The organism is Janibacter cremeus (assembly GCF_029395675.1).
GTDB classification, from domain to species: domain Bacteria; phylum Actinomycetota; class Actinomycetes; order Actinomycetales; family Dermatophilaceae; genus Janibacter; species Janibacter cremeus_A.
Genome location: NZ_CP115184.1, coordinates 3,164,972 through 3,389,790 on the forward strand (window position 1 = coordinate 3,164,972; position 224,819 = coordinate 3,389,790).

General features: G+C 70.6%; 223 protein-coding genes, 4 tRNA genes, 2 pseudogenes and 1 riboswitch (2 of these 230 running past the window's edge). Of the genes and pseudogenes, 164 read left to right on the forward strand and 65 right to left on the reverse strand.

The features are described from left to right. Positions 1–239 carry the 5' portion of a molybdopterin cofactor-binding domain-containing protein gene (locus tag O9K63_RS15125; protein ID WP_277239172.1) on the reverse strand. It extends 2,020 nt beyond the left edge of the window, so 239 of the gene's 2,259 nt are visible here — the first part of the coding sequence; it begins with the start codon at positions 237–239; its stop codon lies beyond the left edge, outside the window. A gap of 214 nt (positions 240–453) precedes the next feature. Further along, positions 454–1,677 carry a PucR family transcriptional regulator gene (locus tag O9K63_RS15130; RefSeq protein WP_277239174.1) on the reverse strand — a complete coding sequence of 408 codons (1,224 nt, stop codon included), beginning with the start codon at positions 1,675–1,677 and terminating at the stop codon, positions 454–456. Between the two features lie 101 nt (positions 1,678–1,778). Between O9K63_RS15130 and pepN the strand changes: the two genes are divergently transcribed. Further along, positions 1,779–4,250: an aminopeptidase N gene (pepN, locus tag O9K63_RS15135; RefSeq protein ID WP_277239176.1), complete on the forward strand. Its 2,472-nt coding sequence runs from the start codon at positions 1,779–1,781 to the stop codon at positions 4,248–4,250. 157 nt (positions 4,251–4,407) lie between these two features. Here pepN and O9K63_RS15140 read toward each other — a convergent pair whose 3' ends face one another. Next, on the reverse strand, positions 4,408–5,403 hold the full coding sequence (locus O9K63_RS15140; protein WP_277239178.1) for an NADPH:quinone oxidoreductase family protein: 996 nt from the start codon (positions 5,401–5,403) through the stop codon (positions 4,408–4,410). A 79-nt stretch (positions 5,404–5,482) separates the two neighbouring features. Here O9K63_RS15140 and O9K63_RS15145 point away from each other — a divergent pair, with 79 nt between their 5' ends. The 10 genes from O9K63_RS15145 (at position 5,483) to O9K63_RS15190 (ending at position 15,564) form a co-directional block, all read left to right on the forward strand. After that, positions 5,483–6,001 (forward strand): methylated-DNA--[protein]-cysteine S-methyltransferase, encoded by a 519-nt coding sequence (locus O9K63_RS15145; RefSeq protein ID WP_277239180.1) that lies wholly within the window; start codon positions 5,483–5,485, stop codon positions 5,999–6,001. Continuing rightward, the gene (locus O9K63_RS15150; RefSeq protein ID WP_277239181.1) at positions 5,988–6,500 is read left to right on the forward strand and encodes an RNA polymerase sigma factor; all 513 of its coding nucleotides are present in this window, start codon (positions 5,988–5,990) and stop codon (positions 6,498–6,500) included. Before O9K63_RS15145 ends, O9K63_RS15150 begins: the two co-directional genes overlap by 14 nt. Beyond that, the gene (locus O9K63_RS15155) at positions 6,497–7,078 is read left to right on the forward strand and encodes a methylated-DNA--[protein]-cysteine S-methyltransferase (RefSeq protein WP_277239183.1); all 582 of its coding nucleotides are present in this window, start codon (positions 6,497–6,499) and stop codon (positions 7,076–7,078) included. Before O9K63_RS15150 ends, O9K63_RS15155 begins: the two co-directional genes overlap by 4 nt. A gap of 199 nt (positions 7,079–7,277) precedes the next feature. Continuing rightward, positions 7,278–8,456 carry an XdhC family protein gene (locus O9K63_RS15160; RefSeq protein ID WP_277239185.1) on the forward strand — a complete coding sequence of 393 codons (1,179 nt, stop codon included), beginning with the start codon at positions 7,278–7,280 and terminating at the stop codon, positions 8,454–8,456. A gap of 25 nt (positions 8,457–8,481) precedes the next feature. After that, positions 8,482–8,949, forward strand: coding sequence for a (2Fe-2S)-binding protein (locus O9K63_RS15165; RefSeq protein ID WP_277239187.1), 468 nt, complete (start codon positions 8,482–8,484; stop codon positions 8,947–8,949). Continuing rightward, positions 8,946–11,351: a xanthine dehydrogenase family protein molybdopterin-binding subunit gene (locus O9K63_RS15170; RefSeq protein ID WP_277239189.1), complete on the forward strand. Its 2,406-nt coding sequence runs from the start codon at positions 8,946–8,948 to the stop codon at positions 11,349–11,351. Before O9K63_RS15165 ends, O9K63_RS15170 begins: the two co-directional genes overlap by 4 nt. Next, the gene (locus O9K63_RS15175; RefSeq protein WP_277239191.1) at positions 11,348–12,202 is read left to right on the forward strand and encodes an FAD binding domain-containing protein; all 855 of its coding nucleotides are present in this window, start codon (positions 11,348–11,350) and stop codon (positions 12,200–12,202) included. Before O9K63_RS15170 ends, O9K63_RS15175 begins: the two co-directional genes overlap by 4 nt. A 3-nt stretch (positions 12,203–12,205) precedes the next feature. Further along, positions 12,206–13,096 (forward strand): SRPBCC family protein, encoded by an 891-nt coding sequence (locus O9K63_RS15180; RefSeq protein WP_277239193.1) that lies wholly within the window; start codon positions 12,206–12,208, stop codon positions 13,094–13,096. Between the two features lie 85 nt (positions 13,097–13,181). Further along, positions 13,182–14,528: an MFS transporter gene (locus tag O9K63_RS15185; protein ID WP_277239195.1), complete on the forward strand. Its 1,347-nt coding sequence runs from the start codon at positions 13,182–13,184 to the stop codon at positions 14,526–14,528. A gap of 73 nt (positions 14,529–14,601) precedes the next feature. Then, positions 14,602–15,564 (forward strand): phosphotriesterase family protein, encoded by a 963-nt coding sequence (locus tag O9K63_RS15190; RefSeq protein ID WP_277239197.1) that lies wholly within the window; start codon positions 14,602–14,604, stop codon positions 15,562–15,564. A gap of 6 nt (positions 15,565–15,570) precedes the next feature. On the opposite strand, the gene O9K63_RS15195 is transcribed toward O9K63_RS15190, so the two are convergent. The 3 genes from O9K63_RS15195 to O9K63_RS15205 are packed head-to-tail and all read right to left on the reverse strand — an operon-like array spanning position 15,571 to position 18,388. Then, positions 15,571–16,170, reverse strand: a complete 600-nt coding sequence (locus O9K63_RS15195) for a dienelactone hydrolase family protein (RefSeq protein ID WP_277239199.1) — start codon at positions 16,168–16,170, stop codon at positions 15,571–15,573. A gap of 32 nt (positions 16,171–16,202) precedes the next feature. Further along, the gene (locus O9K63_RS15200; protein ID WP_277239201.1) at positions 16,203–17,012 is read right to left on the reverse strand and encodes an enoyl-CoA hydratase-related protein; all 810 of its coding nucleotides are present in this window, start codon (positions 17,010–17,012) and stop codon (positions 16,203–16,205) included. A 44-nt stretch (positions 17,013–17,056) separates the two neighbouring features. Further along, the gene (locus O9K63_RS15205) at positions 17,057–18,388 is read right to left on the reverse strand and encodes an MFS transporter (RefSeq protein ID WP_277239203.1); all 1,332 of its coding nucleotides are present in this window, start codon (positions 18,386–18,388) and stop codon (positions 17,057–17,059) included. An 82-nt stretch (positions 18,389–18,470) separates the two neighbouring features. Between O9K63_RS15205 and O9K63_RS15210 the strand changes: the two genes are divergently transcribed. Genes O9K63_RS15210 through O9K63_RS15225 form a run of 4 tightly spaced genes read left to right on the forward strand, consistent with a single transcriptional unit; the run spans position 18,471 to position 22,183 of the window. After that, positions 18,471–19,154 carry an HAD family hydrolase gene (locus O9K63_RS15210; protein ID WP_277239205.1) on the forward strand — a complete coding sequence of 228 codons (684 nt, stop codon included), beginning with the start codon at positions 18,471–18,473 and terminating at the stop codon, positions 19,152–19,154. Positions 19,155–19,198: 44 nt separating this feature from the next. Further along, a complete protein-coding gene (locus O9K63_RS15215; protein ID WP_277239206.1) occupies positions 19,199–20,422 on the forward strand; it encodes an acyl-CoA dehydrogenase family protein in 1,224 nt (407 codons plus the stop codon). A gap of 23 nt (positions 20,423–20,445) precedes the next feature. Next, positions 20,446–21,489 carry a phosphotransferase family protein gene (locus O9K63_RS15220; protein WP_277239208.1) on the forward strand — a complete coding sequence of 348 codons (1,044 nt, stop codon included), beginning with the start codon at positions 20,446–20,448 and terminating at the stop codon, positions 21,487–21,489. Positions 21,490–21,499: 10 nt separating this feature from the next. Next, positions 21,500–22,183, forward strand: coding sequence for a TetR/AcrR family transcriptional regulator (locus tag O9K63_RS15225; RefSeq protein ID WP_277239210.1), 684 nt, complete (start codon positions 21,500–21,502; stop codon positions 22,181–22,183). A gap of 112 nt (positions 22,184–22,295) precedes the next feature. On the opposite strand, the gene O9K63_RS15230 is transcribed toward O9K63_RS15225, so the two are convergent. Then, positions 22,296–23,081, reverse strand: a complete 786-nt coding sequence (locus O9K63_RS15230; protein ID WP_277239212.1) for an SDR family oxidoreductase — start codon at positions 23,079–23,081, stop codon at positions 22,296–22,298. 140 nt (positions 23,082–23,221) lie between these two features. Here O9K63_RS15230 and O9K63_RS15235 point away from each other — a divergent pair, with 140 nt between their 5' ends. The 3 genes from O9K63_RS15235 (at position 23,222) to O9K63_RS15245 (ending at position 25,771) form a co-directional block, all read left to right on the forward strand. After that, positions 23,222–24,223, forward strand: a complete 1,002-nt coding sequence (locus tag O9K63_RS15235) for an NADP-dependent oxidoreductase (protein ID WP_277239214.1) — start codon at positions 23,222–23,224, stop codon at positions 24,221–24,223. Between the two features lie 91 nt (positions 24,224–24,314). Then, positions 24,315–25,268, forward strand: coding sequence for an NADPH:quinone oxidoreductase family protein (locus tag O9K63_RS15240; protein ID WP_277239216.1), 954 nt, complete (start codon positions 24,315–24,317; stop codon positions 25,266–25,268). Continuing rightward, positions 25,265–25,771: a thioesterase family protein gene (locus tag O9K63_RS15245; protein WP_277239218.1), complete on the forward strand. Its 507-nt coding sequence runs from the start codon at positions 25,265–25,267 to the stop codon at positions 25,769–25,771. The genes O9K63_RS15240 and O9K63_RS15245 overlap by 4 nt, the downstream gene beginning before the upstream one ends. Before the next feature lie 101 nt (positions 25,772–25,872). Here the strand turns inward: O9K63_RS15245 and O9K63_RS15250 are convergent, their stop codons facing one another. Continuing rightward, a complete protein-coding gene (locus O9K63_RS15250; protein ID WP_277239220.1) occupies positions 25,873–26,343 on the reverse strand; it encodes a MaoC family dehydratase in 471 nt (156 codons plus the stop codon). A gap of 107 nt (positions 26,344–26,450) precedes the next feature. Between O9K63_RS15250 and O9K63_RS15255 the strand changes: the two genes are divergently transcribed. From O9K63_RS15255 to O9K63_RS15300, 10 genes are all read left to right on the forward strand, one after another. Continuing rightward, entirely contained in the window at positions 26,451–27,212 is a 762-nt protein-coding gene (locus O9K63_RS15255; protein WP_277239222.1) for an SDR family oxidoreductase, read from the forward strand. Continuing rightward, positions 27,212–28,027, forward strand: coding sequence for an SDR family oxidoreductase (locus O9K63_RS15260; RefSeq protein ID WP_277239224.1), 816 nt, complete (start codon positions 27,212–27,214; stop codon positions 28,025–28,027). The genes O9K63_RS15255 and O9K63_RS15260 overlap by 1 nt, the downstream gene beginning before the upstream one ends. Further along, a complete protein-coding gene (locus tag O9K63_RS15265) occupies positions 28,027–29,550 on the forward strand; it encodes an AMP-binding protein (protein ID WP_277239226.1) in 1,524 nt (507 codons plus the stop codon). Before O9K63_RS15260 ends, O9K63_RS15265 begins: the two co-directional genes overlap by 1 nt. A gap of 16 nt (positions 29,551–29,566) precedes the next feature. Further along, complete coding sequence (locus O9K63_RS15270) at positions 29,567–30,784, forward strand: acyl-CoA dehydrogenase family protein (RefSeq protein ID WP_277239228.1); 1,218 nt, start codon at positions 29,567–29,569, stop codon at positions 30,782–30,784. Then, the gene (locus O9K63_RS15275) at positions 30,777–31,964 is read left to right on the forward strand and encodes an acyl-CoA dehydrogenase family protein (RefSeq protein ID WP_277239230.1); all 1,188 of its coding nucleotides are present in this window, start codon (positions 30,777–30,779) and stop codon (positions 31,962–31,964) included. The genes O9K63_RS15270 and O9K63_RS15275 overlap by 8 nt, the downstream gene beginning before the upstream one ends. Further along, positions 31,961–33,031 (forward strand): acyl-CoA dehydrogenase family protein, encoded by a 1,071-nt coding sequence (locus tag O9K63_RS15280; RefSeq protein WP_277239232.1) that lies wholly within the window; start codon positions 31,961–31,963, stop codon positions 33,029–33,031. Before O9K63_RS15275 ends, O9K63_RS15280 begins: the two co-directional genes overlap by 4 nt. A 31-nt stretch (positions 33,032–33,062) precedes the next feature. Continuing rightward, positions 33,063–34,259: an acetyl-CoA C-acyltransferase gene (locus tag O9K63_RS15285; RefSeq protein WP_277239234.1), complete on the forward strand. Its 1,197-nt coding sequence runs from the start codon at positions 33,063–33,065 to the stop codon at positions 34,257–34,259. A gap of 54 nt (positions 34,260–34,313) precedes the next feature. Next, complete coding sequence (locus O9K63_RS15290; RefSeq protein ID WP_277239236.1) at positions 34,314–37,502, forward strand: carboxyl transferase domain-containing protein; 3,189 nt, start codon at positions 34,314–34,316, stop codon at positions 37,500–37,502. A gap of 14 nt (positions 37,503–37,516) precedes the next feature. Then, entirely contained in the window at positions 37,517–39,187 is a 1,671-nt protein-coding gene (locus tag O9K63_RS15295; RefSeq protein ID WP_277239237.1) for an AMP-binding protein, read from the forward strand. A 147-nt stretch (positions 39,188–39,334) separates the two neighbouring features. After that, positions 39,335–40,684, forward strand: coding sequence for an MFS transporter (locus O9K63_RS15300; protein WP_277239239.1), 1,350 nt, complete (start codon positions 39,335–39,337; stop codon positions 40,682–40,684). Positions 40,685–40,742: 58 nt separating this feature from the next. Here the strand turns inward: O9K63_RS15300 and O9K63_RS15305 are convergent, their stop codons facing one another. Continuing rightward, the gene (locus tag O9K63_RS15305; RefSeq protein WP_277239240.1) at positions 40,743–41,237 is read right to left on the reverse strand and encodes a YajQ family cyclic di-GMP-binding protein; all 495 of its coding nucleotides are present in this window, start codon (positions 41,235–41,237) and stop codon (positions 40,743–40,745) included. Between the two features lie 69 nt (positions 41,238–41,306). Here O9K63_RS15305 and O9K63_RS15310 point away from each other — a divergent pair. Further along, a tRNA-Tyr gene (locus tag O9K63_RS15310) sits at positions 41,307–41,389 on the forward strand. Positions 41,390–41,467: 78 nt separating this feature from the next. Here the strand turns inward: O9K63_RS15310 and O9K63_RS15315 are convergent. Continuing rightward, positions 41,468–42,127, reverse strand: coding sequence for a hypothetical protein (locus O9K63_RS15315; protein ID WP_277239242.1), 660 nt, complete (start codon positions 42,125–42,127; stop codon positions 41,468–41,470). Positions 42,128–42,260: 133 nt separating this feature from the next. Between O9K63_RS15315 and O9K63_RS15320 the strand changes: the two are divergent. From O9K63_RS15320 to O9K63_RS15355, 8 genes and pseudogenes are all read left to right on the forward strand, one after another. After that, a pseudogene (locus O9K63_RS15320) lies at positions 42,261–42,842 on the forward strand (DNA-3-methyladenine glycosylase I); the annotation flags it as partial. 33 nt (positions 42,843–42,875) lie between these two features. Then, positions 42,876–43,370 carry an acyl-CoA thioesterase gene (locus O9K63_RS15325; protein WP_431190396.1) on the forward strand — a complete coding sequence of 165 codons (495 nt, stop codon included), beginning with the start codon at positions 42,876–42,878 and terminating at the stop codon, positions 43,368–43,370. Between the two features lie 66 nt (positions 43,371–43,436). Next, positions 43,437–43,509, forward strand: a tRNA-Thr gene (locus O9K63_RS15330). A gap of 38 nt (positions 43,510–43,547) precedes the next feature. After that, positions 43,548–43,621: transfer RNA gene (locus tag O9K63_RS15335), tRNA-Met, on the forward strand. Between the two features lie 175 nt (positions 43,622–43,796). Beyond that, the gene (gene rpmG, locus O9K63_RS15340; protein ID WP_185990562.1) at positions 43,797–43,967 is read left to right on the forward strand and encodes a 50S ribosomal protein L33; all 171 of its coding nucleotides are present in this window, start codon (positions 43,797–43,799) and stop codon (positions 43,965–43,967) included. A gap of 112 nt (positions 43,968–44,079) precedes the next feature. Beyond that, positions 44,080–44,526, forward strand: coding sequence for an FAS1-like dehydratase domain-containing protein (locus tag O9K63_RS15345; protein WP_277239243.1), 447 nt, complete (start codon positions 44,080–44,082; stop codon positions 44,524–44,526). A 2-nt stretch (positions 44,527–44,528) separates the two neighbouring features. Continuing rightward, positions 44,529–44,963 carry a MaoC/PaaZ C-terminal domain-containing protein gene (locus tag O9K63_RS15350; protein WP_277239245.1) on the forward strand — a complete coding sequence of 145 codons (435 nt, stop codon included), beginning with the start codon at positions 44,529–44,531 and terminating at the stop codon, positions 44,961–44,963. Next, a complete protein-coding gene (locus tag O9K63_RS15355; protein ID WP_277239247.1) occupies positions 44,963–46,036 on the forward strand; it encodes a UDP-N-acetylmuramate dehydrogenase in 1,074 nt (357 codons plus the stop codon). The genes O9K63_RS15350 and O9K63_RS15355 overlap by 1 nt, the downstream gene beginning before the upstream one ends. Positions 46,037–46,117: 81 nt before the next feature. Here the strand turns inward: O9K63_RS15355 and O9K63_RS15360 are convergent, their stop codons facing one another. The 4 genes from O9K63_RS15360 to O9K63_RS15375 all read right to left on the reverse strand — a co-directional run bounded on the left by O9K63_RS15360 (position 46,118) and on the right by O9K63_RS15375 (position 49,953). Continuing rightward, positions 46,118–46,963, reverse strand: a complete 846-nt coding sequence (locus O9K63_RS15360) for an IS5 family transposase (RefSeq protein ID WP_277242318.1) — start codon at positions 46,961–46,963, stop codon at positions 46,118–46,120. A 112-nt stretch (positions 46,964–47,075) separates the two neighbouring features. Further along, the gene (gene add / locus O9K63_RS15365; RefSeq protein WP_277239249.1) at positions 47,076–48,062 is read right to left on the reverse strand and encodes an adenosine deaminase; all 987 of its coding nucleotides are present in this window, start codon (positions 48,060–48,062) and stop codon (positions 47,076–47,078) included. Between the two features lie 65 nt (positions 48,063–48,127). Continuing rightward, positions 48,128–48,646: a DUF5709 domain-containing protein gene (locus O9K63_RS15370; RefSeq protein ID WP_277239251.1), complete on the reverse strand. Its 519-nt coding sequence runs from the start codon at positions 48,644–48,646 to the stop codon at positions 48,128–48,130. Between the two features lie 11 nt (positions 48,647–48,657). After that, positions 48,658–49,953, reverse strand: coding sequence for an aminotransferase (locus O9K63_RS15375; RefSeq protein ID WP_277239253.1), 1,296 nt, complete (start codon positions 49,951–49,953; stop codon positions 48,658–48,660). 157 nt (positions 49,954–50,110) lie between these two features. Between O9K63_RS15375 and O9K63_RS15380 the strand changes: the two genes are divergently transcribed. The 8 genes from O9K63_RS15380 to rplL all read left to right on the forward strand — a co-directional run bounded on the left by O9K63_RS15380 (position 50,111) and on the right by rplL (position 55,160). Beyond that, positions 50,111–50,183: transfer RNA gene (locus O9K63_RS15380), tRNA-Trp, on the forward strand. Between the two features lie 105 nt (positions 50,184–50,288). Further along, positions 50,289–50,546 (forward strand): preprotein translocase subunit SecE, encoded by a 258-nt coding sequence (secE, locus tag O9K63_RS15385; RefSeq protein WP_277239255.1) that lies wholly within the window; start codon positions 50,289–50,291, stop codon positions 50,544–50,546. Positions 50,547–50,619: 73 nt separating this feature from the next. Then, on the forward strand, positions 50,620–51,531 hold the full coding sequence (gene nusG, locus O9K63_RS15390) for a transcription termination/antitermination protein NusG (protein ID WP_277239257.1): 912 nt from the start codon (positions 50,620–50,622) through the stop codon (positions 51,529–51,531). A gap of 94 nt (positions 51,532–51,625) precedes the next feature. Continuing rightward, complete coding sequence (rplK, locus tag O9K63_RS15395) at positions 51,626–52,057, forward strand: 50S ribosomal protein L11 (RefSeq protein WP_277239258.1); 432 nt, start codon at positions 51,626–51,628, stop codon at positions 52,055–52,057. A 71-nt stretch (positions 52,058–52,128) separates the two neighbouring features. Beyond that, entirely contained in the window at positions 52,129–52,869 is a 741-nt protein-coding gene (gene rplA, locus O9K63_RS15400; protein WP_277239260.1) for a 50S ribosomal protein L1, read from the forward strand. Between the two features lie 184 nt (positions 52,870–53,053). Then, a complete protein-coding gene (locus O9K63_RS15405; RefSeq protein WP_277239262.1) occupies positions 53,054–53,857 on the forward strand; it encodes a hypothetical protein in 804 nt (267 codons plus the stop codon). A 250-nt stretch (positions 53,858–54,107) separates the two neighbouring features. Then, a complete protein-coding gene (gene rplJ / locus O9K63_RS15410; RefSeq protein ID WP_277239264.1) occupies positions 54,108–54,698 on the forward strand; it encodes a 50S ribosomal protein L10 in 591 nt (196 codons plus the stop codon). Positions 54,699–54,767: 69 nt separating this feature from the next. Further along, positions 54,768–55,160, forward strand: a complete 393-nt coding sequence (rplL, locus tag O9K63_RS15415; RefSeq protein WP_277239266.1) for a 50S ribosomal protein L7/L12 — start codon at positions 54,768–54,770, stop codon at positions 55,158–55,160. Positions 55,161–55,243: 83 nt separating this feature from the next. Here rplL and O9K63_RS15420 read toward each other — a convergent pair whose 3' ends face one another. Continuing rightward, positions 55,244–56,446 carry a phospholipase D-like domain-containing protein gene (locus O9K63_RS15420; RefSeq protein WP_277239267.1) on the reverse strand — a complete coding sequence of 401 codons (1,203 nt, stop codon included), beginning with the start codon at positions 56,444–56,446 and terminating at the stop codon, positions 55,244–55,246. Positions 56,447–56,859: 413 nt separating this feature from the next. Here O9K63_RS15420 and rpoB point away from each other — a divergent pair, with 413 nt between their 5' ends. The 34 genes from rpoB to map all read left to right on the forward strand — a co-directional run bounded on the left by rpoB (position 56,860) and on the right by map (position 84,863). Then, positions 56,860–60,342 (forward strand): DNA-directed RNA polymerase subunit beta, encoded by a 3,483-nt coding sequence (gene rpoB, locus O9K63_RS15425; protein ID WP_277239269.1) that lies wholly within the window; start codon positions 56,860–56,862, stop codon positions 60,340–60,342. A 139-nt stretch (positions 60,343–60,481) separates the two neighbouring features. Further along, a complete protein-coding gene (locus tag O9K63_RS15430) occupies positions 60,482–64,363 on the forward strand; it encodes a DNA-directed RNA polymerase subunit beta' (protein WP_277239271.1) in 3,882 nt (1,293 codons plus the stop codon). Positions 64,364–64,583: 220 nt separating this feature from the next. After that, positions 64,584–64,859 (forward strand): HU family DNA-binding protein, encoded by a 276-nt coding sequence (locus O9K63_RS15435; protein WP_277239273.1) that lies wholly within the window; start codon positions 64,584–64,586, stop codon positions 64,857–64,859. A 139-nt stretch (positions 64,860–64,998) separates the two neighbouring features. Beyond that, positions 64,999–65,277 (forward strand): hypothetical protein, encoded by a 279-nt coding sequence (locus O9K63_RS15440; protein ID WP_277239275.1) that lies wholly within the window; start codon positions 64,999–65,001, stop codon positions 65,275–65,277. Then, entirely contained in the window at positions 65,277–65,804 is a 528-nt protein-coding gene (locus O9K63_RS15445; RefSeq protein ID WP_277239276.1) for a GNAT family N-acetyltransferase, read from the forward strand. The genes O9K63_RS15440 and O9K63_RS15445 overlap by 1 nt, the downstream gene beginning before the upstream one ends. Positions 65,805–66,168: 364 nt before the next feature. Further along, positions 66,169–66,543 carry a 30S ribosomal protein S12 gene (gene rpsL / locus O9K63_RS15450; protein ID WP_185990544.1) on the forward strand — a complete coding sequence of 125 codons (375 nt, stop codon included), beginning with the start codon at positions 66,169–66,171 and terminating at the stop codon, positions 66,541–66,543. After that, positions 66,543–67,013: a 30S ribosomal protein S7 gene (gene rpsG, locus O9K63_RS15455; RefSeq protein ID WP_277239277.1), complete on the forward strand. Its 471-nt coding sequence runs from the start codon at positions 66,543–66,545 to the stop codon at positions 67,011–67,013. Before rpsL ends, rpsG begins: the two co-directional genes overlap by 1 nt. Before the next feature lie 113 nt (positions 67,014–67,126). Next, entirely contained in the window at positions 67,127–69,244 is a 2,118-nt protein-coding gene (fusA, locus tag O9K63_RS15460) for an elongation factor G (RefSeq protein WP_277239278.1), read from the forward strand. Positions 69,245–69,351: 107 nt separating this feature from the next. Then, a complete protein-coding gene (gene tuf, locus O9K63_RS15465; RefSeq protein WP_277239279.1) occupies positions 69,352–70,545 on the forward strand; it encodes an elongation factor Tu in 1,194 nt (397 codons plus the stop codon). A 152-nt stretch (positions 70,546–70,697) separates the two neighbouring features. After that, the gene (locus O9K63_RS15470; protein WP_277239280.1) at positions 70,698–71,807 is read left to right on the forward strand and encodes a YihY/virulence factor BrkB family protein; all 1,110 of its coding nucleotides are present in this window, start codon (positions 70,698–70,700) and stop codon (positions 71,805–71,807) included. Between the two features lie 324 nt (positions 71,808–72,131). Beyond that, a complete protein-coding gene (gene rpsJ, locus O9K63_RS15475) occupies positions 72,132–72,440 on the forward strand; it encodes a 30S ribosomal protein S10 (RefSeq protein ID WP_185990536.1) in 309 nt (102 codons plus the stop codon). A 17-nt stretch (positions 72,441–72,457) separates the two neighbouring features. After that, a complete protein-coding gene (gene rplC, locus O9K63_RS15480) occupies positions 72,458–73,114 on the forward strand; it encodes a 50S ribosomal protein L3 (RefSeq protein ID WP_277239281.1) in 657 nt (218 codons plus the stop codon). Between the two features lies 1 nt (position 73,115). After that, entirely contained in the window at positions 73,116–73,757 is a 642-nt protein-coding gene (rplD, locus tag O9K63_RS15485; protein WP_277239283.1) for a 50S ribosomal protein L4, read from the forward strand. After that, complete coding sequence (gene rplW, locus O9K63_RS15490) at positions 73,754–74,068, forward strand: 50S ribosomal protein L23 (RefSeq protein ID WP_431190333.1); 315 nt, start codon at positions 73,754–73,756, stop codon at positions 74,066–74,068. The genes rplD and rplW overlap by 4 nt, the downstream gene beginning before the upstream one ends. A gap of 22 nt (positions 74,069–74,090) precedes the next feature. Then, entirely contained in the window at positions 74,091–74,927 is an 837-nt protein-coding gene (gene rplB, locus O9K63_RS15495) for a 50S ribosomal protein L2 (RefSeq protein ID WP_277239285.1), read from the forward strand. A 15-nt stretch (positions 74,928–74,942) separates the two neighbouring features. Beyond that, on the forward strand, positions 74,943–75,224 hold the full coding sequence (rpsS, locus tag O9K63_RS15500; RefSeq protein ID WP_277239287.1) for a 30S ribosomal protein S19: 282 nt from the start codon (positions 74,943–74,945) through the stop codon (positions 75,222–75,224). A gap of 32 nt (positions 75,225–75,256) precedes the next feature. After that, positions 75,257–75,634 (forward strand): 50S ribosomal protein L22, encoded by a 378-nt coding sequence (rplV, locus tag O9K63_RS15505; RefSeq protein WP_277242340.1) that lies wholly within the window; start codon positions 75,257–75,259, stop codon positions 75,632–75,634. Continuing rightward, the gene (gene rpsC, locus O9K63_RS15510) at positions 75,634–76,458 is read left to right on the forward strand and encodes a 30S ribosomal protein S3 (protein ID WP_277239289.1); all 825 of its coding nucleotides are present in this window, start codon (positions 75,634–75,636) and stop codon (positions 76,456–76,458) included. Before rplV ends, rpsC begins: the two co-directional genes overlap by 1 nt. Position 76,459: 1 nt before the next feature. Further along, positions 76,460–76,879 (forward strand): 50S ribosomal protein L16, encoded by a 420-nt coding sequence (gene rplP / locus O9K63_RS15515; protein WP_277239291.1) that lies wholly within the window; start codon positions 76,460–76,462, stop codon positions 76,877–76,879. Then, on the forward strand, positions 76,879–77,124 hold the full coding sequence (rpmC, locus tag O9K63_RS15520) for a 50S ribosomal protein L29 (protein ID WP_277239293.1): 246 nt from the start codon (positions 76,879–76,881) through the stop codon (positions 77,122–77,124). Before rplP ends, rpmC begins: the two co-directional genes overlap by 1 nt. Beyond that, positions 77,121–77,414: a 30S ribosomal protein S17 gene (gene rpsQ / locus O9K63_RS15525; RefSeq protein ID WP_277239295.1), complete on the forward strand. Its 294-nt coding sequence runs from the start codon at positions 77,121–77,123 to the stop codon at positions 77,412–77,414. The genes rpmC and rpsQ overlap by 4 nt, the downstream gene beginning before the upstream one ends. A 180-nt stretch (positions 77,415–77,594) precedes the next feature. Further along, complete coding sequence (rplN, locus tag O9K63_RS15530; protein WP_277239297.1) at positions 77,595–77,963, forward strand: 50S ribosomal protein L14; 369 nt, start codon at positions 77,595–77,597, stop codon at positions 77,961–77,963. 3 nt (positions 77,964–77,966) lie between these two features. Next, positions 77,967–78,305, forward strand: a complete 339-nt coding sequence (gene rplX, locus O9K63_RS15535) for a 50S ribosomal protein L24 (protein ID WP_277239299.1) — start codon at positions 77,967–77,969, stop codon at positions 78,303–78,305. Between the two features lies 1 nt (position 78,306). Next, a complete protein-coding gene (gene rplE, locus O9K63_RS15540) occupies positions 78,307–78,876 on the forward strand; it encodes a 50S ribosomal protein L5 (RefSeq protein ID WP_277239300.1) in 570 nt (189 codons plus the stop codon). Position 78,877: 1 nt separating this feature from the next. Next, positions 78,878–79,063, forward strand: coding sequence for a type Z 30S ribosomal protein S14 (locus O9K63_RS15545; protein ID WP_007924699.1), 186 nt, complete (start codon positions 78,878–78,880; stop codon positions 79,061–79,063). A gap of 142 nt (positions 79,064–79,205) precedes the next feature. Further along, on the forward strand, positions 79,206–79,604 hold the full coding sequence (gene rpsH, locus O9K63_RS15550; protein WP_277239304.1) for a 30S ribosomal protein S8: 399 nt from the start codon (positions 79,206–79,208) through the stop codon (positions 79,602–79,604). 12 nt (positions 79,605–79,616) lie between these two features. Beyond that, on the forward strand, positions 79,617–80,153 hold the full coding sequence (gene rplF, locus O9K63_RS15555) for a 50S ribosomal protein L6 (protein ID WP_277239305.1): 537 nt from the start codon (positions 79,617–79,619) through the stop codon (positions 80,151–80,153). Positions 80,154–80,156: 3 nt separating this feature from the next. Beyond that, positions 80,157–80,531: a 50S ribosomal protein L18 gene (rplR, locus tag O9K63_RS15560; RefSeq protein WP_277239306.1), complete on the forward strand. Its 375-nt coding sequence runs from the start codon at positions 80,157–80,159 to the stop codon at positions 80,529–80,531. 34 nt (positions 80,532–80,565) lie between these two features. After that, positions 80,566–81,225: a 30S ribosomal protein S5 gene (gene rpsE / locus O9K63_RS15565; RefSeq protein WP_277239308.1), complete on the forward strand. Its 660-nt coding sequence runs from the start codon at positions 80,566–80,568 to the stop codon at positions 81,223–81,225. Beyond that, the gene (gene rpmD / locus O9K63_RS15570; protein WP_277239310.1) at positions 81,225–81,407 is read left to right on the forward strand and encodes a 50S ribosomal protein L30; all 183 of its coding nucleotides are present in this window, start codon (positions 81,225–81,227) and stop codon (positions 81,405–81,407) included. The genes rpsE and rpmD overlap by 1 nt, the downstream gene beginning before the upstream one ends. Positions 81,408–81,409: 2 nt before the next feature. Continuing rightward, positions 81,410–81,898, forward strand: a complete 489-nt coding sequence (gene rplO, locus O9K63_RS15575; RefSeq protein WP_277239312.1) for a 50S ribosomal protein L15 — start codon at positions 81,410–81,412, stop codon at positions 81,896–81,898. 210 nt (positions 81,899–82,108) lie between these two features. Further along, complete coding sequence (secY, locus tag O9K63_RS15580; RefSeq protein WP_277239314.1) at positions 82,109–83,434, forward strand: preprotein translocase subunit SecY; 1,326 nt, start codon at positions 82,109–82,111, stop codon at positions 83,432–83,434. After that, positions 83,434–83,997, forward strand: coding sequence for an adenylate kinase (locus O9K63_RS15585; protein ID WP_277239316.1), 564 nt, complete (start codon positions 83,434–83,436; stop codon positions 83,995–83,997). The genes secY and O9K63_RS15585 overlap by 1 nt, the downstream gene beginning before the upstream one ends. A gap of 17 nt (positions 83,998–84,014) precedes the next feature. Next, entirely contained in the window at positions 84,015–84,863 is an 849-nt protein-coding gene (map, locus tag O9K63_RS15590) for a type I methionyl aminopeptidase (RefSeq protein WP_277239319.1), read from the forward strand. 10 nt (positions 84,864–84,873) lie between these two features. On the opposite strand, the gene O9K63_RS15595 is transcribed toward map, so the two are convergent. Continuing rightward, complete coding sequence (locus O9K63_RS15595; RefSeq protein ID WP_277239321.1) at positions 84,874–85,431, reverse strand: dihydrofolate reductase family protein; 558 nt, start codon at positions 85,429–85,431, stop codon at positions 84,874–84,876. A gap of 231 nt (positions 85,432–85,662) precedes the next feature. On the opposite strand from O9K63_RS15595, the gene O9K63_RS15600 reads away from it, so the two are divergent. The 3 genes from O9K63_RS15600 to meaB are packed head-to-tail and all read left to right on the forward strand — an operon-like array spanning position 85,663 to position 90,732. After that, positions 85,663–87,540, forward strand: coding sequence for a methylmalonyl-CoA mutase subunit beta (locus tag O9K63_RS15600; protein WP_277239323.1), 1,878 nt, complete (start codon positions 85,663–85,665; stop codon positions 87,538–87,540). Continuing rightward, entirely contained in the window at positions 87,537–89,744 is a 2,208-nt protein-coding gene (gene scpA, locus O9K63_RS15605; RefSeq protein ID WP_277239325.1) for a methylmalonyl-CoA mutase, read from the forward strand. The genes O9K63_RS15600 and scpA overlap by 4 nt, the downstream gene beginning before the upstream one ends. Then, positions 89,737–90,732, forward strand: coding sequence for a methylmalonyl Co-A mutase-associated GTPase MeaB (gene meaB / locus O9K63_RS15610; protein WP_277239327.1), 996 nt, complete (start codon positions 89,737–89,739; stop codon positions 90,730–90,732). Before scpA ends, meaB begins: the two co-directional genes overlap by 8 nt. Before the next feature lie 4 nt (positions 90,733–90,736). On the opposite strand, the gene O9K63_RS15615 is transcribed toward meaB, so the two are convergent. After that, entirely contained in the window at positions 90,737–92,266 is a 1,530-nt protein-coding gene (locus tag O9K63_RS15615) for a CPBP family intramembrane glutamic endopeptidase (protein ID WP_277239329.1), read from the reverse strand. Positions 92,267–92,341: 75 nt separating this feature from the next. Next, positions 92,342–94,027 (reverse strand): BCCT family transporter, encoded by a 1,686-nt coding sequence (locus tag O9K63_RS15620; protein ID WP_277239331.1) that lies wholly within the window; start codon positions 94,025–94,027, stop codon positions 92,342–92,344. A 255-nt stretch (positions 94,028–94,282) separates the two neighbouring features. On the opposite strand from O9K63_RS15620, the gene infA reads away from it, so the two are divergent. From infA to truA, 8 genes are all read left to right on the forward strand, one after another. After that, a complete protein-coding gene (gene infA / locus O9K63_RS15625; protein WP_277239334.1) occupies positions 94,283–94,504 on the forward strand; it encodes a translation initiation factor IF-1 in 222 nt (73 codons plus the stop codon). A 105-nt stretch (positions 94,505–94,609) separates the two neighbouring features. Beyond that, the gene (gene rpmJ / locus O9K63_RS15630) at positions 94,610–94,723 is read left to right on the forward strand and encodes a 50S ribosomal protein L36 (protein WP_007928044.1); all 114 of its coding nucleotides are present in this window, start codon (positions 94,610–94,612) and stop codon (positions 94,721–94,723) included. Between the two features lie 223 nt (positions 94,724–94,946). Continuing rightward, complete coding sequence (gene rpsM, locus O9K63_RS15635) at positions 94,947–95,318, forward strand: 30S ribosomal protein S13 (protein ID WP_277239338.1); 372 nt, start codon at positions 94,947–94,949, stop codon at positions 95,316–95,318. A 74-nt stretch (positions 95,319–95,392) separates the two neighbouring features. Beyond that, the gene (gene rpsK / locus O9K63_RS15640) at positions 95,393–95,788 is read left to right on the forward strand and encodes a 30S ribosomal protein S11 (protein ID WP_185990514.1); all 396 of its coding nucleotides are present in this window, start codon (positions 95,393–95,395) and stop codon (positions 95,786–95,788) included. Between the two features lie 29 nt (positions 95,789–95,817). Beyond that, positions 95,818–96,426, forward strand: coding sequence for a 30S ribosomal protein S4 (gene rpsD / locus O9K63_RS15645; RefSeq protein WP_277239340.1), 609 nt, complete (start codon positions 95,818–95,820; stop codon positions 96,424–96,426). A 199-nt stretch (positions 96,427–96,625) separates the two neighbouring features. Next, positions 96,626–97,657 carry a DNA-directed RNA polymerase subunit alpha gene (locus O9K63_RS15650; RefSeq protein WP_277239342.1) on the forward strand — a complete coding sequence of 344 codons (1,032 nt, stop codon included), beginning with the start codon at positions 96,626–96,628 and terminating at the stop codon, positions 97,655–97,657. A gap of 62 nt (positions 97,658–97,719) precedes the next feature. Beyond that, positions 97,720–98,274, forward strand: a complete 555-nt coding sequence (rplQ, locus tag O9K63_RS15655) for a 50S ribosomal protein L17 (RefSeq protein WP_277239344.1) — start codon at positions 97,720–97,722, stop codon at positions 98,272–98,274. 218 nt (positions 98,275–98,492) lie between these two features. Beyond that, entirely contained in the window at positions 98,493–99,323 is an 831-nt protein-coding gene (gene truA / locus O9K63_RS15660) for a tRNA pseudouridine(38-40) synthase TruA (RefSeq protein WP_277239345.1), read from the forward strand. A gap of 32 nt (positions 99,324–99,355) precedes the next feature. On the opposite strand, the gene O9K63_RS15665 is transcribed toward truA, so the two are convergent. After that, complete coding sequence (locus O9K63_RS15665) at positions 99,356–99,949, reverse strand: ArsR/SmtB family transcription factor (RefSeq protein WP_277239347.1); 594 nt, start codon at positions 99,947–99,949, stop codon at positions 99,356–99,358. A gap of 243 nt (positions 99,950–100,192) precedes the next feature. On the opposite strand from O9K63_RS15665, the gene rplM reads away from it, so the two are divergent. Both rplM and rpsI read left to right on the forward strand, forming a co-directional pair. After that, positions 100,193–100,636, forward strand: coding sequence for a 50S ribosomal protein L13 (gene rplM, locus O9K63_RS15670; protein WP_277239348.1), 444 nt, complete (start codon positions 100,193–100,195; stop codon positions 100,634–100,636). 32 nt (positions 100,637–100,668) lie between these two features. Continuing rightward, entirely contained in the window at positions 100,669–101,184 is a 516-nt protein-coding gene (rpsI, locus tag O9K63_RS15675) for a 30S ribosomal protein S9 (protein WP_277239350.1), read from the forward strand. A gap of 171 nt (positions 101,185–101,355) precedes the next feature. On the opposite strand, the gene O9K63_RS15680 is transcribed toward rpsI, so the two are convergent. Then, entirely contained in the window at positions 101,356–102,507 is a 1,152-nt protein-coding gene (locus O9K63_RS15680; RefSeq protein WP_277239352.1) for a glutamate--cysteine ligase, read from the reverse strand. 116 nt (positions 102,508–102,623) lie between these two features. Between O9K63_RS15680 and glmM the strand changes: the two genes are divergently transcribed. Beyond that, a complete protein-coding gene (glmM, locus tag O9K63_RS15685; RefSeq protein WP_277239354.1) occupies positions 102,624–103,973 on the forward strand; it encodes a phosphoglucosamine mutase in 1,350 nt (449 codons plus the stop codon). A gap of 78 nt (positions 103,974–104,051) precedes the next feature. On the opposite strand, the gene O9K63_RS15690 is transcribed toward glmM, so the two are convergent. From O9K63_RS15690 to O9K63_RS15700, 3 genes are read right to left on the reverse strand one after another with little or no spacing between them, the layout of a single operon-like run. Then, the gene (locus O9K63_RS15690; RefSeq protein WP_277239356.1) at positions 104,052–104,405 is read right to left on the reverse strand and encodes a nuclear transport factor 2 family protein; all 354 of its coding nucleotides are present in this window, start codon (positions 104,403–104,405) and stop codon (positions 104,052–104,054) included. Further along, a complete protein-coding gene (locus tag O9K63_RS15695; RefSeq protein WP_277239358.1) occupies positions 104,402–105,475 on the reverse strand; it encodes a Glu/Leu/Phe/Val dehydrogenase dimerization domain-containing protein in 1,074 nt (357 codons plus the stop codon). Before O9K63_RS15695 ends, O9K63_RS15690 begins: the two co-directional genes overlap by 4 nt. A 51-nt stretch (positions 105,476–105,526) precedes the next feature. After that, positions 105,527–106,042 (reverse strand): beta-class carbonic anhydrase, encoded by a 516-nt coding sequence (locus O9K63_RS15700; RefSeq protein ID WP_277239360.1) that lies wholly within the window; start codon positions 106,040–106,042, stop codon positions 105,527–105,529. Between the two features lie 240 nt (positions 106,043–106,282). Between O9K63_RS15700 and O9K63_RS15705 the strand changes: the two genes are divergently transcribed. The 4 genes from O9K63_RS15705 to O9K63_RS15720 are packed head-to-tail and all read left to right on the forward strand — an operon-like array spanning position 106,283 to position 110,669. Further along, positions 106,283–107,593 carry an extracellular solute-binding protein gene (locus tag O9K63_RS15705; protein WP_277239362.1) on the forward strand — a complete coding sequence of 437 codons (1,311 nt, stop codon included), beginning with the start codon at positions 106,283–106,285 and terminating at the stop codon, positions 107,591–107,593. Next, a complete protein-coding gene (locus O9K63_RS15710; protein ID WP_431190334.1) occupies positions 107,590–108,531 on the forward strand; it encodes a carbohydrate ABC transporter permease in 942 nt (313 codons plus the stop codon). Before O9K63_RS15705 ends, O9K63_RS15710 begins: the two co-directional genes overlap by 4 nt. Before the next feature lies 1 nt (position 108,532). Then, positions 108,533–109,387, forward strand: a complete 855-nt coding sequence (locus O9K63_RS15715) for a carbohydrate ABC transporter permease (protein WP_277239364.1) — start codon at positions 108,533–108,535, stop codon at positions 109,385–109,387. A 28-nt stretch (positions 109,388–109,415) separates the two neighbouring features. Then, positions 109,416–110,669 (forward strand): ABC transporter ATP-binding protein, encoded by a 1,254-nt coding sequence (locus tag O9K63_RS15720; RefSeq protein ID WP_277239366.1) that lies wholly within the window; start codon positions 109,416–109,418, stop codon positions 110,667–110,669. A 24-nt stretch (positions 110,670–110,693) separates the two neighbouring features. On the opposite strand, the gene O9K63_RS15725 is transcribed toward O9K63_RS15720, so the two are convergent. Next, positions 110,694–111,659 (reverse strand): PfkB family carbohydrate kinase, encoded by a 966-nt coding sequence (locus O9K63_RS15725; protein WP_277239368.1) that lies wholly within the window; start codon positions 111,657–111,659, stop codon positions 110,694–110,696. Between the two features lie 2 nt (positions 111,660–111,661). Beyond that, positions 111,662–112,681, reverse strand: a complete 1,020-nt coding sequence (gene glpX, locus O9K63_RS15730) for a class II fructose-bisphosphatase (RefSeq protein ID WP_277239370.1) — start codon at positions 112,679–112,681, stop codon at positions 111,662–111,664. Positions 112,682–112,756: 75 nt separating this feature from the next. On the opposite strand from glpX, the gene O9K63_RS15735 reads away from it, so the two are divergent. Beyond that, positions 112,757–113,425: a DUF4245 domain-containing protein gene (locus tag O9K63_RS15735; protein WP_277239372.1), complete on the forward strand. Its 669-nt coding sequence runs from the start codon at positions 112,757–112,759 to the stop codon at positions 113,423–113,425. A gap of 123 nt (positions 113,426–113,548) precedes the next feature. On the opposite strand, the gene O9K63_RS15740 is transcribed toward O9K63_RS15735, so the two are convergent. Both O9K63_RS15740 and xseA read right to left on the reverse strand, forming a co-directional pair. Beyond that, positions 113,549–113,824: an exodeoxyribonuclease VII small subunit gene (locus O9K63_RS15740; RefSeq protein WP_277239374.1), complete on the reverse strand. Its 276-nt coding sequence runs from the start codon at positions 113,822–113,824 to the stop codon at positions 113,549–113,551. 41 nt (positions 113,825–113,865) lie between these two features. Next, on the reverse strand, positions 113,866–115,098 hold the full coding sequence (gene xseA, locus O9K63_RS15745) for an exodeoxyribonuclease VII large subunit (protein WP_277239375.1): 1,233 nt from the start codon (positions 115,096–115,098) through the stop codon (positions 113,866–113,868). A gap of 119 nt (positions 115,099–115,217) precedes the next feature. On the opposite strand from xseA, the gene O9K63_RS15750 reads away from it, so the two are divergent. Continuing rightward, positions 115,218–116,270 carry a 4-hydroxy-3-methylbut-2-enyl diphosphate reductase gene (locus O9K63_RS15750; RefSeq protein WP_277239377.1) on the forward strand — a complete coding sequence of 351 codons (1,053 nt, stop codon included), beginning with the start codon at positions 115,218–115,220 and terminating at the stop codon, positions 116,268–116,270. 22 nt (positions 116,271–116,292) lie between these two features. On the opposite strand, the gene O9K63_RS15755 is transcribed toward O9K63_RS15750, so the two are convergent. After that, positions 116,293–117,033, reverse strand: coding sequence for an IclR family transcriptional regulator (locus tag O9K63_RS15755; protein WP_277239379.1), 741 nt, complete (start codon positions 117,031–117,033; stop codon positions 116,293–116,295). A 315-nt stretch (positions 117,034–117,348) separates the two neighbouring features. Here O9K63_RS15755 and hutH point away from each other — a divergent pair, with 315 nt between their 5' ends. The 4 genes from hutH (at position 117,349) to hutI (ending at position 122,795) form a co-directional block, all read left to right on the forward strand. Beyond that, the gene (gene hutH / locus O9K63_RS15760; protein ID WP_431190335.1) at positions 117,349–118,920 is read left to right on the forward strand and encodes a histidine ammonia-lyase; all 1,572 of its coding nucleotides are present in this window, start codon (positions 117,349–117,351) and stop codon (positions 118,918–118,920) included. A 94-nt stretch (positions 118,921–119,014) separates the two neighbouring features. Next, positions 119,015–120,706 (forward strand): urocanate hydratase, encoded by a 1,692-nt coding sequence (gene hutU / locus O9K63_RS15765; protein WP_277239381.1) that lies wholly within the window; start codon positions 119,015–119,017, stop codon positions 120,704–120,706. After that, positions 120,703–121,638, forward strand: coding sequence for a formimidoylglutamase (hutG, locus tag O9K63_RS15770; RefSeq protein WP_277239383.1), 936 nt, complete (start codon positions 120,703–120,705; stop codon positions 121,636–121,638). Before hutU ends, hutG begins: the two co-directional genes overlap by 4 nt. Next, entirely contained in the window at positions 121,635–122,795 is a 1,161-nt protein-coding gene (gene hutI, locus O9K63_RS15775) for an imidazolonepropionase (protein WP_277239385.1), read from the forward strand. Before hutG ends, hutI begins: the two co-directional genes overlap by 4 nt. 244 nt (positions 122,796–123,039) lie before the next feature. Here hutI and O9K63_RS15780 read toward each other — a convergent pair whose 3' ends face one another. Beyond that, positions 123,040–123,597, reverse strand: a complete 558-nt coding sequence (locus tag O9K63_RS15780; protein WP_277239388.1) for a DUF664 domain-containing protein — start codon at positions 123,595–123,597, stop codon at positions 123,040–123,042. Next, a complete protein-coding gene (locus O9K63_RS15785) occupies positions 123,594–124,805 on the reverse strand; it encodes a DNA recombination protein RmuC (protein WP_277239390.1) in 1,212 nt (403 codons plus the stop codon). Before O9K63_RS15785 ends, O9K63_RS15780 begins: the two co-directional genes overlap by 4 nt. A 217-nt stretch (positions 124,806–125,022) precedes the next feature. On the opposite strand from O9K63_RS15785, the gene O9K63_RS15790 reads away from it, so the two are divergent. Then, positions 125,023–127,017: a BCCT family transporter gene (locus O9K63_RS15790; RefSeq protein ID WP_277239392.1), complete on the forward strand. Its 1,995-nt coding sequence runs from the start codon at positions 125,023–125,025 to the stop codon at positions 127,015–127,017. Here the strand turns inward: O9K63_RS15790 and O9K63_RS15795 are convergent. Then, positions 127,014–127,949 (reverse strand): formylglycine-generating enzyme family protein, encoded by a 936-nt coding sequence (locus O9K63_RS15795; RefSeq protein ID WP_277239393.1) that lies wholly within the window; start codon positions 127,947–127,949, stop codon positions 127,014–127,016. The two genes, O9K63_RS15790 and O9K63_RS15795, sit on opposite strands and share 4 nt — an antisense overlap. A 44-nt stretch (positions 127,950–127,993) precedes the next feature. Between O9K63_RS15795 and betC the strand changes: the two genes are divergently transcribed. The 3 genes from betC to ychF all read left to right on the forward strand — a co-directional run bounded on the left by betC (position 127,994) and on the right by ychF (position 131,375). Next, on the forward strand, positions 127,994–129,517 hold the full coding sequence (gene betC, locus O9K63_RS15800) for a choline-sulfatase (RefSeq protein WP_277239395.1): 1,524 nt from the start codon (positions 127,994–127,996) through the stop codon (positions 129,515–129,517). A gap of 77 nt (positions 129,518–129,594) precedes the next feature. Beyond that, entirely contained in the window at positions 129,595–130,155 is a 561-nt protein-coding gene (locus tag O9K63_RS15805) for an NUDIX domain-containing protein (RefSeq protein WP_277239397.1), read from the forward strand. Between the two features lie 134 nt (positions 130,156–130,289). Beyond that, on the forward strand, positions 130,290–131,375 hold the full coding sequence (ychF, locus tag O9K63_RS15810; RefSeq protein ID WP_277239399.1) for a redox-regulated ATPase YchF: 1,086 nt from the start codon (positions 130,290–130,292) through the stop codon (positions 131,373–131,375). Between the two features lie 48 nt (positions 131,376–131,423). Here the strand turns inward: ychF and O9K63_RS15815 are convergent, their stop codons facing one another. Further along, the gene (locus tag O9K63_RS15815) at positions 131,424–132,395 is read right to left on the reverse strand and encodes an SPFH domain-containing protein (RefSeq protein ID WP_277239402.1); all 972 of its coding nucleotides are present in this window, start codon (positions 132,393–132,395) and stop codon (positions 131,424–131,426) included. A 185-nt stretch (positions 132,396–132,580) separates the two neighbouring features. Between O9K63_RS15815 and O9K63_RS15820 the strand changes: the two genes are divergently transcribed. Next, a complete protein-coding gene (locus O9K63_RS15820; RefSeq protein WP_277239404.1) occupies positions 132,581–133,558 on the forward strand; it encodes an LLM class flavin-dependent oxidoreductase in 978 nt (325 codons plus the stop codon). A 26-nt stretch (positions 133,559–133,584) separates the two neighbouring features. Here the strand turns inward: O9K63_RS15820 and O9K63_RS15825 are convergent, their stop codons facing one another. After that, positions 133,585–135,180, reverse strand: a complete 1,596-nt coding sequence (locus O9K63_RS15825; protein WP_277239406.1) for a hypothetical protein — start codon at positions 135,178–135,180, stop codon at positions 133,585–133,587. 134 nt (positions 135,181–135,314) lie between these two features. Between O9K63_RS15825 and O9K63_RS15830 the strand changes: the two genes are divergently transcribed. Further along, positions 135,315–136,886: a cation:proton antiporter family protein gene (locus tag O9K63_RS15830; protein WP_277239408.1), complete on the forward strand. Its 1,572-nt coding sequence runs from the start codon at positions 135,315–135,317 to the stop codon at positions 136,884–136,886. A gap of 39 nt (positions 136,887–136,925) precedes the next feature. On the opposite strand, the gene O9K63_RS15835 is transcribed toward O9K63_RS15830, so the two are convergent. After that, positions 136,926–137,540: a histone deacetylase gene (locus O9K63_RS15835; protein ID WP_277239410.1), complete on the reverse strand. Its 615-nt coding sequence runs from the start codon at positions 137,538–137,540 to the stop codon at positions 136,926–136,928. A 148-nt stretch (positions 137,541–137,688) separates the two neighbouring features. Between O9K63_RS15835 and O9K63_RS15840 the strand changes: the two genes are divergently transcribed. The 6 genes from O9K63_RS15840 (at position 137,689) to O9K63_RS15865 (ending at position 143,161) form a co-directional block, all read left to right on the forward strand. Continuing rightward, on the forward strand, positions 137,689–138,150 hold the full coding sequence (locus O9K63_RS15840; RefSeq protein WP_277239412.1) for an RpiB/LacA/LacB family sugar-phosphate isomerase: 462 nt from the start codon (positions 137,689–137,691) through the stop codon (positions 138,148–138,150). Then, positions 138,143–139,102, forward strand: coding sequence for a formate transporter FocA (gene focA / locus O9K63_RS15845; protein WP_277239414.1), 960 nt, complete (start codon positions 138,143–138,145; stop codon positions 139,100–139,102). The genes O9K63_RS15840 and focA overlap by 8 nt, the downstream gene beginning before the upstream one ends. 84 nt (positions 139,103–139,186) lie before the next feature. Continuing rightward, positions 139,187–140,710: a molybdopterin-dependent oxidoreductase gene (locus tag O9K63_RS15850; protein ID WP_277239416.1), complete on the forward strand. Its 1,524-nt coding sequence runs from the start codon at positions 139,187–139,189 to the stop codon at positions 140,708–140,710. 6 nt (positions 140,711–140,716) lie between these two features. Continuing rightward, positions 140,717–140,962 (forward strand): hypothetical protein, encoded by a 246-nt coding sequence (locus O9K63_RS15855; RefSeq protein ID WP_277239418.1) that lies wholly within the window; start codon positions 140,717–140,719, stop codon positions 140,960–140,962. 97 nt (positions 140,963–141,059) lie between these two features. Beyond that, entirely contained in the window at positions 141,060–141,719 is a 660-nt protein-coding gene (locus O9K63_RS15860; RefSeq protein ID WP_277239420.1) for a TetR family transcriptional regulator, read from the forward strand. Beyond that, on the forward strand, positions 141,716–143,161 hold the full coding sequence (locus O9K63_RS15865) for an MDR family MFS transporter (protein WP_277239421.1): 1,446 nt from the start codon (positions 141,716–141,718) through the stop codon (positions 143,159–143,161). Before O9K63_RS15860 ends, O9K63_RS15865 begins: the two co-directional genes overlap by 4 nt. A 31-nt stretch (positions 143,162–143,192) precedes the next feature. Here the strand turns inward: O9K63_RS15865 and O9K63_RS15870 are convergent, their stop codons facing one another. The 4 genes from O9K63_RS15870 to O9K63_RS15885 form a co-directional block, all read right to left on the reverse strand. Continuing rightward, a complete protein-coding gene (locus O9K63_RS15870; protein ID WP_277239423.1) occupies positions 143,193–143,402 on the reverse strand; it encodes a dodecin in 210 nt (69 codons plus the stop codon). Positions 143,403–143,505: 103 nt separating this feature from the next. Beyond that, positions 143,506–143,829 carry a DMT family transporter gene (locus O9K63_RS15875; protein WP_277239425.1) on the reverse strand — a complete coding sequence of 108 codons (324 nt, stop codon included), beginning with the start codon at positions 143,827–143,829 and terminating at the stop codon, positions 143,506–143,508. Further along, positions 143,826–144,173, reverse strand: coding sequence for a DMT family transporter (locus O9K63_RS15880; RefSeq protein WP_277239428.1), 348 nt, complete (start codon positions 144,171–144,173; stop codon positions 143,826–143,828). The genes O9K63_RS15875 and O9K63_RS15880 overlap by 4 nt, the downstream gene beginning before the upstream one ends. A gap of 48 nt (positions 144,174–144,221) precedes the next feature. Next, positions 144,222–145,112: a bile acid:sodium symporter family protein gene (locus O9K63_RS15885; RefSeq protein ID WP_277239430.1), complete on the reverse strand. Its 891-nt coding sequence runs from the start codon at positions 145,110–145,112 to the stop codon at positions 144,222–144,224. An 81-nt stretch (positions 145,113–145,193) separates the two neighbouring features. On the opposite strand from O9K63_RS15885, the gene O9K63_RS15890 reads away from it, so the two are divergent. Together O9K63_RS15890 and O9K63_RS15895 are read left to right on the forward strand one after the other, a co-directional pair. Further along, positions 145,194–145,766: a protein-L-isoaspartate O-methyltransferase family protein gene (locus tag O9K63_RS15890; RefSeq protein ID WP_277239432.1), complete on the forward strand. Its 573-nt coding sequence runs from the start codon at positions 145,194–145,196 to the stop codon at positions 145,764–145,766. A 37-nt stretch (positions 145,767–145,803) separates the two neighbouring features. Then, entirely contained in the window at positions 145,804–146,745 is a 942-nt protein-coding gene (locus O9K63_RS15895; RefSeq protein WP_277239434.1) for an NADP-dependent oxidoreductase, read from the forward strand. 71 nt (positions 146,746–146,816) lie between these two features. On the opposite strand, the gene O9K63_RS15900 is transcribed toward O9K63_RS15895, so the two are convergent. Then, positions 146,817–147,251 carry a hypothetical protein gene (locus O9K63_RS15900; RefSeq protein ID WP_277239437.1) on the reverse strand — a complete coding sequence of 145 codons (435 nt, stop codon included), beginning with the start codon at positions 147,249–147,251 and terminating at the stop codon, positions 146,817–146,819. Positions 147,252–147,341: 90 nt separating this feature from the next. After that, complete coding sequence (locus tag O9K63_RS15905; RefSeq protein ID WP_277239439.1) at positions 147,342–148,112, reverse strand: helix-turn-helix domain-containing protein; 771 nt, start codon at positions 148,110–148,112, stop codon at positions 147,342–147,344. Between the two features lie 101 nt (positions 148,113–148,213). Here O9K63_RS15905 and O9K63_RS15910 point away from each other — a divergent pair, with 101 nt between their 5' ends. From O9K63_RS15910 to O9K63_RS15920, 3 genes are read left to right on the forward strand one after another with little or no spacing between them, the layout of a single operon-like run. Then, complete coding sequence (locus tag O9K63_RS15910; protein WP_277239441.1) at positions 148,214–148,741, forward strand: DinB family protein; 528 nt, start codon at positions 148,214–148,216, stop codon at positions 148,739–148,741. Further along, positions 148,741–149,781: a tellurite resistance/C4-dicarboxylate transporter family protein gene (locus O9K63_RS15915; RefSeq protein ID WP_277239443.1), complete on the forward strand. Its 1,041-nt coding sequence runs from the start codon at positions 148,741–148,743 to the stop codon at positions 149,779–149,781. The genes O9K63_RS15910 and O9K63_RS15915 overlap by 1 nt, the downstream gene beginning before the upstream one ends. Further along, positions 149,778–150,134, forward strand: coding sequence for a DUF488 domain-containing protein (locus tag O9K63_RS15920; RefSeq protein WP_277239445.1), 357 nt, complete (start codon positions 149,778–149,780; stop codon positions 150,132–150,134). The genes O9K63_RS15915 and O9K63_RS15920 overlap by 4 nt, the downstream gene beginning before the upstream one ends. Here O9K63_RS15920 and thiD read toward each other — a convergent pair. Further along, complete coding sequence (gene thiD / locus O9K63_RS15925; protein ID WP_277239447.1) at positions 150,124–150,969, reverse strand: bifunctional hydroxymethylpyrimidine kinase/phosphomethylpyrimidine kinase; 846 nt, start codon at positions 150,967–150,969, stop codon at positions 150,124–150,126. The genes O9K63_RS15920 and thiD overlap by 11 nt on opposite strands. Before the next feature lie 29 nt (positions 150,970–150,998). After that, positions 150,999–151,106: riboswitch (TPP riboswitch) on the forward strand. On the opposite strand from thiD, the gene thiC reads away from it, so the two are divergent. From thiC to O9K63_RS15945, 4 genes are all read left to right on the forward strand, one after another. Further along, complete coding sequence (gene thiC, locus O9K63_RS15930; RefSeq protein ID WP_277239450.1) at positions 151,104–152,864, forward strand: phosphomethylpyrimidine synthase ThiC; 1,761 nt, start codon at positions 151,104–151,106, stop codon at positions 152,862–152,864. It overlaps the preceding riboswitch by 3 nt. Then, on the forward strand, positions 152,861–154,222 hold the full coding sequence (locus tag O9K63_RS15935) for an MFS transporter (protein WP_277239452.1): 1,362 nt from the start codon (positions 152,861–152,863) through the stop codon (positions 154,220–154,222). Before thiC ends, O9K63_RS15935 begins: the two co-directional genes overlap by 4 nt. Next, entirely contained in the window at positions 154,219–155,040 is an 822-nt protein-coding gene (locus O9K63_RS15940) for a hydroxyethylthiazole kinase (protein ID WP_277239454.1), read from the forward strand. Before O9K63_RS15935 ends, O9K63_RS15940 begins: the two co-directional genes overlap by 4 nt. Next, positions 155,031–155,681 carry a thiamine phosphate synthase gene (locus tag O9K63_RS15945; protein WP_277239456.1) on the forward strand — a complete coding sequence of 217 codons (651 nt, stop codon included), beginning with the start codon at positions 155,031–155,033 and terminating at the stop codon, positions 155,679–155,681. Before O9K63_RS15940 ends, O9K63_RS15945 begins: the two co-directional genes overlap by 10 nt. 1 nt (position 155,682) lies before the next feature. Here the strand turns inward: O9K63_RS15945 and O9K63_RS15950 are convergent, their stop codons facing one another. Next, positions 155,683–156,897: an MFS transporter gene (locus O9K63_RS15950; protein WP_277239459.1), complete on the reverse strand. Its 1,215-nt coding sequence runs from the start codon at positions 156,895–156,897 to the stop codon at positions 155,683–155,685. 72 nt (positions 156,898–156,969) lie between these two features. Between O9K63_RS15950 and O9K63_RS15955 the strand changes: the two genes are divergently transcribed. Both O9K63_RS15955 and O9K63_RS15960 read left to right on the forward strand, forming a co-directional pair. Then, positions 156,970–157,419 carry a deoxycytidylate deaminase gene (locus O9K63_RS15955; protein ID WP_277239461.1) on the forward strand — a complete coding sequence of 150 codons (450 nt, stop codon included), beginning with the start codon at positions 156,970–156,972 and terminating at the stop codon, positions 157,417–157,419. 27 nt (positions 157,420–157,446) lie between these two features. Beyond that, the gene (locus tag O9K63_RS15960; protein ID WP_277239463.1) at positions 157,447–158,358 is read left to right on the forward strand and encodes a universal stress protein; all 912 of its coding nucleotides are present in this window, start codon (positions 157,447–157,449) and stop codon (positions 158,356–158,358) included. A gap of 357 nt (positions 158,359–158,715) precedes the next feature. Here O9K63_RS15960 and O9K63_RS15965 read toward each other — a convergent pair whose 3' ends face one another. Both O9K63_RS15965 and O9K63_RS15970 read right to left on the reverse strand, forming a co-directional pair. Further along, on the reverse strand, positions 158,716–159,411 hold the full coding sequence (locus O9K63_RS15965) for an alpha/beta fold hydrolase (protein WP_277239465.1): 696 nt from the start codon (positions 159,409–159,411) through the stop codon (positions 158,716–158,718). A 1-nt stretch (position 159,412) separates the two neighbouring features. Next, the gene (locus O9K63_RS15970) at positions 159,413–160,342 is read right to left on the reverse strand and encodes a pirin family protein (protein WP_277239467.1); all 930 of its coding nucleotides are present in this window, start codon (positions 160,340–160,342) and stop codon (positions 159,413–159,415) included. 74 nt (positions 160,343–160,416) lie between these two features. On the opposite strand from O9K63_RS15970, the gene malQ reads away from it, so the two are divergent. From malQ to O9K63_RS16010, 8 genes are all read left to right on the forward strand, one after another. Further along, complete coding sequence (gene malQ / locus O9K63_RS15975) at positions 160,417–162,522, forward strand: 4-alpha-glucanotransferase (RefSeq protein ID WP_277239469.1); 2,106 nt, start codon at positions 160,417–160,419, stop codon at positions 162,520–162,522. Positions 162,523–162,754: 232 nt separating this feature from the next. Next, positions 162,755–164,383, forward strand: a complete 1,629-nt coding sequence (locus O9K63_RS15980; protein WP_277239471.1) for a peptide ABC transporter substrate-binding protein — start codon at positions 162,755–162,757, stop codon at positions 164,381–164,383. Between the two features lie 173 nt (positions 164,384–164,556). After that, on the forward strand, positions 164,557–165,483 hold the full coding sequence (locus O9K63_RS15985; RefSeq protein ID WP_277239473.1) for an ABC transporter permease: 927 nt from the start codon (positions 164,557–164,559) through the stop codon (positions 165,481–165,483). Continuing rightward, positions 165,476–166,489 (forward strand): ABC transporter permease, encoded by a 1,014-nt coding sequence (locus O9K63_RS15990; RefSeq protein ID WP_277239475.1) that lies wholly within the window; start codon positions 165,476–165,478, stop codon positions 166,487–166,489. Before O9K63_RS15985 ends, O9K63_RS15990 begins: the two co-directional genes overlap by 8 nt. Positions 166,490–166,508: 19 nt before the next feature. Beyond that, positions 166,509–167,510 (forward strand): ABC transporter ATP-binding protein, encoded by a 1,002-nt coding sequence (locus tag O9K63_RS15995; RefSeq protein WP_277239477.1) that lies wholly within the window; start codon positions 166,509–166,511, stop codon positions 167,508–167,510. Then, entirely contained in the window at positions 167,503–168,660 is a 1,158-nt protein-coding gene (locus O9K63_RS16000) for an ABC transporter ATP-binding protein (RefSeq protein ID WP_277239478.1), read from the forward strand. The genes O9K63_RS15995 and O9K63_RS16000 overlap by 8 nt, the downstream gene beginning before the upstream one ends. A 199-nt stretch (positions 168,661–168,859) precedes the next feature. Continuing rightward, positions 168,860–169,705 (forward strand): IS5 family transposase, encoded by an 846-nt coding sequence (locus O9K63_RS16005; protein WP_277242318.1) that lies wholly within the window; start codon positions 168,860–168,862, stop codon positions 169,703–169,705. A gap of 315 nt (positions 169,706–170,020) precedes the next feature. After that, positions 170,021–170,803, forward strand: a complete 783-nt coding sequence (locus O9K63_RS16010) for an endonuclease domain-containing protein (protein ID WP_277239480.1) — start codon at positions 170,021–170,023, stop codon at positions 170,801–170,803. 57 nt (positions 170,804–170,860) lie between these two features. Here O9K63_RS16010 and O9K63_RS16015 read toward each other — a convergent pair whose 3' ends face one another. From O9K63_RS16015 to O9K63_RS16035, 5 genes are all read right to left on the reverse strand, one after another. Next, positions 170,861–172,021: an ABC transporter ATP-binding protein gene (locus tag O9K63_RS16015; protein WP_277239481.1), complete on the reverse strand. Its 1,161-nt coding sequence runs from the start codon at positions 172,019–172,021 to the stop codon at positions 170,861–170,863. Then, positions 172,018–173,052: an ABC transporter ATP-binding protein gene (locus O9K63_RS16020; protein ID WP_277239484.1), complete on the reverse strand. Its 1,035-nt coding sequence runs from the start codon at positions 173,050–173,052 to the stop codon at positions 172,018–172,020. Before O9K63_RS16020 ends, O9K63_RS16015 begins: the two co-directional genes overlap by 4 nt. Before the next feature lie 5 nt (positions 173,053–173,057). Next, positions 173,058–174,062: an ABC transporter permease gene (locus O9K63_RS16025; RefSeq protein WP_277239485.1), complete on the reverse strand. Its 1,005-nt coding sequence runs from the start codon at positions 174,060–174,062 to the stop codon at positions 173,058–173,060. Next, a complete protein-coding gene (locus tag O9K63_RS16030; protein WP_277239487.1) occupies positions 174,062–175,066 on the reverse strand; it encodes an ABC transporter permease in 1,005 nt (334 codons plus the stop codon). The genes O9K63_RS16025 and O9K63_RS16030 overlap by 1 nt, the downstream gene beginning before the upstream one ends. Positions 175,067–175,174: 108 nt before the next feature. Then, positions 175,175–176,833, reverse strand: coding sequence for an ABC transporter substrate-binding protein (locus O9K63_RS16035; protein ID WP_277239489.1), 1,659 nt, complete (start codon positions 176,831–176,833; stop codon positions 175,175–175,177). Positions 176,834–177,097: 264 nt separating this feature from the next. On the opposite strand from O9K63_RS16035, the gene typA reads away from it, so the two are divergent. From typA to O9K63_RS16060, 5 genes are read left to right on the forward strand one after another with little or no spacing between them, the layout of a single operon-like run. Next, positions 177,098–178,993 carry a translational GTPase TypA gene (gene typA, locus O9K63_RS16040; protein ID WP_277239490.1) on the forward strand — a complete coding sequence of 632 codons (1,896 nt, stop codon included), beginning with the start codon at positions 177,098–177,100 and terminating at the stop codon, positions 178,991–178,993. Between the two features lie 14 nt (positions 178,994–179,007). Beyond that, on the forward strand, positions 179,008–180,771 hold the full coding sequence (locus O9K63_RS16045) for an ABC transporter substrate-binding protein (protein WP_277239492.1): 1,764 nt from the start codon (positions 179,008–179,010) through the stop codon (positions 180,769–180,771). Next, positions 180,768–181,640, forward strand: a complete 873-nt coding sequence (gene mshB, locus O9K63_RS16050) for an N-acetyl-1-D-myo-inositol-2-amino-2-deoxy-alpha-D-glucopyranoside deacetylase (protein ID WP_277239494.1) — start codon at positions 180,768–180,770, stop codon at positions 181,638–181,640. Before O9K63_RS16045 ends, mshB begins: the two co-directional genes overlap by 4 nt. Further along, the gene (locus O9K63_RS16055) at positions 181,637–182,125 is read left to right on the forward strand and encodes a flavin reductase family protein (protein ID WP_277239496.1); all 489 of its coding nucleotides are present in this window, start codon (positions 181,637–181,639) and stop codon (positions 182,123–182,125) included. Before mshB ends, O9K63_RS16055 begins: the two co-directional genes overlap by 4 nt. Before the next feature lie 4 nt (positions 182,126–182,129). Continuing rightward, entirely contained in the window at positions 182,130–183,857 is a 1,728-nt protein-coding gene (locus O9K63_RS16060) for a VanW family protein (RefSeq protein ID WP_277239499.1), read from the forward strand. A gap of 42 nt (positions 183,858–183,899) precedes the next feature. On the opposite strand, the gene O9K63_RS16065 is transcribed toward O9K63_RS16060, so the two are convergent. Genes O9K63_RS16065 through O9K63_RS16080 form a run of 4 tightly spaced genes read right to left on the reverse strand, consistent with a single transcriptional unit; the run spans position 183,900 to position 190,063 of the window. Next, the gene (locus O9K63_RS16065; protein ID WP_277239501.1) at positions 183,900–184,943 is read right to left on the reverse strand and encodes an ABC transporter ATP-binding protein; all 1,044 of its coding nucleotides are present in this window, start codon (positions 184,941–184,943) and stop codon (positions 183,900–183,902) included. Then, a complete protein-coding gene (locus O9K63_RS16070; protein WP_277239503.1) occupies positions 184,940–186,469 on the reverse strand; it encodes an ABC transporter permease in 1,530 nt (509 codons plus the stop codon). Before O9K63_RS16070 ends, O9K63_RS16065 begins: the two co-directional genes overlap by 4 nt. Next, positions 186,453–187,475, reverse strand: a complete 1,023-nt coding sequence (locus tag O9K63_RS16075) for an extracellular solute-binding protein (RefSeq protein ID WP_277239505.1) — start codon at positions 187,473–187,475, stop codon at positions 186,453–186,455. The genes O9K63_RS16070 and O9K63_RS16075 overlap by 17 nt, the downstream gene beginning before the upstream one ends. Continuing rightward, the gene (locus O9K63_RS16080) at positions 187,457–190,063 is read right to left on the reverse strand and encodes a non-ribosomal peptide synthetase (protein WP_277239507.1); all 2,607 of its coding nucleotides are present in this window, start codon (positions 190,061–190,063) and stop codon (positions 187,457–187,459) included. Before O9K63_RS16080 ends, O9K63_RS16075 begins: the two co-directional genes overlap by 19 nt. 63 nt (positions 190,064–190,126) lie before the next feature. Between O9K63_RS16080 and O9K63_RS16085 the strand changes: the two genes are divergently transcribed. Next, on the forward strand, positions 190,127–190,699 hold the full coding sequence (locus O9K63_RS16085; RefSeq protein ID WP_277239509.1) for a 4'-phosphopantetheinyl transferase family protein: 573 nt from the start codon (positions 190,127–190,129) through the stop codon (positions 190,697–190,699). A gap of 99 nt (positions 190,700–190,798) precedes the next feature. Here the strand turns inward: O9K63_RS16085 and O9K63_RS16090 are convergent, their stop codons facing one another. Continuing rightward, the gene (locus tag O9K63_RS16090) at positions 190,799–191,827 is read right to left on the reverse strand and encodes a GNAT family N-acetyltransferase (RefSeq protein ID WP_277239511.1); all 1,029 of its coding nucleotides are present in this window, start codon (positions 191,825–191,827) and stop codon (positions 190,799–190,801) included. Between the two features lie 22 nt (positions 191,828–191,849). Between O9K63_RS16090 and fdxA the strand changes: the two genes are divergently transcribed. The 3 genes and pseudogenes from fdxA (at position 191,850) to O9K63_RS16105 (ending at position 194,776) form a co-directional block, all read left to right on the forward strand. Continuing rightward, positions 191,850–192,176, forward strand: a complete 327-nt coding sequence (fdxA, locus tag O9K63_RS16095) for a ferredoxin (RefSeq protein ID WP_277239513.1) — start codon at positions 191,850–191,852, stop codon at positions 192,174–192,176. A 15-nt stretch (positions 192,177–192,191) separates the two neighbouring features. After that, complete coding sequence (gene dapC / locus O9K63_RS16100) at positions 192,192–193,352, forward strand: succinyldiaminopimelate transaminase (protein WP_277239515.1); 1,161 nt, start codon at positions 192,192–192,194, stop codon at positions 193,350–193,352. Positions 193,353–193,493: 141 nt separating this feature from the next. Then, a pseudogene (locus O9K63_RS16105) lies at positions 193,494–194,776 on the forward strand (citrate synthase). Between the two features lie 103 nt (positions 194,777–194,879). On the opposite strand, the gene O9K63_RS16110 reads toward O9K63_RS16105, so the two are convergent. From O9K63_RS16110 to O9K63_RS16120, 3 genes are read right to left on the reverse strand one after another with little or no spacing between them, the layout of a single operon-like run. After that, positions 194,880–195,752, reverse strand: a complete 873-nt coding sequence (locus O9K63_RS16110; RefSeq protein WP_277239517.1) for a hypothetical protein — start codon at positions 195,750–195,752, stop codon at positions 194,880–194,882. Positions 195,753–195,754: 2 nt separating this feature from the next. After that, positions 195,755–196,687: a 2,3,4,5-tetrahydropyridine-2,6-dicarboxylate N-succinyltransferase gene (gene dapD / locus O9K63_RS16115; RefSeq protein ID WP_277239519.1), complete on the reverse strand. Its 933-nt coding sequence runs from the start codon at positions 196,685–196,687 to the stop codon at positions 195,755–195,757. Positions 196,688–196,725: 38 nt separating this feature from the next. Then, complete coding sequence (locus tag O9K63_RS16120) at positions 196,726–197,091, reverse strand: helix-turn-helix domain-containing protein (protein WP_277239520.1); 366 nt, start codon at positions 197,089–197,091, stop codon at positions 196,726–196,728. Positions 197,092–197,693: 602 nt separating this feature from the next. Here O9K63_RS16120 and dapE point away from each other — a divergent pair. The 5 genes from dapE (at position 197,694) to O9K63_RS16145 (ending at position 200,622) form a co-directional block, all read left to right on the forward strand. Continuing rightward, positions 197,694–198,770, forward strand: coding sequence for a succinyl-diaminopimelate desuccinylase (dapE, locus tag O9K63_RS16125; protein ID WP_277239521.1), 1,077 nt, complete (start codon positions 197,694–197,696; stop codon positions 198,768–198,770). Positions 198,771–198,831: 61 nt separating this feature from the next. Further along, complete coding sequence (locus O9K63_RS16130) at positions 198,832–199,551, forward strand: TIGR00730 family Rossman fold protein (protein WP_277242342.1); 720 nt, start codon at positions 198,832–198,834, stop codon at positions 199,549–199,551. Continuing rightward, the gene (locus tag O9K63_RS16135; RefSeq protein ID WP_277239523.1) at positions 199,548–199,829 is read left to right on the forward strand and encodes a DivIVA domain-containing protein; all 282 of its coding nucleotides are present in this window, start codon (positions 199,548–199,550) and stop codon (positions 199,827–199,829) included. Before O9K63_RS16130 ends, O9K63_RS16135 begins: the two co-directional genes overlap by 4 nt. A gap of 107 nt (positions 199,830–199,936) precedes the next feature. Further along, a complete protein-coding gene (locus O9K63_RS16140; RefSeq protein WP_185990436.1) occupies positions 199,937–200,113 on the forward strand; it encodes a DUF3117 domain-containing protein in 177 nt (58 codons plus the stop codon). Positions 200,114–200,265: 152 nt separating this feature from the next. Further along, positions 200,266–200,622: a hypothetical protein gene (locus tag O9K63_RS16145; protein ID WP_277239527.1), complete on the forward strand. Its 357-nt coding sequence runs from the start codon at positions 200,266–200,268 to the stop codon at positions 200,620–200,622. 50 nt (positions 200,623–200,672) lie between these two features. Here O9K63_RS16145 and O9K63_RS16150 read toward each other — a convergent pair whose 3' ends face one another. Further along, positions 200,673–201,326, reverse strand: a complete 654-nt coding sequence (locus O9K63_RS16150) for an O-methyltransferase (RefSeq protein ID WP_277239529.1) — start codon at positions 201,324–201,326, stop codon at positions 200,673–200,675. Between the two features lie 90 nt (positions 201,327–201,416). Here O9K63_RS16150 and sigE point away from each other — a divergent pair, with 90 nt between their 5' ends. From sigE to O9K63_RS16165, 3 genes are read left to right on the forward strand one after another with little or no spacing between them, the layout of a single operon-like run. Then, positions 201,417–202,049 (forward strand): RNA polymerase sigma factor SigE, encoded by a 633-nt coding sequence (gene sigE / locus O9K63_RS16155; RefSeq protein WP_277239531.1) that lies wholly within the window; start codon positions 201,417–201,419, stop codon positions 202,047–202,049. A 22-nt stretch (positions 202,050–202,071) separates the two neighbouring features. Further along, positions 202,072–203,472 carry a S1C family serine protease gene (locus O9K63_RS16160; RefSeq protein ID WP_277239533.1) on the forward strand — a complete coding sequence of 467 codons (1,401 nt, stop codon included), beginning with the start codon at positions 202,072–202,074 and terminating at the stop codon, positions 203,470–203,472. A gap of 3 nt (positions 203,473–203,475) precedes the next feature. Further along, a complete protein-coding gene (locus O9K63_RS16165) occupies positions 203,476–203,865 on the forward strand; it encodes a hypothetical protein (protein WP_277239535.1) in 390 nt (129 codons plus the stop codon). Positions 203,866–204,042: 177 nt separating this feature from the next. Here the strand turns inward: O9K63_RS16165 and O9K63_RS16170 are convergent, their stop codons facing one another. The 4 genes from O9K63_RS16170 to O9K63_RS16185 all read right to left on the reverse strand — a co-directional run bounded on the left by O9K63_RS16170 (position 204,043) and on the right by O9K63_RS16185 (position 207,752). Then, positions 204,043–205,185: an Mrp/NBP35 family ATP-binding protein gene (locus O9K63_RS16170; RefSeq protein WP_277239536.1), complete on the reverse strand. Its 1,143-nt coding sequence runs from the start codon at positions 205,183–205,185 to the stop codon at positions 204,043–204,045. Positions 205,186–205,231: 46 nt separating this feature from the next. Next, complete coding sequence (locus O9K63_RS16175) at positions 205,232–205,807, reverse strand: DUF1003 domain-containing protein (protein ID WP_277239538.1); 576 nt, start codon at positions 205,805–205,807, stop codon at positions 205,232–205,234. Beyond that, the gene (locus O9K63_RS16180) at positions 205,800–207,074 is read right to left on the reverse strand and encodes a magnesium transporter MgtE N-terminal domain-containing protein (RefSeq protein WP_277239541.1); all 1,275 of its coding nucleotides are present in this window, start codon (positions 207,072–207,074) and stop codon (positions 205,800–205,802) included. The genes O9K63_RS16175 and O9K63_RS16180 overlap by 8 nt, the downstream gene beginning before the upstream one ends. A 150-nt stretch (positions 207,075–207,224) precedes the next feature. Then, a complete protein-coding gene (locus O9K63_RS16185; protein ID WP_277239543.1) occupies positions 207,225–207,752 on the reverse strand; it encodes a hypothetical protein in 528 nt (175 codons plus the stop codon). A gap of 111 nt (positions 207,753–207,863) precedes the next feature. Here O9K63_RS16185 and O9K63_RS16190 point away from each other — a divergent pair, with 111 nt between their 5' ends. The 7 genes from O9K63_RS16190 to O9K63_RS16220 all read left to right on the forward strand — a co-directional run bounded on the left by O9K63_RS16190 (position 207,864) and on the right by O9K63_RS16220 (position 215,020). Continuing rightward, positions 207,864–208,955, forward strand: a complete 1,092-nt coding sequence (locus O9K63_RS16190) for an HpcH/HpaI aldolase/citrate lyase family protein (RefSeq protein ID WP_277239544.1) — start codon at positions 207,864–207,866, stop codon at positions 208,953–208,955. A 2-nt stretch (positions 208,956–208,957) separates the two neighbouring features. After that, positions 208,958–209,824 carry an HpcH/HpaI aldolase/citrate lyase family protein gene (locus O9K63_RS16195; RefSeq protein WP_277239546.1) on the forward strand — a complete coding sequence of 289 codons (867 nt, stop codon included), beginning with the start codon at positions 208,958–208,960 and terminating at the stop codon, positions 209,822–209,824. A 211-nt stretch (positions 209,825–210,035) separates the two neighbouring features. Further along, positions 210,036–211,004 (forward strand): L,D-transpeptidase family protein, encoded by a 969-nt coding sequence (locus tag O9K63_RS16200; protein WP_277239548.1) that lies wholly within the window; start codon positions 210,036–210,038, stop codon positions 211,002–211,004. 158 nt (positions 211,005–211,162) lie between these two features. Then, positions 211,163–212,362 (forward strand): acyl-CoA dehydrogenase family protein, encoded by a 1,200-nt coding sequence (locus O9K63_RS16205; RefSeq protein ID WP_277239550.1) that lies wholly within the window; start codon positions 211,163–211,165, stop codon positions 212,360–212,362. Positions 212,363–212,533: 171 nt separating this feature from the next. Next, positions 212,534–213,118 (forward strand): general stress protein, encoded by a 585-nt coding sequence (locus O9K63_RS16210; RefSeq protein ID WP_277239561.1) that lies wholly within the window; start codon positions 212,534–212,536, stop codon positions 213,116–213,118. 86 nt (positions 213,119–213,204) lie between these two features. Further along, positions 213,205–213,945, forward strand: coding sequence for a PIG-L deacetylase family protein (locus tag O9K63_RS16215; RefSeq protein WP_277239562.1), 741 nt, complete (start codon positions 213,205–213,207; stop codon positions 213,943–213,945). A gap of 148 nt (positions 213,946–214,093) precedes the next feature. After that, positions 214,094–215,020, forward strand: coding sequence for a type IV toxin-antitoxin system AbiEi family antitoxin domain-containing protein (locus O9K63_RS16220; protein ID WP_277239563.1), 927 nt, complete (start codon positions 214,094–214,096; stop codon positions 215,018–215,020). On the opposite strand, the gene O9K63_RS16225 is transcribed toward O9K63_RS16220, so the two are convergent. Continuing rightward, positions 214,993–216,048 carry a MaoC family dehydratase gene (locus O9K63_RS16225; RefSeq protein WP_277239565.1) on the reverse strand — a complete coding sequence of 352 codons (1,056 nt, stop codon included), beginning with the start codon at positions 216,046–216,048 and terminating at the stop codon, positions 214,993–214,995. The genes O9K63_RS16220 and O9K63_RS16225 overlap by 28 nt on opposite strands. A 176-nt stretch (positions 216,049–216,224) precedes the next feature. Further along, positions 216,225–217,727 (reverse strand): aminopeptidase P family protein, encoded by a 1,503-nt coding sequence (locus O9K63_RS16230; protein WP_277239567.1) that lies wholly within the window; start codon positions 217,725–217,727, stop codon positions 216,225–216,227. 143 nt (positions 217,728–217,870) lie between these two features. Between O9K63_RS16230 and O9K63_RS16235 the strand changes: the two genes are divergently transcribed. The 5 genes from O9K63_RS16235 to O9K63_RS16255 all read left to right on the forward strand — a co-directional run bounded on the left by O9K63_RS16235 (position 217,871) and on the right by O9K63_RS16255 (position 223,146). Further along, on the forward strand, positions 217,871–218,590 hold the full coding sequence (locus O9K63_RS16235) for an SDR family oxidoreductase (RefSeq protein WP_277239570.1): 720 nt from the start codon (positions 217,871–217,873) through the stop codon (positions 218,588–218,590). Further along, positions 218,587–219,468, forward strand: coding sequence for a 3-hydroxyacyl-CoA dehydrogenase family protein (locus O9K63_RS16240; protein WP_277239572.1), 882 nt, complete (start codon positions 218,587–218,589; stop codon positions 219,466–219,468). The genes O9K63_RS16235 and O9K63_RS16240 overlap by 4 nt, the downstream gene beginning before the upstream one ends. Continuing rightward, entirely contained in the window at positions 219,465–221,012 is a 1,548-nt protein-coding gene (paaZ, locus tag O9K63_RS16245; protein ID WP_277239574.1) for a phenylacetic acid degradation bifunctional protein PaaZ, read from the forward strand. Before O9K63_RS16240 ends, paaZ begins: the two co-directional genes overlap by 4 nt. Before the next feature lie 98 nt (positions 221,013–221,110). Further along, the gene (gene boxB / locus O9K63_RS16250; protein ID WP_277239576.1) at positions 221,111–222,607 is read left to right on the forward strand and encodes a benzoyl-CoA 2,3-epoxidase subunit BoxB; all 1,497 of its coding nucleotides are present in this window, start codon (positions 221,111–221,113) and stop codon (positions 222,605–222,607) included. Further along, positions 222,604–223,146 carry a GNAT family N-acetyltransferase gene (locus O9K63_RS16255; protein WP_277239578.1) on the forward strand — a complete coding sequence of 181 codons (543 nt, stop codon included), beginning with the start codon at positions 222,604–222,606 and terminating at the stop codon, positions 223,144–223,146. The genes boxB and O9K63_RS16255 overlap by 4 nt, the downstream gene beginning before the upstream one ends. A gap of 64 nt (positions 223,147–223,210) precedes the next feature. Here O9K63_RS16255 and O9K63_RS16260 read toward each other — a convergent pair whose 3' ends face one another. Next, positions 223,211–224,074, reverse strand: coding sequence for a PaaX family transcriptional regulator (locus O9K63_RS16260; protein ID WP_277239580.1), 864 nt, complete (start codon positions 224,072–224,074; stop codon positions 223,211–223,213). A 260-nt stretch (positions 224,075–224,334) separates the two neighbouring features. On the opposite strand from O9K63_RS16260, the gene O9K63_RS16265 reads away from it, so the two are divergent. Further along, positions 224,335–224,819, forward strand: partial view of an ABC transporter substrate-binding protein gene (locus tag O9K63_RS16265; protein ID WP_277239582.1) — the start only. It continues 694 nt past the right edge of the window; 485 of the gene's 1,179 nt are visible here — the first part of the coding sequence; it begins with the start codon at positions 224,335–224,337; its stop codon lies off the right edge, out of view.

Consider the following 224,819-nt stretch of genomic DNA (forward strand, 5'->3'; position numbering starts at 1 on the left):
GAGGTGACGATGCCCTGGCCGACCTCGGCACGCGGCAGCGCGAAGGATGCCCGGCCGTCCTCGTCGATCCTGACGGTGATGAGATTCGCCGTGGGCTGGGCCGCCATGGTGAGCAGGTCGTTGAGGTCCATGATCTCGGGCGGCTGCGGCGGGGTGGGGACGACGGCCTCGGCCGACTCGCTGCCCAGGGCCATGTCAGCGGCCGTCGCGAGCGTCGCGCCGGCGATGACGTACCCCATGAAGGAACGACGGCTCGGCCCGGGAGCGGGTGGCTCACTTGGGCTCGTGGGGTGGACTTCGGTCATCTTCGGCTCCCGGGTCGACGGCGGTGGCGTGGGTGCCCTGCCAGTAGACCCCACGGGAGATGCTGCCGCGACGCGACGCCGCCCACGTTCAGCACGGCGACTCTGTGCATTTCGCACAACCGGCGGGGCCTGCTCCCGCGGGGAGGGCTCAGCCGAGACCGAGCGCGCGGGCTTGCAGCGCCAGAGCCAGACCCGTCGGCGGCGGATCATCCGCGAGGTGGTGGCCGGTGAGGGCGGAGACCCGCGCCAGTCGGTTGAGCACGGTGTTGCGGTGGCAGGGCAGTTGTGCGGCCGCGCGACTGGTGGATCCACCGGCGCTCGCCCAGGCGTCGAGGGTGTCGAGCAACTCGGCGCCTTCGGCCCCGGGTAGGGCGAGAAGGGGGCCGAGCCAGTGGTCCACGAGCTGCCGGGCGATGTGTGGGGAGTTCAGGAGCAGGGCGGGCACGAGGCGTTGGTCGTAGGAGAGGATGCCTGCTTCCGCGCCGCGCCCCTCGGTAGCCACCCGCGCCTGCTCGAAGGCCCGATCGACTTCGGCGAGGCCCCGGCACAGGCCGGAGACACCACCGTCCAGCCCGGTCAGCTCGCCCAGTGCGGCGATCAGTGACCGGTGGTCCGTCCCGTCGGGGGGAACGAGCAGGCCGATGACGTCCCCACCGGACCGGGCCTGCCAGGCCGTCCTCGGTTCGTGAGAGTGCATGACGGTACTCACGGCTTCGGCCGCGTCCTCCAGAGTGGTGTCGCGCAGGAGCAGCAGGAGGAGTGGGGCATCGGCGGGAAGGTCCATGCTCCGGGCGGCTTCCTGGGCGAAGGCCTGCTCCCGGGCCCGGCCACTGAGCAGGCCTTCCCATAGCGCCGCCATCCGTTGGGCGTCGGCGCGCAGGAGGCCGTGCTCGGTCTGGCGGTATGAGCGGGCGACCTCGGCGGAGGACTTGTCGACACTGGCCCAGAGCCACACGCCCAGGTCCCGGAAACTCTCCGGGTCGAGCGGTGGGTCGGCGCGCTCGACGAGGTCCTCCCAGATCAGCCGTCCGCCGATGCGAAAGGAGCGCAGCACGTCGTCGAGGGGCAGTCCCTGCTCGGCCCGTCGTTGACCGGTTGCCCGGGCGGCGTCGAAGAGGTGCTCCATGTCCTCGACGGAGGTGAGGCGGCCATCGGGAAGCACTGCCAGGACGAGCATGTCGAGCACGCGCTCGACGTTGTCGAAGCAGGAGCGCCACAGGTCGTCGTCGGGGACCACGCGGCTCGTGTCGTAGGCGGCGTTCTCCCGGGCGATAGAGGCGACGAGGCGTCGGGTGATCGGCTCCACCCGTTCGGCGCGGGCGCGCGCGAGCAGCAGTGGCAGCAGGCCGGGGGCCCGGGCCTCGGTGCTCATCGCGTCTCCGTCCACCACTGTCGTCCGCGTCGTCGCAGGGCGGTCAGTGTAGGCCGCTGGGTGACAGCACGCCCTCGGGCCGACGATGACAGGATGCTGGGGTGCCCTCCCTCACTCGCGACGAAGCCCTCCACCGTGCCGACCTGCTGTCCGTGACGCGGATGGAGGTCGAGCTCGACCTCGACCGGGGCGCCGAGACCTTCGGCTCCCTCACCCGCATCCACCTGGGGGCGAGTGGCGACGGGACGACCTTCGTCGACTGCAAACCCGTCACCCTGCACTCGGCCACCCTCGACGGCCGGCCGGTCGACGTCGCGGCCCTCGCCGAGGGGCGACTGCCGCTGACCGTGACCGCGGGTGAGCACGTCCTCGAGGTCGAGGCGACGATGGGCTTCAGCCACGACGGCGAGGGCCTGCACCGCGCGACCGACCCCGCGGACGGCGAGGACTACGTCTTCAGCCACCTCTTCCTCGACGCCGCGCCCGCCGTCTTCGCCTGCCTCGACCAGCCCGACATCAAGGCTCCCTACGCCGTATCCGTCAAGGCGCCGGCGCAGTGGAAGGTCATCGGCAACGGCGCCGGGACGATGGCCGACGGGGGAGTGTGGCACCTCGCCGAGACGAAGCCGCTGTCCACGTACTTCGTGGCGCTGTGCGCCGGGCCGTACGTCTGCGTCCTCGACGAGCACGACGGGATCAGCCTCGGACTGTGGGCGCGGGCGTCGATGGCCGAGCAGCTCGAGGAGCACGCGGAGGAGATGCTCGCGGTGACCCGGGCGAGCTTCGACTACTTCCACTCGATCTTCGGTATCCGCTACCCCTTCGACGACTACGACCAGGTCTTCGTCCCCGAGTTCAACGCCGGCGCGATGGAGAACCCGGGGTGCGTCGTGCTCCGCGACTCCTACCTCTTCCGCGGGGCGGTGGGGCGCGACGAGCTGCTCACCCGCGCCAACACGATCAGCCACGAGATGGCGCACATGTGGTTCGGCGACCTCGTCAGCCCGCAGTGGTGGGACGACCTGTGGCTCAACGAGTCCTTCGCCGAGTACATGGCCCACCGCTGCCTCGTGGAGGCCACCGACTACACCGAGGCGTGGATCGACTCGACGATGTCGCGCAAGTCGTGGGGCTACTCGGCCGAGCGCAAGCCCTCGACCCACCCGGTGGCGGGCTCACCCGCACCGGACGCGAAGTCCGCCCTGGCGAACTTCGACGGCATCTCCTACGCCAAGGGCGCCGCCGTCATCCGCCAGCTGATCGAGTTCATCGGTGACGACGCCTTCCTCACCGGCATCCGGGAGTACCTGACGGCGCACTCCTTCGGCAACGGCACCCTCGCGGACTTCCTGCGTGCGATGGAGCGGGCCAGTGGGCGCGAGCTCGACACGTGGAGCCGTGGCTGGCTCGAGACCGCCGGTGTGGACGAGATCGAGGTGGCCAGGATGGCCGGCACCGTCTCGCGCACCGCCCCGGTCGCGTACCCCGCTGACCGTCCGCACGTGCTGGACATCGCCACCTACGACGGCGGGGTCGAGACCTCGCGCGTGGACCTCACCCTCGAGGGCCCCGAGGCGCCCGTGCCCGAGGTCGACATGGAGGCGCCACTCGTGCTGCCCAACGCCGGGGACCGCACGTGGGCCACGCCGGTCCTCGACGACCGGTCGATCGACTCGCTGCGCGGGCAGCTGCCGCTGCTCTCGGACGCGCAGGCCCGGGCGGTGATCTGGGTCGGGCTGCGGGACTGTGTCGCCATGGCACGGGTCGACCCACGCCTGCTCGTCGACCTCGGTGAGGACGCACTGGTCACCGAGGACAACGACTCGATCTTCTCCCGCTCCGGGATGCACCTGACCGCGCGCGTCATCCGGATCCTACTGCCGGAGGAGGAGCAGGCGGCGGCCCGGGCGCGCTTGGCCCGCGTCGGGGAGAAGGTCCTCGCCGCTGCCGAGCCGGGGTGCTCACGGGCACTGCACGCCGCCCGCCTCGTGGCCCGCACCACCGACGACGTCGAGGGGCGGTTGGTGCCGTGGGCGGACGGTCGCGGCCTGCCCGACGGGCTCGAGGGCGATGCCGACTTCCGGTGGATCCTGCTGGGGCAACTCAGCCGTCGTGGCGTCATCGGCACTGAGGAGATCGACCGCGCCCTCGAGGAGGACCGGACGATGACCGGGCAGCTCGGCGCGCTCAGCGCACGCGCCGCGATCCCCACCGCGGAGGCGAAGGGGGAGGCCTGGGCCGACCTGACGACCAACCGCGAGCGCAGCAACCACGAGCTCGTCGCCATCTCGGCCGGCTTCTGGGGTCCGGAGGACCTCTCGCTCGTCGCGCCCTACGTCGAGCGCTACTTCACCGAGGTCCCGCTGATGACCGAGTGGCTCGGCGAGGACGCCCTCTCCCGGGTGACCGCGATGAACTACCCCTCCCGATTCGTCACCGAGGAGACCCTGCAGCTCTCGCGCGCCTGCCTCGCCCGCGAGGACCTGCAGCAGGGGGTGCGCCGCCAGATGATCGACGCCCAGTCCGAGCTCGAGGAGGCCCTCGCCTCGCGTCGCGCCTTCCCCGGGAACTGAGCCGAGAAGAACGAGCGGAGTACGCCCGACTCCGGGAGTGCCCTTCGAGGCTCGCCCGCTGCGCGGACTCGCACCTCAGGAACCGGAACGAACGACCAAGGGCGTGCCCGTTCGTTCTCCTCGGCGGAGCAAGCCCGGTGCGGGTCGGACCTGCTACTCAGCGAGCGGACTCGACGACGATCCGGCCCGTGCTCGAGCCGCCGGCGATCCGGGTCAGCGCGGCCGGGGTGTCGGCGAAGTCGAAGCGCTCCGTCACGAGTGGCTCCACCAGGCCCGCGTCGGCCAGACGCACCAGCTCGGCGTGGCACTCCTGCACCAGCTGCGGCTCGTGCTGCTCGTAGAGGCTCCAGTGCAGCCCGAGGATCGTGTAGTTCTTCACCATCGCGTGGTTGAGTCGCGGCTCGGGGACCTGCCCGCTGGCGAAGCCGACGACGATGATTCGCCCCTCGAAGGCGATGCACTTCGTGCTCGCGGTGTAGGCGGAGCCACCGACCGGGTCGTAGACGACGTCGGCGCCGTGCCCGTCGGTGATCTCCTTGACCCGGGTGATGATGTCCTCCGCCTTGCGGTCGATGACGACGTCGCACCCCACTCGCGCTGCGATGTCGACCTTGTCCCGACCGCCGACGACCCCGATGACGCGCGCTCCCGCCGCCTTGCCCAGCTGGACGGCAGCCGACCCGACGCCACCGGAGGCGGCGTGGACCAGGAGGGTCTCCCCTTCGCGCAGTGCGGCCCGACGGTGCAGGCCGAACCACCCGGTCTGGTAGCTGATCATCAGCGCGGCGCTCGCCGCGTCGTCGAGCCCGGCCGGGGCGGGGTAGGTCCGGTCCGCGTCCATGAGGCACTCGGTGGCGAAGCCGCCGTGGGGGACCGCGGTCCCGCCGAGCACCCGGTCGCCGACGGCCACCCGGGTCACCCCCTCGCCGACCTCGAGCACGTCACCGCACACCTCGAGGCCGGGGACGAAGGGGGGCTGCGGCCGCACCTGGTACTCGCCGCGGCACATGAGGGTGTCGGCGAAGTTCACCGCGCTCGCCCGCACTCGTACCCGCACCTGCCCGGGGCCGGGCGTCGGGGTGGGCGCCTCGACGAGGGTGAGGACCTCGGCCGGGGCGCCGAGCTGCTGGGCCTGCCACGCGCGGATGCTCATGCCGTGGAGGGTACTGACCTCACGGATCGGGGTGGCCGTGCGTTCACATGGTGTGACGACATCCACCATGATCGGACCCATGACCACTCGGCACGCGCTGCTCCCGACGGGCATCGGTGACCTGACGGCCGTGCTCGACGAGGCGGCCGGGCGCGGGACGGTGCTCGTGGGTCTGTACTTCCCCGGGCACTGGACGCTGCCGGACCCCGAGACCTTCGGCCCCCGCGCGGACGCCGACGAGCCGGTCCTCGTCGCGCTCGCGGCCCAGCTCGGGGAGTACCTCGACGGGCGGCGGCGCGACTTCGACCTGCCCGTGGACCTGCGGGGCGGCGAGCACCACCGCCGCGTGTGGGAACGGCTGACCCGCATCCCCTACGGCGAGACGCTCACCTACGGGGAGCTCGCGGCCGAGAGCGGCGGCGCGGCCCAGGCGGTGGGTCGGGCCGTCGGGGCCAACCCGGTCTCGATCGTCGTCCCGTGCCACCGCGTCGTCGGTGCCGACGGATCGCTCACCGGGTACGCGGGTGGCATCGAGCGCAAGCGCCGTCTGCTCGCGCTCGAGGAGCCGGCCGCGAGCGAGCGCGATGCCCTCTTCTGAGCACGGTGCGCGGGGCCGGCCCCACGACGGGGCGGGGCTGCCCCCCTTCGAGCTGGTCGTGCGGGAGCACGGGCCGCGGGTGCTCGCGATCTGCCGGTCGCGGCTGGACGCGGCGGACGTCGACGACGCCTGGAGCGAGACCTTCCTGGCGGCGCTGTCGGCGTGGCCGGACCTGCCGCCGGACCTCGACGTGGCCGCCTGGCTGGCGACGGTCGCCCGCCGCAAGTGCACCGACGTGCACCGGGCCCGCACCCGCCGCCGGACCGATCCCGTGGCCGAGCTGCCGGAGGTGGTCACCGAGGACGAGCCGGACGAGGGCGAAGGGGTGTGGCGGCACGTCGCGGGGCTGCCCACGAAGCAACGCCAAGTGATCACCTACCGCTACCTCGGCGGGTTGTCGCACGCCCGGGTCGCGCAGCTCGTCGGCGGCACCGAGGCGGCGGCCCGTCGCGCTGCCAGCGACGGACTGAAGGCCCTGCGGGAGAAGGAGATCCGATGAACGACCGCGAGCTGTTGAACCGTCTGCACGACCGCTTCACGGCGGACGCCGCCGCAGCGGGCCTGCTCGACGTCGCCTACCGCGTCATCGACTCTCCGCTCGGTCGGCTGCTCGTCGCGGCGACGCAGGACGGCGTGGTCCGGGTGGCCTTCGCGCTGGAGGACCACGACGCCGTCCTCGCCGACCTGGCCGCGCGGGTCAGTCCGCGCGTGCTGGAGGCCCCGGCCCGGCTCGACGCCGTCACCCGCGCGCTCACCGACTACCTCGACGGTCGCAGTCGGCAGGTCGACGTGCCCGTCGACCTGCGCCTGCTCCGCGGTTACCGGCGCGAGGTCGTCGGTGCCCTGCCGACGATCGGCTACGGCCGCACCGCGACGTACGCCGAGATGGCCGCCGCCACCGGCCGCCCCGGGGCGGTGCGCGCCGTCGGCAGCGCCTGCGCCAACAACCCGGTCCCGCTGGTCCTGCCGTGCCACCGGGTGGTCCGCAGCGACGGGAGCGAAGGGGGTTACCGCGGCGGTCCCGAGGCGAAGCGGCAGCTGTTGGCGCTGGAGGCCACTCCCTTCGCAACTGCTTAGGCTCCTGCGAGGTCCGGGTGGCCACTCCCTGCGCAACTGCTTGGGCTCCTGCGGGGGCCGGGACCTCTTGCCGTGGCTGCGGCTATGGACGATGATCCGACCATGGACCCGACAGTGGCGTCGGTCGATGTCTCGACCGGCCGTCTCGCCGCACCCGGGCCCTGCTGTGACCTGATGCCGTCCCACGGGGTGGTCGGGCGTGCGTGACGTGCTCGGGGAGCTGATCCGGTGGTGGCGTGCCGGTGAGGACGTCGCGATGGGCACGGTCGTCGCGACCTGGCGCTCCTCGCCGCGGGGGCCGGGTGCCTCCATGCTCATCGGTCCCGACGGCGAGGCCGTCGGCTCCGTGTCCGGCGGGTGCGTGGAGGGCGCGGTCTACGAGGTCGGCGAGCAGGTGCTCGGGGACGGGCGACCGCAGCTGCACCGGTACGGGGTCAGCGACGACGACGCGATGGCCGTGGGTCTGACCTGCGGCGGCATCCTCGACGTCTACGTCGAGAAGGTCTCCCCGACGACCTTCCCCGAGCTCGAGGGCGTCGCCGCGGACATCGACGGCGGACGACCCGTCGCCGTCGCGACGGTGGTCGAGCACACCGACCCCGCGTGGGTGGGACGTCGCATGGTCGTCCACCACGAGGACCACGACGGTGCCATCGGCAGCGACCGCGCCGACGCAGCCGTCCTCGACGACGTCCGCGGGTTGCTCGCCGGGGGCCACAGCGAGACCCTCACCTACGGTCCCGACGGGGAGCGAAGGGGGGAGGGCATGCGGGTCTTCGCCGCCGTGTACGCGCCCGCGCCGCGGATGCTCGTCTTCGGTGCGATCGACTTCGCCGCCGCCTGTGCGCGGGTCGGGTCCTTCCTCGGATACGAGGTGACCGTCTGCGACGCGCGTCCCGTCTTCGCGACGCGGTCCCGATTCCCCGAGGCCGACGAGGTCGTCGTCGACTGGCCGCACCGGTACCTCACCGCCCAGCTGGAGGCGGGGCGCATCGACTCCCGCACCGTCATCTGCCTGCTCACCCACGACCCGAAGTTCGACGTGCCGCTGCTCGAGGTGGCCCTGCGCGCCCCGCAGGTCGCCTACGTCGGCGCGATGGGATCTCGTCGCACGCACGACGACCGGATGGCCCGCCTGCGGGAGTGCGGCCTGACCGAGGAGGAGCTGGGTCGGCTGTCCAGCCCGATCGGGCTGGACCTGGGTGCCCGCACCCCCGAGGAGACCGCGGTGAGCATCGCCGCCGAGATCATCGCCCACCGCTGGGGAGGGCAGGGCCGGCGCCTGACCGACACCCGCGGGCCGATCCACCACACGAACCGCGACGGGGCGTCGGAGGAGACGGCGCCCGAGCTGCTGGACCACCAGATCATGACCTGACGACACACCAACGAAGGAGTCAACGATGACCCGGATCAGTGTCCACGTCGACGGTGTCGAGTACACCGACGACGTCGAACCACGCACCCTGCTGGTGCACTACCTGCGCGAACGGCTCGGCAAGACCGGGACGGTGGTGGGGTGCGACACGAGCAGCTGCGGCGCCTGCACCGTCCACCTCGACGGGTCGAGCGTGAAGTCCTGCACGGTGCTCGCCGTCCAGGCCGACGGCACGTCGGTCGACACCGTGGAGGGTCTGGCGAAGGACGGTGAGCTGCACCCGATGCAGCAGGCCTTCACCGACTGCCACTCGCTGCAGTGCGGCTACTGCACGCCGGGGATGATCATGGCCTCCCTCGACCTGCTCAAGGACAACCCCGACCCCACCGAGGAGGAGATCCGCACCGGGCTCGAGGGCAACCTCTGCCGCTGCACCGGGTACCAGAACATCGTGCGCGCCGTGCAGCAGGTGGCGGGGGGTGACCGGTCATGACCGCCGTCGACGACCAGCCCACGAGCACCACCTCGGAGATCGGCGCCTCGCGCACGCGCAAGGAGGACCGCCACCTCGTCACGGGGCGGACCACCTGGGTGGACAACATGATCCTGCCGGGCATGGTCCACCTGGCCATCCTGCGCAGCCCGATGGCCCACGCGAAGATCACCTCGGTCGACGTCGGTGACGCCCGCACGGCCCCCGGGGTCCTCGGCGCGTGGTCGGGCAAGGACTTCGCCGACGTCCAGGGCGACCTGCCCTGCGCCTGGCCGGTCACGCCCGACATGGTCAACCCCGGCGCGCCGTCCCTGGCCGTCGACCAGGTCAACTTCGCCGGGGACGCGGTCGCCGTCGTCGCCGCCCGGACGCCCGGCGAGGCGGTCGACGCGCTCGAGGAGATCGACGTCGACTACGAGCCGCTGCCTCCGGTCCTCGACCTCGAGGCCGCACTCGCCGACGGGGCAGACCTCGTCCACGAGTCCGCGGGCACCAACAAGTCCTACACGTGGGAGCTCGACTCCGCGGCCGCCGGCTCCGGCGGCTCGGTCGAGGACGCGGCCCGGGACGCCGAGGTGACGGTCAAGCGACGCTTCGTCCAGCAGCGCCTCAGCCCCGGCTTCATGGAACCGCGCTCGGTCGTCGTCCAACCGGTCGACGACGCGATCACCGTCTGGTCGAGCACGCAGATCCCGCACATCCTGCGCACGATGCTCGGTCTGACCCTGGGCATCCCGGAGCACAAGGTCCGGGTCGTCGCGCCCGACGTCGGGGGTGGCTTCGGCGGCAAGATCACGATCACCCCGGAGGAGGTCATCACCACGCTGGTGGCCCGCGCGCTCGGTCGACCGGCGAAGTACACCGAGTCCCGGTCGGAGTCGATGGCGGCCGCCCACCATGGTCGCGGTCAGATCCAGGACCTCACCATCACCGCCACCCGCGACGGGAAGGTGACCGGGCTGGACGTCCACCTCATCGCCGACATGGGCGCCTACCTCCGGCTGCTCACCCCGGGCGTGCCGGTGCTCGGGGCCTTCATGTTCCCCGGCATCTACAAGTTCCCCGCCTACCGCTTCCGGTGCGACGGGGTCTTCACGACGAAGGTCCCCACCGACGCCTACCGCGGCGCGGGACGGCCGGAGGCCACCTTCGGGGTCGAGCGGATCATGGACGAGCTCGCGGCCGAGCTGGAGATGGACCCGCTCGAGCTGCGGCGCAAGAACTGGATCACCCACGAGGAGTTCCCCTTCACCACCGTCGCCGGCCTCACCTACGACTCCGGCAACTACGAGGCGGCGACCGAGAAGGCGCTCGAGCTCGCCGGCTGGGAGGAGCTGAAGGCCGAGCGGGCCCGGCGCCGCGAGAGCAACGACCCCGTCCAGCTCGGCCTGGGCATCTCGACCTTCACCGAGATGTGCGGCCTGGCGCCCTCCCGCGTCCTCGGCTCCCTCGACTACGGCGCCGGCGGCTGGGAGAGCGCATCCGTACGGGTGCTGCCGACCGGCAAGGTCGAGGTCGTCACCGGGATCAGCCCGCACGGGCAGGGACACGTCACCGGGTTCAGCCAGATCGTCGCCGACCGCCTGGGGGTGCCCTTCGATGACATCGAGATCATCCACGGCGACACCGAGAGCTCGCCGAAGGGACTGGACACCTACGGGTCCCGTTCGTTGACGGTCGGTGGTGTCGCCGTCGTCCAGGCGGTCGACAAGGTGATCGAGAAGGCCCGCAAGGTCGCGGCGCACATGATGGAGGCCAACGAGGACGACCTGGAGTACGCGGACGGGAAGTTCACCGTCGCGGGTGCCCCGGGCTCGTCGGTCCCCTTCGGCGACATCGCCTTCGCGGTGTTCACCGCGCACGACCTTCCCGAGGGCATGGAGCCCACGCTCAACTCGGAGGCCACCTACGACCCGGGGAACTTCTCCTTCCCCCACGGCACGCACCTGTGCGCGGTCGAGGTGGACACCGAGACGGGGCACGTCGCACTGCGCACCTACGCCTGTGTCGATGACATCGGGACCGCGATCAACCCGATGCTCATCGACGGCCAGGTGCACGGCGGACTCGCACAGGGGATCGCCCAGGCGCTGTTCGAGGAGGCGATCTACGACGACGACGGCAACCTCGTCACCGGCACCTTCGTCGACTACACGTTGCCCTCGGCGGCGGACCTGCCCTCCTTCCGGACCGGCCGGACGGTGACCCCGTCCACCGACAACCCCTTGGGGGTCAAGGGGGTGGGCGAGGCCGGCGCCATCGCCTCGACACCCGCGGTGGTCAACGCCGTCGTCGACGCGTTGCGGCCGTGGGGCATCACCGACATCACGATGCCGTGCACGCCCGAGCGGGTGTGGCGCGCGATCCAGGACCACGCCGGTTCGGAAGGAGCAGCCCGATGATCCCGTCCCAGTTCGACTACGTGGCACCGCAGACGGTCGAGGAGGCGCTCGCGGCGCTCGCCGAGCACGGTGACGAGGCCAAGGTCCTGGCCGGTGGCCAGAGCCTGCTGCCGATCCTGCGGCTGCGGATGAACACCCCCGAGACGGTCATCGACCTGGGGCGCATCCCCGGGTTGCGCGACATCGCCGACGACGGCGACAGCATCGTCCTCGGCGCGATGGCCACCCACGACGAGGTGCGCAAGAACCCGCTCGTCAGCGAGCACGCCAAGTTGCTGTCGGTGACGCTCGCCGAGGTGGCCGATCCGCAGATCCGGCACCGCGGCACGCTCGGCGGGGCCCTGGTGCACGCCGACCCCGCGGGGGACATCGGTACGGCCGCACTGGCCCTCGACGCCCAGATGGTCGTCGTCGGTCCGAACGGGTCGCGCACCGTCGCGGCGCAGGACTTCTTCGTCGGTCTCTTCACCAGTGCGGTGGGCGAGGACGAGCTGCTCACGCAGATCCGCATCCCGAAGCACACCGGGTGGGGAGCCCACTACGAGAAGTTCGTCCGGCTCGAGCACCAGTGGTCGATCGTCGGGGTCGCCGCGACGGTCAGGGTCGAGGGCGGCACCATCGCCGATGCCCGGGTGGCGCTGACCAACATGGGGGCCACCCCCCTTCGCGCGCGGTCGGTGGAGCAGGCCCTCATCGGGCAGGCCCCCACCGCTGACGTCGTCCGCGAGGCGGCGACGAGGGCCGCCGACGGCACCGAGCCCCCCTCCGACCTCAACGGAGCAGCCGACTACCGACGGCACCTGGCCGGCGTCCTGACGCGCCGCGCCGTGCTCGCCGCAGCAGGAGTGTGAGTCATGGATCTGGAACACCAGTTCAGCGTCACCGCGCCCATCGACACCGCATGGGCCACGATGATGGACATCGAGGGGGTCGCCGAGTGCTTCCCCGGGGCCGCGCTGACCGCCGCGGACGGTGACTCCTTCGAGGGCACGGTCAAGGTCAAGCTCGGGCCGATCGCCATGGTCTACAAGGGCAGCGGGGCCTTCGTCGAGCGTGACGACGGCGCCCACCGGGCCGTCATCGAGGCCAAGGGCCGGGACAAGCGCGGCAACGGCACGGCCGGGGCCACGGTGACGATGAGCATGGTCGAGTCCGGCTCGGAGACCTCGGTCACCGTCGTCACCGACCTCAACGTCACCGGCAAGCCCGCGCAGTTCGGACGGGGTGTCATGCAGGACGTCTCCGACAAGCTGCTGGGGCAGTTCGTCGACTGCCTGTCCACCAAGGTCGGCGCTCCGGCGTCCCCCGGCTCGGCGGACTCACTGGAGGAGTCCGCCCCGGCGGGTGGCGACGCCGCGGCGCCGGCCGCCCCGGCTGCCCCGGGCGGCGCCGAGCCGGCGGGGGAGGCGCCCGGAAGCGATGCCGGGCCGCCCCCCGCCGCTGCGGCGATGCCGGCCTCCGCGGTGGCGGGCGCCGCTGCCGCCTCGGGTCGGCCACCCGCGGCAGCCTCGCCACCTCCGGCGGCCGGCCCGCCTCCGGTGGGCGTGACCGATGCCCCGCCCAGCCGGAGCGGCTCTGAGAGCACCGACGCGGCCGGCGCGGGGCGCGGCGGTGCCACCGACGCCCTCGACCTCGGCGCGGCGGTGGGGCCGGTCCTCCTGCGCACCTACGCGCCGTACGCGCTCGCGGCGGTCGCGGGACTCGTCCTCGGCTGGCTGCTCGGCCGTCGATCGGGTCAGGGCTGACGCGGCAGCGCCGTCGGGACCCGTCGCATCGGGGCCGTCCTCCGGGTGGAGGATGGCCCCGATGCGTCGACACAGGAGGACGTCCATGACCAGCACCGGAAGCGCCCCGTCCCGAGGCGATCGACTCGGTGGCCTGCCGTACACGCGACGGCACACCCGTCTCCTCGTCGGCTCGGGGGTCGGGTGGGCCCTCGACGCGATGGACGTCGGGCTGATCTCCTTCGTCATCGTCGTGCTCGCCGAGCAGTGGGGCCTGACCACGGGGGAGAGGTCGTGGATCGTCACCATCGGCTTCATCGGGATGGCGATCGGCGCCACGCTCGGCGGGCGGCTGGCGGACCGGTTCGGCCGCCGGGCGGTCTTCGCGACGACCCTGGTCGTCTACGGCCTGGCCACCGGCGCCTCCGCACTCGTGGGCGGGATGGCGCTCTTCATGGTCCTGCGGTTCTTCGTCGGCCTGGGGCTCGGTGCGGAGCTGCCCGTGGCCTCGACGCTCGTGAGCGAGCTGTCCCCGACGCGCATCCGCGGCCGTCTCGTCGTCGCCCTCGAGTCCTTCTGGGCCGTGGGGTGGATCCTCGCCGCGGTCATCGGCTTCTACGTCATCCCCCACGGGGACGACGGCTGGCGGTGGGGGCTGGCCTTCGGCCTGGTCCCGGCCGTCTACGCCCTCGTCGTGCGCTACGGCCTGCCCGAGTCCGCCGCGTGGCTGGAGAGCCGCGGCCGCCACGAGGAGGCCGAGGAGGTCGTGCGCGGCTTCGAGAAGTCCGCGGGCATCGAGCCGGGGACGGTCGCGAGGGCGAAGGGGGAGCCGGCCCCGGTCGATGCCGTGACCGCAGCGCACGGGCTGTGGTCGGCCGCGCTGCGGCGGCGCACCGCGGGCATCTGGATCGTGTGGTTCGGGGTGAACTTCGCCTACTACGGCGCCTTCCTGTGGATCCCGTCGCTGCTCGTCGCCCGCGGCCACGACGTGACGACGTCCTTCATGTACACGCTGATCATCACGCTGGCCCAGCTGCCGGGCTACGCCCTCTCCGCGGTCCTCATCGAGGTGTGGGGGCGGCGGGCGACGCTCGCGGCCTTCCTCGTCGGCTCCGCCGTCTCCGCGTGGTTCTTCGGCCAGTCCGACTCGGTGACCTCGATCATCGTCGCCGGCTGCGCCCTCTCCTTCGCCAACCTCGGCGCCTGGGGCGCGCTCTACGCCATCACCCCGGAGATCTACCCGACCGCGGTGCGCGGGTCGGGCGCCGGCGCGGCGGCCGGCTTCGGGCGGCTGGCCTCCATCCTCGCGCCGCTGATGGTGCCCTTCCTCCTCGAGCGCGGGGGCGCGAGCGGCGACGTCCTCGTCTTCTCGATCTTCACCGCCGCCTTCGGCGTCGCGGCGGCAGCCACCTTCCTCCTGCCGGAGCTGCGGGGGCGGCAGCTGGCCGAGTGACCCGCTCCACCACTCTTGAAACCGGGTTCAGGTCTGTCTATGCTCCGAGGACACGACCTCGAGGGAGCGCGACATGGTGGCCGTACCGACAGTGACCGGGAGCATCGACTCCGCCGAGCTGGGCCGGGTGCTCGCGCACGAGCACATCTTCGTGCTGGGCGAGGAGTACCGGCAGAACTACCAGGACGACTGGGACGAGGACACCAAGGTGGCCGAGGCCGTCGAGGAGCTGGGGGCGCTGCCGTCCCTGGGCATCGACACCATCCTCGACCCGACGGTCCTCGGGCTCGGGCGCTACCTGCCCCGGGTCCAGCGCGTCGCCGAGCAGATCGACCTCAATGTCGTGGTGGCCACCGGGCTGTACACGTACAACGAGATCCCGTTCCAGTTCCACTACACCGGCCCGGGGCTGCTCTTCGACGTGCCGGAGCCCCTCACCGAGCTCTTCCTCAAGGACCTGCGGGAGGGGATCGCGGACACCGGCGTGCGTGCCGGCTTCCTCAAGTGCGCCATCGAGGAGCAGGGCCTCACCCCGGGGGTCGAGCGGGTCATGCGCGCCGTCGGCCAGGCCAGTGCGCAGAGCGGTGCCCCGATCACGGTGCACACCAACCCGCACACCGGGTCGGGACTCGTCGCCCAGCGGGTGCTCGCGGAGGAGGGGGCCGACCTGTCGAAGGTCGTCATCGGCCACTCCGGGGACACGACGGACATCGACTACCTCACGAAGCTCGCGGACGCCGGCTCCTACCTCGGCATGGACCGCTTCGGCCTCGACGTGCTGCTGCCCTTCGAGGACCGGGTGGCGACCGTCCTGGAGCTGCTGCGGCGTGGCTACGCGGAGAAGATGGTGCTCGCGCACGACGCGTCGTGCTTCATCGACTGGTTCGACCCCGAGGCCAAGCGCCAGACCGTCCCCCGGTGGAACTACCGCCACATCAGCGAGGACGTCATCCCCGCCCTCCTCGAGGGCGGCGCCAGCGAGCAGGACATCGAGACGATGCTCGTGACCAACCCGCGGGCGTACTTCGAGCGGTAGGCCGGATCAGCCCACGGAGTCCGCGAGCTCCACGACGCGACGAGTGAGGATCCGCGCCTCCTCGGGCTGGTACTCGCCGAGGGAGGGGTCGTTGAACATGTGGCCCTCACCCTGGTACTCGACGTAGGTGAACTCGCCGCCGGCCCGCTCCACGTCGTCCTGGAGCCGCTCGTCGATCGTGGCGTCGAGCTGGCGGTCCTCCTCGTGGAAGGGATCGCCGGCCGTGACGTGCACCTGGCCGGCCACCCCGGGCGGCCACGTCGCATCCAGGTGCTGCATCGGGATGCCACCGCCGACCATCACGACGACCCGGGCGGTGTCGGGGCACTGGGCGGCCACCCACTGGGCGATGGCCGCACCGACCGAGAAGCCGACGGCGACGAAGGGGGCACCGACCCCCTTCGCCGCCTCCAGGCCGCGGGCCCGCAGGGCCTCCTCGCCGATCTCCTTGGTGCGGGCCATGCCGCTGGGATAGTCCTCGAAGGTCTGCCCGTCGTACGGGTCGACGGTCGTGACGTCGTGGCCGGCGCCGGTCAGGGCGTCGGCGAGGTCGGTGACGCCCCGGCGCACACCGAGGACGGACGGGAAGAGCAGTACGTGAGCCATGTCACCACGCTAGAGCAGGCCGGTGACACCCGTCAGCGGCCGAAGACCGGCGGGCGCTTCTCCACGAAGGCGCTCACGGCCTCGACGTGGTCCTCGGTCAGGCCGCACTCCTTGTGGCGCGGCACCTCCGCGCGCATCGCCTCCGAGAGGGTCTGGAAGGGCACCTCGCGCAGGTTCTGCTTCAGGTGCGCCAGCGCCAGCGCCGGCCCGTCGGCCAGCCGTCGAGCCACCTCGTGGGTGCGCTCCGCCAGCTCGTCCTCGGGCACCAGCTGGTTGACCAGCCCGAGGTCGAGACAGGCCGGCCCGTCCAGGCGCGGGTTGAGCAGGAGCAGCTCCCGTGCCCGCGCCGGCCCGACGAGCTGGTGGAGGAACCACGCCACGCCGAAGTCCCCAGACAGGGCCACGGTGGCGAAGGCCGTGGCCATGACGGTCCGCGGGGTGCCGATGCGCAGGTCCGCGGCGAAGGCCAGGCCGAGGCCGGCGCCCGCGGCCGCGCCGGGGAGGGAGGCCACGACCGGCTTGGGGAAGGCGTGGATCCGACCGACGGTCATCTCCTGGTGGCGCACCTGCTCGGCCACGGCCGCGGGGTCCACCTCGCTGGCACCGCCCCCTTCGCCGCCGTCGGCATCGAACTGCTGCACGTCCCCGCCCGCGCAGAACGCGCGCCCGGCGCCGGTGAGGACCAGCGCCCGCACCCGCGGGTCGTCGGCGTCCTCCTGCAGCAGCTCGCCGAGTCCCTCGATCATCGGCCCGGACATGGCGTTGCGCCGCTCCGGCCGGTTGAGGGTGATGGTGGCGACCCCGTCGGTGAGGTCGTGCAGCACGTGGTCGGTGTCGGTCATGGGAGCTCCTCGGGTGTGGAAGGGGGTGGGTGGTCGCGAGCGGGTCAGCGGCGGGTGCGTAGGGACGGGGCGAAGGCGGCGGCGGCCGCGAGGGGGAGGACGACGAGCGTCAGCAGGGCGCCGGCCAGACCGATCTGCGCACCGAGGCCGCCGACGGTCGCTGCACCGAGGCTGCCCCCCATGAGGAAGACGAGGGTGAGCAGCCCGAGGGCACCACCGCGGGTGCGGACCGGGACGGAGTCGGCGACGAGCGTGGTCATGGCCGGCTGCCCCAGGCCGAAGGAGAGCATGAGGAGGAGCGTCGCGAGCACGAGCAGGGGGCCGGAGACCAGGGCCACGCCGCCGGTGGCCAGCACGAGCGCGAGGGCGGTGCCGAGCGTCGCGAGGAGCTGGCCGCGGGCGGGGCCGAAGCGCACGAGCGCCGGCCCGTTGACGCGGGGGGCCACGATGCCCAGGGCCGCGCACGGGACGAGCAGCAGGCCGATCTGCACACCGGTCCACCCGTGGGCGGTCAGCGCCGTCGGGATGGCCACGAGCATGCCGAACCACGCCGACGGCAGGCTCACGGCCGTGAGCAGGCTCCGGCGTGCGCCGGGGTCACCGATGAGGGCCGCCTGCACGATGCCGTCCGGGTGCCGGCGCGACCGCAGGACCGCCACCGGGGCCGCGGTGACCAGGGCGAGGAGGCCGATGAGGGCCGGGACGGGTCCGAGCGTGGCCCACTGCAGGGCCAGGACGGCCCCGGTCGCCGCGATCGCGACGAGCACGGCACCGGGCGCGTCGATGGTCGCGCCGGCCTGCCGTCGGGTCGGCAGGTCGCCCCACAGCAGCGGCATCACGAGGAGGGCGGCGAGGGGGATGGCCACCACCGGCCGCCACCCGAGCGGCTCGACGAGCATGGCCCCGATGACCGGGCCGAGGGCGTTGACGGTGGCCCCGACCCCGGCGTAGGTGGCCATCGCCCGGGCCCGTGCGTCCCCCTCGAAGAGGGCCTGCACGGCCGCCAGCGTCAGGGCCGGCACGGCGGCGGCGCCGAGCCCCTGCAGGGTGCGTGCGGCGATGAGTGCCGGCAGGTTGCCGGCGAGCGCACCGGCGCAGGCGGCGGCCACCATGACCGACAGTCCGAGCGCCAGGGGTGCCCGGATGCCGAAGATGTCGCCGAGCCGGCCGAAGACCGCGCTGCCGACGGCCAGGGCGAGGGAGTAGCAGCTGACGACGAGCGCGGCCCGACCCGCGGTGACGTCCAGGTCCGTCACGATGGTCGGCAGCGCCACGGCGACCGCGGCACTACCCAGGCCGGTCACGCCGAAGAGGACCGCCAGGCCGGTCGCCACGGCGCCACGCACCTCGGTCCGGCCGGACGCCAGCTCCGCCACATCGCCTCGATCCGCACTTGAATATGAATCAGAGTTCAAGTATACAGTCCCCACACGCTTTTGTCCGAGGAGGGGGAGTCGCATGAGCTCACCATCATCGCCCGAGGCGCCGGCGAGCGGGGCGGGCGGTCCGCTGTCGGGCATGCTCATCGACTTCGGCGGAGTGCTCACCACGCCGATCGCCGATGCGTTCGGTGCCCTGGGTGCCGAGGCCGGGCTGGCGCCCGGCGACGCGCTGTCGCTGCTCGCCCGCCACGAGGGGGCCCGCGTCGCGCTCCGCGAGCACGAGGAGGGCCGTCTGGACGACGAGGGCTTCGAGGACGCCTTCGCGCAGGCGCTCACCGAGGCGGGTGGCCGGCTGGAGGCCCGCGGGCTGCTGGCGCGCATCGCGGCGCGCCTGCAGCTGGACGAGGCCATGATCGAGCTGGTCCGGGAGGTGCGCCGCCGGGACGTCCCGGTGGCACTCGTGTCCAACTCCCTGGGGCGTGACTGCTACGCCCGGGTCGACCTCGACGAGCTCTTCGACGTCACCGTGATCTCGGGACGGGTGGGCGTGCGCAAGCCCTCGCGGCGCATCTACGCCATCGCCTGCGAGCAGCTCGGTCTGCCGCCGCAGGAGTGCGTGCTCGTCGACGACCTCGAGCACAACCTCGTCGGCGCGGCGCGCCTGGGCATCACCGGGGTCCACCACCGGCACGCGGGCGAGACGGCGCCGCGCGTGCGCGAGCTGCTCGGCCTCCCTTCGCCCGCGGCCGCCGCCCCATGACCCAGCACCACCCCCACCAGCCAAGCCAACCAAGGACGGTTCCGATGTTCGATCTCAGTGAGCGTGGTCAGGAGTACCGCGACAAGCTGCTCGCCTTCATGGACGAGCACGTCTACCCCGCCGAGTCGGTCTACCGCGAGCAGATGACTGCCGCCGGCGACCCCAACCACCACCCCCAGGTGCTCGAGGACCTCAAGGCCGAGGCGCGCAGCCGGGGCCTGTGGAACCTCTTCCACCCCCACCCGGAGTGGGGGCCGGGCCTGACCAACTTCGAGTACGCGCACTTGGCCGAGATCACCGGGCGCAGCCTGGAGCTCGCTCCCGAGGCGATCAACTGCAACGCCCCGGACACCGGCAACATGGAGGTGCTCACCCTCTTCGGGACCGAGGAGCACAAGGAGAAGTACCTCAAGCCGCTCCTCGCCGGCGAGATGGCCTCGGCCTTCGCGATGACCGAGCCGGCCGTCGCCAGCTCGGACGCGACGAACGTCGAGACGCGCATGGTCCGCGACGGCGACGAGTACGTCATCAACGGCCGCAAGTGGTGGACCTCCAACGCCCTGCACAAGAACTGCAAGGTCATGATCGTCATGGGCAAGACCGACCCGGACGCCCCGACCCACCGGCAGCAGTCGATGATGGTCGTGCCGATCGACACCCCGGGGGTGAGGATCGAGCGTGGCCTGCCGGTCTTCGGCTACATGGACCGCGAGGGCCATGCCGAGGTGACCTTCACCGACGTGCGCGTGCCCGTCGAGGCCCTCCTGGCCGGCGAGGGTGACGGCTTCATGATCAGCCAGGCCCGTCTCGGGCCCGGCCGCATCCACCACTGCATGCGGGCCATCGGCGTGGCCGAGCGCGCCCTGGACCTGATGATCGACCGGGCGCAGAGCCGCACGACCTTCGGCGAGCCGATCGCCAACCGTGCCAACATCATGGACTGGGTGGCCGAGTCGCGCATCGAGATCGAGATGGCCCGCCTGCTCACGCTCAAGGCCGCGCACATGATGGACACCGTCGGCAACAAGGTGGCCCGCACGGAGATCGCCGCGATCAAGGTCGCCGCCCCCAACGTCGCGCTCAAGGTGATCGACCGGGCCATCCAGGTGCACGGTGGAGGCGGCGTGAGCGACGACTTCCCGCTGGCGATGTGGTACGCACACATGCGTACGCTGCGTCTCGCGGACGGGCCCGACGAGGTGCACAAGATGACCATCGCGCGTCGCGAGTACCGGCGGCGCAGCCCCGAGTGGGGCAAGAAGAAGTAGAACGGCCGGACGAAGGAGACGCGATGCAGAATGCGAGCGACGGCACCGTGACCGAGGGACTGGACCCGCAGGCCATGTCGAGCTGGCTCGAGGGCCTGGGGATCGGCTTCGAGCCGCCCGTGACCTTCGAGCGGGTGGGCCTGGGCCAGTCCAACCTCACCTATCTCGCGACGGATGCGAAGGGGGAGCGGCTCGTCCTGCGGCGGCCACCCCTGGGTGAGCTGCTCGCCTCCGCGCACGACGTGGCGCGGGAGCACCGCATCCTCTCGGCGCTGCAGGGGAGCGATGTCCCCCTGCCGGTCGTGCACGGGCTGTGCGAGGACCCGGCCGTCACGGACGTGCCCGTGCTCGTCGTCTCCTTCGTCGAAGGCGCGGTCCTCGACGACCGCGCCGACGCCGAGGAGCTCACGCGACAGGCCCGCCACCGCGTCGGGTTCTCCCTCGTCGAGACCCTCGGGCACATCCACGCGGTCGACCTCGAGGAGGTCGGCCTGTCGGACCTGGCCAGCCACAAGCCCTACGGCGCCCGGCAGCTGCGCCGGTGGTCCCGTCAGTGGGACCTGTCGAAGACGCGTGAGCTGCCCGAGCTCGAGCGGCTCACGGAGCGGCTCACCGCACTCGATCCCGGGCCCGGCGAGATCACCCTCGTCCACGGGGACAGCCACCTGCGCAACGTGATCATCGACCCGCAGGAGGCCGGTGTGCGCGCCATCCTCGACTGGGAACTGTGCACACTCGGGGACCCGCTCGCCGACCTGGGCACCCTCCTGGCCTACTGGCCGCAGCCCGGGGACCCGCCGTCGATGCGCTTCGACGCCTCGATGGTCCCGGGCTTCGCCACGCGCTCCGAGCTCGTCGAGCACTACGCGCAGGTCACCGGTCGGGACGTCTCGGCAGTACCCTTCTGGAACGCGCTCGGCCTGTGGAAGCTGGCGATCATCCTCGAGGGGGTGCGCCGGCGGCAGCAGGACGATCCGCGCAACCTGACCGCAGCCGGGGCGATCCCGGCCTCGGCGGTCGACGAGATCGTCGTGTGCGGGCACAGCGTCCTGGACCGGGAAGACTGAGGTGACCGCCATGCCGAGCGAGAGCGAGAGCGCTCCCACCGAGGCCCCCGCCCTCGTCGACCCCCAGAAGCTGGGCACGCAGCCGCAGACGGCCCGTGGCGAGCGGACCCGCGCCGCACTGATCGCCGCGGCCCGCACGGTCTTCGAGCGGGACGGGTACGTCGACTCGCGGCTCGTCGACATCGCGGCCGAGGCGAAGTGCTCGATCGGCAGCTTCTACACGTGGTTCGACAGCAAGGACGAGGTCTTCGCCGCGGTGCTGCACGAGGCCCAGAGCGAGATGCTCCACCCCGGCACGGGGCGCATGGAGAGCGTGGACGACCCCGTGGAGATCATCGGGGCGAGCAACCGCGCCTACTTCGAGGCCTACCGGCGCAATGCCCGGCTCAACCAGCTGCTCCTGCAGGTGGCGGCGGTGGACCCCCGGTTCCGGCAGATGCGCAAGGCGCGCGCCGACGCCTTCGTCACCCGCAACGCCCGGGCCATCGCCGACCTGCAGAGGCGGGGCCTGGCCGACCGGAAGATCGATGCCAAGCTCGCCGCGATGGCGCTGTCCGGGATGATCTCGCGACTGGCCCAGGACGTCTTCATCGGTGACTACGCGCCCGAGCCCGTCGACGAGCTGGTCGAGGCGGCGACCCGGATGTGGACCAACGCCCTGGGCCTGACCACGCCGGAGCTGCGCGCCGACTGACCCCGCCGGCCCCCCCCGAATATCGGGTCACCCGAGAAACCCCCGCTTCGCAGGAGTTCGATACTCCTGCGAAGCGGGGGTTTGTCATGCAGAGCCGGGCGAAGGGGGGGGATCACCGGGCGATGGTGACCCCACCGTCGACGGTCAGGGTGCTGCCGACGACGTAGTCCCCGGCGGCGGAGGCGAGGTAGACGGCCGCGGCGGCCATGTCCTCCGGGCGGCCGATGCGGCCGGAGGGGATGTGCGCGCTGACCTCCTCGGAGTTGTCGCGGGCGTCCTTGTTCATGTTCGAGGCGAAGGCCCCCGGCGCGATGGCGCTGACGACGATCCCCTCCGGAGCCAGTCGCACACCCATCCGCTTGGTGAGGTGGATGATGCCCGCCTTGCTCGCGTGGTACGAGTACGTCTCCATCGGGTTGAGGGAGAGCCCGTCGATCGAGCCGATGTTGATCACCTTGGCGAGGTGCCCGCCGCGCTCGTGGCCGGCGAGGAGGAGGTCCTTGGCGGCCTGGGTGAGGAAGAAGGGCGTCTTGACGTTGAGGTCCATGACCTTGTCCCAGCCGTCCTCGGGGAACTCGTCGAAGGGCGCACCCCAGGCCGCGCCGGCGTTGTTGACGAGGATGTCGAGGTGGTCCTCGTGCGTGCGGAAGGCCTCGAGCAGCGCGGCGATCCCGTCGGTGGTCGAGACGTCGACCGGGAGCGCCACGCAGCGGCCCGGCCCGTACTGCTCCGACAGCTCGGCCGCGGTGGCCTCGCAGGCCTCGGCCTTGCGGGCGGTGATGTAGACCCGGGCGCCCTGGCAGAGCAGGCCCTCGGTGATCATCCGGCCGATGCCGCGGGAGCCGCCGGTGACGAGGGCGACGCGGCCGTCGAGGGAGAAGAGGGAGGGGATGTCCATGTGCAGGTCCTTGCGTCGGAGGGGGTGCGTTGGGCCGACAGTAGCGATACTTGAATTCCGATTCAAGATATAGTTGAGGTCGGATTCATGTTGTGGGAGGGTGACGGCGACCGTCCATCCCACCATCGGCAGGAGATCCCATGAGCTGGTCGTCGCAGGAAGTACGTCTGGCCCAGCGGCCGCAGGGTCGACCGGATGCGAGCACCTGGCAGCTCGCCACCACCGAGGTCCCCGAGCCCGGTCCGGGTGAGTTCGTCGTGCGCATCGACCTCGTCTCCCTCGACCCGGCGATGCGCGGCTGGCTCAACGACGTGCGCTCCTACGTGCCGCCCGTCGGCATCGGCGAGGTCATGCGTGCCTTCGCGGCCGGGGAGGTCATCGCCTCCGAGCACGAGGACTTCGCCGTCGGTGACGCGGTCAGCGGCACCTTCGGCGTGCGGGAGCACGTGCTCTCCGACGGGAAGGGGGTGTCGAAGCTCGACCTCGACGTCGCCCCGATGGCCACCTGGCTCGGTGCGCTCGGGATGCCCGGCATGACGGCCTACTTCGGTCTCGAGGACGTCGGTCGCGCGCAGCCGGGGGAGACCGTGCTCGTCTCGGCCGCCGCCGGTGCGGTCGGCAGCGTCGTCGCCCAGCTCGCCAAGGCGAAGGGGTGCCGCGTCATCGGTGTCGCCGGCGGCCCGGAGAAGGTCGCCTGGCTGCGTGAGCTCGGGCTGGACGAGGTCATCGACCGCAAGGAGGGCGACCTGCTGCGCCAGGTGCGTCGTGCGGCGCCCGACGGCGTGGACGTGTACTTCGACAACGTGGGTGGGGAGCTGCTCGACGCCGCCCTGGCCAACCTCGCCCGCGGCGCCCGCATCGCGATCTGCGGTGCCATCTCCACCTACAACGACGAGACGCTGGCCGAGGGGCCGCGGCGGTACATGGCCCTCCTCGTCTTCCGCGCGAGCATGCAGGGCTTCCTCGTCATGGACTACCTCGACCGCTACCCCGAGGGCATCGCGGCGATCTCGCAGCTGATCGAGCAGGACCGCCTCGTCGCCACCGAGACGGTGCTCGAGGGTGGCGTCGCCGGGTTCCCCGACGCGCTGCTCGGCCTCTTCGACGGGGTCAACACCGGCAAGCTGCTCCTCAAGGTCTGACCCACGAGGCGTCGAGGCGCCCATGCAGAGCATGGGACCCAGCCCGCGGGCGGCCTCGCACCTCAGCCAGCGTCCAACGAAAGGTTTCCCTGTGCGCGCCATCCACATCTCCTCCCTCGACGGGCCCGACGCGGTCGAGCTCGTCGACGTCCCGGAGCCGTCCGACGACTCCCAGGTGACGATCGCGGTCAAGGCGGCCGGCGTCGCCTTCCCCGAGCTGCTCCAGACCCGCGGCCTGTACCAGATGAAGCCCGACCTCCCCTTCGTCCCGGGGGCGGAGGTCGCCGGTGTCGTCGAGAGCGCCCCCGAGGGGAGCGGCTTCGCGCCGGGCGACCGGGTGGCGGCGCTCACGCTGCTCGGGGGCTTCGCGGAGAAGGCGCAGGCCAGCCCGGACCTCACCTTCCCCCTGCCGGACAACGTCGCCTTCGAGGAGGCGGCATCCTTCACCTTCAACTACGCGACCGTCTACTTCGCGCTCGTCGAGCGCGGCGGCCTCGCGGAGGGGGAGACCGTCCTCGTCCACGGCGCGGCCGGTGGCATCGGGACGGCCGCCATCCAGATGGCCAAGGCCTTCGGCGCCGGCCGCGTGATCGGCGTGGTCTCCACCGAGGCGAAGGGGGAGGTGGCGCGTGCCGCAGGGGCCGACGAGGTCGTCCTCGCCGACGACTTCCTCGCGACGATCGGGAAGTCCTCCGTCGACGTCGTCGTGGACCCGGTGGGCGGAGACCGGTTCACCGACTCCCTGCGCGCGCTCAAGGAGCACGGCCGGCTGCTCGTCATCGGCTTCACCGCCGGGGAGATCCCCACCGTCAAGGTCAACCGGCTGCTGCTGAACAACGTCGCGGTCGTCGGGGTCGGCTGGGGGGCGTTCGCCATGAGCCGTCCGGGCCACGTGCAGAAGGAGTGGGAGGCGATGCTCCCGCACCTGCGCAGCGGTGCCCTGCGGCCCGTCGTCGGGGCCACCCACGCGCTCGAGGCCGCGGCGACCGCGCTGACCTCCCTCGAGGGTCGTACGGTCACCGGCAAGGTCGTCCTGGTGCCATGACCCGCGCAGGACTGCCCTCCGCGGAGGAGGTCGCACAGCTCCCCGAGGTCTGCCGCACGATCGCCGGCCCGGAGTGGGAGGACGGCAACGGCCACGTCAACGTCCAGCACTTCTACGGCTTCCACATCCTGGCGGCGGAGGGGGCGCTGCGCCGGATCGGGGTCGACGAGGAGTACCGCACGCTGCGGCGCCGCGGGGTCTTCAGCATGGAGCAGCACCTGCGATTCCACGACGAGGTGCACGTCGGCGAGGAGATCTCGGGCCACGTGCGGTGGCTGGATCGTGGCGAGAAGGTCTTCCACGGGATCTCCGTCGTGGTCAACCACTCGACCGGTCGGATCGCCAACACCCTCGAGGTCGTCGAGGGACACGTCGACCTCCGCAGCCGCCGGCTGGCTCCCTTCCCCGAGGAGCTCGCGGAGGCGATCGACGCCGAGGTGGCCCGCCATCGGGCACTGACGTGGCAGCTGCCGCTCGCGGGCGCGATGGGCGTGCGCCGCTGACGCGCACCCCCTTCCCCCCGCTCGCAAGAGCCTAAGCAGTTGCGAACGGGGGGCGGCCGGGGTGTCGCAAGAGCCTAGGCAGTTGCGAACCGGGGGGCGGCTCAGACGCTGAAGCGACCGATCGAGTTGGCGATGAGGATCGGCTTGTCGATGCCGTCCGCCTCGACGGTCAGCTTGGTGACGACGTTGACCTGGCCGGGGGCGGTCTCCTCGACCGAGGTCACCTCCGCGCGCATCCGGATGCGCGAGTCCACCGGCAACGGGTGGAGGAAGCGGATCCGGTCGTAGCCGTAGTTGAGGCTGTGCGTGAAGCCGTCGAACGCCATCAGCTCCTCGAAGAAGGCCGGCGTGCGCGACAGGCTGTACAGGCCGTGCGCGATCGTCGAGCCGAAGGGGGAGTCCGCGGCCCGCGCTGGGTCCACGTGGATCCACTGGTGGTCCCCGGTGAGGTCGGCGAAGCCGTCGATCGCGGCCTGGTCGACGACGTGCCACTCGGTGGGGCCGAGCTCGACGCCGACGAGGTCCTTGAGGTCCTGCACGGAGGTCGGGCGGTACTGCGCGGTCTGGGTCACGGTGAGCTCCTTCGATCACGAATCGGTCGCTGTGAAACTAGTTGAACTTGAAGGCGGGTTCAAGTAGGTTCGGAGCAATCGGACATCGAGACCACAGGAGTTCTCACATGACCACTGACCAGCAGCGCGTCGCCGTCGTCACCGGCGCGGCACGGGGCATCGGAGCCGGCGTCGCCCGCCGTCTCGCCGCGGACGGGATGGCCGTCGCCGTCCTCGACCTCGACGAGTCGGCCTGCGTGCCCGTCGTCGACGACATCACCGCCGCCGGGGGCCGGGCCCTCGCCGTGGGCGCGGACGTCTCCGACCCGGAGCAGGTCGAGGCCGCGGTGCGCCGCGTCGCCGAGGAGCTCGGGGCCCCCACGGTCCTGGTCAACAACGCCGGCATCATCCGCGACAACCTGCTGTTCAGGATGAGCGTCGAGGACTGGGACTCCGTCATGGCGGTGCACCTGCGCGGCGCCTTCCTCATGAGCAGGGCCTGCCAGGCCCACATGACCCAGGCGAAGTACGGCCGGATCATCAACCTCTCGTCCACGTCCGCCCAGGGCAACCGTGGGCAGGTCAACTACTCCGCGGCCAAGGCCGGCATGCAGGGCTTCACCAAGACCCTGGCCATCGAGCTCGGGAAGTTCGGGGTCACCGCGAACGCGATCGCCCCCGGGTTCATCGAGACCGAGATGACCGCGGAGACCGCGGCCCGGATCGGCATCAGCTTCGACGACCTCAAGGCCAACGCCTCGGCGCAGGCCGCGGTCGCCCGCACCGGCACCCCGGAGGACATCGCCCACGCCGCCTCCTTCTTCGCCAGCGAGGGCGCCGGCTTCACCACCGGTCAGGTCCTCTACGTCGCCGGCGGGCCCTGCGACTGATGGCGCCCGCGATGCAGATCAAGGACACCGTCGCCGTCGTCACCGGAGCGGCCGGGGGCATCGGCGCGGCGCTGGCCGAGGCCCTCCTGGCGGGTGGCGCCCGGGTCGTCGTCTCGGACGTCGACGAGCAGCGGCTCGCCGGGACGGCCGAGCGGCTGGGGGCGGTCGCCGTCGCAGGTGATGCCTCCAGCGACGCGGACATCGCCGCGATGATCGCGGCTGCCGAGGAGCACTTCGGCCCGGTCGACCTCTTCTTCGCCAATGCCGGTGTCGGCGACGGCTCCGGCCTGGCGGCGGACGACGAGCAGTGGCAGCGGGCGCTCGACGTCAACCTCCTCGCCCACGTGCGCGCCGCCCGTCAGCTCGTGCCCGGCTGGGTCGAGCGGGGGAGGGGCTACTTCGTCTCCACCGCCTCGGCCGCCGGGCTGCTCACGCAGATCGGCTCGGCCACCTACTCGGCGTCCAAGCACGGCGCCGTCGGTTTCGCCGAGTGGCTCGCGGTGACCTACGGCGACGACGGCGTCGGGGTCAGCTGCCTGTGCCCGATGGGGGTCGACACCGACATGCTCCGGTCCGGGATGACCTCGGCGGGTGGCGAAGGGGGGAAGGTCGCCGCCGCGGCGGTGACCGGCGCCGGTGAGGTGCTCGCCCCCGGTGACGTGGCCGAGCAGGTCCTCCGGGCCGTCGAGGAGGGCACCTTCCTCATCACCCCGCACGCCGACGTCCGCGAGTTCCTCCGGCGCAAGGTCGACGACCACGACCGGTGGATCCGCGGGATGCAGCGTTACCAGCGACAGCTGAAGGAGAACTCGTGATGGACAACGCCGTCCGCCTGGTCTGGAGCTGGGCCGAGCAGACCCCCGATGCCCTCGCCCTGCGCGAGGGGGACCGGTCGTGGACCTACGCGCAGCTGCGTGAAGGGGTCCGCGGCGCCATGGCCGAGCTGGCCGCGCGCGGCGTGGGCAGCGGTGACCGGGTGCTCGTCGTCCTCCCGACGAGTGCCGAGTTCGTCCTGACCTACCACGCGGTGCTCGCCCTCGGCGCGACCGCAGTGACCGTCAACCCGCTGTGCACAGAGCGGGAGCTGGGCCACTTCGTCGACGATGCCGGGTGCTCCTTCGCCCTGGGCTGGCAGGAGGACGCCGCCGCGGTCACGGCCACCGCCGAGTCCGCCGGCATCCCGCTGTGGCTGCTCGGGCCGGGCGGCGTCACGCCCGGTGGGGACGTCGAGCCCGCCCGCGTCGCGAGCGACGACGCCGCGGTGCTGCTCTACACCTCGGGCACGACCGGCGCGCCCAAGGGGGCCGTGCTGACCCACGGCAACCTCCTGGCCTGCGGTGCGGCGCTGGCCGAGGCGCTCGACCAGACGTCCGATGACCGGATGGGTACCGCCCTTCCGCTCTTCCACGTCTTCGGCCAGGCGGCGGTGATGCTGACCTGCTTCACCATCGGCGCCTCGCTCTCCCTGCAGCGCCCCTTCGACCCCGCGGCGTTGCTGCGGATGGCGGCGGACCAGCGGCTGACCGGGCTCGCGGGCGTACCGACGATGTGGAACGCGATGCTCCACGCCGAGACGGACGTGACCGCGGAGGACCTCGCCGACCTGCGGCTGGCCTGCTCGGGCGGCGCCGCGCTGCCCCTCGAGGTCTCCAAGGCCTTCAAGGACCGGTTCGGGGCGCTCGTCCTCGACGGCTACGGCCTGAGCGAGACGGCGGGCGCCTCGACGTTCAACCGTGCGAAGCACCCGCGCAAGGAGATGAGCGTCGGTCGGGCCCTCCCGGGCAGCAAGCTCGCCATCTTCGACGAGGACCGGAACCCGCTGGCGCCGGGCGAGGTCGGCGAGGTCGCGATCAGCGGACCCTTCGTCATGCGCGAGTACTGGAACCGACCCGAGGCGACCGAGGCGGTACGGCACGGTGAGTGGTTCCTCACCGGCGACATCGGTCGGATGGACGAGGACGGCGACCTGTGGATCGTCGACCGCAAGAAGGACCTGGTCATCCGTGGCGGGTACAACGTCTACCCGCGCGAGATCGAGGAGGTCCTCTACGGGCACCCGGACATCCGCGAGGTGGCCGTCGTCGGGGTGCCCGACGCGCGGCTCGGTGAGGAGATCGCCGCGGTGGTCTCGCCGCAGCCGGGCGCCCACGTCGACCCCGCCGAGCTGCGTGCCTGGCTCGAGGAGCGGGTCGCGGCCTACAAGGTCCCGCGCATCTACCAGCTCGTCGAGGAGCTGCCGAAGGGCGCGACCGGCAAGATCCTCAAGCGCGGGTTGGACCGGGAGTCCATCGTCGCCTCCGGTGACCGCCCGTCCCGGGCCGACACCTCCACCCACTGACCGAAGGGAGCGAGCCGTGGACTTCGCACCGGACACCCGGACCCTCGAGCTGCGCGAGCAGCTCACCGCCTTCATGGACGAGCACGTCTACCCGATCGAGGCGACCTACCAGGAGCAGCTCGACGACGCACCCGACCGGTGGTCACCGCCACCGGTCATCGAGCCGGCCAAGGAGGCCGCCCGCAGCCAGGGACTGTGGAACCTCTTCCTCCCCGGGGAGGAGGGCGCCGGTCTGACCAATCTCCAGTACGCGCCCCTGTGCGAGGTCCTCGGGCGCAGCCTGCACATCGCCCCCGTCGCCACGAACTGCGCAGCACCGGACACCGGCAACATGGAGGTGCTGCACATGTTCGGCACCCCGGAGCAGAAGGAGCAGTGGCTGCGGCCCCTCCTCGACGGCGAGATCCGCTCGGCCTTCGCCATGACCGAGCCGCGGGTGGCCAGCTCCGACGCCACCAACATCGAGACCTCGATCGTGCGCGACGGCGACGAGTACGTCATCAACGGCCGCAAGTGGTACATCTCCGGCGCGATGAATCCCAACGCCAAGGTCCTCATCGTCATGGGCAAGACCGACCCGTCCGCGGACCGGCACCGCCAGCAGTCGATGATCCTCGTGCCGCGGGACACCCCCGGTGTCGACGTGCGTCGCGGCATGAAGGTCTTCGGCTACGACGACCGCGACCACGGCGGGCACGCGGAGATCGACTTCACCGACGTGCGCGTCCCCGTGGGCAACCTCATCGGCGAGGAGGGCAGCGGCTTCGCCATCGCCCAGGCCCGCCTCGGCCCGGGGCGCATCCACCACTGCATGCGCCTGATCGGCATCGCCGAGCGGTCCCTCGAGCTGATGGTCGCGCGTGCGTCCGAGCGCGTGGCCTTCGGCAAGGCACTGTCCGAGCAGGGTGTCGTCCGTGACTGGATCGCCGAGTCCCGGGTGCGCATCGAGCAGCTGCGGCTGCTCACCCTCAAGGCGGCCTGGCTCATGGACACCGTGGGCAACAAGGGCGCCCACACCGAGATCCAGGCGATCAAGATCGCCGCGCCGAGCACCGTGGAGTGGATCCTCGACAAGGCCGTCCAGGTGCACGGGGCCGGTGGCCTCAGCCAGGACTTCCCGGTCGCGGAGTGGTACGCCCAGGTGCGCACCCTGCGCTTCGCCGACGGACCCGACGAGGTCCACAAGAATGCCCTTGCCCGACACGAGATCCGGAGGTTGAGCACACATGCCTGATCAGCAGCAGAGTCCTGATCTGCGGCAGCGGGTCGACGAGCTCCTTGCGAGCCACGACCCCGCGACCACCGAGCCGAGCGAGTTCCTCGGCGCCCGATTCGACGCCGGCCTCGCCTGGGTCCACTTCCCGGAGGGGAAGGGGGGACTCGGCCTGTCCCGTGGACGCCAGGAGGAGGTCGACGCCCTCCTCGAGGAGGCGGGCGCCCCGGGGCCGGACCTCGGCCGCAACAGCATCGGTCTCGGCATGGCCGCACCGACGATGGTGGCCTTCGGCACCGAGGAGATGCAGCAGCGTTACCTGCGGCCGCTGTTCACCTGCACCGACATCTGGTGCCAGCTCTTCAGCGAGCCCGGCGCCGGCTCCGACCTGGCGGCCGTCGCGACCCGCGCCGTCCCCGACGGCGACGAGTGGGTCGTCGACGGGCAGAAGGTGTGGACCTCCGGGGCGCACAACGCCGACTTCGCCATCCTCGTGGCCCGTACCGACACCTCGGTCCCCAAGCACGCCGGCCTGACCTACTTCATCGTCGACATGACCGACCCCGGGATCGAGATCCGCCCCCTTCGCCAGATCACGGGCGAGGCCGAGTTCAACGAGGTCTTCCTCTCCGGGGTGCGCATCCACGACCGCAACCGGGTCGGGGCCGTCGGTGAGGGGTGGAAGGTCGCGACGACGACGCTGAACAACGAGCGCGTCGCCATCGGCGCCGGCAACGACCGCGAGGCCGGGCAGATCGGTCTGGTGGCCGAGCGCTGGCGCCGCGACCCCTCCGTGCGCACCGCCGGCAACCACACCGAGCTGATGCAGTGGTGGGTCGAGACGGAGGTGACCCGCCTGGCCGGGGAGCGCCTGCGCCAGGGCCTCGAGGCCGGCCAGCCCGGCCCGGAGAGCTCGGCGATGAAGCTTGCCTTCGCCCACCAGGCGCAGCAGGTGACCGGGTTCGCCCTCGAGCTCGCGCCCGAGGAGGGGCTGACCTACCACGACTGGACCATGGTGCGCCCCGAGGGCGGCTCCTTCCTCGGCCACGGCCCCGGCTTCCGCTACCTGCGGGCCAAGGGCAACTCCATCGAGGGCGGCACCAGCGAGATCATGCGCAACATCGTCGCCGAGCGCGTGCTCGGCCTCCCCCCGGAACACCGCCCCGACAAGGGCATCCCCTTCAAGGACGTGCCGCGATGACCGATCTGCTCTACACCGACGTCGAGGAGTCCCTGCGATCCAGCGTCCGGTCCACCCTCCAGCGCTCCCTCGACGAGGGGCTGGCCGCGCGCCTGTACGACGAGCCGGGCACCGACGTCAGCGCGGTCTGGCAGGCGCTCGCCGGCCAGATCGGCCTGGCCGGTCTGCTCGTGCCCGAGTCGCTCGGCGGCGTCGGCGCCGGCCCGCGCGAGGCGGCCGTCGTCCTCGAGGAGCTCGGTCGCACCGTCGCGCCGACGCCGTTCCTCACCAGCGCCGTCATCGCCACCACCGCGCTGCTGGCGGCCGGTGACGAGACGCACCTGCCCGCGCTGGCCGCCGGTGAGCGCACCGCCGCGCTCGTCCTGCCGTGGACGGCGCGTCGCGGCGCGTGGTCGCCCGTGCAGGGGAGCGCCGAGCCGGTCGCCGGTGCGTTGACCGCGGATCTTTTCGTCGTGCCGACCACGGGCGAAGGGGGAGTGACCTCCCTTCGCGCGTACGAGCCGGGTGACGTCGAGCTGGAGGCGATCACCTCGCTCGACATGACCCGCCCGCTCGCCCGCGTCACCGTGCGCGGCGAGGGGAGCGAGATCGCCTCCGGGCAGGCGGCCGAGGCCGCGGTCGACGCAGCCCTGGCCGCCGGTGCCGCGCTGCTGCCCTCCGAGCAGCTCGGCCTGGCCCAGTGGTGCCTCGAGACGACCGTGGAGTACGCGAAGACGCGCGTGCAGTTCGCGCGGCCGATCGGCTCCTTCCAGGCGATCAAGCACCGCCTGGCCGACCTCTACCTGCTCCTCGTCAACACCCAGGCCGCCGCCCGGTACGCCGCCGGGACCCTCGCCGACGACGACCCCGACCAGCACGTGGCCCAGGCGCTCGCCCAGGCCTTCTGCGGCGACGCCGCGGTGCGCGCCGCGGAGGAGGCCCTGCAGCTGCACGGGGGGATCGGCATGACGTGGGAGCACCCGGTGCACACTCGACTCAAGCGGGCCAAGTCCGACCAGCTCGCCCTCGGCACCCCGGAGCGGCACCGCGCCGACCTCGCCGGGCTCGTCGACCTCCCCGCCCACTGACCACATCTTCACCACACCAGGAGTGACCACCATGCGCGAAGCAGTCATCGTCTCCACCGCCCGCACCCCGATCGGGCGCGCCTACCGCGGCGCCTTCAACGACACCCAGGCCCAGGAGCTCATCGGGCACGCCGTCCGCCACGCCGTCGAGCGCTCCGGCGTCGAGTGCGGCCAGATCGAGGACGTCATCATCGGCGCCGCGCTCCAGCAGGGCTCGACGGCCATGAACATCGGCCGGCAGGCCGCGCTGCGGGCCGGGCTGCCCGTCACCGTCGCGGGCATGTCCGTGGACCGGCAGTGCGCGAGCGGCCTCATGGCCATCGCCACCGCCGCCAAGCAGGTCGTCCTCGACGGCCAGCAGGTCGCCGTCGGCGGCGGCGTCGACTCAATCTCGCTCGTGCAGAACGAGCACATGAACACCTACCGCGCCCAGGACCCGTGGCTCGTCGAGCACGTGCCCGCGACCTACATGTCGATGCTCGAGACCGCGGAGGTGGTCGCCAAGCGCTACGGCGTCTCCCGCGAGCAGCAGGACGAGTACGCGCTGCAGTCCCAGCAGCGGACCGCCGCGGCCCAGGAGTCCGGGGCCTTCGACGACGAGATCGTGCCGCTGCCGTCGACGAAGCTGACCAAGGACAAGACGACCGGCGAGGTCGGCTCGGAGCAGGTCACGCTCGCCAAGGACGAGGGCAACCGCCCCGGGACGGCGATCGAGGACCTCGCCAAGCTGAACCCGGTGCTGGCCAAGGACGGCACCGAGGGCTTCTCGATCACCGCCGGCAACGCCTCCCAGCTGTCCGACGGTGCGTCCGCGGCCGTGGTCATGGAGGCGGAGGAGGCCGCGCGCCGCGGCCTGACCCCGCTCGGCGCCTTCCGCGGGATGGCCGTCGCCGGGGTGGAGCCCGACGAGATGGGCATCGGTCCGGTCCGCGCCGTGCCGAAGCTGCTCAAGCAGCACGGCCTGACCGTCGACGACATCGACCTGTGGGAGCTCAACGAGGCCTTCGCCGTCCAGGCGCTCTACTGCCGTGACCACCTGGGCATCGACCCGGCGAAGTACAACGTCAACGGGGGCGCGATCTCCGTCGGCCACCCCTACGGGATGAGCGGCGCGCGGATGGCCGGCCACGTCCTCATCGAGGGCCGGCGCCGTGGCGCCCGCTACGGCGTGGTGACCATGTGCGTCGGCGGTGGCATGGGCGCCGCCGGTCTCTTCGAGATCTTCTGACCGACCCCGCCCGACCCCGGCCCGACCGCCGCACGACCACCGAGGAGCCACCGCGTGTCCGTCTACGTCGCCAACCGTGGGGAGATCGCCGTCCGGCTCGTGCGGGCCGCACTGGAGGCGGGGCACGAGGTCGTCGTGGCCGTGACCCGGGCGGAGACGGACTCGCTCGCCGCCCGCCTCGCGACGGAGGTGCACGTCCTGCCCGGTGAGGGCGCGGCCGCCTACCTCGATGCGGAGGTGCTCGTCGCGGGTGCCACCGAGCACGGGTGCACGATGCTGCACCCGGGCTACGGGTTCCTCAGCGAGAGCCCGGCGCTGGCCCGGGCGTGCGCTGCGGCCGGGGTGGTCTTCGTCGGGCCCGACGCCGCGCTCCTGGAGCTCTTCGGCGACAAGGGGCGGGCGAGGGAGGCCGCGGTCGGGGCCGGGGTGCCGGTCCTGCCGGCCACCCCGGTCGGGATCACCGAGACCGAGGCCGCGGAGTTCGCGGCCGCCCAGGGCCCGGCCGGCGTGATGATCAAGGCGGCTGCCGGCGGCGGTGGCCGCGGGATGCGGGCCGTCCCCGCCGGCGCGTCGCTCACCGAGGCGTGGCAGCGTGCCGGGTCGGAGGCCGAGCGGAGTTTCGGGTCCGCGGGCCTCTTCGCCGAGCTGTACGTCGAGCGCGCTCGCCACGTCGAGGTCCAGATCGCGGCCGACGGCGAAGGGGGAGTCGTCCACCTCGGTGAGCGGGACTGCACCCTCCAACGCCGCTTCCAGAAGGTGGTCGAGGTGGCCCCCGCGCCGGGCCTGCCGCAGGAGGTCCGCGCCGCCCTCCACGACGCGGCCGTGCGGCTGCTCGCCGGCCGGGGCTACCGCGGTCTGGCGACCGTCGAGTTCCTCGTCGACGCCGACGACCCGGGTCGCTGGTGGTTCATCGAGGTCAATCCCCGCCTGCAGGTCGAGCACCCGGTGACCGAGCTCGTCACGGGGGTCGACCTCGTCCTGACCCAGCTGCGCCTGGCCGCCGGCGAGTCCCTCGACGACCTCGGACTGGGCACCGCACCCCCCGTGAGCGGCGCGGCGGTCGAGCTGCGGGTGGCCGCCGAGCGCACCGGCGCGACCGGTGAGGCGCTGCCGGCCCACGGCGTCGTCGGCAGGCTCACCCTGCCCACCGGGCCGGGCGTGCGCGTCGACACCCACCTCGTCGAGGGGACCCGGGTCGACGGTGCCTTCGACTCCCTCGTGGCCAAGCTCGTCACGCACAGCCACGGCGGCCTCACCGGCGCCCTCCACAAGGCGCGCCGGGCCGCGGTCGAGTGCGAGATCGCGGGGGTGGAGACCAACCTGCCCCTGCTGCGGGAGCTGCTCGAGCACGACGACGTCGCGAGGTGGGCGGTGACGACGCAGTGGCTCGCGCGGTCGGGCCTCGCCCGTGCCGCGGCGGACGGCGGGGTCGTCGACGGTGCGGTCGTCGCCGAGATGGCCGGCACGGTCGTCGCGGTGCTCGTCGAGGAGGGCCAGGCGGTCGCCGCGGGTGACCCGCTCGTCGTCCTCGAGGCGATGAAGATGGAGCACCTCGTGCCCGCCCCCGCCTCCGGCGTGGTCACGGCCGTGCGTGCCCGTCCCGGTGCGAGCACCGTGCGCGACGACCTGCTCGTGCGGCTGCGCCCGTCGTCGGACCAGTCGGGTGCCGGAGACACCGACGAGGGTCCCGCCCTCGACGCCGAGCGCAGCGACCTCACCCGGCTGCAGCAGCGGCGCGACCGCCGACTGGACGAGGCGCGCCCCGACGCGGTCGCCAAGCGCCACGGGCGCGGGCAGCGGACCGCGCGGGAGAACGTCGCCGACCTCGTCGACGAGGGCAGCTTCGTCGAGTACGGCGGCCTCGCGGTGGCGGCGCAGCGGGCCCGACGGAGCGAGGACGACCTCATCGCGAGCACCCCGGCCGACGGGATCGTCACCGGGATCGGACGGGTGAGCGCGTCCTCGACCGAGGGCGAGGACCGCTGCGCGGTGCTGGCCTACGACTACACCGTCCTCGCCGGCACGCAGGGCTACCTCAACCACAAGAAGACCGACCGCCTCCTGGAGATCGCCGAGCAGCAGCGCCTGCCCGTCGTCCTCTTCGCCGAGGGGGGCGGTGGCCGCCCCGGGGACACCGACACCACCGTCGCGAGCGGGCTGGACGTGTCCACCTTCGCCACGATGGGTCGGCTGAGCGGGCTCGTCCCGACGGTCGGCATCGCCGCCGGGCGGTGCTTCGCCGGCAACGCGGCCCTCCTGGGCTGCTGTGACGTCATCATCGCCACCCGCGACTCGACGATCGGGATGGGCGGACCGGCGATGATCGAGGGTGGCGGTCTCGGGGTCTTCGCGCCCGAGGAGGTCGGGCCGATCGAGGTCCAGGGCAGCAACGGCGTCGTCGACGTGGTGGTGGACGACGAGGCCGAGGCGGTCGCCGTGGCGCGGCAGTACCTGGACTACTTCCGGGGCCGGCACGAGGAGTGGACCGTCGCCGACCAACGGGCACTGCGCCACGTCGTGCCGGAGAACAGGGTGCGTGCCTACGACGTCCACCGGGCGGTCGAGACCCTCGCCGACGAGGGGTCGGTCCTCGAGCTGCGCTCCGGCTTCGCCCCCGGTGTCATCACCGCGCTCGTGCGCATCGAGGGGCGGCCGATGGGACTCGTGGCCAACAACCCGCGCCACCTCGGCGGCGCGATCGACACCCCTGCCGCGGACAAGCTCGCCCGCTTCCTCCAGCTGTGCGACGCGCACGGACTGCCGGTCGTGTCCCTGTGCGACACACCGGGGTTCATGGTCGGACCCGACCACGAGCGGACCGCGACGGTGCGCCACTTCGCGCGTCTCTTCGTCATCGGGGCCCACCTGCGGGTGCCGATCGTCACCGTCGTCCTGCGCAAGGCCTACGGCCTCGGCGCCCAGGCGATGGCGGCGGGCAGCTTCCGGCGGCCGGCGGCCACCCTCGCCTGGCCCACGGGCGAGGTCGGCGGGATGGGGCTCGAGGGGGCGGTGCGCCTCGGCTTCCGGCGCGAGCTCGACGCGGTCACCGACCCGGCCGAGCGCCGTGCGCTCGAGCAACGGCTCCTCGACGACCTGTACGAGCGGGGACGGGCGGTCAACGCCGCCGCCGTCGTCGAGCTCGACGACGTCATCGACCCGGTGGACACCCGGCAGTGGATCCTCACGGCGATGTCGTCGTCACCGCCCGCGGACGTGCCGACGCGGTACGTCGACACCTGGTGAGCAAGGAGCGAGCAGTGGAGTACACCCAGCACCTCCAGGAGGTCCGGCGCCGGCAGGAGCGGGTCCGTCCCGCGGACACGCCCCGGGACGTCGTCCACCCCCTCGGTGACCTCACCGTGCCGGAGTACGTCGACGCCTGGGCGCAGCGGCAGCCGGACCGGGCGGCCGTGGTCCACGACGACGTCGTCATCGACTACCGGGAGCTCGCGGACCGGCAGGCCCGGTGGGCCGGCTGGCTGCGGGCGAAGGGGGTCGCCCCCGGCGAGCGCGTCGGCGTCCACCTGGGCAACGTCCCCCAGTTCGTCGTCGCCTTCCTCGGCTCGCTGCGCGCCGGGTGCGTCCACGTGCCGGTCAACCCGATGTTCCGGCACGCCGAGCTCGTCCACGAGCTCGCCGACTCCGGCGCGAGCGTCGTGGTGACGAGCGCGGCCCTGGCGCACCGGCTCTGCGACGCCGCGGCCGAGACAGAGGTGCGCACGGTCGTGGTCCTCGCCGGTGAGCGGGACCCCCTTCCCTCCGTCGACGGTGTCGAGGTGGTGCGGTGGAGCGAGACCCTGGCCGCGGACCCGCTGCGTGAGCCGGCCCGTGATCTCGACGCGCTCGCCGCCCTCAACTACACGGGCGGGACGACCGGTCTGCCCAAGGGCTGCGAGCACACCCAGCGGCACATGGTCTACACGGCGGTGAGTGCCTCGGGGGCCAACGGACTGGACGGCACCGACGTCGTCTCGCTGTGCTTCATCCCCGTCTTCTGGATCGCCGGGGAGGACCTGGGCATCCTCATCCCGCTCGTCATGGGAGGGACGACGGTGCTGCTCGAGCGATGGGACGCGGCCACGGTCGTCGATCTCGTCGAGCGCCACCGGGTGACCATGACCGCCGCGACCGTGGAGAGCTATCTCGAGATCCTCGAGGTGCCGGGGGTCGCGGAGCGTGATCTCAGCTGCTTCACCACGCCCATGGCGATGTCCTTCATCCGCAAGCTCACCCCCGAGATCCGCTGCAGGTGGTCGCAGGTGGTCGGCGCGGGCTCGGTGCTGCGCGAGGGGTCCTACGGGATGACCGAGAGCCACACCGTCGACGTCGTCCCCCACGGCTTCCACGAGGGCGACCACGACCTGCTCAGCGAGCCGGTCTTCTGCGGGCTGCCGGTGCCCGGCACCGACGTGCTCGTCGTCGACCCGGTGACGGGGGAGCCGGCGGCCTTCGGCGAGGCGGGGGAGATCCTCCTGCGGAGCCCGTCGATCATGACCGGCTACTGGCGCAACCCCGGGGCGACCGCCGAGCAGCTGCGTGACGGGTGGCTGCACACGGGGGACACCGGCTACCTCGACGAGGACGGCTGCCTGCACTACCTCGCCCGGACCAAGGAGATGATCAAGGTCAAGGGCATGAGCGTCTTCCCCGCCGAGGTGGAGACGATGCTCGCCCGCCACCCGGCGCTCGCCTCGGTCGCCGTGGTCCCTGCCGACGACGAGGTCACCGGGCAACGGCCCGTCGCCTTCGTCAGCCTGCGTGACGGGTCGTCGGTCACCGCTGCCGAGCTCGAGGAGTGGGCGCGCGGCCAGATGGCCGGCTACAAGGTCCCGCTCGTCGAGGTGCTCGCGCAGTTCCCGCTCACCGACACCGGGAAGATCCGCAAGGCGGAGCTGCTCGGGCGCGCCGAGGCGCTCACCCGCTCCTGACGCAGGACCCCCACCCTCCCGACGGGCGGGGCCCCCCTTCGCAGCGCCGCGGCGCCCCCGGCGTCTCACCGGCGACACGTGACCCTTGACACCCGCTCATGTCGGCCCCAACATGAACCCGAATCAGCATTCAACTAAGGAGACTCCATGACATCACCGACAACGACGTCGGACATGGTGCACGCACGGGCGACGCGGAAGGCCTTCCTGCGCCTGGTGCCCCTGCTGATGGCGGCCTACTTCATGGCCTTCGTCGACCGCACCAACGTCGGGCTGGCCAAGACCTCGCTCGAGGTCGACGCGGGGATCGACGCCGCGGCCTACGGCCTCGGGGCAGGGCTGTTCTTCATCACCTACGCGGCGCTCGAGGTCCCGAGCAACCTGCTGCTGCACAGGATCGGGGCGAAGGTCTGGATCAGCCGCATCGCCGTGACCTGGGGCCTGATCACCATGGCGATGATGTTCATCTCCAGCCCGACGGTCTTCTACGTGCTCCGGCTCCTGCTCGGCGCCGCCGAGGCCGGTCTGTACCCGGGGATCATGTACCTGATCACCACGTGGTTCGCGCAGAAGGACCGGGCCACGGTCGTCGGCCTGATCCTCACCGCCTCCTCGGTGGCCTTCATCGTCGCCAACCCGATCGGCGGCGCGCTGATGAAGATGGACGGCATCGGTGGCCTCCACGGCTGGCAGTGGCTCTTCGTCCTCGAGGGCATCCCGACAGTCCTGCTCGGTGTGCTGATCTTCGTCCTCCTGCCGAACTCGCCGCAGACGGCGCCGTGGCTCGACGCCGAGGAGGCGGCCGAGCTGACCCGGCGGGCCGTCGGCGAGGAGCCCCACGTCGAGGCCCACCCCGCCGCGATCGTGCGCAACGCCATGGCCAAGCCCTTCCTGCTGACCATCGCCGCGATCTACTTCATGAACCAGATCGCGACCTACGGCGTGATCTTCTTCGTCCCCTCGATCGTCGAGGCGATGGACGTGACCGACAGCTTCATGATCGGGCTGATCTCCGGCGTGGTCGGGATCGGTGCCGTCATCGGCGTCATCGTCGTGCCGCGGGTGCTCAAGAGGAGCCCGGGCAGCGAGGTGCGGCTCATCGGCATCACGACCGCAGCGGCCATCGCGAGCGCCCTGGCCTTCATCGTCGTGACCGACCCCGTGGCGCAGATGATCATCCTCAGCCTGACCATGCTCTTCATCGTCGGGGTCCAGCCGTTGTACTGGTCGGTCCTCATGGCCCGGCTCGGTGGGGTCGCCGCCGCTGCCGGCCTGGCCTTCGTCAACACGATCGGGCTCACGGGTGCATTCGTCGGGCCCTACGCATTCGGCCTGTCGGAGAAGGCGACCGGATCGCCCTCCTCGGGACTGTGGGTGCTCGTCGCGGCGACCGCGCTCGGCCTGCTGCTCGTGCCGGTGCTGCGGCGACGGCTGGCCAGCCACGACCGGGAGCACACCCTGCGCCCGGTCGAGGAGAGCGTGCCCAGCCCCACCTGAGCCACCCCATGACGAAGGGGGGTCCCCACCGCGGTGGGGACCCCCCTTCGCCCTGTGGTCAGCGGTAGTTGGTGAACTGCAGCGCGACCTCGAGGTCCTTGCCCTTGAGCAGGGAGATGACCTCCTGGAGGTCGTCGCGCGACTTGCCGGTCACGCGCAGCTCGTCTCCCTGGATCTGCGGCTTGATCCCCTTGGGGCCCTCGTCGCGGATGATCTTGGAGATCTTCTTCGCGTTGTCCTGGTCGATGCCCTCCTTGGTCGGGCCCGCGAGGACGTACTCCTTGCCGGAGGCCTGCGGCTCCTTGTCGCCGAAGTCGATGTTCTTCAGCGAGACGCCGCGCCGGACCAGCTTGGACTCGAAGACGTCGAGCACGGCGAGGACGCGGTCGGCGCTGTTGGCCTTGATGACGACGTTCTCCCCGCTCCACTCGATCGAGGCGCCGACGCCCTTGAAGTCGTAGCGCTGGGAGACCTCCTTGGCGGTCTGGTTGAGCGCGTTGTCGACCTCCTGCCGGTCGACCTTGCTGACGATGTCGAAGCTGCTGCTGGCCATGTCCTGGGATTCCTCTCGGGTCGGATTGTTCCGTGACCGGGTTGGCTTGCTATCGTTCCATGCGCACACGGCAGGTTGTCCGAGTGGCCAATGGAAACGGACTGTAAATCCGTCGGGTTATCCCTACGCAGGTTCGAATCCTGCACCTGCCACCCAGTGCACGAAGGCCCCCGGGAGGACTCCCGGGGGCCTTCGTCATGTCCGGGCCGCTGCGGCGCCGGGGCGGTGCGTCAGTTGGCGATGCCTCCGCACAGCACGGGCATGGTCGCCTCGAAGGGGATGCCGGAGCCGGGCGCGAGGGGGGCCTCGCCGGCGCCGTCGAGGTCATAGGTGCCGCTGCCGTTGACGTCGACGCCGTGGACGACGGCCTGGACCGTGTCGGCGTTGGCCAGCGCGGAGTCGTTGCGGAAGGTCCGGCTGTACTCCAGGTGGCCGTCGGCGTCCGCGACGGCGAAGCGATCCAGCGCCAGGGCGCTGGCGGCGGTGGTGTCGCCCGACGTCGTCAGCGACGCGAGGATCCCGCCGTAGAAGGGGGCGCCCTCCGGCACGGAGACGAAGCCGTCGCCGTCGGTGTCGGCATCCGGACCCGGGCAGGCCATGTCGGTGGCCGGGCCGTCGACGCCGTGCAGGTGCATGGCATGGGGGAGGCCGGGTGCCAGCCCGTCGGCGGTGACCTGGACCCGGACCTTGCCGTTGGGCAGGGACGTGATCCGCGTGGCCCCCTCCGCCGCGGCGCCCGGCACGTCGGAGGACTGGACGGCGGACAGGTCGTAGGCATAGGTGTTGACCTTGTCGGATGGGTTGGTGTCGTGCGCGGCGACGGCTGCGCCCGACGCCGCGAAGGTCGAGGCGGCGACGACCACGGCCACACTGCAGAGACGGAACTTCATGGCGGACTCCTTTGTCGCTGGCCCGGGGCTCGGACCGCTACCCCGGGTTCGTCGCGGAGGTCCCCTGCGGATTGACCCACGCGCGTCCCCGCCGGCCGACCGGAGGGCCCGGGTCGTCGGGCACGATGCGTGCATGGACGTCATCGTGGGAGAGGACGGGCTGGCGCGGCCCGCCTGGGCGAGCTCGGACCCGCTGCTGCAGGAGTACTACGACACCGAGTGGGGCATGCCCGTGCGCGACGAGCGCGGGCTCTTCGAGCGGCTGAGCCTCGAGGCCTTCCAGTCCGGGCTGTCGTGGGCGACGATCCTGCGCAAGCGGGAGAACTTCCGCGCCGCCTTCGCCGGCTTCGACCCGGACACCGTCGCCGTCTTCGACGAGGACGACCGGGCGCGGCTGCTGCAGGACGCGGGGATCATCCGCAACCGGGCCAAGATCGAGGCGACGATCCGCAATGCCGCGGCGACGATCTCCCTTCGCGGCGAAGGGGGTCTGCCGCACCTGATCTGGTCGTACCGGCCGCAGCGGACCCCGGTGCCGCGGACGATGGCGGAGGTCCCCACGACCTCGGACGAGTCACGGGCGATGGCCAAGGAGCTGAAGCGTCGCGGCTTCTCCTTCGTCGGGCCCACGACGGCATTCGCGCTCATGGAGGCCGTCGGCATCGTCGACACCCATCTCGTCGACAGCCACCGGCGGGGGGCCTCGGGTCTGTGGCGGCCGACGGGGGCGCAGTGCAGGATGGCTGACATGAGCGAGACCTTCCGACGTGAGTCCTACCCGCACTGGGTCGCGGTGCCCACGAGGTGGAGCGACAACGACCAGTTCGGCCACGTCAACAACGCCGTCCACTACTCCGTGATGGACACGACGATCAACAACTGGCTCAAGGCGCACGACTTCGACGTCGCGCAGGGCGGCGACACGATCAACCTCATCCCCGAGACCGGCTGCCGCTACCTGGCCGAGATGTCCTACCCGGACGTCTTCGAGGTCGGCCTGCGTGCGCTGTCGGTCGGGCGCTCGAGCGTGCGCTGGGAGTGTGCCCTGGTACGACAGAGCGACGGTGCGCTGGTGGCGCTGGCCACCTCTGCCCACGTCTTCGTCGACGCGACCACCCGGCGTCCGACGGCGATCCCGGCCGCGCTGCGGCGGCACCTCGAGGCGCTCGTCACCGGGACCCCAGAGGAGGAGATCCCGCACCGGGGCGGGCGGAGCGCGACGGCCGGCCCCCCGATTTCATGACTTGAGGGTGGGCCGTGTAATCTCTCCCGAGGTCATCCACCGCGGGCCCGAGCCGGCGGTGGACCCGCCCCCTTAGCTCAGTCGGCAGAGCGTTTCCATGGTAAGGAAAAGGTCGTCGGTTCGATTCCGACAGGGGGCTCTGGTCCGGTCCGTGCGACTGCACGGGTCGACCGCCATGGCGGGGTAGCTCAGCTGGTTAGAGCGCACGACTCATAATCGTGAGGTCGGGGGATCGAGTCCCCCTCCCGCTACGCGATCCCACGGTGCGCCTGGACCCCTTCGATTTCGGGTCCGGGCGCATCGTGGATTAGTCTTGTGCGTCGATGTGTTGTGTCCGCTGACGTGGACATGCACCACGTACCTCCCGCCCAGCGCAGACCGGCGTTGGCGAGTACCACCGATGAAGTGTGAGAGCAGGTTCCTACCGTGGCCACGAAGAGCGCCGACGTCCGCCCGAAGATCACCCTGGCGTGCACGGAGTGCAAGGAGCGGAACTACATCACCAAGAAGAACCGCCGCAACAACCCCGACCGGTTGGAGCTGGCGAAGTTCTGCTCGCGCTGCCGCACCCACACCCCGCACCGCGAGACCCGCTGAGGTCCGTGCACCCGCACCACCACGTCGCGGCCGTCGAGCACACGCTCGGCGGCCGCTTCCGTGTCCGTGTGTGCGCGCCGGCGTGCCCGAGGGGCCGCCTAGACTGGCCGGCATGGCCGTGAACGAGGACTTCCAGGGGCGCAGCTATCCGCCCACCCCACCCTTCGCCGTCGGGCGCGAGCACATCCGCGACTTCGCCGAGGCCGTGGGGGCGACCGACCCGATCCACCACGACCTCGAGGCGGCCCGTGCGGCCGGGTACGCGGATCTCGTGGCGCCGCCGACCTTCGCGGTCATCCCCGGGCAGCGCACCGACCGGCAGTTCGTCGCCGACCCCGAGGCGGGCGTCGACTACACCCGCGTCGTCCACGGTGAGCAGCGCTTCACCCACCACCGCCCGATCGTCGCCGGTGACGAGCTGCGGGGCATCCTGCACATCGACGCCATCCGCGCCGCCGGCGGCCACCAGATGGTGACGATGCGCAGCGAGATCGTCGACGCCGACGAGCAGCCGGTCTCGACGAGCCTGTCGACGATCGTCGTCAGGGGAGGGGAGTGAGCATGAGGGAGCAGAGCGTGCGCCAGTTCTCCGACGTCACCGAGGGCGAGAGCCTGCCCAGCCGCACCATCCCGGTGACCCGGGCCCACCTGATCCACTACGCCGGCGCCTCCGGCGACCGCAACGTCATCCACTGGGACGAGCGCACCGCGCAGGCCGTCGGCCTGCCCGACGTCATCGCCCACGGCATGTGGACGATGGGGGCGGCGATCCAGCTCGTCACCGACTGGGTCGGCGACGCGGGCCGGGTGCTCGACTACGGCACCCGCTTCACCAAGCCCGTCGTCGTGCCCCACGACGGCGGTGCGAGCCTCGAGGTCGCCGGCACCGTGAAGTCCCTCGACGCCGACGCCCAGCAGGCCGTCGTCGAGCTGACCGTGACGAGCTCCGGGGAGAAGGTCCTCGGCCGCTGCCGGGCGACCGTCCAGCTCGACTGATGGCCACGAGCGAGCACGGCGCCCCGCTGGCGCCGCTGACGACCATGCGCGTCGGTGGCCCGGCCACCCACCTGGTCACCGCGGAGACCGCCGAGGAGGTCGTCGCCGCGGTGCGGTCGACGGACGAGGCGGGGACCCCCCTTCTGCTCGTCTCGGGCGGGTCCAACCTCGTCATCGCGGACGGGGGCTTCGACGGCACCGTCGTGCGCATCGCGACGAAGGGGGTCCGCGCGGTCCCCGCCGAGGACGGCACCGTCGAGGTGACCGTCGCCGCCGGTGAGGTCTGGGACGAGCTCGTCGCCCGGGCCGTCGCCGAGGGCTGGTCCGGCATCGAGGCGCTCTCCGGGATCCCCGGCCTGACCGGCGCCACCCCGGTGCAGAACGTCGGGGCCTACGGCCAGGAGGTCGCCCAGACGATCTCGCGCGTCGTCACGTGGGACCGCGAGGAGATGCGCGAGCGCACCTTCACCGGCGCCGAGTGCGGCTTCACCTACCGCAGCTCGATCTTCAAGCAGACCGGCCGCTACGTCGTGCTCGAGGTGACCTTCCGGCTCGCCCTGGGTGACCTCTCCGCGCCGATCGCCTACGCCGACCTGGCCGCCCACCTCGGCGTGGAGCAGGGCGAGCGGGTGCCGCTGGCGGACGCCCGTGAGGCGGTGCTTGCCCAGCGCCGCAAGCGCGGCATGGTGCTGGACGCCGCGGACCACGACACGTGGAGCTGCGGCTCGTTCTTCACCAACCCGATCCTGCCGACCGAGGAGATGGACGCGCTCCTGGCGCGGGCCGCCGAGCGGCTCGGGCCCGACGGCCCGGTGCCGCCCACCTTCGCCGCGGACGAGGGGTGGAGCAAGACCAGTGCCGCCTGGCTGATCGACAAGGCCGGCTTCACCAAGGGCTACGCGATGCCGGGCCCGGCCGCGCTGTCGACGAAGCACACCCTCGCGGTCACCAACCGCGGTGACGCCACGGCCGCGGACATCGCTGCGCTGGCCCGCGAGGTGCGTGACGGCGTGCAGGCGGCCTTCGGGGTCATCCTCGTCAACGAGCCCGTCTTCGTCGGCCACTCGCTCTGAGCCTGCCACTCCGCAACTGCTTAGGCTCCTGCAAGTGGGGGCGCCGCCACTTCGCAACTGCTTAGAGGTCCCGCCAGTAGGTCATGGTCGCTTGTCCGGTCGTTTGTCCCAGCGGTGGGTGGTCCAGGCTTGGCGCAGGAGTCGGCGGACGATGATCGCGGCGTTGGCCAGGGCGATGAATGCGGTGATGACGTGGGTGCGGCGTTCGGTGCAGATGGCCAGCTTCTTGAAGCCGCGGTTGTGCCAGGAGTTGGTGCGCTCAACGACCCAGCGGGCGCCGGCCTGCAGGGGGAAGCCCTTGGCGCTGATCACGGGCGTGCAGCCCAGTTCCTCCAGCAGCTCTCGGGTGATGGCGCTGTCGTAGCCGGCGTCCAGGTGCACCGTGATCTGCTCGGGCAGCCCGACCCCGAAGCGGATCTCGAACCTGCCCAGCTGTTCCAGCGTGGGCCGCAGGAAGGGTGAGTCGTTGCGGTTGGCCGGGGCGACCATGCAGCCGATCGGGATCCCGGCCCCATCGGTCATCACCGACCGCTTGGTGCCTTGTTTGCCGCGGTCTACCGGGGATCTTCCTGCGGCGTGGCCACCGCAGGGAGCTTTGACGATGCACCCGTCGACGGTGATGTCTGCCAGGTCCAGGCCCACGATCCGGTCGTAGGCTTCCAAACAGATCTGCTCCAGCCGCTGAAAGAGCCCGGCGTGGATCCACGCATCGCGACGTCGGCGGATCGTCGTGGCCGAACAGGCCGAGTCCGCGATCCGTTCGTAGGCAGCACCCAGCACGAGGCTCTGCACGAGCTTGTCGAAGACGACCCGGTCATCGATACGGGGGTTGTGACATCCCAGCGGGTGGGTGTCGACGTGGTCGGGGATCAGCGCGGCGAACTGGTCCCACAGGGGTTCGATGACAGAAGATGGCAGGGCAGGCACAAGCACCTCGGAACGGAAGACGGCGTTAGACACCTCTTCCTGTACCGGTGCTTGTGCCTGCCCTACGTCACCGACACGCGCCCGCCGGCCAGCCACCTACTGGCGCAACCTCTTAGGCTCCTGCGAGTGGGGGCGCCGCCAGCCACGCGTCGATGTCGGCCATCGCCGTGGCCACCAGCTCGGCGGGGGCCGCGCTGGCGCGGAAGGAGCTGCGGGCCAGCTCGGCGATCCGGGCGTCGTCGAGGCCGTGGACCGCGCGGGCGGTCTCGTACTGGTCGAGCAGGCGGGAGTCGAAGAGCAGCGGGTCGTCGGCGCCGAGGGCGATCGTCGCGCCGGCGTCGATGAGCGTGCGCAGCGGCACCTCCGCCAGGTCGTCGTAGACGCCCAGCGAGACGTTGGAGCCGGGGCAGACCTCCAGGGCCACACCAGCCTCGACGACGGCCGCCAGGACCCGCGGGTCCTCCACGCTGCGCACACCGTGCCCGAGACGGTGGGGACGCAGCGCCTCGAGGGTCTCGGCGACCGCGTCCGCCCCGAGCAGCTCCCCGCCGTGGGGCACGAGCAGCAGCCCGGCGTCCTCCGCGATGCGGAAGGCCTTCGCGAAGTCGGTCGTGTCCCCCCTTCGCTCGTCGTTGGAGAGCCCGAAGCCGAGCACGCCCCCGGGGCCGGCCATCCTCCTGGCCAGGCGTGCGATGGTGCGCGCCTCGAGCTGGTGACGGGTACGGCTGGCGGCCATGAGCACCCCGACGCGGGCCGAGCCGGTCTCCGCGGCGGTCGCGTTCACCGACGCCGCCTCGTCGAGGACGATCTCCATCGCGGGGGTGATGCCGCCGACGAAGGGGGCGTAGGACGTGGGGTCGACCTGGATCTCCAGCCAGCGGGAACCCTCCGCGCCGTCGTCGAGGGCGGCCTCGCGCACGACCCTGCGCATGGCCTCCTCGCCGCGCACGACGTGCCTGGCCGAGTCGTAGAGGCGCTGGAAGCGGAACCAGCCGCGCTCGTCCGCCGCGGACAGCTGCGGCGGGTAGCCCTCGTAGAGCACGTGCGGCAGGCGCACCTCCTGCTGCGCGGCGAGGTCACGGACCGACTCGACGCGCATCGAGCCGGTGAAGTGCAGGTGCAGGTGGGCCTTGGGCAGGGCCCGCAGATCCCGACCCGTGGCGCTCAGATGCGGTCCCCGCGGTCCGTCGAGTCGCCGTCGATGACGTGGACCGCGGCCTCCTCGGCGGAGGCGGCCCCGCCGTCGACCCCGGCGTCGGTGGCCCACGACTGGTCCTCGTCGTCGGCGCCGCCCTGGTCGGGCCCCACGAGGCGTCCGGCGCGCTCGTCGCCGATCTGGGCGTCACCGAGCCAGTCGTCGTCGGCGTCGATCGAATCCTGGTCGTCCCCGCCCGAGCGCTCGCGGTCGAGCCCGGACTCGTTGTCCGGGGCGCCGTAGGCCGAGTGCGGGTCGGGGACCTCCTGCTTGATCCGCTCGTCGATCGTCTCCTCGTCCTCCTGCTCTCCGGCGGTCACGCCGTGGGCGTACGAGCCGCGGGCGGAGTCGGGCGGCGAGTATCCGGTGTCGAGCGCATCCTCGCCCGGCTCACCCGTGCCCGTGAGGGTGTCCTCCGGCTGGAGCTGGTCCTCGTCGTCGAGGCTGTAGCTCGTCAGGTCGGTGTCGAGGTTCTCGGGCTCGGACATGGGGACTCCTTCTAGTCGCGTGCGGTGAACTTCTCCGTCGCCGCGAGGAGCACGCAGGTGGCGACGGTCTCCATCGCTTCGGTCAGCTCCTCCATCGGCGGCATCGTCGGGGCCAGTCGGATGTTGGTGTCGTCAGGGTCCTCACCGTAGGGGAAGGAGGCACCCGCCGGCGTGAGCGAGAGCCCGGCCTCCTTGGCCAGCTCCACGACGCGCGAGGCGGTGCCGGGCAGGACGTCGAGGTTGACGAAGTAGCCGCCGGCAGGGGAGTTCCACGTGGCCACCCCGCGGCCGCCCAGGCGCTCGGAGAGCACCCGGTCGACCTCGGCGAACTTCGGCGCGAGGATCTCGCGGTGCTTGACCATGTGCGCCCGCACACCGTCGGCGTCGCCGAAGAACTCGACGTGCCGCAGCTGGTTGACCTTGTCCGGGCCGATGGATCCCTTGCCGAGGTGGGCGAGGTACCACTTCACCTGCTCGACCGAGGAGGCGAGGAAGGCCACGCCCGCGCCGGCCCAGGTGACCTTGGAGGTCGAGGCGAACAGCACCGCGCGGTGCGGGTTACCGGCGGAGGAGGCCAGCGACAGCACGTCGGCGCTCTTGGTCTCGTCCTCGGTGAGGTGGTGGATGGCGTAGGCGTTGTCCCACAGGATCTTGAAGTCCGGGGCGGCCGTCTCCATCGCGACCAGTCGACTGGCGACCTCCTGGGTGCACGTCGCCCCGGTGGGGTTGGCGTAGGTGGGCACGATCCACATGCCCTTGACCGAGGGGTCGGAGGCGGCGATCCGGGCGACCGCGTCGACGTCCGGGCCGTCCGGTGTCATCGGGACGGTGACCATCTCGATGCCGAGGTCCTCGAGCAGCGCGAAGTGGCGGTCGTAGCCGGGCACCGGGCAGATGAAGGTGATCTTCTCCTCCTGCGACCACGGGCGCGGGGAGTCGATCGCACCGAAGAGGAGCAGGTCGACCAGGACGTCGCGCATCATCGTCAGGGACGAGTTGCCGCCGGCGACGAGCTGGTCGACCTCGACATCGAGCAGCTCGGCGAAGATCTCGCGCAGCTCGACGAGGCCGCTCAGCCCCCCGTAGTTGCGCACGTCGGTGCCGGTGCGGTCCTTCGTCGACCGGGGGAGGGAGAGCATGTCGTCGGCGAGGTCGAGCTGGGCCGCGCTCGGCTTGCCACGGGTCACGTCGAGCGTCACCCCCTTCGCGGCCTGGGCGGCGTGGGCCTCACGCAGGCTCCCCGCGAGGGCGTCGAGCTCCTCGGCGGACAGGTCGGGCAGGGGGCGAGCATCATTCGCGGAAGTCACGCCGTCAGTCTTCCACTTCCGCCGAGTTCGCGGTGCGGGTGGTCGGTGACGTACAGTTGTTCCTCGGTTGACTTCGGCCAGACTATCCGTCGTGCCCGCACGCGGTGACGTCGACCCGAACGATCCGCGGACCGCCGCCCCAACCGTGGCGGTCCGAAGGGCAGTGGCTCAATTGGTAGAGCACCGGTCTCCAAAACCGGCGGTTGGGGGTTCGAGTCCCTCCTGCCCTGCGTTGCACGACTCGCAACACCCCCAGGTGTGCAGCACCACAGTGGGCGCCGCGCGACATGTCTGCGTGCGGAGCACGACGGAGACCCGGACGAGAAGAGATTGACGTGAGCCAGCTCGGAGCGCAGCCGACCAACGCGCGGCGCGGCCAGAAGGGCGGCAACCCGGTTTCACGGTTCTTCGGCTCGATCGGACTCTTCGTCGCCCAGGTCCTCGACGAGCTGCGCAAGGTCGTCCGGCCGACGCGCTCGGAGCTGGTCAACTACACGTTGGTGCTCATCGTCTTCGTGGTGGTGATGATGGCCTACATCTCGGGCCTGGATGCGGTGTTCACCCGGGCCGTGCTCTGGGTCTTCGGCGGCTGAGGCCGCCGGCACACGCCGTACTACCGGGCGCCCCGAGCGCCGTCGTTCGAAGTCGAAGTGAGGAAAACAGGTCATGTCCGACCCAGCTCAGACCCCCGATCCCCAGGAGACCGAGGGCTCGAGCGCGATCGCTGCCGAGCAGGCCGAGCGAGCCGCTCAGCCCCCGGCTGACCTGCCCACCGCGCAGGAGGCGGACGACGCCCGCGCCGCCGAGGAGTCCCTCGAGGAGGCCTCCGAGCCGGCCGGCGACGACGACGTCGCGGTCGAGACCGACGTGACCGAGTCCGACGACTCCGAGGCCGACGAGACCGAGACCGCCGCGCCGGTGGCCGAGGACGAGGACGGCGACCTGTTGCCGGAGGACACCGAGGACCCCGTCCAAGCCTTCAAGGACGACCTCGCCGAGCGGTGGGGTGACTGGTACGTCATCCACACCTACGCGGGCTACGAGAACCGCGTGAAGCACAACCTCGAGACGCGCATCGCGAACCTCGACATGGAGGACTACATCTTCGAGGTCGCCGTGACCATCGACGAGGTCACCGAGATCAAGAACGGCCAGAAGAAGACGCGCAAGCAGCCGCGCATGCCCGGCTACTGCCTCGTGCGCATGGACCTCACCGACGAGTCGTGGGGCGCCGTTCGGCACACGCCGGGTGTCACCGGCTTCGTCGGCAACGCACACAACCCGGTGCCGCTGGGCCTCGACGAGGTCTTCACCATGCTCAAGCCCGCCGACCTCGACAAGCCTGCCGCCGCGGCCGCCTCCGGCGCCCCGGCCAAGGGCGGTCAGTCGGCCTCGGCTCCCATCGACGTCGACTTCGAGGTCGGCGAGTCCGTCACCGTCATGGAGGGTCCCTTCGAGACCATGCCGGCGACGATCTCCGAGATCCTTCCCGAGGCCCAGAAGCTGAAGGTCCTCGTCTCCATCTTCGGCCGGGAGACCCCGGTCGAGCTCGGCTTCAACCAGGTGGCCAAGCTCTGATCCCGCCGGGGGCAACCCCCGGATGGTCAGGAATCCATTGCAACCGGGTCATCGCCCATGGCGTGGGCCCACCCGACGAAAGTAGGAACACCGCATGCCTCCCAAGAAGAAGGTCTCCGGCTACATCAAGCTCCAGATCCAGGCGGGCGCGGCCACGCCGGCCCCGCCGGTCGGTCCGGCGCTGGGTCAGCACGGCGTCAACATCATGGAGTTCGTCAAGGCGTACAACGACGCCACGGCGGACATGCGCGGCAATGTCGTCCCGGTCGAGATCACGGTCTACGAGGACCGGTCCTTCTCCTTCATCACGAAGACCCCGCCGGCCGCCGAGCTGATCAAGAAGGCCGCGGGCGTCAAGAAGGCCTCCGGCGAGCCGCACAAGACCAAGGTCGGCAAGCTCACCAAGGACCAGGTCCGCGAGATCGCCGAGACCAAGATGCCCGACCTCAACGCCCACGACATGGATGCCGCGATGAAGACCATCGCGGGGACTGCTCGTCAGATGGGTATCGAGACCGAGGTCTGAGCACCACCGACCACCCCGTGGGAGGGCCCGCGCTGGCCCCGACCACACCTCCATCACCACCAAGGAGCACCATGAAGCGCAGCAAGGCGTACCGCGCCGCAGCAGAGAAGATCAACGAGGATGCCGTCTACGCTCCCCTCGAGGCCGTCCGCCTCGCCAAGGAGACCGCCCGCACCTCGTACGACGAGACCGTCGAGGTCGTCTTCCGTCTCGGCATCGACCCCCGCAAGGCCGACCAGATGGTCCGCGGCACGGTCAACCTCCCCCACGGCACGGGCAAGACCGCCCGCGTCCTCGTCTTCGCCACCGGCGACAAGGCCGAGGCCGCCCGTGAGGCCGGCGCCGACCACGTCGGTTCCGACGACATGCTCGAGAAGATCCAGGGCGGATGGATGGACTTCGACGCCGTCGTCGCCACCCCGGACCTGATGGGCAAGGTCGGTCGTCTCGGCAAGGTCCTCGGTCCCCGGGGCCTGATGCCGAACCCGAAGACCGGCACCGTCACGATGGACACGGCCAAGGCCGTCTCCGACATCAAGGGCGGCAAGATCGAGTTCCGCAACGACAAGCACGCCAACCTGCACTTCATCATCGGCAAGGCGAGCTTCGACGAGAAGGCGCTGGTGGAGAACTACCAGACCGCCTTCGAGGAGATCCTGCGACTCAAGCCCTCCGCGGCCAAGGGCCGCTACATCTCCAAGGCGACGCTGAGCACGACGATGGGGCCGGGCATCCTGCTCGACGCCTCCCGCACCAAGGACCTCCTCGAGGAGTCCGCGCCGGTGGTCCTGGAGTCGGCTGCCGCCGAGTGAGCCAGCACCACCCCTGACGAAGGGGGCGCCGGTCCCGATTGCGGGAGCGGCGCCCCCTTCGCCGTCTCCACCCGGTGGCACACGCGGCGTGCACGGGGCGATCAGGTTCCGCCCAGCGGCGGTGTCCACACTGACGGCGTACGGCTGCCCAGCGGCCATCCGCGACGAAAAGGACGATCCGACGATGAAGACGACGACGACCGCGACCACTCTCGGTGCGGCCACGCTCATCGCACTGGCAGGGTGCGGTTCCGGCTCCGGCGCTGACGTCAGCGAGGGCGACAGCGTCACGCTGGACGCGCTCAGCAAGGACGTGAACGCCGCGATGGAGGGCGCCGGCACCGGTTCGATGAAGGCGACGTCCACCAATGTCGAGCTCGAGGGGGACTTCGAGCTCGGGAAGAACGAAGCGGCCAGCATCACCGGCACGACGGGGGAGCAGCCCGTCGACGTCCGGGTGGTCGACGGGGTGCACTACCTCAAGGCGCCCTCGCCCGAGGTCACGCAGAAGGGCAAGACCTGGATCAAGGCCGACCCGGGGAGCGGGAACCCGCAGGACCAGCAGCTCGCCGGCTCGATGGAGGCCATGGCCGACCTGAGCGATCCGCTCGCGGCGATCGGCGGCGCGGACGACGTGGATGCAGAGGTGACGAAGGTCGAGGACGGCAAGGTCACCTACGAGATCGCCCTGTCGAAGAAGCAGATGGGCGCGGTGCTCGAGCAGCAGGCCAAGGACGCGGGCGACGAGCAGGGAGCCGCGATGGCCGCCCAGCAGGCCCAGAAGACCACGACGACGCTCGTCGTCGACGAGGACGACCTCCCAGTCAAGGCCACGACGACGGCCGGCGACGCCACGCTGGACGTCGCCTACTCGGGCTGGGGCGACGACGTCTCCATCCAGGCCCCGCCGAAGGACGAGGTGGGCACACTGAAGATGCCGACCCCGGGCGGGGGTTCCCCCGGTTCCGGGTCCTCGTCCTCGGGCTGACACGTCGGGGCCGCCGCATCCGTTTTGACCAGCGGGGTGACGGCCCCTATCGTTGTCCACGACCACTGACCGCCGGTTGCCGTGCCTGCTTGCAGGCGAGGCTGAAGGTTCCGCGAGAGCGGGCGACCAGCGCAGGCCACGATTCGCGAGCACACGCCATGCGTGTGCGCCTCGAGCCCCGTGCCCTGTGCCGGGGCTCTTTTCTCGTCCGGGCCCGACCCGGTGGCACCACACGAGAAGGGAGGCCCGCATGGCGAACGCTCAGAAGGACGCCGCCATCGCCGAGCTGACGGAGAAGTTCCGCAGCTCCGGTGCGGCCGTTCTCACGGAGTACCGCGGTCTGACCGTGGACCAGCTTGCCAAGCTGCGCAAGAACCTCCGTGGCAACGCCACCTACTCCGTGGTGAAGAACACGCTGACCGCGCGCGCTGCCAAGGAGGCGGGCGTCGAGTCCGCCTTCGAGGGCCAGCTCGTCGGCCCGAACGCGATCGCCTTCGTCGAGGGCGACCCCGTCGAGGCCGCAAAGGGTCTGCGTGACTTCGCCAAGGAGCACCCCCTCCTGGTGATCAAGGGCGGGATCTTTGACGGGAACCCGCTCTCGCCGGAGCAGATCAACCAGCTCGCGCAGCTCGAGTCGCGCGAGGTGCTCCTGGGCAAGCTCGCTGGCGCCATGAAGGCCCAGCTCACCCAGGCAGCCCAGCTCTTCAACGCACCGCTCTCGCAGACCGCTCGGGTCGTCGACGCGCTGCGCCAGAAGGTCGAGGAGCAGGGGCCGCAGGCATCGGCCGACGAGGCCGCGCCTGCCACCGAATCCACCCCCGAGGGTGGCGACGAGGCCTGAGGCAGACGCCTCGAGCCCAACCACATCACGCCACTCACGGCGGAAAACTCAGCAGAAAGGACGCCCATCATGGCGAAGCTCAGCACCGACGAGCTCCTTGAGGCCTTCAAGGAGATGACCCTGATCGAGCTCTCCGAGTTCGTCAAGCAGTTCGAGGAGACCTTCGAGGTCACCGCTGCGGCACCGGTTGCCGTTGCGGGCGCCGCCCCGGCGGCCGGCGGCGGCGACGCCGGCGCCGAGGCCGAGGAGCAGAGCGAGTTCGACGTCATCCTCGCGTCGGCCGGCGACAAGAAGATCCAGGTCATCAAGGAGGTCCGCGCGCTCACCAGCCTCGGCCTCAAGGAGGCCAAGGACCTCGTCGACGGCGCTCCCAAGGCCGTTGTGGAGAATGTCGACAAGGAGGCCGCCGAGAAGGCCAAGGAGGCCCTCGAGGGCGCTGGCGCCACCGTCGAGCTCAAGTGATCTTCGCCCGTCTCTGACGGGCACACGAGATCTGCCGAAGGGCGGGTCGCACCCAGGTGCGGCCCGCCCTTCGCGCGTACGCCCTAGAGAAGGGGTCGCCAGGGGGAGAGGATGCCCTCGGTCACCCGGTTGATCAGGGGACGCGCCGTCCACTCCTGCAGGCTCAGCTCGGTGCAGTTGCCGGAGTCCAGCGCGAAGACCCGCTCCAGGTGCTCGGCGACCGAGGCGTCGAGGACCTCCATGTTGACCTCGAAGTTGCCGGCGAGCGAGAGGCGGTCGATGTTGGCGGTGCCGATCGTCGACCACACCCCGTCGATCGTGGCGGTCTTCGCGTGGACCATGGCGTTCTCGAAGCGCAGCAGGCGCACGCCCGCCTCGAGCAGCTTGTGGTAGCTCGCCCGGGAGAGCCAGTCGGCGACGATGTGGTTGCTGTAGTGCGGCACGATGATGCGCACGTCCACACCGCGGCGGGCCGCGTTGACGAGGCTGCGGGTGAAGGCGGTGTCGGGGATGAGGTAGGCCTGCGTCAGGTAGATGCGGTCCTGCGCACGGTCGATCGCCTCGAGGTACATGTTGCGGATCGGGTAGACGTAGTCGACCGGGACGTTGCGGTGCACGCGTGTCGTGCGACTCCACGTGCGCCGGCGGGGCTGGGGGAGGAGCGGCTTGCCGCCCTGCTCGTTCCAGTAGTCGACGAAGGCGTTCTCGAGCTCGACGACGATCTCGCCGGCGAAGCGGGCGTGGGTGTCGCGCCACTTCGTGGCGTAGAGACCACCGATGTTGTACCCGCCGACGTAGGCGGCCTCGTCGTCGACGACGAGCAGCTTGCGGTGGTTGCGCCCCCAGTTGTGCGGCATGAAGAAGGTCGGCCCCCCGGAGACCAGGGGGTGGCGCAGGACGTGGATGCCCTCGGGCAGGGATGCGAAGAACGAGCGCGGGACGACGAGGTTGGCGAACTCGTCGAAGACGACGTAGACCTCCACGCCGCGCTCGTGGGCGGCGACGAGGGCATCGCGGAAGCGCCCACCGACCTCGTCGCCCTTCCAGATGTAGGTCTCGAAGAAGACGCGTTCCTGCGCGGCGGCGATGTCGGCGAGCATCTCCTCGTAGAGGTCCTCGCCGTAGGTGTAGACCCGCACCTCGCCCCCCGGCACGGGCAGCGCCCGGGCGGGTGCGCGCGGGAACTCGCGGTCGGGCCGGTCGCGGCGGCGGATGCTGTCGAAGGCGAGCAGCCCTGCGGCGGTGAAGAGCTGGGTGCCGAAGGCGGCGCCGGCGGTCCGTCGCACCCAGCGACGGGCGCTAGCTCTGCGACGTCGTCGGAGAGCGGCACGGGGGGTCATGGGTGCCACCCTAGGTGGAGGGCGAAGGGGGTCGGGCCCCCGATCGCGGTCACGACCCGCCGCACGGGTCCCTTGACGTCGCCTTCGTCGTCGTCCATTCTCATGGCGTCGAATCATCCGGCGGAGCGCCTCCAGCGCTCGGCGCCGTGGACCACCCTCGAGCCGTCGGCTCGACCGGGTTGGACACCCGTGCACTTGTGCATCTAGACTGTCGCTTTGCGCTGCCCTTCTCCTGTCGTGGCCCCCGTCGGATCGCTCGAATCCCCTCAGCGCTGAGGTGTGTGGAGCGGTCGATCGAGGTCGTGATTGGTGGCTGTGCACCGTCGCCCGACTCTCTCGGCCCGTGGAAGGATCCATCCTTGGCTGCCTCGCGCACCGCTTCCCCGATGTCCACCGCACAGACTGCCAGTGGCCGTCTGTCCTTCGCGAAGATCCGCGAGCCCCTCGAAGTCCCCGATCTCCTTGCGCTGCAGACCGAGAGCTTTGACTGGCTCCTCGGCAACGAGAAGTGGCAGGAGCGTGTCGCCGAAGCCATCGAGGCCGGGCGCCGCGACGTGCCCGAGCGCTCGGGCCTGGAGGAGATCTTCGAGGAGATCTCGCCGATCGAGGACTTCTCGGGCTCGATGAGCCTCTCCTTCCGGGAGAGCCGCTTCGAGGAGCCCAAGTACTCCGTCGATGACTGCAAGGAGCGCGACCAGACCTACTCGGCGCCGCTCTTCGTCACGGCCGAGTTCATGAACGCCGAGACCGGCGAGATCAAGAGCCAGACGGTCTTCATGGGCGACTTCCCGCTCATGACCGACCGCGGCACCTTCATCATCAACGGCACCGAGCGCGTCGTCGTCTCGCAGCTCGTGCGCAGCCCGGGTGTCTACTTCGAGAGCTCCCCGGACAAGACCTCCGACAAGGACATCTACTCGGCCAAGGTCATCCCCAGCCGCGGTGCCTGGCTCGAGTTCGAGGTCGACAAGCGCGACATGGTCGGCGTGCGCGTCGACCGCAAGCGCAAGCAGTCGGTCACCGTCCTGCTCAAGGCCCTGGGCATGACCTCCTCCGAGATCCTCGAGGAGTTCGGTGACTTCGAGTCCATCCGGGCGACGCTGGAGAAGGACACCGTCGAGGACCAGGACGCCGCGCTGCTGGACATGTACCGCAAGCTGCGCCCGGGCGAGCCGCCCACCCGTGAGGCCGCGCAGAACCTGCTCGACAACCTCTACTTCAACCACAAGCGCTACGACCTGGCCAAGGTCGGTCGCTACAAGATGAACCGCAAGCTCGGGCGCGAGGTCGGGCTCAGCGAGTCGGTGCTCACGCTCGAGGACGTCGTCGCGACGCTGAAGTACCTCGTCGCCCTGCACGCCGACCAGCCCACCCTTCCGGGTGTGCGTGACGGCGAGAGCATCGAGGTGCCCGTCGAGGTCGACGACATCGACCACTTCGGCAACCGTCGCCTGCGCAGCGTCGGCGAGCTCATCCAGAACCAGATCCGCACGGGTCTGTCCCGGATGGAGCGCGTCGTCCGTGAGCGGATGACCACCCAGGACGTCGAGGCGATCACGCCGCAGACCCTGATCAACATCCGGCCGGTCGTCGCCTCCATCAAGGAGTTCTTCGGCACCAGCCAGCTGTCCCAGTTCATGGACCAGAACAACCCGCTGTCGGGCCTGACGCACAAGCGTCGCCTCTCGGCGCTGGGCCCGGGCGGCATCAGCCGCGACCGCGCCCAGATGGAGGTCCGTGACGTCCACACCTCGCACTATGGCCGCATGTGCCCGATCGAGACGCCGGAGGGGCCGAACATCGGTCTCATCGGTTCGCTCGCGAGCTACGGACGGATCAACGCCTTCGGCTTCATCGAGACCCCCTACCGCAAGGTCGTGGAGGGTCGCGTCACCGACGAGGTCGTCTACATCTCCGCGGACGAGGAGGACAAGGTCGTCGTCGCCCAGGCGAACGCCGTCCTGAAGGACGACGGCCACTTCCGCGAGGAGCGGGTGCTCGCCCGCACCCGTGGCGGTGAGGTCGACCAGGTCCCGGCCGAGGACATCGACTACATGGACGTCTCGCCGCAGCAGATGGTCTCTGCCGCGACGGCGATGATCCCCTTCCTCGAGCACGACGACGCCAACCGTGCCCTCATGGGCGCGAACATGCAGCGTCAGGCCGTGCCGCTCGTCCAGGCCGAGGCCCCCTTCGTCGGGACCGGCATGGAGCACCGCGCCGCGCTCGACTCCGGTGACGTGGTCCGCGCCGAGAAGGCCGGTGTCGTCACCGAGGTCTCCGCCGACCTCGTGACCGTCCTCCAGGACGACGGCGGCAGCAAGACCTACAAGATGATGAAGTTCTCCCGCTCCAACCAGGGGAACAGCTACAACCAGCGCGTCATGGTCGCCGAGGGCGACCACCTCGAGGCCGGCCAGCTGATCGCCGACGGTCCCGCGACCGACGGTGGCGAGATGGCCCTGGGTCGTAACCTGCTCGTGGCGTTCATGCCGTGGGAGGGCTACAACTACGAGGACGCCATCATCCTCAGCCAGCGCCTCGTCCAGGACGACGTCCTCTCCTCGATCCACATCGAGGAGCACGAGGTCGACGCCCGCGACACCAAGCTCGGTCCGGAGGAGATCACCCGGGACATCCCGAACGTCTCCGACGACGTGCTCGCCGACCTCGACGAGCGCGGCATCATCCGCATCGGCGCCGAGGTCCGCGACGGCGACCTCCTCGTCGGCAAGGTCACCCCGAAGGGGGAGACCGAGCTGACCCCGGAGGAGCGCCTGCTGCGCGCGATCTTCGGCGAGAAGGCGCGCGAGGTCCGCGACACCTCGATGAAGGTCCCGCACGGCGAGACCGGCACGGTCATCGGCGTCAAGGTCTTCGACAAGGACGAGGGCGACGAGCTGCCCCCGGGCGTCAACCAGCTCGTCCGCGTCTACGTGGCCAACAAGCGCAAGATCACCGACGGTGACAAGCTCGCCGGCCGCCACGGCAACAAGGGCGTCATCTCCAAGATCCTCCCGGTCGAGGACATGCCCTTCCTCGAGGACGGCACGCCGGTCGACGTCGTGCTCAACCCGCTCGGTGTCCCCGGCCGCATGAACATCGGCCAGATCCTCGAGCTGCACCTCGGCTGGGCAGCCAGCCGCGGCTGGGAGATCGCGGGCAACCCCGAGTGGGCCGAGATGATCCCGCAGGACGCGCGCCAGGCCCCGCCGAACACCCGCGTCGCCAGCCCGGTCTTCGACGGTGCCGAGGAGGAGGAGATCACCGGTCTCCTCGACTCGACGTTGCCGACCCGCGACGGTGACCGGCTCATCGGTGCCTCCGGCAAGGCCAACCTGTTCGACGGCCGTACCGGTGAGCCCTACGAGGACCCGGTGTCCGTCGGCTACATGTACATCCTCAAGCTGCACCACCTCGTGGACGACAAGATCCACGCGCGCAGCACGGGTCCGTACTCGATGATCACCCAGCAGCCCCTCGGCGGTAAGGCCCAGTTCGGTGGCCAGCGCTTCGGCGAGATGGAGGTGTGGGCCCTCGAGGCCTACGGCGCCTCCTACGCCCTGCAGGAGCTGCTGACGATCAAGTCCGACGACGTGACCGGTCGCGTCAAGGTCTACGAGGCCATCGTCAAGGGGGACAACATCCCCGAGCCCGGCATCCCCGAGTCCTTCAAGGTGCTCATCAAGGAGATGCAGTCCCTCTGCCTGAACGTGGAGGTGCTCAACTCCGAGGGCGGCACCATCGAGATGCGCGACAACGAGGACGACGTCTTCCGCGCCGCCGAAGAGCTCGGCATCGACCTGTCCCGGCGCGAGCCGAGCAGCGTCGAAGAGGTCTAAACCTCCGGGGGGCTCACGGCCCTGACGGGCCTGCGCCCCCCGGATCCCCTCGAAATACCCGTATGGCTGAGTCATCGGACAGCGGGAACAGAACTTATCGAGAGCCATCCTCGAGAGAACGAGAGTAAGGAAGCACATAGTGCTGGACGTCAACTTCTTCGACGAGTTGCGCATCGGCCTCGCCACTGCGGAGGACATCCGCGCCTGGAGCCACGGCGAGGTCAAGAAGCCCGAGACCATCAACTACCGCACCCTGAAGCCGGAGAAGGAAGGCCTCTTCTGCGAGCGCATCTTCGGCCCCACCCGGGACTGGGAGTGCTCCTGCGGCAAGTACAAGCGGGTGCGCTTCAAGGGCATCATCTGCGAGCGGTGCGGCGTCGAGGTCACTCGCGCCGGCGTGCGCCGTGAGCGCATGGGCCACATCGAGCTCGCCGCCCCGGTCACCCACATCTGGTACTTCAAGGGTGTCCCGTCGCGGCTGGGTTACCTGCTCGACCTCGCCCCGAAGGACCTGGAGAAGGTCATCTACTTCGCGGCCTACATGATCACGAGCGTCGACGAGGAGCAGCGCCACACGGACCTGCCCTCGCTCGAGGCCCAGATCGAGGCCGAGAAGAAGGAGCTGGAGAACCGCCGCGACGCCGACGTGGAGAAGCGCGCGCAGAAGCTCGAGAAGGACATCGCCGAGCTCGAGACCGAGGGCGCCAAGTCCGACGCCAAGCGCAAGGTCCGCGACTCCGCCGAGCGCGAGATGAACCAGATCCGCAAGCGGGCCGACCAGCAGGTCGAGCGCCTCAGCCAGGTCTGGGACCGGTTCAAGAACCTCAAGGTCCAGGACCTCGAGGGCGACGAGATGCTCTACCGCGAGATGCGTGACCGCTTCGGTCTGTACTTCGAGGGTGGCATGGGCGCCGCGGCTCTCCAGAAGCGTCTGGAGAGCTTCGACCTGGACGCCGAGTCGGAGAAGCTGCGCGAGATCATCGCGACCGGCAAGGGCCAGAAGAAGACCCGCGCCCTCAAGCGCCTCAAGGTCGTCACCGCCTTCCAGACCACGGACAACAAGCCGGCCGGCATGGTCCTGGACGCCGTCCCGGTCATCCCGCCGGACCTGCGTCCGATGGTCCAGCTCGACGGTGGCCGCTTCGCCACCTCGGACCTGAACGACCTGTACCGCCGCGTCATCAACCGCAACAACCGCCTCAAGCGACTTCTTGACCTCGGCGCGCCCGAGATCATCGTCAACAACGAGAAGCGGATGCTGCAGGAGTCCGTCGACAACCTCTTCGACAACGGTCGTCGCGGTCGTGCGGTCACCGGTCCGGGCAACCGGCCGCTGAAGTCCCTGTCGGACATGCTCAAGGGCAAGCAGGGGCGCTTCCGCCAGAACCTCCTGGGCAAGCGCGTCGACTACTCCGGCCGTTCGGTCATCGTCGTCGGCCCGCAGCTGAAGCTGCACCAGTGCGGTCTGCCCAAGGCGATGGCGCTGGAGCTGTTCAAGCCCTTCGTGATGAAGCGGCTGGTCGACCTCGACCACGCCCAGAACATCAAGTCGGCCAAGCGCATGGTCGAGCGTCAGCGCTCGGTCGTGTGGGACGTCCTCGAAGAGGTCATCACCGAGCACCCGGTCATGCTCAACCGTGCGCCCACGCTGCACCGTCTGGGCATCCAGGCCTTCGAGCCGCAGTTGGTCGAGGGCAAGGCCATCCAGATCCACCCGCTCGTGTGCACCGCCTTCAACGCGGACTTCGACGGTGACCAGATGGCCGTCCACCTCCCGCTGAGCGCGGAGGCCCAGGCCGAGGCCCGGATCCTGATGCTCTCGAGCAACAACATCCTCAAGCCGGCCGACGGCCGCCCCGTCACCATGCCGACCCAGGACATGGTCATCGGCCTGTTCCACCTCACCTCCGAGGTGGCGCGCGAGGGCGAGCACCTGCGGTCCTTCACCTCGACCGCCGAGGCCCAGATGGCCCTGGACGCCGGGGAGATCAAGGTCGGGAGCCCGATCCGGATCCGCCTGGAGGACATCGTGCCGACGCCCGGTGTCGAGCTGCCCGAGGGTGCCGAGCCGAACGAGGCCGGTCAGCTGGCCACGTGGACCACGGAGACGACCCTGGGACGCGCGCTCTTCAACGCGACGCTCCCGGTGGACTACCCCTACGTCAACGAGCCGGTCGACAAGAAGCAGCTGTCGACGATCGTCAACAACCTCGCCGAGCGCTACTCCAAGGTGCAGGTTGCCGCGTCGCTCGACGCCCTCAAGGAGGCCGGTTTCTACTGGGCCTCCCGCTCCGGCACGACCGTGGCCGTCTCCGACGTCGTCACGCCCGAGCGCAAGCCGGAGATCCTCGCGATCTACGAGGAGAAGGCGACCAAGGTCCAGAAGCAGTACGAGCGCGGTCTGATCACCGACGACGAGCGTCGTCAGGAGCAGATCGAGATCTGGACCCAGGCGACGAACGAGGTCGCCGCCGAGATGCAGGGCAACTTCCCGACGGACAACCCGATCTACCGGATGGTCTCCTCGGGTGCCCGAGGCAACTGGTTCCAGCTGCGTCAGATCGCCGGTATGCGTGGCCTCATGGCCAACCCGAAGGGCGAGATCATCCCCCGACCGATCCGCACGAACTTCCGTGAGGGCCTGTCGGTGGTCGAGTTCTTCATCTCCACGCACGGCGCCCGCAAGGGTCTGGCCGACACGGCCCTGCGCACGGCCGACTCGGGGTACCTGACCCGTCGTCTCGTCGACGTCTCCCAGGACGTCATCGTGCGTGAGGAGGACTGCGGCACCTCGCGTGGCCTGGCCATGCCGATCGCGCAGTTCGACGAGCTGACCGGCACGCGTCGTCTCCACGACGACGTCGAGTTCACCGCCTACGGCCGGTGTGTCGCCACGGACGTGGAGCACGAGGGCACCGTCATGGCCGAGGCCGGCTCGGACCTCGGTGACGTCGTCATCGACCGCCTCTACGCGGCAGGTGTCGACGAGGTCAAGATCCGCTCGGTCCTCACCTGCGACTCCAAGGTCGGCACCTGCGCCAAGTGCTACGGGCGTTCGCTGGCCACGGGTCAGCTCGTCGACATCGGCGAGGCCGTCGGCATCGTCGCGGCGCAGTCGATCGGTGAGCCCGGTACCCAGCTGACGATGCGCACCTTCCACACCGGTGGTGTGGCCGGTGACGACATCACGCAGGGTCTGCCGCGCGTCGTCGAGCTCTTCGAGGCCCGTACGCCCAAGGGCGTGGCGCCGATCGCGGAGGCCGACGGCCGGGTGACCATCGAGGAGACCGACAAGGGTCGTCGCATCCTGCTCGTCGCGGACCGCGACGGCGAGGAGCACGCCTACCCGGTGACCAAGCGTTCGCGCCTGCTCGTCGAGGACGGCCAGCGCGTGCCGGTCGGCACCCAGCTGGTCCAGGGCGCCATCGACCCGAAGCAGGTCCTGCGCATCCTCGGCCCGCGCCACGCGCAGAAGCACCTGGTCGACGAGGTCCAGAACGTCTACCGCCAGCAGGGTGTCTCGATCCACGACAAGCACATCGAGGTCATCGTCCGGCAGATGCTGCGCCGGATCACGATCCTCGAGTCGGGTGACACCGGCCTGCTCCCGGGCATGCTCGCCGAGCGGGCGCAGTTCGAGACGCAGAACCGCCGCGTGGTCTCCGAGGGCGGTCGCCCGGCCTCGGGTCGTCCGGAGCTGATGGGGATCACCAAGGCCTCGCTGGCCACGGACTCCTGGCTCTCCGCCGCCTCCTTCCAGGAGACGACCCGCGTCCTCACCGAGGCCGCGATGGAGGGTCGTTCGGACCCGCTGCTGGGCCTGAAGGAGAACGTCATCCTCGGTAAGCTCATCCCGGCCGGTACGGGGCTGCCCCGCTACCGCAATGTGGACGTCGAGCCCACTGAGGAGGCCAAGGCCGCGATGTACTCGCTGCCGAACTACGACGAGTACGCCTACCCGGTCTTCGGTCCGGGGTCCGGCGAGGCGATCCGCCTCGACGACCTCGACCTGGACGTCTGAGTCACGCGTCTCGAAGGAGGGGCCGGTCACCGTGCAGGTGACCGGCCCCCTTCGCGTGCCGTGGTACGGGTGTGACGAATGAGGTCACCATGGCGGGTCCTTTGCCCAGGATCGCCGGGAAATCAAGGGAAACACGCCGCCTGCGAAGTCGACGCCGGTACCGCGTTCGTGGTTGATTGGACTCTGTTCGAGACCACGAACTTCACAGATGGAGAACCACATGAACAAGTCTGAGCTCGCCAGCGCCGTCGCCGAGAAGGCCGGCGTGTCCGCGTCCTCGGCCTCCGAGGTCATCACCGCCCTCCAGGCGGTCCTGTCCGAGTCCGTCGCGAAGGGTGAGAAGGTGACGGTTCCCGGCTTCTTCAGCCTCGAGCGCGTCGAGCGCGCGGAGCGCAAGGGCCGCAACCCGCAGACCGGCGAGGAGATGACGATCCCGGGTGGCTACGCCGCCAAGCTGTCCGCCGGCAGCGCCCTCAAGTCCGCTGCCAAGGGCTGAGCACCACCACACCCGAAGGGCGCTGCCCTGAGGTGTGAGGGCCTCCGGGCCCGAGCCTCGAAGGGGGCCGGTCACCGCTGCGGTGACCGGCCCCCTTCGTGGTGCGGGCGGAGGCGGTGACGATGAGAGGATTGGGCCCATGCCCGACTCCGACGACCAGCCCATGACGGTGCGGGCGACCGCGGCGCGGTGGGCCCTGGGCAGCGTCCTCACCGTCGGCGCGGTGGCCCTGCTGCTGAAGCCGGGTGGTCTGAGCAAGCTGCTCGCCCTCGTCCTCGCCGGTGCCGCCGTGGCGACCTTCGCCCGCCGCTCGCGCACGGACGCGGGGATCATCTCGGTCGTGCTGCTCGCCGTCGCGGCGTTCTTCCTCGTCGCCTTCTTCAGCGGCAACAGCGAGTGGATCACGGAGCGGTACTGATGCGCGAGGACCTGGTCATCCGCCGGGAGCGCCCGGACGACGCGGCGCCCACCCTGCAGCTCCACGACATGGCCTTCGGCGTCCCGGAGGGGCGAAGGGAGTCGCTCGAGTGCGAGCTGGTGCGCGGGTTGCGTGCGGACGGCTCGGTCATCGACGAGCTGACCTTCGTCGCCGAGCTCGAGGGCGAGGTCGTCGGGCACGTCGTGTGCAGCCGCGCCACCGTCGGCGAGGCACCCTCGGTGGGGCTGGGGCCCATCGCGGTGCTGCCAGGGCACCAGCAGCAGGGGATCGGGGCCGCTCTGCTCATGTCGGTCGTGGCCAGCGCCGAGCGCCTCGCCGAGCCGGCGATCGTGCTGCTGGGGGATCCGGCGTACTACGGGTTCTTCGGCTTCGTCCCCGCCTCACGGCGCGGGATCGGCTCGCCGGGACCGTGGGACGACCAGCACTTCCAGGCGTTGACGTTGCGCGCCTGGCGACCGGAGCTGGCCGGACCCTTCCGGTACGCGCCGGCCTTCGCGCGGTTGTAGGGGCGCCCCGGGCATCCTCGATCGAGGGTGGGTTTCGGGGGATCCCGGGGGCGCATGCCCGCCAGGGCCGTGAGCCCCCGGGGGTTCGGATTTGTGAGGCTTTCCACGCCCCGGTATCGTTGATCCGCGTGCGTGGTACGACCGTGTCGTGACGCGCATGAGGACGGCCGAAGATGGTCGGTCTCGAACCTCTCGCCGGGCGTCCGGTCGCGGATCTTCACTGGTCCGTGGCGGGGAGTGCAGGGGGGAGCACCGTCCATGACACACCCGAGTGCGGGGGTGGGGGGCGGCATCCAAGGAGCGTCGACCGGGTCCTCGACCCGGCAGGCGCAGACAACATCACCGAACTTACGGAGACAACAGGTTGCCTACCATCAACCAGCTGGTGCGCAAGGGCCGGCATGACAAGACGACGAAGAATGCGACGCCTGCCCTCAAGGGCTCGCCGCAGCGTCGTGGTGTCTGCACCCGCGTCTACACCACCACCCCGAAGAAGCCGAACTCCGCCCTCCGCAAGGTCGCCCGCGTGCGGCTCACGAGCGGCATCGAGGTCACGGCCTACATCCCGGGCGTCGGCCACAACCTGCAGGAGCACTCGATCGTGCTCGTGCGTGGTGGTCGTGTGAAGGACCTCCCCGGTGTCCGTTACAAGATCGTGCGCGGTTCGCTCGACACCCAGGGTGTCAAGGGTCGTCAGCAGGCCCGCAGCCGTTACGGCGCCAAGAAGGAGAAGAAGTAATGCCTCGCAAGGGTCCCGCTCCCAAGCGCCCGCTCGTCATCGACCCGGTCTACCAGTCCCCGCTGGTGACCCAGCTGGTCAACAAGATCCTCGTCGACGGCAAGAAGTCCATCGCCGAGGCCATCGTCTACGACGCCCTCGAGGGCTGCCGTGAGAAGACCGGCACCGACCCGGTCCAGACGCTCAAGCGCGCCCTGGACAACGTCAAGCCCTCCCTGGAGGTCAAGTCCCGCCGCGTCGGTGGTGCGACCTACCAGGTCCCGATCGAGGTCAAGCCCGGTCGCGCCACGACCCTGTCGCTGCGCTGGCTCGTCGGCTACTCGCGTCAGCGTCGTGAGAAGACGATGACCGAGCGCCTCATGAACGAGATCCTCGACGCGAGCAACGGCCTCGGTGCCGCGGTGAAGCGTCGCGAGGACACGCACAAGATGGCCGAGTCCAACAAGGCCTTCGCGCACTACCGCTGGTGACAGCAGGTCGGGGCCGGCTCCACCGCCGGCCCCGACCCACCCGCCCGATCCGGGCAGGAACGACCCGCCCGACCCGGGCAGACACGACCGCAACGAGCGAGATGAGATAACGAGTGGCACAGGACGTCCTGACGGACCTGACCAAGGTCCGAAACATCGGCATCATGGCGCACATCGACGCCGGCAAGACGACGACGACTGAGCGCATCCTCTTCTACACCGGGGTCAACCACAAGCTCGGTGAGACCCACGACGGTGCCTCCACCACCGACTGGATGGAGCAGGAGAAGGAGCGCGGCATCACGATCACCTCCGCCGCGGTCACCTCCTTCTGGGACGACACCCAGATCAACATCATCGACACCCCCGGCCACGTCGACTTCACCGTCGAGGTGGAGCGCTCGCTGCGCGTCCTCGACGGCGCCGTCGCCGTCTTCGACGGCAAGGAGGGCGTCGAGCCCCAGTCCGAGACGGTGTGGCGCCAGGCGGACAAGTACGACGTCCCCCGCATCGCCTTCGTCAACAAGATGGACAAGCTCGGTGCCGACTTCTACTTCACCGTGCAGACCATCAAGGACCGCCTCGGTGCGGAGCCGCTGGTCATGCAGCTGCCGATCGGCGCCGAGAACGACTTCGTCGGTGTCGTCGACCTGATCACGATGAAGGCCCTCGTGTGGCCGGGTGACGCCAAGGGTGACGTGACCCTGGGCGCCTCCTACGAGACCCAGGACATCCCCGAGGACCTGCAGGCCAAGGCCGAGGAGTACCGCAACCACCTCGTCGAGCGCGTCGCCGAGTCCGACGACGAGCTGATGGAGAAGTACCTCGGTGGCGAGGACCTCACCATCGAGGAGCTCAAGGCCGGCATCCGCCACCTGACCGTCACCTCGCAGCTCTACCCGATCTTCTGCGGCTCCGCCTTCAAGAACCGCGGTGTCCAGCCGATCCTCGACGCGGTGCGCGACTACCTGCCGAGCCCGCTCGACGTGCCGGCGATGGAGGGTCACGCCCCGGGCAACGAGGACGAGGTCGTCCTGCGCAAGCCGAGCACCGAGGAGCCCTTCTCCGCGCTCGCGTTCAAGATCGCGGCGCACCCCTTCTTCGGGACGCTGACCTTCATCCGCGTCTACTCGGGCAAGATCGTCCCGGGCACGCAGATCGTCAACTCCACCAAGGGCAAGAAGGAGCGCATCGGGAAGCTCTTCCAGATGCACGCCAACAAGGAGAACCCGGTCGAGGAGGCGATGGCGGGCCACATCTACGCCGTCATCGGTCTGAAGGAGGTCACCACGGGTGACACCCTCAGCGACGCCACCAACCAGGTCATCCTCGAGTCGATGTCCTTCCCGGAGCCGGTCATCCAGGTGGCCATCGAGCCCAAGACCAAGGGTGACCAGGAGAAGCTGGGCAGCGCGATCCAGCGGCTCGTCGCCGAGGACCCGACCTTCCAGGTCTCCCTCGACGAGGAGACCGGTCAGACGATCATCGCCGGCATGGGCGAGCTCCACCTGGACGTCTTCGTCGACCGGATGAAGCGCGAGTTCAAGGTCGAGGCGAACATCGGCAAGCCGCAGGTCGCCTACCGCGAGACCATCCGCAAGGCGGTCGAGAAGTACGACTACACGCACAAGAAGCAGACCGGTGGTTCCGGCCAGTTCGCGAAGGTCCAGATCACCTTCGAGCCGCTGGACACCACGGAGGAGGGCGAGCTCTACGAGTTCAAGAACTCCGTGACCGGTGGTCGCATCCCGCGTGAGTACATCCCGAGCGTCGACGCCGGTATCCAGGACGCCATGCAGTACGGCATCCTCGCCGGCTACCCGGTCGTGGGCGTCAAGGCGACGCTGCTCGACGGTCAGTTCCACGACGTCGACTCCTCGGAGATGGCGTTCAAGATCGCGGGCTCCATGGCCTTCAAGGAGGCCGCTCGCAAGGCCGACCCGGTCCTGATGGAGCCGATGATGCGCGTCGAGGTGCGCACGCCCGAGGACTACATGGGTGACGTCATCGGCGACATCAACTCGCGTCGTGGTCACGTCCAGTCCATGGAGGACGTCAGCGGTGCGAAGGTCGTCACCGGCCTCGTCCCCCTGTCGGAGATGTTCGGCTACGTCGGCGACCTGCGGTCGAAGACGCAGGGCCGGGCGAACTACTCCATGGAGTTCGACTCGTACGCCGAGGTCCCCAAGAGCGTCTCCGAGGAGATCATCAAGAAGGTTCGTGGTGAGTGACCGGTAGGATTACCGGCAAGCCCACCCCGATAGCACGACCAATCGCAATCCACGCCACCCTGCCGGGCAAAGGCGTAACCAAGAAGACGTCCTGAGGAGGACACACAGTGGCGAAGGCAAAGTTCGAGCGGAGCAAGCCGCACGTCAACATCGGCACCATCGGTCACATCGACCATGGCAAGACGACGCTGACTGCTGCAATTTCCAAGGTGCTCGCCGACAAGTACCCGGACCTCAACGAGGCCGCGGCGTTCGACAAGATCGACAACGCGCCGGAGGAGAAGCAGCGCGGGATCACGATCAACGTCTCGCACCAGGAGTACCAGACCGAGTCGCGCCACTACGCGCACGTCGACGCCCCTGGGCACGCCGACTACGTCAAGAACATGATCACCGGTGCGGCCCAGATGGACGGCGCGATCCTCGTGGTCGCCGCCACCGACGGTCCGATGCCGCAGACGAAGGAGCACGTCCTCCTGGCCCGCCAGGTCGGCGTCCCCTACATCGTCGTTGCCCTCAACAAGTGCGACATGGTGGACGACGAGGAGATCATGGAGCTCGTGGAGATGGAGGTCCGCGAGCTGCTGACCGCCTACGAGTTCCCGGGCGACGACGTCCCGGTCGTGAAGGTCTCCGCTCTCAAGGCGCTCGAGGGCGACGAGAAGTGGGCCGAGGCCATCATGGAGCTGATGAACACGGTCGACGAGTACGTCCCCACGCCGGAGCGTGACCTCGACAAGCCGTTCATGATGCCGATCGAGGACGTCTTCACGATCACCGGTCGTGGCACCGTCGTCACCGGCCGCATCGAGCGCGGCGTCCTCAAGGTCAACGACGAGGTCGAGATCGTCGGCATCAAGGAGGAGAAGCAGAAGACCACCGTCACCGGGATCGAGATGTTCCGCAAGCTGCTCGACGAGGGCCAGGCCGGTGAGAACGTCGGTCTGCTGCTGCGCGGCACCAAGCGCGAGGACGTCGAGCGCGGCCAGGTCATTTGCAAGCCGGGTTCGATCACCCCGCACACCCAGTTCGAGGCTCAGGTCTACATCCTCTCGAAGGAGGAGGGCGGCCGTCACACGCCGTTCTACGACTCCTACCGTCCGCAGTTCTACTTCCGGACCACCGACGTCACCGGTGTCGTCACGCTGCCTGAGGGCACCGAGATGGTCATGCCGGGCGACAACACCGAGATGACGGTCGAGCTGATCCAGCCGATCGCCATGGAGGACGGCCTGAAGTTCAACATCCGCGAGGGTGGCCGCACCGTCGGCGCCGGTCGCGTCACCAAGATCCTCAAGTGATCCTGGGCTGACCTCGGTCAGCATCACGAAGGGCCCGCCTTCCCCGTCAGGGGAGGCGGGCCCTTCGCCGTGCGCGGAGAACGGTGGGGGAGTCCCCTTCGCCGTAGGGTGTATCCGAACGCCGCACCCGATCACGGAGGTCTCCGTCGACCATGGCACCTGAGGTCCCCACCCCCGGGACGGGGGGCGATGTCGCAGTCCGCTCCGAGCTGCCCGAGCGCGCTCCGCTGCGCACGCTGCCGGGGCGGCACTGGGCCTTCGCGGCCAAGCGGGCGCTGAAGGAGTTCTCCAGCGACGGGTGCACGGACCTCGCGGCCGCCCTGACCTACTTCTCGGTGCTCTCGATCTTCCCGGCGATGCTGGCTCTCGTCTCCATCCTCGGCCTCGTCGGTGAGCCGGAGGAGACGAAGGAGACCGTCCTGGACGTCATCACCCAGCTCAGCCAGGGCAACGGGGACAAGGCGATCGAGACGATCTCCGGACCGTTGGACCAGATGGTCAACTCCCCGGCGGCCGGTATCGGACTCGTCGTCGGTCTGGGTGGTGCCCTGTGGACGGCGTCCGGGTACGTCGGCGCCTTCGGTCGCGCGCTGAACAGGGTGCACGGCGTGGAGGAGGGCCGTGGCTTCATCAAGCTGCGCCCCGCCCAGCTGGGCATCACGGCCGTGCTGCTGCTGCTCGCCGCAGTCTCCGTGCTGGGCATCGCCGTCAGCGGCGGTCTGGCCCGCGCCATCGGTGAGACGATCGGTCTCGGGGAGGCCGCGGTGACGACGTGGAACCTCGCGAAGTGGCCGGTCATCCTGCTCATGGCGATCTTCATGATCGGCCTGCTCTACTTCGCGACGCCGAACGTGCAGCGTCCCTTCCGCTGGCTCAGCCCGGGGGCCGCCCTGGCGATCGTCGTGGCGATCATCGCCTCGATGGGCTTCTTCTTCTACGTCTCGAACTTCGGCTCGTACAACGCCACCTACGGCTCGCTGGCCGGCGTCATCGTCTTCCTGCTGTGGCTGTGGATCCTCAACAACGTGCTGCTCCTCGGTGCCGAGTTCGACGCCGAGCTCGAGCGCTCCCGCCAGTTGCGTGTCGGCGAGGCCGTCGAGGGTGGTCTCGTCCTCGAGGTCCGCGACACGACGAAGTCCGACGCCGCCGCCGAGAAGCGCGAGGCGGACCTCGAGCAGGCCCGCTCGCTGCGCATCCAGGGCCTGCACGACCACGGCAGGTCCGCCGCGGCGCTGGCCGACGAGGACATCCGCCGGGACTGACTCCCTCGATTTGGACTGCGGTCCCACGCTCTGGCACACTGTTCAGGTTGCTTGTTGAGCGGTGACGCCGTGATCGGATTTGCCCTGGTCATGGAGGTGCCGCCCTCCCGATGACAACGCATCGAACCGCGTCCTGCGCGGGGCGACACATCGGACGAGAGCATGATCCGGTTCCACCGGGTCGCTGACCAAGACCGCACGACGTGGCCCCCGGGCTCGTCGTCGGGCCGCGGAGCGGGTGCGACACACCCGACCGCGTGGGTCGGAGGCCAGGGCGGACCCACACAGACCAGGCAAGACGGCGAGAGAGAGACGGAAGCACAGATGGCGGGACAGAAGATCCGCATCCGGTTGAAGTCGTATGACCACGAGGTCATCGACAACTCGGCGCGAAAGATCGTCGACACCGTGACCCGTGCCGGCGCGACGGTTATCGGCCCCGTGCCGCTGCCGACGGAGAAGAACGTGTTCTGCGTCATCCGGTCGCCGCACAAGTACAAGGACAGCCGCGAGCACTTCGAGATGCGCACCCACAAGCGCCTCATCGACATCATCGACCCGACGCCCAAGGCCGTCGACTCGCTGATGCGTCTCGACCTCCCGGCTGACGTCAACATCGAGATCAAGCTCTGATCCGGGAGAGACGAGACATGACCACCACCATGACCAAGACCGTCAAGGGCGTCCTCGGCGAGAAGCTCGGCATGACGCAGGTCTGGGACGAGGAGAACCGCCTCGTCCCCGTGACCGTCGTCCAGGCCGGGCCGTGCGTCGTCACCCAGATCCGCACCACCGAGACCGACGGCTACGAGGCCGTCCAGCTCGCCTACGGCGCGATCGACCCCCGCAAGGTCAACCAGCCCACCAGCGGCCACTTTGCCAAGGCCGGCGCCACCCCGCGCCGTCACCTCGTCGAGCTGCGCACGAGCGACGCCTCCGAGTACAGCCTCGGCCAGGAGGTCACCGTCGAGCTGTTCGAGGTCGGCCAGGAGGTCGACGTCACCGGCACGACCAAGGGCAAGGGCTTCGCGGGCGTCATGAAGCGCCACGGGTTCGCCGGTGTCAGCGCCTCGCACGGTGCCCACCGCAACCACCGCAAGCCGGGCTCGATCGGTGGCTGCGCCACCCCGGGCCGCGTCTTCAAGGGGATGCGCATGGCCGGCCGCATGGGCGGCGAGCGCCAGACCACCCAGAACCTCACGATCCACGCGGTCGACGCCGACAAGGGCCTGCTGCTCGTCAAGGGCGCCGTCCCCGGCCCCCGCGGTGGCATCGTCCTCGTCCGCGCTGCAGCGAAGGGAGCCTGACGTGCCGACCATCGACATCATCAGCCCGCAGGGGTCGACCTCCGGCACCGTCGAGCTGCCCGCCGAGATCTTCGACGTGCAGGTCAACGTCCCGCTGATCCACCAGGTCGTCGTCGCCCAGCTCGCCGCCGCGCGCCGGGGCACGCACAAGACCAAGACCCGGGCCGAGGTCCGCGGCGGTGGCATCAAGCCCTACCGCCAGAAGGGGACCGGCCGCGCCCGCCAGGGCTCGATCCGTGCGCCGCAGTTCGCCGGCGGTGGCATCGTCCACGGCCCGCAGCCGCGTGACTACGGTCAGCGCACCCCCAAGAAGATGAAGGCCGCCGCCCTGCGCGGTGCCCTCTCCGACCGGGCGCGCCACGGCCGCATCCACGTCCTCAGCTCGCTCGTCGAGGGCGACACCCCATCGACGAAGGGCGTCACGTCCGTCCTCGGCGGACTCACCGAGCGCAAGAACCTGCTCGTCGTGATCGAGCGCGGCAACGAGACCGCGTGGAAGTCGGTGCGCAACCTCGCCGACGTCCACGTCCTCTTCGCCGACCAGCTCAACACCTACGACGTGCTCTGCGCCGACGACATCGTCTTCACCCAGGCGGCGCTCGAGGGCTTCCTCGCGCCCAAGACAGAGGGGACTGCCAAGTGAGCCAGATCAGTTCAGGTTCCCAGACCAAGGACCCGCGCGACATCCTCATCCGTCCCGTCGTGTCCGAGAAGTCCTACGGCCTGCTCGACGAGGGGAAGTACACCTTCATCGTCGACCCGCGGGCGAACAAGACGGAGATCAAGATCGCCGTCGAGCAGATCTTCGACGTCAAGGTCGACTCCGTGCACACCATGAACCGTGTCGGCAAGGCCCGGCGCACGAGGTTCGGTACCGGTAAGCGCAAGGACACGAAGCGCGCGATCGTCACCCTCCGCGAGGGCACGATCGACATCTTCGGCGGCCAGGGCTGACGGAGAGGACAAGGAAGAACCAATGGGTATCCGCAAGTACAAGCCGACCACTCCCGGTCGCCGCGCCAGCTCCGTCGCCGACTTCGTCGAGGTCACGCGTGACGCTCCGGAGAAGTCGCTGGTCCGTCCGCTGAGCAAGTCCGGTGGACGCAACGCCTCCGGTCGTATCACCAGCCGTCACATCGGTGGTGGCCACAAGCGTGCCTACCGCGTCATCGACTTCCGTCGCCACGACAAGGACGGCGTCCCCGCGAAGGTCGCGCACATCGAGTACGACCCGAACCGCACCGCCCGCATCGCGCTGCTGCACTACGCCGACGGGGAGAAGCGCTACATCCTGGCGCCGAACCGCCTCGGTCAGGGTGCGGCCGTCGAGAACGGCCCGGGCGCGGACATCAAGGTCGGCAACAACCTGCCGCTGCGCAACATCCCGGCCGGTACGACCGTCCACGCGGTCGAGCTGCGTCCGGGCGGCGGCGCCAAGCTGGCCCGCTCCGCCGGTGCCAGCATCCAGCTGCTCGCCAAGGAGGGTCAGTACGCCACGCTGCGCATGCCCTCCGGCGAGGTCCGTCGCGTCGACGCCCGCTGCCGCGCGACCATCGGTCAGGTCGGCAACGCCGAGCAGACCAACATCCGTTGGGGCAAGGCCGGCCGCATGCGGTGGAAGGGCAAGCGCCCCACCGTCCGCGGTGTCGTGATGAACCCGGTCGACCACCCGCACGGTGGTGGCGAGGGCCGCACGTCCGGCGGTCGCCACCCCGTCTCGCCCTGGGGCCAGCCCGAGGGTCGTACCCGGCGTCCCGGCAAGGCGAGCGACAAGCTCATCGTCCGTCGCCGCCGCACCGGCAAGAAGCGCTGATAGGAGCATTGGGAAATGCCTCGTAGTTTGAAGAAGGGCCCCTTCATCGACGACCACCTCCAGAAGAAGGTGGACGCCCAGAACGAAGCGGGCAGCAAGAACGTCATCAAGACCTGGTCGCGCCGTTCGGTGGTCTCGCCGGACATGCTCGGCCACACCCTCGCCGTGCACGACGGCCGCAAGCACGTCCCGGTGTTCGTCACCGAGGCGATGGTCGGCCACAAGCTCGGTGAGTTCGCCCCGACCCGCACCTTCCGCGGCCACGTGAAGGACGACAAGAAGGGACGTCGTCGCTGATGCCTGCCACCGACACCACCGAGCAGGAGGCCCTGGTCGCCCGTGCCTCCGCACGCCACGTGCGCGTCACGCCGATGAAGGCGCGCCGCGTCGTCGACCTGATCCGCGGCAAGGACACCCAGACCGCGATCGCGACGCTCCAGTTCGCCCCCCAGGGTGCGGCCGAGCCGATCCTGAAGGTCCTGAACAGCGCGATCGCCAACCTGCGCGTCAAGGCCGACGAGGCGGGGGAGCCGTTCGACGAGCGCAACCTCCTCGTCACCTCGGCCTACGTCGACGAGGGCCCGACGATGAAGCGTTTCCGTCCGCGGGCCCAGGGCCGCGCCGGCCGGATCAACAAGCGCACCAGCCACATCACCGTCCTCGTGACGAGCAAGCCTGAGAAGGCCGCGAAGGGAGGGACCCGCTGATGGGTCAGAAGATCAACCCGCACGGCTTCCGTCTGGGCATCACCAACGACCACAAGAGCCGCTGGTTCGCCGACTCCAACAAGGAGGGTCAGCGTTACCGCGACTACGTCAAGGAGGACGTGGCGATCCGCAAGCTCCTGTCCACGGGCATGGAGCGCGCCGGGATCGCCCGCGTCGAGATCGAGCGCACCCGGGACCGCGTGCGGGTGGACATCCACACCGCGCGTCCGGGGATCGTCATCGGTCGCCGTGGCGCCGAGGCCGACCGCATCCGCGGTGAGCTCGAGAAGCTCACCGGCAAGCAGGTCCAGCTGAACATCCTCGAGGTCAAGAACCCCGAGATCGAGGCCCAGCTCGTCGCCCAGGGCATCGCCGAGCAGCTCGCTGCTCGCGTCACCTTCCGTCGCGCCATGCGCAAGGGGATGCAGTCCTCCCTCCGCGCCGGTGCCAAGGGCATCCGGATCCAGTGCTCCGGTCGCCTCGGTGGTGCCGAGATGTCCCGCTCCGAGTTCTACCGCGAGGGTCGCGTCCCGCTGCACACCCTCCGCGCGAACATCGACTACGGCTTCTACGAGGCCCGCACGACCTTCGGCCGCATCGGCGTCAAGGTCTGGATCTACAAGGGCGACATGACCGAGAAGGAGTTCGCGGCCCAGCAGGCGTCCGCCGCTCCGCGTGGTCGTGGCCCGCGTCGCGAACGTGACGACCGTCCCGCCCGCGCCCGGCGTGGTGGCGACCGCAGCAAGGAGGCGCCGGCCCAGGCCGCCGCCTCGGCTGAGGCCCCCGCCGCCGAGGCTCCGGCCAAGACCGAGGGAGAGTCCTGAGATGTTGATCCCCCGACGGGTCAAGCACCGCAAGCAGCACCACCCGAAGCGCTCGGGCATGTCGAAGGGCGGCACCACCGTCTCCTTCGGTGACTACGGCCTCCAGGCTCTGGACCCGGCCTACGTCACGAACCGTCAGATCGAGGCGGCTCGTATCGCCATGACGCGTTACATGAAGCGTGGCGGCAAGGTCTGGATCAACATCTACCCGGACCGTCCGCTGACCAAGAAGCCGGCTGAGACCCGCATGGGTTCCGGCAAGGGCTCGCCCGAGTGGTGGGTGGCCAATGTCAAGCCGGGCCGGATCATGTTCGAGATCTCCGGTGTCGACGAGAACGTGGCGCGCGAGGCGATGCGCCTGGCGATGCACAAGTTGCCGATGAAGTGCCGCTTCGTCGCGCGTGAGGGTGGTGACAACTGATGGCAGTCGGATCCAAGGACCTGACCCCGGCGGACCTGCGTGAGCTGACCGATGACCGTCTGGTCGACGAGCTGCGCAAGGGCAAGGAGGAGTTGTTCAACCTCCGCTTCCAGTCGGCGACCGGCCAGCTGGACAACCACGGCCGTCTGCGCGCGGTCCGCAAGGACATCGCCCGGATCTACACCGAGATGCGTGAGCGCGAGCTTGGAATTGGAAGCAGCATCGGGTCCGGTGACGCGAAATGAGCGAGAATGTGAAAGAAGGCCCCGTGAGCTCCACCCCAGAGCGGAACGACCGCAAGACGCGTCGCGGCTACGTCGTCAGCGACAAGATGGACAAGACCGTTGTCGTCCAGGTCGAGGACCGCGTCAAGCACGCCCTGTACGGCAAGGTCATGCGCCGGACCGAGAAGGTCAAGGTGCACGACGAGGAGAACACCGCCGGCATCGGCGACCACGTCGTCATCATGGAGACGCGGCCGCTGTCGGCCAGCAAGCGCTGGCGCCTGGTCGAGATCCTCGAGAAGGCCAAGTAATAGGTCCTGGGGACGTCGTCCCCAGGATGCTCCCCTGACGACCCGCGTGGCATCGCCGCGTAGGGAGTCAGGGATCGAGAGGGAACGAGTTCCCTCTCCCACAGACCGAAAGTCCAGTTCGGCAAGGCTCCGTCCGGGTTCGCCCGGGCAGGAGAACCAGCACGACGACAGGAGTGAGAAGTGATCCAGCAGGAGTCGCGACTGCGCGTCGCCGACAACACCGGTGCCAAGCAGATCTTGTGCATCCGCGTGCTCGGTGGCTCCGGCCGCCGGTACGCCGGCGTCGGCGACACCATCGTCGCCACCGTCAAGGACGCCATCCCCGGCGGCAACGTCAAGAAGGGCGACATCGTCAAGGCGGTGATCGTCCGCACGACCAAGGAGAGCCGCCGCGTCGACGGTTCGTACATCAAGTTCGACGAGAACGCTGCCGTCATCCTCAAGGCTGATGGCGAGCCGCGCGGGACGCGCATCTTCGGGCCGGTCGGTCGCGAGCTTCGCGACAAGAAGTTCATGAAGATCGTCTCGCTCGCACCGGAGGTGATCTGACCCATGAGCAAGCTCAAGATCAAGAAGGGCGACCTCGTCCAGGTCCTGTCCGGCAAGGACAAGGGCCTGCAGGGCAAGGTCATCTCGGTCAGCACCGAGACCCAGCGCGTCGTGGTCGAGGGTGTCCAGCGGGTCACCCGCCACACCAAGGCCGGCTTCGGCGGCCAGGCCGGCGGTCTGGTCGTCACCGAGGCGCCGATCCACGTGAGCAACGTGGCCATCGTCGACCCGGAGGACAACAAGCCGACCCGCGTCAAGACCCGCGTCGAGTCCGTCGAGCGTGACGGACGCACCAAGGCGAGCCGCACCCGTGTCGCGGTGCGCTCGGGCAAGGACCTCTGAGATGACTGAGACCATGACCAGCCCCGCGACCCCGCGACTGAAGACGAAGTACGCCGAGACGGTCGTTCCCTCGCTGAACGACCAGTTCGGCTACACCAACCCGATGCAGGTTCCCCGCGTCGTGAAGGTCGTCGTGAACATGGGCGTCGGTGATGCCGCCAAGGACAGCAAGCTGATCGAGGGCGCCATCCGCGACCTGACCGCCATCACCGGTCAGAAGCCGCAGGTGACCAAGGCCCGCAAGTCCATCGCGCAGTTCAAGCTGCGTGAGGGCATGCCGATCGGTGCGCACACCACCCTGCGCGGTGCGCGCATGTGGGAGTTCCTCGACCGCCTCACCTCGGTCGCGCTGCCCCGCATCCGTGACTTCCGTGGCCTGAGCCCGAAGCAGTTCGACGGCAACGGCAACTACACCTTCGGTCTGACCGAGCAGTCGATGTTCCACGAGATCAACCAGGACAAGATCGATCGCGTCCGTGGCATGGACATCACCGTGGTCACGACCGCCACGAACGACGACGAGGGCCGCGCGCTGCTGAAGGCGCTGGGCTTCCCCTTCAAGGAGAACTGAGATGGCCAAGACCGCCCTGATCAACAAGGCGAACAAGAAGCCGAAGTTCAAGGTCCGCGGTTACACGCGGTGCCAGCGCTGCGGCCGGCCGCACTCGGTCTACCGCAAGTTCGGCCTGTGCCGCGTGTGCCTTCGTGAGATGGCCCACCGCGGTGAGCTTCCCGGCGTGACCAAGTCCAGCTGGTAGACGTCCGCTCGGGGGGCCTCGCTCCCCAGGCACCCCCACAACCCGCGTGGCTCCCTTCGTCCGAAGGGCCACATCCAAGAACTCCTACATCGAAGGTCGCCCCTCAGGGTGAAACCGCGATGAGAGAGGGCAGGCAGAGCCCATGACCATGACCGACCCGATTGCGGACATGCTGACCCGCGTGCGGAACGCCAACTCGGCGCACCACGACGAGGTCTCCATGCCGTACTCCAAGTTGAAGTCGCACATCGCGGAGATCCTCCAGGCGGAGGGTTTCATCGCGGGGTGGACCGTCGAGGAGGCCACCGTCGGCAAGACGCTGGAGATCTCCCTCAAGTACGGCCCGAACCGTGAGCGTTCCATCGCGGGCGTGCGCCGGGTGTCCAAGCCCGGTCTGCGCGTGTACGCGAAGTCCACCAACCTGCCGAAGGTTCTCGGCGGCCTGGGCGTGGCGATCATCTCCACGTCCTCCGGCCTCCTGACCGACAAGCAGGCCGCAACCAAGGGTGTGGGCGGGGAAGTCCTCGCCTACGTCTGGTAAGGGGAAGCAGACATGTCGCGTATCGGACGACTCCCTGTCGCCATCCCCAGCGGTGTCGACATCACCATCGATGGCCAGACCGTCACGGTCAAGGGCCCCAAGGGTGAGCTGCAGACGACCGTGACCGAGCCGATCACGGTCGCCCGGACCGAGGATGGCGTCGAGGTCTCCCGCCCCGACGACGAGCGCGAGTCGCGTTCGCTCCACGGGCTCTCCCGCAGCCTCATCAACAACATGGTCGTCGGTGTCACCGACGGCTACGAGAAGAAGCTCGAGATCCACGGCACCGGTTACCGCGTGCAGCACAAGGGCAACTCCCTGGAGTTCGCGCTCGGGTACAGCCACCCGGTCGTCGTCGAGGCGCCCGAGGGGATCAGCTTCACGGTCGAGAACCCGACCCGCTTCGCCGTGCAGGGCATCGACAAGCAGCTGGTCGGTGAGACCGCTGCCAACATCCGCAAGCTCCGCCGCCCCGACCCGTACAAGGGCAAGGGTGTTCGGTACGAGGGCGAGCAGATCCGTCGCAAGGTCGGAAAGGCTGGTAAGTAAGCCATGGCAATGATCGTCAAGCGAGCCAAGGGCAAGAGCGCCGCTCGTGGTCGTCGCCACCTGCGCGTGCGCAAGAAGGTCACCGGTACCGCGGCGCGTCCGCGCCTGGTGGTCAACCGCAGCAGCCGCCACGTCTTCGTCCAGGTCGTCGACGACACCGTCGGCAAGACCGTCGCCTCGGCGTCGACCATGGAGGCCGACGTGCGTGCACTGGACGGCGACAAGACCGCGCGGGCCAGGAGGGTCGGCGAGCTCGTGGCCGAGCGGGCCAAGTCCGCCGGCATCGAGGCCGTCGTCTTCGACCGGGGCGGCAACCGGTACCACGGTCGCGTCGCCGCGATCGCCGATGGTGCCCGCGAAGGGGGTCTGGCGCTGTGATGCAGACCCAGAACGTCGAGAAGAGGAACATCTGATGCCCGGACCCCAGCGTCGAGGCGCCGGTGCCGCTGGCACCAACGAGCGCTCCAACAACGATCGTCGTGACAACCGTGGCGGCGGAGGCCGCGGCGGTGGCCGCGACCGCAACGAAAGCCAGTACCTCGAGCGGGTTGTGACCATCAACCGCGTCGCCAAGGTCGTCAAGGGTGGTCGTCGCTTCAGCTTCACCGCCCTGGTCGTCGTCGGTGACGGCGACGGCACCGTCGGTGTCGGCTACGGCAAGGCCAAGGAGGTCCCCTCCGCGATCGCCAAGGGTGTCGAGGAGGCGAAGAAGAACTTCTTCACCGTCCCGCGCATCCAGGGCACCATCCCGCACCCGATCGTCGGCGAGGACGCGGCCGGTGTCGTCATGCTCCGCCCGGCATCGCCCGGTACCGGTGTCATCGCCGGTGGTTCCGTGCGCGCCGTGCTCGAGTGCGCCGGCATCCACGACGTGCTGAGCAAGTCGCTCGGCTCGGACAACGCGATCAACATCGTCCACGCGGTGGTCGCGGCCCTCAAGGGCCTCGAGCGCCCGGAGGCCGTCGCGGCCCGCCGCGGTCTGCCCCTGGACGAGGTGGCCCCGGCCGCCATGCTGCGCGCCCAGGCTGCTGGCCGCGCAGAGGCTGCCGACAAGGCGAAGGCGGGTGCCTGATGGCTCAGCTGAAGGTGACCCAGACCCGTTCGGAGATCGGTGGTACCAAGCGTCAGCGTGACACGCTGCGCAGCATCGGTCTGAAGCGCATCGGCGACATCGTCGTCAAGGAGGACCGCCCGGAGTTCCGCGGCATGGTCCAGACGGTTCGCCACCTGGTGACCGTCGAGGAGGTTGACTGATCATGGCTGACTCCAAGGCCAACCCCACGCCGGGGGAGCAGGCGGACGCACCCGCGCTGAAGGTGCACCACCTGCGCCCGGCCCCCGGGGCGAAGACCGCGAAGACCCGTGTGGGTCGCGGTGAGGCCTCGAAGGGCAAGACCGCCGGCCGCGGTACCAAGGGCACCAAGGCCCGGTACCAGGTGCCGGCCCGCTTCGAGGGCGGTCAGACGCCGCTGCACATGCGTCTGCCCAAGCTCCGCGGCTTCAACAACAAGTTCAAGACCGAGTACCAGGTCGTCAACCTCGACCGCATCTCGGCGCTCTTCCCGGAGGGTGGCGCCATCGGCGTCGACGAGCTCGTGGCCAAGGGAGCCGTCCGCGACGGCCATCTGGTCAAGGTGCTCGGCTCCGGCGAGATCTCGGTGAAGGTCGACCTCACGGTGGATGCCTTCTCCGCGAGCGCCAAGGAGAAGATCGAGGCGGCCGGCGGCAGCGTCACCGCACGCTGACCCCCTTCGGTCCCTGCTCGAGGCCGTCCCGCTCGCGGGGCGGCCTCGAGGCGTCTCCGCCCGGCGTGTCCCGCAGCACCCGGGTCCCCGCGCGACCCCCTGACCCACGGCAGGTATCGTCTGTCAGGTTGTGCCGCCGCACGGCGGCCGATACCCAACCGGTCCATCTGCATCCCACGGCACCGACGGCACCGTTCATGGAGGATCCACGTGCTCTCCGTCTTCACTCGGGCGTTCAAGACGCCCGATCTGCGGCGAAAGCTGCTCTTCACGCTGGGCATCGTCATGCTCTTCCGTCTGGGGACCTTCGTGCCGACGCCGAACGTGAACTACTCGGCCGTCCAGGAGTGCATCGACGGCGCCCGCCAGGGGGACGCCGGCAACCAGCTGCTCGGCATGGCCAACCTCTTCAGCGGTGGCGCGCTGATGCAGCTGTCGATCTTCGCGCTGGGGATCATGCCCTACATCACCGCGAGCATCATCGTGCAGCTGCTCACGGTCGTCATCCCCCGCTTCGAGGCGCTGAAGCAGGAGGGCCAGCAGGGTCAGGCCAAGATGACCCAGTACACGCGGTACCTGACGATCGGGCTGGCGGTGCTCCAGTCCGCGACCTTCGTGACCTTCGCGCAGAACCCCGCTGCCCTCTTCGGCAACGCCAACTGCACCCAGATCCTCTACCGCGACAACGTCCTGGACACCGTCTTCATGGTGCTGACGATGACCGCCGGCACGGGCCTGATCATGTGGCTCGGTGAGCTGATCACGGACAAGGGTGTCGGCAACGGCATGTCCCTGCTGATCTTCACCTCCATCACCGCCACCTTCCCCGGTTCGCTGTGGGCCATCCAGCAGCGCGACGACCGCTGGGACCTGTTCATCCTCGTCATCATCATCGGGCTGCTGATCATGGCCGCCGTCGTCTTCGTCGAGCAGTCGCAGCGGCGCGTGCCCGTGCAGTACGCGAAGAAGATGGTCGGTCGCCAGATGTACGGCGGGACCTCCACGTACATCCCGATCAAGGTCAACATGGCCAACGTGATCCCGATCATCTTCGCCAGCTCGATGCTCGCGCTGCCGCAGATGGTGGCCCAGTTCCAGTCGGATCCCCAGGGCAACAACCCCGCCTACGTCGACTGGATCAACACCTACCTGGTGCAGGGCGACCACCCGATCTACATGGCCGTCTACACGGTCATGATCCTGTTCTTCACCTTCTTCTACGTCTCGATCACGTTCAACCCGAACGAGGTCGCGGACAACATGAAGAAGTACGGGGGTTTCATCCCCGGTATCCGGGCCGGGCGACCCACGGCCGAGTACCTCAGGTACGTCATCACCCGCATCACCGTGCCGGGTGCCATCTACCTCGCCTTGGTCTCACTGATCCCGCTCATCGCCTTCGTGCTGATCGGGGCCAACCGTGACTTCCCGTTCGGCGGTGCGTCTATCCTCATCATGGTGGGCGTCGGTCTCGACACGGTGAAGCAGATCGAGTCCCAGCTCCAGCAACACCACTACGAAGGATTCCTGCGCTGATGCGTCTGATCATTCTGGGCCCCCCCGGGGCCGGCAAGGGCACCCAGGCCAGCCGGATCGCCGAGCACTACGAGATCCCCGCGATCTCGACCGGCGACATCTTCCGGGCCAACATCAAGAACGAGACCGAGCTCGGCAAGCAGGTCAAGGAGATCCTCGCCTCCGGCGGCTACGTCTCCGACGAGGTCACCAACGCGATCGTGGCCGACCGCCTGCAGCAGGAGGACGCCTCGCGCGGATTCCTGCTCGACGGCTACCCGCGCACCACCGCGCAGGTGGCCGCTCTCGACGAGATGCTCGCCGAGTCCGGCCAGCAGGTCGACAAGGTGCTCGAGCTCGTCGTCGACGACGAGGTCGTCGTCGGCCGACTGCTCAAGCGCGCCGAGGTCGAGGGACGCGTCGACGACACCGAGGAGGTCATCCGCGAGCGGATGGCGCTCTACCACCGCGAGACCGAGCCCCTCTCCGCGGCCTACGACCAGCGCGGGCTGCTGGTCCGGGTCGACGGGGTCGGTGAGGTCGACGAGGTCGCCCGGCGCATCCTCGACGCCCTCGGTTCCTGACCGGCGGGAGTCGTCCCGTGGGTCTCTTCGCACGTGAGCGGGTCCGTGCGCGCACCCCGCAGCAGCTGCGGGCCATGCGCGTCGCGGGCCTGCTCGTCGGACGCACCCTGGCGATGCTCCAGGAGGAGATTCGACCGGGCATGACCACGGGGCATCTCGACGCGCTGGCGGAGGACCACATCCGCAGCGGCGGCGGGATCCCCAACTTCCAGCTCGTGCCCGGCTACGAGCACACCCTGTGCACCTCGGTCAACGAGGAGATCGTCCACGGCATCCCCGGGGACCGTGTGCTGCGCGAGGGGGACCTGTTGAGCATCGACTGTGGTGCAGAGGTCGAGGGGTGGAACGGCGACGCGGCGATCACCGTCGTCGTCGGTGGTGCGCAGGCGGGCGACCCGGCCGCGGCCCGCCTGTCCGAGGTCACCCGCCGCTCCCTGTGGGCCGGTATCGCCGCCCTCCGCCGCGGAGGCGACCTCAACGACGTCGGCGGCGCGGTCGAGGACTCGGTGCACACGGACGCGCGTGCCGACGGCGTCGAGTACGGCATCGTCGAGGACTACACCGGTCACGGCATCGGTGAGCAGATGCACCTGCCGCCCATGGTGCCCAACTACCGCATCCGTGGGCGGGCCCCGGGCACGCCGGTGGGCAGCACCATCGCCATCGAACCGATGATCACGCTCGGCGCCGAGGCCAACCACGTGCTGGCCGACGACTGGACGGTCGTCACCGACTCCGCGCTGCCCGCAGCGCACTGGGAGCACTCGGTCGCGCTGACCGAGCGCGGCATCTGGGTGCTCACGGCCCTCGACGGTGGCGAGGCCGAGCTGACCGCTCGCGGCGCCCCCTTCGGCCCCCTGGACTGACCGGCGCTCCTCACCCGACGTCGTAGACCAGCTCGACGGTCCCTCCGGCGAACCGACGTTCGCTGCGCAGCCGCAACGGCGTTGTGTAGCCGTCCGGCAGGAATCGCAGCCCACCCCCGAGCACGTGTGGGATGACGTAGGCGCGGACCTCGTCGACCAGCCCGGCGCGCAGGGCACCGGCGGCGAGCGTCGGGCCGCTGATCGAGACGTCCCCGGCGGCGGATGCGACCAGCTCACGCAGCGCCCCGACATCCAGCCGTGACCACAGTCGGGTGCGGGGCGCGTCGACCGACGAGAGCGATCGGGAGACGACCACCTTGTCGGTGTCCTGCCAGGCCTGCGCGAAGCCGCGGTACTGGGGTGACTCGAGGTCGGCGGCCGGCGGATCCTGCCAGTAACGCATCGTCTCCCACATGTGGCGACCGTAGACCTCCAGCGCGCTGGCGGCCTGGATCCGGTTGAAGTGCTCGTGCAGCTGCGCGTCCGGCTCGGTCCAGTCGAGGGACCCGTCGGGGCCGCGGACGTAGCCGTCGAGCGAGACGAGCATCCCGTAGCTCAGACGTCCCATCGCTCTCTCCTTCGTGGATCGTGGTGAGGCAACCACCGTCCCCGCCCCTCTCACGGTGGCGCGCCCGGCGGCCGGGGGCAACACCTGCGCGGCCCGGGGCACGACGTGTTCCGGTGTGGCGCACGCGACGCGGACGGCACGTCCCCGCGGCCACGCCGATCGGTAGGGTGCGAAGTCAGTCATGCCGTCTGCCGAGCCGACGGCGTCGTGTCGATGAGGAGCACCTCGAGGATGACCATTCCCCCTGACAGTCCCTCCGGAGCCGATGACGTCCTGAGCCTGGCCGCGGGTTTTCCCCCGGCCGATCCGGACACCTGGGCCGACATGGCCGCAGCGGTGGTCAACAGGTCCCGGAGCGACGACGCCGCGGTCGACGGGCCCGGTGCAGTCGACGCGCTCTCGAGCGAGCTGCCCGGTGGTCTGCGGATCGACCCGATCTACTGGCCGCAGGAGCGCAGCCTGGGCCTGCCCGGCGCGATGCCCTTCACCCGTGGCCGGGGACCGCGCGACCCGGACCTGCCGTGGCACGTGTGCCAGCTGCACGACGACCCGGACGCCACGACCAGCCGCAGGGCGGTCCTCGAGGACCTCGAGCGGGGCGTCAGCGCCGTCTGGCTGCACGTCGGTGACGACGGCATCGCTGCCGACGACGTCGCGGAGGTCCTCGCCGACGTCATGGTCGATCTCGCCCCCGTGACGGTCTCCTCGTGGACCGACCAGCCCGCCGCCGCGGCCGCGCTCGTCTCCGCGTGGGAGGCGAAGGGGGTCGACCCCGCCGTCGTGCGCGGCAGCCTCGGCCACGACCCGATCGGCCTGGCCGCCGCCGTGGGCGGTGCCCCTGACCTCGCCCCGCTCGCGGACGCGGTCGCACTGTGCGCCGAGCGCTGGACCGGCGTGCGGGCGATCACCGTCGACACCCGCGTCCACCACGACGCCGGAGCCAGTGACCAGGACGAGATCGCCCTCGCCCTCGCGACCGCACTGGACTACGTGCGCCACCTGACCGCCGCCGGGGTCCCGGCCGCCGAGGTCTTCCGCCGGATCGAGTTCCGCGTCGCGGCGACCGCCGACCAGTTCGTCACGATCGCCAAGCTGCGCGCCCTGCGTCGTACGTGGGCGCGCATCGGTGAGGTCCTCGAGGTGCCGCAGGCCGATCGCGGCGCGTGGGTCCACGCCGTGACCTCCTGGCGCATGCAGACGCGCACCGACCCGTGGGTCAACATCCTGCGCGACACGATCGCCTGCCTCGCGGCCTCCGCCGGCGGCGCCGATGCCATCACCGTGCTGCCCTACGACCACGTGCTCGGGCTGCCGACCCCCTTCTCCCGCAGGGTGGCCCGCAACACCCAGTCGATCCTCGCGGCCGAGTCCAACGTCGCCCGGGTCGCCGACCCGGCCGGAGGCTCCAACTACGTCGAGACGCTCACCGACGACCTCGCCCGTGCGGCGTGGACCTGGTTCGGCGAGCTCGACGCCGCGGGTGGGGCCGCGGCCTCGCTGGCCTCCGGTGCCGTCGCCGAGCGCCTGGCGGCGACGCGCGCTGCACGGGACGCGGACCTGGCCACCCGTGAGCTGCCGCTGACCGGCACCTCGACCTTCCCGCTGGCGGGGGAGCAGCTCCTCGAGCGCACCCCGCGGGCACAGGTGGCCGCCGAGGGGCTGCCCCGTCGACGCGACGGGCAGGTCTTCGAGGACCTGCGTGCGCGCACCGCCACCGGCGATGTCTCCGTGCCGGTCCTCGCACTCGGCTCCCCGCGCGAGCACACCACCCGGGTCAGCTTCGTCGCCAACCTCCTCGGTGTCGCCGGCATCCGCCCCGCGACCGTCGAGGTGGCGACCGCCGACGACATCACCGACGCGGTCGAGTCGGCGAAGGGGGCGAAGGTCGCCGTGCTCGCGTCCTCGCTGAAGGGCTACGAGGGTCTGGCCGGTCCGACCACCCGGGCCCTGCGCGCCGCAGGCGTCGAGCGGGTCGTCCTCGCCGGACCCGCGGGCGAGGCGCCCGACGCGACCGTCGACGGCGAGATCGTCGCGGGCATGAACATCGTCGCCTTCCTGGGCGACCTCCTCGATCACGTCGGCGCCCAGCAGGTAGGAGCGAACGCATGAGGTACGCGCACCCCATCCCCACTTTCGACACGGTCGAGCTCGGCGACGGCGCACCCGCACCCGACGGGCAGCAGCGCTGGCAGGAGGCGCTGGAGGCGACCCCGGGGGCTGCCGACGGCTGGACGACCCCGGAGCACATCGAGGTCGCCCCGGTGTACACCGAGGAGGACACCGACGACCTGGACTTCCTGCGCACGGTCCCGGGCAAGGCACCCTTCCTCCGTGGCCCGTACCCGACCATGTACGTCAACCAGCCGTGGACGGTCCGGCAGTACGCCGGCTTCTCCACCGCCGAGGAGTCCAACGCGTTCTACCGCCGCAACCTCGCCGCCGGGCAGAAGGGCCTTTCGGTCGCCTTCGACCTCGCGACGCACCGCGGGTACGACAGCGACCACCCCCGCGTCTCCGGCGATGTCGGCATGGCCGGTGTGGCCATCGACTCGATCTACGACATGCGCACGCTCTTCAGCGGCATCCCGCTGGACCGGATGAGCGTGTCGATGACCATGAACGGCGCGGTGCTGCCGATCCTCGCCCTCTACGTCGTCGCGGCCGAGGAGCAGGGGGTGAGCCCGGAGCAGCTGAGCGGCACCATCCAGAACGACATCCTCAAGGAGTTCATGGTCCGCAACACCTACATCTACCCACCGCTGCCCTCGATGCGGATCATCTCCGACATCTTCGCCTACACCAGCACGAAGATGCCGCGCTTCAACTCGATCTCCATCTCCGGCTACCACATGCAGGAGGCCGGGGCCACGCAGGACCTCGAGCTGGCCTACACCCTCGCCGACGGCATCGAGTACATCCGGGCGGGGAAGGAGGCGGGGCTGGACGTCGACGCGTTCGCACCGCGGTTGTCCTTCTTCTGGGCCATCGGGATGAACTTCTACATGGAGGTCGCGAAGCTGCGTGCGGCCCGCCTGCTGTGGGCGCGCCTGGTCAAGGAGAACTTCGGCCCGGAGAACCCGAAGTCGCTCTCCCTGCGCACGCACTCGCAGACCTCCGGCTGGAGCCTGACGGCGCAGGACGTCTACAACAACGTCGTGCGCACCTGCGTCGAGGCGATGGCCGCGACCCAGGGGCACACCCAGAGCCTGCACACCAACGCCCTCGACGAGGCGATCGCCCTGCCGACCGACTTCTCGGCGCGCATCGCGCGCAACACCCAGCTGGTGCTCCAGCAGGAGTCGGGCACGACGAGGGTCGTCGACCCGTGGGGTGGCAGCGCCTACGTCGAGCGGCTGACCCACGACCTCGCCCAGCGCGCCCTCGCACACATCGAGGAGGTCGAGAAGGCCGGCGGTATGGCCAAGGCCATCGAGGCCGGCATCCCCAAGATGCGCATCGAGGAGGCGGCCGCCCGGACCCAGGCGCGGATCGACTCGGGGCAGCAGCCGCTGATCGGGATCAACACCTATCCCGTCGACGAGGACGAGCCCATCGAGATCCTGAAGGTGGACAACGCCGCCGTGCGCGCGTCGCAGATCGCCGGGATCGAGCGGCTGCGGGCCGAGCGCGACGAGGAGCAGACCCAGTCCGCCCTCGCCGCCCTGACCGAGGGTGCGAGGGCCGATGGCGGCACCATGGAGACCAACCTGCTCGCGCTGGCCATCGACGCCGCGCGCGCGAAGGCCACCGTCGGTGAGATCTCCTCCGCGCTGGAGAAGGTCTACGGGCGCTACACCGCGCAGATCCGTACCATCTCCGGTGTGTACCGGGACGAAGCAGGGGCGGGCGGAGCCGTCGAGGAGGTCCAGGCCAAGGTCGAGGAGTTCGAGCAGGCCGAGGGCCGTCGCCCGCGCATCCTCGTGGCCAAGATGGGCCAGGACGGGCACGACCGCGGCCAGAAGGTCATCGCGACCGCCTTCGCCGACCTCGGCTTCGACGTCGACGTGGGCCCCCTCTTCCAGACCCCGGCCGAGGTGGCGCGCCAGGCGGTCGAGGGCGACGTGCACGTGGTCGGGGTCTCCTCGCTGGCCGCGGGGCACCTGTCCCTCGTGCCGGCGCTGCGGGCCGAGCTGGACGAGCTCGGCCGCCAGGACCTGATGATCGTCGTCGGCGGGGTCATCCCGAAGCAGGACTTCGAGGAGCTGCGGGCCGCCGGTGCCGACGACATCTACCCCCCGGGCACCGTCATCGCCAGCGCCGCCGGCGGTCTGGTCGACCAGCTGCGGGAGCGGGCCGCCGCCGCCCATGGCTGAGTCGGTCGCCGACCTCGCGGCGGGGGTGCGCGCCCGCTCTCGGGCGCACATCGCCCGGGCGATCACGCTCGTCGAGTCCTCCCGTCCGGACCACCGGGCACGCTCGAAGGCGCTGCTCGCCGAGCTCGCCGTCGATACCGGCCACGGGTTGCGGGTGGGCATCTCCGGCATCCCCGGTGCCGGCAAGTCGACCTTCATCGATGCGCTCGGCATCCGGCTGATCGAGAAGGGGCACCGCGTCGCGGTCGTGGCCGTGGACCCGAGCAGCGCCCGCACCGGCGGGTCCGTGCTCGGTGACCGGACCCGGATGGCGCGGCTGACGGCGAGCGACGACGCCTTCGTGCGCCCGTCCCCGTCGGGGGCGCACCTCGGGGGAGTGGCCCGCGCGACCCGCGAGTCGATGCTCGTCCTCGAGGCAGCCGGCCACGACGTCGTGCTCGTCGAGACGGTCGGTGTCGGGCAGTCGGAGGTCGCCGTCGCGGAGATGGTCGACACCTTCCTCATGCTGGCGCTGGCCCGCGGCGGTGACCAGCTCCAGGGGATCAAGCGCGGCATCCTCGAGATGGCCGACGTCATCGCGGTCAACAAGGCGGACGGGGAGCATGCCGGCGACGCACGCGTCGCCGCCCGTGAGCTGTCCGGCGCGATGCGCCTGATGAACCCGGACCCGCAGGGACGCCGTCCGCCGGTGCTCACGTGCAGCGCCCAGACCGGTGACGGCCTCGACGAGGTCTGGGACGCCGTCCTGGAGCACCGCGCGTGGCTCGAGTCGCAGGGCTCGCTGCACAGTCGTCGCGCCGAGCAGCAGCGCGAGTGGATGTGGGCCATGGTCGACGCCGAGCTGCGTGACGCGGTCCGGCACTCGCCCCGGGTGCGCGAGCTGCTCACCGAGATCACGCCCGGCGTGCGCGCCGGTCAGGTGACTGCCGTGGAGGGCGCCGAGCGCATCATCGCCGCCTTCTCGGCCGACCTCTCCGACCGGGACTGATCCCTCAGCCCTCCGCCGGTGCGCCCATCGTGCGAGGGGCGATCCCGGCGCGCCGGGCCTGGTGGAGCAGGATCGCCATCATGATCAGGGTGGCGATCCCGCCGAGCCCGCCCGCGGCGGCGTCACTGGTCGTCGTGTCGGTGATGTAGGCGCCCTCGAGCCCACCGACGAGGGTGAGCAGGACGATGAGGACGACGTTGTTGACCGTGTGCAGCACGATCGCCGCCTCCAGTCCGCCGGTGCGCCAGGTCAGGTAGCACGTGGCGAAGCCCATGGCACCCAGCTGCAGCAGGACCCACGGGTCCAACGAGGCGTGGGCCAGGGCGAAGAGCACCACGGACAGCGCGGTGCCGACGGCCAGTGCGACGACCGGCTTCTTGATCCAGGCCCCGACCCCCTGCAGCAGCCCGCCGCGGAAGGCGATCTCCTCGGCCGCGGCCTGGAACGGCGTGGTGAGCAGGGTGATGAGGATCAGCCACGGCCAGTGATCGGGCCGCTCGGTGACCTCACCGCCCTCCACGAACCATCCCAGGACGATGTACGCCCCCCAGACGACGAGCGTGACCAGGCTGGCGCGTCCCAGCCACCGCCACCGGATCCGGCCGGTCACCGACAGCAGCTTGCCCATCGGTCGCCAGTGACCCAGCCGCGTCGCCACGAGGGTGGCCGGGATGAGCGCGATGAGCATGAGGTTGCCCATGAGCATCGTCACGGGCGCGGTGAGGTCGATCTGCGCCATGCTCAGGTCCGGGTCGCGCATCGCCGGGTCGACGACCAGCCAGATGATGGTCAGGGCGAGCAGCTCGAAGATGAAGACGCCGACGCCCAGCGCCAGCGCCAGCAGCGGTCGCCACCAGCGGTAGCCCTCCGTGCGCATCTGGTGCACATAGCTGCGTGGCTCGTCGTCGGGCAGTGCCCGCAGGGACCTCCGGCGCCGGGGTGGGGCCATCGGCGCGCCGGCGGGGCCGTACGGGAGCGAGGGGAGCCGACCGGCCGCCCGTCCGCGGACGGTCGACGCGAAGTCCAGCAGCAGCGGGTGGACCCCGGCGTCCGTGGCCAGCGGGTAGTCGGTCAGGGCGACGAAGGGGGCGCCCGCCGCGCGCACGGTCGCCGGCTGCGACCCCCGGTGGGCCTCGGGGAACCACACGGTGCCCGGGGCGTCGACGTAGTCGCGCGCCGCACGCCCGCCGGCGATCGCCTGCGGCAGGTCGAGCGGGCCGGCCCCGACGATCCCAGCCAGACGGGAGCCGGGCACCGCATGCACGAAGGGGGTGGCCCCCCCTTCGCCGGCCACGGGACCGACGAGGGGGACGTGGAGCTCCAGGGCGCGCGCCGTGGTGGTGTCGTGGACCTGCGGGGAGGCCGCGGGCGGGGGAGCGAGCAGCCAGAGGCCGTCCACGTCGGGGGAGGGATCGGCACCGGGGGGCAGCAGCTCGACCGAGGCCTCGGGCAGGACGGCGGCCAGGGCGCGGCGGGCGTGCTCGACGCCGGCCCACTCCGGGTCCCCGACGAGGGCAAGGCGCGGACCAGTCATGGGGTCGATCGTACGGACCGCGGCGGCCGACCCCACCGTGGGGCCGACCGCCGCTGTCCGGGTGACGCCGGCGGGTCACCTGGGGACGTCGCTCCTGTCATCGGCGGTGGCGTCCTGCTGCGTCACGGGCTGCTCGCCGGAGACCTCACCCCGGTCGAGAGCCTCCCTGCCGGCGAAGACCGCCTCCTCCGGGACGCCGCGGACCTTCGTGACGAACTGCAGGTTCTCCTTGCGCAGGGCGACGAGGAAGCTGATGCCCGCGAGGAACATCAGGGTGAACATCGGTAGCCCGACGACGGTGATCACCTGTTGCAGGGCGTTGAGCCCCTCGTCCCCGGCCAGCACGATGAGCAGCGCGGCGAGGACGCCCTCGCTGACGCCCCAGAAGACGCGCTGGCGGGTCGGGCCGGCGTCGCCGTCACCGGTGCAGAGCATGTCGACGACGAGGGACGCGGAGTCGGAGCTGGTCGCGAAGAAGATCGCGACGATGACCACGGCGAAGCCCTGGATGAACGTCGTCAATGGGTAGTTCTCGAAGAAGGCGAACATCGACAGCGGCACGGACTCCGCCACCGCAGCCGAGATCGGTCCCTCCGAGCCGTCCATGCCGTCGATACGCAGCGCCGACCAGCCGAAGATGACGAACCAGATGATGGTGAAGATGCTCGGCGCGAAGAGCACACCCAGGATGAACTCGCGCACCGTGCGCCCCTTGGAGATGCGGGCGAGGAAGATCCCCATGAAGGGGGCCCAGCTGACCGTCCAGGCCCAGTAGAAGACGGTCCAACCGCCCTGCCAGCCCCAGCCGTCGTCCTTGGTGATGTTGGCCATCGCGTCGTTCCAGAGCATGAGCTGGGGCAGCTCGGAGACGAAGTTGCCGGTGGTCTCGAAGAGTTGCCGGAGGAGGAAGAGGGTCATCCCGCCGGTGAGGAAGACGAAGATCATCAGGCCGATGGCCATGAGGATGTTGATGTTCGACAGGACCTTCACGCCCTTGTCCAGGCCGCGGACGATCGAGGTGACGGCCACCGTGGTGAGGACGATGACGATGAGGACCTGCAGCGTCGTGTCGTTGGCCCACCCGAAGAGCTCGCCCAGACCGGCGCCGATCTGCGAGGTGCCCAGCCCGATGGAGACCGCGACGCCGAAGAGGGTGCCGAGGATGGCGGTGATGTCGATGGCCCGCCCGATCGGGCCGTAGATGCCGTCCTTGAGGAAGGGGTAGAACACCGAGCTGACCCGCACCGGGAGCTCGTAGCGGTGGATGAAGTAGGCGAAGGCGAGACCCGGCAGGCAGAAGATCGCCCAGGTGTGCAGGCTCAGGTGGTACAGGGCGAAGTTCATCCCGTCCTGGGCCGCCTCGACGGTGTACGGCTCCACACCCGCTTTCGGCGGTGTGGAGAAGTGCGAGATCGGCTCGGCCACACCCCAGAACATCAGGATGGTGCCGATACCGCCGGCGAAGAGCATGGCGAACCACGAGGGGAAGCTGTACTCCGGCGGTTCGTCCTTGCGGCCGAGCTGGACCTGCCCGTAGGGGCTGAAGGCGACGGCGAGGAGGATGATGAACCACGCGGTGACGCCGAAGATGAAGTACCACCCGAGGTTGGTGACGATCCACTCGCGGCCGGCGCCGAAGCTCTTGTTGAGCTGATCGGGGAAGAGCAGCAGGAGTATGAGGAAGACGACCATGAGCCCCGCCGAGACGAAGAAGATCGTCGGTTGGGTCCGCAGTCCGAGCTTGCGTGCCAAGGCTTGCATCGTCCGGCCTTCCAGTCGTCCTGTGACGCCACCCCGGGAGGCCGGGGGTGCGTCCGGTGGTCGTCGACACTAGTCGGGATGGGGCGCGAGCGGCGTACTGAGAGCGTGACGATTTCACTGCGGACGACCCCGTGCCGTACTCTTGACTGTCGGTCACGTCTGTCTGCCTTCCTGCTGTGTGCCGGGAGGCGAGGCGGTGTGGCCGGACGAGGGTCGACCCCATCCGGGGGACGGCCACCGACGGATTGAGAGGGTATGGCCAAGAAGGACGGTGTCATCGAGGTCGAGGGCACGATCATCGAAGCGCTCCCGAACGCGAACTTTCGGGTGGAGCTGACCAATGGTCACAAGGTTCTCGCCCACATCTCGGGCAAGATGCGGCAGCACTACATCCGGATCCTCCCCGAGGACAAGGTCGTGGTGGAGCTCAGCCCGTACGACCTGACCCGCGGCCGTATCGTCTTCCGCTACCGCTGATCGAGGCGGTCACCGCATGCCGGTGACCGACGAGAGAGGCACCACGAGCACGACCCGTCGCCACGCACCGGCGGCGGGACAGATCGAGACAGATGCGAGACGGCAATGAAGGTTCAGCCGAGCGTCAAGAAGATCTGCGACAAGTGCAAGGTGATCCGCCGCAACGGCCGGGTCATGGTGATCTGCGACAACCTGCGCCACAAGCAGCGCCAGGGCTGATCGCGGTCCACCAGGACCGGTGAGGCGGGGAACCGGGTACTTGCCCAGGTCCTCGAGCAACGCCAACTGAAGAACAAGCACCACCCGGCCCCTGCTCCCCGACGAGCAGGACGTCACCCCCGGCTCGGAGGCCGGGGACCGAGCGGCCCGCGACCATACGCGGGACCACCCGCCGGACTGGTGGTGTACCAGACCTCCGAACAGAAGATAAGGAAGCCATCACATGGCACGTCTTGTTGGAGTTGACCTCCCGCGCGAGAAGCGCGTCGAGGTCGCCCTGACCTACATCTTCGGTGTGGGCCGCACGACTGCGCAGAAGGCAGTCGCGGCAACCGAGGTCGACCCGAGCACCCGCGTGAAGGACCTCGGGGACGACCAGCTCGTCGCCCTGCGCGACTGGCTCGAGGAGAACGTCCAGCTCGAGGGAGACCTCCGCCGCGAGGTCGCTGCCGACATCCGCCGCAAGGTCGAGATCGGCACCTACGAGGGTCTGCGCCACCGCCGTGGCCTCCCGGTGCGCGGTCAGCGCACCAAGACCAACGCGCGCACCCGCAAGGGCCCCAAGCGCACCGTCGCAGGCAAGAAGAAGGCCTGATCCCTCATCCGCGGGCGCGGCGGCCGAGCCGCGCGCGGTGAGCACCACACACCGAAGCACTTCGTAGGAGAAACATGCCCCCCAAGACCCGCGCCACCAAGGTGCGTCGCAAGGTCAAGAAGAATGTGTCCGTGGGCCAGGCTCACATCAAGAGCACGTTCAACAACACCATCATCTCGATCACCGACCCCACCGGTGCCGTGATCTCCTGGGCCTCCGCGGGCCAGGTCGGCTTCAAGGGGTCGCGCAAGTCGACCCCGTACGCCGCCCAGATGGCCGCCGAGGCCGCTGCCCGTCGCGCCATGGAGCACGGCATGAAGAAGGTCGACGTCTTCGTCAAGGGCCCCGGCTCCGGTCGTGAGACCGCGATCCGCTCCCTGACCGCCACCGGCCTCGAGGTCGGCGCGATCCAGGACGTCACGCCCAGCCCGCACAACGGTGTCCGCCCGCCCAAGCGCCGTCGCGTCTGAGCAGCAGAGATACGGGAGACAGATAGAACATGGCTCGTTACACCGGCCCCATCACCAAGAAGTCCCGTCGGCTCAAGCTCGACCTCGTCGGCGGCGACAAGAACTTCGAGCTCCGTCCCTTCCCGCCCGGCCAGCACGGTCGCCGGCGGATCCAGGAGAAGGAGTACCTCACCCAGCTGCAGGAGAAGCAGAAGGCCCGCTTCACCTACGGCGTCATGGAGAAGCAGTTCCTCCGGTACTACAAGGAGGCGGCCAACCGCCCCGGGCAGACCGGTCACAACCTGCTGACGATCCTCGAGACCCGTCTCGACAACGTCATCTACCGCGCCGGGCTCGCCCGCACGCGTCGCCAGGCCCGCCAGCTGGTCACGCACGGCCACTTCGAGGTCAACGGCAAGCGCACCAACGTGCCCAGCCAGCGCGTCGAGCAGTACGACATCATCACCGTGCGCAAGCAGTCGATCGAGGCCTTCCCGATCCAGGTCGCGCGCGAGACCTTCGGTGAGCGCCCGGTCCCGGCGTGGCTGCACGTCGTCCCGGGCAGCCTGAAGATCCTGGTGCACCAGAAGCCGACCCGCGAGCAGATCGACACGCCGCTCACGGAGCAGCTGATCGTCGAGCTGTACTCCAAGAACTAACGCTCAGGGGGACTCCGTCCCCCCGAGTGCCCCCCTGAAGCCCGCGTGGTTGCCCAGGTGCATTGCGCCCCCGGGTGGTCACGCGGGCGAAGGGGGGAGCGGGTCAGCCGCGCGGACAGAGGCGCGGCGACCGCCGGAATCCAGACCGGCACCTTCACGAGGCGTCATATAGCGGTCGCCCGTGGGAAGGAAGAACACCGTGCTCATCGCACAGCGCCCGAACCTCAGCGAAGAGGTCCTCGCCGACAACCGTTCGCGGTTCGTCATCGAGCCCCTCGAGCCCGGCTTCGGCTACACCATCGGCAACTCCCTGCGTCGCACCCTGCTCTCGAGCATCCCGGGTGCCTCGCTGACCTCGATCCGGATCGACGGCGTGCTCCACGAGTTCTCCACCGTCCCCGGGGTCAAGGAGGACACCACCGAGATCATCCTCAACATCAAGTCCCTCGTCGTCTCCAGCGAGAACGACGAGCCGGTCGTGATGTACCTGCGCAAGTCGGGTGCCGGCGCGGTCACCGCCGCCGACATCAACCCGCCGGCCGGTGTCGAGGTCCACAACCCGGACCTGCACATCGCCACGCTCAACGACAAGGGCTCCCTCGAGATGGAGCTGACCGTCGAGCGCGGTCGCGGGTACGTCTCCGCCCAGCAGAACAAGTCCGCTGACCAGGAGATCGGCCGCATCCCGGTCGACTCCATCTACTCGCCGGTGCTCGCCGTGACCTACAAGGTCGAGGCGACCCGTGTCGAGCAGCGCACCGACTTCGACAAGCTGGTCGTCGACGTCGAGACCAAGAACTCGATGGCCCCCCGGGACGCGCTGGCCTCCGCCGGCAAGACCCTCGTCGAGCTCTTCGGCCTGGCCCGTGAGCTCAACGTCGAGGCCGAGGGCATCGACATGGGCCCGTCCCCGACCGACGCCGCGATCGCCGCCGACATGGCGCTGCCGATCGAGGACCTGGACCTGACGGTCCGCTCCTACAACTGCCTCAAGCGCGAGGGCATCCACACCGTGGGTGAGCTCGTCGGTCGCAGCGAGGCGGACCTGCTCGACATCCGTAACTTCGGTGCGAAGTCGATCGACGAGGTCAAGGCGAAGCTGCACGAGATGGGGCTGACGCTCAAGGACAGCCCTCCCGGGTTCGACCCGACGGCCGTCCCCGGCTACAACGACGAGTACGACGAGCCCGGTGACGAGGACGCCTCGTTCGCCGAGGACGAGCAGCTCTGACCCACCGTTATTCGTGACCTGACCGCCGTACGCGGTGAGGTCAGACCTCCAAGGAGAACACCATGCCCACCCCGACCAAGGGTCCCCGTATCGGGGGCGGCCCGGCCCACGAGCGCCTCATCCTGGCGAATCTGGCCACGTCGCTCTTCGAGTTCGACCAGATCACGACGACCCAGGCCAAGGCCAAGCGGCTGCGTCCGCTCGCCGAGCGCCTGATCACCTTCGCCAAGCGTGGCGACCTCGCCGCGCGCCGCAAGGTGATGACCGTCGTCAAGGACAAGGGCGTCGTCCACCGCCTCTTCGTCGAGATCGCGCCCGACGTGGCCGACCGGCCCGGCGGCTACACCCGCATCACCAAGATCGCCCCGCGCAAGGGCGACAACGCCCCGATGTGCGTCATCGAGCTCGTCCGCGAGCCGGTCAACGCCAAGCCGAAGCGCGCCGTCGTCGCCGAGGCGGAGGGTGCCACCAAGCGCTCCGCCAAGGACGAGGAGGCCGCCGCGGCCGAGGCCCCCGCCGAGGAGGCCACGACCGAGGAGACCACCACGGAGGCCACCGAGGCCCCGGCCGAGGAGACCGCCGAGGCCCCCGAGGCGGAGTCCGAGGACAAGGCCTGACGGGACCTCACCCGCGCACGCCGCAGGCGATGTCCTGAGGCGCGACGCAGGAGCTCTCGAAGGGGCGCCGCTCACCCGCACGGGTGGGCGGCGCCCTTCGTCATGACCGGGAGACCCCGCGGTGACCAGCATGTCGTGGGATGACCGCGGCACGACCCGGTCAGCCCCTGATTTCCCGGTCATGTCGAGCGGCCCCGGCCTCGCCTACGCTGACCCGCATGCGGCTGCGACTCGACCTCGCCTACGACGGCACCGACTTCCACGGGTGGGCCGCGCAGCCGGGGTTGCGGACGGTCGAGGGCGAGCTGACGGCCGGCCTGACGAGGATCATGCGCCCGCCGGACCCGGTGCGGGTCACGGTGGCGGGGCGCACGGACGCGGGCGTGCACGCCCTGGGGCAGGTCGTCCACCTCGACGTCGACCCGAGCGACCTCGAGCGCGTCCGTGGGCACTCCGACCGGCCGCTGCTGGCGACCCTCGTCACGCGACTGCGTGGCGTCCTGCCTGGTGACGTCGTCGTGCGCTCCGCCTTCGAGGCGCCCGAGGGCTTCGACGCACGCTTCTCCGCCACGAGCCGGCGCTACCGCTACCTCCTCTGCGACGACCCGACGCGGCTGGACCCCCTCCGCCGCCGGGAGGTGGTCCCGCTGCGCACGCCGCTGGACGTGGACGCTATGAACGCCGCCGCCACGCGGCTGCTGGGGTTGCGCAACTTCGCGGCGTTCTGCAAGAAGCGCGAGGGCGCGAGCACCACCCGCACGCTGCTGCGCTACGACTGGCAGCGCCGCGAGGACGGCCTGCTCGAGGCGACGGTTCTCGCCGACGCCTTCTGCCACTCGATGGTGCGGGCGCTCATCGGGGCGCTCGTGCCGGTCGGGACGGGGGAGCAGGGCCCGCAGTGGCCCGAGCAGGTACTCACCGCCGGGGTGCGCGACCCGCGGGTGAAGGTCATGCCCGCGCACGGCCTCACGCTCGTCGAGGTGGCCTACCCACCCGCGGAGCAGCTCGCCGAGCGCGCGCACGAGGCCCGGGCCCGCCGGGAGGAGTGACCCGCGCTCAGCTGCGCAAGCCGTCCGGGAGGTCAGCTGCGACGGGGGAGCGGCGTCAGGCCGACCACCGCCGTGACCCGCCGGGCGCCGGGGGTGCCGGCGCCGCGGCGCCGGTAGCGGTCCAGGACGGCACCGAGCTCCGCGCGCAGTGCCGCCAGCTGGGTCTCGTCCACGAGGACCTCGCGCTCGTCCAGGCCGCACTCCTCCTGCCAGACCATGGGCCACGAGACCTGCGCGTCGATCCACCCGTGGAGACGGTGGGCGTGGTGGTCGACGTGGTCGTGGGCGAGCCAGAGGGCGTCGGCGAGCTCGTCCGCGTCGGAGATGGTGCTCACGGCGACCGAGGTGTCGACACCCTCCTCGTCCACGTCCTCCGCGACGGCCCACACGCGTGAGCGACCGTCGCCCAGGCCGGTGTCGACGAGCAGGCCGGCGTCCGCGAGCACCCGGGAGTGGTAGCTCGTCGCGCCGGTGTTGCTCCCCAGGGCGCGGGCGAGGTCGGCGGCGGTCGTCCCGCCGTGCAGACGCAGGTGCGCGAGGATGCGGGAGCGAAGGGGGTGGGCCAGCAGCCGCCACGTGGCCGGCGTCGAGGAGGCGGGGGGGCCCGGACCGTCACGATCAGCCATGCGCCGATGATTGCACAACTATTGTGCAATCCTCGGTGAAGGGCACGTCCGACCATGCCGTCGGCACGCGAGAAGCCCATGGAATCAGGGGTTTCCCGGCCGTTTGCGCGATTTCGGGCCGCGTGTGCCGGTCCGTAGAATGGTGTGCAGCGATGCCCCGCCCACCACGTGGCCGGGGGCGTCACCCCCTTCGCCTTGCGGAGAGGGGCCGGAAGCACCAGACGAGAGCAGAAGGCATCACTCATGCGCACGTACTCCCCCAAGGGTGGTGAGATCACCCGTCAGTGGCACATCATCGACGCCACCGACGTCGTGCTCGGCCGCCTCGCGAGCCAGACCGCCACGCTGCTGCGCGGCAAGCACAAGACGACCTTCGCCCCCCACATGGACATGGGCGACTTCGTCATCATCATCAACGCGGACAAGATCGCGCTGACCGGCGCGAAGGCCGAGCAGAAGCGCGCCTACCGCCACTCGGGCCACCCGGGCGGTCTGTCCTCGATGAACTACACCGAGATGCTCGAGAAGCACCCGACCCGGGCGGTCGAGAAGGCCGTCCGCGGCATGCTCCCCCGCAACAGCCTGGGCCGTGAGCAGCTGGGCAAGCTCAAGGTGTACGCCGGTGCCGAGCACCCGCACGCCGCCCAGCAGCCGACCCCCTACACGATCTCGCAGGTCGCGCAGTAAGCGCTGCCGAGAAGGAATCAGAGGCTTATACCGTGGCTGACACCACCGAAAACACAAACCCAGAGGTGCTCGAGGGCGACGAGCCCGAGCTGAGCTCCTACACCTCCGAGTCCGAGGGCCCGGTCGGCGCGGCCGAGCCCGTCGCTCGCCCCTCCGCCTCCGCGCCCGGCGCCGGCACCGGACGCCGCAAGCAGGCCATCGCCCGCGTGCGGATCGTCCCCGGCACGGGTGAGTGGAAGGTCAACGGGCGTCCGCTCGAGGAGTACTTCCCGAACAAGGTCCACCAGCAGATCGTCAACGAGCCGCTCGTCGCGCTCGAGCTCGACGGCGCCTACGACGTGCTCGTGCGCGTCCACGGCGGTGGCCCCTCCGGCCAGGCCGGTGCCGTCCGTCTCGGTGTCGCGCGTTCGCTCAACGGGGTCGACCCCGAGCTGAACCGCCCGACCCTGAAGAAGGCCGGTTACCTCACCCGGGACGCCCGCGTCCCGGAGCGCAAGAAGGCCGGTCTCAAGAAGGCCCGCAAGGCGCCCCAGTACAGCAAGCGCTGATCGGTTCCTGAGGGGCGAGGCCGTTCGCGGCCGAGCCTCGAGGGGCTGCAGCCCGGTGCGTTGGGCGGTTCCCACCTGGTGGGGACCGCCCTTCGTCGTCCTGGGGTGCGGCGGAGCGGGTCCCACGTCCCGCGTGGGCGCCGCGACGGGGCGTCCGCGCGGGCGGCCGCCTCAGCCCGCGTCCGCGGCGATCGGCAGCGGCCGCCCGGCGCGCATCTCGGCAACGAGCGAGCGGGTCACCTCCACGAGGTCCCCCCGGTGCTCGGCCGCGACGGCGAGCTGGCGCTGGTAGCTCGCGCCGACGCGCATGATGTGCTCCACCTCGGCGAGCTCGGCCTCGCAGCCCAGGCGGCGGGCGACCGGGGTGAGGCGCTCGAGGAGGTCGTGCAGCTCGTCGGTGACGAGCCGCTCCCGGTTGCGGGAGTCGAGGATGATGATCGCGTCCATGCCGTAGCGCGCGGTGCGCCACTTGTTCTCCTGCACGTGCCACGGCGGGAGGGAGGGGACCGTCCCGCCGTCGGTGAGCCGGTCGTCCAGGTGGACGAGCAGGCACTGCGTCAGGGCGGTCAGCGCGGCGATCTCGACGAGCGTGGGGACGCCGTCGCACACCCGGACCTCGAGCGTGCCCAGGTGCGGGGACGGTCGCAGGTCCCAGCGCACCTCCTTCAGCTCGTCGATGACGCCGGTGACAAGCAGATCGTCGATGTAGCCCTCGTACTCGTGCCAGTGCTCGAACTGGAAGGGCAGCCCGGCCGTCGGCAGCTGCTGGAAGAGCAGCGCCCGGTTGCTCGCGTAGTCGGTCGGCACGCCACCCCACCAGGGGGAGGAGGCCGACAGCGCCTGCAGGTGCGGGGCGTAGGTGAGCATGCCGGCGAGCAGGGGCAGCACCTTGTCCCGGTGGGTGACCCCGATGTGGGTGTGCACGCCGTAGATGAGCATCTGCCGACCCCACCAGCGGGTCCGGTCGATGAGGGTCGCGTAGCGGGCTCCCTCGCTGACCTGCTGGCTCTCCCAACGGGCGAAGGGGTGGGTGCCGGCCGACAGCAGCTCCAGGCCGAGCTCGTCGGTGACGCCGCGGAGACGATCCAGGCTCGCCGTGAGGTCGGCGACGACCTCGGGGACGCTCTGGCACACGTCGGTGACCAGCTCGACGGTGTTGGTGAGCAGCTCGCGGTGCACGCGTGGGGTCACCCCACCATCGGCGATGAGCGACTCCACGACGTCCTCGGCCAGCGGCACGAGGTCGAGCGTCTCCCGGTCGAGCAGCGCGATCTCCCACTCGACGCCGAGCGTGGGACCAGCGGATGGCGTGAACTCGATCATCTGGGCCTCTCGACGCCGCGACCTACCGGTGGTCAAGCCTACCGGCCGGGTATCGTGACGAAGCCTGTCCACTGAGTTCGATCCCGGACCGGTTCCCCACGGAAGGTTGCACGACCATGCCCCGACTCTTCGGCACCGACGGTGTGCGCGGGCTCGCCAACGGCGAGACCATCACAGCCGACTTCGCGCTCCGCCTCGCCCAGGCCGCTGCCCGCGTCCTGCGCGACCCGCAGGGCACGGAGGGCAGGCGCCCCGTCGCCGTCGTCGGGCGGGACCCGCGCGCCTCGGGAGAGTTCCTCTCCGCAGCCGTCGTGGCGGGCCTGGCCAGCAGCGGCATCGACGTCCTCGACGCCGGCGTCGTGCCGACGCCCGCACTGGCCTTCCTCACCTCCGAGGTGCACGCGGACTTCGGGGTCATGCTCTCGGCCTCCCACAACGCGATGCCCGACAACGGCATCAAGTTCTTCGCCGTCGGGGGCCACAAGCTCCCGGACGCGGTCGAGGACGCCATCCAGGCAGCCATGGACGACGAGCCGGACCGCCCGACGGGCATCGACGTGGGGCGGGTCACCTTCATGGACGACGCCGGCGCCCGCTACGTGCGCCACCTCCTGGACGCCGTCGAGCCGAACCTCAGGGGCCTGACGATCGTCCTCGACGCCGCGCACGGCGCCGCGAGCCAGGTCTCGCCCGAGGTCTTCCGGCTGGCCGGAGCCGAGGTGCACGCCATCGGGGCCCGCCCCGACGGGCTCAACATCAACGACGGCTGCGGCTCGACCCACCTCGAGAGCCTGCAGGCCGCCGTCGTCGAGCACGGCGCGCACCTGGGCATCGCCCATGACGGCGACGCCGACCGGTGCCTGGCCGTCGACGCGAGCGGGGAGCCGATCGACGGGGACCAGATCATGGCGATCCTCGCGCTCGCGCTGAAGGAGAAGGGCGAGCTCGCCGAGAACACCCTGGTCGCGACCGTCATGAGCAACCTCGGGCTGCTGCGGGCCATGGAGTCCGCCGGCATCGAGGTCAAGCAGACCGGGGTGGGGGACCGATACGTCCTCGAGGAGATGCGTCGGGGTGGCTACTCCCTCGGTGGAGAGCAGTCCGGCCACCTCATCATGCTCGAGCACGCGACCACGGGCGACGGCGTCCTCACCGGCCTGATGCTCGCGGCGCGGGTCGCCGAGACCGGTCAGTCGCTCGCGCAGCTGGCCGCTGCCATGACCCGCATGCCGCAGGTCCTGATCAACGTCAAGGACGTCGACAAGGACCGCGTGGACGGCGACGAGGGCGTGCGCTCGGCCGTCGCCGACGAGGAGTCCTCCTTGGGAATGGAGGGACGGGTCCTGCTGCGCAAGTCCGGCACCGAGCCGGTCGTGCGGGTCATGGTCGAGGCCGCGACGGAGGAACGCGCCCGGACCACGGCCGACCGCCTCTCCGGGGTGGTCAAGGAGCGTCTGTCCCTCTGACGGGGGCCGGGCGGGGGCTGCGCCCCAGCCGGACACCGGCGGGGGCCGCGCCCCAGCCGGACACCGCGGGCCCGCGGGTCAGACCGCCGGTACGTCGAAGTAGGAGTGCCGGGTGAGTGCGCGGCCGTGCCCGTCGAGGACGAAGAAGTCGCAGAATCCGACGCGCGCGGCGCTGCCGTCCTTGAGCGTGCCCTCGAAACGGCCCCGCACCGCGACCTGGTCGCCGTCGACGAGCAGTGCATCGAGCACGTGCCGCCCGTCGGCGATGACGCGCTCGCCTCCGTAGAAGGCGGCGAGTGACTCCCGGCCGACCATCGGGGCGTACCCGGGCCGGTGGTAGACCGCATCGTCGGTGAAGCAGTCGAGCACCCCCTCGACGTCTCCGGCGTCCACGCGCTCGTAGTACCGACGCACCGCGTCCGCCCCGCTCACGCGACGACCTCCCGGCCCAGGGCCGCGGACGCCCGCTGCAGTGCCGCGGCCAGGGGCGTGATCCCCTGCGCCTCCGCCGTCCTGAGCAGCTCGGTGACACGATCGCCGATCCGGTCGACCGCGGCCAGCGTCTGCGCGTCGCTCCAGCCGGAGACGCCACCGTGGACCTGCACGACCCCGCCGGCATTGGCGACGAAGTCGGGGACGAAGGTGATCCCCGCCTCACGCAGCGCCTCGGCGCAGCCCGGCTCGTCGAGGGTGTCGTTGGCCGCTCCGGCGATGATCCGGGCGGGGATGCGCTCGATGTTCTCGCGGGTGAGCACGCGCGCGACGGCGCACGGGGAGAACACGTCGGCGGGGTGGAAGGGGGCCTGCTCGGCGTCGACCGTGCGACCGCCCAACTCGGCGGCCAGCGCCTCGGCGCGGGAGGTGTCGACATCGGCCACGGTCACCCCGGCCCCGTCCGCGTGGGCGAGGCGGGCGACCTCGGCGCCGACGCTGCCGACGCCCTGGACGACGACCTCCGCACCGGCCAGGCCCCCTTCGCCGTGGTGGTGGACGGCCGCGGCCCGCATGGCGGCGTGGACGCCCCGGGCGGTGAAGGGGGAGGGGCTCACCTCGTCGCAGAAGGCACGTGCGCCGCCCTCGTCACGGATGGTCTGCATGTCCTCCAGGCGGGTGCCCATGTCGACGCCCGGGATGTACGTGCCGGCGGTGCGGGCGATCATCTCGCCGAAGCGGGCGAAGAGCGCGCGGCGCTCCGACGATCCGGGGGCGGGGGCCTCGCCGTCGAGCATGACGACGGACTTCGCCCCGCCGTAGGGCAGCTCGGCCAGGGCGTGCTTGAGGGTCATGGCGGCGGCGAGGCGCTGCGCCTCGCGCGCGGCGGCCGTGGTGGAGGGATAGGAGCGGTAGCGCACCCCGCCGAAGCCGGGGCCGAGCGTCGTGTCGTCGATCGCGATGATCGCCCGGAGGCCGGTGCGCTCGTCGTGGCAGGTGATCATCTGCTCGCTCGCCCAGGGCTCGGCGATGGAGTCGGACGCCGGGGTTGGTGTCGTGACTGTGGTCATGGACCCCATCGTGACAGGGGTCGTGTGACCCCTGTCACGTGGGCCGAGGGCTCAGAACTTCTGGTCGATCAGGCCGGTGTCCACGTCGTAGACGAAGCCGCCGACCTTGGCGCGCTCGCCGATGAGCGGGTGGGTCCGCACGGCGGCGACGTCCTGACGCAGCGCGTCGACCTGGTCGTGCACGACGTGGAAGCCCTGCCACGAGGCGTCCTGGCCGGCGGAGGCCCCGACCTTGGCGCGGAACTCGTCCTCGGTGGCGCTGCCCATGGCGCAGCGGGTGTGCGGGATGACGAGGATCCGCTCGACCTTGAGCAGGTGGACGCCGAGGACGAGGGCCTCGAGCGCGGCGGGCGTGACGCGCCCACCGGGGTTGCGGAAGATCTTGGCGTCCCCGGGCTTGAGGCCGAGCATGCCCAGCGGGTCGATCCGGCTGTCCATGCAGGTGACGATGGCGACGCCAGCATGCGCGATGCCGTCGAAACCGCTGAGCTCGAAGTGCTCGGAGAAGGTCCTGTTGGCCGACAGCAGGTCGGCGAAGTCCTCGGGGGCGGACGGGGTTGCGGGCATCGGATTCCTTTCGACGGGTGTCCCTGCACAGTAGCTCTGACCCGGCGACCGGCGACGCACCTGTTCGTGCGCCCCTCGTCACCGAGCGTGCGCGGTCGCGTCGTCCCCATCACGAATTCGTCGCGACACGAAAATCGTGAGGTCCTTGCTGTGTCATGGACCACACGGGCGGTGTAGACAGGCCTGTGGGAGGCGACGCTCAGGACCCGACACGTCGCGTCCGCGGACGAAGGGAGCGACGTGGAGACACGACGACGAGGCAGGGTCGCCCTCGCGGCGGCCGCCACCACCGCTGTGGCGCTCGGGCTCTCGGCCTGCGGCGGGGGCAGCAGTGCCAGCGGCGGGACGCAGCTGACGTGGTGGATCAACCCGGACGGTGGCGGATCGGACCCGGAGGGCGGCGGGCAGGCCCAGCTGGCCAAGGAGTGCACCGACAAGTCCGAGGGCGCGTACACCATCGATTTCCAGCTGCTGCCCAACAGCGCCAGCGACCAGCGCCAGCAGCTGCTGCGCCGGCTCGCCTCGAGCGACACGGGAGTCGACCTCATGTCGATCGACCCCGTCTTCGTCGCGGAGTTCGCCGAGGCAGGGTTCCTGGCCAAGGTGCCGGAGGACAGGACCTCCGATTTCACCGACGGCGTCGTCCCTCCGGCCGTGACGAACGCGCGTTGGGACGACCAGTTGTACGCGGCGCCCTTCTGGGCGAACACGCAGCTGCTCTGGTACCGCGAGTCCGTGGCCGAGGAGGCCGGGCTCGACATGGACAAGCCGGTCACCTGGGACCAGCTGATCGAGGCCGCCGAGAAGATGGACACCGAGATCGGTGTGCAGGCTTCCCGCTACGAGGGCTACATGGTCTGGATCAACGCACTGATCGAGGGGACTGGCGAGCAGATCGTGCAGAACCCGGGCGCCTCGGGCGAGGACCTGAAGTTCGGGCTCGACACCGATGGTGGCAGGAAGGCGGCTGCCGTGATCCAGAAGCTGGCGGATGCGAATGTGGGGGGTCCCGCGCTCGGCTCCACCAACGAGACGACCTCGCTGGAGATGTTCCAGAACGAGCGAGCCCACTTCATGCTCAACTGGCCCTACGTCTACGCCGCGCTCAAGGACGCCGAGGTCAAGTGGATCGACGACCTCGCCTGGACCCGCTACCCGCAGACGGTCGAGGGCAAGGAGTCCAGGCCCCCGCTCGGCGGCATCGAGATGGGTGTCAACGCCGCATCGGACAACAAGGAGGCCGCGTGGGACGCGGTCGAGTGCATCACCTCCGCCGAGAGCCAGAAGACGTACATGCTCGGCACGGGCAACCCCGCCGCCCGCACCGAGGTCTACGACGACCCGGAGATCCGGGAGGCGTTCCCGATGGCCGAGCAGATCCGTAGCTCGCTGGCCGACTCGGGTCCGCGTCCGCTCACCCAGTACTACGGTGACGTCTCCTCGGGCATCCAGCGGGTCTACAGCCCACCCGGGTCGGTCGACCCCGAAACGACGCCGGAGCGGGCCGAGTCGCTCCTGCACGCGGTGCTGAAGGGAGATGCGTTGCTGTGAGTGCCTCGACACCCACCCGGGAGCGGGCGAAGGGGGGGAAGACGCGCCTGTCCGACCGATCGCGCAGCGAGCAGCACCTGGGGTGGAAGCTGGCGATGCCGGCCTTCGTCGTCATGGTCCTGGTCACCGGGTACCCGATCCTCCAGGCCGTGTGGAACAGCTTCTTCGCCTACCGGCTGACCGACCCGGAGAACCGCCGCTTCGTCGGCCTGAACAACTACCTCGTCTCCTTCACCGACCAGGTGTTCTGGTCGGCGATGTGGATGACCATCCTCGTCACGGTGATCACGGTCATCGTCGAGCTCGTGCTGGGCTTCATCATCGCCCTGGTGATGCACCGGATCGTCATCCCGCGCAAGACCCTGCGCACCCTGGTGCTCATCCCGTACTCGATCATCACCGTGGTCTCGGGCTTCACCTGGCTGTTCGCCTTCCAGACCGGCACGGGCTTCGTCAACCAGTGGATCCAGTGGATGCCGGGCATCGACGCGAACTACAACTGGTTCGGTGGCTTCTGGTCCTCGCTCTTCGTCATCTCCCTGTCGGAGATCTGGAAGACGACGCCCTTCATGTCGCTGCTGCTCCTCGCCGGCCTGGCCCAAGTCGACAGCTCGATGGAGGAGGCGGCCAAGGTGGACGGCGCGTCGTGGTGGCAGGTGCTGATCAAGGTCATCCTGCCGAGCATGAAGGCGGCCGTCATGGTCGCGCTGCTCTTCCGGACCCTCGACGCGTTCCGCATCTTCGACAACATCTTCATCATGACCGGTGGGGCCAACGACACGAGCTCGCTGTCGATGCTCATCTACCGCCAGACCATCGACCGCACGGAGATCGGGCTGGGATCGGCCCTGTCGGTGATCCTCTTCCTCTGCGTGCTGATCATCGCAGCCGTCTTCGTCAAGGCGTTCAAGGTCGACCTCGCCGAAGGGAGGGGCTGACATGAAGCAGTCAACCAAGGGGACCGGCATCTGGAGCGTCCTGGCCATCCCGATCATGCTCTGGACCGCGGTCCCGCTGCTGTGGATGCTCTCGCTCTCGCTCAAGAGCGCCGACGACCTCGCGAACAAGGACGCGAGCATCCTGGGCAACTTCTGGCCCAAGGACCCGACGATCGAGAACTACCAGCTGATCTTCAGCGGTGGCGCGAGCGAGCTCTTCATGCCCGCGCTGCGCAACTCGCTCATCGTGTGTCTGCTGGCGACCCTGATCTCGGTGGTGCTCGCGATGTTCTGCGCCTACGCGATCTCCCGGCTGGAGTTCAAGGGCAAGAAGATGATCCTCGTGACCGCGCTCGCGGTCAGCTTCTTCCCCGTGGTCGCGATGGTCACCCCGCTGTTCGAGATCTGGAGCAAGACCGGGCTCTTCGACACGATCCCCGGTCTGGTCATCCCGTACCTCGCGCTGACCCTCCCGCTGTCCATCTGGACGATGTCGGCCTTCTTCCAGCAGATCCCGTGGGAGATGGAGCAGGCCGCGCAGGTCGACGGCGCGTCGAGCTGGCAGGCCTTCCACAAGGTCATCGTCCCGCTCGCCGCCCCGGGAGTCTTCACCACGGCGATCATCACCTTCTTCATCGCGTGGAACGACTTCGTCTTCGCGATCTCGCTCACCTCGGACCAGGCACGAACCGTCCCCGCCGCGCTCGCCTTCTTCACCGGGGCGAGCCAGTTCGAGCAACCGACGGGCGCGATCATGGCGGCCTCGGTCATCGTGACCATCCCCGTGGTCATCCTCGTCCTGCTCTTCCAGCGGCGCATCGTCGCCGGCCTGACCTCGGGCGCCGTCAAGGGCTGACCCCGCCTTTTCGAAACAGGAGAACCCCATGGCTGAGATCACCCTGAAGAACCTCGTGAAGAAGTACGGCGACGGCTTCCCCGCGATCAACGACGTGAGCCTTGACATCAAGGACGGCGAGTTCATGATCTTCGTCGGCCCGTCCGGCTCCGGCAAGTCGACGCTGCTGCGGATGGTCGTCGGGCTCGAGGACATCACCAGCGGCGAGCTGCACATCGGCGGCAAGCAGGTCAACGACCTCTCGCCGAAGGACCGCAACCTGTCGATGGTCTTCCAGAACTACGCGCTCTACCCCCACCTGACCGTGTTCGAGAACATCGCCTTCCCCCTGCGTCTGGCCAAGGGCAAGCACTCCGACAGCGAGATCAAGGACAAGGTCAACACGGCCAGCGCCCTGCTGGAGCTGGACGAGCACCTCCAGCGCAAGCCGAGCAACCTCTCCGGTGGCCAGCGCCAGCGTGTCGCGATGGGGCGGGCGATCGTCCGTGACGCGGACGCCTTCCTCTTCGACGAGCCGCTGTCCAACCTGGACGCGAAGCTGCGCGGCCAGATGCGCACGGAGATCGCGCGGATGCAGCGCCGCCTCGGCACGACGACGATCTACGTCACCCACGACCAGACGGAGGCGCTGACCCTGGGCGACCGGGTCGCCGTGCTCAGGAAGGGCCTGCTGCAGCAGGTGGCGAGCCCTCGGGAGCTCTACGACCAACCGGTCAACCTCTTCGTCGCCGGCTTCATCGGCACGCCCCCGATGAACTTCCTGCCGGCGGAGGTGGACGGTGACGAGCTCGTTCTGCCGTTCTGCTCCGCGCCGCTGCCGTCCGGGGTCAAGGAGCGGCTCACCGGTCAGAAGCTCCTGCTCGTCGGGATCCGGCCGGAGCACATCAAGGACGCCGACCTGGGCGACACGGTGGCGGGCGGGGTGCGCTTCGACGCTGTCGTCGACCAGACGGAGTGGTTGGGCAACGAGCAGTACGCCTACGTCCCCTTCGACGTCGACGGTGACGTCAAGGAGAAGCTCGATGAGCTGGACCAGGAGCTCGATGGTGAGGGGATGCGCACGCAGATGGTCGTCAATCTCGATCCCCGGTCGCGGGTCCGGGAGGGCGACGTCGCCCACTTCGTCTTCGACCCGGCGCTGATGCACGTCTTCGACCCGGAGTCCGAGGACTGCCTCACCCGCGACGACGAGGCGGCCGCCGAGCTCGCCCGACAGTCCGAGGAGGACCGCCAGCGGGCGCTCGAGCGCGCGCGGGAGCGCGAGGCCGAGGCCGTCACCTAGTCGCGCGAGGCCCCGTGGGGGTGGTCAGCGCCTGGGGGCCGGAGCCGGCAGGCCGAGGTCCGCGCGGGTCGGCGGCTGGGCACCGACCCGGGTGACGGTGACGGCCGCGGCGTCGAGCCCACGCTGGAGGGCGGGCACGACGACCCGACCGCGGGCCTTGCGCAGGCGTGAGCGGGCATCGGTCCCGCCGAGCAGGCCGGCGTCGAGCAGCCCGGACAGCAAACCGGACATGAACGAGTCCCCGGCGCCCACGGTGTCGGCGACGTCCACGGACGCCCCGGGCAGGGAGAGGTGCCGACCGGAGGGGAGCACGGCCAGCGCACCGCGCTCCCCGCGGGTGCACACGGCCAGCATCGGGCCGAGGTCCCGCCACGCGCGCAACCAGCCGAGGAGGTCGTCCTCGTCGAGGGGGCGACCGGCGAGCCACTCGAGGTCCGCGTCGCTCGCCTTGACGACGTCGCTGACGGCGATGCGCCGCTCGACCTCCGCAAGGGCCCGGTCGTGGTCGGGGACCAGGGCGGGACGGATGTTGGGGTCGTAGGAGACGGTGCCGGTGCGCCGCCCGCCGTCCATCGCGGCGAGCACGTCGAGGCCACCGGGGCGCATCAGGGCGCCATAGGACCCGGTGTGCAGGTGACCGGCACGCTGGGCCAGCTCCGGCACCCGCCAGGAGACCTCGAAGTCGTACTCGGCCTGACCCTGCTCGTCGATGGTCGCGGTGGCGACCGGGGTGTCCTCGGCGCGGTCGCTGTGGGGGACGAGGCCCACCCCCGCCTCGGAGAGGTGCTCCCCGATCATGGCGCCGTGGCGGTCCCGACCGATGTGCGTGGCCAGCGAGACCGGGTGGCCCAGGCGGGCGAGCCCGACGGCGACGTTGAGCGGGCTGCCGCCGACGTGCTCCCTGCTCGCCCCGTCAGGGGCGCGGACGACGTCGATGAGTGCCTCACCGATGACCAGCGACGCACCTGGGGTCCCGCGGCGGCCGGGCATCGTCAGGAGCTGAGCTGGGGGGAGAGCCGCTGGACCTTGGTGAGGTTGTGGTGCGCCTCGACGATGCGGGTGGTGCCGGACTTGCTGCGCATGACGAGGGACTCGGTGGTGGCACCGCCGGGGCGGTAGCGCACGCCGCGCAGCAGCTCGCCGTCGGTGATGCCGGTGGCGACGAAGTAGCAGTTGTCCGTCTGCACGAGGTCGTCGGTCGTGAGGACCTGCTCCAGGTCGTGGCCGGAGTCGATGGCGTGCTGACGCTCCTCGTCGTCGCTCGGCCACAGACGTCCCTGGATCACGCCACCGAGGCACTTGATGGCGCAGGCGGTGATGATCCCCTCGGGGGTCCCGCCGACGCCGAGCAGCAGGTCGATGCCGGTACCCGGGCGAGCGGCCATGATCGCGCCCGCGACGTCGCCGTCGGAGATGAAGCGGATGCGGGCGCCGGCGGCGCGCACCTCCTCGGCGAGCCCGGCGTGCCGGGGGCGGTCCAGCATGACGACGGTGACGTCGTCGGGATGCGTCGACTTGGCCTTGGCGATCCGCCGGATGTTCTCCGCGACGGGCAGTCGGATGTCGACGGCGTCGGCGGCATCAGGACCGGTGACGAGCTTGTCCATGTAGAAGACCGCGCTCGGGTCGTACATCGTGCCGCGGTCGGCGACGGCCATGACGGAGACGGCGTTGGTCATGCCCTTGGCGGTGAGCGTGGTCCCGTCGATCGGGTCGACGGCGACGTCGCAGGCGGGGCCGTGCCCGTCGCCGACCTGTTCGCCGTTGTAGAGCATCGGGGCCTCGTCCTTCTCGCCCTCACCGATGACGACGACACCGGACATGCGCACGCCCGCGATCATCGAGCGCATCGCGTCGACGGCGGCGCCGTCGGCGCGGTTCTTGTCACCGCGACCGACCCACCGCCCACCGGCGAGGGCAGCGGCCTCGGTGACCCGGACCAGCTCCATCGCCAGGTTCCGGTCGGGGTGCATGACCCCGGGGCTGGGGGCGGGCGTGCTGGGCTGGTCCATGGTTCTCCTCCGCGTGGTGCTCGTCGCGCCCGAGCCTATCTGTCGCGCCCGGGCCCGCGTGCGACCATGTCAGCCATGAGTTCCACGCCCGGCGAGCACGCCGAGTCAGCCCCCCAGCCGCAGCGCCCGGTCGATCCCACCCCGGCCGAGCTGGCGGCGCAGCAGGGTGTCCCGGCGCGCGGGGCGAGCCACTACGCCAAGGGCACCGCGGCCAACATGGTCCGGTCCATGGTCGTCATCGTCGTGATCACCTTCGCCCTCTACCTCATCTCCGGGCGCACCAACGGCACCGCCACCGACACCGTCGACGTCGTGGGCACGGCCCAGCACCACGCCCAGCAGTCGGGCCACCCCTTCGCCCACCCGAAGGACCTGCCGGCGGGGTGGGCCCCATCGAGCGTGCGCTACGCGAGCAGCGAGGGCGCCATGACCTGGCAGGCCGGGTACACCACTCCCGACGACGAGTACGTCTCGGTCAAGCAGGCCGCCGACCCCGCGGAGGAGTGGGTCGGGGTCCAGACGCACGGTGGCGCCGCGACCGGCGAGCTGACGACCGACGACGGCCGGGAGTGGACCAAGCGTGCCACCGACGGTGGTGGCCAGCGCAGCCTCGTGCTCCAGCCGCAGGAGTGGGACGGGCTGACGACCGTCGTGACCGGGTCGGGCAGCTGGAGCCAGCTGGAGGAGTTCGCCGAGCGGCTGGTCCCGGCCTCGACGGGGGCGAAGGGGGAGTCCCCCGCCTGATCGCGTGCCCGAGAGGGACTCCTGGCGCAGAACCCCCGAGAACCTCGGGGTGTCGGTGGCCGGGAGTCCCTCTTGTGCACGCTGAGCTGGCCGGGAGGGAGGTCTCGCCCTGCTCCTCGCGGTTCAGTCGGCGGGCGTCGGCCCGGACGAGTCCTCCGACGTGCCTGTGGTCGGGGCCTGCTGCGACAGGCTGGCCTCCGCCTTGTCCAACCAGGCCTCGCAGTGCGCGGCGAGCGCCTCGCCGCGCTGCCACAACCGCATGCTCTCCTCGAGGCCGGCCTGGCCCCCTTCGAGCCTGGCGACGAGCTCGACCAGCTCCTGCCGGGCCTCCTCGTAGCCGAGGTCGGCGATGTCGGCGTCCGGCTCGGTCGTGTCGGGGTGCGCGGGCTGCTCGGTCATGGCCACCACCCTAGGCGTCGGGACCGACTGCGTCGGTGCCCTCAGGAGTCGCTGACGCGGGCGGCGAAGTCGCCGTCGGCGACGGTCACCCGCAGCAGGTCGTCGATCTCCAGGACCTCGCGGCTGGCGACGACCTCCCCGTCGGGCCGCTGGACGATCGCGTACCCGCGCTCGAGGGTGGAGGCGGGGGAGAGGACCCGGGCCTGGGAGCGCAGGTGGGTGACCCGGTCGCGCTCGCGGTGCATGCGGGCCTCCACCCGGCCGTGGGCCCGCCGGTGGAGCGAGTGGATGACCTCGCGCTGGGCCCGCACGAAGGCGGTGCGGTCGGTGAGCACGGGCCGCGAGGTCAGCTCCACCAGGCGGTTGCGCTCGCGGTGGACGAAGCCCGCCAGGCTCGCTCGTGCGCGGGCCCGGGCATCCGCGATGCCGTCGCGCTCGGCGGCGGCGTCCGGGCAGACCAGCTTGGCGGCGTCCGTCGGGGTCGAGGCCCGCACGTCGGCGACCAGGTCGAGCAGCGGGGTGTCGACGTCGTGGCCGATGGCACTGACGACCGGGGTGCGGGCGCCCGCCACCGCGCGCACCATCGTCTCGTTGCTGAAGGGCAGCAGGTCCTCGACCGAGCCGCCGCCCCGCGTGACGATGATGACGTCGACGTCGTCGATCGCGTCGAGCTCGGTGATGGCGGCGCTCACCTCGGCCACCGACTGGGGGCCCTGCACCGGGACCTGCCGGATCGCGAAGGGCAGCCCCGGCCACCGGCGGTGGGCGTTCTCGATGACGTCACGCTCCGCGGCGCTGGCCCGCCCGCAGACGAGGCCGACCCGACGCGGCAGGAAGGGGAGGGGGCGCTTGCGGGAGGCGTCGAAGAGGCCCTCCGAGCGCAGGTTCTGCTTGAGGTACTCGATCCGGGCGAGCAGCTCGCCCACCCCGACGGGGCGCAGCTGGCGCACGTCCATGGTCAGCGAGCCGCGTTGCGTCCAGTAGTCCGGCTTCGCCTGGACCACGACCCGCGCACCCTCGCTCAGCGGGGTGGGCATGGCGTCCAGGGCGGTCACCCGCACCGAGCACGAGAGGGACATGTCGACGTCGGGGTCACGGAGGGTGAGGAAGGCGGTGCGGGCCCCGGGGCGCACCCGCAGCTGGACGACCTGTCCCTCGATCCAGGTCACCGACATCCGGTCGACGTACTCGGCGATCTTCATGCTGAGTACGCGCACCGGCCACGGCGCCTCGGCAGAGGTGTCGGCGGCCCTCTCCGGAAGGGGGCTGCTCACGGTCGACCTCCTCTCCTCGGCGTCTGTCCCGGGACAGTCAAGCAGGTCGCACCGACGACCGTACGGGGGAGGAGGCCGCCATCAGCGGCTGTTCAGGGCCCTCACCTACGATGGTGGGCATGACCACCAGTGCACCCACGTCCGCCGCCTCCGACGCCGGGCAGAGCACGAAGCGAGTGCTGCTTGCCGCGCCCCGCGGTTACTGCGCCGGGGTCGACCGCGCCGTCGTCTCGGTCGAGCGAGCCCTCGAGCTCTACGGCCCACCGGTCTACGTGCGCAAGGAGATCGTCCACAACAAGCACGTCGTCGCCACCCTGGAGAAGCGGGGCGCGATCTTCGTCGAGGAGACCGACGAGGTCCCCGAGGGCGCCACCGTCGTCTTCTCGGCGCACGGCGTCGCCCCCGTCGTCCACGACGAGGCCAAGGCCCTGAGCCTGAAGACCATCGACGCGACCTGTCCGCTGGTGACCAAGGTCCACCGCGAGGCCGTGCGCTTCGCCGGCGACGACTACGACATCCTGCTCATCGGCCACGAGGGCCACGAGGAGGTCGTCGGCACCTCCGGGGAGGCCCCCGAGAACATCACCCTGGTCGAGAGCCCGGAGGACGTCGACAACGTCGAGGTCCGGGACCCGGACAAGGTCGTCTGGCTCTCCCAGACGACGCTCTCGGTCGACGAGACGATGGAGACCGTGCGCCGCCTGCGGGAGAAGTTCCCGGCACTGCAGGATCCGCCGAGCGATGACATCTGCTATGCCACGCAGAACCGCCAGCTCGCGGTGAAGCAGATGGCCGAGCACTGCGACCTCATGCTCGTCGTCGGCTCGCGCAACTCCTCCAACTCCGTGCGCCTGGTCGAGGTCGCCATCGAGCACGGTGCCCGCGACGGGCACCTCGTCGACTATGCCGACGAGATCGACGAGTCCTGGCTGGACGGCGTCCGGACCGTCGGTGTCACCTCGGGTGCCTCCGTTCCCGAGATCCTCGTGCGCGGCGTCCTCGACTACCTCGCCGAGCGTGGCTACGGCGACCCGCAGCCGGTCACGGCGGTGGAGGAGAGCGTGGTCTTCTCGTTGCCGAAGGAGTTGCGCAAGGACCTCAAGGCCGCCGGTCTGGACGACAAGATGAAGCACGACGCCGGGTCCCTCGAGGACGCCGGGCAGCTGCACTGATCCACCGACCGCCCGCCGGCGGTCAGAGTCTCGATCCGATCGCCTCGGCCACCCTCTTGGTGGCCGAGGCGAGGTCGTCCTGGGCCGCCTCGCCGATCTCCTCGTTGCGGAAGGTGATCGCGACCGCCGCGACGGGGTGACCATCACGGTCGAGCACCGCGGAGGCCACCGAGGACAGCTCCGGCTGGATGCTGCCCACCTCGAGTGCGTGGCCGCGGGCACGGACCGCGACGAGCTCGCGGCGCAGCGCGGAGGGCGTCGCCGGCCCGCCGTCGACCATCACCGCAGCCGAGGGGTAGAGCGCCGTCACCTGCCGTCGGGGCAGCGCGGCGAGCACGGCCAGGCCACTGGCGGTGAGCGTCGCCGGCAGCCGCACGCCGACGTCCGTCACGAGTGAGGGCCGACCGGCGGCGCGCTCCTCGATGACGTAGAGGACGTCACGGCCGGTCAGCACGGCGAGGTGCGCGTTGTGCGTCGTGGTGTCGACGAGGCGCTCGACGTGTGGTCGCGCCAGCCGCTGCAGCGGGTCCTGCCGCTGGTATCCGGCGCCGAGCTCGTGCACCGCCGAGCCGAGCCCGTAGGTGCGCTCCTCCGGGTAGTGCACGACGTAGCCGTGCTCCACGAGCACCGTCAGCAGGTGGTAGGTGCTGCTGCGGGGCAGACCCAGTGCGCGTGCGAGGTGCGCCGCCGGGACCGGCTCGGCGCGGCTGGCCAGGTGGGTCAGCGCGCGCAAGGCGTGCCCCGCTGCGGTCGCGTTCGCCATGGGTCGCTCCTCCCGAGTCGGTGTCACCGGCAAGCGGGCGAAGGGAGGGGTTTGGCCCGACTCAGGCCGGCGTCCGCACTCGTGCACCCGGGGGAGGGATGCGCCCGGTCGTGCGGACGACGCGCCAAGGGCCATCCCCTTCCTTCACCCGCGTCCTTTCGAGGTTCGGCCGCGGACGGCGGTTTCGAGGCTCGCCCGCCAGGGCGGACTCGCACCTCAACCCACGGCTCGCACCTCAGGGAGCGGTGATGCTGTCTTGCATCCCAGACACTATCCCGTCCGACCGGGTCCCCGCGAGGGAGCGAAGGGGGTTGCATGGGGGACATGACCACGCAGCAGCAGACCCGCACCGTGACCATCGGCGAGCGTCCCCTGACCGTCGACGAGGTCGTCGCCGTCGCCCGCCACCACGCCCCCGCGGAGATCAGCGACGCCGCCTGGGAGCGCGTGCGCGCCGCCCGAAGCGTCGTCGAGGGCCTCGCCGAGGACACCGTCGCGCATTACGGCGTCTCCACCGGCTTCGGTGCGCTCGCGACCAAGCACATCCCCCACGACAAGCGCGCGCAGCTGCAGCGCTCGCTCGTGCGCAGCCACGCCGCCGGCAGCGGGCCGGAAGTCGAGGAGGAGGTCGTGCGCGCCCTGATGCTGCTGCGCATCCAGACCCTGGCCACCGGTCGCACCGGCATCCGCGAGGAGACCCTGCGTCTCTACCTCGCGCTGCTGACCGAGCGGATCACCCCCGTCGTCCACGAGTACGGATCCCTCGGATGCTCCGGAGACCTGTCGCCGCTGAGCCACTGCGCGCTCGCGCTCATGGGCGAGGGCAGCGTCCGCGTCGCCGGTGGTGATGTGGTCGATGCGGGCGAGGCGCTCGCGACCGCGGACCTCACCCCGGTCGAGCTGCTCGAGAAGGAGGGCCTGGCCCTCATCAACGGCACCGACGGCATGCTCGGGATGCTGTGTCTGGCCATCCACGACCTGCGCACGCTGCTCACGACCGCCGACATCTCCGCCGCGATGAGCATCGAGGGCCTGCTCGGCACCGACGACGTCTTCGCCGCGGACCTGCAGGCGCTGCGTCCGCACCCCGGCCAGGCCCTGGCCGCGGCGAACATGCGCGCGGTCCTCGCCGACAGCCCGATCCGTGACAGCCACCGCGACCCGCAGGCCTGCACCCGCGTCCAGGACGCCTACTCCCTCCGCTGCTCGCCCCAGGTGCACGGAGGCGCCCGCGACACCGTCGAGTACGCCGCGACCGTCGCCGCGCAGGAGCTCGCCGCGGCCGTCGACAACCCGGTCGTCACGCCCGACGGGCGCGTCGAGTCCAACGGCAACTTCCACGGCGCCCCGGTGGCCTACGTCCTCGACTTCCTGGCGATCGTCGCCGCCGACGTGGCGAGCATGAGCGAGCGGCGCACCGACCGTTTCCTCGACCCGGCCCGCAACCACGGCCTGCCGCCCTTCCTCGCGGACGACCCCGGTGTCGACTCCGGCCTGATGATCGCCCAGTACACCGCCGCCGGCATGGTCAGCGAGATGAAGCGCCTGGCCGCCCCGGCGAGCGTCGACTCCATCCCGAGCAGCGCGATGCAGGAGGACCACGTGTCGATGGGCTGGGGCGCGGGCCGCAAGCTGCGCCGCAGCGTCGACGCCCTCTCCCGCGTCGTGGCCATCGAGCTCTACACCGCAGCGCGGGGGATCGCGCTGCGCGCCCCCCTTCGCCCCGCACCGGCCACGGGTGCGGTGATCGCGGCCCTCGCCGAGCGCGGGGACGTTGCCCCCGGACCCGACCGCATCACCTCGCCGGAGCTGGCCGCCGCGCACGGCGCCGTCCTCGACCGAGCCGTCGTCGCCGCCGCCGAGTCGGCGACCGGCCCGCTGAACTGACCACACCACCGAATCCCACGACCCGGTCCCTTCGAGGCTCGTCGCAGAGCTCCTCGCACCTCAGGGAACGTGGCTACACGAAGGAGTGAGACCCATGGACGGAGCCCGTCCCGTCCGCGCCCCGCGCGGCACCGAGATCACCGCCAAGAGCTGGCAGACCGAGGCACCCCTGCGCATGCTGCAGAACAACCTCGACCCCGAGGTGGCCGAGCGCCCCGACGACCTCGTCGTCTATGGCGGCACCGGCCGTGCGGCCCGGTCCTGGGAGGCCTTCGACGCGATCGTGCGCGTGCTCGAGGACCTCGAGGCCGACGAGACCCTGCTGGTGCAGTCCGGCAAGCCGGTCGGCGTGCTGCGCACCCACGAGTGGGCACCGCGCGTGCTCATCGCCAACTCCAACCTCGTCGGTGACTGGGCGACCTGGCCGCACTTCCGCAAGCTCGAGGCCGAGGGCCTGATGATGTACGGCCAGATGACGGCCGGGTCGTGGATCTACATCGCCACGCAGGGCATCCTCCAGGGCACCTTCGAGACCTTCGCCGCCGTCGCCGCCAAGCGCTTCGGCGGCAGCCTCGCCGGGACCATCACCCTCACCGGGGGTTGCGGTGGCATGGGCGGCGCGCAGCCGCTCGCCGTCACCCTCAACGGCGGTGCCTGCCTCGTCGTCGACGTCGACGAGACCCGTCTGCAGCGGCGGCGGTCCAAGCGATACCTCGACGAGGTCACCACGGACCTGGACGACGCCCTGGCCCAGGTCACGGCGGCGAAGGGGGAGGAGCGTGCCCTGTCCGTCGGGCTCGTCGGCAACGCCGCCGAGGTCTTCCCCGAAATCCTGCGCCGGCACCGCGCCGGGGAGGTCGAGATCGACGTCGTCACCGACCAGACCAGCGCCCACGACCCGCTGAGCTACCTGCCGGCCGAGGTCGCGCTGGACGAGTGGCAGCGCGAGGCCGAGGCCGACCCGGAGGGCTTCACCAAGAAGGCCCGCGAGGCGATGGCCGCGCAGGTCCGGGCGATGGTGGAGTTCCAGGACGAGGGCGCCGAGGTCTTCGACTACGGCAACAGCATCCGCGACGAGGCACGCCACGCCGGCTACACCCGGGCCTTCGAGTTCCCCGGCTTCGTCCCGGCCTACATCCGCCCGCTCTTCTGCGAGGGCCTGGGCCCCTTCCGTTGGGTGGCCCTGTCCGGTGACCCCGAGGACATCAGGGTCACCGACGAGGCGCTCAAGGAGCTCTTCCCGGACAACACGCACCTGCACTCGTGGCTGGACGCCGCCGCCGAGCACGTCGAGTTCGAGGGTCTGCCGGCGCGCATCTGCTGGCTCGGCTACGGCGAACGGCACCGGGCCGGGATGCTCTTCAACGAGCTCGTCCGCGACGGGAAGGTCAAGGCACCGATCGTCATCGGCCGCGACCACCTCGACTCCGGATCCGTCGCCTCGCCCTACCGGGAGACCGAGGGCATGCTCGACGGCACCGACGCGGTCGCCGACTGGCCGCTGCTCAACGCCCTGACGGCGACCTCCTCGGGCGCGACGTGGGTCTCGATCCACCACGGTGGCGGCGTCGGCATGGGCCGCTCCATCCACGCCGGCCAGGTCGGTGTCGCCGATGGCACGGACCTCGCCGCGCAGAAGCTCGAGCGGCTCCTCACCAACGACCCCGGACTGGGCGTGCTGCGGCACGTCGACGCCGGCTACTCGCGGGCGGTCGAGGTGGCCGACGAGCGCGGTGTCCGGGTGCCGATGACCCCGACGGTGCGCGACGGGGGTGATCCGGCGTGAGCGGCTTCGAGTGGACCGGCCGTGACGACGGCCCCGGTCCCGAGCACCGTCGCTTCTTCCACACCGTGACCCGGCCCGGCGAGGGGTCGCCGTCGGGTGACGGGCCACCGGCCGACGCCGCACTCATCGGCTTCGCCAGCGACGAGGGGGTGCGGCGCAACGGCGGTCGCATCGGTGCGGCCGACGGGCCCACCGCACTGCGGACCGCGCTGGCCTCGCTCGCCGTGCACGAGGACCTCACCGTCGTCGACCACGGGGACGTGCGGGTCGACGACGGTGATCTCGAGGGCGGCCAGGAGCGCCTCGGCGAGGCCGTCGCGGCGGCGCGTCGCGGAGCGCCGTTGACCGTCGTCCTCGGCGGCGGCCACGAGACCGCGTACGGCAGCCACCTCGGCCTGGAGCAGGGCCCGCGCCTCGGTGTGCTCAACCTCGACGCGCACTTCGACCTGCGTGACGCCGAGCGGCCGACGTCGGGGACGCCGTTCCTGCAGATGGCGCTCGCTCGCCGGGGGCGGGGGCTCGACGTGAACTACGCGGTCCTGGGCATCAGCCGCACGAGCAACACGGGCCGGCTCTTCGCCCGGGCGGAGGAGCTCGGTGCGCCGTGGCTGCTCGACGACCACTGCCAGGAGCTGGGGGCGCCGCTCGAGTTCGTGCGGCGATTCCTCGACGGCGTCGACGAGGTGCACCTGTCGATCGACCTCGACGTGCTGCCCGCGGCTGCGGCGCCCGGGGTGAGCGCACCTGCGGCACTGGGGGTACCCCCCTTCGTCATCCAGTCGGTGTGCGACGCCGTCGTCGACAGCGGACGACTCCTCCACCTGGACGTCACCGAGCTCAACCCGCGGTACGACGTCGACCAGCGGACGGCGAAGCTCGCCGCCCGCCTGATCCACCGCGTCATCACCCGAGCCGCCAGGAGGGCATCGTGAGCACGCTCATCACCAACATCGGCGAGCTCGTCACCTGCGACGGGACGGGCGAAGGGGGCGTCGGCGCCCGGACGGAGCACGCGCTCGTCGTCGTCGGCGACCGGATCGCATGGGTCGGCCCGGCTGCGGCCGCGCCCGCCGCCGACGAGGTCGTCGACGTCGGGGGCCGGTGTGTCCTGCCGGGATTCGTCGACAGCCACTCGCATCTCGTCTTCGACGGGGACCGGTCCGCAGAGTTCGCCGCCCGGATGGCCGGGGAGCGTTACGACGGCGGCGGTATCGGGGTGACCGTCGAGGCGACCCGCGCGGCCGGTGACGAGCGTCTGCGGGCCGCACTGGCCGCCCGGGTTGCGGAGATGCGCGCGCAGGGGACGACCACCGTCGAGGTGAAGTCCGGGTACGGGCTCGCCGTCGAGCACGAGGTGCGCGCCCTGCGGCTCGCCGCCGAGGTCACCGACGAGGTGACCTACCTCGGGGCGCACTTCGTGCCTGCGGAGATGCGCGAGGACCGCGACGGCTACCTCGATCTCGTGACCGGCGAGATGCTGCGTGCGTGCGCGCCGCACGCACGCTGGATCGACGTCTTCTGCGAGCCGGCCTCGCCGCACGCCTTCACCGGTGAGGAGTCGCGCCGGGTCCTCACCGCCGGGCGCGAGGCCGGGCTGGGGCTGCGGGTCCACGGCAACCAGATCGACCACGGGCCGGGGGTCCAGCTCGCCTGCGAGCTCGGTGCCGCGAGCGTCGACCACTGCACGTACCTCTCGAGCGACGACGTCGATGCGCTGGTCGGCAGCGCCGCGACGACGACGGCGACGCTGTTGCCGGGCGTTGAGTTCTCCACGCGCTCGCCCTACCCGGACGCGCGGGCGCTACTCGACGCGGGGGTGTCGGTGGCGATCGCCAGCGACTGCAACCCGGGCACGTGCTTCAGCAGCTCGATGCCCTTCATGATCGCGCTCGCGGTTCGCGAGATGGGGATGACGCCGAGCGAGGCGGTCGTCGCCGCGACCCGGGGTGGGGCACGCGCGCTGCGGCGCGAGGACATCGGTCGGATCGAGGTCGGTGCCCGCGCGGACCTCGCCGTCCTCGAGGCGCCGAATCACCTGCACCTCAGCTACCGCGCTGGGGTGCCGATCGCGCGGGCGCTGGAGATCTGACGTCAGACCCCGATGAGGCCGACCCCGCGCATGAGGTCGAACGCGGGGACCTGCATGATTTCGGGACACTCGTGCCCTACCTCATGTCATGGGATGTCCCACCACATGGGGTAGGGCAGTAGCCGCCTGAACCACCCCATCGGGGCCAGCCGCGGACAGCTGGACCACGCCCGACGGTCGCGAACGGGTGAGCGGGGTGGCAGCTCGTACCCGGCTCGGGCTGTGGGGCGTGACAGTGCCGGTCTCAGTACCAGGCCGGCACCCAATCGTCGTCCGGGTCCTCACCGACCCGGCCGTCGACGGCCTCGCGGATGAGATCTGCGTGGCCGGTGTGGCGTCCGTACTCCTCGAGGAGGTCGAGCAGGAGCCGCCGGAGGTTCGCGTGACCGACGTCGGGCACGCCCATGCTCACCGGCTGGTCGAGGCCGCCGTCGACCAGCGCTTCGGCGTAGCGCCTCCGTGCTGTGGCGACCGACTCGTCGTAGAGGGCGTACAGCTCCTCGGGGGACTTCGTCGGGGCGAAGTCGGCGTCCTCGTCCGCCACGACCTCGTTCCACCGAGGATCGAGCTCGACGCCGGACAACCGCATCGACGAGTAGTGGTCCTCGACGAGGGCGAGGTGCATGAGGAGGCCACCGAGCGTGAGGGACGAGGCGCCGGACCGGGCATGCAGACCGTTGGCGTCGAGACCATCGGCCTTCCACCGGAAGGTGGCCCGCTGCCGGTCCAGGGCCGCCACCAGCTGCTCCGCGTCGGTGCCGGTCAGCGGCGGCTCCCAGGGTGGTGCGCCCAACTCCGTCATGACGCCTCCTCGCGATGGCTGGGCACTCCATCCTCGCGCTGCTGCGCCGGGTGCACCAGACCCTCGACGTCGAGATCGGGGCGGCTCTCCTCGGCGGCGACGGCGTCGATGAGCTCGGGCGCGGTGAGAGGACGGGGGGTCGTGGTCACCGCCTGCACCTCGTCGATCGCGTCGGTGCTCAGCCCGATCTCACCCATCCGCCGGGCGCTCACGAGCACCCGCGACTCCAGCGAGCCGACGAGCCGGTTGTAGTCCTCGACGGAGCGCTGCAGGGAGCGGCCCATCCGGGTCGCGTGGTCACCGAGCGTCCCCAGCCGGGCGTACAGCTCGCGGCCGACTGCCAACAGCTCGCGCGCGTCCTGGGTCACCGCGTCCTGCTGCCAAGTGAACGCGACCGTGCGCAGCAGCGCCAGCAACGTGCCGGGGGAGGCGAGCACGACCTTGCTCGCCATCGCCTCCTCGTGCAGGCCGGGAGCCTGCGAGAGGGCAGCCGCGAGCGTCGCGTCCGAGGGGACGAAACACACGACCATCTCGGGCGAGGGGTCGAAGGCACTCCAGTAGGACTTGCCCGCCAGGGTCGCGACGTGGCTGCGCAGCGCCGCGGCGTGCCCCGCAAGGAGGCGAGCACGCTCGTCCGGGTCCATGTCCTCGGCCTGCGCCTGCAACCAGTGGCTCATCGGGGCCTTCGCGTCGACGACGAGGTGCTTCTCGCCCGGCAGGTGGACCACCACGTCCGGGCGCACGTCGCGGCCCCCGGGGGTCACCCCCTTCGCCTGCTCCTCGAAGTCGCACCGCGAGATGAGGCCGGACACCTCGAGGACGCGCCGCAGCTGTACCTCGCCCCACGCTCCCCGCACCGACGAGACGCGCAGGGAGGAGGCCAGGGACGCGGCCTCGTGGCCCACACGCGTGGTGGTCTGCTCCACCCGGCCGAGGGCCTCCCGGACGACGGCGAACTGGTCGACCCGGTCGCGCTCGAGCTGCTCGACCTTGCGCGAGACGCGGCGCAGGGCCTCGCCCATGGGGGCCAGCGCGGCCGCCGTCTCGGCGTCCTCGCCGAGACTCGCCTCGAGATCGGTCACCCGCTCGCGCAGGCCGTCGCGCTCGACACCCAGCCCCACGACGCGGGCGCGCACCGTCAACCAGGCCAGGAGGGCGCCGATGAGCACCCCGAGGAGAAGTCCGGTCAGGAGGGTCGCGATGTCCATGGCTCCAGCCAACCAGTGACGGCCGACAGCGTCGGGGACGTGGTCACGACGCGCTGCGGTCGGTGGGTCGCGATGGGCACGCGAGTACGCTGGTCGGAATTTCCGCGTCCGTCGGTCGGGCGTCACGACCTCGCCACGGTCGGTTCCTCCAGTCGGTCCCGACAGGTCGTGACCGTCCAGTACGAGGGACAGCCGTCGATCACGGGAGATACGCGTCATGTCCGAGAAGCACCCGCCGGGCCGGGAGAAGAAGACCACCGCCGCAGAGCGACGGAAGGGCGACTCGCTGGCCACCCTCGACTACCAACGGCCCCGCTACCCGCACAACATCCATCCGGCCCTGGTGCCGGGCATCGGCATCGACGAGCAACGACGCCACTACAGCGTGGACAAGTTCGTCTTCGGCATCGCCGGCGCCCTGACGGTCGGCTTCGTCATCTGGGGCATGGTCTCCCCGGCGAGCGTGGGCGAGGTCTCCGGGGTGGCCTACGACTGGACGATGACCCACCTGGGGTGGCTCTTCAACGCCGTCGCGACCGTGGTGCTCGTCGCCCTGATCTGGCTGAGTCTCTCGCGCTACGGCCGCATCCCGCTCGGCAAGGACGGCGAGACCCCGGAGTTCAGCACCTTCGCATGGGTGGCGATGCTCTTCGCCGCGGGGCTCGGCATCGGGGTGATGTTCTGGGGCCCGTCCGAGCCGCTGACCTATTTCGTCAACCCCCCGCCGATGACCAACGAGGCAGAGTCCACGGAGGCCCTGCACCACGCCATGGCCCAGACGTACTACCACTGGGGCATCCACGCCTGGGCGATGTACGCGCTCATCGGCGGCGCGGTCGCCTACGCCGCGTACCGGCGGGGTCGCTCGCTGCTGATGTCCTCGATCTTCGAGCGGCTCTTCGGCAAGAAGCACACCGACGGCTGGGCCGGTCGACTCGTCGACATCTTCGCGATCATCGCGACCCTGTTCGGCACGGCCGCGGCCCTGGGGATCGCCGCGCTGCAGATCGGCGAGGGCGCGGTCATCGTCTCCGGTGCCTCGGACCTGACGAACACGATGCTGCTGGTCATCATCGCGGTGCTGTCGGTCGGCTTCGTCGTCTCTGCCGTGTCCGGGATCTCCCGAGGCATCCGCTACCTGTCGAACATCAACATCGTCCTCACGATCGGTTTCGCCGGGCTCGTCTTCCTGCTGGGACCGAGCCTCTTCCTGCTCAATCTCCTGCCCTCGGCGACCATCCAGTACGTCGGCTCGCTCTTCGACCTCATGGCGCGCTCCGCGTCCTGGGGGCCGGAGACGCTGGAGTTCCAGTCCGCGTGGACCGTCTACTACTGGGCCTGGTGGATCTCCTGGTCCCCCTTCGTCGGCACCTTCATCGCGCGGATCTCCCGTGGTCGGACCATCCGCCAGTTCCTGCTCGGGGTCATATTCATCCCGTCGTCGCTGCTCTTCGTCGCCTACGGGATCATGGGCGGCACGGCCATCTCGATGTACCGCGACGGCAAGCCCGGGTTCAGCTCGGAGATCAACCCGCCCGAGGTGCTCTTCTCCATCGTCGAGAACCTCCCCTTCGCCGGGTGGCTGCCGGTGCTGATCATGGTCATCCTGGCGATCTTCTTCATCACGGCCGCCGACTCCGCATCGGTGGTCATGGGCATCCTCACCACGCGGGGGAGCCAGGACCCGCCCAAGCCGATCGTGGTCTTCTGGGGCCTCGTCATGGCCGGGATCGCCGTGGTCATGCTCCTGCTCGGTGACGAGTCCGCGCTCACCGGACTGCAGTCCCTTGTGATCATCACGGCGGTGCCCTTCGCCTTCGTGATGCTCCTGATCATCGTCGCGTGGGTCCGGGAGCTGCGCACCGACCCGCACACCCTGCGGCAGCAGTACGCCGAGACGGCCGTGAGCAACGCCGTGGTCGACGGCATCGACAGGTTCGACGACGACTTCCGCATCCACGTCGTCAGGACCGACCCGGGCGAGGGTGCCGGCGCCGGGGTGGACTCGATGCACGAGGACTACACCGGCTGGTACCAGCGCACCGACGAGCACGGCGAGCCGGTCGGGTACGACTTCGAGACCGGGGAGTGGGCCGACGGCTGGGAGCCCGGGACGGACGAGACCGGGGAGAACGGCACGTCACACCGGTCGCAGACGGATGAGCCGACACCCGCGGGAGAGGACGACCCGAAGGGCGACGGAGGACGCTAGTGGCCGGCGACCGCCAGACGGAACCCGGTGTGTCCCAGGGACGTGTCCGCGGTGGCGGCGGTGCGGGCCGACGTGCGGTACCGCCGGCAGTAGGAGGCGTGGCACAGGTACGACCCACCGCGGAGCACGGGCGGGTCGTCCGCGGCGGCGCCCGGAGCGGCCGTCCACTCCCACACGTTCCCGGTCATGTTGTGCAGGCCGAAGGCATTGGGCGGGAACGCGTCCGCCGGGACCGTCCCCACGGGAGCCGTGGGCTCGTGGGGGAAGGTGCCGTGGAAGGTCTGCATCCGGGGCGCACCCTCGGGTTCCATCAGCTCCCCCCAGGGGAAGGGCTGCTGGTCGAGGCCACCCCGCGCGGCGTACTCCCACTCGGTCTCGGTCGGGAGCCGGCCGCCCACCCAGCCGGCGTAGGCCAGCGCGTCGCGGTGCGACACGTGGGTGACCGGATGGTCATCGCGGTCCTCGGCGGACGAGGTGGGCCCCTCGGGGCGGCACCACGTGGCGCCCTCGACCTGCCGCCACCAGGGCGTCTCCACGACGGCGGGGCAGCGAGCGCGCACGTTCGGGGGGAGCAGACCGGCGAAGACCAGCGAGCTGCCGTGCAGCTCGGCGTCGGTGCGGTAACCGGTCTCGAGCACGAACGCGGCGAACTCGGCCACGGTCACCGTCGTCGCACCGATGGCGAAGGGGGAGACCCCCACCGCCCTGACGGGCCCCTCGCCGTCCTCGGGGTAGGCCTCGGGATCGTCGCTGCCCATGCGGAACTCCCCGCCGGGAAGGCCGATGAACGGCAGCTGTCCGGGGGCGCGGGCGGCAAGCCGCTCCACCAGTGCCGTCGACGCAGCGCCCTGCCGGCCGGTGCGGTCCGGGCCACCGGTGCTCTCGCCGCCCCCGGCGTCGACGGCCCGCGACGGTCCGCAGCAGGAACCCATCGCACTCCTCCTCAGCCGACATCACGTGGAAGGAATCGTAGATCGTGAGACCCAACATCATCGTCGTCCAGGCCGACCAGATGGCCCCGCAGGCACTGGGAGCCTATGGGGACGAGGCGGCCAGGACCCCGCACATCGACGCCCTGGCGCAGGAGTCCGCCGTCTTCGACCGCGCCTACTGCAACACCCCGCTGTGCGCACCCTCGCGGGCGTCGATGATGACCGGCCAGATGCCCTCGGAGGTCGGCTGCTACGACAACGGCGACGACTTCCCGGCGTCCACCCCGACCTTCGCCCATCACCTGCGCGTCGCCGGCTACCACACGGCCCTCATCGGGCGGATGCATTTCATCGGTCCGGACCAGCACCACGGGTTCGAGGAGCGGTTGACGACCGACGTGTACCCGGCCGACATGGACATGGTGCCGGACTGGGAGCGGGCCCTGGACGACCGGTTGCAGTGGTACCACGACGCCGATGCGGTCTACACCGCCGGCGTCTCGAAGGCGACCGTCCAGCAGGACTTCGACGACGAGGTGGGCTTCCACGCGCTGCGCCACCTCAACGACCGGGTCCGGGCCAACCAGAGCGCGGAGGAGGCCGTCCCCTTCCTCATGGTCACCAGCTTCATCCACCCCCACGACCCGTATGAGCCCCCGCTCGAGCACTGGGACCGGTTCGCCGACGTCGAGATCCCGGACCCGAAACACCCGCGGGTGCCGAGCCCGAGCGAGGACCCGCACAGCCACCGCCTGCGCGCCATGAGCGGCTTCGACCGTCGGGAGCCGACCCTGGAGGAGACCCGCAGGGCGCGGCGGTCGTACTACGCCGCGGTGAGCTACATCGATGACCACGTGGGACGCATCCTCGACCGCCTGGAGAGCCTCGGCCTGCGGGAGAACACGGTCGTCATCGTCACCAGCGACCACGGCGACATGCTCGGGGAGAAGGGCCTGTGGTTCAAGATGTCGCCGTACGAGCAGTCCTCCCGGGTGCCGCTCATCGTCCACGGGCCCGAGCACCTCGTCCCCAGGGGTCGCTACGCCAACCCGGTCTCCCTGCTGGACCTCATGCCCACCCTGCTCGAGCTGGCCGGTGCACCACCACGGGCCGACGAGCCGCCCCGCGGACTGTCGCTGCTCGAGTCCGCCCGACGGGAAGCTGCCGGGGAGGCGGGTCCGAAGGACCGCGACGTCGTCATCGAGTACCTCGCGGAGGGCACGATGCGACCCCAGCTGACCCTCGTCCGCGGTCGGTACAAGTACGTCCTCTGCCCCGGGGACCCCGACCAGCTCTTCGACCTGGGCACCGATCCCGACGAGCAGCACAACATCGCCCCGGAGCGTGCCGACCTCGTGCAGTCGTTGCGACGAGCCCTGGACGCTCGCTACGACCTGGCGCTCCTCGAGGCGGAGGTGCTGGCCAGCCAGTCGCGGCGACGGTTCGTGGCGGGGGCGCTCGAGCGGGGGCGACGCCGGCCGTGGGACTTCACCCCGGACCCGCAGGAGCGCTACGTCCGCGGTGACTTCTGGGGAGCGCTGGCGCACGGCCAGATCAGGGACGTGTGAGGTCGACGGCGCCCCGCGGCCCCGGCCGTTCCCGCGCCGGACGGGCTCGCTCGCACGTGGCCGGTAGCCTCGTTGACATGGCGTCAGACGAGCTCAACGAGAACGAGGTCATGGAGACCACCCGGCGTCCCGATCTCGAGTCGGAGCAGGGTCGACGGGCGTTCATCCGGGTGCTCAACGCCCGGATGCCGAAGAAGCGCCTCATCGCCCAGGGCGTCCTGCGCACCGACGACGGGCGGATCGCCCTGTGCGAGCTGGTCTACAAGAAGGACTGGGACCTGCCCGGCGGCATCGTCGACCCGAACGAGTCACCGGCCGACTGCGTCGAACGGGAGGTGCGCGAGGAGCTCGGTCTCGACGTGAGCGTCCGGGGCCTGCTCGCGGTCAACTGGCTGCCTCCCTACCGCGGGTGGGACGACGCGCTGCTCTGCCTGTTCGACCTCGGCCGCGTCGCCGAGGACACGCTCGAGCGGGTGGTCCTCCAGCGCCGCGAGATCAAGGCGGTGCACTGGGCCGACGCGGAGATGATCGAGGAGCGCACCGCCGGGTACACGGCCGAGATGCTCGCCGGGGTCGCCCTCGACGGCCGCGAGGACACCGCCTTCCTCGAGAACTCCGTGCACCGGGACGGCATGTGAGCGGCGACCCCTCCGGCGTGCCTCGTGCTCATCCCCTGCATCGCGGCGGTCAGCGTCTCGCGCTGGGCCGGTGGGTGGCCGCGGGGACGGACCGGGGTGAGCGCCCCCCTTCGCACCGGTAGACTCTCGTCCCCGTGGCACTCTCCATCGGAATCGTCGGTCTCCCCAACGTCGGCAAGTCGACGATGTTCAACGCACTGACCAAGAACAGCGTCCTCGCCGCGAACTACCCGTTCGCGACCATCGAGCCGAACGTCGGCGTCGTCCCGTTGCCGGACTCCCGGCTCGGTCGACTCGCCGAGATCTTCGGCAGCGAGAAGATCCTCCCGGCGACGGTCTCCTTCGTCGACATCGCCGGCATCGTGCGCGGCGCGAGCGAAGGGGAGGGGCTGGGGAACAAGTTCCTCGCCAACATCCGCGAGTCGGACGCGATCTGCCAGGTGGTGCGCGCCTTCGTCGACGACGACGTCACCCACGTCGACGGCAAGATCGACCCCTCCTCCGACATGGAGACGATCAACACCGAGCTCGTCCTCGCCGACCTGCAGACCCTCGAGTCCGCCGTCCCGCGCCTCGAGAAGGAGGTCAAGGGGAAGAAGACCGACAAGGAGGTCCTCGACACCGCGCTCGCCGCGCGCGAGGTCCTCGAGGCCGGCGACACGCTCTTCGCGAAGGGGGAGGCGGCCGGCGTCGACCTCGGCATCGCCCGCCAGCTCGGCCTGCTGACGACCAAGCCCTTCCTCTACGTCTTCAACGTCGACGAGGACCAGTTGACCGACACGGACTTCCAGGACCGCATGCAGGCCCTCGTCGAGCCGGCCGAGGCGATCTTCCTCAACGCCAAGCTCGAGTCCGAGGTCGCCGAGCTCGACGACGAGGACGCCCGCGAGCTCCTCGAGGCCGTCGGCATCGACGAGCCGGGTCTGGACCAGCTCGCGCGCAAGGGCTTCAACACCCTCGGCCTGCAGACCTACCTCACCGCCGGCCCCAAGGAGGCCCGCGCGTGGACGATCCACCGCGGGGACAAGGCGCCGCAGGCCGCCGGTGTCATCCACACCGACTTCGAGCGCGGGTTCATCAAGGCCGAGGTCGTCTCCTACGAGGACCTCGACACGCTCGGCTCGATGGCCGAGGCGAAGGCGGCCGGCAAGGTGCGCATGGAGGGCAAGGAGTACGTCATGTCCGACGGCGACGTGGTGGAGTTCCGCTTCAACGTGTGAGCCCCCGGGCCCACCCTCGCGCTCGTGACGGGTGCCGAGGGTGAGCCGTCAGGGGCGGTACTCCTCGAAGCCGGAGCCGACGTCCGGGTCGGCGGCGTCAGAGGCCCTCCCCGCCTCCTGGGCCGACAGCAGCGAGTTGCGGATCTCCTGGAAGAGGTCGCCCACCGACCCCGGGTTCGACGGGAGGAAGAGCACGTTCGACTTACCGTTGCGGGCCACGTCCCCCAGCGTGTCGAAGTACTGGTTCATCAGCAGCAGCTGCTCGGCGGTGTCCTCGATGCCGGCTCGCTTGAGCATCTCGTACTGCTCGGCGATGCCGGTGGCGATCGCCTTCCGCTGAGCGGCGACGCCCTCACCCTGCAGCCGCCGGGCATCGGCGTCGGCCTCGGCCTGGGTCACCCGCTTGATCTTGTCCGCCTCGGCCAGCGACTGGGCGGCGTCGCGGTCCCGCTGGGCGGCGTTGATGGAGTTCATCGAGTCCCGCACCCTCTGGTCGGGCGAGATGTCGGTGACCAGGGTGTTGACGATCTGGAAGCCGTAACGGGCCATGGACTCCGACAGCCGGTTCTCCACGGCCGAGGCGATGTCGTCCTTGGACTCGAAGGAGGTGTCCAAGGTCATCGACGACAGCGACGAGCGGACGGTGTCGAAGACGTAGGAGCGGATCTGCTCCTCCGGGTTGTCCAGCTTGTAGTAGGCGTCGACGACGTTCTCCTCGCCGATGACGAACTGCACCGCCACGGGGATGGTGACGAAGACGTTGTCCTTGGTCTTGGTCTCGATGTTGACCTCGAGCTGGCGGACGCGCAGCGAGATCGGTCGCGTCGTGGTCTCGATGAAGGGCGTCTTGACGTTCAGGCCCGGCTTGGCGACCTTCTTGTACTTGCCGAAGCGCTCCACGATCACGTTCTCCTGCGTCTTGACCGTGAAGAAGATGCTGGTGCGCAGGCCACCGAAAACGAGGGTCGCCACCCCCGCCACGACGACGGCGACGACGGCAAGGGTGATCAGCAGATCCATGGCGGACTCCGTTGTCAGGGGACGTGGTCCTCCACCGTATCGGTCCACGCCGAGGCCGCCACGGCCCGACGCGACCGTGCAACGTGGAGGCCGGAATAGTCCCAGGCATCCAGGGGCTTCATCCGATGAGGACCGAGAGCCATCGAGCCCCCGGTCGTTCCGTCGACCAAGGAGTTCCACCCGCCGTGCGCGTTCCCCTGAGCATCCTCGATCTCGTCTCCATCTCGGAGGGCTCGTCGGCCCGAGAGGCCATCGCCGACGCCATGTCGGCGGCACGGCTCGCTGACCGGCTCGGTTATGCGCGGATCTGGTACGCCGAGCACCACAACACGGAGAGCATCGCCTCCAGCGCCACGTCACTGGTCATCGCCGAAGCGGCGCACGCCACCGAGCGGATTCGCCTCGGAGCCGGCGGGGTCATGCTGCCCAACCACGCCCCGCTCATGGTGGCCGAGCAGTACGGGACCCTCGCCAACGTCCACGGCGACCGCATCGACCTCGGCCTCGGCCGCGCCCCCGGCACCGACATGATGACGGCCCAGGCGCTGAGCCGCTCCTCGGCGGAGCCCCAGGCCTTCGCGCAGAACATCTACGACCTGCAGGGGTGGTTCGGCCCGGAGGGCACCGGCCACAGCACGCCGATCGCCTCGGTCGTGTCCGCCGGGACGGACGTGCCCATCTGGGTGCTCGGGTCGACCGTCAACGGAGCCTCGATCGCCGGACAGCTGGGCCTGCCCTTCTCCCTGGCCTCGCACTTCGCCCCGGACCAGATCGATGATGCGATCAGGGTCTACCGGGAGAGCTTCACCGCTGATGCGCCGACCGCGCAGATCGAGCAGCCATACGTCATGGCCGGGATCAACGTGATGGTGGCCGACAGCGATGCCGAGGCCGAGCGGCAGTTCACCACCGTCGGCCAGATGTTCGCCGGCATGGCGCGTGGGGAGCGCGGCAGGCTGCGGCCTCCGGTTGACGCCGGCACCCCGGGCCTCGACAGCCCGATGCTTGCCGTCAAGGCCGTCGGCTCACCCGCGCGTGCCGTGCGGCAGCTGGAGGAGTTCGTCGAGCGCACGGGCGCCGACGAACTCATCACCGTGACCTATGCCTTCGAGCCATCCGTCCGGGAGCGCTCGATCGAGCTGCTGGCGCAGGCCTGGGACTGACCCAGACCCCTCGGCCCCGCTCGGAGTCAGGACGCGGCCTGCACGATCAGCCGCCGCCACTCGTTCTCGTCCTTGCCCGTCGCGACGAGGGTGTCGGGGGAGTGGTCGTCCCGGACGAAGGCATGGCAGTCGCCTCCCTCCTGCGCGAGGACGAGGTCCGTGCTCGTGTGCCCACCGGACTCGTCCCACCGGTTGACCGTGACGAGAGCGGTGCGCGGGCTGCTGCCCAGGAGGGCGTCCGCATCGGCGTCCTCGGGTCCACGACCGCCGGAGGGAAGGCGCTTCCACAACCGCTCCAGCGCCTCCTCGTGGCCGCGCAGGGAGTATGTGTGGATACCCAGCGCATCGATGAGCACCTCGAGGGTGATGCCCTCCGGCTGCGGCATGAGCACGAACCGCCACGGCTGGTCCGGCTCCGCACCCGTGACGCGAGCGTCGATGGCGATCCGTGAGCGGTGCTGGACGGCGGTCGCGATGCCGAGGTCGCCCCGCACCTGCAGCGTGTCCGAGCCCCTGTCGGTCGAGATGAGGCCCCGGGCTGCGAGGGAGCGCACGGCCTCGGCGATGAGCTCGGGGGCGGGCTTCTCCTCGAAGAGGTGGTCGATCGCGCCGACGGCGTCGATCTCGGCCAGGGTGTAGGCGCCGAGGAGGACCGGGCCGGTCCCCACGAGGTCCACGAGGTTCTCGAGGGTCTCGGCCGGGATGTCGGCCGAGCTCGTCGTGCTGGTCATGGTTCCTCCTATGTCGGCGACCGGCGGCAGGGTCCATCGGGGCGGCGCGGCCCCACGAGCCCGGTCGAGCGCCCGTCGCGCGTCCTGGACCTGCCCGGTGTGCACGTGGATGTTGACGGCGCCGAACATGCCGCGCCCGTTGCGGGTCCCCGGATCGAAGACGAGCTCGGCCGTGGTGCTCGCCCGGTCCGGCGGCGGGAAGTGCCGCGCGAGGTCAGGTGAGGCGGACGTGGTGTCGTCCGCGTCCTCGATCCTTTCCAGGGCGGCGGTCAGCTCGCCGAGAGCCGCCGGGGACACCGGGAGCGACGAGGAGATGGCCGGGGAGAGGTACATCGGCCACCGCTCGGTCTGCTTCGACAGTCCCCACGGGCCGACGTTGCTCTTGGTGATGCGGTAGACGACGAAGTCGCACAGGTGCAGGAAGTCGGTCCACGTCGGCAGGCGGAAGCCGTGCCCCATCGCCGCCGGGGTCTTCTCGAACTGCAGCCACGTCCCCGTCCTCGTGCGACCGTGCAGCTTCTCCCGCACGAGCGGGCCCTTCATGCCCAGGTCCGGGTACTGCGACTTGTCCATCGTCTTGTGGTGGCTGGACAGGCGCTCCCGGGACGTGGGGAAGCGCCACCTCTCGTAGAGGTCGGGATCGTCGACGAGCACGTGCCCGCCCCAGAGGACCTCGCGCAGCTGTGGCACGTCGAGCCCGTGCCGCTCGAGGTCCTGGATGATCGTCGCCTCGTGGTCGGTGAGGCGGTCGGCGGCGAGCTCCAGGCCGTCGCGGTACTCGCCGACCCGGGAGGTGATGCCGACGAGCAACTTCACCCGGCGCCGGATCCGGTCTCCCTCGGCGCGGTCGACGCTGGTGCCCGTGGTCGTCGGCTGTGGTGACGTCCTCACCATGGCACCGTACTGCCCAGAGGGGTCCGCGGGGAGGGGGCGAGCCGGCGAGACGTGGGGTGGCGGCGTGCGGCGCTCCCCGTGCCCACCGCCTGCAGTGGATAGGGTCGTCCCGGGACCGTGGGAAGGCCGCCGTGAACGACATCGCGCTGACACTGATCGCTGCCGCAGCGTTCGGCACGGTCGCGCACGTCATGCGCGTGCCGGCGCTGGTCGGCTTCCTGGTGGCAGGTTTCGTGCTCGGTGGCGTGCACATCGAACCCTTCCCCGGGCTGGAGGAGCTGGCCGCGGTCGGTGTCACGCTCCTGCTGTTCACCATCGGGCTGAAGTTCGACGTGCGCTCCCTGCTGCGCCCCGAGGCGTACGGGACCGCGTCCCTGCATCTGGCGTTCAGCGTGCTCGTGGGTGCCGGTGTGGTCGGGGCGGCGGGCGCCATGGGGCTAGCCGCTGTCGACGGATGGCGCACCCTGGTGCTGATGGGCTTCGCCCTGTCCTTCTCGTCCACCGTGCTGTGCATGAAGGTCCTGGAGGAACGCTCGGACGACGGCTCCTTCTACGGGCAGACGGCGATCGCGATCCTGGTGTTCCAGGACCTGACGGCGGTGGCGTTCATCACCGCGACGGGTGGCGACCCACTGAGCCCGTGGGCCCTCGCCCTGGTGCTCATCCTGCCCCTGGCGTGGCTGCTGCGGCACGTCCTGGACCGCATCGGACACGACGAGCTCGTCGTGCTCTTCGGTGTCGCCATGGCGCTCGGCCCCGGGTACTTCGCGTTCGAGGCCGTGGGCATCAAGGGCGATCTCGGTGCGCTGGTGATGGGTGTGCTCTTCGCGAGCCACCCTCGCGCCCTCGAGATGTCGAAGGCCCTCTTCAGCGTCAAGGAGCTTTTCCTCGTCGGGTTCTTCCTCACGATCGGAATGGGCTCGTCACCGACCTGGGCCGACGCGACCCTGGCGGTGGTCCTCTGCCTCGTGCTGCTGCCGTTGACGTTCATCGGCTTCGTGGTCCTGGGTCGGGCCTTCGGTCTGCGCAACCGGACCACGATTCGGATGGGACTGGTGCTCAGCAACTTCTCCGAGTTCTCCATCATCGTCACCGCGGTCGGGGTCACCAGCGGCCTGATGCCCGAGCGCTGGCTGACCGTCGTGGCCTTCGCCGTCGCGGTGAGCATGGTCGTCTCCTCGTTGCTCAACGCCCACGGGCTGCGGCTCACCTCCGTGCTGAGCGAGGTGCTCCCGGCCCAGGACCCGGCGAGGCTGCGCCACTCCGACCGTCCGATCGACACGAGCGGCTCCGACGTCGTCGTGCTCGGGATGGGGCGAGTGGGCAGGGCCGCCTACGAGCGGCTGACGCACGAGGGGCAGATGTCGGTCCTGGGCATCGACAACGACCACGCGGTGATCACCCGGCTGGAGGAGGACGGGCTCAACGTGCTCGAGGGGGATGCGACCGATCTGGAGTTCTGGACCCGCCTGGTCTCCGGTGGCTTCGTCACCACCGTCGTGCTGGCGATGGCCTTCCACGACTCGAACGCGTTCGCGCTCGACCAGCTCCGCGACGCGGGCTTCGACGGTCGCATCGTCGCGGTGGCGCAGCACCCGGACCAGGTCGCCCACCTCTCCGAGGGGGGCGTGCACGCGGTGCTGAACATCTATGCGGGAGCGGGGCGCTCCCTTGCGGCCCTGGCGATGCAGCTCTCGGAGTGAGGGCAAAGGGGGCACCCCCCTTCGCCGTCGTCCGCACCGTCACACGGGCGTGCCGACCCGCAGGTCCTCGTGACCGACCACGGAGGCGAAGTAGTCGCTCACCTGCGCCTCGTCCCAGCCGTGCGCCTCGCGCAGGCCCTCCGCGAGCATGGCGAGGTACGCCGGCTCGGGCCGCGTGTGCGGCACCGCGTCCAGGCCGTGGGGGGCGGTGAAGGTCAGCATCGGTAGGTCCTCGTGACGACCCACCTCGATGAGCGTCTCGTAGTGCCCGGGGCCGGCACGGTGACGCGCGTCCGGCAGGCCCGCGAGGAGCACCTCCTCGAGCGGGTCGTCCGGGTCGGGGATGCGGTGCATCTCCTGGTTCGCCAGGTCGACGAACTGACCGACGGTGATCCGGTAGGCGCGCGCCGGCGTCCCGCTCGGTGCGTCGTGGTCGTAGAAGGCCACTCCGCCACCCCAGGTGGTCGACTCACCCGCGAAGTACAGGCTCCCGGGGAGGGTGACCGGCAGGTCGGCGACCGGCATGGTCGCGTCGCGGGCGCCGCCGTAGGTCACCGCGGAGCCGGGTGGGCGGCCCCCTTCGATGTAGCAACCGAGGCGACGGCGGGACATGTTGGAGCCGTAGCTGACGTACCAGATCTCTGACGCAGGCATCGCTCCCATTGTGCGACACAGCGTCACGCGCCGCGGTCACCCCCCGGCGCGAGAGCACGTGCTGCGCGGCGGCGGAGCGTCGGCCCACCCCGGTCCGATGGGTGCTCGAATTTCTACTATGCTTTGTAGTGGAAAATCAGTGTGGACGATGAAGGAGCTGCCAGTCATGCGGATCGTGGTCGGTGCACCCAGCAACGGTGTGGCCCTCAAGGACGAGATCAAGGACCTGCTCGAGAAGGACGACCGGGTCAGTGAGGTCGTCGACATCTCCAGCCCGGACATCACCTATCCGGCCGTCTCCGTCGCCGCCGCGCAGCAGGTCGTCGAAGGGAGCGCCGACCGCGCCGTCCTCGTGTGCGGGACCGGGGTCGGTACCGCGATCGCGGCGACCAAGGTCACCGGCGCGCGGGCCGCGACCGCGCACGACCTGGTGACGGTGCGCGGGGCCGTGGAGAACTACGACGCCCAGATCCTGTGCATGGGGCAGAACGTCATCGCCCCGGCCCACGCACGCGCGCTCGTTGACCTGTGGCTCGACCTGCGCCACGACCCGTCCGGCTTCTACGGGCCGAAGGTCCGCGAGATCGAGGAGTTCGAGTCCGGTGCCTGACCACGCCGACGTGTCCGCAGGGACGGCGCCGGCGGGGAGCAGCGGCGCGATCCTCACCCCCTCCCAGATGGCCCGGGCCGCGGAGGACGCCGCCTTCGGCAAGGCCACGAGCAACCAGCTGAAGTCCTTCCTCCTCGCGCTCACCGCAGGTGGCTACATCGCGCTCGGCTTCGTCTTCTTCACCACGAGCCAGGTGGGTGCGGAGCAGCTGCCGTTCGGGGTCGCCAAGGTCATGGGTGGCCTCGTCTTCGCCACCGGACTGGCGCTCGTCGTGCTCACCGGCGCGGAGCTGTTCACCTCCTCGACCCTGACCCTCACGGCCCGGGCGAGCGGACGCATCACCACGTGGCAGCTCCTGCGCAACTGGGTCGTCGTCTTCGTCGGCAACTTCATCGGGGCCCTGACCATCGTCGTGCTGATCCACCTCGGTCGGGTCTGGGAGCAGGCGGAGGGTCAGTGGGGCGCGGTGGTCCTGGACGTCGCGCTGAAGAAGGTCCACCACGACTTCCTCACCGCGTTCGTGCTCGGGGTCCTGTGCAACCTCATGGTCTGCCTGGCGATCTGGGCGGCCTACAGCGGGCGGACCACCGTGGACAAGGTGGTCGCGGTGACGATGCCGATCGCCCTCTTCGTCGCCACCGGGTTCGAGCACTCGGTCGCCAACATGTTCATGATCCCGCTCGGCATCCTCGTGCGCTCCACCGCAGGCCAGGAGTTCTGGGCCGCCTCGGGCCTGGACGCGAGCGCCTACGGCGACCTGACCTGGACCAACTTCCTCGTCGACAACCTGCTGCCGGTCACCCTCGGCAACATCGTCGGCGGCGGCGTGATGATCGGCGTCCTCTACTGGACGATCTTCCACTTCCTCGATCGCCCCGGCAGGGCGCTGGGCTCGCCGACGGTAGGTGCCCGCCCGGCAGCCACCGCGAAGGGGGAGGCCGCTGGCGACTGACCACCGGCGCGAGCAGACAAGCAGTCCCCGAACGTCCCCACACAGCGCGGACGTCATGGCACACCGAGAAAGTGGAGCAAGGCAATGGATGTGGATTTCCCCCTGTGGCTGCGGGCGCAGCACCTCCTCAATTTCATCCTGATGGGCATGCTCATCCGATCGGGCATCGAGATGCTGTCCTCGCTGCCCCGGTTGTGGTGGCGCAAGGACTGCGCGCCCGGCACGGAGTGGTTGAAGTTCACCAAGCGTGAGCTGCCCAAGGAGGAGGGGGTCTACACCTCCCTCATGGACGAGAAGTCCGTGCACCCGCTGCTCTCGCTGCCGGGCCGGGAGAACATCGGCCTGGGCCGTCACTGGCACGGGCTGTCGGTGATGTTCTGGGTGCTCAACGGAGTCGTCTACATCGCCCTGCTCTTCGCCACGGGGCTGTGGCGGCGCATCGTGCCGACCTCGTGGGAGGTCTTCCCCGAGGCCTGGGACTCGCTGCTGATGTACCTGAACTTCACGGCTCCGGACATCAGCCACTTCACGCCCTACGACTCGCTGCAGATGCTGGGCTACACCTTCGTGATCTTCGTGCTGGCCCCCTTCCAGATGCTCACCGGCATCGCGATGTCACCGGCGATCCGCTCCCGCCACCCGTGGTTCGTCAAGATGTGGGGCGGTCACCAGGGCGCGCGTTCCCTGCACTTCATCGGGTTGGTCATCTTCTCGGGCTTCATCGTGATGCACGTGTCGCTCGTCTTCCTCGTCAACCGCGAGCACAACATGATCAACATGGTCTTCGGCGGAGGTGAGGTCACGACGGCCCGGGCCGCGCAGGCCCTCGTCATCATGATCGCCACCATCGTCGCGGTCGCGATCTTCTGGATCGCGTTGTCCTACTGGTCGCTGGCCGACCGGGTCCGTGCGCAGAAGTTCACCGCCGGGGTCACCGAGGTCGGCCGCAAGCTCTTCCTCAATCGCATGCGGCCGCTCGGTGCGCGGAAGAAGGCCTACACCGACGACGACATCTCCGAGTTCCACTGGACCAACGGCCTCCCGCCGACGCAGGAGGAGTCGGCCGCGTGGATCGAGGCCCGGGACAACGATTGGGAGGGGCTGACGATCACGCTCCGTGACGACATCAACGACGTCGAGAAGGTGCTGACCGTCGCCGACCTCAAGGCCCTGCCCCGGCACTCCTACATCGCCACGCACACCTGCATGCAGGGCTGGTCGGCGACCTCCCGCTGGACCGGTGTGCGCCTCACCGACCTGATGGAGCAGCTCGGTCCGCGTCCCGAGGGGGCCCGCTACCTCCTCGCCGAGTCCTACGGCCTGGCGCAGAAGATGTACGACAACCGCCCGCGGGAGCCCTTCTACGCGGCCATCGACCTCGAGACGATGGCGGAGGAGGAGTCGATCCTCGCCTACGAGCGCAACGGCCTCCCGCTCGAGGACCACCTGGGCGCGCCCGCGCGCATGCGGGTCGAGTCCAACCACGGCTACAAGCACGTGAAGTGGGTCTCGCGCATCATGTGGGTCCACGACTTCGCGGAGTACGGTGACGGTCGTGGCGGGACCAGAGAGGACTCCGCCCTGCAGGCGTTCAACGGAAGGATCTGATCACGCGTGACGAGGATCGTCTCGACCCGCTTCCTGGTGGACGGCGTCCACGACGACGCCGACACCAAGAAGGCGTTGCAAGCGCTGTTCGACATCTTCGCCGAGAACGGCCTGGGTCAGGCGACCTTCGAGATCGTGGCGGGCGAGCCGACGCGCTTGTGGATCAAGCACACGGACGACGTGGTCCCCGACCGGGACCTGATCGCCGAGACGCTCGCCCGGGCGGGTGACTACCGGCTCGTGGAGGGGTAGCCCGGACGTCGCACGACCCCAGGGGAAGGCGGCAGCCCGGACGACGGATACGCGCCTTTTTGCACTGACTGCAAAAAGGCGCGTATCGTGGGTCGACGTGCCTGACGAGACCCCGCCACCCGCCCACCAGCAGGGCCGCCGCGAGCGCAAGAAGGCCGAGACCCGCAGCGCCATCCGTGACGCCGCGCTCGCGCTTTCCCTGGAGTCGGGCGTCGACGCCCTGACGGTCGCCCGGATCAGTGAGGCCGCCGACATCGCGCCGCGGACCTTCTTCAACTACTTCGCCTGCAAGGAGGACGCGCTCGTCACCGACGGCGCGGCCGTGGGCGCGCAGCTGCGTGAGGCGATCATCGGCCGACCCCACGACGAGGCGCCGATCGACTCCCTTCGTGCCGCCGTCATCGACAGTGACCTCGTCGCCGGCATGGAGTCGGGCCGCGAGCAGATGCTGCAGCGCCAGCGCCTCATCCAGTCCGATCCCGCCCTCCTCGCCCGCCAGCTGGCGCAGTTCGCGACGGTCGAGCGGGCCTTCGCCGAGGGCGTCGCCGAGCGCACCGGGCTGGCACCCGACGACCTGCGTCCCGCGACGCTCGCCGCACTCGCGCTGGGGATCGTGCGCGTGGCCGTCCGCCGCTGGACGGTCGACGACTCCCAGTCGCCCACCGACCTCATCGCCGCCGGCTTCGACCTGCTCCAGCACGGCGTGGGTGCCGACGGGGCCAGCGCACGACCCGCCGAAGGAGAGCGCCCCGCGTGACGAAGGACGCCACCCGCTCCGCCCCTGCCGTCCCGCCGAGCGCCGCGGCCAAGGAGGACCCTGCCCGGCCGGTCAACCGCAACGTGGTGCTGGCGGTGCTCGTGTCCGGTGCCTTCGTGATGATCCTCAACCAGACCCTGCTGAACACGGCGCTGCCGGCGTTCATGGCGGACTTCGGGATCACCGCGAGCACGGCCCAGTGGCTGACGACGATCTTCATGCTCGTCAACGGGATCATGATCCCGGTCACCGCGTTCCTCATCAACAAGTTCACGACGCGCGCGCTCTTCTTCACGGCCATGGGGCTCTTCATCGCGGGGACCCTCGCCTGCGCGATCGCCCCGACCTTCCCCGTGCTCCTCGTCGGACGGATCATCCAGGCGAGCGGCGCGGGCATCGTCATCCCGCTGATGCAGACGATCCTCTTCGCGATCTTCCCGCTGGGCAAGCGGGGTCAGGCGATGGGCACCTTCGGGCTGGTCATCGCCTTCGCGCCCGCGATCGGGCCGAGCCTGTCGGGCTGGATCGTCGACCACGTCGACTGGCACGTGCTGTTCTGGATGATGCTGCCCTTCGCGGTCATCGACCTGGCCGTGGCCTACGTCATCCTGCGCAACGTCACCGAGCGGACCCACCCGCGTCTCGACATCGCCTCGATCGTCCTGTCCTCGATCGGCTTCGGTGGGCTGCTCTTCGGTCTCGGTGCCGCCGGCAACGCCAGCTGGACCAGCCCGCAGGTCGCCCTTCCGCTGGTCATCGGCATCGGCACGCTCGTGGTCTTCATCCGCCGTCAGCTGTGGTTGCCGGAGCCGATCCTGGAGTTCCGGGTCCTGCGCTACCCGATGTTCACGCTCAACACCGCGCTGGGCATGTGCGTCTTCATGGTGATGATCGGCGGCATGCTGATCCTGCCGCTCTACATGCAGAACATGAGCGACTACACGGCGATGGAGTCCGGCCTGGCGTTGCTGCCCGGCGCCGCGGTCATGGGTCTGATGTCACCGGTCACCGGGCGGATCTTCGACCGCATCGGCGCGAAGTGGCTGGCCGTCCCCGGCTTCACCCTCCTGACGGTTACGACCTTCATGCTCGCGCGGCTCGACGTCGACACGTCCTTCACCTACATCGCGATCGTCAACACCGTGCGGATGGTCGGCACGGCCATGATCATCATGCCGGTGACCACGGCCGCGCTGAACCAGCTGCCGCCCAAGCTCATCCCGCACGGCACCGCGCTGAACAACACCATGCGCCAGATCGCCGCCGCCGTCGGGACGGCCGTCCTCGTCACCGTCATGGCCACGGCCGCCCGCGACCCCGAGGTCTACGGGAGGGCGGGCCTCATCCACGGCGCGAACGTCTCCTTCGTCGTCGCCGGGGTCCTCGGGATCGTCGGGATCGTCGGCTCCTTCTTCATCAGGGAGAGCGCGCGCCGACGCTGACCCGACCCTCGACTCGTGCCCGGGGGGCGGGTCAGCCGTCGTGCCGGAAGCCGAGCTTGATCGTCACCTGCCAGTCCGCGACGGCGTCCCCGTCGACGTGGCCGCGGATCGACTGCACCTCGAACCAGTCGAGGTTGCGCAGCGTCTTCGACGCCTCGCCGATGGCGTTCTCGACCGCCGCGTCGACGCCGTCCGGCGAGGTGCCGACGATCTCGGTGATGTTGTACGTCCTGTTGGCCATGAGTGCCTCCTGGTCGAGCCGGCGGGGGTGCCGGGAGCAATCACGCTAGTGGAGGACGGCGCCGACGTGCACGGGATGAGCGGGGTCGAGGGAGCCTCGTCCCTCAGCTCACCGAGCCGAGCTCGACGAGGAGGACGCCGGCCATGATCAGCGCGATGCCCAGGACCATGACCCGCGTGAGTGGCTCGCCGAAGAACACCCGTGAGCCGATCGCGGTGAGCGCCACGCCCGCGGCCGCCCAGATCCCGTACGCGACCCCCAGCGGCATGCCCTGGCCCAGGGTCGCGGCCAGCCCGGTGAAGGCGACGAGGTAGCCGGCGCCGACCGCCGTGTACCAGACCGGGCGACCCGTGGCGGCGAGGCGGAGGGAGAGCGTCCCGGCGACCTCCGCGACGACGGCCACGAGGAGGAGGAGCCACGCGGTCACGGGGTCGCCCCGGGTGCGCTGGCGTCCTCGTGGGACCCGAGCTCCACGAGCAGCACGCCGCCGATGATCAGCACGATCCCCGCGCCCATGAGGCCGGTCACGGTCTCGTCGTGGATCACGGCCGACAGGGCCGTCGTCAGCACCACACCGGTGGCCGACCAGATCCCGTACGCCACCCCGATGCCCATCCCGCGGCGCAGGACGGCGGCCAGCAGCACGAAGGCGGCGGTGAACCCCACGGCGACGACGACGTACAGCAGGGGCTGCTCGAGCGCGCCCTTCAGCGAGAGGGAGGCCGTCACCTCGCACACGATCGCGGCGGCGAGCAGGAACCACTTCGTCACGTGCCCCCCGATCCCGCTCGCGACATGGTCGTGATCCTACCGACTGGGTCAGGCGCGAAGCGGCGCCGGCGTGGACGCCGCGCCGGGACCCTTCCTCCCGCGGGTGATCGCGAAGCCGAAGGCGGTGGCCAGCAGGTACATCAGCAGCGAGTACACCGCGCTCGGCATCGCGACCGTCGTGCTGCCGAGGATGCTGATGGCGATGGTGAGGGCGATCGTCGTGTTGTGGATGCCGATCTCCATCGAGGCGGCGATGGCCTGCGCGTGCGACAGGCGCAGCAGGAGCGCCGATCCGTAGCCGATCGTCAGGCTCAGCAGGCAGAAGAGCCCGGTGACCAGCCCGACCTGGGAGAGGTAGTCGAAGATGTTCTCGCGCTCCTGCAGCACCGCGCCGATGATGATCGCGACGAGCACGACGATCGAGAACACCCGCACGGGCCTGTCCGCCCGTGCGGCGAGCTCGGCCCGCCGGCTGCGCACCGCCATCCCGATCGCCACGGGCACGAGGACGAGGGCGACGACGCCGGCGACCTTGCCGAACTGCAGGCCGAGCTCTCCCTCCGCGCCGAAGTGGCGGATTGCGAAGTTCGTGATGAGCGGGATCGTGAAGGCCGCCAGCACCGAGTTGATGGCGGTGAGCGTGATGTTCAGCGCGATGTCGCCGCGGAAGAGGTGGCTGAAGAGGTTCGCCGTCGTTCCGCCCGGCGAGGCCGCGAGCAGCATGACGCCGACCGCGAGCAGCGGGGACAGCCCGAACCCCTTCACCAGGCCGAAGGCCACCACCGGCAGGACCAGCACCTGCACGGCCAGGGCGAGCACGACGGCCCTGGGCTCCCGGCCGATGCGGGCGAAGTCGCCGACGGTCAACGACAGGCCGAGGCCGAACATGATGATGGCCAGGGCGATCGGCAGGCCGACGGTGATCAGTCCGGAGTCCATGGCGGACACCATGCCACAACTGGTTACCTACGAGTAGGGTCATTTCTTGCGGGTGCGTCACCCGACGGCGAGGATGACCCCATGGACGAGGTGAGCGAGCGCGTCGAGCAGGCCTTCGCCCGAACCCCCCGCTCCGGCTTCCTGCCCGAGCGGGAGCGCCACCGTGCGGCCGAGGACGGCCCGGTGGCCATCGGCGACGACCAGACCAACTCCCAGCCCAGCACCGTCGCCGCGATGCTGCGCCTGCTCGACGTGCGCCCAGGGCAGCTCGTGCTCGACGTGGGCAGCGGGTCCGGGTGGACGACGGCACTGCTGGCCGACCTCGTCGGCCCCGAGGGGCAGGTCATCGGTGTCGAGCGCATCCCCCGACTCGTCGAGACCTCCCGTGCGGCGCTCCTCGGTCTCGATCGCCCGTGGGCGCAGGTGCGCCACGCCGACCCGGACGTGCTCGGCGCCCCCGGCAACGCCCCCTTCGCCCGCATCCTCGTCTCCGCGGAGGCGAGGGAGCTGCCCGAGCAGCTCGTCGACCAGCTCGCCCCGGACGGGGTGATGGTCCTCCCGGTCGCGGGGGAGATGCTGCGGGTCGTGGCGCACCCGGAGGGCCCCCGGGTGACGCGGCACGGGCGGTACCGGTTCGTCCCGTTGATCTCCTGATGGAATGCACGAGCGGGTCCCGCCCGTTGACGCCGACATGCGTGCAATCACCTATGACCGATACGGAAACGACGACGAGCTGCGGATGGTCGACCGCCCCGACCCGAAGGTCGGACCGAGCGAGGTGCGCATCCGGGTGACCCGGGCGTCGGTCAACCCCGTCGACTGGAAGGTGATGTCGGGCGGCCTCGACCCGCTCATGGACAGCCACTTCCCGGTGGTCCCCGGGTGGGACGTCGCCGGCGTCGTCGACGAGGTGGGACCGGACGTCCCGGAGTTCGCGCCCGGTGACCGCGTCGCCGCCTACGCCCGCAAGCAGGTCGTCTCCGCCGGCACCTTCGCCGAGTACGTCACCGTCCGCGTCGACGACGTGGCCGCCGTACCCGACGGGGTGACCGACGACGTGGCCGCGGCGCTGCCGCTGGCCGGACTGACCGCCCTGCGCGTCCTGGAGACCCTCGCGGTGACGAAGGGGGACACCCTGCTCGTCCATGCCGCCTCCGGAGGAGTCGGCCACCTCGCCAGCCAGCTCGCGGTCGCCGCGGGTGCGACGGTGATCGGGACCGCATCACCGGCCAACCACGACAAGCTCGCGGCCGTCGGAGCGACGCCCGTCGCCCACGGTGACGGGCTGGCCGACCGGCTCGCCGAGGTGGCGCCGGACGGCGTGGACGCGGTCGCGGACCTCGTCGGCGGTGTCCTCGACGTCTCCCTCGAGGTGCTGCGCGAAGGGGGTCGCCTCGCCTCGGTCGCCGACCCGGCCGTCGAGGAGCACGGTGGCCGCTGGGTCTGGGTGCGCCCGGACGGGGAGCGTCTGGCGCGGCTGCTCGCCGAGGTCGCCGAGGGCCGGCTGCGCGTCGACATCGACCGCGCCTTCCCGCTCGAGCAGGTCCCGGAGGCCTTCGCCCTCAGCCGCGAGGGCGGTGCCCGGGGCAAGCTCGTCATCACCGTCAGCGACGAGGGTGCGGTCCTCGCCTGACCGAGTGGACTCGCGAAGGGCGGGCACCCACCGTTGGTGGGTGCCCGCCCGATTCCCCCCCGGAGATGCGCTCAGGCCCCGGCGTCCGCCATGCAGGCGTCGATGGCCTTCCCGAGACCCTCGTCGAGGGCCGTGAAGTCGGCCTCCCCCAGGTAGCCGAAGGGCTTGGGGGCCTTGCCCTTGTTGTAGTAGGCGCCGCCACCGACGGTGGCCTTGGAGTGGATGAGCGGCACCGACGTCGCGCCGGTCTCCGCCATCCAGTGCTCGACCGCGACGGAGGAGTACCCGGCGCACTCCGGTATCCCGATCTCCTCGGCGATGATCATTGCGCCCAGGTCCGTCAGCGACACCCAGGCCGTGCTGTTGCGGGCCAGCTGCTCGGCCGCCTTGTCGTTCCAGTCGACCTTGTAGCAGTGGTGCGCCGAGGCGGCCGTCGCCGTCCCCAGCGTCAGCGCGGCCGCGCCCGCGATCACCCCGACCGACCGTCGGATGAAGTGGTGTGCCATGACTGTCTCCCCATGTCCCCGTGCCGCCGGACCTCCCGACGGTCTGGGAGCAAGCACACTCCGGACCGCGAGGGTGTGCCATGCGTAGATCTACCCATGGCGGGACGTGGCCAGACCGTCCCCACCATCGAGGAGGCCCATCCGGTGCGCGCGGGTGACGGCGCTCAGGCGGTCGCCGACGCGCAGCTTGCCGTAGATGTTGGACAGGTGCCGGTGCACCGTCCGCTCCGAGCAGCCCGCGAGTCGGGCGATGGTGTGCGCCTTGTGCCCGGCGGCCAGCAGGCGCAGCACCTGGGTCTCGCGGTCGGTCAGGTTCTTCGGGGGCAGGTGCTCGGGCTCGAAGAGCCGGACGAGGCCGGCGACGACGGGCTGCACGGCGCGCAGCAGTGCCAGGTCCGCCTCGTCGTAGTCCGCGCCGTGACGGCCGATGAAGAAGACGACGAACTCGGCGCCCGGCCGCACGGGGAGTGCCGCGACCTGGTTGATCCCCCAGATCTCCATGCTCCCGATGCACTTCGGCGAGCTCTGCCACCGGCCCTGGCCGCCGTAGGCCCGGCCGGCGGTCGTCGGCTCGAGGCTGCCGGCACGGAACCGGTCGATCAGGGGGTCCGGCCCGGCGTCGATGCGCATGTCCGCGCGCATCCGCGCCCGGGCCGAGGGGGAGGCCGACCGGCCGACCGCTCGCACGTCGTAGCCGAGGGGGGCGCCGTGGACCATCAGGCCCGCGCTGGAGCCGAGCCGGTCGATGAGCAGGTCGCTCAGGGCCCCGACTCGGGCATCGGCGGTGCCCGGCGCCTCGACCACTGTGGTGACGAGGTCCACGACCGTGGCGAAGGGATCGCCCCCGCTGTTGGTGACCACGGGGCCATTGTCGTGGCGCCCCGGGGGCAAGTAAAGACGTCATGGGCGAGGTGGACGACTGCTCGTCCACCCGGGTGACCACCGCTGGCACCATGGGGAGCATGGACGCCGCACCACCACCTGCCGAGCCAGACGCCACGGACTGGACCTTCGTGCTCGAGGCCGGGTGCCCCGAGTGCGGGTATGAGCTGCACGACCCCGTCCTGACGGGAGAGCGCCTGCGGGCCGCGGTCCCGCGCTGGGCAGAGGTGCTGGGCCGCCCGGACGTCGCGCGGCGGCCCAGCGAGCACGTGTGGTCCCCGTTGGAGTACGCCAGCCACTCCCGTGACCTCGTGGCGGTGCTCGGTGAGCGCGTCGACGCGATGCTCACGGGGAAGGACCCGGTGCTCCGCGACTACGACGGTGAGGCGGCAGCGGTCCGCGGAGAGTTCTGGGCCAACGAACCGGACGAGGTCGCGCAGCAGATCGCGGTCGGGACCGAGTCCACCGTGGCAGTCCTCGGTCGTGTCGAGGGCGACGACTGGGAGTGCACCGGTCGTCGCGGGGACGGGAGGCCCTTCACCGTCACCGAGATGTGCCGTTACCTGCTCCACGACGTGGAGCACCACCTGCACGACGTCCAGGGCTGATGGGACACGTCCGCGAGGTCGTCGCGACACTGCCCCCAGGGTCCTTCGCCTTCGTCATGGCGACGGGCATCGTCTCGATCGGGATGGACCAGCAGGGCTTCGTCCTCGCCTCCCGCGTCCTGCTCGTCATCGCCCTGGTGGCGTGGGTCCTGCTGCTCCTGGCCCTGGGGACACGGTGCGTGCTGTACCGCGAGCGGGTCATCGCCGACCTGCACGACCCCGTCGTGGCCTTCGGCTTCTTCACCGTCGTCGCCGGCACCGACGTCCTGGCCGTGCGCCTGGTCAACCAGTACTGGCAGGCCAGTGCCGCGATGCTCGCCTTTGCGGCGGTCGTCGGGCTCTTCCTCGGCTACGGCGTCCCCTGGGCCGCTGCCCTCGGACGGGCGGAGCGTCCCGTGCTCCAGCACGTCAACGGCACGTGGTTCATCTGGGTCGTCGCGAGCCAGTCCGTCGCCACCGCGGCGGCGAGCATCGAGCCGCAGGTCACGACGGGTCGGGCCGAGATCGCCGTCCTCGCCGTGGCCACCTGGTCGGTGGGCATCGTGCTGTACGCCGCCTGCGCGGTCTTCGTCGCCCTGCGGATCCTGCTCTACCCCTTCTCCCCGTCCGACCTCAACCCGCCGTACTGGGTCTCGATGGGCGCCATGGCGATCACCGTGGTCGCGGGCGCGAAGATCGTCGAGATGGAGTCGACGCCGATCATCGACGTCACCTCCGGGCTCATCGGCGGCCTGTCCGTGCTCGGCTGGGCCTGGGCGACGTGGTTGATCCCGGTGCTCTTCGCCGTCGGCGTGTGGCGCCACCTGCTGCACCGGATCCCGCTGACCTACGAGGCGACGTGGTGGAGCATCGTCTTCCCCCTGGGCATGTACGCGGTGGCGGGGATGTACATCGGGCGCGCCGACTCCCTTCCCATCGTCGAGGCGATCGGCTCCGCCTGGCTGTGGGTGGGCGCGTCGGCGTGGCTCTACGCGGCCGTGCAGATGGCCCGGTCGTCCTGGCGCCGACGTCATGACGCGGGCGTACGGTCGGTGGCATGACCACCCGTGACCAGGTCCATGTCCGCTCCGTCCGCGACGAGCCCGCCAGTGGCGACGGCCACCGGGTGCTCGTCGACCGGGTGTGGCCCCGGGGCGTGAGCAAGGAGGACGCCGCCCTCGACGACTGGCTCAAGGAGGTCGGGCCGTCCACCGAGCTGCGTCAGTGGTTCGGCCACGACCCGGAGAAGTTCGACGAGTTCGCGAGGCGCTACGAGAAGGAGCTCGCCGGCAACGAGGACTGGCAGACCCTGCAGGACCTCGTCGCCGAGCACGGCCGCGTGACCCTGCTCTTCGGCGCCTCCGACAAGGAGAACAACCAGGCCGTCGTCCTGCGGGACCTGCTCACCCGCTGACCGCACCCCACCGCGGCTGCTCGTGGAAGTGGTGCACCGGCCCCGCGCCGGCCCCGACCGCCAGGTCCTCCCCGTGGCGAAGGGCGTCGGTGAGCCAGTCCTTCGCCTCCCGGACCGCGGGGAGCCAGCCGTCGTGACGGGGGCGAAGGGCGGCGATCGCCGTGCTCAACGTACAGCCGGTGCCGTGGGTGGCCGTGGTCGCGATCCGGGGGGAGCGCAGCTCGACCATGTCACCATCGGCGGCGTCGAGCCACACGTCGACCGACTCCGGCCCCTCCAGGTGGCCGCCCTTGAGCAGCACCCGGCGGGACCCGGCGCCGGCAAGTCGCTGTGCCTGCGTGATCAGACCCTCGCGCGAGGTCGCCGGTTCCTCCTCCAGGAGCACGGCGGCCTCCGGCACGTTCGGTGTGATCACGTCCGCTCGGGCGACGAGCTCGCGCACCGCGGCCACGGCGTCGTCGGCGAGCAGCCGTGAACCCGAGGTCGCGACCATGACCGGGTCCAGGACGACCGGGACGTCCGCGAGCGGGCCCGAGTCGAGCGCCGCGTGCACCGCCTCGACGAGCTCGCTCGAGGCGAGCATGCCCACCTTGACGACGTCGATCGCGACGTCGGCGACGAGGGTGTCGACCTGCGCGCGCACGACGTCGACCGGGACCTCGTGGACGAGCGTGACCCCCCGGGTGGATTGGGCGGTCAGCGCGGTGATGACACAGGTGCCGTAGGCACCGAGCGCGCTCGCGGTCTTCAGGTCCGCCTGGATGCCGGCACCCCCCGAGGGGTCCGAGCCGGCGATGGACAGGACGACCGGGGGGCGGGGGAGGGGGACCGTCATGCGAGCACCGTAACGGTGTGGTTGTATCGAGGGACCCCCGCGGGAGCTCGGGCACGAGCTGAGATCGGACTGTCGCCGTCCGGACCGTCTGAACCTGTCCGGATCATGCCGGCGAAGGAAGAGGAGACGCAGACATGCGCGTACCCCGTGAGTCCGAAGTCCACCCCCAGCACCGTCGGGTCGAGGTCGTCGACCCCAACGACCCGACGGTCCGCGTCCCGGTCACCGCCATCTCGTTGGCACCCGCCCCCGACGGCACCCCCCACGAGGACGTGTACGTCTACCGCACCCGCGGCCCCGGGTCGGACCCGCAGGTCGGGCTGCCCGACCTGCGGGCGCCCTGGATCGAGGGACGCGGTGACGTCGGGACCTACCCCGGTCGTGCTCGCGACCTGGCCGACGACGGCCGCTCGGCCGTGCGCCGCGGAGCGGCCTCCCTGGCCTGGCAGGGACCGGAGCGGACCCCCCTTCGCTCCACGGCGGGGCGCACGGTCACCCAGATGCACTACGCCCGCCGCGGCGAGATCACCGCGGAGATGCGGTTCGTCGCCCTGCGGGAGGGCTGCTCACCGGAGCTGGTGCGGGACGAGGTCGCCGCCGGGCGGGCGATCATCCCGGCCAATGTCAACCACCCCGAGTCGGAGCCGATGGTCATCGGGCGGGCTTTCCTGACCAAGATCAACGCCAACATCGGCAACTCGGCGGTGACCTCGTCCATCGCCGAGGAGGTCGACAAGCTCACCTGGGCCACGCGCTGGGGCGCCGACACGGTCATGGACCTCTCGACGGGCGAGGACATCCACACCACCCGGGAGTGGCTCATCCGCAACAGCCCCGTGCCGATCGGCACCGTCCCGATCTACCAGGCACTGGAGAAGGTCGACGGGCATGCGGAGGCACTCACCTGGGAGGTCTTCCGGGACACCGTCATCGAGCAGTGCGAGCAGGGGGTGGACTACATGACCATCCATGCGGGAGTGCGCCTGCCCTTCGTGCCGATGACGGCCGACCGCGTCACCGGGATCGTCTCCCGCGGCGGCTCGATCATGGCCGGTTGGTGCCTGGCCCACCACGAGGAGTCCTTCCTCTACACCCACTTCGACGAGCTGTGCGAGATCTTCGCCCGCTACGACGTGGCCTTCTCCCTGGGCGACGGGCTGCGGCCCGGGTCGATCGCCGACGCCAACGACGAGGCCCAGCTGGCCGAGCTGCGCACCCTCGGCGAGCTGACGCAGCGGGCGTGGGAGCACGACGTCCAGGTCATGGTCGAGGGGCCCGGGCACGTCCCGATGCACCTGGTGCGGGAGAACGTCGAGCTCGAGCAGGAGTGGTGCCACGGCGCGCCGTTCTACACGCTCGGTCCGCTCGTCACCGACATCGCGCCCGGCTACGACCACATCACCTCGGCCATCGGCGCCGCCGAGATCGCCCGGTACGGCACGGCGATGCTCTGCTACGTCACGCCGAAGGAGCACTTGGGCCTGCCCAACCGGGACGACGTGAAGACCGGTGTCATCACGTACAAGATCGCGGCGCACGCGGCCGACCTGGCCAAGGGACATCCCGGCGCCCGGATGCGCGACGACGCCCTGAGCAAGGCCCGTTTCGAGTTCCGTTGGCACGACCAGTTCGCGCTCTCCCTCGACCCGGAGACCGCGATCGCTTACCACGACGAGACGCTGCCGGCGGAGCCGGCGAAGACCGCGCACTTCTGCTCCATGTGCGGACCGAAGTTCTGCTCGATGCGGATCAGCCAGGACATCCGGGACGCGTACGGCTCGGCGGCCGACCAGCGAGCCCTGATCGAGGCGGGCATGGCGGCGAAGTCGCGGCAGTTCGTCGAGCTCGGGGCCAGCGTCTACGTCCGCCCCGACACCGAGACGCCTGCGCGATGACCCTCGTGCCCGGACTGCCGCCCGCCGGACGGGCCGCCGTGCGCGGGGGCGTCATCGGCAACTACGTCGACCAGCTGAGCATCTTCCTTCCCGTCGTGGTGCTCGCACCCGCCCTGGCGACGCTCGCCGGTCCGCACGCCGGGGTCACCGCCGGTGCGTCGGTCATCGTCGCCACCCTCCTGGGCCGCCCGATCGGGTCCATGGTCTTCGGTCGGCTCTCCGACCGGATCGGGCGCACCCGCACGACCAAGGTGGCCATCGCGGGAACCGCGGCGTGCAGCCTGGCCATCGCGGTGGTCCCGACCCACGAGAGCATCGGCGTGCTCGCCATCAGCACCGTCGTGCTCCTGCGGTTCGTCGGTGGGGTTTTCCTCGCCGGCGAGTACACGTCGGCCATCCCGTTGGCGATGGAGTGGTCGGTGCCCCGGCGCCGGGGCCTCGTCTCCGGCCTGATCATGTCCATGGCCCCGTGGGCGCAGTCGACGATCGCCTTCGTCACCGCCGCCCTCATCGCGCTCCTCGGGCCGGAGACCTACGCCGCGTGGGGATGGCGCCTCGTCTTCGCCGCCGGGGGTGCAGCGGGTCTCGCTCTGCTCGGCTACTACTCCTCCCGCGTCGCAGACGCCCCCGACGTCGTGCGTCAGCGGGAGCGCACGGCCGACGAGGACGCCCCCGCGGCGCTCGGTCTCCGGGCCGTCCTCGGTGGCCACTACGCGGGCGCCTTCTGGCAGATGTTCGGCCTGATGACCGGTCTGTGGCTCATGACCAACATGGTCGTCATCCTCGCCGCCGGTCGGCTCGGGGCCGATGCCGGCCTGACCGGCAGCCGTACCGCGGTCGTCATGGGCGTCGCCGCCGTCGCCCAGGCGCTCGTGATGTCGGTGACCGGCCATCTGTCGACCGTCGTCGGCCGACGACGGTTCTTCATCACGTGGGGGCTCGTCGCCGCCGTCGCGGCACCCCTGCTGTGGTGGGGCACGGTCGCTGCCGGCGTCATCCCCGTCATCGTGGGGATCGCTCTGCTGCAGGTGATCACGGTGTGCGGCTACGGTCCCGTCGGCGCATACCTCTGCGAGCGCTTCCCCGCGCACGTGCGCTCGACCGGGTACGGGACCGCATACTCCCTGTCCATCGTCGCCCCGGCCCTGTGGCCCTGGTGGCTGCCCACGGTCGAGGGCGCCCTGGGCCATGATGGGTCGGTCGCCGCGGTCCTCGTGGTCGGTGGCCTGCTCGTCGCCGGCTGTGGCGCCCTGGGTCCGCGACTGGCCCCGGCGGAGCTGGACCGCGACGTCGAGAGCCTCGCCCGGGCGAGGGACGAGGCCCCGTCGGAGGCGGCGCTCGCCGGTGGTCACTCATGACGGCCGACCTACGCGCCGAGGTCACTACGGCGATCGCCCGGGTGCGGGAGCGCTCGCCCCTGGTGCACGGAGCCATCGGATCGGTGACCCGGGCCCTGGTCGCGGACGGCCTCCTCGCCGCGGGCGCGCGCCCGATGCTCACCGAGAACGTCGCGGAGGCTCCCACGCTCGTCACCGTCGCGGATGCGCTGCTGATCAACCTCGGCTCGTTGAGCGCCGACGGGATGGCCGGCTTCGTCCCCACGGCGCGGGCGGCGCACGAGCGCGGCATCCCGTGGGTGCTCGACCCCACGGCGATCGGGCTCGCGCCGGTGCGCACCCCGATCGCCCACGACCTGTGCGCGCTCGGTCCGACGGTGGTGCGGGGCAACGCCTCCGAGATCCTCACCCTCTCCGGCGGGGGCCGGGGCGGACGGGGCGCCGACAGCACCGCCACCCCCGACGACGCGGCGACCGCGGCCCGCCGCCTGGCCCAGGGACGGTGCATCGTCGCCGTCTCCGGCGAGCGCGACCTCATCACCGACGGAGAGCGCACGATCCGCGTCACGGGCGGATCGGCGATGCTCACCCGGGTCTCCGGGACCGGTTGCCTCCTCGGCGGGCTGACCGCAGCGTTGCTGGCGGTCGCCGCCGGCGGCACGCAGGCGAAGGGGGTCACCCCCTTCGCCTGCGCCGTGGCCGCCACCGCGCTGCTCACCGTGGCCGCCGACCGGGTGGGCGCCATGGGCCCCGGGAGCTTCAGGGTGGCGCTCCTCGACGCGCTCGACGCGGTGAGCGCCGCCGAGGTGGGCGATGGGGTGGGTCTTGCATGGGAGTGACCGACTGGCGCCTCACCCTCGTCACCTCCGGTGACGGCCAGGCGACCGTGACGGCCGCCGCCGCGGCTGCCGCTGCCGGGGCGGGTGTGGTCCAGGTGCGCTGCAAGCACCTGCTGGCCGGCGACCTCCTCACCCTCGTCACGGCCGTCGCCGAGGCCGTCGCCCGGGTGGCGCCCTCGACCCGGGTCCTCGTCAACGACCGGGCCGACGTCGCCCACGCCGCCCGCCGCAGGGGGGTTGCGGTCCACGGCGTCCACCTCGGGCAGGCAGATCTCCCCGTCGCCGAGGCACGCGCGCTCTTGGGGCCCGATGCGATCATCGGCCTGACCGCGGGGACACTCGACCTCGTCCGGCAGGCGGAGTCTCGGCGGGGCGCGGACCGTCCGGACTACCTCGGTTGCGGACCCTTCCGGCCCACCCCGACGAAGGACATCGGGCGTCCGCCGGTCACGCTGGCGGGCTACCCGGCCCGGGTGGCGGCCACGCGTCTGCCGGTGCTGGCCATCGGCGACGTGACCGTCGCGGACGTCCCCGCGCTCGCCGGGACCGGCGTCGCCGGTGTCGCGCTCGTCCGCGAGATCATGGGGGCCGGCGACCCGGCGGCGGTCACCCGCGCCTGTCTGGCGGCGTGGGGACGGTGACTCAGGCCCCCTTCGCCGCCATCTCGTCGTCGACGAAGACCGGTCGGGCCACGCGCAACCCGGCCACGGTGATGCCCACCCCGCTGAGCATGAGCAGCAGGAGCACGACGGTCCACCCGCCCGTGACGGCGCGCAGCACACCGACGACGAGCGGTCCGAGACCGGCGAGCAGGTACCCCACCGGCTGGACGAAGCCCGACAGCTGCGCCGTCACGCGCGGGTCCCGTGACCGGGCGGTGATCAGGGCGATCGCGGTCGGGAAGGCGAAGCCGGACACGCCCAGCAGCGCCGCCCACACCCATGGCAGGGCCGCCGGGGCCAGGAGCAGGCCGAGGTACCCGCTCGAGGCGAGCACACCGAAGGCGATCATCCAGACCGACAGGTGGCGGTCGCGGTCGATGACCGTGGGCATGAGCAGCCCGCCGAGGATCCCGAGCCCGGCGACGATCGAGGTGTACGCCCCGGCGGAGGTCGCCGAGAGCCCGGCGTCGCGGTAGATCTGCGGCAGCCAGCCGAACTGGACGTAGGCATTCATCGACTGGACCGCGAAGAGCGCGGTGAGCGCGATCGCGGTCGGCGAGTGGATCATGCGGCCGTTGACGACGCTGCCGGTCCGTCGGTGCACGCGGTCCTTGGCGCTGATCACCAGCCACGGCACGAGGGCGAGCAGGGCCACGACACCCCACATGCCGAGGGCCCCGCGCCACTGCCCCGGGGCGACCTGCGCCAGGGGAGCGGCGAGGAGCGGGCCCATCGAGCCACCGATGGTCAGGCCCATGCTGTAGACCGTCATCAGGCGCACGCCGCCGTCGAGCGAGTGGGCCTTGATCCACGCCGGGACGAGGACGTTGCCCAGGCCCATGCCGGCCAGGCCGATGGCCGTGAGCGCGATGAAGACGAAGGCGGAGTCGGTGAGTACCCGCAGGAGCAGCGTGACGACCAGGGCGGTGACCCCGATGGTGATGCCCTTGGACAGGCCGACCCGGTGGGCCAGTGCCACGGCGACGCCACCGGCGAGCGCGAAGGTGAAGCCGGGGAGCGCGGTGAGCAGACCGGCGAGCGTCGGGCCGAGGGAGAGGGCGGCGCTCAGCTCCTGCAGGAGCGGTCCGACCGAGGTGGCGCCCGGCCGCAGGTTGATCGAGATCAGCGCGACCCCGATGACGACGAGCACCGCGGGGAAGGGGGGACCCGGTCGGGTCTCGGGGCGCGTGCTCATCAGTCGGGTCTACCACCCGCGGGTGGTGGGCGCCCAACCGGTCCGCGGTGGGGCTCCGCCTAGGATCTGGCCATGCTCGAGCAGAGAGACCACCGCGTGCCGACGTGGGACGAGTACTTCCTGGGGATCGCCGACGCCGTCGCGGCCCGCGCCAAGTGCACCCGCCGTCGTGTCGGTGCGGTCCTGACGATCGAGCACCGCATCATCGCCACCGGGTACAACGGTGCCGCCCCCGGCGAGCCGGACTGCCTCGAGGGCGCCTGTCCGCGTGGGCAGCTCGACTACGAGGTCATCCCCGGCCTCGGTGACTACGACCGTCCCGGGACGCCCGGCTTCTGCATCGCGATCCACGCGGAGGTCAACGCGCTCCTCTTCGCCACGAGGGACACGAAGGGGGCGACGGCCTACATCACGGATCCGCCCTGCCCCGGGTGCCGCAAGGCGCTCGCCGCCGCCGGGATCATCCGCGCCGTGTGGCCGGGCGGGTCCCACGACCGACACGGCCTGACCCACTGGTCGTGAGTCGCTCGGGGGTGGGATGCTTCAGCCATGAGCACCGACGCGAGCATCCAGGACGCCCCGACGCCCGCCGGGGCCGTCGTCGCAGCCATCGACGGCAGCCACCGTGACCCCGCCGTCCTCGACTGGGCCGCCGCCGAGGCGGTGGCCGTGGGCGCCCCGCTCCACGTCGTCCACGCCGTCGATCTCGGCACTCCGCTGTCCGCGTACGGCGAGCTGCTGACCAGCCCCGACATCGTCGACAAGGTCGAGCAGGAGTCGGTGCGCGTGGCCACCGAGGCCAGGGAGCGCGTGACCGCGACCCACCCGGCCCTGGCCGTGACGATCGCCCTGCCCACGGGTGCCCCGGCAGGCGGCCTGCTCAATGCCGCCGACGGCGCGCGGTTGCTCGTCGTCGGCTCCGCCCGCAAGACCAAGGCCGAGCGGATCGTCCTGGGCACGACCTCGCTGAGCGTGGTCGCGCACTCACCCTGCCCCGTCGTGCTCGTGCCGGAGGACTGCGACGTCAGGGGCGACGGTCGTGTCGTCGTCGGCATCGACGGCAGCGAGCACAGCCGGTTGGCCTTCCAGTACGCCCTCGAGGCCGCGGCGCTGCGGGGCAAGACGGTCACGACCGTCACCTCGTGGAACGTCGAGGTCGTGAACGGCGTCGTCGTCACCGAGCCGGGCTCGACCGAGTGGGAGACGGTCGACAAGCGCTACCGCGACATGGCCGAGAGGACGATCGCCGACCTGCGCGCGGCCCACCCCGAGATCGACGTCTCCGTCGAGGTCCACCACGGCCGCGCCGCCGACACGCTCGTCGAGGTCGCCCAGGGCGCCGACCTGCTCCTCGTCGGCTCCCGCGGCCGCGGCGGCTTCCGCGGGATGCTCCTCGGCTCGGTCTCCCAGCGCATCCTGGGCCGGGCAACCGTCCCGGTCGGGGTGCTGCACAAGCACTAGACCGCTTCCTCCGGAGTGGTCAGGGGGGCGCTCCTGCCCCGGTCACGGGTCATGCCGTCGCGGGATGGCCAGCACGTCGTGGGCTGACCGGGTTGTCTCGCGCGGGCCGCGGCACGATCCGGCCACGCGCAGATTTCCCGGCCATGAACGGCGGACCCGGCCCGAAGCGTGCTGACGGGAGCGGACGAAGGGAGGGGGTGGCACGGCTCAGGCCGAAGTCCGGACCGGCACGGAGAGGCACCTTTGTGTACGCCACGAGTCCGGACTTCGCGCCAAGGGCCGCCCCCTCCCTTCGGGAGCGGACGCCTCGGACCTTCGGGAGCGGACGCCTCGGTGAGCGCCGGACCGCGGGCCCGTTCAGCCCGAGTGCTCGGCGTGGAAGCGCCGGATCGCCTCCGCGCCCTCCTCGGTGTCCTGGGGACGGTGGTCGGTGTCGCGCAGGACGAGGTGCTGCGCCCCCTTCGCCGCGAGCGCCTCGGCGACCTCGGTGTAGAGCGGCCACCGGTCACCGGTGATCACGAGCGTCGGCACGAGACGCAGGGTGTCCGCGCGCAGCGAGATCTCCCACGGTGCAGGAGTGGTGCGCATGCGCGCGGCAACCTCCTCGCAGGTGCCGGGATCGAGGTCCGGGGGCGGTGAACCCATGCCCGCTGCGAAGCGTGCGAGGAACTCCGGACCCCCCACCTCCGGGTCGTCGGCGAGCGCGAAGACGGGGGCGAGGGCCCGGATGTGCCGCTCGACGTGGCGGCCGCCGCGGGCGAGGTCGAAGCAGGCCGGACCGATGAGCACGAGGCTGCGCAGCCGGTCCGGGCGTCGTTGCGCGGCGAGCACGGCGGTCACCGTGCCGTAGGAGTGGCCGACCACGTGGCCGCGTCCGCCGAGGGCATCGATGACCCGGTCGGCGTCGCGCTCGGGCTGATCGGCTTGGCCGGTGCGCCGCAGGAAGACGTCGTCGGGGTTCTGGGCCTCGGCCTGCAGCGGCCAGGCCTCGGGCCCGCTGCGGCCACGTCCGTGGACGAAGACGGTCCGTGTGGTCGGAGTGAAGATCGGCATGTCAGGCCCTCGGTCGCAGTCGGCCGCCGGGCATGGCGGGAGCGGGAAGGGGGTCGGGCTGCCCCGTCTCGAAGGGGCCGAACCGCTCGGGGCCGGCGACCGGCTCGGTGCCCGTGCCGATCTCGCTCATCCACCGGTCCCGGGCGGCGACGATGTCGTCGTGGCTGCGGCCGACGAAGTTCCACCACATGACGATCTCCTCACCGAGGGGTTCGCCGCCGATGACGAGCAGGCGCGCACCCGTCGCCGAGCGCAGGGTGATGCGGGTGCCCCCGGGGGAGAGGTAGCCGACCTCGGCCGCCTCGAGGGTCTGCCCGTCGACGGTGACGTCGCCGTCGTCGAGGAGGACGGCGTGCTCGTGGCCCTCCGGGACGTCCAGGACGGTTTCGGCGTCGGCGTCGAGGAGCAGCTCCGCGCCGAGCAGCGGCGTCGGGGTCGTGATCGGGGACTCGATGTCGAGCAGGCTGCCGAGGAAGACACGGGCGATCCCGCCGGGGACGTACATCGGCTCGGGGACGTGGTGGACGAATGAGGGCTCGACCCCCCCGGCCCACCCGGGCAGCGCGAACCACAGCTGCACGCCGTGCAGGGTCGAGGTCTGCGGGGTGGAGAACTCGGAGTGGCTCACTCCCCGGCCGGCGGTCATGAGGTTCAGCTCGCCCGGCCTGATCGTCGCGTGCACGCCGGTGGAGTCACGGTGCTCGATCTCGCCGGTGAAGAGCCACGAGACGGTCGCCAGGGCGGTGTGCGGGTGCCGGGGGACGCTCATCCCGCCGGTGGTCGAGACGTCATCGGGCCCGTAGTGGTCGAGGAAGCACCACGCCCCCACGAGCGAGCGTGCGCGGGAGGGGACGGTGCGACGGACGTGCATGGCGCGCGGGCCGCCCAACGGCACCTCGCGCGGGATGAGGATCTGCAGGTGGGCCACCATCCCCACGCTACCCGCGTGCCCGGAGGAGCGTGCGGGGGTGGACACCGGCATTCACGCTGCAGGAGGGTGGCCGGGTGAGCGACGAGAGCACCCTTCTGGAGGACCTGGCCGAGGCACGTGGTGTCGCCACCCGGTGGTGGGACTGGAGTGGGGAGCGGCGCACGGTGCCGGCCTCCTCCCTTCGCGCCGTGCTGTCCGCGATGGGCGAGGAGACCGACGACGAGGAGGCGCTCGCCGCCTCCCTCGAGCGCACCCGCTCCCTCCCGTGGCGCCGGACGCTGCCGCCGACGGTGGTGCAGCGCTCCGGGGAGGTCGCCCGGGTGCCCGTCCACGTCTCCCACGGCGCCGCGGTCTCCGTCTCCGTGGAGCTCGAAGGGGGAGGAGGGCGCCGCCTGCTGGAGCAGGTCGAGCACGTCGTGGAGCCGCGGGAGGTGGACGGCGAGTGGGTCGGGGAGGCGGCCTTCGAGTTGCCGGCGGACCTGCCGCTGGGGTGGCACGCGCTCGTCGCCGTGCCGGAGTCGCCGCCGTTGCTGCCCGGCAGCGAGCGGGCCGTCCTCGTCACCGTCCCGACCCGGCTCGACCTGCCGGAGACCGTGCCGGGGCCGCGTGACGGCCTGCTGACCCAGCTGTACCAGGTGCGCAGCCGCGGCAGCCAGGGGATCGGCGACGTGGGGGACCTCGTCGCCCTGGGGGAGTGGGCCGCGCACGAGCACGGGCACGACTTCGTGCTCGTCAACCCGCTGCACGCGGCCGAGCCGGTCGCGCCGATGGAGCCGTCGCCGTACCTGCCGACCTCGCGGCGCTTCGTCAACCCGGTCTACATCGACCTGCGCAACCTGCCCGACGCCGACGCGCTGCCGCCGGACGCCCGCGCGGAGATCGCCGCGCTCGTGACCCGGGGGCAGGAGCTCAACGAGGCCGACACGATCGACCGGGACACCGTCTGGGAGATCAAGCGCCGGGCGCTGCGCACCGCGTTCCGCCACCTCGGCCCCCACCACGAGGCCCACGTCGCCGCGCTGCGCGAGCAGGAGGGGCAGGCGCTCGTCGACTTCGCGACGTGGTGCAGCATCGCCGCCGTCCACGGCACGGAGTGGGAGAGCGACTGGCCCCGGGAGCTGCACGACCCGCGCGGCGCTGCCGTCGAGGCACACCAGCGGGCCCACGGGGAGGAGATCGCCTTCACGATGTGGCTGCAGTGGCTCGTGCGTCACCAGCTCGCCGGCGCCCGCGAGGCGCTGCGCGCGAGCGGCATGGGGATCGGCCTCGTCGGCGACCTCGCCGTCGGCATCCACCCCGAGGGGGCCGACTCGTGGGCGCTGCAGGACGTGCTCGCCCGGGGGATCGAGGTCGGCGCCCCGCCGGACCAGTTCAACCAGCTCGGTCAGAACTGGTCCCAGCCGCCGTGGCGGCCGGACCGGCTCGCCGAGACGGGGTACGCCCCCTTCCGGGACATGCTGCGCGCCGTCCTGCGGGACGCCGGCGGGCTGCGCGTGGACCACATCATCGGACTCTTCCGGCTGTGGTGGGTGCCGGAGGACCACGACCCGGGCGAGGGTGCCTACGTGCGCTACGACCACGAGGCGCTCATCGGCATCCTGGCGCTCGAGGCCGCGCGGGCCGGGGCGGTCGTCATCGGGGAGGACCTGGGCGTCGTCGAGCCGTGGGTGCGCGAGCACCTGAGCGAGCGGGGGATCCTCGGCACGAGCGTCATGTGGTTCGAGTGGGTGGACGGCCGGCCCAGGCCGCCGGAGGACTACCGCGAGCTGTGCCTGGCGACCGTGACCACGCACGACATCCCGCCGACCGCCGGGTACCTCCACCTCGAGCACGTGGCGATCCGCGAGCGGCTCGGTCTGCTCACCCGGCCGGTAGAGGCGGAGACCGAGGCGGAGGAAGGGAGCATCGCGGCCGTGCGCTCGGCCCTGGCCGAGCGCGGGCTGCTCGAGACCCCCTTCGCCCCCACCGGTGCGGTCGTGGCCGCCATGCACCGGTGGCTCGCCCTGACCCCGGCCAGGCTCCGCGGGTACGCCCTGACCGACCTCGTCGGTGACGTCCGCGCGATCAACCAGCCGGGGACCGACGAGGAGTACCCGAACTGGCGGCTGCCGCTGGCCGGACCGGACCGCGTCCCGCTTCTCCTCGAGGACGTCGTGGGCGGGTCGCGCAGCCGCCCCTGAGGGTTAACCCTGCATCTTCGGCGGCCGATGGCGGGGTGGTCTCCGAAGAGTCACAGTTGTGTCTCACCGCACACGTGTCCATGGAATTTGACCATTCCGTGGTTTTTGATGTCACGAGCAGCCGCTGACCGCGCTGCACCCAGGGGCGCCACCGGCCGACGGTGACGCTGATCGGACCGCCAACTCGGCGGCATGACGTAGGAGGACATCCATGCGAGTGAAGTCTCGCTCGATGGCTATTGCCAGCATCTCCGCGGTCGCGCTTCTCGCGACCGCGTGCGGCGGCAGCAGCGACGACAGCAGCGGCGGTTCCGGCGGCGACGGTGGCGGCGAGATCGTCGTCTCCGGCTGCACCCCGGAGAACCCGCTGATCGCAGGAAACACGGGTGAGACCTGTGGTGGGAACGTCCTGGACGTCATGACCGCCAAGCTCATCCACTACAACACCGAGACGGCCGAGCCGGAGATGGACATCGCCGAGTCCATCGAGACCGAGGACAACCAGAACTTCACGGTCAAGCTCAAGGAGGGCTACAAGTTCCACGACGGGACCGAGGTCAAGGCCCACAACTTCGTCGACGCCTGGAACTACACGGCCTACGGTCCGAACGCCCAGCAGGGGTCCTACTTCTACGCCCCGATCCAGGGCTTCAACGAGACGCAGTGCAGCGGCGAGGGCGATGACCCCTGCGCCGGTGACGGCAAGCCCTCCCTCGAGGAGATGTCCGGCCTGAAGGTCGTCGACGACCACACCTTCACCATCAAGACCAGCGAGAAGGTCTCGAACCTGCCGATGCGTCTGGGCTACACCGCCTTCGCTCCGCAGCCGGACGCCTTCTTCGAGGACCCGGAGGCCTTCGGCGAGGAGCCGATCGCGGCCGGCCCGTACAAGTTCGACTCCTGGGAGAAGAACCAGGCCATCAGCCTGAGCCAGTTCGAGGACTACGCGGGTGAGTACGCCGGCGAGACCGAGAAGATCACCTTCAGGATCTTCAAGGAGCAGGAGGCCGCCTACACCTCCCTCCTCGCGGACGAGATCGACATCATCGACGCGATCCCGGCCAACGCCCTGGTCGGCGACAAGTTCAAGTCCGACCTGGGTGAGGGCAACTACCTCACGCAGCCGAACTCCACCTCGCAGTGGATCGGCATGAACTACCACATCGACAAGAAGCTGGCGAACAAGGACCTGCGCCACGCCCTGTCGATGGCGATCGACCGCGAGACGATCGTCAAGCAGATCTTCAACAACGCCTACGAGCCGTCCACCGGCGTCGTCTCCCCCGTCGTCGACGGGTTCAAGGAAGACCAGTGCGGTGAGTACTGCGTGTACGACGAGGAGAAGGCCAAGGACCTCTTCGAGAAGGCCGGCGGCTACGACGGCAAGCTGACCCTCACCTACAACGGTGACGGTGGCCACAAGGAGTGGACCGAGGCGGTCTGCAACTCGATCAAGAACACCCTCGGCGTCAACTGCGTCGCCTCCCCGACCGTCGACTTCGCCACCATGCTGACCAAGCTCGGCAACAACGAGCTCGAGGGCCTGTGGCGCATGGGTTGGGTCATGGACTACCCGTCCATCGAGAACTACCTCGCCCCGATCTTCAGCAAGGGCGCGGCCTCGAACTACTACCAGTACGCCAACCCCGAGTTCGAGGAACTGCTGACCAAGGCTGCGGCGTCGGACGACCCGGCCGAGGCCAACGAGATGTACCAGGAGGCGGAGCGCGTCATGCTCGAGGACATGCCAGCCATCCCGCTGTGGTACGGCCAGTCCATGATGGGTTGGTCCGACGACGTGGAGAACGTCAAGGCCACCCCGTTCGGCAACCCGGACCTGGCCAAGGTCACCACCAAGTGATCGGACCGCTCGGTCTGAGCTAGTCCACCACCGGCCGGTCACCCCTGAAGGTGGCCGGCCGGTTGGTGTGTCCGCGCTCGGGACGCCCTCGACCCGTGGGCGCGTCCCCGAGCATCTGGAAGAGTTATCCTCTGCCGGCGTCACAGCGCCACCAACACCCCTAGGAGGTGAACGTGGGTAAATACATCGTCCGCCGACTGCTGCAGATGATCCCCGTCATCATCGGCGCCACGTTCCTGATCTACGCCATGGTCTTCGCCATGCCTGGTGACCCCACGGCAGGCAAGTGTGGTGAGCGGCCGTGCCCGCCCGCGTACATTGCCGAGTTCAACGAGAAGTACAACCTCAACGACCCCCTGCCCGTCCAGTACGGCAAGTACATGGCCAAGGTCGCCCAGGGCGACCTGGGCGAGAACCAGTACGGCATCCCGGTGTCGGAGGACCTGAAGGACCGCTTCACCGTCACCGCCCAGCTGGGACTGATGGCCCTGGTCATCGAGGGTGTCATCGGCATCCTCGCGGGTGTGCTGGCCGGTCTGCGCAAGGGTGGCTTCCTGGACAATCTCGTCCTCGTGAGCACGCTCTTCGTGATCTCGGTGCCCATCTTCGTCACCGGCTTCACCCTGCAGTACATCCTCGGGCTGAACCTCGGGGTCGTCCCGGCTCTCGTGGGGGCCGAGTACACCTTCTACAGCCTGCTCCTGCCGGGCTTCGTCCTCGGCTCGCTGTCCATGGCCTACATCGCCCGACTCATGCGCAGCAACATCGGTGAGAACTTCAAGTCCGACTACGTGCGCACCGCCAAGGCCAAGGGACTGAAGCAGGGACGCATCATCGGCGTGCACACCCTGCGCAACTCGATGATCCCCGTGATCACCTTTATGGGTTACGACTTCGGAGCGCTCCTGGGCGGTGCCATCGTCACGGAGGGCATCTTCAACATCCACGGCGTCGGTGGGTACATCTTCGAGGGGATCCACAACCGCGACGGCATGGCCGTCGTCGGCGCGGTGACCGCGCTGGTGATCATCTATCTCATCGTGAACCTCATCGTCGACCTCCTGTACGGCGTACTGGACCCGAGGATCAGCCATGACTGACAAGAAGACCCGCACCGCACCCGAGACGCCGCAGCCCGAGCGGGAGACACCCGGCGCCGAACCCGTGAGCAGCTCAGGGGTCAGTGCCGACGGCCGGCCGGTCGTCGACGACGACCAGGTCGTCGCCCGGTCGCTGAGCGCGGACGCCTTTCGCTCGCTCAAGCGCAATCCGTTGTTCTGGGTCTCCAGCGTCCTGGTCCTGATGTTCCTGCTGATGGCCGCCTGGCCCTCGCTCTTCACCAACCAGGACCCGCACTACGGCGTGCTCAGCCGGGCGATGCAGTCGCCCAGCACGGAGCACTGGTTCGGTACCGACCGTCAGGGTTACGACATCTACAGCCGCGTCGTCTACGGCGCACGGGCCTCGATCCTCGTGGGTGTCTTCGCGGCGTCGGGCGCACTGGTACTGGGCAGCATCATGGGTCTGCTCGCCGGGTACGTCTCCGGCTGGGCCGACGCCCTCGTCAGCCGCGTGGCCGACATCTTCTTCGCCATCCCGCTGCTGCTGGCCGGCATCATCTTCCTGGCCGCCATGCGTGAGGAGGACACGATCTTCGGCGTCCCGATCCAGGGGTACTTCGGCGTGATCTTCCAGGTCGTCCTCGTGCTGGTGATCTTCGGCTGGCCGAGCATCATGCGCCTCATGCGCTCCTCGGTACTGCAGGTCAAGCCCAACGACTACGTCCAGGCGGCCCGGGCCCTCGGAGCCTCGCCGATGCGGATCACCCGGCGGCACATCCTGCCCAACGCGATGGCCCCCGTCATCGCGGTGAGCACGATCAACCTCGGTGCCTACATCAGCGTCGAGGCGACCCTGTCCTACCTGGGTATCGGCCTGCGTCCGCCGACCGTGTCCTGGGGCGTGATGATCACCGACGCCCAGATCGCACTGCGGACCGAGCCCTACATTCTCTTCTTCCCCGCCCTCTTCCTCAGCCTCGCGGTCCTGGCCTTCATCATGCTCGGTGACTCCGTGCGTGACGCCTTCGACCCGAAGAGTCGCTGAGAGCAAGGTGAGTGACCACATGAGTACCCCGACGACGACCGGCGAGCGCCTGCTCGAGGTCGACGACCTGCACGTCGAGTTCCACACCGACGAAGGCGTGGCCCAGGCGATCAACGGCGTGGACTTCTCCCTCGACGAGGGGGAGACCCTGGCGATCCTCGGCGAGTCCGGCTCCGGCAAGTCCGTGACCGCCCAGGCGATCATGGGCATCCTCGACATCCCCCCGGCGCGCATCACCAAGGGCCGCATCCTCTACAAGGGTGAGGACCTGCTGACCATGGAGGACGAGAAGCGACGGAAGGGGCGGGGACCCGATGTCTCGATGATCTTCCAGGACGCCCTGAGCTCGCTCAACCCGGTCTTCCCGGTGGGCTGGCAGATCGGCGAGATGTTCCGCCAGCACCGCGGCATGAACCGCTCCGACGCCTATGACCAAGCCGTGCGCCTGATGGAGCGGGTCAACATCCCCGGCGCCAAGGATCGCGTCAAGGCCTACCCGCACCAGTTCTCCGGTGGGATGCGCCAGCGGATCATGATCGCCATGGCGATCGCCCTGGACCCGAAGGTGCTCATCGCCGACGAGCCGACCACCGCCCTGGACGTGACCGTCCAGGCGCAGATCATGGAGCTGCTCCAGGACCTGCAGCACGAGCACAACATGGGCATGATCCTCATCACCCACGACCTCGGCGTCGTCGCCGACGTCGCCGACCGGATTGCGGTCATGTACGCCGGACGCATCGTCGAGCGGGCCGAGGTCGAGGACATCTACGCCCAGCCGGCCCACCCCTACACCAAGGGTCTGCTGGAGTCGATCCCCCGACTGGACCAGAAGGGTCAGCAGCTGTCGGCGATCGGCGGCCTGCCGCCGAACCTCACCCGGATCCCACCGGGCTGCGCCTTCCACCCGCGCTGCGTCATGGCCCAGGACATCTGCCGGGTCGACCGTCCCGAGCTGCTCGACGTGGGCCCGCGCCGCCAGTCGGCGTGCCACTTCAGCCAGGAGGTGCTGAATGCCTGATCATGACGTCATCCTCAAGGCCACGGGCCTGAAGAAGCACTACCCGATCAAGGGCGGCGTCCTGCGCCGCACGGTCGGTCACGTCCGCGCAGTCGACGGAGTCGACTTCGAGCTGCGACGAGGCGAGACGCTCGGTGTCGTGGGCGAGTCCGGCTGTGGCAAGTCCACGCTGGGTCGGTTGCTGATGCGGCTGGAGGAGCCGACCGAGGGCTCGATCGAGTTCGACGGCACCGACATGTTCAAGCAGTCGGGGGCGGAGATGCGGCGCCTGCGGCGGGACATCCAGATCGTCTTCCAGGACCCGTACACCTCCCTCAACCCGCGCCGTACGGTGGGCGAGATCGTCGCTGAGCCCTTCGAGATCCACACCGACGTCGTCCCGAAGGACAAGCGGCGTGCACGCGTGCAGGAGCTCCTCGAGCTCGTCGGTCTCAACCCCGAGCACATCAACCGCTACCCGCACCAGTTCTCCGGCGGTCAGCGCCAGCGCATCGGCATCGCCCGCGGCATCGCGCTGAATCCCAAGGTCCTGATCTGCGACGAGCCGGTCTCGGCCCTGGACGTGTCCGTCCAGGCGCAGGTGATCAACCTGATGGAGAAGCTGCAGGACGAGCTGGGCCTGTCCTACGTCTTCATCGCCCACGACCTGTCGGTCGTGCGGCACATCTCCGACCGGGTCGCCGTGATGTACCTCGGCAAGATGGTCGAGATCGGGGACGAGGACGACATCTACTCCCGGCCGACGCACCCGTACACGCAGGCGCTGCTGTCCGCGGTGCCCGTGCCCGACCCCACGTTGCGGGGCAAGCGCGACCAGATCGTGCTGCAGGGCGACGTCCCCTCGCCGGCCAATCCTCCGGCCGGGTGCCGTTTCCACACCCGCTGCTGGAAGGCGCAGGACATCTGCAAGGTCGAGCCGCCGCCGGAGCTCATCCCGCGCCCGGACGGCGTCGGCGAGCACGACTCCCGGTGTCACTTCGCCGAGCCGAAGGTCATCGTCGAGACCGAGGACCTCACCGGCAAGGACCAGCGGAGCCTCTTCGCCGGGCAGGGAGACGTGGACACGAGCGACGTCCTGACCGAGGGACAGGTCGGCGCCCCCACGGGGCAGGCACACGTCGAGACCTCGGACGCCGGCTCGGGCCACTGACCCTCCCTCCGCCCGCACGACGGCGCCCCCACCGAGCGATCGGGTGGGGGCGCTCTGCGTTGGTGTCGGGTTCTCGCAAGAGCCTAAGAGGTTGCGCCAGTAGGTGGCTGGCCGGCGGGCGCGTGTCGGTGACGTAGGGCAGGCACAAGCACCGGTACAGGAAGAGGTGTCTAACGCCGTCTTCCGTTCCGAGGTGCTTGTGCCTGCCCTGCCATCTTCTGTCATCGAACCCCTGTGGGACCAGTTCGCCGCGCTGATCCCCGACCACGTCGACACCCACCCGCTGGGATGTCACAACCCCCGTATCGATGACCGGGTCGTCTTCGACAAGCTCGTGCAGAGCCTCGTGCTGGGTGCTGCCTACGAACGGATCGCGGACTCGGCCTGTTCGGCCACGACGATCCGCCGACGTCGCGATGCGTGGATCCACGCCGGGCTCTTTCAGCGGCTGGAGCAGATCTGTTTGGAAGCCTACGACCGGATCGTGGGCCTGGACCTGGCAGACATCACCGTCGACGGGTGCATCGTCAAAGCTCCCTGCGGTGGCCACGCCGCAGGAAGATCCCCGGTAGACCGCGGCAAACAAGGCACCAAGCGGTCGGTGATGACCGATGGGGCCGGGATCCCGATCGGCTGCATGGTCGCCCCGGCCAACCGCAACGACTCACCCTTCCTGCGGCCCACGCTGGAACAGCTGGGCAGGTTCGAGATCCGCTTCGGGGTCGGGCTGCCCGAGCAGATCACGGTGCACCTGGACGCCGGCTACGACAGCGCCATCACCCGAGAGCTGCTGGAGGAACTGGGCTGCACGCCCGTGATCAGCGCCAAGGGCTTCCCCCTGCAGGCCGGCGCCCGCTGGGTCGTTGAGCGCACCAACTCCTGGCACAACCGCGGCTTCAAGAAGCTGGCCATCTGCACCGAACGCCGCACCCACGTCATCACCGCATTCATCGCCCTGGCCAACGCCGCGATCATCGTCCGCCGACTCCTGCGCCAAGCCTGGACCACCCACCGCTGGGACAAACGACCGGACAAGCGACCATGACCTACTGGCGGGACCTCTAAGCAGTTGCGCAGGGGGTGGGCGTAGATCTCGCAAGAGCCTAAGCAGCTGCGTAGCAAGAGTTCGTCGCACTGGTCACGTTCGTTGCCTGTGGAAAACTCTGCCGGGGGCCGGCGCACATTTCGGCACCCTTGCCGTGTGCAACCAACACTGCGAATCGACCCGGCGGACCTGGGCGACCTGCCCCTCTTCGACTTCGGGCGAGCCCGGTCCATGGGCGTGTCCGCGCACGATCTTGCGATCTTGGTCCGACGGGGCCAACTCTGGAGGGTCGAGCGGGGATGGTACTCCACTCGAGTGGGCGCCACGGACGAGGAGAAGCACATCCTGCGCACGGTTGCCACCCTGCAGCTGCACGGCGAGGACTTCGCCGCGTGCCGGCACTCCGCGATCCTGCTCCACGGGATGCCGTTGGCGCGCACGGACCTCACCGTCGTCGAGATCAGCAAGGTCAATGCCACCCACGGGCGCGTGCGCCGCGGCGTCCGGGTCAGTCGAGCACCCACGAGGCGACAGGCCGTCAACGAGGTCATCGACCCCATCGCACACCGTCCGGTTCGGGTGGCGGATCCTGCGAGCGCCATCGTCGGCGCTGCGCTGAACAACAACCCGCTCGGAGCCCTGGTGGCCGCCGACCACGCGGTGCGGCACGGCCTGTGTACTCAAGGGCAGATCGACCAGGACCTCGAGGCCATGCGCGGTTTCAGGGGCGTGGGTCGGGCCAGAGATGCCCTCGCGCACATCGACCCGCGACACGAGTCGCCGGGAGAAACCCTCACCGCCGACGTGTTGCGCAGCTGCCCGTGGGCCTTCGATCCGCAGGTCAAGGTGGTGGCACGAGGTCGTCGGTATCGCCTCGACTTCGCCCTGCGGGAGTACAAGGTCGCGATTGAGTTCGACGGCGCGATCAAGTACACCGGCCCCGAAGTCATGGAGGAGCAGCTCGCGCGTGAGGCTGATCTGCGCGCCGAAGGCTGGGTGGTCGTTCGGGGCACGTGGGAGGACCTCACGGAGGAGGCGAAGATCCACAGCCTCCTGGCCGCGGCCGTCGCCGAGGCGTCCAGGGTGCCGGCTGCCTGACCCACCACTTGCAAGAGCCTAAGCAGTTGCGAAGGGGGAGGGCCGGGAAGAGGGGAGTCAGGCGAAGGGGAGCTCCTCGGCCAGCCGGTCCGCCTCCTGCCTCGCGGCGAGATCGGCGCCCGTCTCGTCGGCCTCGGGGACGACCTCGTGCGGTTGGATGCGGCCGGCGGCGATGTCCTCGGCCCAGTGGCAGGCGACCTTGTGCCCGCTGCCCGCACCGTCGATGTCGACGATCCGCAGCTGCGGCCGCTCGGTGTCGCACCGCGACTCCTGGCGCCACGGGCACCGGGTGTGGAATCGGCACCCCGACGGAGGGTTGGCCGGTGACGGGAGGTCACCGGTGAGCAGGATCTGCTCACGGGAGTCCTCGACGACCGGGTCCGGCACCGGGATGGCGGACAGCAGCGCACGGGTGTAGGGGTGCAGGGGAGTGGTGTAGAGGTCGTCGGCGTCGGCCTCCTCGACGATCCCGCCGAGGTACATCACCCCGACCCGGTCGGAGATGTGGCGGACGACGGCGAGGTCGTGGGCGATCACGAGGTAGGTCAGCCCGTAGCGCTCCTGCAGGTCGGACATCAGGTTGATCACCTGTGCCTGCACGGAGACGTCCAGGGCCGAGACCGGCTCGTCGGCCACGATCAGCTCCGGCTCGACGCTCAGTGCCCGCGCGATGCCGACGCGCTGGCGCTGACCGCCGGAGAACTCGTGCGGGTACTTCTTCAGGGCGGCCGTGGGCAGGCCCACGTCCTTCAGAAGCTGACGCAGGCGGGGGCCGGCGTCCTTGGCGTCCTTGACGATGCCGTGGGCCCGCATCCCCTCGACCAGCAGCGCCTCGACGCTCTGTCGTGGGTCCAGGCTGCCCATCGGGTCCTGGAAGATCATCTGCAGGTCCCGCCGCCGACGCCGCAGCTCTTCGCCCTTGAGGGTGCTGATCGCCTCCCCGTCGAAGGTGACGGTGCCCGCGGTCGCCGGCTCGAGGTGCAGGATCGCCCGCCCCAGGGTCGACTTGCCGCAGCCGGACTCGCCGACGAGGCCGTAGGTCTCACCCCGTCGGATCTGCAGGTCCACGCCGTCGACGGCGTAGACGTGCCCTACGACGCGGTCGAAGATCACCCCCTTCGTGATGGGGAAGTGGACCTTGAGGCCGTGCACGTCGACGAGCACGTCGCCGTCCTCGTGGTCGGGACCGGCGGTCCTCGTCGTGGCGTCGGTGCTCATCGGACCTCCTCGGTCGTGGCGCCCTCGGCGGGCGAAGGGGTGCCGGCCAGCGGGTTGAAGCAGCGCAGCGCCCGGTGGTCGTCGGTGACCGCGAGGTCGGGAGTGACTTCCACGCAGCGGTCGATCGCATTGGCGCACCGGGGGGCGAAGGCGCACGCGCTGGTCCACGGCAGGTTGTCCGCGACCGACCCCGGGACGGGGTTGAGGCGTGCACCCCGGTCGCCGTCGAGGCTGGGGACGCTGGAGAGCAACCCCCCGGTGTACGGGTGGCGGGGCTCGGCGAAGAGCGCATGGCGCTCGGCGCGCTCGACGAGGCGCCCGCCGTAGAGGACGTTGATCTCGTCGCACAGGCCGGCGACGACCCCGAGGTCGTGGGTGATCATGATCAGCGCCGTCCCGGTGTCCTCGACGAGGTCACGCAGCAGCGCCAGGATCTGCGCCTGGATCGTCACGTCGAGCGCCGTCGTCGGCTCGTCGGCGATGAGCAGGCGTGGCTCGCAGGCGAGCGCCATCGCGATGAGGGCGCGTTGCCGCATGCCACCGGACAGCTGGTGCGGGTAGTCGGTGAGACGCCGGTCCGGGTCGGGGATGCCGACCTTCTCGAGCATGTCGCGGGCGCGCGGCTTGGCAGCCCGGCGCGACAGGCCACGGTGCCGCTCGAGGACCTCGCTGACCTGACGACCGATCGGCACGACGGGGTTCAGCGAGGACAGGGGGTCCTGGAAGATCATGCTGATCTCCCGGCCCCGCTTCGCCCGCAGCTCCTTCTCCGGCATCGCGAGCAGGTCCTGGCCGTCGTAGGACACCGTGCCGGTGACCTCGTTGCCGTGCGGGGGGAGCAGGCCCATGATCGCCAGGGAGGTGACCGACTTGCCGCAGCCCGACTCGCCGACGAGACCGACGGTCTGGCCCGGTCGCACGTCGAAGCTCAGCCCGTCGACGGCGGCGAAGGATTCCTGGTTCCGGCGCCCGAAGGAGACCGTGAGGTCGCGGACGGACAGCAGGGGCTCGTGGGAGTGGGTCGTCGTCATGGTGGTCACCGTCGGCTCTTGGGGTCGAGTGCCTCGCGCAGCGACTCACCCATGAGGGTGAAGCCGAGTGCGACGACGATGATGCACGCCGCCGGGTAGAACGCCAGGTGGGGGTTGTCGTAGATGTACTGCTGTGCCTGTCCGAGCATCTGGCCCCACTCGGGCTGGGAGTCGTCGGGGTTGCCGAGGCCGAGGAACGACAGGGCGGCCGCATCGATGATCGCGGTCGCGAGCACGAGCGTCGACTGCACGATCACCGGGCCCAGCGAGTTGGGCAGCATGTGCCGCAGCACGATCGCCCGACGGCGGACACCCAGCGCCCGGGCCGCCAGGACGTGGTCCTTGCTGCGCTCGGCGAGCATGGAGCCGCGCAGCAGGCGGGCGAAGATCGGGACCTGGACGGCGCCGACGGCGATGATCACCGTCCACTGGCTGGGCTCGGCGGCGACGACGGCGATGGACATCGCGAGCAGCAGCGAGGGGATCGAGAGCATCACGTCGACGATCCGCATGACCACCGAGTCGACCCACCCGCCGAAGGCGCCGGCGATGGTGCCGAGGAGGACGCCGCCGGTGAGCCCGCCCAGGGTGGCCAAAACGCCGACCATCAGCGTCTGGCGGCTGCCGATGAGCAGCCGCGAGAGCAGGTCGCGTCCCTTCGGGTCGCCTCCGAGCGGGTGGCCCGGCTGCGGGTCCGGGACGGGATTGGTCTGCTGGCTGATCTGGTCCGCGAGGATCCACTTGGCCGGGTCGTGCGGGGCCAGCAGGGGCGAGATGATCGCGAGGACGACGAACACCACGGTGATGCCCAGGCCGAGCAGGAAGATCGGGTTGCGGCGCAGCCGGCGCCACGCCGAGGCGATGAGGGAGACGCCGTCGCCCTCGTCGATGGCGCCCGCCTCGTCGACCGTCGCCGGGGCCGTGGCCATGGCGCTGCCGGCGAGCGCGTCGATGCGTTGCTTGCGTCGCGCGCCGGGGCCCCGCCGGGGACCGTTGTCGGAGGAAGTCATCAGGGCCTCACTCGGGGGTCGATGAGCGCGTAGAGGATGTCCACGAGCAGGTTCACCAGGACGTAGGCGATGGCGGCCACGAGCACGATGACCTGCAGCACGGGGTAGTCCCGCTCACGGAAGGCCTCCTCGAGGGCACTGCCGACGCCACCGAAGTTGAAGACGGTCTCGGTGAGCACCGCCCCGGAGAGCAGCAGCCCCATCTGCAGACCGACTGCGGTGACCACCGGCAGGAGGGCATTGCGCATGACGTGGCGGCCGCGCACGACGCGGTGACTCAACCCCTTCGCCTGCGCGGTGCGGACGAAGTCCTCGTCCAGGACGTCCAGGACCGACGCCCGGGTGATCCGGAAGATCATCGCGAAGGGGATGGAGGCCAGGGCGATCCCGGGAAGGATGAGGTGCTTGAGGGAATCCCAGGCGGCGTCCCACTCCCGGGTGAGGATCCCGTCGAGGACGAAGAAGCCGGTCACCGAGGTCGCGTTGCCGATGCTCTGCCGGCCGGAGACGGGCAACCACCCGAGCTCCACGGCGAACCAGTACTTCAGCAGGAAGGCGAGGAAGAAGACGGGGACGGCCACCCCGACGAGCGACCCGAGGATCGAGGCGTTGTCGATGATGCCGCCGCTGCGTCGGGCCGAGAGGTAGCCCAGGGGGATGGCGAGGGAGATCGCGAGCACGAGCGCGACGACGCTCAGCTCGATCGTCGCGGGGAAGCGTTCGAGGAAGATGTCCAGCGCCGGCCTGCCGGTCTGGACCCCCGTGGAGACGCCGAAGTCACCCTGGACGGCCCGCTCGAGGAAGTTCAGGTACTGCACCGGGATGGGCTCGTTGAGTCCGAGCGCCTCGGTCAGTGCCGCACGCGACTTCGGTGTGGCGCGCTCGCCGAGCATCGCGGAGACGACTCCGCCGGGCAGGGCGCGCAGCCAGGCGAAGAGCAGGATCGACAGGACGAAGACGACGAGCACGAGCTGCATCAGCCGTCGGACGATGAACTTCAGCACAGGGAGTGACCTCGCTGTCGGCGGGGCTCGGGGCCGTCATGACCGCGATCGGTCACGACGGCCCCGAACCGCCGGTGATGGGTGGAGGGCGTGTCTAGCAGGCGCCGCTCACTCGCCGCCGACGGTGACGGTGTCGAAGTGCTCGGCCGTGAGCGGGCTCGTGACGAGCCCCTCGACGTCCTCGCTGACCACGATGGCCGGCGGGGAGTGCGAGATCGGAGCGCCGGGGACGTACTCCTCGGCGATCTTCTTGTTCAGCTCCTCGTACTTGGTGGCGCGCTCCTCCTCGTCGACCGTGCCGTCGGCCTCGGCCAGCTCCTTGGCGAGCTGCTCGCCGTATCCGGCCTCGACGGTGCCGAAGTCGTTGGCCGACGCGTTGCCGAAGAAGGTGCCGACGAAGTTGTCGGCCGAGTCGTAGTCACCCGTCCAGCCGAGCAGCCACGCGTCGTACTGACCGGCGTCGACGTTGTCGAGGTACCCGCCGTTCCACGGCTTCGTCGTCGCCTTGACCGTGATGCCGGCCGCCTCGAGGTTGTTCGCGATGGCCTCGTGGATCTTCTGCGGGTTGGGCATGTACGGCCGCGAGACCTGGCTCGGGTAGGCGAACTGCAGGGTGAGGTTCTCCGCGCCGGCCTCCTTCAGCAGCTGCTTGGCCTTGTCCACGTCGTGCGGGTAGGGCTCGAGGTCCTTGTTGTACCCCTTGACCGCCTCGGGCATGAACTGCGAGGCCGCGCTCGCACCCTCGGGCAGCTGGGAGCTGACGAGGCTCTCCCGGTCGATCGCGTAGTTGATCGCCTGCCGGACCTTGACGTCCTTCAGCTTCGGGTTCGACTCCGGGTTCAGGCCCATGTAGAGGATGTTGAAGGGGTCGCGGATCTCGACCTTGTTGCCGGCCTCCTCCAGACCCTTCCAGTCCACGGGGTTGGGCAGGTCGTAACCGTCGATGCTGCCGGCCTCGAGCTCCTGGCGACGGGTCGACTCGTCGGGGATGATCTTGAAGACGATCTTCTCGGTCTTCGCCTTCTCGCCCCAGTAGTCGTCGTTGCGGACGATGGTCACGGTCTTGTTGGCCTCGTCGTACTCCTCGAAGAGGTACGGACCGCTGCCGACGGGGTTCTTCGAGTTCTCGGGGTAGACGAAGCCCTGGCCCTGCGTCTTGACGTTGTTCGCGTTGCCCTCCTCGAGGGCCTTGGGCGACTGCATCGCGAAGGAGGAGAGGGAGAGCAGCGCGGGGAACTTCGAGGTGGCGCGCTTGACCGAGATGACGACGGTCTGCTCGTCCTCGACCTTGCAGCCGTCGTAGAGGGAGTCCTTGCCGAAGCCGCCCGTGCTGTAGGCCCAGTACTCGGCCGGGCCGGACTGGGCGGCCTCGTTCTGGTTGGCCATCCGCTCGAAGTTGGCGCACACGGCCTCGGCGTTCAGCGGCTCACCGTCACTGAACTGCACCCCTTCGCGCAGGGTGAAGGTCCAGTCCTTGCCGTCCTCGCTGGGCTCCCACTCGGTGGCCAGGCCAGGACCGAGCTCGGCGCTGCCGGGCTTGACCTCGACGAGGCCCTCGAAGATCTGGCGGGTGATGCGGAAGGTCTCGCCGTCGGTGGCGTAGAAGGGGTCGAACACCTCGGGGGCGCCCGCGGCGCCGAAGGTGAAGGTGCTGCCGCCCTCTCCGCCCCCGCCACCGGAGCCGTCGCGCTCGCTCTCGGCGCAGGCACTCAGGACCAGGGCCACCGCGGCGGCCGCGGCCAGCGGAGCTGATTTCCTCATCGACATGTGGTTCCTCGCTTGTCGTGCCGGCCCCGGACAGGACTGCCCGGAGAACCCCCGGTGTGACGTGATGCACACACGGGTTGACCCGGCAATCTAGCGGCAATGGTCGACTGCTGCGCGGTAAGCCGATCACCTTTACCGGAGTGATACCGCTTGTGCGGAGGGGGCCGCGACGAAGGGGGAAAACCCTCACCTGTCGGGTCGGTCCAGCGGGTGGCGACCGACGTCCATTTGGGCATGGGTGCGCGTCCTGAGAGAATCCCACCCATGCCCCTGACTTTCCGCCGCGACATCCGCAATGTCGCCATCGTCGCCCACGTCGACCACGGCAAGACCACCCTCGTCGACAAGATGCTCTGGCAGGGGGGAGCCTTCGGCGAGCACGACCACGTCGACGAGCGGGCCATGGACAGTGGCGACCTGGAGCGGGAGAAGGGCATCACCATCCTCGCCAAGAACACGGCGATCCACTACAACGGTCCCTCCGCGGCCGCCCACGGGGCCCCCGACGGCGCGACGATCAACATCATCGACACCCCCGGCCACGCCGACTTCGGTGGCGAGGTCGAGCGCGGTCTGTCCATGGTCGACGGGGTCGTCCTGCTCGTCGACGCCTCCGAGGGGCCGCTGCCGCAGACCCGCTTCGTCCTGCGCAAGGCTCTCGCAGCGAAGCTGCCGGTCATCCTGGCGATCAACAAGGTCGACCGTCCCGACAGCCGGATCGCCGACGTCGTCGACGAGGCCTACGAGCTGTTCATGGACCTCGACGCCGACGAGGACCAGATCGAGTTCCCGATCGTCTACACCTCGGGCAAGGCCGGCGCGGCCAGCATGACGCGACCGGACGACGGCACGTTGCCCGACAACGGCGACCTGGAGCCGCTGTTCCGAACGATCATGGAGACCATTCCGGCCCCGTCCTTCGAGGACGACGCCCCCCTCCAGGCGCACGTGACCAACCTCGACTCGAGCAACTTCCTCGGTCGCCTCGCGCTGCTGCGCGTCTTCAACGGCGAGCTGCGCAAGGGCCAGCAGGTGACCTGGTGCCGCCACGACGGCACCCAGCAGAAGGTCAAGATCACCGAGCTGCTCATCACCGAGGGCCTGGAGCGGGTGCCGATGGAGACCGGCACCGCCCGCCCGGGCGACATCATCGCCATCGCCGGCATCCCCGAGATCATGATCGGCGACACCATCGCTGACGCCGAGAACCCGATCCCGCTGCCGGTCATCACCGTCGACGAGCCGGCCATCTCGATGACCCTCGGCACCAACACCTCCCCGCTCGTCGGTCGTGGACCGACGAAGGGCACCAAGGTCACCGCGCGCATGGTCAAGGACCGGCTGGACAAGGAGCTCGTCGGCAACGTGTCGCTGCGCGTCCTGCCCACCGAGCGCCCCGATACCTGGGAGGTCCAGGGCCGCGGCGAGCTCGCGCTGGCGATCCTCGTCGAGCAGATGCGGCGCGAGGGCTTCGAGCTGACCATCGGCAAGCCGCAGGTGGTCACCCGCGAGGTCGACGGCAAGGTTCATGAGCCGGTCGAGCGCCTGACCATCGACACCCCCGAGGAGTACCTCGGCGCGATCACCCAGATCCTCGCCGCCCGCAAGGGCCGCATGGAGCAGATGACCAACCACGGCACCGGCTGGATCCGCATGGAGTTCCTCGTGCCCTCGCGTGGCCTCATCGGCTTCCGCACGGAGTTCCTCACCGAGACCCGCGGCACCGGCATCGCCCACCACGTCTTCGAGGACTACGAGCCGTGGTTCGGCACCATCACCACGCGCGTCTCCGGATCCCTCGTCGCCGACCGGTCCGGCCCCGTCACCTCCTACGCGATGGTCAACCTCCAGGAGCGCGGCACGCTCTTCACCGAGCCGGGCACCGAGGTCTACGAGGGCATGATCGTCGGCGAGAACTCCCGCGCCGACGACATGGACGTCAACATCACGAAGGAGAAGAAGCTGACGAACGTGCGTGCGTCGTCGGCGGACAACTTCGAGAAGGTCGTCCCTGCCCGTCGCCTCAGCCTGGAGCAGTCGCTGGAGTTCTGCCGCGAGGACGAGTGCGTCGAGGTCACCCCGGACGCCGTGCGCATCCGCAAGGTCGAGCTCGATCACACGTTGCGCGCCCGCAGCGCTGCCCGGGCCCGCAACTCCTGAGGAGGTCGGCGCCGATGAGGCGCTCCGCGCGTGGCACCCTCGCTGTCCTCACCTCGCTCGCCCTGGCGGGAGCGGTGGGATGTTCCAGCGACCTCGTGGACGACCTCGCCGACACCACCAGCGGCAGCGACTCCGACACGTCCACGGCCTCCGGGAGCGTCGCCGGGCCCGACGACCGGCTCACCGTCCTCGCAGCAGGGCCGGTCCAGGCGTGGGACCCCCAGCGGATCACCGACCGTCGCACGGCCGGCTTCGCCTCGCGCACGTGGATGCGTACGCTCACCGCCTACCAGCCCGACTCCGCCCTGTCCGGGCAGCGCACCCTGGTCGGCGACCTCGCGGAGGGCACCGGCGAACCCAGCAAGGACGCCACCACGTGGACCTTCTCGCTGCGCCCGGGGGGCACCTGGCAGGACGGCTCGACGATCACCTGCGAGGACGTGCGCCACGGGGTGGCCCGTTCCTTCGACCCCGAGGTCTCCTCCAGCGGCTACGCCCTGACCTACCTCGACATCCCCAAGGAGTCCGACGGGACCTCCACCTACCCCGGGCCCACCGGCAAGGAGGGGCGGTCGAAGAAGGCGAGGAAGCTGATCGACGAGGCCGTGGAGTGCACCGACCCCTCGACCGTCGTCTTCCACCTCTCGCAGCCGGTCGGCAACTTCGACGAGATCGTCTCCCTCCCCGAGTTCGCCCCGGTCAAGGCGGACCTGCCGGAGAAGGGGGCGACCTACCGCGCGTACTCCTCCGGGCCGTACGAGCTGGAGGACGGGTGGACCCCGTCCAAGGGCGGCACCTGGGTGCGCAACCCCGAGTGGAAACCCAAGTCGGACCCCCTTCGCCGACCGGGGCCCACCTCGATCGAGCACAAGGAGGGCGTGGCGCCCAAGGAGGCGCTGCGCACGATCATCGAGGGGAAGGACGGCGGGCGCACCCTCGCCCTCGACCCGATGCCCCCGGCCCTCGACGAGGCGATCAGCGAGGCGGGGCCGCTGGTCCAGACCGTGGACACCGACGGCCAGCTCGTCGACTACCTGGCTGTCAACGCCGAGAGCAAGGCCCTGCGCTCGCGCGACGTCCGCCGGGCCCTCGCCGCGGCGACCGACCGCGAGGCCTACGCTGCGAGCATGGGTACCGGCAGGGCGACGTGGTCCCTCCTGGGGACCGCTCTCCCCTCGGCACACGAGACCGTCCTCGACCACGGACCCCAGGGCAGCACCGAGGCGGCGAAGAAGCTGGTCGCCAAGGCCGACGTCGACACCCCGATCGAGCTGACCCTGGTCCACCGGGACACCGAGGACCTGGCTGCCGCGCTCGAGAAGCTCCTGCCGGGCTGGAGGGCCGCGGGCTTCGACGTCACGCTGGAGCCGGTCGACGAGGAGGAGTACTTCACGACGATCTCCTCCCGCGCGAGCGTCGAGGACCACGACCTCGTCTGGGCCAACTGGGGACCGGACCACCCGTCGGCGGCGACCGTGCTGCCCCCGCTCTTCGACGACCGGGTGAACCTGTCGAAGAAGTCGGTCGGTCGTGACCACGGTCAGTACGCCGACAAGGACGTCAACGAGGCCATGGACGAGGCGACCGGCACCCGAGACGACGCCGACCGTGCCGAGGAGTGGGCGACGATCGACACCGAGCTGCTCGAGGACGTGGCCTACCTGCCGCTGAGCCAGAGCCGACTGACGCACGTCGCCGGGTCGGAGGTCACCTCCTTCGTCGCGAACCCCGTCTACGGCGGGATCCCTGAGCTGGGACTGATCGGGGTGACGAGGTGAGCGCCCGCCTGCTGTTCGTCCACGCGCACCCGGACGACGAGTCGCTGGCCACCGGGGTCGCGATCGCCCACCACGTCGCCGCGGGTGACGAGGTGCACGTGCTCACCTGCACCCTCGGGGAACAGGGCGAGGTCATCCCGCCCGAGCTGGCCCACCTCGACGCCGACCACGAGGACACCCTCGGCGAGTACCGACGCGACGAGCTGCGGGCCGCGATGGCCGCGATCGGCGCCCGTCACCGCGTGCTCGGCGAGGAGCTGACGAGCGGGCGGACGTCCCGCTGGCGCGACTCCGGCATGGCCGGCACCGCCGGTGCGGAGCACCCGCGCGCCTGGGTGCGCGCGGACGACGGGGTGGCGGTCGATGCCGTCTCCGAGGTGCTCACCGACATCGCGCCCGACGTCGTCGTCACCTACGACGCCCACGGCGGCTACGACCATCCCGACCACATCCGCACCCACGAGGTGACCCGGTGGGCGGTCGCGGCCCTGCCCGAAGGGAGTCGGCCCGACCTCTTCGGGACGTTCACCCCGCGGTCGTGGGCGGAGGAGGACCGGCAGGTCCTGGCCACCGTGCCCGGTCTGGACGACCTCGGCTGGAGCCTGCCGACGGGGGCATTCCCCCCGTCGGTCGTCGACGACGAGGTGGTCACGCACGCCGTCGTCGACCCCGACGCCGTCGACCGGCAGATGGCCGCGCTGCGGCACCACCGCACGCAGGTCACGCTCGGGCCCGAGCGGACCTTCGCCCTCTCCAACGACATCGCTGCCCTCCTGTCGGGCCGGGAGGGCTATGCCCGCCTGGACCCCGGCACGGGGCAGCCCCTGGCGGGCGGCGGCGGGCCGCGCGGGCCGTTGGTGCAGCGATGAGCGGCCTGGAGGACACGAGCCTGCGCTTCGCGATGGGGCACTTCGCCACCGGGATCGCGATCGTGACGACGCTCGAGGACGGCCACGACCACGCGATGACCGCCAACTCCATCACGTCGGTCTCCCTCGAGCCACCGCTCGTCCTCGTCTCGGTCCGCAACGACTCCGGCTGGCTCGAGGCCGTGGACTCATCGGGTGTCTGGGGGGCCTCCCTGCTGCCCGAGTCCGGGCGCCCGGCGGCGAGCTGGCTCAGCACCGGCGGTCGGCCGTTGTATGGTCAGCTGTCGCAGATCCCGCACCACAGGGGGGAGCTCGGGGTGGCGCTCGTCGACGACGCGCTGGCCACGCTCGAGTGCCGGACCTACTCCAGGCACGTGGCGGGCGACCACACGATCGTCGTCGGCGAGGTCGTGGCCAGTCGTGCCGATGCCCGCCGGGACGACCCCCTGATCTACTACCGCAGCCGCTACACGAGCACGAGGTGACCGCATGACCCACGACGAGACCCGCACGGACGGGCATGAGCACGGCCGGGGTGGCCGGCGCCTCTGGGCCGCCGTCGGCTTCGTGATCCTCGTCCTCGCGGCGCTCTACGTCGCGGCGGCGGTGTACTTCGGTGACCGCGTGCCCGGTGACACCACGGTCGGGGACGTCTCCGTCAGCGGCATGACCCAGGCCCAGGCCCGCACGGCGCTTCGCGAGGGTCTTGCGGACGAGGCGGCCGAGCCGGTCGTCATCATGGTCGACGGCAAGGAGCGGACCATCGACCCCGCCGACGCCGGGCTGGCCCATGACTACGAGGCCTCCCTCGAGGGCCTGACCGGCTTCAGCCTCAACCCGGTGGACCTGTGGGCGCAGGCCACGGGCGACATCCACCGCGACGTCGAGGTCGACATCGACGAGGAGCAGCTCTCCGCCGCCGTCGACGAGGCGACGAAGGGCATGGACACCGAGCCCGTCGAGGGCAGCGTGGCGCTCGAGGGTGCGACGGTGCAGACCAAGAAGTCGAAGCTCGGTCTGACCGTGCAGCGCGACGAGCTGACCGCGGCCATCGCCGAGGGCTGGCCGGACCAGCACCAGTACGAGGCGCCGATCACCCGGCCCGAGCCGGAGCTGCTGCCGGAGGAGATCGACGCCTTCGTCGAGGACGAGCTCAGGCCGCTCGTCGCGGGCCCGGTGACGGTGAAGGCCTCCCGACCGGACGGTGGGAACGTCTCCTTCGAGGTCACCCCCGAGCAGCTGGCCACCGCCGTCTCGGTGACCAAGGAGGAGGGCGCGCTCGCCACGAAGGTCGACGAGGCCAAGGCGGGTGAGGCCGCCGCCACCGCCGCGAGCGACTCCGGGAAGTTCCCGGACGCCAGGGACGCCGTGGTCACGCGGTCCGGCTCGGGCTTCGACGTCTCGCCCTCACGCACCGGTTTGACGCTGGAGACCAAGGGCCTGGGAGCCGAGGTCGTCGAGGCGATGGACAAGAAGGGCGACGAGCGGGTCGCCACGGCGTCGGCGACGACGACGCAGCCGGAGCTGACCACGCAGAAGGCCAGGAGCACCCTGCCGAAGGAGACCATCTCCAGCTTCACGACGTACCTGCCGGACAACCCGGTCCGCACGGCCAACATCAGGCTGGCCGCGCGCACCCTCGACGGCGCGTACGTCGCGCCGGGGGAGACCTTCTCCCTCAATCAGCGCCTGGGCGAGCGCACCGCGGCCAAGGGCTACAAGCAGGCCGGCGTCATCTACAACGGCCGGCTGGCCAAGGACTACGGCGGCGGCATCTCCCAGCTGTCGACGACGCTGTTCAACGCCGTCTTCTTCTCCGGGGCGAGGATCGAGGAGTTCCACCCGCACTCCTTCTACATCTCGCGCTACCCCGAGGGCCGCGAGGCGACGATCTCCTGGCCGAACCTCGACAACCGGTTCACCAACGACACCGGCGCCGGCATCCTCATCAACGCCTCGGTCAGCGGCAACGAGGTCACCGTGAGCTTCTCCGGCCGCAAGGCGTACGACGAGATCAGGTCCGACAAGAGCCCGCGGCGCAACATCGTCGAGCCGGAGCGGATCACCGACGACAGCGACAAGTGCGTGCCGCAGTCGCCCAACCCCGGCTTCACCGTCGACATCACCCGGTCGTTCATCCAGAACGGCAGCACCGTGAAGTCCTCGTCCTTCACGACCGTCTACGACGCCGCCGACCACATCGTCTGCACGGGCTGACGGACCCCTCGACGGGTGTGCCCGCCGGGGGGCGCGGTGGTCTCAGGAGTACTCGTAGGCCAGCACCGGTCCGTCGACGTGGACCGGCACGACCTCACCGACCTCGGGCGTGCGTCGCCCGGTGACCCGGACGGTGACCTCGGTGCCGTCGACGAGCGCGACCCGCACGAGCGCGTGGGCACCGTGGTAGCGCGTGTCCAGCACGGTGCCGTGGGCGCAGGCCGGGGCATCGGTGAGGGTGAGGTCCTCCGGGCGGACGACGACGTCGACGACCGCCGAGGAGGCGAAGGGGGTGGCCCCCGCCGGGGTGTGCACCACACCGAGGGCGCAGCTGATCCCGCCGTCCGCGGGTCGGCCCGGCAGGCGCACGACGTCACCGAGGAAGGCGGCCTCCCGGATGTCCACGGGGGACTCGTAGATCTCCCGGGGCGTGCCGACCTGGCTGAAGCGGCCGTCGCGCATGATCGCGACCTGGTCGGCGAAGGAGAGCGCCTCCTGCTGGTCGTGCGTGACGAGGATCGTCGTGGCCCCGGCCTCCGCGAGCGCCCGGGCCACTGCCTCCCTGGTGCTGGCGCGCAGCGCCGTGTCGAGGGAGGAGAAGGGCTCGTCGAGCAGGACGACGCGGGGGGAGAGCGCCAGCGCCCGCGCGAGTGCCACGCGCTGCTGCTGGCCCCCGGAGAGCTGGTCCGGGCGCTTGGTCGAGATGTCGCCGGGAAGGCCCACGAGCTCGAGCAGCTCGCCGACGCGCTCGCGCCGGCGGCGGGACGCCCGGGGCATGCCGAAGGTGATGTTGCCGCCGACGTCCAGGTGCGGGAAGAGGCCGCCGTCCTGGCGCACGTAGCCGACCCCGCGCCGCTCCGGGGGCACCGCGCGGCCGCTGCCGGCCACGAGCTGCTCGCCGACGCGGACGGTGCCCGCCTCGGGTGCGAGGAAGCCGGTGATGACCCGCAGCAGGGTGGTCTTGCCCCCACCGGAGGCACCGAGGACGGCTGTCGTGGTGCCGCTCGGCACGGTGAGGTCGATGTCCTGCAGGACGGGCACGCCGCCGTACCCGACGCGGACGCCGTCGATCTGGACTGTACTCATTGCTCGATCCCACTCTGTCGGAGCATCAGGACGGTCAGGGGTGCGGACAACAGGATCATCATCGCCGCATAGGGGGCCGCACCCACGTAGTCGAACTCGTCGCTGGCGGCCCAGAAGGCGGTGGCAAGCGTCGAGGTCCCCGTCGGGGCGAGGAGCAGGGTGGCGGTCAGCTCGGTGGCGGCCGCGATGGCGACCAGGGCCGCACCGGTGAGCACCGACGGCAGCATCAGCGGCAGCACGACGCGACGGAAGGCGCCCACGGGTCCGGTGCCCAGGGAGCGGGCCGCCTCGCCCAGCTCCGGCGGCGCCGCGGCCAGCCCGGCGCGCAGGGAGATCATCGCGCGGGGAATGAAGAGGATCGTGTAACCGAGCACGAGGATGAAGGGGCTCTGGTAGATGCCCGGCAGGTAGCTGACGGTGAGGGTGATCATCGCCAGGCCGATGACGGCGCCGGGCAGGGAGCTGGCGACGTACGTGGCGCGCTCGAGCAGCATCGTCCACCCGGTGCGGCGGCGGCTCAGCAGCCACGCTCCGGGGAAGGCCATGGCGGTCGCGAGCGCGGCCGCGGCGAGGGCGAGCGAGACCGACGAGCCGGTGGTCAGCAGCAGCGAGGGTCGGGGGAAGGCATCGGTGTCGGGCGTCGTGAGGTGGGCGAGCAGCCACCGGCCGACGGTGGTCACCGGGACGACGAGGGCGATGACCACCACGAGCCCGAGGGCGGTGGTGGCGATCGGGGACCACCGGCCGAGGCGAACGGGGTCGGCGCGACGGTGCACACCCCGGCCGACCCGGGAGGTGCGGGCGGTACCGCGCAGGAGGTGCTCGAAGGTGAGCACGGTGAGGCAGAGGAGGGTGAGGACGAGGGCGAGCAGGCTGCCCCGGTGGCTGTTGAAGCTGACCTCGTACTGCACGAGGATCGCGGTCGTGAAGGTCTGGTAGCGCATCATCTCGAGCACGCCGAACTCCGCGAGCAGGTGCAGCGCGACCAGGAGCGCGCCGCCGCTCGCGGCCGGGCGCAGCCGGGGCAGGACCGTGCGCCACCAGGCGGCGAAGGGGGTGGCCCCCAGGGCGCGGGCGTCCTCCACCGGCGAGGCGTCCAGGTCGCGCAGGATAGCGGCGACGGGGAGGTAGACGAAGGGGAAGTACGCGGCGGTCGTCACCAGCGCAGCACCGCCGAGGCCGTCGAGACCCGGCCAGATGGAGATCCACGCATAGCTGGCGACGAAGGCCGGGACCGCGAGCGGAGCACCGAGCGCCACCCGCCACACCCCGGCGAAGGCCAGGTCGGTGCGCTCGACGAGCCAGGCGGCGCCCACGCCCAGGACGAGGCATGCGGGCACGGTGACGAGCACGAGCACGACCGTGTTGCCCAGCAGCTCGCCGATGTGGGGTCGCAGCAGGTAGTCCAGGACCGCGCGGGGAGAGGCGGCCATCCCATCCGCGGCGACGACCGCGATCGGGAGCAGCGTGACGGCCGCGACGAGGATCGCCGCGGCCGTCACGAGCTGCTTAGAGGATGCCGGCATCCGTCATCATCTGCGTGACCTTCTCCGAGTCGAGGTCGACCGGGTCGATGGCCGGGGCCTCGAGGGACTCCAGTGTCGGCAGGTCGGGGTCGGAGGTCGCGCCCTTGGCGACGGAGTACTCCTTGGAGCCGCTGGTCTCGAGGACCTTCTGGCCCTCGTCCGAGAGGATGTAGGCGAGGAACTCCTGCGCCTTCTTCGGGTGCTCGGCGTTCTTGAGCACGCCTGCGGCGGAGAGGCTGACGAACGCGCCGGGGTCGCCGTTCCTGAAGTAGTGCAGCTTGGTGTTGCCCGAGCCCTCCTGGGTCTCGGCCTGGTCGCGGTACCAGTAGTAGTGGTAGATGACGCCCATCGGCACCTCACCGGCGTTGACCGCGTTCATCGTGGCGACGTTGTGCTTGTAGATCTCCGCGTTCTCCTGCAGGCCCTCGAGCCACGCGGCGGTCTTCTCCTCGCCCTGGTCGGCGAGCATGCCGGCGACGATGGCCTGGAAGTCGGCCTGGGTGGCGCCGGCACCCCACATGCCCTGGTACTCGGGCTTCTGCAGGTCCATCAGCGACTCGGGCAGCTCCGACTCGGCGATCTCGTCCGGGTTGTAGACGAGGACGGTCGAGCGTGCCGCGACGCTGGTCCAGTTGCCGCTGGAGGGGCGGCGGTCCTTCGGGACGAGCTCCAGCGTCGAGTCGTCGACGGGGGCGAGCAGGTCGTTCTGCTCGACGAGGGTCATCGCCGGGCTGTTCTCGGTGAGGAAGACGTCGGCGGGGGACTCGGCGCCCTCCTCGACGATCATGTGCCCCATCGAGGCGTCCTCGCCGGGGCGGATCTGGGTCGCGATGCCGCTCTGCTCCTCGAAGCCCTCCGCCCAGGCCTGGGTGAGGTTGTCGTGCTGGCTGGAGTAGATCTGCAGCGCGTCCGGGTCGGGCGAGTAGCTCTCGCCGGCACCCCCGCACGCGGACAGTGCCAGGACCGACGAGGTCAGGGCGGTGGTGATCAGGGTGCGACGACGCATGGGGTGTCCTCGGGGTGTCGGTGTCGGTGACGGGGAGTGGTGGGGGCGATGAGCTCGGTCAGGGCGCGCGTCGGGGGGTGCAGCAGGGCCCAGGCCGCGACGCCGGCCGCCAGGCTCAGCACGAGCGCGATGAGGCCGTTGTCGATGTACGGGTAGATCCGGAACTGCACGAGGTAGATGTGCAGCGACGCGGTGGCGAGCAGGCCGGTGAGCGGGGCCAGCAGCCGTGGCAGCGGGATCCGCGGGACGAGGGCGAGGACGACGACCGCGGCGAGCACGGTGGCCCCGCGCGTGGGGTCGAAGAAGAAGCCGACCATGCCGACCGCGGTGAGGGCGAGTGCGGCCAGGTGCTGCCGTCGGGTCGTGGCCACCCCGAGCGCCATGCCGACGGCGAAGAGCCACAGGACGCTGCCGGGAAGGCCGCTGATCGACCCGGTGGGGTCGGGGATGAGGAGGTAGCGCGGGACGAGCGCGAGCCCGGCGAGCCCCATGCTCCAGGCCCACGGGGAGCGCAGGTAGGCGCGCCTGGTCGCGGGCACCGCCATCAGGGCCAGGACGAGCACGATGCACGCGAGCAGCGCCTCGATGAACCACAGCTGCACCCGTGGGCCGTCGCTGACGACGGTGCCGACGAGCCAGTTGACGAGGAAGACGTTGGCCCAGTCGTAGCCTCCTCCGGCCAGGCGCACCGCGAGGGCGACGAGCACGGATGGCACGACGAGCGCGACGACGGCGCGGATCCCCCGCCGGCGGTGCTCCGCCGGGTCGGAGGAGACGAGGGTGAAGCGGGCCATGGCCCAGCCGGCGACGACGAGGAGGGTGTGGGCCCCACCCGGCCAGCTGACCAGCCCGATGTGCGAGGCGCAGATGGCCAGCACCGCGGCGGCGCGCAGCACCACGGGGGTCTCCAGCCAGCTGATGGCACCGGTCCGTCCGCTGGTGGTGCGGACGAGCTCGGTCAGCGGCACCCGGTGCCAGTCTGAGGGGAGGGGCCCGAGGACCTTCTCGAGCCGGACCGATGTCTGCACGAGACTGTAGGAGTCACCGCCGAGCTCGGTGAAGGAGCGGCCCGCGTCGATGTCGTCGCGGCCGAGGGCGGAGGCGACGACGCCGACGGTGGCGCCCAGACGGTCGCCGTCGGCAGCGTCGGCCGCGTCGTCCGCCCGCTCGGCGTGGTCGAGGGCGTGACGACGGCAGCCGGCCCGGTCGGTCTTGCCGTTGGCCAGCCGCGGCAGCCCGGCGATCGGGGCGACGACGACGGAGCCGGGGGGCAGGCCCGAGGCCTCCGCGGCGAGGGCGCGCACCTCTCGTGCGCTCTCCCGCGTGCCGGGACCGGCGGGGTCCGCCACGAGCGTGACGAGGAGCCGCTGGGCGTCGGAGGTGACGACGACGTCGTGGCCGGCCGCCGTGATCGCCTCGGAGACCCGCCCGAGGTCGATGCGCAGGCCCATAACCTTCGCGACCTGGTCACGCCGGCCGACGATGCGCACCAGCCCGTCGTCGCCGATCCGCCCCAGGTCGCCGGTGCGCAGCTCGGTGACCATCCGGCCGAGCGCGAGCTCGTCGGCGTGCTCGGCGTAGCCGAGCATCACCCCGGGGCCGGTGAAGACGAGCTCGCCGACCTCGTCGGACCCGCCGGGCACGTCGTGGTCGAGCCGGAAGGAGGAGTTCGCGATCGGCGCCCCGACGGAGTCGGGGTGGGCGAGGACGTCGCGGCCGGGGAGGACCGCCATCCGCGCGGTCGCCTCCGTCTGCCCGTACATGACGGCCAGCTGCCACCCCTTCGCCCGCCCGGTCTCGGCGATCTCGGTCACGCGCTCGGGGGCCATCGCACCGCCCGCCTGGGTGACCAGCCGTAGGCCCGGCAGGTTGCCGCGCAGCCGGGAGCCGACGAGGTCGAAGGTGTGCGGGACCCCGGCGAAGAGGGTGGCGCGGTGCTCGGCCTGCAGCCGCCAGAAGCGGTCGTCCGTGACCGAGTGGTCGGTGACCACGACGCTGCCGCCGACGAGCAGGACGCTGTGCAGCACCGACAGGCCGTAGCAGTAGTGCAGGGGAAGGGAGGTGATCGCCCGGTCGTCGGCGTCCAGCTCGAGGGCGGTCGCGATGCCGTCGGCGTTGGCCGCGAGGTTGTCGTGGGTCAGGCGCACGAGCTTGGGGCTCCCGGTGCTGCCCGAGGTGGACAGCAGCAGCGCCAGGTCCGGGTGGAGGAGGTGCTGGGCGTCGGGGGAGATCACCTCGACGTCGGCGCCGGCGAGGCGCACGTCGGGGGCGAACCGGTCCGTGACGGACGTGGCCTGCGGGCCGGTCACCAGCGCGACGTGGCCGGCTGCGAGGACGGCGAGGTACCCGACGACGTCGTCGAGGTGCTCGGTCAGTGGCAGGTGGACCAGGCGACGGCCGGTGGCCACGTCCGGCAGTCGCTCGACCACGGCGGCGACCCGCACGGCCAGCTCGTCGTGGGCGAGCGTGCGCTCGCGCGTGATCAGCGCCGTCGACGTGCAGGTGGGGTGCAGGAACGGTACCGCCCACCGGCTGCCGCTCGCGGGAGCCGGGACCGGCATCTCGTGCAGCTCCGCGAGCAGTGACATGAGGTTTGCCTATCCTTGGTTCTGACGGCGAAACAGTACCGCGCCCCACCACCCGGAGGAAACATGGCCGTGCGAGATGGTCAGGTCGTGGACCTGTGGTGGGCCGACTTGCGCTCTGCGGAGGCGCGACTGTTCGCCTTCCTCGACGATCGCGAGCTCGAGCGCCTGGAGCGGATGGACCGCGCGGGGGACCGCGGTCGGTTCGCCCTCGGGGCGGTGCTGCTGCGGGTCGCCGTCGCGGCGGCCACGGGGGTCGAGCCGCGATCGGTCACGGTCGAGCGCACGTGCACCGACTGCGGCGCGCCCCACGGCGCGCCCCGGGTCGCCGGAGCGCGGGTCAGCGTCGCGCACGCCGGTCCGCTCGTCCTCGTCGGGACGGCGGACGTCGCGGTCGGGGTCGACGTCGAGTCCGTCGACCGGGGTGAGGACGTGGCGCGCTGGGTCGTGCGGGAGGCGCTCTTCAAGGCGGGCGCCGCGCCGCAGGCGCCGGTGGCCTCGCTGATGGTCCCGGCGCCGTGGCCCCGGTACCTCGCGGCGCTCGCCTGCGCCGGCCCGGACCAGCCGGTGGTCGTGACCCACGACCTCGACGAGTCCGCCGCGGCCCTCGAGCAGCTCGCCGCGGGCAGGTGGCCCTGACGTCGCAGGAGCTTGGGCTCCTGCGAAGGGAGTCGGCCCGGTGGGTCCCAGGAGCCCAGGCTTTTGCGAAGGGAGTCGGCCCGGTGGGGTTGCAGGAGCCTAGGCTTTTGCGAGGGGAGAGGCGCCTCGGGCGAGGTAGACGTAGTCGTGGTGCTGCTGCATGCCCAGGCCCCGGTAGAGCTGCTGGGCGGCCTCGTTGGACGGCTCGACCTGCAGATAGGTCAGCGAGGCCCCGCTCTCCCGGGCCGCGCGCGCGGCCGCGAGCGTGAGCCACCTCCCGACCCCGCGGCGGCGGTGCCCGGGTGCCACGTGCAGACCGAAGATCCCCGCCCAGCCGTCGGCGAGGGCGACGCGGACGACGCCGGCGGTCCCCCCTTCGCCGTCCTGCGCGGTGAGGAAGACCTGGTGCGGCGGCAGGGCGAGGATCTCGCGGGCCGCGTCATGGTGCTGCTGCAGGCGGGGCGGGGAACCCGCCAGCCAGGTCTCGTCCACGTGCTCGCTCGCGTGCAGGGTCAGGCCCTCGGGAGCCGGCGCGGACCCGGTCAGGAGGGTGTCGGTGCGGCCGGTGAGGACGTCGGCGGGGTGGCCCTCGGTCCAGCCGCGCTGGAGCAGCAGCCGGCCGAGCGGGTCGTCGCCGGTGCCTGCGCCACGGGGGCGGGGGAGCATGACGAGCGGGGTGAGGTCGCGCTCGGTGTACCAGGCGTCGACCGCGTCGACCGCGTCGGGGAGCGGGAGCCCGGGGTCGCCGAGGGGGAGGGCGGAGTTGGAGCGCCCGGTCCAGCCGTGGCCGGCCCGCAGCAGCCAGCCCTCGCGCTCCTCGCCGAGCCAGGCCTGGGTGCTGCCGGGCTGCCCCTTGGTCATCACGAGGTGGAGGTCCTCGATCCCGATGGCCCGGTGGGGTGCGCCGCGACGGGTCGGCCGCGGCGGGATGGCGCGGGTGGCGACGACGAGGTCGCGGCGCAGGGTGACCTCGCCGGTGCGCGTGGTCATCCGCACGCTCTCCTCGTCGAGCGCGGCGATCTCGCCGACGGTGTCGGTCAGCTGCGGTCCGTCGGCCGGTGGCGGCTCGATCCGGGTGCGCACGACTGCCCTGGACCCTGAGGTGAGACCCCGGAACAGATCGCTCATGGGGGCACATAGTATGGGCTGCATGACGTACGTGATCGCGCTGCCCTGTGTGGACCTCAAGGACAAGGCCTGCATCGAGGAATGCCCCGTCGACTGCATCTACGAGGGCAAGCGCAGTCTCTACATCCATCCCGACGAGTGCGTCGACTGCGGCGCCTGCGAGCCCGTGTGCCCCGTCGAGGCGATCTACTACGAGGACGACACCCCCGAGGAGTGGGCCGAGTACTACAAGGCCAATGTCGAGTTCTTCGACGACCTCGGCAGCCCCGGTGGCGCCGCCAAGATGGGCATGATCGACAAGGACCACCCGATCATCGCCGCCCTGCCCCCGCAGGAGCACGATGAGTGACGGACCCTGCTCACGGTGATCTCGTTACCTGAGTTTCCCTGGGACTCGCTCGCTCCTGCCAAGGCGCGGGCGAGATCCTTTTCGTCCGGCGACCCCGCCCTGGGTGAGGGGCTCGTCGACCTCTCGGTCGGCACACCCGTCGACCCCGCCCCGCAGGTCGTGCAGGACGCGTTGATCGCGGCCGCGAACGCCCCCGGCTACCCGCAGACGTGGGGGACGCCCGACCTGCGCGAGGGTGTCGCCGCGTGGTTCGCCCGGCGTCGCGGGGTGCCCGACCTCGACCCGGGCGGCGTCCTGCCGACGATCGGCTCCAAGGAGCTGGTCGCGTGGCTGCCGACCCTGCTCGGTCTCGGTGCCGGTGACGTCGTCGGTTTCCCGACCGTGGCCTACCCGACCTACGACGTGGGCGCCCGGGTCGCCGGGGCCACGTCCTTCGCCGCGGACGCCACCACCGCCTTCGGCCCGACGACACCGTCGAGCGCGCCGAAGCTGCTGTGGCTCAACAGCCCGAGCAACCCGACCGGGAAGGTCCTGGGGGTCGAGCACCTGGCCAAGGTCGTCGCCTGGGCGCGCGAGCGGGGCGTCGTCCTCGCGTCCGACGAGTGCTATGCGGAGCTGGACTGGCGCTCCGAGGAGGAGCGCGGCCAGTCCTACGCCGAGCTGCCGACGACACCGTCGATCCTCGACCCGCGCGTCAACGGTGGCTCCCACGAGGGGCTGCTCGCCGTCTACTCCACGTCCAAGCAGTCCAACCTCGCCGGGTACCGGGCGGCCTTCGTCGCCGGCGACCCGACGCTGGTGAAGCGCCTGCTCGAGGTGCGCAAACACGTCGGGATGATCGTGCCGTGGCCGGTCCAGCGCGCCCTGCTCGCCGCGGTCTCCGAGGACGAGCACGTCGCGGCCCAGCGGGAGCGGTACCGGGCCCGGCGTGAGGTCCTGCGCCCGGCCGTCGAGGGCTTCGGCCTGCGGATCGACGACTCCGACGCCGGGCTGTACCTGTGGGCCAGCGCCGACGAGCCCTGCCGGGTGACGCTCGACCGGCTCGCCGAGCGCGGGATCCTCGCCGCGCCTGGTGAGTTCTACGGCCCGTCGGGCCAGCAGCACGTGCGCATCGCGCTCACCGCCACCGACGAGCACATCGCCGCCGCGGCCGCCCGCCTGTCCGCGCAGCGGTAGGGGCGGCACCTCCCCCCACCCACGTCCCACCCCTCGTACCCGCGTGGTGACCCGGCCCACGGCTGAGGTAGTTTCGGAGAAGAATCGCATGCCCGGGGCCACCGCCTCCGCGGCACGGCACGAACGAAGGGCTGATACCTCATGACCGATGACGCCACCTTCTCCGCCGCAGGCAAGGACCTGACCTTCCCGCTCGTCAAGGCCAGCGAGGGCAACGACGGATACGACGTCTCCACACTGCTGAAGGAGACCGGCAACGTCACGTTGGACACGGGCTTCGTCAACACCGCGGCCTGCAAGTCCGACATCACCTACATCGACGGCGGCAACGGCATCCTGCGCTACCGCGGGTACCCGATCGAGCAGCTGGCGAGCAAGTCGACCTTCGTCGAGGTCGCCTACCTGCTCATCTACGGCGAGTTGCCGACTGCCTCCCAGCTGGGTGACTTCGAGGAGCGCATCAGCCGGCACACGATGCTGCACGAGGACCTCAAGGCCTTCTTCAACGGCTTCCCGCGCGACGCGCACCCGATGCCGGTGCTCTCCTCGGCGGTCTCCGCCCTGGGCACCTTCTACCAGGACAGCCTCGACCCCTTCGACCCGGAGCAGGTCGAGATCTCGACCATCCGCCTGCTGGCGAAGTTGCCGACGATCGCGGCCTACGCGCACAAGAAGAGCGTCGGCCAGCCGTTCCTGTACCCGGACAACTCGCTGAGCCTGACCGAGAACTTCCTGCGGATGACCTTCGGCTTCCCGGCCGAGCCCTACGAGCTCGACCCCGAGATCGTCAAGGCGCTCGACCAGCTGTTCATCCTCCACGCCGACCACGAGCAGAACTGCTCCACCTCGACGGTGCGTCTCGTCGGCTCCGCGCACGCCAACATGTTCAACTCCGTCTCCGCGGGCATCCACGCCCTGTCCGGCCCGCTCCACGGCGGCGCCAACCAGGCGGTCCTGGAGATGCTCGAGCAGATCCAGGCCTCCGACGACGGTGCCGAGACCTTCATGAAGCGGGTGAAGAACAAGGAGGACGGCGTCCGCCTCATGGGCTTTGGTCACCGGGTCTACAAGAGCTACGACCCGCGTGCGGCCATCGTCAAGGACACCGCCCACACCATCCTGGAGAAGATGGGCGGCGACGAGCAGCTCGAAATCGCCATGAAGCTCGAGGAGGTCGCCCTCGCCGACGACTACTTCGTCGAGCGCAACCTCTACCCGAACGTCGACTTCTACACCGGCCTGATCTACACGGCCATGGGTTCCACCCGAAGATGTTCACCGTCCTCTTCGCGATCGGTCGTCTCCCGGGCTGGATCGCCCAGTGGCGCGAGATGATCGAGGACCCGGCCACCAAGATCGGCCGTCCGCGCCAGATCTACACCGGCCCCACCGAGCGCGACTACGTCGACCTCGACAACCGCTGACCACGCGCAACCGCACCGGCCCCCTTCGCCCCCACGGGTGGAGGGGGCCGCTGCGTTGCGCGACCACGGCACGGACACCGCGGTCCGGCTGGGTCGTGCGGGCTCAGCCCCCGTGGAGGGTCACGCGCACCTCGGAGGCGGGTACGGCCTCGTCCGCGTCACCCCACGACATGGCGCCATCGCCCATCTCCCGGGTCCACCGGCGGTCGCCGACCTGGACGGAGCGGACGTTGCGGGCCTTGGCCTGGGCCACGGCCCAGGCGCCGACCGCCCACGCGAGCCGCTCGTCGCTCGCCCGGACCGAGATGACCTGTCCCTCGGCCGTGGCCTCCTGACCGGTCTGCTCGGCGACCGCGGCGACGAAGGTGTCCGGGCGTCCGGGCCCGGTCGGCTCCTCGAGGCGACAGACCAGGCCGGTCGGGGAGTGGCCGGTGAGGACCGAGGCGATGGTCCGCCCTTCGTGCTCGTGGTCGGCGTAGGCCTCCGGGTAGGCGCTGCGCTGCACCTCCTGGGCGATCTCGGTGATCCGCATGCCCTCCCAGCCGTCGATCCTGGTCAGCTCGTCGTAGAAGGCATTGGTCGCGTAGACCGGGTCCTGCAGCTCGTCGACGGTGCCCCAGCCCTGGCTCGGCCGCTGCTGGAAGAGGCCGACGGAGTCGCGGTCACCGTAGGTGAGGTTGCGCAGCTTCGACTCCTGGATGGCGGTGGCGACGGCGATCGACCCGGCGCGTGCGGGCAGCCCGCGCTTGACGCCGAGCAGCACGATCGTGCTCGCGTGGTTCATCTGGTCGGGGGCGAAGCTGACGGTCTCGCCGAGCGCGGTCGCCTCGCACTTCTCCCCGAGGAAGAGACCGATGCGGTCGCGTGCGTACCAGAGGCCGGCGGTGCACAGGAGGCCGACGACGCACAGGGTCGCGACCGCCGGTACCCAGCGGCGACCGCGCTTGTCGTCGGGGGCCGGTCGGGAGCGGGGCACGGTCAGTCGTTGGCGTGCAGCGCGTCGTTGAGCGCGATGCCGTGGCCGGCACGGTCCCGGGCCTCGACGGCGCCGGTGAGCGAGTTGCGCAGGAAGAGCAGGGAGCTGCGGCCGGAGAGGTCCCCGGCCTTGACGACCGACCCGTCCGGCAGGGCCACCTTGGTCCCCGCCGTGACGTAGAGCCCGGCCTCGACGATGCAGTCGTCCCCGAGCGCGATACCGATGCCGGCCTCGGCACCGACGAGGCAGCGCTCGCCGATGGAGACCCGCTCGGTCCCGCCCCCGGAGAGGGTGCCCATGGTCGAGGCGCCGCCGCCGATGTCGGTGCCGTTGCCGACGACCACGCCCTGGCTGATCCGGCCCTCGACCATGGAGGTACCCAATGTCCCGGCGTTGAAGTTGACGAAGCCCTCGTGCATCACGGTGGTGCCGGAGGCGAGGTGGGCACCCAGGCGCACGCGGTCGGCGTCGCCGATGCGCACGCCCGTGGGGGTGACGTAGTCGGTGAGGCGGGGGAACTTGTCGATGCTCGTGACCTGCACCGGGCCGCGGGCGCGCAGCCGGGCGCGGGTCGCCTCGAATCCCTCGACGGCGCAGGGGCCGTGGTTGGTCCACACGACGTTGGCCAGCTGGCCGAAGAGCCCGTCGAGGTTGATCGAGTTGGGCTGGACCAGGCGGTGGGAGAGCAGGTGCAGGCGCAGGTACCCGTCGGAGGCGCCCTGCGGCGCGGCGTCGAGGTCGATGCTCACCGTGACGACCTCGATCCGCACGCCGCGCGCGGTGTCCTCGCCGGCGATGGCGAGCAGCTCCTCGGGCGCCGTCGCGCCCTCCGGGACCTCGCCCAGCCGGGGCTCCGGGTACCAGGTGTCGAGCACGGTTCCGTCGGTGGTCACGGTGGCCACTCCATGGGCCCAGGCAGTGCGGGTCGTCGTCATGGCTGAATCCTACGAGACCCACTCCTCCCGGCCCTTTGTCAGGGTCGCTGCCAGGTCCACTCGGCCTCGTGCTTCACGAGGGGTGCGTGCAGACGCCTGTCGAGGACCGAGTTCCAGGTGACCTGCCCGTGGGGCGGCAGCCGCCGTCCGGCCGCGTCACGGGCGATGAGGTCGGGTGCGCCCCACATCTCGTCGGCGTCCTCACCGAGCGGTGTTGCGACACCGGACTCCGCCGGGACGATGGCCAGCCGGTAACCCAGGTGCCGCAGGAACGACTCGACCCGGTGGAGGGACAACGGTGCCGCATCGCGCTCGGCCCGGTGCAGACTCGGTTGGCTCCATCCGATGACTTCTGCGAGGGAACGTTGGCTGAGCCCGCGCTCGCGGCGGAAGCGGCGGCTCACCAGTCCCACCCGCGCTCCGACGTCGAGTCGCTCCCTGTGACGGCGGAGGCCTTCCAACATGGTCGGAGCGGTCCGGCCGGGTGGTGCAGGGATCTGTGTGGCACGAGGGGGGACGGCCTCCGGCCAGAGGAGGCAGTCCAAGCAGTCCTCACAGCCATGGGGTGCCAGCTCCTGACACCGGTCGCACGGCATCGGGCAGTCCATGTCGTCGCCAAAGCCGGGATCATCGATGCCCGTGGGAGGGGGGTCTGCGTCCATGCTCGATCTTCGCTGCGGTGGTCAGGTCGAATCGGGAGGTGCTGCCCCCCTGTGGACGGGATGCAGGTCACGGCAGGGGTGGGGAGCGTGCAGGTCGGCGCGATCATCTGCGGGTGCTCAGGGGCTCCGGTCCTGAATCACGAGGTGAATCGCCGATGCCCCGTTGGGGTTCGCCCTCGCCCTCGCCCTCGCCCTCGCCCTCGCCCTCGCCCTCGCCCTCGCGCTCGTCTTCGCCATCGCTGCCCTCGTGATTCATCAGCTGAGTCAGGACCGGAGGGGCCGGACCGGCCATCGGCGGCAGCGCACGAGGACGCACTCGGGGTGGGACACCCTAAGGTGGCGGCATGCCGAGCCTGGACCTCACCGCGGACGTCGTGACCCTGACGCAGCAGCTGTGCGACATCGAGTCCGTCAGCCGTGACGAGGGGGCCATCGCCGATGCGATCGAGGACGCTCTCGCCCCGCTGACGCACCTCACCGTGACGCGTCGCGGCAACACGCTCGTCGCGCGCACCGACCTCGGTCGTGACGAGCGGGTCGTGCTGGCGGGGCACCTCGACACCGTCCCGCTCACGAGCGACCCGGCAAACCTCCCTGTCCGCCGGGAGGACATCGGTGGGCAGGAGGTGCTGTGGGGGCGCGGCACCGTCGACATGAAGGGTGGCGTCGCCGTCCAGCTCAAGGCCGCGCTGCTTCCCGAGCCGAGCCGCGACATCACCTTCCTGTTCTACGAGGCCGAGGAGATCGACGAGGTCTACAACGGCCTCGCGCTGCTGTCCCGGTCCGACCCGGAGCTGCTCGAGGCGGACTTCGCCGTGCTCCTGGAGCCGACCAACGCGGCCGTCGAGGGCGGGTGCAAGGGCACCATGCGCGTCGAGGTGCAGCTCAAGGGCATCGCCGCCCACTCCGCCCGTCCCTGGAACGGCCACAACGCCATCCACGACGCGCACGAGGTCCTCGCCGCCCTGGCCGCGCACGAGGAGCAGACCGTCCACGTCGACGGTCTCGACTACCACGAGGCACTCCAGGCGGTCGGGATCACCGGTGGCATCGCCGGCAACGTCATCCCCGACAGCTGCAGCGTCCTCATCAACTACCGCTTCGCCCCGGACAAGGACGGTGAGGCCGCGCTCGCGTACGTCCGGACGGTCCTGCCCGGGCGCGAGCTGCACGTGCGCGACCTGGCCGAGGGCGCCCGCCCGGGGCTGGACCTGCCCGCCGCGCGGTCCTTCGTCTCGGCGCTCGACGTGCCCGTCGGCCCCAAGGAGGGCTGGACGGACGTCGCGCGCTTCTCCGCGATGGGCATCCCGGCGGTCAACTTCGGGCCCGGTGACCCCAATCTCGCGCACCACGACGAGGAGCGCTGCCCGGTCGAGCAGATCGTCGCATCCGAGGAGGCCGTGCTCCGGTGGCTCGCGTAGTGTCGCGACCGTGACACCCCAGGGCAAGAGCGAACGCTGGTACCACCGGGGCCCCGTCGTCATGCGGGGCCGGGAGGTGCCGAAGACCACGACCGACCAGCGGCTGCTCGACGACCGCAGCCGCGCCGACTGGCTGCACACCGACCCGTGGCGCGTCCTGCGCATCCAGGCGGAGTTCGTCGAGGGTTTCGGTGCCCTCGCGGAGCTCGGTCCGGCGGTCAGCATCTTCGGCAGCGCCCGCACCCCCGTCGACTCCCCGTGGTACGCGAAGGGGGTCGAGCTGGGTCGTCTCGCGGCGGAGGCCGGGTTCTCCGTGATCACCGGTGGGGGCCCCGGGGCCATGGAGGCGGCCAACCGCGGCGCCCGCGAGGGCGGGGCCACGTCCGTGGGCCTGGGCATCGAGCTGCCCTTCGAGGCGGGACTGAACCCGTACGTCGACCTCGGCATCAACTTCCGCTACTTCTTCGCCCGCAAGACGATGTTCGTCAAGTACAGCGAGGGCTTCCTCGTCCTGCCGGGTGGGTACGGCACGCTCGACGAGGTCTTCGAGGCGGTCACCCTCGCGCAGACGGGCAAGGTCACGAGCTTTCCCATCGTGCTCATCGGCGTCGAGTACTGGTCGGGTCTCCTCGACTGGCTGCGCCACTCGGTGGAGAGCGGCGGCATGATCAGCGAGGGCGACCTCGACCGGCTCATCGTCACCGACGACTGCGAGGCAGCCGTGCGCCACCTCAAGGACGGCTCCGGTCGGATCGCCCCCGACCAGACGAACCCGGAATGATCTGGGTCCTGCTCATCGTCGTCGCCGTCCTCGTGGCCGTCGCGACCGCGGCGGTCGTCGTCGGGCGGTTCACCCCCGACCCCATGGCCGACCCGGTCACGTCGACGCCGCACCACGGGCTGCCCGCCGGGACCATCCGGTCCGGCGACGTCGCCGAGGTCACCTTCGACACCGCACTGCGCGGTTACCGCATGGACCAGGTCGACGACGTCATGGATCGCCTCCAGCAGCGCATCGCCGATCTGGAGAGCGAGGGGCGGGACACCAGTCGACCCTGATTAGGCCTACCGATGCGGCGGGGTGGATAATGGGAGCAGCGTCGACGCGAGGGCGTCGGGTGGTTGGCGTTGTGCCGACCACGTATGAATTCGAAGGGAACGCACACATGGCGGCAATGAAGCCACGTACCGGGGATGGTCCGCTCGAGGTCGTCAAGGAGGGCCGCGGCATCGTCCTGCGCATGCCCCTGGAGGGTGGCGGTCGCCTCGTCGTCGAGATGAAGCCCGATGAGGTCCTGGAGCTCGGCGAGGCCATCGACAACTGTGACGGCCTGAAGAAGTAGTTGCTGCACGGAGCCCCCCGGACCGGTCGGTCCGGGGGGCTCCCTCGTGCCCGGGGACGTTCGGATGATGACACGGGGCTGCCCAGCACGGGCGCGACTGGTTACGTTGGCCGGATACTGCTGAGCAGGCTCACCGAGCCGAGGGGACAACGATGAACGCTGGATACGGACTCACCGTCCGCTGGTCACTGACCGAGGCCCCGCAGGGCGTGGCCGAGCAGCTGCGCGAGTACGTCGTCGGGACCTCGATGGCCAACTTCATGTTCCTCGACGGACTGGCCTTCAAGACGTGGCGGATGCGCGAGGGGGAGTGGTTCGAGGGGACCTACATCTTCCAGGCCGCGAAGGACCGGGACGAGTTCTGCGCCGACTTCGCCACCACGGCCGCCGACTCCGCCGGCAGCAAGATCATCGGCTCGGCCCCGATCGAGATCGAGCCCTTCGAGGTCGTGGCCATCGCCGAGGGGCCCGCCCAGTTCCGCCGCGGCCCCGGCCCGGGCACCGCCTGACCGAGCACGCCACCCGAGGTCTTTCGGGGGGTCACGGGGGCGCGGGTCGCTCAGCGACCGTGAGCCCCCGTGTGTCGCTTGACGGCGGCGAGCATCCCGTCGCCGACGGGCAGCAGGCTGGCGACGAGTCGCTCGTCCTCCCGCAGCTGCTTGCCGAGGTTGCGCAGCAGGGTCGTGGTCTGGTCGCGGACCGCGGGGTCGGCGACCTTGTCGTGCCAGAGCATGTTGTCGATGGCCATGACGCCACCGGGGCGGAGCAGCCGGATGGCGTGCTCGACGTAGTCGGGGTAGCCCTCCTTGTCCGCGTCGATGTGGACGAGGTCGTAGGCGTTGTCGTTCATCCGCGGCAGCACGTCCAGGGCGCGGCCGCTGATGACCCGCGTGCGATGGCCGACGATGCCGGCGGCGGCGAAGGACTTCTTGGCGCGCGCGGCGTTCTCCGGCTCGAGCTCGATCGTCGTGAGCACACCGTCGGAGGGCATGCCGGCGAGCAGCCAGAGCCCCGAGGTCCCGGCTCCGGTCCCGATCTCGACGACGTGACGCGCCTGGGAGGCGGCGGCGAGCAGACGCAGAGCAGCACCGCCTCCGGTGCCGATCGGCGGCGCGCCCAGCTCGGTGCCGGCATGACGGGCCGCCTCGACGACGTCGTCCTCGGGGACGAACTGCTCGGCGTAGGCAAGGCTGGTCAGTTGCGCGGCGGTCATGGGAGCCCACCCTAGTCCGGTTGCGCACGGCCCACCGTCCGCGCAGGCACATCACAGGCTTCTGTCAGGTTCGCCCATGACGATGGGTCGGTGACCTTCGATGCCGAGACCACCGATCGCGCTGGGGACGAGTGGGTCCAGCCCACGTGGAGCGAGGTGGTCGAGGACCACGGGGCGAGGGTCTACCGTCTCGCCTACCGCCTCACGGGCGACACCCACGAGGCCGAGGACCTGACGCACGACGTCTTCATCAGGGTCTTCCGTTCCCTCGACGGGTTCGTGCCGGGGACCTTCGAGGGATGGCTGCACCGGATCACGACCAACCTCTTCCTCGACAAGGCCCGGCGCAGGCAGCGCCTGCGCTTCGACTCGCTCACCGATGACTTCGCCGCCCTGCTGCACAGCGGCACCGCCACCCCCGAGCAGATCGTCCTGCGGGACCACCTCGACGCCGACATCCAGCGCGCGCTGGATGCGCTGCCGCCGCAGTTCAGGGCCGCCGTCGTGCTCTGCGACGTCGAGGGCCTGACCTACGAGGAGGTCGCCGCGGCACTCGACATCAAGCTCGGGACCGTCCGCTCACGCATTCACCGGGGTCGGGCCATGCTCCGCGAGAGCCTCAGCCACCGCGAGCCGACCACCACGCGCGCGCCGCGCACGGAGTCGCGCCGGCGGGGCGGCTCGGGCTTCCCGCTCGCGCGCCCGGTGACCGGGACCCTGTGACCGACAAGGCACAATCATCAGCATGAGCTCTCCGCACCAGGGTGACGAGCCGACCCCACGGGACGACAGCACCGGGCCGATGCCGTCGGGCCCGTACCTGCCCTACGACTCGCTCGGCTCGCAGGAGCAGGGCGCGTCGCAGGCCCACGGCGAGGGCGGCTCCACCGGTGGCCAGCAGGGGTGGTGGGACGAGACCCGGCAGGACCCGTATGCCCACGACGCCTACGGACAGCCGCACCACGGGTATGCCCAGCAGGGCCCCTCGCAGGGGTACCCGTACCCGGGCTCGCCCGGGACACCCCCTTCGTCCGCCGACCGGCGCCGCGGACCGGGCTGGCTCGGTGCGGGGGCACTCGCTCTGGCCGCTGCCCTGATCGCCGGTGCCATCGGCGGGATCGGTGGCGGACTGGTCACCGACATGCGTGACGACGGCAGCGGCGGCGGGCCCACCATCGTCCAGCGTGACGGGGAGCAGGCCGAGCGGCCCGAGGGGTCGGTCGCGGCCATCGCCGCCGACGCGGTCCCGAGCGTCGTGACGATCCGCGTCAACGGTTCCGGCGGCTCCGGGACGGGCTCGGGCTGGGTCTACGACGACCAGGGCCACATCGTCACCAACAACCACGTCGTCGAGGCCGCCGGCGGCTCCGGCAGGGTGCGCATCGAGCTCAGCGACGGCAGCCGCCGCAGCGCCGAGGTCGTCGGCCGGGACTCCGCGTACGACCTGGCCGTGCTCAAGGCCGACCCCCAGGGACTGGAGCCCCTCGCGATCGGCAGCTCGGACGAGGTCGTCGTCGGCGACGAGGTCGTCGCCGTCGGGTCCCCGCTCGGCCTCGGCTCCACGGTCACCGCCGGCATCGTCTCCGCGCTGGAGCGACCGGTCGCAGCCGGCGAGAGCGGCGACGAGTCCTACATCTCCGCGATCCAGACCGACACGGCGATCAACCCCGGCAACTCCGGTGGGCCGCTGCTCAACAGCGACGGCAACGTCGTCGGCGTCAACACCGCGATCGCGCAGCTTCCCGGCCAGATGTCGGCCTCCGGCTCGATCGGCCTCGGCTTCGCCATCCCCTCCGACGTCGTCGTGCGGACCGTCGACCAGCTCATCAGCAGCGGTGAGGCGCAGCACCCGATCATCGGCGTCTCCCTCGACCGGCGGTGGCAGGGCGAGGGCGCCAAGGTCATCGAGGAGAGTGACATGCCGGGGGACCAGCCCTCGGTCGTGCCGGGCGGTCCCGCGGACAAGGCGGGCATCAAGCCCGGTGACGTCATCATCGAGATGGACGGCCGGCGGGTCACCGACCTCGACCAGCTCGTGGTGCGCATCCGCGCCCAGGCCGTGGGCGATAAGGTCACTCTCAAGGTCCTGCGGGACGGTGACGAGCGCGAGCTCACGATGACGCTCGAAGCGGCGGAGGAGAACTAGGCGATGCCAGTCAACGGCTGGGAGTTCATCCTCCTCATCGTTCTGGCCTTCATCATCCTCGGTCCCCAGCGCATGCCGGAGTACGCAGCGAAGCTCGCGCGGTTCGTCGTGCAGTTGCGCCGCATGGCCAACGACGCCAAGACGCAGCTGAAGGACCAGATGGGTCCGGAGTACGAGGACCTGGACTGGCGCCAGTACGACCCGCGCCAGTACGACCCCCGGCGCATCGTCAAGCAGGCGCTCATGGAGCCCCTCGAGGACGCCTTCAGCCTCGAGGACAAGCCGAGCACGACGACGGCTGCACCGCGGGCGGCCGCCACGCCCGACGCGACGGGGTCAGTTGCCGCGACGCGGACCGCGGCCGGAACTCCCTGGGACCCCGAGGCCACCTGAGCGCACGTAGCGCGGGGGTAGGGCGCCCGACTCAGGCCCCGGTCCGGCTCGTACGCCCATGGTCCGATGACGACCGAGGCGGCCGGACCGGGCGCCAAGGGCCGCCCCTGCGTCCGCGCGAGGGGAGCGCCGGGCCACCCCCTTCGGACATGCGCCAAGGGGCTCGGCCGCCCGGCCTCAGTTCCCGGTGGGGGTGAGGCTCAGGCTGCGGCCGGCCAGTCCGCGCGAGCGCGAGGCGATGCCCCGGGCGATGCCACGCAGGGCCACGGCGGCGGGCCCGTCGGGGTTGGACAGGACGGTCGGCTCGCCGTGGTCGGAGCCCTCACGCAGCGTGACGTCGAGCGGGATCTGGCCGAGCAGCGGGACCTCGGCGCCGACGGTGCGGGTGAGCGAGTCGGCGACGGACTGGCCACCGCCGGAGCCGAAGAGCTCCTGCCGGCTGCCGTCGGGCAACTCGAGCCAGGACATGTTCTCGATGACGCCGACGAGACGCTGGTGCGTCTGCATCGCGATCGAGCCGGCGCGCTCGGCGACCTCGGCCGCGGCCTGCTGCGGCGTGGTCACGACGAGCAGCTCGCTGTTCGGGATCAGCTGGGCGACGGAGATGGCGATGTCACCGGTGCCCGGGGGCAGGTCGAGCAGGAGCACGTCGAGGTCGCCCCAGAAGACGTCGCCGAGGAACTGCTGCAGCGCCCGGTGGAGCATCGGGCCGCGCCAGACCACCGGCTGGTTGCCGGGGACGAACATGCCGATCGAGATCACCTTCACCTCGGAGGCGATCGGCGGCAGGATCATGTCGTCGACCTGTGTCGGCGCGTGGGTCACGCCGAGCATCCGGGGGATGGAGAAGCCGTAGATGTCGGCGTCGACGACCCCGACCTTCAGCCCCTCGGCCGCGAGGGACGCGGCGAGGTTGGCGGTGATGGAGGACTTGCCGACGCCGCCCTTGCCGGAGGCGATGGCGTAGACGCGGGTGAGCGAGCCCGGCTTGGCGAAGGGGATCTCCTTCTCCGCCTGGCCACCGCGCAGGTGGTTCTTCAGCTCGGCACGCTGCTCGTCGTTCATCACGCCGAGGGTGACCTTCACGTCGGTGACGCCCTCGATGGACTTCATCGCGTTGGTGGTGTCGTTGGTCAGGGTGTCCTTGAGGGGGCACCCCGAGATGGTGAGCAGGATGGTGACCGTGGCCAGGCCGTCGGCGTCGACGGCCGCGGACTCGACCATGCCCAGCTCGGTGATGGGCCGGCGGATCTCGGGGTCGATGACGGTGCTGAGCGCGTCACGCAGCTGCTCGTCGGTGATCGTGGGGTGGGGGGCCATGCATCCATCGTAGGTCCGTATTTCGGGCCCTCCGACGTGGGTCCGCTCACCAGCGCGGGCTGGGGCCCTCCGGCGCCTCGTCCACCTCGTCCGCGGCGGCGTCGTTCTCGCGCCGGCGCACCTCGAGGCCCTTGGTCTCCATCTCCTCGAGCAGGTCGCGCAGCTCGCCGCGGATGAAGTCGCGCGTGGCCGCGTCGCGCAGGGCGATGCGCAGGGCCGCGACCTCACGGGTGAGGTACTCGGTGTCGGCGAGCGCCCGCTCGGCCTGCACGCGGTCCTGCTCCAGGCCGACGCGGTCGCGGTCGTCCTGCCGGTTCTGCGCGAGCAGGATCAGTGGGGCGGCGTAGGAGGCCTGCAGCGAGAGGATCAGCGTGAGGAGCGTGTAGTTCAGCGCCCGAGGGTCGAACTGGGCGGACTGCGGCGCGAAGGTGTTCCACGCGAGCCACACGGTGACGAAGATCGTCATCCAGATGAGGAACCGCGGCGTGCCCATGAAGCGCGCGAACTTCTCCGACAGCACGCCGAAGGTCTCGCTCGACATGCCGGACGGGCGGCGGATCAGCTGGCGCCGGACCTCCTGGGGGGTGTCGACGCGGGCGGTGCGGCGCTCGCGCTCACTCATCGCTCACCTCGTGGCGCTCCTCGCGCCAGTCCTCGGGGAGGATGTGGTCGAGCACGTCGTCGACGGTCACCGCACCGAGCAGGTGCTCCTGCTCGTCGACGACGGGGGCGGAGATCAGGTTGTAGGTCGCCAGCGTCCGCGTCACCTGGCCGAGCGGCTCCTCCGGGCGAAGGGGGTCGATCGCCTTGTCGAGGTAGCGCCCGATGCTCTCGTGCGGGGGCTCGCGCAGCAGCCGCTGGATGTGGATCATCCCGAGGTACTTGCCCGTCGGCGTCTCCAGCGGCGGGCGGCAGACGTAGACGGTGGCCGCCAGCCCGGCGGTGATCTCCTCGCGGCGCACGACGGCGAGGGCCTCGGCGACGGTGTCCTCGGGCGCGAGGATCACCGGGTCGGTCGTCATGAGACCACCGGCGGTGTTCTCGTCGTAGCTGAGCAGGCGACGCAGCGGCTCCGCGTCGTCGGGCTTCATCAGCTGCAGCAGCGTCTCGGTGCGCTCGGCCGGCAGCACGGAGAGCAGGTCGGCCGCGTCGTCCGGGTCCATGGCCTCGAGGACGTCGGCGGCGCGCGTCTGGGTGAGGGTCCCGATGATCGCGATCTGGTCGTCCTCGCCGAGCTCCTGGAGGATGTCGGCGAGCCGGTCGTCCCCGAGGGCGGCGACGACCGCGTCCCGGCGCTCGGGCGCGAGGTCGGAGATGACCTCGGCGAGGTCGGCGACCTTGAGGTCCTCGACCGACTCGAGCAGCTTGACCGCGGAGTGCTCGGCGGCGCTGGCCCGCTCGGACAGCCCGGTCACGTCCTCGACGGGCACGGTGAAGGTCTCCCCGCGCCGGCGCACGAGCAGCCCGCGCCGGGACTTGCGCCCCCCGCGCACGAAGACCTTGGTCACCGACCAGGTGCGGTTGGGCAGCTGCTCGATGCCCACGTCCTCGACCGTCGCCTCGACGGGGCCGTCGTCGGTGCGCACGGTCACGGGGCGCTCGAGCAGCTCGGCGAGCACGAGCGTCTCCGTCGCGCGCTTCTCGAAGCGGCGCATGTTGACCAGACCGGTCGTGATGACCTGACCACCCTCGACGGAGGTCACCCGCGTCATGGGGACGAAGACGCGTCGCCGGCCGGGGACCTCGACGACCAGACCGATGGCCCGCGGGCGGCGCGAGGCGGAGAAGGTGATGACGACGTCGCGCACCCGCCCCACCTGGTCACCGAGGGGGTCGAAGACGTTGAGGCTCGCCAGACGGGCGACGAAGAACCGGGAGGGAGCGCTCACGGTTCCCCAGACTAATGGGCTGCCGGCCAGCGGCCACCAGGTCGGCGGGCGAGTCCCGGCGCGGGCCGACATCCGCACGCCTTCGCAACTGCCTGAACAGTTGCGACCGGACGCCCACAGGAGCCTAGGCTCCTGCGGATCTGCAGGAGCCTAGGCTCCTGCGGATCTGCGAGAGCGGGACCGGCCGCCCAGGTGCCACGGACGACGCGGGCGGGTGCCCCCTTCGCCCGTGGTGATCGGGGCGTCCACCCGGGCGGTGGAGTCCGGGCCCGGCATGCCCGGGGCCTGCAGCGGCGCGCCGTACGGTGCGAGCGACCACAGCGTCGTCGCGGTGCGCCACTGCTCGAGGAGGTCCTGCGGGGCGTTGAGGCGCTCGCCGAGCAGGGAGTGGGCCGCCGACTCCCACAGCGGGTTGCCGGGGTCGATCGAGCGGGCCTCGGCGCGCAGGGTGAGCAGGCGTCCGCCGTCGCCCTTGCTGCGCAGGATCAGCTCGACCTCGTCGGGCAGGGGACCGAGGTCGACCTCCGGCCCGCCGGAGGCGAGGAGCACGTGGTCGGCGAGGTCGTCGTCCCCGGTGGCGAACCACGTGGCGCGGTCGCGACCGCCGGCCCGCAGCCACAGCACCGTGGACTTGCTCAGCGCCTCACTCGTGAGGGCCGAGAGGTTGACCTCGCTCATGGGCCAACCATAGGCGGCCCCCGTGATGTGGATCATGAGCCGCGGCCCGGGCCCGCTGCTAGGTTTCGCAGCGATACCCCTTCGCCGTTTCGAGAGGACTCGAGCCACCCCATGCGCAGTGCCAAGGACTTCTTCGCCCCCCTTGCCGTGGGCGCCCCCACGCCCGTCCGTGAGGTGCCCGCCCGGCCGAGCCGGATGATCCACTTCTTCGACCCGAGCAACGAGAAGATGGCCAAGAAGGTCCCGGACATGGTCGGTGTCTCGGACGTGCTCCTCGGCAACCTCGAGGACGCCGTCGTGGCCGACAAGAAGGAGGCCGCGCGCGAGGGCCTGGTGAGGATCGCCCGGGAGGTCGACTTCGGCGAGCACACCCAGCTGTGGACGCGGATCAACTCCCTCGACAGCCCGTGGGTCCTCGACGACCTGACCCGCCTCGTCACCGAGGTCGGCGACAAGCTCGACGTCGTCATGGTGCCCAAGGTCCAGGGCCCGGAGGACATCCACTACATCGACCGGATCCTCGCCCAGCTCGAGGCGAAGGGGGGCGTGCAGCGCCCGATCCTCGTCCACGCGATCCTCGAGACCGCGCGCGGCATGGCCAACGTCGAGGAGATCGCCGGTGCGTCCCCGCGCATGCAGGGCATCTCCCTGGGCCCGGCCGACCTCGCCGCGGACCGCCGGATGAAGACCACGCGCGTTGGTGGCGGCCACCCCGGCTACCTTGTGCGCCAGGACCCGACGAAGTCAAAGGACGCAGTGGACGGCACTCCTGATTATTTCGGGCAGCGCGCCGTCTTCCAGCAGGACCTGTGGCACTACACGATCGCCCGGATGGTTGACGCCTGCGCGATGCACGGCATCTTCCCGTTCTACGGGCCCTTCGGCGACATCAAGGACACCGTCGCGTGCGAGGACCAGTTCCGCAACGCCTTCCTCCTCGGCTGCGTCGGCGCGTGGAGCCTGCACCCGGTGCAGATCGAGATCGCGAAGAAGGTCTTCAGCCCCACCGCGGAGGACGTCGCCCACGCCCGCCGCGTCAAGGAGGCCATGCCCGACGGGCGCGGCGCCGTGATGATCGACGGCAAGATGGAGGACGACGCCTCCTACAAGCAGTGCATGGTCGTCCTCGAGCTCGCCGAGCGCCTCTCCGCCAACGACCCCGAGCTGGCGAAGACGTACGCCGAGGCCGGGAAGGAGGCCTGATCATGAGCGAGACGTACACCCCCCGCCGCTCCGTCCTCTACATGCCCGCCTCCAACGCCCGCGCGCTGGAGAAGGCCAGGACCCTGCCCGTCGACGCCCTGATCCTCGACCTCGAGGACGCGGTCGGCCCGGACGACAAGCCCGCCGCCCGCGAGGCCGCCTGCGCCGCGGTGCAGTCCGGTGAGTACGGGGACCGGGAGCTGACCATCCGCGTCAACGGCATCGGCACGCAGTGGCACGAGGAGGACATCGCCGCCGCGTCCGCGGCCGGGCCCGCCGGCATCGTCGTGCCCAAGGTCAACACGGCCGACGAGGTGCGTGCGCTCGTCGCGGCGATGGAGGCCGCCGGCGCCCCCGGGCACACGAAGCTGTGGGCGATGATCGAGACGCCCGCCGCGATCTTCAACATCCGCGAGATCGCGCAGGCCTCCGACCGGCTCGTCGCCTTCGTCATGGGCACCAACGACCTCGTCAAGGAGCTGCAGGCCGACCACGTCCCCGGCCGTGCGCCGCTGCTCACCTCCCTGTCGTGGGCGCTGCTCGCGGCCCGCGAGGCCGGCATCGCCGTCCTCGACGGCGTCTACAACGCGGTCAAGGACCTCGAGGGCTTCACGGCCGAGTGCGAGCAGGGCCGCGACATGGGCTTCGACGGCAAGACGCTCATCCACCCCGGCCAGGTCGAGGTGTGCAACACGACCTTCGCGCCGAGCGAGGCGGCCGTCGAGGAGGCCAAGGGCATCCTCGCTGCCTGGGAGGAGGGCGCCGGCACCGGCGTCGTCACCCACAACGGCAAGATGATCGAGAACCTCCACGTGGACATCGCCCGCCGGGTGCTCTCCACCCACGAGGCGATCCTCGCGAGGTCCTGACCGACCGGCTCCTGACGAGGGGAGCCACGAAGGGGGGCGACCCGGGCTGATCGGCCGGGTCGCCCCCTTCGTGCTGCCCGCCCGCGCCCGGGGACGGCGCGCGTCATCGTTTTGTGACCTCCTGGCACGCAACCGGCCGAGGTGTCCCGGACGTCTGGGTCAGTGAGGGGCGGGCAGGGACGCTCGTCCTCGACCACAGGGGGTCAGTCAGATGAACACTCACCAGCCTCGCCACGCGGCCGGCACAACGAGGGGGGTGCTCGACCGGCGACTGCTCATGCGAGGAAGTGTGGCTGCCGCGCTGGCAGCCGGCCTCGGAGGAGTCGGCGTCGTCGCACCCGCCCACGCCGCCACCCATCCGCTGCTCCGCCTCGGCAGCCGGGGGACCGCCGTCCGTGAGCTGCAGCGCAAGCTGCTCGACGCCGGGTACGAGCACATGGGTGTCGACGGCATCTACGGGCCGTCGACCCGGGGGGCGGTCATGGCACTCCAGCGCGACCACCGGCTCGTCGTGGACGGCATCTGCGGGCCCAACACCTGGGCGGTCGTCGACCGTCTCGCCGGGTCCGGTGGCGGTGGCGGTGGCGAAACCGCCACCGAGTCGTCCGGCTCGCACCCGCTGCTGCGCAGCGGCAGCCGGGGCTCGGCGGTGACGCGCCTGCAGCGCACGATGCGGGCCAACGGCTACTGGCACACGGGCAACGACGGCGTCTACGGTCACACCACCGCACAGGCCGTCATGGCCGTGCAGAAGGTCCACGGACTCGCGCGCGACGGTGTCTGCGGGCCCAACACCTGGGCCGTCATAGACCGTCTGAACCGACCGCGTGGGCGCACGACCAGCGGCACGGTCATGGAGGTCGACCTCGGCAGGCAGGTCGTGATCTTCGTCGTGTCGGGTCGCACGAGATGGGTCCTCAACACCAGCACCGGCAAGTCCGGCTGGCGCACCCCGCGGGGGCGGTACCGGATCTTCCGCCAGGTCAACCGGATGGACTACGGGCCGCTCGGCGCGCTGTGGCGCCCGAAGTACTTCAACGGCGGCATCGCGATCCACGGCTCCGGGTCCATCCCCGGCTACCCGGCCTCCCACGGTTGCGCGCGCGTGTCGAACGCCGCGATGAACTACGTCTGGGGCTCCGGCCTCGCACCGATCGGCCGAAGGGTCTGGGTGTACTGACGGCACCGACGAGGCGAAGGGGGACGAGCAGGGGGCGTCCCCCTTCGCCCCTGTCCGACGTGGCCGAGGACACCCGCGGACGCCGTGGCGGAGGGGGCACCCGGCTGGGATACTGGCCCGGATCCCTTGCCCACGACCGCAATGAGGTTTGAACGCGCATGTCCCGACTGCAGACGACCGACGGACTCACCGAGGAGCAGCAGGACCTGCTCGGGCTCGTGAAGGAGTTCGTCGACGAGCAGATCATCCCCGTGGCCCAGGAGCTGGAGCACGCGGATGAGTACCCGCAGAAGATCGTCGACCAGATGAAGGAGATGGGGATCTTCGGTCTGATGATCCCCGAGGAGTTCGGTGGTCTCGGCGAGTCCCTGCTCACCTACGCCCTGTGCGTCGAGGAGATCGCGCGCGGCTGGATGCCGGTCTCGGGCATCATCAACACCCACTTCATCGTGGCGTGGATGATCCTCAAGCACGGTACCGAGGAGCAGAAGCAGCGCTACCTGCCGAAGATGGCCACCGGTGAGATCCGCGGCGCCTTCTCGATGTCGGAGCCGGCGCTCGGCTCGGACGTCGCCGGCATCAAGACCAAGGCGGTCAAGGGTGAGGGCGATGAGTGGACCATCAACGGCCAGAAGATGTGGCTGACCAACGGTGGCTCCGCCAACCTCGTCGCGGTGCTGTGCCGGACCGACCTCGGTGCCGACACCGCGCACAAGAACATGTCGACCTTCCTCATCGACAAGACCGAGGGCTTCGGCGAGACCGCGCAGGGCGTCACCGTCCCCGGCAAGATCGAGAAGATGGGCTACAAGGGCGTCGACACGACCGAGCTGATCTTCGACAACCACCGCACCAGCACCGCCCAGCTGCTCGGTGGCGAGCCCGGCAAGGGCTTCTACCAGATGATGGACGGCGTCGAGGTCGGCCGGGTCAACGTCGCCTCGCGCGCGTGCGGCCTGATGATGCGCGCCTTCGAGCTCGGCATCGACTACGCCCAGCAGCGCGAGACCTTCGGCAAGAAGATCGTCGACCACCAGGGCATCCTCTTCCGCATCGCGGACATGGCCGCCAAGGTCGAGGCCGGCCACCAGCTGATGGTCAAGGCCGCCCGGCTGAAGGACAAGGGCGAGCGCAACGACCTCGAGGCCGGTATCGCGAAGTACATGGCAGCCGAGTACTGCGCCGACGTCGTCGAGCAGTCCTTCCGCATCCACGGTGGCTTCGGCTACACCAAGGAGTACGAGATCGAGCGCCTCTACCGCGAGGCCCCGATGCTGCTCATCGGTGAGGGCACCGCCGAGATCCAGAAGATGATCATCGGCAAGAGCATCCTGAAGGACTACCCGGCCAAGCGCTGACCGGACCCCAGGACCGTCGGATACGAACTACTGCAGGCAGCCTTTCGTATCGTCGGCCGTAGCTCGAGCTACTGCAGGCGATACGAGGTACTGCCTGCAGTAGTTCGTTGGCGCGTGTGCACCGGATCACCGCGGGGTTGGGGGTCAGGAGTTTGGTGGGACAATGGGGCCATGAGTACGCAGCCGCACATGACCGCCCGGATGGAAGATCACCTCGGGCTGCGCTTCCCGATGTCCCTGGTCACCTATGACACCTATGCCGAGGCGCAGCGTGCCGTCGACTTCCTCGCCGACAAGGAGTTCCCCGTCGAGGACGTCATGATCGTCGGCACCGACCTCAAGCAGGTCGAGCGGGTGCGCGGACGCCTCACCACGAGCAAGGTGCTCCTCGGCGGCCTGCTGTCCGGTCTGTGGATCGGTGTCTTCGTCGGGCTCGTCTTCGCGATGTTCGAGGGCGGGGACAACCTCGTCCAGCGTCTGGTGTCCACGGTCCTCATCGGTGCCGTCTTCGGCCTCGTGTGGGCGTGGCTGGGCTACCGCTCCACCGGTGGGCAGCGCGACTTCACCTCGATCAGCCAGGTCGTCGCCTCCCGCTACGAGGTGCTCACCGAGCACAAGCACATGCAGACCGCCCGCGAGCTGCTCGCCGAGCTCGACCCGATGCGCGCCGCCCAGGAGCAGGTGCGCCAGCGGCAGGAGCAGGCCCGCGCCGAGCAGGAGCGCATGGACCGTGACCGGGGCGGGCAGACCACCTGACCCGTGACGAAGGGGGGAGGGCCCCCCTTCGCCATCAGCCGGCTCGGGGGGTGGCCGGAACGCGCTCGGCTGGATAGCGTCGCGGTGTGACCATCCTGTCCGACCTGGCCGCCCTCGACGAGTCCTCCTTCGACTCCGTGCTCTGCGTCGTCGCCCATCCCGACGACATCGAGTACGGCATGGCCGCAGCCGTCGCCGCGTGGACCGGCGCGGGCAAGACCGTGCGCTACTTCCTGCTCACCCGGGGTGAGGCCGGGATCGACACGATGGACCCCATCGACGCCGCCCCTGCCCGGGCCGACGAGGAGCGCGCCAGCGCAGCGGTCGTCGGGGTCGAGTCCGTGGAGTTCGGTGACCACCCCGACGGGACGATCGAGTACGGGCTGCGGTTGCGCCGCGACATCGCCGCGGCCATCCGCCGGGCGAAACCCGACCTCGTGCTGACCCTGACCCACGCCGAGACCTTCGCCGGGGGCCACCTCAACCAGGCCGACCACCGCGCCGTCGGTCTGGCCACGCTCGACGCGAGCGCCGACGCGGGCAACCGGTGGATCTTCCCCGAGCTCATCGACGAGGGCCTCGAGCCGTGGAAGGTCACCGCCGTCGGCGTGGTCGCCGGGCCGACACCGACCCACTACGTCGACGTCACCGGACACCTGGACGACGCGATCGAGTCCCTCGAGGAGCACCGGCTCTACAACGCCGCGCTCCCGGAGGACTTCCCGTCGCCGGCGGAGCTGCTGGGAAACATCCTCGGGATGGGTGCCGAGCGGGTGCGCGACCCCATGGTCACGCACGCGTTGCTCGTCGAGCACTTCCCGCGCTGATCCCCCCTTCGGCGCGCTCGCTGGGCACAGAAATCGAGTCGGGACGTGGTAATTCCTGCGTCCTGACTCGATTTCTGCGTCCGGGACGAAGGGGGAGGCCTGTGGATATCGTGAGCGGCCGTTTCCGCGGGTCCGTCACGATCGGACGGTGGATGATCGACTGCGACGACGGGCCGAGCAGAACGGCGACGTCTTCACCTGGGAGGACGTGCGCTCCTGCCTCCTGGGCGAGCATGACGTGCGGGAGGTCGTGCGGGCAGGGGAGGCGGTTCGGGTGCGGCGCAACGCCTACGTGCTCGAGGACCGGTGGCGATCGGCGCGTCCGGAGGAGCAGCTCGCCCTGCGCGTCCGCGCGGTCCTGCTGGGCCGACCGGGCCACACGGCGAGCCACCAGAGCGCGCTCGCGCTCCACGGCATCGCGCTGTGGGGCGTCCCGAGCCGCGTGGTCGACCTGATGGCCCCGGTGCCGCGGACCCGGACGGTCAGCGGTGTGCGGACCCATCCCGTCGATGCCGCGATCGAGCCGGTCCACGTCGGCGGTTACGCGACAGTGGACATCGCGACCGCGGTCGTCCAGGTCACGCTCCGGTGCGGTGTCGAGGCAGGCGTGGTGGCACTGGATGATGCCCTGCACCAGCGCAGGTGCCGGCTGCCCCAGGTGCAGGCGGCCGGTGAGCGGCTTGCACGCGGTCCACTGGACAGGGCGCGGGTGGCCGCGCTGGTGGAGCGGGCGGATCCCTCGTGCGAGTCGGTCGGCGAGAGCCGGACGCGGCTGCTCCTGCACGGGCTCGGCTACGACGTGCGCAGCCAGGTGAGCGTGAGCGACGACCACGGGAGCTTCGTTGGCCGGGTCGACTTCATGGTGGGTGGAGCCGTCGTCGTTGAGTTCGACGGCATGGTCAAGTACGAGGGCGCCGACGGGCGCGGTGCCCTGGCGCGGGAGAAGGCCCGGGAGGAGCGCCTCACCGCCCTCGGGTGTGTCGTCATCCGGCTCGTCTGGGCCGATCTGGACCACCCGGAGCGCGTGCGGGCGAGGATCGACGGCGCTCAGCGGCGGGGCATCAGCACCGTGTAGTCGAGGTCGAGCACGACCTCGGGGAGGTACTTGCCGTCCTCGCCCCTGTACGGGAAGTCCGCGCACGGGGTGTCCTTGGTCGCGACCGTGCGCAGGCGAAGCGCGCCGACGTCGGTGCGGCCCGGCAGCTCGATCCTCTCGAGGACCTCGGACCACGCGTAGACCGTGTCTCCGGCGAAGGTGGGGTTGGCGTGCGCGCCGGCGTTGATCGCGGCGATCGTCTGGCCGTTCGCCAAGCCGTTGAAGGACAGGGCCCGGGCGAGGCTGATGACGTGCCCGCCGTAGATGAGCCGGCGGCCGATCGTCGACTGCGACTGGGCGTGCTGGTTGAAGTGGACCTTCGCGGTGTTCTGGTACAGCCGCGTGGCGAGCATGTGGTCCGACTCCTCGATGGTCATGCCGTCGAGGTGGTCGATGCGCTCGCCGGCCTCGTAGTCCTCCCAGAGGAATGGGCTGCCGGCCAGGTCCACGTCGTACTCGCGACCGGCGAGGTGGAAGGGCACGTGCAGGTCCTCGGCGGCGACCGCCCCGGGCAGATCGGGGACGACCGTCTCGGGGGCGGGGGAGGCCGGGTCCTTCTTGTGGACCATCACCCAGCGGACGTAGTCGACGACCATCTCGCCGCGCTGGTTGACGCCGACGGAGTTGACGTAGACGACGCCGGTCCTGCCGTTGGAGTTCTCCTTCAGGCCGATGACCGTCGAGGTCGTGGTCACGGTGTCACCGACGTGAAGCGGGGCGCCGAAGCGACCGCCCGCGTACCCGAGGTTGGCGACGGCGTTGAGCGAGATGTCCGGGACGGACTTGCCGAAGACGAGGTGGAAGGCCAGCAGGCTGTCGACCGGCATCCGCGCGAAGCCCATCGCCTCCGCGAAGGTCGAGGCGCTCGTCGCGGCGAAGCGCGAGCCGTACAGCCCGGTGTAGAGAGCGATGTCGCCGTCGGTCACCGTGCGCGGCGTCGCGTGCCGGATCTCCTGACCGATCGAGAAGTCCTCGAAGTAGTTGCCGGGGACCGTCTTGGTGGACATGCGGGGGCCTTTCGTCGGGCGAAGGGGGATCACCGCCATCTTCGCGCACGGCCGGCGAAGGGGGTGTGGCCGAGTCGTGTTGACCCGGCCACACCCGCGCACTTCCCTGGTGTCGCATTTCCCTGTGGTCGTGCGCATGGTTGCCGCATTTCCCCGGGGAGATGCGGCGGTCCGGCTCAGCGGGCCTGCACCTGAGCGATCCACGCCTCGATCTCGTCGGCGGAGTGCGGCCACTCGCCGGAGAGGTTGCGGCAGCCGTCCTCGGTGACGACGACGTCGTCCTCGAGGCGCACGCCGATGCCACGGAAGCGCTCGGGGACCTTGAGGTCGTCGGCCTTGAAGTACAGGCCCGGCTCGACGGTGAGGACCATGCCCGGTGCGAGCTCGGCGTCCATGTACTCCTCGCGCGTGGCCAGGGCGCAGTCGTGGACGTCGAGGCCGAGGTGGTGGCTCGTGCCGTGCACCATCCAGCGGCGGTGGTACTGGCCGTGCTCCTTGTCGAGGGTGTCCTCGACGGAGACCCCCTCGGGCAGCAGCCCCCAGGCGTGCAGGTGCTCGGCGATGACGCGGATGGCGGCGGCGTGGACGTCGGAGAACTTCGCACCCGGCCGGACTGCGGCGATCCCGGCGGCCTGCGCGGCGACGACGGCCTCGTGGATCTCGCGCTGGGTCTCGCTGAAGGTCCCGCTCACCGGCAGCGTGCGCGTGATGTCGGCGGTGAAGAGCGAGTCGAGCTCGACGCCGGCGTCGAGCAGGATGAGGTCGCCCTCGGAGATGTCGCCGGTGTTCTTGATCCAGTGCAGCGTGTTGGCGTGGTCACCGGAGGCACAGATCGAGTCGTAGCCGACGCCGTTGCCCTGGTGGCGGGCGTGCAGGCCGAAGGTCCCCTCGACCCAGCGCTCGCCCCGACCGCGCTCGGGCAGGCTCGGCAGCTCACGGATGACCGCCTCGAAGCCGACGCGGGTGGCGTCGACGGCCTCCTGCATCTGCTCGACCTCCCAGTCGTCCTTGATCATCCGCAGATGGGACAGGTCGTGGGCGAGGGCCTCGTCCGCCTCCACCAGGCTCTCCTCGCTCGCGCCGCCCTGCACCCGCACGGTGTCCAGGCGGGCGGTCAGGGCGAGGTCGGCGTCGCGGACCATCCGCACGACGACCTGCCCGGCATCCTTGCCGATGGCGTCCTCGAGCTGGTCGACGTGGCGGCCGGTGAGGCCCAGCTCGGACTCGACGTCCTCGATCGACGGGCGGGCGCCGACCCAGAACTCCCCGTAGCGGGCGTCCCCGAAGAACTCCTCGGAGTCGCGCGGCGCCAGGGGACGGAAGTACAGCGAGGCCTCGTGGCCGGCTCGCTCGTCGGGGCCGCCCAGCGGCTCCATGACCAGGACGGCGTCCGGCTCCCGGTCGGCGCCCAGACCGGTGAGGTGGGCGAAGGCGGTGTGCGGCCGGAAGACGTAGTCGGTGTCGTTGGCGCGCACCTTCAAGCCACCCGCCGGGACGACCAGGCGCTCGCCCTCGTGGGCGGCGGAGACGGTGGCGCGGCGCTCGGCGGCGCGCCTCGCGGCCTCGGTCAGCGGGGGGCGGTCGCTCGACCGCGGCGCCCAGTCCTGGGCCACGAAGGCTCGGAACTCGTCCGTCGTCGGTCGCTTGCGGTTGTCTGCTTGCTGCTGCTCCTCGCTCATGGCGCCATCGTCTCACCATGTGGCTCGGGGCTACGGCGGCGGAGGGGGTGACCCCCTTCGGCAGCCGGGAAGGAAGGTCGACAGAACAACTAGCGTGACGACATGAAAGTGTGGCATGTTGGTCGGGACGAAGGGAGTCGACGATGACTACTGCCCTGGTACTGGGCGGAGCCGGAGGGATCGGCGCGGCAGTGACCCGTCGCCTCGCGGCGGACCACGACGTGACCATCACCCACCACAGCCACCCGGAGCGCGCAGCGCAGCTGGCCGAGGAGCTGACGACCAACGAGCGCACGGTGCGCACCCTCGAGGCCGACGCCACCACGGAGCAGGGCGTCGTGGCCGCCTTCGACGCGGCAGAGGAGGCCGGCGAGCTCGCCGTCGTCGTCAGCTGCGTCGGCGGCTGGGACTACCCCCGCATCACCGACCTGACGCGCGAGCAGATCGACGACTCGCTCTCCCTCAACCTCGTCTCGGCCCTGCTGGTGCTGCGCGAGGCGGCGCGCCGCGTCGCCGACGGCGGACGGATCGTCATGGTCTCCAGCGCCGCCGCGCGGGTCGCCCCGGCCCGGCAGAGCACCTACGCCGCAGCCAAGGCCGGACTCGAGGCCGCGACGAGGGTCGCCGCCAAGGAGGTCGCCAAGCGCGGCGTCACGGCCAACGTCGTGCGTCCCGGGGCCACCGACACCGAGTACATGCGCTCGATCACCTCCGAGAAGGCGGTCGAAGCGATGGCCTCGAGCAACGCGTTGCGTCGCCTCGGCACTCCGGAGGACATCGCCGGCGTCGTCGCCTTCCTCGTCTCGGAGGACGCCCGCTGGGTCACCGGCGACGTCATCGACGCGAGCGGAGGTCTCGCATGACCGCCGGAGGGCTCCCCGCCCGCACCGGGGTCATCGGCGGCGGTCTCATGGGCGCCGGCATCGTGCACGGGATGCTCATGGCCGGCTGCGAGGTCGTCCTCCTCGAGCGGGACGTGGAAAGCGTGTCAGCGGCAACATCTCGAGTGCAGCGCTCGTGCGACAAGAGCGTCGAGCGCGGCAAGATCACCGACGCCGCCGAGCCCATGGCTCGCCTGACCACGACCACCGACGCGGCCGACCTCGCCGGGTGCGGCCTCGTCGTCGAGGCCGTCCCCGAGGACGAGGCGCTCAAGCGGGAGACGCTGCAGCGCGCGGAGGCCGTCATCGCCGCCGATGCGGCCCTGGCCACCAACACCTCGAGCATCTCGCTCGACGCCCTGGCCACCTCCCTTCGCCACCCGGAGCGGCTGCTCGGCCTGCACTTCTTCAACCCGGTGCCCGCGAGCAAGCTCGTCGAGATCGTCATCGCGACCGCGACCGACGAGGCCTGGCGCGAGCGTGCCGTGGGATGGGTGCGCGACGGGCTCGGCAAGACGCCGGTCGTCGTCGCGGACTCGCCGGGCTTCGCCAGCAGCCGCCTCGGGGTCGCGATCGGCCTCGAGGCGATCCGCATGCTCGAGTCCGGCGTCGCCTCCGCGGAGGACATCGACGCGGCCATGTCCCTGGGCTACGGCCACCCGATGGGCCCGCTGAAGCTCACCGACCTCGTCGGCCTCGACACCCGCCTGGGCATCGCCCGCTACCTCGAGCGCGAGCTCGGGCCCCGCTTCGCCCCGCCGCAGCTGCTCGTCGACCTGGTCGAGCAGGGCCACCACGGCCGCAAGACCGGGCGCGGCTTCTACGACTGGAACGACGACACGCAGGAGAAGACAGCATGAGTGAGATCCTCGAGAGCTACGTCGCCGGCCGATGGGCCGCCGGCACCGGAGAGGGCCGCGAGGTCCACGACGCCGTGACCGGCGAGGTCGTGACCCGGGTGTCCAGCGAGGGCATCGACCTGGGGGAGGCCGTCGCCCACGCCAGGACGAAGGGGGGACCCGCCCTCCGCGCGATGACCTTCCCCGAGCGCGCGGCCGCGCTCAAGGCCGCGGCCGGTGCCGTCCAGGAGGGCAAGGACGAGCTCTACGCCCTGTCCGCCCGGGCCGGCTGCACCGCGCGCGACTCCGCCGTCGACGTCGACGGCGGCATCGGCACGGCCATGGTCTACGCCTCGCTCGGCCGCAAGGGCCTGCCCGAGGGCACCGTGGTCGTCGAGGACGACTTCATCCAGCTGGGCAAGGAGGGCGTCTTCGGCGGACGGCACGTGCTGAGCAGCCCCCACGGCATCTCCCTGCAGATCAACGCCTTCAACTTCCCCGTCTGGGGGATGCTCGAGAAGCTGGCACCCGCCCTCCTCGCCGGCGTCCCGACGATCGTCAAGCCGGCCACGCCGACGGCCTACGTCGCCGTCGCAGCGGTGCGGATGATGATCGACTCCGGCGCCCTTCCCGAGGGTGCGCTGCAGGTCGTCGCGGGCTCGATCCCGGGCCTCCTCGACGAGCTCGGCGGCCAGGACCACATCGGCTTCACCGGCTCGGCGGACACCGCGGCGATGCTGCGGCGCGACCCGGCCGTCACCGAGCGCTCGGCGCACTTCAACGCCGAGGCGGACAGCCTCAACGCCTCCGTCCTCGGGCCCGACGCGGTCCCCGGCGAGCCGGAGTTCGACCTCTTCGTCAAGGCCCTCGTCACCGAGATGACGGTCAAGGCGGGGCAGAAGTGCACCGCGATCCGCCGCGCGATCGTCCCCGAGTCCCAGCTGGACGCGGTCGCCGACGCGGTCTCCGAGCGCCTCTCGGGCGTCGTCGTCGGGGCGCCGGGTGCGGAGGGCGTGCGCATGGGCGCCCTCGTCGGCACCGACCAGCGCGCCGACGTGCAGAAGGCCGCCCGGCAGATCGCCGACGCCGGCACCGTCGTCTTCGGCGACCTCGACTCCGTCGACGTCGTCGGTGCCGACGCGGACAAGGGTGCCTTCATGTCACCGGTGCTCGTGCGCATCGACGACGCGGACCGTCGCGAGCCGCACGAGGTCGAGGCCTTCGGCCCGGTGAGCGCCCTGATGGGCTACCGCGACGCCGACCACGCGGTCGAGCTGATGGCCCGGGGCGAAGGGAGCCTGGCCGGCTCCGTCGTGTCCGCGGACCCGGACTTCGTCTCGGCGATCGTCGCCGGGGCGGCACCGTGGCACGGGCGCATCCTCGTCCTCGACCGCGACAGCGCGCCCGAGTCGACCGGGCACGGCACGCCGATGCCGCAGCTCGTCCACGGTGGCCCCGGCCGCGCCGGCGGGGGAGAGGAGGAGGGCGGCCTGCGGGCCGTGTACGCCCACCTCCAGCGCACGGCGGTCCAGGGCAGCCCGGCGGTCCTCGACCGGCTCGGCTGACCCCCTTCGCAAACCGATAGTCCACAAAGTCTTGTCGTCGCGACAGGGCATCTGTAGAGTAAACCGAAGCCTCCGCAACGACGCGCCAAGGAGAGAGCATGACGACGACCAATGACCGCATCGGCTCCGCACCGGAGCCGACCGGCCCCACGAGCCCGATCGACTACAGCCAGCGCATCCCCAACAACGTCAACCTCAACGACAACCGCCGCCTGCAGCGTGCGCTCGAGGGTTGGCAGCCGAAGTTCATCGACTGGTGGAAGAACCTCGGCCCGCAGCTGCCGACGCACGACGTCTACCTGCGCACCGCCGTGGCCGTGGGTCGCGACGGCTGGGCGCACTTCGAGCACGTGCCGATGGAGGAGTACCGCTGGGGCATCTTCCTCGCCGAGGGCAACCCCGACCGCGAGGTGAACTTCGGCAAGCACAAGGGGGAGAAGGCCTGGCAGGAGGTCCCGGGCGAGTACCGCGCGGACCTCATGCGCCTCATCGTCATCCAGGGCGACACCGAGCCGGCCTCGGTCGAGCAGCAGCGCATCCTGGCCAACACCGCGCCCTCGATCTACGACATGCGCAACCTCTTCCAGGTCAACGTCGAGGAGGGCCGTCACCTCTGGGCGATGGTCTACCTGCTGCACGCCTACTTCGGCCGGGAGGGCCGCGAGGAGGCCGAGCAGCTGCTCAAGCGCAACTCGGGTGACTACGACAACCCGCGCATCCTCGGTGCCTTCAACGAGGAGACCACCGACTGGCTGCAGTTCTTCATGTTCACCTACTTCACCGACCGGGACGGCAAGTACCAGCTCGGGACCCTGAAGGAGAGCGGCTTCGACCCGCTGGCCCGCACCTGCGAGTTCATGCTCAAGGAGGAGGCCCACCACATGTTCGTCGGCACCACCGGCGTGCAGCGCACGGTGGAGCGCACCGCCGAGGTGATGAAGGCGAACGGCGGAAAGGCCGGCTTCGAGGACGGGGTCATCCCGCTCGACGTGATCCAGAAGTACCTGAACTTCCAGTTCTCGGTCTCGATGGACCTCTTCGGCTCCGAGCAGTCGACCAACGCCGGCAACTACTACAGCTCTGGCCTGAAGGGCCGCTGGCAGGAGACCCGTCGCAAGGACGACCACACGCTGCTCGACGACGAGCGCGAGATGAACTACGTCGAGGACGGCCAGATCAAGACCAAGACGGTCCCGATGATCTCCGCCCTCAACCTCGACCTGCGGGACGAGTACGTGGCCGACTGCGAGAACGGTGTCCGTCGCTGGAACCAGGCCCTCGAGGACGCCGGGCTCGACGAGCGCCTCTACATCCCGCACGAGGGATTCCACCGCCAGGTCGGCGTCTACGCCGGTCACCACGTCAGCCCCGACGGCGAGGTCCTGGACGACGCGGCGTGGGAGGCCAAGGTCGACGAGTGGATCCCGAGCAAGGAGGACCGAGCCAAGGTCGCCGAGCTCATGGTCCCGGAGTACGAGTACGGCAAGTTCGCCGGCTGGATCGCCGAGCCGCCGACGGGCATCAACGGCCAGCCGGTCGAGTACGACTACGTCCACCTCGACGAGGAGGGCCTGAAGGAAGCGGGTCTGGCGTGACCTCCCTGACGTGGGAGCACGAGGCTCGGCCGATCTGGGACGCGGAGAAGGCGAGGATCGCCGCCTCCGCCCCGGAAGGGGCCCTGGCCTTCGACTTCGCGGACGGCGCCGAGCTCCCCGGTGACTGGTTCGTGGCTCGGGACGGTGACTCCGTGGTCGGCTTCGGCTCCCTCGACACGACCTGGGGCGGCGACGCCGAGATCACCCTCGTCGTCGACGCGCAGCGTCAGGGCCAGGGCGTCGGGACCTTCGTCATGGACCACCTCGAGCAGGAGGCCGGCGACCGGGGCATCAACTACGTCTACAACACCGTGCGGGACACCCACCCGCAGCGTGACGACGTCCACGACTGGCTCCTCGTGCGCGGCTACCGGGGCAACGAGTCCGACGCCTCGCTGCGCAAGCACGTCGGCGAGAAGCCGCACGCGCAGTTCGGTCCCGTCCAGACCTCCCCGCCGGAGCGGGTGCCCTCGGGCTCGCGCTCCGAGGGTCAGGAGGAGAGCGGCGACTACGTCGGTGTGGAGTCACACCGCTACTGACCGACAGTGAGACGAAGGGAGGTGCGCACCGGCGGGTGCGCACCTCCCTTCGTCGTGCCGGGGGTCAGGTGCGCTCGCCGGCGGCGGTCTCCATGCGCTCCCACTCGCGCTGGGCGAGGCGGTGCCAGCGGTCGCGGCGGGTGTGGAAGAGGGTCGCGGCCTGGGGGCCGGGCCAGTCCCGGGGGAGCAGCTCGGCCGGCAGGTCCGGGTCGGCGAAGGGGAAGGAGCGCCAGGCCTGGATGAGCTCCACCTGGGCGACGAAGGCCTCCGCATCGTCGGCGACGGTCCGCTCGGCGAACTCCTCGACGAACTCGACGTAGCGGTCGCGCACCTCGTCCAGGTCCCACGCGGCGTCGATGAGCGAGGCGGGGTCCGTGCCGGCCGCACGTCGACCGACCCACGCGAAGGCGCGGTCGCTCAGGTCGAGGTCGGCGAGGACCGTCTGCACCTCCTCCTCCTTGTCGGCGTCCGGGATGATCCACATGCCGGGGGTGGGGCAGCCCAGGCCGAGCCAGGTCAGGCGGGTGCGCAGCTTGTGCCGGGTGCTGCGCTGCGACTCGGGGACCGCGGCCGCCACGACGAGCCACCGCCCGTCCCAGGTGCGCTGGTTGCGCAGGAAGCCGTAGATGCGCTCGGTGCCCTCCGCGAGTAGCACGCGGCCCTTCTCGGTGATCCGCCACCGGACGCGTCGACCGTGGCGCTCGGAGACGATGATCCCTTGGCTCGCGGTGCGGGCGATCGTCTGGCGGGCCGACTTCTCCTCCACCCCGAGGCCGGCGAGCGCGGCGACGAGGCTGCCCGTCCAGGCCGATCCGTCCCGGGGGTGGACGAACTCGCCGAGGATCGTCAGGAGCAGCGATCGGGCACTGGCCGTCGTCGTCCGGTCGCCGGCCGACGGCGCGGCCTTGCTGTCCACCTTCGTCGTCACGCTCATCTCCTCGGATCACGAGTAGGGGTGGGTCCCACGCCCCTCGCGACCGTACAACGTCACCCGGTTGGTGCCATCGGCTCCGACGGTCCCCGCTCGGGGCCGGCCACGCCCGCGTTCTCTGCAACCTACTACGAAAAGTTACCGACGCGCCTATTGACTGTAGAACGAATGCGCGACATTCTCGGTGGAGCCGACGACGGGGTCGGCGCGCAGCGCCCATCCCGTCGTGCCTGTTCACACACACCCCTGGAGTACGCATGCGCCCCACCCGAGCCCTTCCGCTGGCCCTCACCGCGACCCTCGCCCTCACCGCGTGCGGCGGGTCCGCACTCTCCGGCGGCGACGGGGGTGGTGGCGAGGGCGACGACAGCGTCACCATCGGTCTCCTCGTGCCCAAGTCCGGCGTCTACGCCCCCCTCGGTGAGGACATGGAGGCCGGCTTCCGCCTCTTCCTCGAGCAGAACGAGAAGCAGCTCGGCGGCAAGGACGTCAAGGTGAAGGTCGTCGACGAGGGCGGCGGGCCCGACGACGGCGTCCCCGCCGGCACCACGCTCGCCCAGGACGAGTCGGTCGACGCCGTCGTCGGCATCGTCAACTCGGCCGTGGCCCTGGGCCTGACCGACGCCTTCACCGAGGCCAAGAAGCCGCTGGTCATCGCCAACGCCGGCGCCAACGCGATCACCGGTGACAGCGGCTCCGACTACGTCTGGCGCACCAGCTTCGCCAACGGCGAGGTCGGTGC

Excerpts from the sequence above, each read along its gene's own strand:
- O9K63_RS15130 (WP_277239174.1), bottom strand. The coding sequence starts at position 1,677 with ATGAGCACCGAGGCCCGGGCCCCCGGCCTGCTGCCACTGCTGCTCGCG.
- O9K63_RS15140 (WP_277239178.1), bottom strand. The coding sequence starts at position 5,403 with ATGAGCATCCGCGCGTGGCAGGCCCAGCAGCTCGGCGCCCCGGCCGAG.
- O9K63_RS15145 (WP_277239180.1), top strand. The coding sequence starts at position 5,483 with ATGACCACTCGGCACGCGCTGCTCCCGACGGGCATCGGTGACCTGACG.
- O9K63_RS15150 (WP_277239181.1), top strand. The coding sequence starts at position 5,988 with ATGCCCTCTTCTGAGCACGGTGCGCGGGGCCGGCCCCACGACGGGGCG.
- O9K63_RS15155 (WP_277239183.1), top strand. The coding sequence starts at position 6,497 with ATGAACGACCGCGAGCTGTTGAACCGTCTGCACGACCGCTTCACGGCG.
- O9K63_RS15165 (WP_277239187.1), top strand. The coding sequence starts at position 8,482 with ATGACCCGGATCAGTGTCCACGTCGACGGTGTCGAGTACACCGACGAC.
- O9K63_RS15170 (WP_277239189.1), top strand. The coding sequence starts at position 8,946 with ATGACCGCCGTCGACGACCAGCCCACGAGCACCACCTCGGAGATCGGC.
- O9K63_RS15175 (WP_277239191.1), top strand. The coding sequence starts at position 11,348 with ATGATCCCGTCCCAGTTCGACTACGTGGCACCGCAGACGGTCGAGGAG.
- O9K63_RS15180 (WP_277239193.1), top strand. The coding sequence starts at position 12,206 with ATGGATCTGGAACACCAGTTCAGCGTCACCGCGCCCATCGACACCGCA.
- O9K63_RS15185 (WP_277239195.1), top strand. The coding sequence starts at position 13,182 with ATGACCAGCACCGGAAGCGCCCCGTCCCGAGGCGATCGACTCGGTGGC.
- O9K63_RS15190 (WP_277239197.1), top strand. The coding sequence starts at position 14,602 with ATGGTGGCCGTACCGACAGTGACCGGGAGCATCGACTCCGCCGAGCTG.
- O9K63_RS15195 (WP_277239199.1), bottom strand. The coding sequence starts at position 16,170 with ATGGCTCACGTACTGCTCTTCCCGTCCGTCCTCGGTGTGCGCCGGGGC.
- O9K63_RS15200 (WP_277239201.1), bottom strand. The coding sequence starts at position 17,012 with ATGACCGACACCGACCACGTGCTGCACGACCTCACCGACGGGGTCGCC.
- O9K63_RS15210 (WP_277239205.1), top strand. The coding sequence starts at position 18,471 with ATGAGCTCACCATCATCGCCCGAGGCGCCGGCGAGCGGGGCGGGCGGT.
- O9K63_RS15215 (WP_277239206.1), top strand. The coding sequence starts at position 19,199 with ATGTTCGATCTCAGTGAGCGTGGTCAGGAGTACCGCGACAAGCTGCTC.
- O9K63_RS15220 (WP_277239208.1), top strand. The coding sequence starts at position 20,446 with ATGCAGAATGCGAGCGACGGCACCGTGACCGAGGGACTGGACCCGCAG.
- O9K63_RS15225 (WP_277239210.1), top strand. The coding sequence starts at position 21,500 with ATGCCGAGCGAGAGCGAGAGCGCTCCCACCGAGGCCCCCGCCCTCGTC.
- O9K63_RS15230 (WP_277239212.1), bottom strand. The coding sequence starts at position 23,081 with ATGGACATCCCCTCCCTCTTCTCCCTCGACGGCCGCGTCGCCCTCGTC.
- O9K63_RS15235 (WP_277239214.1), top strand. The coding sequence starts at position 23,222 with ATGAGCTGGTCGTCGCAGGAAGTACGTCTGGCCCAGCGGCCGCAGGGT.
- O9K63_RS15245 (WP_277239218.1), top strand. The coding sequence starts at position 25,265 with ATGACCCGCGCAGGACTGCCCTCCGCGGAGGAGGTCGCACAGCTCCCC.
- O9K63_RS15255 (WP_277239222.1), top strand. The coding sequence starts at position 26,451 with ATGACCACTGACCAGCAGCGCGTCGCCGTCGTCACCGGCGCGGCACGG.
- O9K63_RS15260 (WP_277239224.1), top strand. The coding sequence starts at position 27,212 with ATGGCGCCCGCGATGCAGATCAAGGACACCGTCGCCGTCGTCACCGGA.
- O9K63_RS15265 (WP_277239226.1), top strand. The coding sequence starts at position 28,027 with ATGGACAACGCCGTCCGCCTGGTCTGGAGCTGGGCCGAGCAGACCCCC.
- O9K63_RS15275 (WP_277239230.1), top strand. The coding sequence starts at position 30,777 with ATGCCTGATCAGCAGCAGAGTCCTGATCTGCGGCAGCGGGTCGACGAG.
- O9K63_RS15280 (WP_277239232.1), top strand. The coding sequence starts at position 31,961 with ATGACCGATCTGCTCTACACCGACGTCGAGGAGTCCCTGCGATCCAGC.
- O9K63_RS15285 (WP_277239234.1), top strand. The coding sequence starts at position 33,063 with ATGCGCGAAGCAGTCATCGTCTCCACCGCCCGCACCCCGATCGGGCGC.
- O9K63_RS15300 (WP_277239239.1), top strand. The coding sequence starts at position 39,335 with ATGACATCACCGACAACGACGTCGGACATGGTGCACGCACGGGCGACG.
- O9K63_RS15305 (WP_277239240.1), bottom strand. The coding sequence starts at position 41,237 with ATGGCCAGCAGCAGCTTCGACATCGTCAGCAAGGTCGACCGGCAGGAG.
- O9K63_RS15315 (WP_277239242.1), bottom strand. The coding sequence starts at position 42,127 with ATGAAGTTCCGTCTCTGCAGTGTGGCCGTGGTCGTCGCCGCCTCGACC.
- O9K63_RS15325 (WP_431190396.1), top strand. The coding sequence starts at position 42,876 with ATGAGCGAGACCTTCCGACGTGAGTCCTACCCGCACTGGGTCGCGGTG.
- O9K63_RS15345 (WP_277239243.1), top strand. The coding sequence starts at position 44,080 with ATGGCCGTGAACGAGGACTTCCAGGGGCGCAGCTATCCGCCCACCCCA.
- O9K63_RS15350 (WP_277239245.1), top strand. The coding sequence starts at position 44,529 with ATGAGGGAGCAGAGCGTGCGCCAGTTCTCCGACGTCACCGAGGGCGAG.
- O9K63_RS15355 (WP_277239247.1), top strand. The coding sequence starts at position 44,963 with ATGGCCACGAGCGAGCACGGCGCCCCGCTGGCGCCGCTGACGACCATG.
- add (WP_277239249.1), bottom strand. The coding sequence starts at position 48,062 with ATGCGCGTCGAGTCGGTCCGTGACCTCGCCGCGCAGCAGGAGGTGCGC.
- O9K63_RS15370 (WP_277239251.1), bottom strand. The coding sequence starts at position 48,646 with ATGTCCGAGCCCGAGAACCTCGACACCGACCTGACGAGCTACAGCCTC.
- nusG (WP_277239257.1), top strand. The coding sequence starts at position 50,620 with ATGTCCGACCCAGCTCAGACCCCCGATCCCCAGGAGACCGAGGGCTCG.
- rplK (WP_277239258.1), top strand. The coding sequence starts at position 51,626 with ATGCCTCCCAAGAAGAAGGTCTCCGGCTACATCAAGCTCCAGATCCAG.
- rplA (WP_277239260.1), top strand. The coding sequence starts at position 52,129 with ATGAAGCGCAGCAAGGCGTACCGCGCCGCAGCAGAGAAGATCAACGAG.
- O9K63_RS15405 (WP_277239262.1), top strand. The coding sequence starts at position 53,054 with ATGAAGACGACGACGACCGCGACCACTCTCGGTGCGGCCACGCTCATC.
- rplJ (WP_277239264.1), top strand. The coding sequence starts at position 54,108 with ATGGCGAACGCTCAGAAGGACGCCGCCATCGCCGAGCTGACGGAGAAG.
- rplL (WP_277239266.1), top strand. The coding sequence starts at position 54,768 with ATGGCGAAGCTCAGCACCGACGAGCTCCTTGAGGCCTTCAAGGAGATG.
- O9K63_RS15435 (WP_277239273.1), top strand. The coding sequence starts at position 64,584 with ATGAACAAGTCTGAGCTCGCCAGCGCCGTCGCCGAGAAGGCCGGCGTG.
- O9K63_RS15440 (WP_277239275.1), top strand. The coding sequence starts at position 64,999 with ATGCCCGACTCCGACGACCAGCCCATGACGGTGCGGGCGACCGCGGCG.
- O9K63_RS15445 (WP_277239276.1), top strand. The coding sequence starts at position 65,277 with ATGCGCGAGGACCTGGTCATCCGCCGGGAGCGCCCGGACGACGCGGCG.
- rpsG (WP_277239277.1), top strand. The coding sequence starts at position 66,543 with ATGCCTCGCAAGGGTCCCGCTCCCAAGCGCCCGCTCGTCATCGACCCG.
- O9K63_RS15470 (WP_277239280.1), top strand. The coding sequence starts at position 70,698 with ATGGCACCTGAGGTCCCCACCCCCGGGACGGGGGGCGATGTCGCAGTC.
- rpsJ (WP_185990536.1), top strand. The coding sequence starts at position 72,132 with ATGGCGGGACAGAAGATCCGCATCCGGTTGAAGTCGTATGACCACGAG.
- rplC (WP_277239281.1), top strand. The coding sequence starts at position 72,458 with ATGACCACCACCATGACCAAGACCGTCAAGGGCGTCCTCGGCGAGAAG.
- rplB (WP_277239285.1), top strand. The coding sequence starts at position 74,091 with ATGGGTATCCGCAAGTACAAGCCGACCACTCCCGGTCGCCGCGCCAGC.
- rpsS (WP_277239287.1), top strand. The coding sequence starts at position 74,943 with ATGCCTCGTAGTTTGAAGAAGGGCCCCTTCATCGACGACCACCTCCAG.
- rpsC (WP_277239289.1), top strand. The coding sequence starts at position 75,634 with ATGGGTCAGAAGATCAACCCGCACGGCTTCCGTCTGGGCATCACCAAC.
- rplP (WP_277239291.1), top strand. The coding sequence starts at position 76,460 with ATGTTGATCCCCCGACGGGTCAAGCACCGCAAGCAGCACCACCCGAAG.
- rpmC (WP_277239293.1), top strand. The coding sequence starts at position 76,879 with ATGGCAGTCGGATCCAAGGACCTGACCCCGGCGGACCTGCGTGAGCTG.
- rpsQ (WP_277239295.1), top strand. The coding sequence starts at position 77,121 with ATGAGCGAGAATGTGAAAGAAGGCCCCGTGAGCTCCACCCCAGAGCGG.
- rplX (WP_277239299.1), top strand. The coding sequence starts at position 77,967 with ATGAGCAAGCTCAAGATCAAGAAGGGCGACCTCGTCCAGGTCCTGTCC.
- rplE (WP_277239300.1), top strand. The coding sequence starts at position 78,307 with ATGACTGAGACCATGACCAGCCCCGCGACCCCGCGACTGAAGACGAAG.
- O9K63_RS15545 (WP_007924699.1), top strand. The coding sequence starts at position 78,878 with ATGGCCAAGACCGCCCTGATCAACAAGGCGAACAAGAAGCCGAAGTTC.
- rpsH (WP_277239304.1), top strand. The coding sequence starts at position 79,206 with ATGACCATGACCGACCCGATTGCGGACATGCTGACCCGCGTGCGGAAC.
- rplF (WP_277239305.1), top strand. The coding sequence starts at position 79,617 with ATGTCGCGTATCGGACGACTCCCTGTCGCCATCCCCAGCGGTGTCGAC.
- rplR (WP_277239306.1), top strand. The coding sequence starts at position 80,157 with ATGGCAATGATCGTCAAGCGAGCCAAGGGCAAGAGCGCCGCTCGTGGT.
- rpsE (WP_277239308.1), top strand. The coding sequence starts at position 80,566 with ATGCCCGGACCCCAGCGTCGAGGCGCCGGTGCCGCTGGCACCAACGAG.
- rpmD (WP_277239310.1), top strand. The coding sequence starts at position 81,225 with ATGGCTCAGCTGAAGGTGACCCAGACCCGTTCGGAGATCGGTGGTACC.
- rplO (WP_277239312.1), top strand. The coding sequence starts at position 81,410 with ATGGCTGACTCCAAGGCCAACCCCACGCCGGGGGAGCAGGCGGACGCA.
- O9K63_RS15585 (WP_277239316.1), top strand. The coding sequence starts at position 83,434 with ATGCGTCTGATCATTCTGGGCCCCCCCGGGGCCGGCAAGGGCACCCAG.
- O9K63_RS15595 (WP_277239321.1), bottom strand. The coding sequence starts at position 85,431 with ATGGGACGTCTGAGCTACGGGATGCTCGTCTCGCTCGACGGCTACGTC.
- O9K63_RS15600 (WP_277239323.1), top strand. The coding sequence starts at position 85,663 with ATGACCATTCCCCCTGACAGTCCCTCCGGAGCCGATGACGTCCTGAGC.
- scpA (WP_277239325.1), top strand. The coding sequence starts at position 87,537 with ATGAGGTACGCGCACCCCATCCCCACTTTCGACACGGTCGAGCTCGGC.
- meaB (WP_277239327.1), top strand. The coding sequence starts at position 89,737 with ATGGCTGAGTCGGTCGCCGACCTCGCGGCGGGGGTGCGCGCCCGCTCT.
- O9K63_RS15615 (WP_277239329.1), bottom strand. The coding sequence starts at position 92,266 with ATGACTGGTCCGCGCCTTGCCCTCGTCGGGGACCCGGAGTGGGCCGGC.
- O9K63_RS15620 (WP_277239331.1), bottom strand. The coding sequence starts at position 94,027 with ATGCAAGCCTTGGCACGCAAGCTCGGACTGCGGACCCAACCGACGATC.
- infA (WP_277239334.1), top strand. The coding sequence starts at position 94,283 with ATGGCCAAGAAGGACGGTGTCATCGAGGTCGAGGGCACGATCATCGAA.
- rpmJ (WP_007928044.1), top strand. The coding sequence starts at position 94,610 with ATGAAGGTTCAGCCGAGCGTCAAGAAGATCTGCGACAAGTGCAAGGTG.
- rpsM (WP_277239338.1), top strand. The coding sequence starts at position 94,947 with ATGGCACGTCTTGTTGGAGTTGACCTCCCGCGCGAGAAGCGCGTCGAG.
- rpsK (WP_185990514.1), top strand. The coding sequence starts at position 95,393 with ATGCCCCCCAAGACCCGCGCCACCAAGGTGCGTCGCAAGGTCAAGAAG.
- rpsD (WP_277239340.1), top strand. The coding sequence starts at position 95,818 with ATGGCTCGTTACACCGGCCCCATCACCAAGAAGTCCCGTCGGCTCAAG.
- rplQ (WP_277239344.1), top strand. The coding sequence starts at position 97,720 with ATGCCCACCCCGACCAAGGGTCCCCGTATCGGGGGCGGCCCGGCCCAC.
- truA (WP_277239345.1), top strand. The coding sequence starts at position 98,493 with ATGCGGCTGCGACTCGACCTCGCCTACGACGGCACCGACTTCCACGGG.
- O9K63_RS15665 (WP_277239347.1), bottom strand. The coding sequence starts at position 99,949 with ATGGCTGATCGTGACGGTCCGGGCCCCCCCGCCTCCTCGACGCCGGCC.
- rplM (WP_277239348.1), top strand. The coding sequence starts at position 100,193 with ATGCGCACGTACTCCCCCAAGGGTGGTGAGATCACCCGTCAGTGGCAC.
- O9K63_RS15680 (WP_277239352.1), bottom strand. The coding sequence starts at position 102,507 with ATGATCGAGTTCACGCCATCCGCTGGTCCCACGCTCGGCGTCGAGTGG.
- glmM (WP_277239354.1), top strand. The coding sequence starts at position 102,624 with ATGCCCCGACTCTTCGGCACCGACGGTGTGCGCGGGCTCGCCAACGGC.
- O9K63_RS15695 (WP_277239358.1), bottom strand. The coding sequence starts at position 105,475 with ATGACCACAGTCACGACACCAACCCCGGCGTCCGACTCCATCGCCGAG.
- O9K63_RS15700 (WP_277239360.1), bottom strand. The coding sequence starts at position 106,042 with ATGCCCGCAACCCCGTCCGCCCCCGAGGACTTCGCCGACCTGCTGTCG.
- O9K63_RS15715 (WP_277239364.1), top strand. The coding sequence starts at position 108,533 with ATGAAGCAGTCAACCAAGGGGACCGGCATCTGGAGCGTCCTGGCCATC.
- O9K63_RS15720 (WP_277239366.1), top strand. The coding sequence starts at position 109,416 with ATGGCTGAGATCACCCTGAAGAACCTCGTGAAGAAGTACGGCGACGGC.
- O9K63_RS15725 (WP_277239368.1), bottom strand. The coding sequence starts at position 111,659 with ATGCCCGGCCGCCGCGGGACCCCAGGTGCGTCGCTGGTCATCGGTGAG.
- glpX (WP_277239370.1), bottom strand. The coding sequence starts at position 112,681 with ATGGACCAGCCCAGCACGCCCGCCCCCAGCCCCGGGGTCATGCACCCC.
- O9K63_RS15735 (WP_277239372.1), top strand. The coding sequence starts at position 112,757 with ATGAGTTCCACGCCCGGCGAGCACGCCGAGTCAGCCCCCCAGCCGCAG.
- O9K63_RS15740 (WP_277239374.1), bottom strand. The coding sequence starts at position 113,824 with ATGACCGAGCAGCCCGCGCACCCCGACACGACCGAGCCGGACGCCGAC.
- O9K63_RS15750 (WP_277239377.1), top strand. The coding sequence starts at position 115,218 with ATGACCACCAGTGCACCCACGTCCGCCGCCTCCGACGCCGGGCAGAGC.
- O9K63_RS15755 (WP_277239379.1), bottom strand. The coding sequence starts at position 117,033 with ATGGCGAACGCGACCGCAGCGGGGCACGCCTTGCGCGCGCTGACCCAC.
- hutH (WP_431190335.1), top strand. The coding sequence starts at position 117,349 with ATGGGGGACATGACCACGCAGCAGCAGACCCGCACCGTGACCATCGGC.
- hutU (WP_277239381.1), top strand. The coding sequence starts at position 119,015 with ATGGACGGAGCCCGTCCCGTCCGCGCCCCGCGCGGCACCGAGATCACC.
- O9K63_RS15780 (WP_277239388.1), bottom strand. The coding sequence starts at position 123,597 with ATGACGGAGTTGGGCGCACCACCCTGGGAGCCGCCGCTGACCGGCACC.
- O9K63_RS15785 (WP_277239390.1), bottom strand. The coding sequence starts at position 124,805 with ATGGACATCGCGACCCTCCTGACCGGACTTCTCCTCGGGGTGCTCATC.
- O9K63_RS15790 (WP_277239392.1), top strand. The coding sequence starts at position 125,023 with ATGTCCGAGAAGCACCCGCCGGGCCGGGAGAAGAAGACCACCGCCGCA.
- O9K63_RS15795 (WP_277239393.1), bottom strand. The coding sequence starts at position 127,949 with ATGGGTTCCTGCTGCGGACCGTCGCGGGCCGTCGACGCCGGGGGCGGC.
- O9K63_RS15805 (WP_277239397.1), top strand. The coding sequence starts at position 129,595 with ATGGCGTCAGACGAGCTCAACGAGAACGAGGTCATGGAGACCACCCGG.
- O9K63_RS15815 (WP_277239402.1), bottom strand. The coding sequence starts at position 132,395 with ATGGATCTGCTGATCACCCTTGCCGTCGTCGCCGTCGTCGTGGCGGGG.
- O9K63_RS15835 (WP_277239410.1), bottom strand. The coding sequence starts at position 137,540 with ATGCCTGCGTCAGAGATCTGGTACGTCAGCTACGGCTCCAACATGTCC.
- O9K63_RS15840 (WP_277239412.1), top strand. The coding sequence starts at position 137,689 with ATGAAGGAGCTGCCAGTCATGCGGATCGTGGTCGGTGCACCCAGCAAC.
- O9K63_RS15850 (WP_277239416.1), top strand. The coding sequence starts at position 139,187 with ATGGATGTGGATTTCCCCCTGTGGCTGCGGGCGCAGCACCTCCTCAAT.
- O9K63_RS15870 (WP_277239423.1), bottom strand. The coding sequence starts at position 143,402 with ATGGCCAACAGGACGTACAACATCACCGAGATCGTCGGCACCTCGCCG.
- O9K63_RS15885 (WP_277239430.1), bottom strand. The coding sequence starts at position 145,112 with ATGGACTCCGGACTGATCACCGTCGGCCTGCCGATCGCCCTGGCCATC.
- O9K63_RS15890 (WP_277239432.1), top strand. The coding sequence starts at position 145,194 with ATGGACGAGGTGAGCGAGCGCGTCGAGCAGGCCTTCGCCCGAACCCCC.
- O9K63_RS15895 (WP_277239434.1), top strand. The coding sequence starts at position 145,804 with ATGCGTGCAATCACCTATGACCGATACGGAAACGACGACGAGCTGCGG.
- O9K63_RS15900 (WP_277239437.1), bottom strand. The coding sequence starts at position 147,251 with ATGGCACACCACTTCATCCGACGGTCGGTCGGGGTGATCGCGGGCGCG.
- O9K63_RS15910 (WP_277239441.1), top strand. The coding sequence starts at position 148,214 with ATGGACGCCGCACCACCACCTGCCGAGCCAGACGCCACGGACTGGACC.
- O9K63_RS15915 (WP_277239443.1), top strand. The coding sequence starts at position 148,741 with ATGGGACACGTCCGCGAGGTCGTCGCGACACTGCCCCCAGGGTCCTTC.
- O9K63_RS15920 (WP_277239445.1), top strand. The coding sequence starts at position 149,778 with ATGACCACCCGTGACCAGGTCCATGTCCGCTCCGTCCGCGACGAGCCC.
- thiD (WP_277239447.1), bottom strand. The coding sequence starts at position 150,969 with ATGACGGTCCCCCTCCCCCGCCCCCCGGTCGTCCTGTCCATCGCCGGC.
- thiC (WP_277239450.1), top strand. The coding sequence starts at position 151,104 with ATGCGCGTACCCCGTGAGTCCGAAGTCCACCCCCAGCACCGTCGGGTC.
- O9K63_RS15935 (WP_277239452.1), top strand. The coding sequence starts at position 152,861 with ATGACCCTCGTGCCCGGACTGCCGCCCGCCGGACGGGCCGCCGTGCGC.
- O9K63_RS15940 (WP_277239454.1), top strand. The coding sequence starts at position 154,219 with ATGACGGCCGACCTACGCGCCGAGGTCACTACGGCGATCGCCCGGGTG.
- O9K63_RS15945 (WP_277239456.1), top strand. The coding sequence starts at position 155,031 with ATGGGAGTGACCGACTGGCGCCTCACCCTCGTCACCTCCGGTGACGGC.
- O9K63_RS15950 (WP_277239459.1), bottom strand. The coding sequence starts at position 156,897 with ATGAGCACGCGCCCCGAGACCCGACCGGGTCCCCCCTTCCCCGCGGTG.
- O9K63_RS15955 (WP_277239461.1), top strand. The coding sequence starts at position 156,970 with ATGCTCGAGCAGAGAGACCACCGCGTGCCGACGTGGGACGAGTACTTC.
- O9K63_RS15960 (WP_277239463.1), top strand. The coding sequence starts at position 157,447 with ATGAGCACCGACGCGAGCATCCAGGACGCCCCGACGCCCGCCGGGGCC.
- O9K63_RS15965 (WP_277239465.1), bottom strand. The coding sequence starts at position 159,411 with ATGCCGATCTTCACTCCGACCACACGGACCGTCTTCGTCCACGGACGT.
- O9K63_RS15970 (WP_277239467.1), bottom strand. The coding sequence starts at position 160,342 with ATGGTGGCCCACCTGCAGATCCTCATCCCGCGCGAGGTGCCGTTGGGC.
- O9K63_RS15980 (WP_277239471.1), top strand. The coding sequence starts at position 162,755 with ATGGCTATTGCCAGCATCTCCGCGGTCGCGCTTCTCGCGACCGCGTGC.
- O9K63_RS15990 (WP_277239475.1), top strand. The coding sequence starts at position 165,476 with ATGACTGACAAGAAGACCCGCACCGCACCCGAGACGCCGCAGCCCGAG.
- O9K63_RS15995 (WP_277239477.1), top strand. The coding sequence starts at position 166,509 with ATGAGTACCCCGACGACGACCGGCGAGCGCCTGCTCGAGGTCGACGAC.
- O9K63_RS16000 (WP_277239478.1), top strand. The coding sequence starts at position 167,503 with ATGCCTGATCATGACGTCATCCTCAAGGCCACGGGCCTGAAGAAGCAC.
- O9K63_RS16015 (WP_277239481.1), bottom strand. The coding sequence starts at position 172,021 with ATGAGCACCGACGCCACGACGAGGACCGCCGGTCCCGACCACGAGGAC.
- O9K63_RS16020 (WP_277239484.1), bottom strand. The coding sequence starts at position 173,052 with ATGACGACGACCCACTCCCACGAGCCCCTGCTGTCCGTCCGCGACCTC.
- O9K63_RS16025 (WP_277239485.1), bottom strand. The coding sequence starts at position 174,062 with ATGACTTCCTCCGACAACGGTCCCCGGCGGGGCCCCGGCGCGCGACGC.
- O9K63_RS16035 (WP_277239489.1), bottom strand. The coding sequence starts at position 176,833 with ATGTCGATGAGGAAATCAGCTCCGCTGGCCGCGGCCGCCGCGGTGGCC.
- typA (WP_277239490.1), top strand. The coding sequence starts at position 177,098 with ATGCCCCTGACTTTCCGCCGCGACATCCGCAATGTCGCCATCGTCGCC.
- O9K63_RS16045 (WP_277239492.1), top strand. The coding sequence starts at position 179,008 with ATGAGGCGCTCCGCGCGTGGCACCCTCGCTGTCCTCACCTCGCTCGCC.
- O9K63_RS16055 (WP_277239496.1), top strand. The coding sequence starts at position 181,637 with ATGAGCGGCCTGGAGGACACGAGCCTGCGCTTCGCGATGGGGCACTTC.
- O9K63_RS16060 (WP_277239499.1), top strand. The coding sequence starts at position 182,130 with ATGACCCACGACGAGACCCGCACGGACGGGCATGAGCACGGCCGGGGT.
- O9K63_RS16065 (WP_277239501.1), bottom strand. The coding sequence starts at position 184,943 with ATGAGTACAGTCCAGATCGACGGCGTCCGCGTCGGGTACGGCGGCGTG.
- O9K63_RS16070 (WP_277239503.1), bottom strand. The coding sequence starts at position 186,469 with ATGCCGGCATCCTCTAAGCAGCTCGTGACGGCCGCGGCGATCCTCGTC.
- O9K63_RS16075 (WP_277239505.1), bottom strand. The coding sequence starts at position 187,475 with ATGCGTCGTCGCACCCTGATCACCACCGCCCTGACCTCGTCGGTCCTG.
- O9K63_RS16080 (WP_277239507.1), bottom strand. The coding sequence starts at position 190,063 with ATGTCACTGCTCGCGGAGCTGCACGAGATGCCGGTCCCGGCTCCCGCG.
- O9K63_RS16085 (WP_277239509.1), top strand. The coding sequence starts at position 190,127 with ATGGCCGTGCGAGATGGTCAGGTCGTGGACCTGTGGTGGGCCGACTTG.
- O9K63_RS16090 (WP_277239511.1), bottom strand. The coding sequence starts at position 191,827 with ATGAGCGATCTGTTCCGGGGTCTCACCTCAGGGTCCAGGGCAGTCGTG.
- fdxA (WP_277239513.1), top strand. The coding sequence starts at position 191,850 with ATGACGTACGTGATCGCGCTGCCCTGTGTGGACCTCAAGGACAAGGCC.
- dapD (WP_277239519.1), bottom strand. The coding sequence starts at position 196,687 with ATGACGACGACCCGCACTGCCTGGGCCCATGGAGTGGCCACCGTGACC.
- dapE (WP_277239521.1), top strand. The coding sequence starts at position 197,694 with ATGCCGAGCCTGGACCTCACCGCGGACGTCGTGACCCTGACGCAGCAG.
- O9K63_RS16130 (WP_277242342.1), top strand. The coding sequence starts at position 198,832 with ATGCGGGGCCGGGAGGTGCCGAAGACCACGACCGACCAGCGGCTGCTC.
- O9K63_RS16135 (WP_277239523.1), top strand. The coding sequence starts at position 199,548 with ATGATCTGGGTCCTGCTCATCGTCGTCGCCGTCCTCGTGGCCGTCGCG.
- O9K63_RS16140 (WP_185990436.1), top strand. The coding sequence starts at position 199,937 with ATGGCGGCAATGAAGCCACGTACCGGGGATGGTCCGCTCGAGGTCGTC.
- O9K63_RS16145 (WP_277239527.1), top strand. The coding sequence starts at position 200,266 with ATGAACGCTGGATACGGACTCACCGTCCGCTGGTCACTGACCGAGGCC.
- O9K63_RS16150 (WP_277239529.1), bottom strand. The coding sequence starts at position 201,326 with ATGACCGCCGCGCAACTGACCAGCCTTGCCTACGCCGAGCAGTTCGTC.
- O9K63_RS16160 (WP_277239533.1), top strand. The coding sequence starts at position 202,072 with ATGAGCTCTCCGCACCAGGGTGACGAGCCGACCCCACGGGACGACAGC.
- O9K63_RS16165 (WP_277239535.1), top strand. The coding sequence starts at position 203,476 with ATGCCAGTCAACGGCTGGGAGTTCATCCTCCTCATCGTTCTGGCCTTC.
- O9K63_RS16170 (WP_277239536.1), bottom strand. The coding sequence starts at position 205,185 with ATGGCCCCCCACCCCACGATCACCGACGAGCAGCTGCGTGACGCGCTC.
- O9K63_RS16175 (WP_277239538.1), bottom strand. The coding sequence starts at position 205,807 with ATGAGTGAGCGCGAGCGCCGCACCGCCCGCGTCGACACCCCCCAGGAG.
- O9K63_RS16185 (WP_277239543.1), bottom strand. The coding sequence starts at position 207,752 with ATGAGCGAGGTCAACCTCTCGGCCCTCACGAGTGAGGCGCTGAGCAAG.
- O9K63_RS16190 (WP_277239544.1), top strand. The coding sequence starts at position 207,864 with ATGCGCAGTGCCAAGGACTTCTTCGCCCCCCTTGCCGTGGGCGCCCCC.
- O9K63_RS16195 (WP_277239546.1), top strand. The coding sequence starts at position 208,958 with ATGAGCGAGACGTACACCCCCCGCCGCTCCGTCCTCTACATGCCCGCC.
- O9K63_RS16200 (WP_277239548.1), top strand. The coding sequence starts at position 210,036 with ATGAACACTCACCAGCCTCGCCACGCGGCCGGCACAACGAGGGGGGTG.
- O9K63_RS16205 (WP_277239550.1), top strand. The coding sequence starts at position 211,163 with ATGTCCCGACTGCAGACGACCGACGGACTCACCGAGGAGCAGCAGGAC.
- O9K63_RS16210 (WP_277239561.1), top strand. The coding sequence starts at position 212,534 with ATGAGTACGCAGCCGCACATGACCGCCCGGATGGAAGATCACCTCGGG.
- O9K63_RS16225 (WP_277239565.1), bottom strand. The coding sequence starts at position 216,048 with ATGTCCACCAAGACGGTCCCCGGCAACTACTTCGAGGACTTCTCGATC.
- O9K63_RS16230 (WP_277239567.1), bottom strand. The coding sequence starts at position 217,727 with ATGAGCGAGGAGCAGCAGCAAGCAGACAACCGCAAGCGACCGACGACG.
- O9K63_RS16235 (WP_277239570.1), top strand. The coding sequence starts at position 217,871 with ATGACTACTGCCCTGGTACTGGGCGGAGCCGGAGGGATCGGCGCGGCA.
- O9K63_RS16240 (WP_277239572.1), top strand. The coding sequence starts at position 218,587 with ATGACCGCCGGAGGGCTCCCCGCCCGCACCGGGGTCATCGGCGGCGGT.
- paaZ (WP_277239574.1), top strand. The coding sequence starts at position 219,465 with ATGAGTGAGATCCTCGAGAGCTACGTCGCCGGCCGATGGGCCGCCGGC.
- boxB (WP_277239576.1), top strand. The coding sequence starts at position 221,111 with ATGACGACGACCAATGACCGCATCGGCTCCGCACCGGAGCCGACCGGC.